This window comes from Oleidesulfovibrio vietnamensis, from assembly GCF_055388115.1.
Genome location: NZ_AP042419.1, coordinates 1,094,952 through 1,285,000, shown reverse-complemented (window position 1 = coordinate 1,285,000; position 190,049 = coordinate 1,094,952). Strand labels below are relative to the sequence as shown.

General features: G+C 57.8%; 182 protein-coding genes, 1 tRNA gene, 1 other RNA gene and 2 pseudogenes (1 of these 186 only partly in view). 120 read left to right on the top strand and 66 right to left on the bottom strand.

The annotated features are described in order from the left end of the window. Positions 1-392: 392 nt before the first annotated feature. The 4 genes from ACZ5D1_RS05560 to ACZ5D1_RS05545 all read left to right on the top strand — a co-directional run bounded on the left by ACZ5D1_RS05560 (position 393) and on the right by ACZ5D1_RS05545 (position 6,029). A complete protein-coding gene (locus ACZ5D1_RS05560) occupies positions 393-1,016 on the top strand; it encodes a tetratricopeptide repeat protein (RefSeq protein WP_464556180.1) in 624 nt (207 codons plus the stop codon). Between the two features lie 221 nt (positions 1,017-1,237). Further along, positions 1,238-4,801 carry a hybrid sensor histidine kinase/response regulator gene (locus tag ACZ5D1_RS05555; RefSeq protein WP_464556179.1) on the top strand — a complete coding sequence of 1,188 codons (3,564 nt, stop codon included), beginning with the start codon at positions 1,238-1,240 and terminating at the stop codon, positions 4,799-4,801. Continuing rightward, the gene (locus ACZ5D1_RS05550; RefSeq protein ID WP_273191371.1) at positions 4,798-5,187 is read left to right on the top strand and encodes a response regulator; all 390 of its coding nucleotides are present in this window, start codon (positions 4,798-4,800) and stop codon (positions 5,185-5,187) included. The genes ACZ5D1_RS05555 and ACZ5D1_RS05550 overlap by 4 nt, the downstream gene beginning before the upstream one ends. Positions 5,188-5,444: 257 nt before the next feature. After that, positions 5,445-6,029 (top strand): TetR/AcrR family transcriptional regulator, encoded by a 585-nt coding sequence (locus ACZ5D1_RS05545; RefSeq protein WP_011367279.1) that lies wholly within the window; start codon positions 5,445-5,447, stop codon positions 6,027-6,029. Between the two features lie 236 nt (positions 6,030-6,265). Here the strand turns inward: ACZ5D1_RS05545 and ettA are convergent, their stop codons facing one another. Further along, positions 6,266-7,951 (bottom strand): energy-dependent translational throttle protein EttA, encoded by a 1,686-nt coding sequence (gene ettA, locus ACZ5D1_RS05540; protein WP_011367278.1) that lies wholly within the window; start codon positions 7,949-7,951, stop codon positions 6,266-6,268. 148 nt (positions 7,952-8,099) lie between these two features. On the opposite strand from ettA, the gene ACZ5D1_RS05535 reads away from it, so the two are divergent. Then, complete coding sequence (locus ACZ5D1_RS05535; RefSeq protein WP_011367277.1) at positions 8,100-8,516, top strand: hypothetical protein; 417 nt, start codon at positions 8,100-8,102, stop codon at positions 8,514-8,516. Between the two features lie 61 nt (positions 8,517-8,577). Here the strand turns inward: ACZ5D1_RS05535 and ACZ5D1_RS05530 are convergent, their stop codons facing one another. Both ACZ5D1_RS05530 and ACZ5D1_RS05525 read right to left on the bottom strand, forming a co-directional pair. Then, positions 8,578-10,764, bottom strand: a complete 2,187-nt coding sequence (locus ACZ5D1_RS05530; protein WP_051363987.1) for a methyl-accepting chemotaxis protein — start codon at positions 10,762-10,764, stop codon at positions 8,578-8,580. 206 nt (positions 10,765-10,970) lie between these two features. Then, the gene (locus tag ACZ5D1_RS05525) at positions 10,971-11,801 is read right to left on the bottom strand and encodes an amidohydrolase family protein (RefSeq protein ID WP_011367275.1); all 831 of its coding nucleotides are present in this window, start codon (positions 11,799-11,801) and stop codon (positions 10,971-10,973) included. A 51-nt stretch (positions 11,802-11,852) separates the two neighbouring features. Here ACZ5D1_RS05525 and ACZ5D1_RS05520 point away from each other — a divergent pair, with 51 nt between their 5' ends. The 6 genes from ACZ5D1_RS05520 (at position 11,853) to ACZ5D1_RS05495 (ending at position 20,932) form a co-directional block, all read left to right on the top strand. Continuing rightward, positions 11,853-12,020, top strand: coding sequence for a hypothetical protein (locus tag ACZ5D1_RS05520; RefSeq protein WP_464556177.1), 168 nt, complete (start codon positions 11,853-11,855; stop codon positions 12,018-12,020). A 583-nt stretch (positions 12,021-12,603) separates the two neighbouring features. Further along, a complete protein-coding gene (locus ACZ5D1_RS05515; protein WP_027182027.1) occupies positions 12,604-13,614 on the top strand; it encodes a TRAP transporter substrate-binding protein in 1,011 nt (336 codons plus the stop codon). 78 nt (positions 13,615-13,692) lie between these two features. Beyond that, entirely contained in the window at positions 13,693-15,600 is a 1,908-nt protein-coding gene (locus tag ACZ5D1_RS05510; protein WP_027182026.1) for a TRAP transporter large permease, read from the top strand. 96 nt (positions 15,601-15,696) lie between these two features. Beyond that, positions 15,697-18,186: a (2S)-3-sulfopropanediol dehydratase gene (gene hpsG / locus ACZ5D1_RS05505; protein ID WP_027182025.1), complete on the top strand. Its 2,490-nt coding sequence runs from the start codon at positions 15,697-15,699 to the stop codon at positions 18,184-18,186. A gap of 106 nt (positions 18,187-18,292) precedes the next feature. Beyond that, complete coding sequence (hpsH, locus tag ACZ5D1_RS05500; protein ID WP_011367271.1) at positions 18,293-19,222, top strand: (2S)-3-sulfopropanediol dehydratase activating enzyme; 930 nt, start codon at positions 18,293-18,295, stop codon at positions 19,220-19,222. A gap of 315 nt (positions 19,223-19,537) precedes the next feature. Then, positions 19,538-20,932, top strand: coding sequence for a sigma-54 interaction domain-containing protein (locus tag ACZ5D1_RS05495; RefSeq protein WP_011367270.1), 1,395 nt, complete (start codon positions 19,538-19,540; stop codon positions 20,930-20,932). A gap of 367 nt (positions 20,933-21,299) precedes the next feature. Here the strand turns inward: ACZ5D1_RS05495 and ACZ5D1_RS05490 are convergent, their stop codons facing one another. The 5 genes from ACZ5D1_RS05490 to ACZ5D1_RS05470 form a co-directional block, all read right to left on the bottom strand. After that, a complete protein-coding gene (locus ACZ5D1_RS05490; RefSeq protein WP_011367269.1) occupies positions 21,300-22,889 on the bottom strand; it encodes an N-acyl-D-amino-acid deacylase family protein in 1,590 nt (529 codons plus the stop codon). Between the two features lie 197 nt (positions 22,890-23,086). Beyond that, positions 23,087-24,511, bottom strand: a complete 1,425-nt coding sequence (locus tag ACZ5D1_RS05485; protein WP_464556174.1) for a sodium:solute symporter family protein — start codon at positions 24,509-24,511, stop codon at positions 23,087-23,089. 17 nt (positions 24,512-24,528) lie between these two features. Beyond that, a complete protein-coding gene (locus ACZ5D1_RS05480) occupies positions 24,529-25,713 on the bottom strand; it encodes a YgeY family selenium metabolism-linked hydrolase (RefSeq protein WP_011367267.1) in 1,185 nt (394 codons plus the stop codon). Positions 25,714-25,725: 12 nt separating this feature from the next. Next, complete coding sequence (gene dpaL, locus ACZ5D1_RS05475) at positions 25,726-26,946, bottom strand: diaminopropionate ammonia-lyase (RefSeq protein WP_011367266.1); 1,221 nt, start codon at positions 26,944-26,946, stop codon at positions 25,726-25,728. An 11-nt stretch (positions 26,947-26,957) separates the two neighbouring features. After that, positions 26,958-27,332: a RidA family protein gene (locus ACZ5D1_RS05470; RefSeq protein WP_011367265.1), complete on the bottom strand. Its 375-nt coding sequence runs from the start codon at positions 27,330-27,332 to the stop codon at positions 26,958-26,960. 297 nt (positions 27,333-27,629) lie between these two features. Between ACZ5D1_RS05470 and ACZ5D1_RS05465 the strand changes: the two genes are divergently transcribed. Then, complete coding sequence (locus ACZ5D1_RS05465) at positions 27,630-29,378, top strand: sigma-54 interaction domain-containing protein (RefSeq protein ID WP_464556171.1); 1,749 nt, start codon at positions 27,630-27,632, stop codon at positions 29,376-29,378. 90 nt (positions 29,379-29,468) lie between these two features. Here ACZ5D1_RS05465 and ACZ5D1_RS05460 read toward each other — a convergent pair whose 3' ends face one another. After that, a complete protein-coding gene (locus ACZ5D1_RS05460) occupies positions 29,469-30,038 on the bottom strand; it encodes a DsbA family oxidoreductase (RefSeq protein WP_464556533.1) in 570 nt (189 codons plus the stop codon). A gap of 395 nt (positions 30,039-30,433) precedes the next feature. Between ACZ5D1_RS05460 and ACZ5D1_RS05455 the strand changes: the two genes are divergently transcribed. The 13 genes and pseudogenes from ACZ5D1_RS05455 (at position 30,434) to ACZ5D1_RS05395 (ending at position 46,142) form a co-directional block, all read left to right on the top strand. Then, on the top strand, positions 30,434-32,347 hold the full coding sequence (locus ACZ5D1_RS05455; protein WP_011367262.1) for an ATP-binding protein: 1,914 nt from the start codon (positions 30,434-30,436) through the stop codon (positions 32,345-32,347). Further along, complete coding sequence (locus tag ACZ5D1_RS05450) at positions 32,328-33,749, top strand: sigma-54-dependent transcriptional regulator (RefSeq protein WP_464556169.1); 1,422 nt, start codon at positions 32,328-32,330, stop codon at positions 33,747-33,749. The genes ACZ5D1_RS05455 and ACZ5D1_RS05450 overlap by 20 nt, the downstream gene beginning before the upstream one ends. 524 nt (positions 33,750-34,273) lie before the next feature. After that, positions 34,274-34,930 carry a fumarate reductase cytochrome b subunit gene (locus ACZ5D1_RS05445; RefSeq protein ID WP_011367260.1) on the top strand — a complete coding sequence of 219 codons (657 nt, stop codon included), beginning with the start codon at positions 34,274-34,276 and terminating at the stop codon, positions 34,928-34,930. A 28-nt stretch (positions 34,931-34,958) separates the two neighbouring features. Further along, positions 34,959-36,851: a fumarate reductase flavoprotein subunit gene (locus ACZ5D1_RS05440; RefSeq protein ID WP_464556167.1), complete on the top strand. Its 1,893-nt coding sequence runs from the start codon at positions 34,959-34,961 to the stop codon at positions 36,849-36,851. Between the two features lie 12 nt (positions 36,852-36,863). Then, the gene (locus tag ACZ5D1_RS05435; RefSeq protein ID WP_011367258.1) at positions 36,864-37,652 is read left to right on the top strand and encodes a fumarate reductase iron-sulfur subunit; all 789 of its coding nucleotides are present in this window, start codon (positions 36,864-36,866) and stop codon (positions 37,650-37,652) included. Further along, positions 37,639-38,478: a fumarate hydratase gene (locus ACZ5D1_RS05430; RefSeq protein WP_027182018.1), complete on the top strand. Its 840-nt coding sequence runs from the start codon at positions 37,639-37,641 to the stop codon at positions 38,476-38,478. The genes ACZ5D1_RS05435 and ACZ5D1_RS05430 overlap by 14 nt, the downstream gene beginning before the upstream one ends. Beyond that, positions 38,478-39,022: pseudogene (locus tag ACZ5D1_RS05425) on the top strand (Fe-S-containing hydro-lyase). Before ACZ5D1_RS05430 ends, ACZ5D1_RS05425 begins: the two are co-directional and overlap by 1 nt. A gap of 20 nt (positions 39,023-39,042) precedes the next feature. Beyond that, entirely contained in the window at positions 39,043-40,359 is a 1,317-nt protein-coding gene (locus ACZ5D1_RS05420) for a malic enzyme-like NAD(P)-binding protein (RefSeq protein ID WP_464556164.1), read from the top strand. Positions 40,360-40,495: 136 nt separating this feature from the next. Next, positions 40,496-41,842: an SLC13 family permease gene (locus tag ACZ5D1_RS05415; protein ID WP_011367254.1), complete on the top strand. Its 1,347-nt coding sequence runs from the start codon at positions 40,496-40,498 to the stop codon at positions 41,840-41,842. A gap of 27 nt (positions 41,843-41,869) precedes the next feature. Continuing rightward, positions 41,870-42,718 (top strand): sulfide/dihydroorotate dehydrogenase-like FAD/NAD-binding protein, encoded by an 849-nt coding sequence (locus tag ACZ5D1_RS05410; RefSeq protein ID WP_464556162.1) that lies wholly within the window; start codon positions 41,870-41,872, stop codon positions 42,716-42,718. Further along, positions 42,705-44,135, top strand: coding sequence for an NADPH-dependent glutamate synthase (gene gltA / locus ACZ5D1_RS05405; protein WP_464556161.1), 1,431 nt, complete (start codon positions 42,705-42,707; stop codon positions 44,133-44,135). The genes ACZ5D1_RS05410 and gltA overlap by 14 nt, the downstream gene beginning before the upstream one ends. Before the next feature lie 460 nt (positions 44,136-44,595). Then, positions 44,596-45,009 carry a nucleoside diphosphate kinase regulator gene (gene rnk, locus ACZ5D1_RS05400; RefSeq protein WP_027182016.1) on the top strand — a complete coding sequence of 138 codons (414 nt, stop codon included), beginning with the start codon at positions 44,596-44,598 and terminating at the stop codon, positions 45,007-45,009. 74 nt (positions 45,010-45,083) lie between these two features. Continuing rightward, the gene (locus ACZ5D1_RS05395) at positions 45,084-46,142 is read left to right on the top strand and encodes a lipid II:glycine glycyltransferase FemX (RefSeq protein ID WP_464556159.1); all 1,059 of its coding nucleotides are present in this window, start codon (positions 45,084-45,086) and stop codon (positions 46,140-46,142) included. Between the two features lie 221 nt (positions 46,143-46,363). Here the strand turns inward: ACZ5D1_RS05395 and ACZ5D1_RS05390 are convergent, their stop codons facing one another. The 3 genes from ACZ5D1_RS05390 to ACZ5D1_RS05380 form a co-directional block, all read right to left on the bottom strand. Beyond that, the gene (locus ACZ5D1_RS05390; RefSeq protein WP_464556158.1) at positions 46,364-47,125 is read right to left on the bottom strand and encodes a class I SAM-dependent methyltransferase; all 762 of its coding nucleotides are present in this window, start codon (positions 47,123-47,125) and stop codon (positions 46,364-46,366) included. Positions 47,126-47,292: 167 nt separating this feature from the next. Then, positions 47,293-48,093, bottom strand: coding sequence for a sulfite exporter TauE/SafE family protein (locus ACZ5D1_RS05385; protein WP_011367248.1), 801 nt, complete (start codon positions 48,091-48,093; stop codon positions 47,293-47,295). Positions 48,094-48,273: 180 nt separating this feature from the next. Then, positions 48,274-48,969: a FadR/GntR family transcriptional regulator gene (locus ACZ5D1_RS05380; protein ID WP_464556156.1), complete on the bottom strand. Its 696-nt coding sequence runs from the start codon at positions 48,967-48,969 to the stop codon at positions 48,274-48,276. Positions 48,970-49,588: 619 nt separating this feature from the next. On the opposite strand from ACZ5D1_RS05380, the gene ACZ5D1_RS05375 reads away from it, so the two are divergent. The 3 genes from ACZ5D1_RS05375 (at position 49,589) to ACZ5D1_RS05365 (ending at position 53,543) form a co-directional block, all read left to right on the top strand. Beyond that, positions 49,589-51,616: an acyltransferase family protein gene (locus ACZ5D1_RS05375; protein WP_464556154.1), complete on the top strand. Its 2,028-nt coding sequence runs from the start codon at positions 49,589-49,591 to the stop codon at positions 51,614-51,616. Between the two features lie 307 nt (positions 51,617-51,923). Then, positions 51,924-52,583 carry a hypothetical protein gene (locus ACZ5D1_RS05370; RefSeq protein WP_464556153.1) on the top strand — a complete coding sequence of 220 codons (660 nt, stop codon included), beginning with the start codon at positions 51,924-51,926 and terminating at the stop codon, positions 52,581-52,583. 219 nt (positions 52,584-52,802) lie between these two features. Then, the gene (locus ACZ5D1_RS05365) at positions 52,803-53,543 is read left to right on the top strand and encodes a hypothetical protein (RefSeq protein ID WP_464556151.1); all 741 of its coding nucleotides are present in this window, start codon (positions 52,803-52,805) and stop codon (positions 53,541-53,543) included. Positions 53,544-54,204: 661 nt separating this feature from the next. Here ACZ5D1_RS05365 and ACZ5D1_RS05360 read toward each other — a convergent pair. Continuing rightward, positions 54,205-54,753, bottom strand: coding sequence for a hypothetical protein (locus ACZ5D1_RS05360; RefSeq protein WP_027182080.1), 549 nt, complete (start codon positions 54,751-54,753; stop codon positions 54,205-54,207). A gap of 134 nt (positions 54,754-54,887) precedes the next feature. Next, on the bottom strand, positions 54,888-55,373 hold the full coding sequence (locus ACZ5D1_RS05355; protein ID WP_081701833.1) for a helix-turn-helix domain-containing protein: 486 nt from the start codon (positions 55,371-55,373) through the stop codon (positions 54,888-54,890). A 269-nt stretch (positions 55,374-55,642) separates the two neighbouring features. On the opposite strand from ACZ5D1_RS05355, the gene ACZ5D1_RS05350 reads away from it, so the two are divergent. From ACZ5D1_RS05350 to ACZ5D1_RS05155, 40 genes are all read left to right on the top strand, one after another. Beyond that, positions 55,643-56,092 carry a hypothetical protein gene (locus ACZ5D1_RS05350; RefSeq protein WP_011369068.1) on the top strand — a complete coding sequence of 150 codons (450 nt, stop codon included), beginning with the start codon at positions 55,643-55,645 and terminating at the stop codon, positions 56,090-56,092. Next, positions 56,092-56,343: a hypothetical protein gene (locus ACZ5D1_RS05345; RefSeq protein ID WP_011367240.1), complete on the top strand. Its 252-nt coding sequence runs from the start codon at positions 56,092-56,094 to the stop codon at positions 56,341-56,343. The genes ACZ5D1_RS05350 and ACZ5D1_RS05345 overlap by 1 nt, the downstream gene beginning before the upstream one ends. Beyond that, the gene (locus ACZ5D1_RS05340; protein ID WP_464556148.1) at positions 56,340-56,534 is read left to right on the top strand and encodes a hypothetical protein; all 195 of its coding nucleotides are present in this window, start codon (positions 56,340-56,342) and stop codon (positions 56,532-56,534) included. Before ACZ5D1_RS05345 ends, ACZ5D1_RS05340 begins: the two co-directional genes overlap by 4 nt. After that, positions 56,489-58,672, top strand: coding sequence for a Mu transposase C-terminal domain-containing protein (locus ACZ5D1_RS05335; RefSeq protein WP_464556146.1), 2,184 nt, complete (start codon positions 56,489-56,491; stop codon positions 58,670-58,672). The genes ACZ5D1_RS05340 and ACZ5D1_RS05335 overlap by 46 nt, the downstream gene beginning before the upstream one ends. Before the next feature lie 9 nt (positions 58,673-58,681). Beyond that, positions 58,682-59,386: an AAA family ATPase gene (locus tag ACZ5D1_RS05330; RefSeq protein ID WP_011369071.1), complete on the top strand. Its 705-nt coding sequence runs from the start codon at positions 58,682-58,684 to the stop codon at positions 59,384-59,386. Then, positions 59,383-59,997: a hypothetical protein gene (locus ACZ5D1_RS05325; RefSeq protein ID WP_011369072.1), complete on the top strand. Its 615-nt coding sequence runs from the start codon at positions 59,383-59,385 to the stop codon at positions 59,995-59,997. The genes ACZ5D1_RS05330 and ACZ5D1_RS05325 overlap by 4 nt, the downstream gene beginning before the upstream one ends. Further along, entirely contained in the window at positions 59,990-60,193 is a 204-nt protein-coding gene (locus tag ACZ5D1_RS05320; RefSeq protein ID WP_011369073.1) for a hypothetical protein, read from the top strand. The genes ACZ5D1_RS05325 and ACZ5D1_RS05320 overlap by 8 nt, the downstream gene beginning before the upstream one ends. Before the next feature lie 8 nt (positions 60,194-60,201). Further along, positions 60,202-60,714: a host-nuclease inhibitor Gam family protein gene (locus tag ACZ5D1_RS05315; protein WP_011369074.1), complete on the top strand. Its 513-nt coding sequence runs from the start codon at positions 60,202-60,204 to the stop codon at positions 60,712-60,714. A gap of 9 nt (positions 60,715-60,723) precedes the next feature. After that, positions 60,724-60,996: a helix-turn-helix domain-containing protein gene (locus ACZ5D1_RS05310; RefSeq protein ID WP_011369075.1), complete on the top strand. Its 273-nt coding sequence runs from the start codon at positions 60,724-60,726 to the stop codon at positions 60,994-60,996. A 19-nt stretch (positions 60,997-61,015) separates the two neighbouring features. Further along, positions 61,016-61,303 carry an HU family DNA-binding protein gene (locus ACZ5D1_RS05305; protein WP_011369076.1) on the top strand — a complete coding sequence of 96 codons (288 nt, stop codon included), beginning with the start codon at positions 61,016-61,018 and terminating at the stop codon, positions 61,301-61,303. A gap of 12 nt (positions 61,304-61,315) precedes the next feature. Then, positions 61,316-61,391, top strand: an RNA gene (locus ACZ5D1_RS05300) — hammerhead ribozyme type II. Between the two features lie 3 nt (positions 61,392-61,394). After that, a complete protein-coding gene (locus ACZ5D1_RS05295) occupies positions 61,395-61,847 on the top strand; it encodes a hypothetical protein (protein ID WP_049753897.1) in 453 nt (150 codons plus the stop codon). Beyond that, complete coding sequence (locus ACZ5D1_RS05290; RefSeq protein WP_464556144.1) at positions 61,844-62,302, top strand: regulatory protein GemA; 459 nt, start codon at positions 61,844-61,846, stop codon at positions 62,300-62,302. The genes ACZ5D1_RS05295 and ACZ5D1_RS05290 overlap by 4 nt, the downstream gene beginning before the upstream one ends. Continuing rightward, a complete protein-coding gene (locus ACZ5D1_RS05285; RefSeq protein WP_464556142.1) occupies positions 62,299-62,631 on the top strand; it encodes a hypothetical protein in 333 nt (110 codons plus the stop codon). The genes ACZ5D1_RS05290 and ACZ5D1_RS05285 overlap by 4 nt, the downstream gene beginning before the upstream one ends. A gap of 8 nt (positions 62,632-62,639) precedes the next feature. Continuing rightward, positions 62,640-63,074 (top strand): helix-turn-helix domain-containing protein, encoded by a 435-nt coding sequence (locus ACZ5D1_RS05280; protein WP_464556141.1) that lies wholly within the window; start codon positions 62,640-62,642, stop codon positions 63,072-63,074. A 110-nt stretch (positions 63,075-63,184) separates the two neighbouring features. Then, positions 63,185-63,871 (top strand): hypothetical protein, encoded by a 687-nt coding sequence (locus tag ACZ5D1_RS05275; protein ID WP_464556139.1) that lies wholly within the window; start codon positions 63,185-63,187, stop codon positions 63,869-63,871. Beyond that, on the top strand, positions 63,864-65,015 hold the full coding sequence (locus ACZ5D1_RS05270) for a helix-turn-helix domain-containing protein (protein ID WP_464556138.1): 1,152 nt from the start codon (positions 63,864-63,866) through the stop codon (positions 65,013-65,015). The genes ACZ5D1_RS05275 and ACZ5D1_RS05270 overlap by 8 nt, the downstream gene beginning before the upstream one ends. An 86-nt stretch (positions 65,016-65,101) precedes the next feature. Beyond that, positions 65,102-65,599 (top strand): D-Ala-D-Ala carboxypeptidase family metallohydrolase, encoded by a 498-nt coding sequence (locus tag ACZ5D1_RS05265; protein WP_011369084.1) that lies wholly within the window; start codon positions 65,102-65,104, stop codon positions 65,597-65,599. 3 nt (positions 65,600-65,602) lie between these two features. Then, on the top strand, positions 65,603-66,211 hold the full coding sequence (locus ACZ5D1_RS05260; protein WP_011369085.1) for a 3TM-type holin: 609 nt from the start codon (positions 65,603-65,605) through the stop codon (positions 66,209-66,211). Beyond that, positions 66,211-66,537, top strand: coding sequence for a DUF2730 family protein (locus ACZ5D1_RS05255; RefSeq protein ID WP_011369086.1), 327 nt, complete (start codon positions 66,211-66,213; stop codon positions 66,535-66,537). The genes ACZ5D1_RS05260 and ACZ5D1_RS05255 overlap by 1 nt, the downstream gene beginning before the upstream one ends. Beyond that, on the top strand, positions 66,534-66,830 hold the full coding sequence (locus ACZ5D1_RS05250) for a VpaChn25_0724 family phage protein (protein WP_011369087.1): 297 nt from the start codon (positions 66,534-66,536) through the stop codon (positions 66,828-66,830). Before ACZ5D1_RS05255 ends, ACZ5D1_RS05250 begins: the two co-directional genes overlap by 4 nt. A gap of 4 nt (positions 66,831-66,834) precedes the next feature. Further along, entirely contained in the window at positions 66,835-67,431 is a 597-nt protein-coding gene (locus ACZ5D1_RS05245; RefSeq protein WP_011369088.1) for a hypothetical protein, read from the top strand. 12 nt (positions 67,432-67,443) lie between these two features. Continuing rightward, positions 67,444-68,916, top strand: coding sequence for a hypothetical protein (locus tag ACZ5D1_RS05240; RefSeq protein WP_011369089.1), 1,473 nt, complete (start codon positions 67,444-67,446; stop codon positions 68,914-68,916). A 10-nt stretch (positions 68,917-68,926) separates the two neighbouring features. After that, positions 68,927-70,498 (top strand): phage portal protein family protein, encoded by a 1,572-nt coding sequence (locus ACZ5D1_RS05235; RefSeq protein ID WP_011369090.1) that lies wholly within the window; start codon positions 68,927-68,929, stop codon positions 70,496-70,498. Then, positions 70,488-71,768, top strand: a complete 1,281-nt coding sequence (locus ACZ5D1_RS05230; protein ID WP_011369091.1) for a PBECR2 nuclease fold domain-containing protein — start codon at positions 70,488-70,490, stop codon at positions 71,766-71,768. The genes ACZ5D1_RS05235 and ACZ5D1_RS05230 overlap by 11 nt, the downstream gene beginning before the upstream one ends. Positions 71,769-71,923: 155 nt before the next feature. Beyond that, complete coding sequence (locus ACZ5D1_RS05225) at positions 71,924-72,817, top strand: hypothetical protein (protein WP_011369092.1); 894 nt, start codon at positions 71,924-71,926, stop codon at positions 72,815-72,817. 11 nt (positions 72,818-72,828) lie between these two features. After that, entirely contained in the window at positions 72,829-73,185 is a 357-nt protein-coding gene (locus tag ACZ5D1_RS05220; protein ID WP_011369093.1) for a hypothetical protein, read from the top strand. 3 nt (positions 73,186-73,188) lie between these two features. Next, the gene (locus ACZ5D1_RS05215; RefSeq protein WP_011369094.1) at positions 73,189-74,178 is read left to right on the top strand and encodes a major capsid protein; all 990 of its coding nucleotides are present in this window, start codon (positions 73,189-73,191) and stop codon (positions 74,176-74,178) included. Positions 74,179-74,291: 113 nt separating this feature from the next. Beyond that, the gene (locus ACZ5D1_RS05210; protein WP_011369095.1) at positions 74,292-74,723 is read left to right on the top strand and encodes a DUF1320 domain-containing protein; all 432 of its coding nucleotides are present in this window, start codon (positions 74,292-74,294) and stop codon (positions 74,721-74,723) included. Further along, entirely contained in the window at positions 74,723-75,214 is a 492-nt protein-coding gene (locus tag ACZ5D1_RS05205; RefSeq protein WP_011369096.1) for a phage virion morphogenesis protein, read from the top strand. Before ACZ5D1_RS05210 ends, ACZ5D1_RS05205 begins: the two co-directional genes overlap by 1 nt. Positions 75,215-75,222: 8 nt before the next feature. Further along, on the top strand, positions 75,223-75,753 hold the full coding sequence (locus tag ACZ5D1_RS05200) for a hypothetical protein (RefSeq protein ID WP_148204177.1): 531 nt from the start codon (positions 75,223-75,225) through the stop codon (positions 75,751-75,753). Then, on the top strand, positions 75,746-75,961 hold the full coding sequence (locus ACZ5D1_RS05195) for a hypothetical protein (RefSeq protein WP_011369098.1): 216 nt from the start codon (positions 75,746-75,748) through the stop codon (positions 75,959-75,961). The genes ACZ5D1_RS05200 and ACZ5D1_RS05195 overlap by 8 nt, the downstream gene beginning before the upstream one ends. A 2-nt stretch (positions 75,962-75,963) precedes the next feature. Beyond that, positions 75,964-77,655, top strand: coding sequence for a DUF2586 domain-containing protein (locus tag ACZ5D1_RS05190; RefSeq protein ID WP_011369099.1), 1,692 nt, complete (start codon positions 75,964-75,966; stop codon positions 77,653-77,655). Positions 77,656-77,665: 10 nt separating this feature from the next. After that, positions 77,666-78,106, top strand: a complete 441-nt coding sequence (locus tag ACZ5D1_RS05185; RefSeq protein WP_011369100.1) for a hypothetical protein — start codon at positions 77,666-77,668, stop codon at positions 78,104-78,106. A 12-nt stretch (positions 78,107-78,118) separates the two neighbouring features. Beyond that, positions 78,119-78,448 (top strand): hypothetical protein, encoded by a 330-nt coding sequence (locus tag ACZ5D1_RS05180; RefSeq protein ID WP_011369101.1) that lies wholly within the window; start codon positions 78,119-78,121, stop codon positions 78,446-78,448. Between the two features lie 17 nt (positions 78,449-78,465). Beyond that, complete coding sequence (locus ACZ5D1_RS05175; RefSeq protein WP_011369102.1) at positions 78,466-78,651, top strand: hypothetical protein; 186 nt, start codon at positions 78,466-78,468, stop codon at positions 78,649-78,651. 1 nt (position 78,652) lies between these two features. Next, entirely contained in the window at positions 78,653-80,854 is a 2,202-nt protein-coding gene (locus tag ACZ5D1_RS05170; protein ID WP_011369103.1) for a phage tail tape measure protein, read from the top strand. A 1-nt stretch (position 80,855) separates the two neighbouring features. After that, the gene (locus ACZ5D1_RS05165) at positions 80,856-81,371 is read left to right on the top strand and encodes a hypothetical protein (protein ID WP_011369104.1); all 516 of its coding nucleotides are present in this window, start codon (positions 80,856-80,858) and stop codon (positions 81,369-81,371) included. Continuing rightward, complete coding sequence (locus ACZ5D1_RS05160; RefSeq protein ID WP_011369105.1) at positions 81,371-82,204, top strand: hypothetical protein; 834 nt, start codon at positions 81,371-81,373, stop codon at positions 82,202-82,204. The genes ACZ5D1_RS05165 and ACZ5D1_RS05160 overlap by 1 nt, the downstream gene beginning before the upstream one ends. Further along, complete coding sequence (locus ACZ5D1_RS05155; protein ID WP_011369106.1) at positions 82,191-82,913, top strand: hypothetical protein; 723 nt, start codon at positions 82,191-82,193, stop codon at positions 82,911-82,913. The genes ACZ5D1_RS05160 and ACZ5D1_RS05155 overlap by 14 nt, the downstream gene beginning before the upstream one ends. Here ACZ5D1_RS05155 and ACZ5D1_RS05150 read toward each other — a convergent pair whose 3' ends face one another. Further along, on the bottom strand, positions 82,914-83,324 hold the full coding sequence (locus ACZ5D1_RS05150; RefSeq protein ID WP_041276951.1) for a hypothetical protein: 411 nt from the start codon (positions 83,322-83,324) through the stop codon (positions 82,914-82,916). A 10-nt stretch (positions 83,325-83,334) separates the two neighbouring features. On the opposite strand from ACZ5D1_RS05150, the gene ACZ5D1_RS05145 reads away from it, so the two are divergent. The 9 genes from ACZ5D1_RS05145 (at position 83,335) to ACZ5D1_RS05105 (ending at position 90,058) form a co-directional block, all read left to right on the top strand. Then, a complete protein-coding gene (locus ACZ5D1_RS05145; protein WP_041276952.1) occupies positions 83,335-83,796 on the top strand; it encodes a hypothetical protein in 462 nt (153 codons plus the stop codon). Beyond that, positions 83,768-84,931 (top strand): baseplate J/gp47 family protein, encoded by a 1,164-nt coding sequence (locus ACZ5D1_RS05140; RefSeq protein ID WP_464556134.1) that lies wholly within the window; start codon positions 83,768-83,770, stop codon positions 84,929-84,931. Before ACZ5D1_RS05145 ends, ACZ5D1_RS05140 begins: the two co-directional genes overlap by 29 nt. After that, the gene (locus ACZ5D1_RS05135) at positions 84,931-85,578 is read left to right on the top strand and encodes a phage tail protein (RefSeq protein WP_011369109.1); all 648 of its coding nucleotides are present in this window, start codon (positions 84,931-84,933) and stop codon (positions 85,576-85,578) included. Before ACZ5D1_RS05140 ends, ACZ5D1_RS05135 begins: the two co-directional genes overlap by 1 nt. 10 nt (positions 85,579-85,588) lie before the next feature. Then, positions 85,589-87,148 (top strand): phage tail protein, encoded by a 1,560-nt coding sequence (locus tag ACZ5D1_RS05130; RefSeq protein ID WP_011369110.1) that lies wholly within the window; start codon positions 85,589-85,591, stop codon positions 87,146-87,148. Positions 87,149-87,160: 12 nt separating this feature from the next. Further along, positions 87,161-87,745, top strand: a complete 585-nt coding sequence (locus ACZ5D1_RS05125) for a hypothetical protein (RefSeq protein WP_464556133.1) — start codon at positions 87,161-87,163, stop codon at positions 87,743-87,745. Between the two features lie 271 nt (positions 87,746-88,016). After that, positions 88,017-88,169, top strand: a complete 153-nt coding sequence (locus ACZ5D1_RS05120; RefSeq protein WP_081428157.1) for a Com family DNA-binding transcriptional regulator — start codon at positions 88,017-88,019, stop codon at positions 88,167-88,169. A gap of 4 nt (positions 88,170-88,173) precedes the next feature. Next, positions 88,174-88,350, top strand: coding sequence for a hypothetical protein (locus tag ACZ5D1_RS05115; RefSeq protein ID WP_464556131.1), 177 nt, complete (start codon positions 88,174-88,176; stop codon positions 88,348-88,350). Beyond that, entirely contained in the window at positions 88,347-89,471 is a 1,125-nt protein-coding gene (locus ACZ5D1_RS05110; protein WP_464556130.1) for an ABC transporter ATP-binding protein, read from the top strand. Before ACZ5D1_RS05115 ends, ACZ5D1_RS05110 begins: the two co-directional genes overlap by 4 nt. Next, positions 89,468-90,058 (top strand): formyltransferase family protein, encoded by a 591-nt coding sequence (locus tag ACZ5D1_RS05105; protein WP_464556128.1) that lies wholly within the window; start codon positions 89,468-89,470, stop codon positions 90,056-90,058. The genes ACZ5D1_RS05110 and ACZ5D1_RS05105 overlap by 4 nt, the downstream gene beginning before the upstream one ends. Before the next feature lie 256 nt (positions 90,059-90,314). Here the strand turns inward: ACZ5D1_RS05105 and ACZ5D1_RS05100 are convergent. Next, positions 90,315-90,390 (bottom strand) — tRNA-Thr (locus tag ACZ5D1_RS05100). A gap of 252 nt (positions 90,391-90,642) precedes the next feature. Here ACZ5D1_RS05100 and rbr point away from each other — a divergent pair. Both rbr and ACZ5D1_RS05090 read left to right on the top strand, forming a co-directional pair. Continuing rightward, positions 90,643-91,218 (top strand): rubrerythrin, encoded by a 576-nt coding sequence (rbr, locus tag ACZ5D1_RS05095; protein WP_011367236.1) that lies wholly within the window; start codon positions 90,643-90,645, stop codon positions 91,216-91,218. A 544-nt stretch (positions 91,219-91,762) separates the two neighbouring features. Continuing rightward, positions 91,763-93,406 carry a glutamate synthase-related protein gene (locus ACZ5D1_RS05090; protein WP_011367235.1) on the top strand — a complete coding sequence of 548 codons (1,644 nt, stop codon included), beginning with the start codon at positions 91,763-91,765 and terminating at the stop codon, positions 93,404-93,406. A 265-nt stretch (positions 93,407-93,671) separates the two neighbouring features. Here ACZ5D1_RS05090 and ACZ5D1_RS05085 read toward each other — a convergent pair whose 3' ends face one another. From ACZ5D1_RS05085 to ACZ5D1_RS05005, 17 genes are all read right to left on the bottom strand, one after another. After that, positions 93,672-94,859, bottom strand: a complete 1,188-nt coding sequence (locus ACZ5D1_RS05085) for a YibE/F family protein (RefSeq protein ID WP_011367234.1) — start codon at positions 94,857-94,859, stop codon at positions 93,672-93,674. Positions 94,860-94,950: 91 nt separating this feature from the next. Further along, positions 94,951-96,435: an alkaline phosphatase gene (locus ACZ5D1_RS05080; protein WP_464556126.1), complete on the bottom strand. Its 1,485-nt coding sequence runs from the start codon at positions 96,433-96,435 to the stop codon at positions 94,951-94,953. 130 nt (positions 96,436-96,565) lie between these two features. After that, on the bottom strand, positions 96,566-97,177 hold the full coding sequence (locus ACZ5D1_RS05075; protein WP_027181938.1) for an HNH endonuclease: 612 nt from the start codon (positions 97,175-97,177) through the stop codon (positions 96,566-96,568). A 176-nt stretch (positions 97,178-97,353) separates the two neighbouring features. Beyond that, the gene (locus ACZ5D1_RS05070; protein WP_027181937.1) at positions 97,354-97,821 is read right to left on the bottom strand and encodes a ferritin-like domain-containing protein; all 468 of its coding nucleotides are present in this window, start codon (positions 97,819-97,821) and stop codon (positions 97,354-97,356) included. 18 nt (positions 97,822-97,839) lie between these two features. Then, positions 97,840-98,682 (bottom strand): FAD/NAD(P)-binding protein, encoded by an 843-nt coding sequence (locus tag ACZ5D1_RS05065; protein ID WP_011367230.1) that lies wholly within the window; start codon positions 98,680-98,682, stop codon positions 97,840-97,842. Beyond that, entirely contained in the window at positions 98,675-99,754 is a 1,080-nt protein-coding gene (locus ACZ5D1_RS05060) for a 4Fe-4S dicluster domain-containing protein (RefSeq protein WP_027181936.1), read from the bottom strand. The genes ACZ5D1_RS05065 and ACZ5D1_RS05060 overlap by 8 nt, the downstream gene beginning before the upstream one ends. Beyond that, the gene (locus tag ACZ5D1_RS05055) at positions 99,754-100,725 is read right to left on the bottom strand and encodes a 4Fe-4S dicluster domain-containing protein (protein ID WP_011367228.1); all 972 of its coding nucleotides are present in this window, start codon (positions 100,723-100,725) and stop codon (positions 99,754-99,756) included. The genes ACZ5D1_RS05060 and ACZ5D1_RS05055 overlap by 1 nt, the downstream gene beginning before the upstream one ends. Beyond that, positions 100,722-101,231, bottom strand: a complete 510-nt coding sequence (locus tag ACZ5D1_RS05050; RefSeq protein ID WP_011367227.1) for a hydrogenase iron-sulfur subunit — start codon at positions 101,229-101,231, stop codon at positions 100,722-100,724. Before ACZ5D1_RS05050 ends, ACZ5D1_RS05055 begins: the two co-directional genes overlap by 4 nt. After that, the gene (locus ACZ5D1_RS05045; RefSeq protein ID WP_464556123.1) at positions 101,198-103,180 is read right to left on the bottom strand and encodes a 4Fe-4S binding protein; all 1,983 of its coding nucleotides are present in this window, start codon (positions 103,178-103,180) and stop codon (positions 101,198-101,200) included. The genes ACZ5D1_RS05050 and ACZ5D1_RS05045 overlap by 34 nt, the downstream gene beginning before the upstream one ends. Positions 103,181-103,198: 18 nt before the next feature. Continuing rightward, complete coding sequence (locus ACZ5D1_RS05040) at positions 103,199-104,098, bottom strand: CoB--CoM heterodisulfide reductase iron-sulfur subunit B family protein (protein WP_027181934.1); 900 nt, start codon at positions 104,096-104,098, stop codon at positions 103,199-103,201. Continuing rightward, a complete protein-coding gene (locus ACZ5D1_RS05035) occupies positions 104,095-104,709 on the bottom strand; it encodes a 4Fe-4S dicluster domain-containing protein (protein WP_011367224.1) in 615 nt (204 codons plus the stop codon). Before ACZ5D1_RS05035 ends, ACZ5D1_RS05040 begins: the two co-directional genes overlap by 4 nt. A gap of 643 nt (positions 104,710-105,352) precedes the next feature. Further along, entirely contained in the window at positions 105,353-106,306 is a 954-nt protein-coding gene (locus ACZ5D1_RS05030; RefSeq protein WP_464556121.1) for a DMT family transporter, read from the bottom strand. Positions 106,307-106,481: 175 nt separating this feature from the next. Further along, entirely contained in the window at positions 106,482-107,867 is a 1,386-nt protein-coding gene (locus ACZ5D1_RS05025; RefSeq protein WP_011367222.1) for an SLC13 family permease, read from the bottom strand. A 12-nt stretch (positions 107,868-107,879) separates the two neighbouring features. Next, a complete protein-coding gene (locus ACZ5D1_RS05020; RefSeq protein WP_464556119.1) occupies positions 107,880-108,797 on the bottom strand; it encodes an NAD(P)/FAD-dependent oxidoreductase in 918 nt (305 codons plus the stop codon). A 70-nt stretch (positions 108,798-108,867) separates the two neighbouring features. Then, a complete protein-coding gene (locus ACZ5D1_RS05015; protein WP_011367220.1) occupies positions 108,868-109,176 on the bottom strand; it encodes a thioredoxin family protein in 309 nt (102 codons plus the stop codon). Positions 109,177-109,244: 68 nt separating this feature from the next. Next, positions 109,245-110,768 (bottom strand): sulfatase, encoded by a 1,524-nt coding sequence (locus tag ACZ5D1_RS05010; RefSeq protein ID WP_011367219.1) that lies wholly within the window; start codon positions 110,766-110,768, stop codon positions 109,245-109,247. 347 nt (positions 110,769-111,115) lie between these two features. Next, the gene (locus ACZ5D1_RS05005) at positions 111,116-111,817 is read right to left on the bottom strand and encodes a Crp/Fnr family transcriptional regulator (protein WP_011367218.1); all 702 of its coding nucleotides are present in this window, start codon (positions 111,815-111,817) and stop codon (positions 111,116-111,118) included. A 247-nt stretch (positions 111,818-112,064) separates the two neighbouring features. On the opposite strand from ACZ5D1_RS05005, the pseudogene ACZ5D1_RS05000 reads away from it, so the two are divergent. From ACZ5D1_RS05000 to ACZ5D1_RS04980, 5 genes and pseudogenes are all read left to right on the top strand, one after another. Continuing rightward, positions 112,065-113,047 (top strand): annotated as a pseudogene (locus ACZ5D1_RS05000) (CheR family methyltransferase). Between the two features lie 90 nt (positions 113,048-113,137). Then, positions 113,138-114,193: an HDOD domain-containing protein gene (locus tag ACZ5D1_RS04995; RefSeq protein WP_464556116.1), complete on the top strand. Its 1,056-nt coding sequence runs from the start codon at positions 113,138-113,140 to the stop codon at positions 114,191-114,193. A 132-nt stretch (positions 114,194-114,325) separates the two neighbouring features. Continuing rightward, on the top strand, positions 114,326-114,808 hold the full coding sequence (locus tag ACZ5D1_RS04990) for a chemotaxis protein CheX (RefSeq protein WP_011367215.1): 483 nt from the start codon (positions 114,326-114,328) through the stop codon (positions 114,806-114,808). 2 nt (positions 114,809-114,810) lie between these two features. Continuing rightward, positions 114,811-115,647, top strand: a complete 837-nt coding sequence (locus ACZ5D1_RS04985; RefSeq protein WP_464556114.1) for a nitroreductase family protein — start codon at positions 114,811-114,813, stop codon at positions 115,645-115,647. A 271-nt stretch (positions 115,648-115,918) separates the two neighbouring features. Beyond that, the gene (locus ACZ5D1_RS04980) at positions 115,919-116,677 is read left to right on the top strand and encodes a substrate-binding periplasmic protein (protein WP_464556112.1); all 759 of its coding nucleotides are present in this window, start codon (positions 115,919-115,921) and stop codon (positions 116,675-116,677) included. Positions 116,678-116,703: 26 nt separating this feature from the next. On the opposite strand, the gene ACZ5D1_RS04975 is transcribed toward ACZ5D1_RS04980, so the two are convergent. The 5 genes from ACZ5D1_RS04975 to cadR form a co-directional block, all read right to left on the bottom strand. Then, positions 116,704-117,435, bottom strand: a complete 732-nt coding sequence (locus tag ACZ5D1_RS04975; protein WP_464556110.1) for an energy-coupling factor ABC transporter ATP-binding protein — start codon at positions 117,433-117,435, stop codon at positions 116,704-116,706. Next, entirely contained in the window at positions 117,425-118,189 is a 765-nt protein-coding gene (gene cbiQ / locus ACZ5D1_RS04970; RefSeq protein ID WP_011367211.1) for a cobalt ECF transporter T component CbiQ, read from the bottom strand. The genes ACZ5D1_RS04975 and cbiQ overlap by 11 nt, the downstream gene beginning before the upstream one ends. 11 nt (positions 118,190-118,200) lie before the next feature. After that, positions 118,201-118,848 (bottom strand): hypothetical protein, encoded by a 648-nt coding sequence (locus ACZ5D1_RS04965; RefSeq protein ID WP_027181926.1) that lies wholly within the window; start codon positions 118,846-118,848, stop codon positions 118,201-118,203. A 24-nt stretch (positions 118,849-118,872) separates the two neighbouring features. After that, entirely contained in the window at positions 118,873-119,487 is a 615-nt protein-coding gene (gene cbiM / locus ACZ5D1_RS04960) for a cobalt transporter CbiM (protein ID WP_011367209.1), read from the bottom strand. A gap of 258 nt (positions 119,488-119,745) precedes the next feature. Further along, a complete protein-coding gene (gene cadR, locus ACZ5D1_RS04955) occupies positions 119,746-120,153 on the bottom strand; it encodes a Cd(II)/Pb(II)-responsive transcriptional regulator (protein ID WP_464555494.1) in 408 nt (135 codons plus the stop codon). Between the two features lie 95 nt (positions 120,154-120,248). Here cadR and ACZ5D1_RS04950 point away from each other — a divergent pair, with 95 nt between their 5' ends. The 3 genes from ACZ5D1_RS04950 to ACZ5D1_RS04940 are packed head-to-tail and all read left to right on the top strand — an operon-like array spanning position 120,249 to position 122,972. Then, on the top strand, positions 120,249-121,145 hold the full coding sequence (locus ACZ5D1_RS04950) for a cation efflux transmembrane domain-containing protein (protein WP_455697331.1): 897 nt from the start codon (positions 120,249-120,251) through the stop codon (positions 121,143-121,145). A 3-nt stretch (positions 121,146-121,148) separates the two neighbouring features. Then, positions 121,149-121,661 carry a signal peptidase II gene (gene lspA, locus ACZ5D1_RS04945; RefSeq protein ID WP_455697330.1) on the top strand — a complete coding sequence of 171 codons (513 nt, stop codon included), beginning with the start codon at positions 121,149-121,151 and terminating at the stop codon, positions 121,659-121,661. A gap of 21 nt (positions 121,662-121,682) precedes the next feature. Further along, the gene (locus ACZ5D1_RS04940) at positions 121,683-122,972 is read left to right on the top strand and encodes an ISL3-like element ISPpu12 family transposase (protein ID WP_004574636.1); all 1,290 of its coding nucleotides are present in this window, start codon (positions 121,683-121,685) and stop codon (positions 122,970-122,972) included. A 35-nt stretch (positions 122,973-123,007) separates the two neighbouring features. Here the strand turns inward: ACZ5D1_RS04940 and ACZ5D1_RS04935 are convergent, their stop codons facing one another. Together ACZ5D1_RS04935 and ACZ5D1_RS04930 are read right to left on the bottom strand one after the other, a co-directional pair. Continuing rightward, positions 123,008-123,793, bottom strand: coding sequence for a DUF4198 domain-containing protein (locus tag ACZ5D1_RS04935; RefSeq protein ID WP_464556108.1), 786 nt, complete (start codon positions 123,791-123,793; stop codon positions 123,008-123,010). A gap of 226 nt (positions 123,794-124,019) precedes the next feature. Further along, positions 124,020-124,997, bottom strand: a complete 978-nt coding sequence (locus ACZ5D1_RS04930; protein ID WP_234703602.1) for a calcium/sodium antiporter — start codon at positions 124,995-124,997, stop codon at positions 124,020-124,022. Positions 124,998-125,334: 337 nt separating this feature from the next. Between ACZ5D1_RS04930 and ACZ5D1_RS04925 the strand changes: the two genes are divergently transcribed. The 6 genes from ACZ5D1_RS04925 (at position 125,335) to ACZ5D1_RS04900 (ending at position 132,223) form a co-directional block, all read left to right on the top strand. Continuing rightward, positions 125,335-126,417, top strand: coding sequence for a M20 family metallopeptidase (locus ACZ5D1_RS04925; RefSeq protein ID WP_273194444.1), 1,083 nt, complete (start codon positions 125,335-125,337; stop codon positions 126,415-126,417). Between the two features lie 149 nt (positions 126,418-126,566). Further along, complete coding sequence (locus ACZ5D1_RS04920; RefSeq protein ID WP_027181921.1) at positions 126,567-128,192, top strand: ABC transporter substrate-binding protein; 1,626 nt, start codon at positions 126,567-126,569, stop codon at positions 128,190-128,192. Positions 128,193-128,276: 84 nt separating this feature from the next. Further along, the gene (locus tag ACZ5D1_RS04915) at positions 128,277-129,278 is read left to right on the top strand and encodes an ABC transporter permease (protein ID WP_011367204.1); all 1,002 of its coding nucleotides are present in this window, start codon (positions 128,277-128,279) and stop codon (positions 129,276-129,278) included. 2 nt (positions 129,279-129,280) lie between these two features. Beyond that, positions 129,281-130,186, top strand: a complete 906-nt coding sequence (gene nikC / locus ACZ5D1_RS04910) for a nickel transporter permease (RefSeq protein WP_011367203.1) — start codon at positions 129,281-129,283, stop codon at positions 130,184-130,186. A gap of 8 nt (positions 130,187-130,194) precedes the next feature. Next, positions 130,195-131,172 (top strand): ABC transporter ATP-binding protein, encoded by a 978-nt coding sequence (locus ACZ5D1_RS04905; RefSeq protein ID WP_011367202.1) that lies wholly within the window; start codon positions 130,195-130,197, stop codon positions 131,170-131,172. A gap of 43 nt (positions 131,173-131,215) precedes the next feature. Continuing rightward, a complete protein-coding gene (locus ACZ5D1_RS04900) occupies positions 131,216-132,223 on the top strand; it encodes an ABC transporter ATP-binding protein (protein ID WP_011367201.1) in 1,008 nt (335 codons plus the stop codon). A 317-nt stretch (positions 132,224-132,540) separates the two neighbouring features. Here ACZ5D1_RS04900 and ptsP read toward each other — a convergent pair whose 3' ends face one another. From ptsP to dgcA, 4 genes are all read right to left on the bottom strand, one after another. Then, positions 132,541-135,060, bottom strand: coding sequence for a phosphoenolpyruvate--protein phosphotransferase (gene ptsP, locus ACZ5D1_RS04895; RefSeq protein ID WP_464556106.1), 2,520 nt, complete (start codon positions 135,058-135,060; stop codon positions 132,541-132,543). A gap of 4 nt (positions 135,061-135,064) precedes the next feature. Further along, positions 135,065-135,697 carry a dihydroxyacetone kinase subunit DhaL gene (gene dhaL, locus ACZ5D1_RS04890; protein ID WP_011367199.1) on the bottom strand — a complete coding sequence of 211 codons (633 nt, stop codon included), beginning with the start codon at positions 135,695-135,697 and terminating at the stop codon, positions 135,065-135,067. 92 nt (positions 135,698-135,789) lie between these two features. After that, complete coding sequence (gene dhaK, locus ACZ5D1_RS04885; protein ID WP_011367198.1) at positions 135,790-136,854, bottom strand: dihydroxyacetone kinase subunit DhaK; 1,065 nt, start codon at positions 136,852-136,854, stop codon at positions 135,790-135,792. Between the two features lie 251 nt (positions 136,855-137,105). Continuing rightward, a complete protein-coding gene (gene dgcA / locus ACZ5D1_RS04880) occupies positions 137,106-138,083 on the bottom strand; it encodes an N-acetyl-D-Glu racemase DgcA (RefSeq protein ID WP_464556104.1) in 978 nt (325 codons plus the stop codon). 741 nt (positions 138,084-138,824) lie between these two features. Here dgcA and ACZ5D1_RS04875 point away from each other — a divergent pair. Continuing rightward, positions 138,825-139,169 (top strand): RNA recognition motif domain-containing protein, encoded by a 345-nt coding sequence (locus ACZ5D1_RS04875; protein ID WP_011367196.1) that lies wholly within the window; start codon positions 138,825-138,827, stop codon positions 139,167-139,169. Positions 139,170-139,417: 248 nt separating this feature from the next. Here the strand turns inward: ACZ5D1_RS04875 and ACZ5D1_RS04870 are convergent, their stop codons facing one another. After that, positions 139,418-141,604 (bottom strand): malate synthase G, encoded by a 2,187-nt coding sequence (locus ACZ5D1_RS04870; RefSeq protein ID WP_464556102.1) that lies wholly within the window; start codon positions 141,602-141,604, stop codon positions 139,418-139,420. 237 nt (positions 141,605-141,841) lie between these two features. Continuing rightward, positions 141,842-142,315: an META domain-containing protein gene (locus ACZ5D1_RS04865; protein ID WP_081428078.1), complete on the bottom strand. Its 474-nt coding sequence runs from the start codon at positions 142,313-142,315 to the stop codon at positions 141,842-141,844. Positions 142,316-142,588: 273 nt separating this feature from the next. On the opposite strand from ACZ5D1_RS04865, the gene hrpB reads away from it, so the two are divergent. The 3 genes from hrpB (at position 142,589) to ACZ5D1_RS04850 (ending at position 148,151) form a co-directional block, all read left to right on the top strand. After that, positions 142,589-145,180 (top strand): ATP-dependent helicase HrpB, encoded by a 2,592-nt coding sequence (gene hrpB / locus ACZ5D1_RS04860; protein WP_464556100.1) that lies wholly within the window; start codon positions 142,589-142,591, stop codon positions 145,178-145,180. Between the two features lie 137 nt (positions 145,181-145,317). Further along, positions 145,318-147,342: a diguanylate cyclase gene (locus ACZ5D1_RS04855; protein ID WP_464556098.1), complete on the top strand. Its 2,025-nt coding sequence runs from the start codon at positions 145,318-145,320 to the stop codon at positions 147,340-147,342. Between the two features lie 185 nt (positions 147,343-147,527). Continuing rightward, positions 147,528-148,151: a flavodoxin family protein gene (locus ACZ5D1_RS04850; protein ID WP_464556531.1), complete on the top strand. Its 624-nt coding sequence runs from the start codon at positions 147,528-147,530 to the stop codon at positions 148,149-148,151. Positions 148,152-148,221: 70 nt separating this feature from the next. Here the strand turns inward: ACZ5D1_RS04850 and ACZ5D1_RS04845 are convergent, their stop codons facing one another. After that, positions 148,222-148,809 carry a DJ-1/PfpI family protein gene (locus ACZ5D1_RS04845; protein ID WP_027181914.1) on the bottom strand — a complete coding sequence of 196 codons (588 nt, stop codon included), beginning with the start codon at positions 148,807-148,809 and terminating at the stop codon, positions 148,222-148,224. Between the two features lie 260 nt (positions 148,810-149,069). Here ACZ5D1_RS04845 and ACZ5D1_RS04840 point away from each other — a divergent pair, with 260 nt between their 5' ends. Both ACZ5D1_RS04840 and ACZ5D1_RS04835 read left to right on the top strand, forming a co-directional pair. Continuing rightward, positions 149,070-149,654 carry a tetratricopeptide repeat protein gene (locus tag ACZ5D1_RS04840; protein ID WP_011367189.1) on the top strand — a complete coding sequence of 195 codons (585 nt, stop codon included), beginning with the start codon at positions 149,070-149,072 and terminating at the stop codon, positions 149,652-149,654. 314 nt (positions 149,655-149,968) lie between these two features. Continuing rightward, positions 149,969-152,311: a sensor domain-containing protein gene (locus ACZ5D1_RS04835; protein ID WP_464556096.1), complete on the top strand. Its 2,343-nt coding sequence runs from the start codon at positions 149,969-149,971 to the stop codon at positions 152,309-152,311. Positions 152,312-152,334: 23 nt separating this feature from the next. Here the strand turns inward: ACZ5D1_RS04835 and ACZ5D1_RS04830 are convergent, their stop codons facing one another. Next, complete coding sequence (locus tag ACZ5D1_RS04830) at positions 152,335-154,512, bottom strand: PAS domain-containing sensor histidine kinase (protein WP_464556094.1); 2,178 nt, start codon at positions 154,510-154,512, stop codon at positions 152,335-152,337. 21 nt (positions 154,513-154,533) lie between these two features. Continuing rightward, the gene (gene ercA / locus ACZ5D1_RS04825) at positions 154,534-155,700 is read right to left on the bottom strand and encodes an alcohol dehydrogenase-like regulatory protein ErcA (RefSeq protein ID WP_464556092.1); all 1,167 of its coding nucleotides are present in this window, start codon (positions 155,698-155,700) and stop codon (positions 154,534-154,536) included. 361 nt (positions 155,701-156,061) lie between these two features. Between ercA and ACZ5D1_RS04820 the strand changes: the two genes are divergently transcribed. Further along, entirely contained in the window at positions 156,062-156,919 is an 858-nt protein-coding gene (locus ACZ5D1_RS04820; protein ID WP_027181912.1) for a transporter substrate-binding domain-containing protein, read from the top strand. Positions 156,920-157,112: 193 nt separating this feature from the next. Continuing rightward, positions 157,113-157,307 carry a hypothetical protein gene (locus ACZ5D1_RS04815; RefSeq protein ID WP_464556091.1) on the top strand — a complete coding sequence of 65 codons (195 nt, stop codon included), beginning with the start codon at positions 157,113-157,115 and terminating at the stop codon, positions 157,305-157,307. 452 nt (positions 157,308-157,759) lie between these two features. On the opposite strand, the gene ACZ5D1_RS04810 is transcribed toward ACZ5D1_RS04815, so the two are convergent. Both ACZ5D1_RS04810 and ACZ5D1_RS04805 read right to left on the bottom strand, forming a co-directional pair. Further along, complete coding sequence (locus tag ACZ5D1_RS04810) at positions 157,760-158,026, bottom strand: hypothetical protein (protein WP_464556089.1); 267 nt, start codon at positions 158,024-158,026, stop codon at positions 157,760-157,762. Between the two features lie 195 nt (positions 158,027-158,221). Then, positions 158,222-159,034, bottom strand: a complete 813-nt coding sequence (locus ACZ5D1_RS04805; RefSeq protein WP_027181908.1) for an XRE family transcriptional regulator — start codon at positions 159,032-159,034, stop codon at positions 158,222-158,224. A gap of 207 nt (positions 159,035-159,241) precedes the next feature. Here ACZ5D1_RS04805 and ACZ5D1_RS04800 point away from each other — a divergent pair, with 207 nt between their 5' ends. From ACZ5D1_RS04800 to ACZ5D1_RS04780, 5 genes are all read left to right on the top strand, one after another. Further along, positions 159,242-159,553 (top strand): hypothetical protein, encoded by a 312-nt coding sequence (locus tag ACZ5D1_RS04800; RefSeq protein ID WP_148204115.1) that lies wholly within the window; start codon positions 159,242-159,244, stop codon positions 159,551-159,553. After that, complete coding sequence (locus ACZ5D1_RS04795; protein WP_011367179.1) at positions 159,541-159,990, top strand: hypothetical protein; 450 nt, start codon at positions 159,541-159,543, stop codon at positions 159,988-159,990. The genes ACZ5D1_RS04800 and ACZ5D1_RS04795 overlap by 13 nt, the downstream gene beginning before the upstream one ends. Positions 159,991-160,330: 340 nt before the next feature. Next, on the top strand, positions 160,331-160,705 hold the full coding sequence (locus ACZ5D1_RS04790) for a hypothetical protein (RefSeq protein ID WP_011367178.1): 375 nt from the start codon (positions 160,331-160,333) through the stop codon (positions 160,703-160,705). A gap of 8 nt (positions 160,706-160,713) precedes the next feature. Next, positions 160,714-161,169: a peptidase M15 gene (locus tag ACZ5D1_RS04785; RefSeq protein ID WP_464556088.1), complete on the top strand. Its 456-nt coding sequence runs from the start codon at positions 160,714-160,716 to the stop codon at positions 161,167-161,169. After that, positions 161,169-161,534 (top strand): hypothetical protein, encoded by a 366-nt coding sequence (locus tag ACZ5D1_RS04780; protein WP_464556086.1) that lies wholly within the window; start codon positions 161,169-161,171, stop codon positions 161,532-161,534. Before ACZ5D1_RS04785 ends, ACZ5D1_RS04780 begins: the two co-directional genes overlap by 1 nt. A 128-nt stretch (positions 161,535-161,662) precedes the next feature. Here the strand turns inward: ACZ5D1_RS04780 and ACZ5D1_RS04775 are convergent, their stop codons facing one another. The 5 genes from ACZ5D1_RS04775 to ACZ5D1_RS04755 form a co-directional block, all read right to left on the bottom strand. Further along, entirely contained in the window at positions 161,663-163,174 is a 1,512-nt protein-coding gene (locus tag ACZ5D1_RS04775; RefSeq protein ID WP_464556084.1) for a hypothetical protein, read from the bottom strand. A gap of 106 nt (positions 163,175-163,280) precedes the next feature. Continuing rightward, positions 163,281-164,027: an HD-GYP domain-containing protein gene (locus tag ACZ5D1_RS04770; protein ID WP_464556082.1), complete on the bottom strand. Its 747-nt coding sequence runs from the start codon at positions 164,025-164,027 to the stop codon at positions 163,281-163,283. Positions 164,028-164,346: 319 nt separating this feature from the next. Further along, the gene (locus ACZ5D1_RS04765; protein WP_011367173.1) at positions 164,347-164,835 is read right to left on the bottom strand and encodes an outer membrane lipoprotein; all 489 of its coding nucleotides are present in this window, start codon (positions 164,833-164,835) and stop codon (positions 164,347-164,349) included. A gap of 107 nt (positions 164,836-164,942) precedes the next feature. After that, positions 164,943-165,320: a hypothetical protein gene (locus tag ACZ5D1_RS04760; protein WP_011367172.1), complete on the bottom strand. Its 378-nt coding sequence runs from the start codon at positions 165,318-165,320 to the stop codon at positions 164,943-164,945. A gap of 81 nt (positions 165,321-165,401) precedes the next feature. After that, positions 165,402-165,722, bottom strand: a complete 321-nt coding sequence (locus ACZ5D1_RS04755; RefSeq protein ID WP_011367171.1) for a TIGR03905 family TSCPD domain-containing protein — start codon at positions 165,720-165,722, stop codon at positions 165,402-165,404. Between the two features lie 152 nt (positions 165,723-165,874). On the opposite strand from ACZ5D1_RS04755, the gene ACZ5D1_RS04750 reads away from it, so the two are divergent. Then, positions 165,875-167,176, top strand: a complete 1,302-nt coding sequence (locus tag ACZ5D1_RS04750) for a hypothetical protein (protein ID WP_011367170.1) — start codon at positions 165,875-165,877, stop codon at positions 167,174-167,176. Positions 167,177-167,337: 161 nt separating this feature from the next. Next, on the top strand, positions 167,338-169,248 hold the full coding sequence (gene htpG / locus ACZ5D1_RS04745) for a molecular chaperone HtpG (protein ID WP_464556080.1): 1,911 nt from the start codon (positions 167,338-167,340) through the stop codon (positions 169,246-169,248). A 690-nt stretch (positions 169,249-169,938) separates the two neighbouring features. Here the strand turns inward: htpG and ACZ5D1_RS04740 are convergent. From ACZ5D1_RS04740 to ACZ5D1_RS04695, 10 genes are all read right to left on the bottom strand, one after another. Continuing rightward, complete coding sequence (locus ACZ5D1_RS04740; RefSeq protein WP_011367168.1) at positions 169,939-170,823, bottom strand: DMT family transporter; 885 nt, start codon at positions 170,821-170,823, stop codon at positions 169,939-169,941. A 248-nt stretch (positions 170,824-171,071) separates the two neighbouring features. After that, positions 171,072-171,311: a hypothetical protein gene (locus ACZ5D1_RS04735; protein WP_011367167.1), complete on the bottom strand. Its 240-nt coding sequence runs from the start codon at positions 171,309-171,311 to the stop codon at positions 171,072-171,074. A gap of 506 nt (positions 171,312-171,817) precedes the next feature. Further along, positions 171,818-172,165: a DVU0772 family protein gene (locus tag ACZ5D1_RS04730; protein WP_011367166.1), complete on the bottom strand. Its 348-nt coding sequence runs from the start codon at positions 172,163-172,165 to the stop codon at positions 171,818-171,820. Between the two features lie 282 nt (positions 172,166-172,447). Further along, the gene (locus tag ACZ5D1_RS04725) at positions 172,448-172,582 is read right to left on the bottom strand and encodes a hypothetical protein (RefSeq protein WP_267878613.1); all 135 of its coding nucleotides are present in this window, start codon (positions 172,580-172,582) and stop codon (positions 172,448-172,450) included. A gap of 178 nt (positions 172,583-172,760) precedes the next feature. Beyond that, positions 172,761-173,006, bottom strand: coding sequence for a hypothetical protein (locus tag ACZ5D1_RS04720; protein WP_464556078.1), 246 nt, complete (start codon positions 173,004-173,006; stop codon positions 172,761-172,763). Then, on the bottom strand, positions 173,003-173,494 hold the full coding sequence (locus ACZ5D1_RS04715) for an MgtC/SapB family protein (RefSeq protein ID WP_464556076.1): 492 nt from the start codon (positions 173,492-173,494) through the stop codon (positions 173,003-173,005). Before ACZ5D1_RS04715 ends, ACZ5D1_RS04720 begins: the two co-directional genes overlap by 4 nt. Before the next feature lie 337 nt (positions 173,495-173,831). Next, positions 173,832-174,626 (bottom strand): fumarylacetoacetate hydrolase family protein, encoded by a 795-nt coding sequence (locus ACZ5D1_RS04710; RefSeq protein WP_464556074.1) that lies wholly within the window; start codon positions 174,624-174,626, stop codon positions 173,832-173,834. An 86-nt stretch (positions 174,627-174,712) separates the two neighbouring features. Beyond that, complete coding sequence (locus tag ACZ5D1_RS04705; protein ID WP_011367163.1) at positions 174,713-176,377, bottom strand: ribonuclease J; 1,665 nt, start codon at positions 176,375-176,377, stop codon at positions 174,713-174,715. After that, complete coding sequence (locus tag ACZ5D1_RS04700; RefSeq protein WP_464556072.1) at positions 176,350-177,099, bottom strand: lysophospholipid acyltransferase family protein; 750 nt, start codon at positions 177,097-177,099, stop codon at positions 176,350-176,352. The genes ACZ5D1_RS04705 and ACZ5D1_RS04700 overlap by 28 nt, the downstream gene beginning before the upstream one ends. Positions 177,100-177,310: 211 nt before the next feature. After that, the gene (locus tag ACZ5D1_RS04695; RefSeq protein WP_464556070.1) at positions 177,311-179,101 is read right to left on the bottom strand and encodes an asparagine synthase-related protein; all 1,791 of its coding nucleotides are present in this window, start codon (positions 179,099-179,101) and stop codon (positions 177,311-177,313) included. A 349-nt stretch (positions 179,102-179,450) separates the two neighbouring features. Here ACZ5D1_RS04695 and rpsB point away from each other — a divergent pair, with 349 nt between their 5' ends. From rpsB to tsaB, 12 genes are all read left to right on the top strand, one after another. After that, positions 179,451-180,233 (top strand): 30S ribosomal protein S2, encoded by a 783-nt coding sequence (gene rpsB / locus ACZ5D1_RS04690; RefSeq protein ID WP_011367160.1) that lies wholly within the window; start codon positions 179,451-179,453, stop codon positions 180,231-180,233. A gap of 23 nt (positions 180,234-180,256) precedes the next feature. Continuing rightward, the gene (gene tsf, locus ACZ5D1_RS04685) at positions 180,257-180,853 is read left to right on the top strand and encodes a translation elongation factor Ts (protein ID WP_011367159.1); all 597 of its coding nucleotides are present in this window, start codon (positions 180,257-180,259) and stop codon (positions 180,851-180,853) included. A gap of 190 nt (positions 180,854-181,043) precedes the next feature. Next, entirely contained in the window at positions 181,044-182,204 is a 1,161-nt protein-coding gene (locus tag ACZ5D1_RS04680; RefSeq protein WP_027181898.1) for a DegT/DnrJ/EryC1/StrS family aminotransferase, read from the top strand. Continuing rightward, positions 182,201-182,971, top strand: coding sequence for a glycosyltransferase family 2 protein (locus tag ACZ5D1_RS04675; protein ID WP_011367157.1), 771 nt, complete (start codon positions 182,201-182,203; stop codon positions 182,969-182,971). The genes ACZ5D1_RS04680 and ACZ5D1_RS04675 overlap by 4 nt, the downstream gene beginning before the upstream one ends. A gap of 65 nt (positions 182,972-183,036) precedes the next feature. Further along, on the top strand, positions 183,037-183,753 hold the full coding sequence (gene pyrH / locus ACZ5D1_RS04670; protein WP_011367156.1) for a UMP kinase: 717 nt from the start codon (positions 183,037-183,039) through the stop codon (positions 183,751-183,753). A gap of 5 nt (positions 183,754-183,758) precedes the next feature. Next, positions 183,759-184,313, top strand: a complete 555-nt coding sequence (gene frr / locus ACZ5D1_RS04665) for a ribosome recycling factor (RefSeq protein ID WP_011367155.1) — start codon at positions 183,759-183,761, stop codon at positions 184,311-184,313. Positions 184,314-184,524: 211 nt separating this feature from the next. Beyond that, the gene (locus tag ACZ5D1_RS04660; RefSeq protein WP_464556068.1) at positions 184,525-185,256 is read left to right on the top strand and encodes an isoprenyl transferase; all 732 of its coding nucleotides are present in this window, start codon (positions 184,525-184,527) and stop codon (positions 185,254-185,256) included. Beyond that, positions 185,253-186,062 carry a phosphatidate cytidylyltransferase gene (locus ACZ5D1_RS04655; RefSeq protein ID WP_011367153.1) on the top strand — a complete coding sequence of 270 codons (810 nt, stop codon included), beginning with the start codon at positions 185,253-185,255 and terminating at the stop codon, positions 186,060-186,062. The genes ACZ5D1_RS04660 and ACZ5D1_RS04655 overlap by 4 nt, the downstream gene beginning before the upstream one ends. 30 nt (positions 186,063-186,092) lie before the next feature. Beyond that, on the top strand, positions 186,093-187,568 hold the full coding sequence (locus tag ACZ5D1_RS04650) for a pyridoxal phosphate-dependent decarboxylase family protein (RefSeq protein WP_011367152.1): 1,476 nt from the start codon (positions 186,093-186,095) through the stop codon (positions 187,566-187,568). Continuing rightward, entirely contained in the window at positions 187,549-188,796 is a 1,248-nt protein-coding gene (gene dxr / locus ACZ5D1_RS04645; RefSeq protein WP_464556529.1) for a 1-deoxy-D-xylulose-5-phosphate reductoisomerase, read from the top strand. Before ACZ5D1_RS04650 ends, dxr begins: the two co-directional genes overlap by 20 nt. 57 nt (positions 188,797-188,853) lie before the next feature. Beyond that, positions 188,854-189,936, top strand: a complete 1,083-nt coding sequence (gene rseP, locus ACZ5D1_RS04640; protein ID WP_027181894.1) for an RIP metalloprotease RseP — start codon at positions 188,854-188,856, stop codon at positions 189,934-189,936. Positions 189,937-189,945: 9 nt separating this feature from the next. Next, positions 189,946-190,049: the 5' end (the start) of a tRNA (adenosine(37)-N6)-threonylcarbamoyltransferase complex dimerization subunit type 1 TsaB gene (gene tsaB / locus ACZ5D1_RS04635; protein WP_051363960.1), read on the top strand. The gene runs 742 nt beyond the window's last position; 104 of the gene's 846 nt are visible here — the first part of the coding sequence; its start codon is at positions 189,946-189,948; its stop codon lies off the right edge, out of view.

Genomic DNA, 190,049 nt, shown 5'->3' with positions numbered 1-190,049 from the left:
GTCCAACTCGCTATTTAATTGTCAAAGAGCTTCGTCTTTCCGCGTCGAGCGGTTACCGTCGAAGCGGAGGGCTTTATGAGCCATTCGCCGAAGCTTGTCAACATCTTTTTTGAAAAAAGTTTTTAAACTGTAAAAACCGCTTTCCGGTGCTGACTGGTCAAAGAGCTTTTCGCCTTGCGACGAAGGGGGTATTTATGCTTTCCGCCTTCGGGTGTCAACACACTTTTTCACTTTTTCTCACTTTATCCGTTTTTAGCCTGCCTGCTGCACCGCCCCTTTATATGATGCCCGTGCCGCCTTGCCTTATATTCCACAGGCAGGTATCAACTCGTACACCGTTTTGTGGCACCGGTTTTTAAAACCACGTTCAGGCACACTCACACGAGGTTATAATGGCTTTAAGCAAACAGGAACTCAGGGAAATTGCGGCGCTTGTTGAAAAAGGCGCCTATGTGAAACGCTCCACCCTGTATGTCGCCGTCGGGGTTGCCTTGCTGGCAGGGCTGTACGCAGGCAACCTGCTGACAACCGTGTTCACCCACTCACAACAGGCCGCAGTACATCAACAGGCCCCCGCCCAGCAGGTACCGCCTCAGCAGACGGGGCAGATACTCGACCTTGAGGAATATGTTCAGAAACATCCCGAAGAGCATGCCGCATGGGTCAAACTGGGCCACCTGTATTTTGACACAAACCAGCCACGCCCCGCCATACGGGCATACGAAAAGGCATTGCAGATCAAACCCGGTGATGCTGATGTGCTGACCGATCTGGGAGTAATGTACCGCAGAGACCACCAGCACCGCCGTGCCGTTGAAACCTTTGACCAAGCCATCGCTGCTGATCCGTCCCACGAGGTTTCGCGGTTCAACAAGGGCATTGTTCTGTACCATGACCTGAACAGAAAAGAAGAAGCTTTTGCCGCGTGGCAAGACCTGCTGCGCCTGAATCCCGAAGCCCGCACACCGGGCGGTACACCGGTACGGGATATGCTGCGCCAGCTGCAGGGCCAGTAACCACCTGCCGCGACCTGTCCTTAAGCCGGATGCCCAGCGCGTCCGGCTTTTTTATAGACAGCGGGCAACGGCACATGGGCAGACAGCGCTTGATGGTGCCGCAACGTGACAAGACCGGCAAAACACTCTATCAATTCCGGTAGACCGATGGCTTTTGCCGGCACCGGCCTGTCCGGCTTTTTTACTTTTATACCACCCTTTCCGCCATATTCAGGATGTTCATGCGGTATAGTCTACGTTTTTACAGTCATTGTGCATTCATAATAAGTCTTTTTGTCTTACTGACCGTTCCGGCATCCGGCGGTGCTTCGGGTATCGCTTCCGTACCGCTAGACGAGCTTGAATCACGCATGTGGGTCAAGCCGTTCATGGAGGTTCTGCCCGACGCAGGCGGGTCGCTTACCATCACACAGGTGGCGTCGCCAAGAATGAGGCAGCAATTCAGGCACTTTGACGATGTTTCACCCCTTGGCGGAGCCCGCGCCGTCTGGCTGCGTCTTACCCTGCTGGATGACGGAAACCGTAATGCCGCCGCCCTTCCGCCTTTTCGTGCGGACAAAGCGCAGCCCCTGCCGGACTCCGTACGATTTGCACTTTCTTCTGTTGAGCGCGACGGACAAAACAGTACGGCAGAAGAGCCGCAGGAAACCCCGGAACCGCGCCATGCGCTGCTGCAGGGGCCGGTTCTGCAACTCGGGCCTACCATCCCTGCACCGGTGGAGCTGTACATCCCCTCTGCTGATTCAGCCGAAGGCTGGCAGCGCATCATGACCACGGGAACGGCGGTACCTCTGCCTGCCCCCGGTGGTGCTCCGCTGACGGTGTATCTGCGCATTGCCGGTGCACCCGGACCATGGTTTCAGCCTACGCTGCATCCTGCCGGCGACTCGCTGGATGACGCTGTACGCGCGGCAAAACCCATGCACCTGCTGCAAGGAGCCCTGCTGGCGCTGATACTGCTGCATATTGCCATGGCTGCAACCGCAAAATCTGTCTGGCGCCTGTGGGCCGCAGCCGCCACAGCGGCAGTATTGCTGCATTCGCTGTCACCTGTGGCCGCGGCAACGCTGTTTTCGTGGCGCAGTGTGGCTGCGCTTTTTCTGCCCGGTATCGCCGTACTTGTTCTGGCCCAGACGGGCCGCAGCCTGCTGCGCACAGATGAATCGCAACGTGCTGACAGGCTTTTTGCCCTGTGCATGGCGGCCGGAGCCATAGCAGCCCTGCTGCCGCTTATTCCCGGATTTTCAGGCTTGCACCGCGCGCTGCCGCTCTGGCCGCTGCTGTGCGTTCTGCCGGCACTGCCGGCCCTGCTCCGCTGGCAGGACGGGGTATCAGGCGCCGGACGCTACATGCTGGCCTGTCTGCTGCCGGCCACCGGCACTGTGGCCGGTATGGGGGCAGCCCTCAGCCCCAATGCACCTTACTGGGCCTCGCTGGGACCGGCACTGGGTACCGCAGGCGGACTGCTGTGCCTTGCCATCGCTCCGGACAGCAAGCGCTGCGTACCGGCAGCCGCGCCCGAACAAAACGATACGGCAGAGCAACATGCGTTCGAGCAGCAGGAACCGCACCTGACAGCCGGAGCGCTGCTGGCAAGGGTTAGCCATGACCTGCGCACTCCTCTTACCGCCATGCTCAGCACCATTGAAGAGCTGACTGCGTCTCTGCCCGTGCACACAGGCAGAAAGCAACTGGCGCTGCTGCAGTCTGCAGGGCGTAATCTGCAACTGCAGATCAACGACCTGCTGGATGCCGCGCGTGCGGCCAAAGGAAGAACAGACCTCAAGGCTGTTCGCTTTAACCTGCACCATGTGCTGGAAGAAGCCCACGACATTGCCCTCATCAAAGCCGGCCGCAAAGGTCTGCAGCTTTCATGGTTCATGTCTCCGCATCTGCCGGTGAATTTTCTGGGCGATCCGGACAGGATCCTGCAGATAGTGCTGAACCTGCTGGGCAACGCCATCCGTTTTACCGACGAAGGCACCATCAGGCTTTCCGTCGAACGGGTTGATGATTCCACAGACCCCGGTCATCTGCGCTTTACCATCAGCGACACGGGCGTGGGCATCCCCCTTGAAAATCCCTATGCGGTCTTTGACAGCTTCTGCGTAAGCCCCGGTACGGGGTCGGGCCGCTACGGAGGCATGGGTCTCGGCCTTTCCATCACGCGCGATCTGGTCTCCATGATGGGCGGTGTGGTGTGCCTTGAAAGCGCCCCCGCATCAGGCACCACCGTCTCTTTCACTCTGCGTCTGCAGCCTGCGTCCAAACTGCCGCACGGCATGCCCTCCTGCCTCGGCAGACAGCCCGGTCTGGTGCTGGTGGCTGACGACATTGCCAGCAACCGCCAGCTGCTTTCGTTTTTTCTGGAAGACACCCCGCTGGTGCTTATTGAAGCCCGCAGCGGAGCCGAAGCGCTCAGAGTCTTCCGCCGCAGGCTTCCTTCACTGGTCATGGTGGACGCCCGCATGCCCGAAATGAGTGGACCGGAAACTGTCCGCGCCCTGCGCGAAGCCGAAACGGAACTGGGGCTCATGCCCGGCCCTGTTTTCGGCGTGGTGAAAGCGGGAGATGAACAAGGCGCGGAAGCAATGCGGCAGGCAGGCTGCTCCGCCATTCTGCTGCGTCCCTTCACCCGCGGCACACTGCTTTCCGCCGTATCTGAAACCATTGCAGCCATGGAAAATCCCGCGCAGGAACCGGCAACCGCGCCTGAATGCGCTGTGCCCGCCAGCGGACACACCGCTGCGCACACGGCGCAGACCATGCAGCAGGCAGACATCACAGGCGGACAGCAGGCGCATCACGAAACAGCGGAGGAGCCAGCCGAGCCGGAACCTCTTCTTTCAGCAGTAAACCCCATGTTCTTTCATAACGAGGAAAGAAAACTGCAGAACGGGGCCGCCACGGTGGAGCAGCCGGAGACCTGCTCCGGCCCTGAGGCAGACGGCTGCGCCACGGAACACGCGGCATCCGCAGCGGAGAATACGGAAACAGATAGTGTAGCTGCGCAGCAAACAGCAGCTGCCATGCCCCACGAACAGTCTGTGGCACCGGTCGATACCCCGTCGCTGGAACACTTCGAGACATCCCGAAGCGTAAAAACCACCGAGGTTGACACCGCTGCGCAAAAATCCCATGAACTGGCCGGAACAGCCGAAGACGACCCTGCGGACGAAGAATCGCCTCTGCCTGACGACGACGGGGACGCAATGCCGCCCGTCAACATACCTTCGGTTCTGACACCCGAAACATTCGCCCGCATTTCTGCGGCTGTGGCCGCACTGGCAGAACCGGAACCCGCCGCGCCGGCAGGGCTTGCCCGCGAAGAAAAGCCGTATCGGGACACGGACGGTGCAGAAAAAGCCGGTGTGTTCAGTGTGATGAAACCCCAGGCAGAACAAGCTGCCGAACAGCATGATACTGCCGGAATACGGCAATACGCCGCCGATGCCGAACCACCAGCCGAACTGCCCGCGCAACTGCAGGGGCTGAGTGACAGCATATCGGCCGGCCGCAGGGCAATGCTGCACAACGATCTGCCGCGGACAGGCGCTGCTGCGGCTGCCATCGAGCATATCGCCGCACAGCTGGGGCTGCAGGCACTGCGCCGCATAGCCCGTTGCGTTTGCGATGCGGCAGCGGCAAACGACGCCGATGCAGTGCAGGATCTTTTTGCCGAACTGGAAAGCGCCACCGTCCGCAACCGCAAGGCGATGGAAGACTTGTTCCGCATGCAGACAGTGCTGCGGCAGAACGGAAAACAGGGGACAGGACAGCCATGACAAGGCGCAGCCCCCGATATAGCGGACGCCGCATTCTGGTTGTAGAAGACAACCGCGTCAGCCGGACCATGCTTGAGCTTATGCTGACCAAAGCCGGTTATGAAACGGAATGTGTTGCCGACGGTGATGCCGCGCTTGCCGGTATGAGCGGCAGACATTTTGATCTGTTGCTGCTGGATATAGAGCTGCCGGACATAACCGGAGACAGACTGCTGCCCCGCCTGCGCGCCTGCCGTCCGGAAGGAGCATCTGTGCCTGCTGTGGCTGTTACGGCCCATCACGACAGCGACATCCGCCGTCAACTGACCGCAGCCGGTTTCACCGCCGTGTTCAGCAAACCGCTGGATATGCCGCAGCTGATTGATGCTATTGAAAAACTGCTGTAACACATGCAAAAAAACAAGAAATGCACAACATACTTTCAGCAGTGCAAGCCCATACAGCATTGATTAATCAGACAAAATCATGAGCAGCACGGGCACGCCGCGGCACGGCGGCACGGCAACGACATGGCCGGATATGCGCTGCTGCCAACGATTGCGGGGCTTCGTGCGTTGACACTTTTGAATGGCAGGAGTATCACCACACCTCTGAGTGAGTGAACACACCGTTTATTATCGCAACATACCATTGTAGGGATATCATGAAACGCGACATTATTCTGGACACCGCCGCGCGCCTTTTTGCGGAACGCGGCTTCAGCAATACCCCCACCAGCCTGCTGGCACGCGAAGCAGGTGTGGCCGAAGGGACGATCTTCCGTCATTTCAAGACTAAAGATGACATTTTCCTTACGCTGGTAACCAACGTGAAAAACCAGCTCATCAGCGACATCGAAAAGTATCTTGAAGTGCGCACTCCTGAAAGCAGCATGGAAAAGGTCGTTTCCATCATCAAATCGTTCTATGTTTTCGTTAAAAAGAACAACATGGAATTCTGCCTTATTTTCCGTGATGCTCCCACACGCTACGGCCACAGAAACGACAACGTGTTCCTGCAGATTCAGCAGATATACAGCTATCTTACCGAGTATCTGACACAGGCCCTTGAAGAGGGTAAACAGGACGGTTCCATACGTTCCGCCCTGAACACCAAGGATACCGCAGGCATGGTGGTCAGCCTTGTGGTAGGCCTTGTCAGAGCCATGCACTTCGGTTTTGTCGAGCCTTCCGACGATGTGCTGCGCAGCGTCATCGACAATATCCGCCATATGCTGACCTGCGAATAACGCCTGTCAGAAATGTTTTTGCAAAGAGCCGTGCCCGCACGGCTCTTTTTTTTCGGGGTCTTTCCCCGCGGAACCGTCCTGCAAAAGGCTGAGTGCCCTTGCGGCTTTCTCAGCCATGCAGCCGGCGGGGAAACCTTTTACCGGCCGGTACCTGTGTAGCGGGCGATACGGCACGGCCCTCCCGCAAAACAAAGAGGACGCCGGAGCGTCCTCTTGTGGTATATATGCAGCCTGTTTTAGCGGGTCAGTTTGCGGAACTTGATCCTGTGCGGCTGTTCGGCATCCTTTCCGAGCCGACGCTTTCTGTCGGCGTCATAGTCGGAGTAGTTGCCTTCATGGAAAACCACCTGCGAATCGCCTTCGAACGCCATGATATGCGTGGCAATACGGTCAAGAAACCAGCGGTCGTGGCTGATGACCAGCACGCAGCCTGCAAAGTTTTCCAGCGCGTCTTCCAGTGCACGCATGGTGTTCACATCAAGGTCGTTTGTGGGTTCGTCAAGCAGCAGCACGTTGGCGCCTGATTTCAGCATACGTGCCAGATGCACCCTGTTGCGTTCACCGCCGGAAAGCACATCGACATTTTTCTGCTGATCGGATCCGGTAAGGCCGAAACGCGAGCAGTATGCACGGCTGTTAATTTCGCGGCTGCCCAGCTTCACCGTTTCGTAGCCTTCGCTTATAACCTCGTACACGGTCTTGCCAGCTTCCAGCGAGCCGCGGCTCTGGTCAGCGTATGCGAACTTGACGGTTTCGCCCACTTTCAGCTCGCCTGCATCCGGCTGTTCCTCTCCTACAAGCATCTTAAACAGCGTGGATTTACCTGCGCCGTTGGGCCCCACAATACCCACTATGGCGTTGGGAGGAATGATGAAACCGGCGTTGTCCACCAGCAGTTTGTCACCCATGGACTTGCACAGCCCTTCGGCCTGCACGACCACCTTACCCAGACGGGGTCCCGGCGGAATGTAGATTTCAAGGTCTCCGGCCACTTTTTCCGACTCGTGGCTGAGCATGGCCTCGTAGGCGTTGATACGCGCTTTGGATTTTGCGTGCCGCCCTTTGGGAGACATGCGTATCCAGTCAAGTTCGCGCTCAAGGGTCTTTCTGCGTTCGGCTTCGGCCCTGTCTTCATTGGCAAGACGTTTTTCTTTCTGCTCCAGCCAGCTGGAGTAGTTGCCCTTCCACGGAATACCGCGGCCGCGGTCGAGTTCCAGTATCCAGCCGGCCACATTGTCCAGAAAATACCGGTCGTGGGTAACGGCAATGACGGTGCCCGGAAAGCTCTGCAGATAGCGTTCAAGCCATGCGACAGATTCGGCATCCAGATGGTTGGTAGGTTCGTCGAGCAGCAGAATGTCGGGGTTCTGCAGCAGCAGACGGCACAGAGCAACGCGACGCTTTTCACCGCCGGAAATAACAGAGACCGGCGTATCGCCGGACGGGCAGCGCAGAGCATCCATGGCCATTTCAAGACGCGAGTCTATGTCCCATGCGCCCTTGGCGTCCATCTGTTCCTGCACCTCGGCCTGACGGGAAATGAGCGCATCCATTTCGTCAGGTTCCATGGGCTCGGCAAATCTGGCGTTGATCTCGTTAAATTCCTGTACCAGCTGCATGACATCGCCCACACCTTCTTCCACCACTTCGCGCACGGTGCGGGTTTCGTCCTGCAACGGTTCCTGCTCCAGATACCCTATGGTATACCCCGGAGAAAGCACGGTTTTGCCGTCAAAAGACTGGTCAACGCCGGCAAGAATTTTGAGCAGCGACGACTTACCGGAACCGTTAAGCCCCAGCACGCCGATTTTTGCGCCGTAAAAATACGACAGCGAAATATCCTTAAGCACTTCCTTCTGGCCGTGTCGCTTGGACACCCGCACCATGGAATAGATAATCTTATCCGGTTCGTTATTGCTCATTACACTCACCTTGTTAAAAATAGTCCCGCCATTGGCGGCACAATGTGCTTATGCACTAACTGTCAGGATGTCCAGCGCCCGCACCCTACCCACCCGTAACGAGCAAATCGAAACACGGCGGTGTGCCGGGGCAGACAGGCACGCCGGTATGGTGTACCCTGCGGCCATGACCATATGCACCTGCATTCCCCTGAAAGACGGGCTGTACCGCATACGCTGTTCGGACAGCCAGCATACGGAAGAAGGCACCATTGCCGTAAGCGGCGGCAACTTTACGGGCAGCACGGAACAATACCGGCTTACCGGACATATCGGACCGGCGGCCCCTGCTGACAGCGGCCCCCATGCACAGCAGAAGCACACGGTGACAGGCATGCTGCATCTGACCCGCGCAGGCACCGGCAGTGAACGCTGCCTCGGCTGGTTCAAGCGAGCCAGCCTGACACTGCACGGCGCACACAGCGCTGCCGCAGACACAATCACCGCAACTGCCCGGGCACAGGGGCATACGGCCATATTTCTTGATATCGCCATAGTTCCCGCACAGTCTGCAGACTGTACATAACACCGCCCGGCACAGCGCTGCACCGGGCGGTCATGGTATGCACCTGCAACAGTGCCGGGGACTACCGTGCGGCAGTCAGTTCACTGATAAGAGTCTGCAGTTCCGTGGCCAGTTCCGCCAGTTCACGCACAGCCTGCGTGCTCTGCTGCATCGCCTGTGAAACATCCAGTGCTATCTGATTCACCTCATCAGCCGAGCGTGTGATTTCGTCGGCCACTGCAGACTGCTCTTCGGCACTGGTGGCGATGGCGCGCACCTGATCGGCCGTTGTCTCTGCCAGATTAACTATTTCAGCCAGTTTGCCCTGCGAGTTGGTTGCATGTTCTGTGCTGCTGGCAATGGCATTCACCGCATCATCGGTTGATGCGATGCTCGCCCGCGTGCCGTTCTGGATAGAATTTACAACGGAGCTTACCTCGCTGGTGGCTACCATGGTCTTTTCCGCCAGTTTGCGCACTTCGTCGGCAACCACTGCAAACCCGCGCCCCGCATCGCCTGCCCGGGCGGCCTCAATGGCGGCATTCAACGCAAGCAGATTGGTCTGGTCGGCTATATCTGAAATAACATTCATAATGCCGCCTATGCCTTCTGCCTGCTGCCCCAGTTCGGTCATATGTTCTTTCAGCCCTCTTGCGGCCCTCTCCGCCTGCCGGATGGATTCTATGAGCAGCCCCACGACCGTGCTGCCTTCATGAGCGCGGGTTCTGCTGCCTTCGGCGTTATCAGCGGCGTGCGAAGCATTCTGCGCCACCTCCAGCACTGTGGCGTTCATCTCCTCCATGGCTGTGGCAGTTTCGCCCATGCGTTCGCGCTGCACGTCAGATCCTGTGCTCGACTGCTCAACCTGTGACGACAGCTCCTCTGCCGCAGAAGCCAGACGGTCTGCTATATTGGTGGCATTACCGGCAAGCTGCTGCATTTTACGCTGGCCCGATTTTATAGCTGTCTCGTCAAATATCTGCTCAAAAGCTCCAATGACTGCTCCGTTTTCATCAAGGATGGGAGCCGCAGAAAAGGACACCAGCAGTTCTTTACCCGCCGGATTAGCAACGGTTTCACCACTGGTCACATCATGAGCTTTCATGGCCAGATCGCAGATACAGCTGCCCGTGCGGCAGGCGGCAGTGCGGAAGTGGTCATGGCATTTTGTCCCGCGTACCTGCTGAGGGGTCTTGCCTGCCATTTCGGCACCCTTTTTATTCATAAAAAGAATATTGTACCCGCTGTCTATGCACATGAGCGGCGTGGCGATCAGGTCAAAGTAAGCGACAATGGTGGCCATAAGTTTGTTGGTGGAGGCAAGCAGCTCGCGGTAGGCTCCGCGGACTTTTTTCTCGTCGCATTCCGCACGCAGGTTACCGCGTTTGATATGTTCAAGCGACGAGACCATCTCGGTCACAAGCAGATTGAGGCTGTCATTGATACCCAGCATGGCCGCTGCCACACCCCGCGCCGTTGTTCTGTCCAGCTTATCCGCCGCAGTCAGATCACCGGCGGCAATGGCGGCGGCCACCTGCTCAATGACACGCGGCTCACCGCCGATACTCTGCGAGAGACTGCGCCACAAAAATACAAGCAGGGCAAAAACAAAAACAATAAAAACGCCGAGCATGACAAAAAACGTGCGACTCATGCTCTCTCCGGTTGCCAGAGCATCGTTCACACTCTTTTCGGTTCTGCTGAAAAGCGAGGTGTTGAACTGCTGCACTGCGGCGGCGATTTTGTTTATCCACTGATAATACTCTGCATCATACAGCCTGGCCATTTGCTGCATGGCATCCGCATCAAGCTGACTGCGGTACCTTTCCGCACTGCCTGCGCGTTGCAGGCGTGCATCTATAAAATCCATGACTTCCGTTTCAATGACGGCAAGACCATTGGAAAGTTCCTTTGCAGCCTTCAGGGCGTCCATCTCCTGACGGGTCACGCCGAACGCCTTGACCTTGTCCATAAAATCTATAACAGAACCGTCGCTCCTCGGAATTTTACCGTTGCTTTGATCAAGAATGCGCATGTACGCTTCTTTGTATTTTACTTCTCCTGTCATACCGTACAGCCGGATATTATCGGTAAGCCCATTGGAGTCTGAAGCCATTTCACGCGAAAGTGCAACAGCCGCGTCACGCTCACGCATGGCGCTGTGCTGCAGCTCAACAGCACTTCTGTATTTTACAAAAACGCCCACAACAGCTGCCGAAAGCAGCATGATAAGTACTGTTGAAAGCGCAAAGAGTTGTTTAAGAGACATGTATGACCTCCTCTGACCTTCCGGCTGATACAAAACATATACGATTTATATGACGTTCCCTGCCGCCCACTATACGCTGGAGCTCCTGTTTTTCAGTTATATTATACGATAAATTCACGCTCTGTTATTTTGTCACCGCGTATTTATAAGGCACAAAAAAAGGAAGGACATGAGTCCTTCCTTTTTACGGTCTTTGACGCGCAGTCTTACAGTCCGAGAACCCTGCGGGCATTATCGTACATTATCTTGCGCCGGGCATCATCTGAAAGAGGCATCTTCGCGTACACATTCAGAGCGTCTTCCTGCTCGATGAAAGGGTGGGCACTGGCGAAAACAACCTTGTCCGTTATAAAGGAGTTCATGGCCTGAACATAAGCTTCCGCCATGGGTGCCTGTTCGTATTCAGAGCAGTCCATGTAAACGTTGGCGTTACGCAGACAGGTGAAAATGGCTTCATTCACAAAAGGATACCCGCCGTGGCTCATGACGATTTTCAAATCGGGAAAATCACGCGCCACAATATCCACATGCCGGGGGTCGGTGTAATCCATAACCGCGCCGGCAACCTGTGGCGGCGGCGCCGTGGTGATGAACACGGGAATGCCCAGATCGCAGCAGGCGGCATATATGGGGTAGTACCGTGCCTCATCAGGGCGGATGTGCGCCAGATAGGGGTCGATGGATGCCCCGCGCATATCAAGTTCTGTCACGGCGTGCCGCAATTCGCGCACTGCGGCCATGCCCTTATGCGGGTCAACTCCCCAGAAGCCGATAAATCTGTCAGGGTACGCCCTGCAGAATTCCAGCACACTGTCATTATTGGCAGGTGAACCGTAGGTTGTTTCACTGTCGCGTCCGGAAATGACACACAGCTCCACGCCGCGTTTATCGAGACCGGACACTATCTCATCCAGAGGCTGCGGCTTGCGCTTTTCAAATCCTATGGCCTTGCAGGCCGCTTTAAACATATTGCTACCGGCAATGCCGTTAATGATTTCCGGTGTATTGGGCCGGAAACGGAAATCGATAACCTTCATTAGTTCACTCCTTGCTGTAAAAGGTCCTTCCCTTCTCGCAAAAAGCGTGCCTTGGCATTCAAGCTCATCACTAAGCAGCAACACACTGCATTTAATGATAAAATTCAAAAAGCCGATCTCCTCAGCCTGCCGGACAGCCAGCAACAGCCTTCTGCGGGAACTGCGGCCGCCTTCCCGCCAGCAGCGCGGACGCATGTGATTTTTTTCATCTGTATGTAACAGCAGAACATTCCGCACGTTTCACTTTTGCAACCGTGCAACTGCCACGGCGGGCACCGCCCGATCTTCTCCACCTCCGCGCCACAAGATGACGACGTATCCGCCGTTCAACAGCCGGATACGGATACCGCAACTTCCCCCCTGCCCCTCCCTCTATGTTCTGTATTTCACATAACCTGTTCACCTGCCGGTATGCTGCCTGTATTTTTCAGCAAGGCACATCAGCGCCTCAGACACCGCATGATTCCGTGGCGACTGCCGGCCATGCGGCACGCACGGACTCGCCCTGCGCATCCACGCGTCAGACGCAACAAGACATGTTCCACCTTTGCAACATATTTTTCACAATCAAAAAAATATATCAAAATCAGTAAGATATAAAAATACTGTTTCATAATTGGAACACACCTTGCCGGAATACGCATTCAGGGAGACCCAAAAGGTCGCCGCTCCGGGCTGCTTGTGCCGTTTTTATCAAGCTGCGCGCCGCTTTTGCGGTTTTGGCACATTACCTGCTCAGTAAGGGACGAAAGGCAGCTGCTAACAACACACTCGGGAAGAACCTCAAGACCAAGGAAGAACCATGAAACACCTATTGAAAGCAGGCGCACTGGTGGCGCTGGCGTGCATCGTGACCCTGACGGCAGGCGCACAGGCGCATGCGGCAAAGCGTATCAACATCCGTCTGGCGCACCCCATGGCGCCGGGCAACAACGTGACGGTAGGCTACGAAAAATTTAAGGAACTGGTTGCAGAAAAAAGCAACGGCCGTGTGCGCATCCAGCTGTTCGGCAACTGCATGCTGGGCAGCGACCGTGTGACCATGGAAGCCGCACAGCGCGGCACGCTGGAAATGGCTTCCAGTTCTTCACCCAACATGGCCAACTTTTCCAAGCAGTGGATGGTGTTTGACCTGCCCTACATCACCAGCCCCGAGCATCAGCAAAAGCTGTACAAAGCCATCGATGACGGCGAACTGGGCAAAAAGCTGGATGAAATAGCCGCCTCCATCGGTCTGAAGCCCATCATGTACAGCGAATATGGCTACCGCAATTTTGTAACCACTAAAAAGCCCATCAAAACCGCTGACGATCTGAAAAACCTTAAGGTGCGTACCACCGACTCACCCATTGAAGTGGCCGTGGCTGCCGCGCTGGGCATGGCTCCCACCCCCATTTCGTGGGGCGAGACCTACACGGCTCTGCAGCAGGGCACCGTGGACGGCGAAGGCAACACATTCTCGCTGCTCAACGACGCCAAGCACACCGAAGTGCTGAAGTACGCAATAGATTCTGCCCACAACTACAGCATGCACCTGCTGATGATGAACAAAGCCTACTACGACAGCCTGCCTGCCGATGTGCAGCAGATTCTGACAGAAGCAGGCCGCGAAGCACTGACCTATCAGCGCTCCATCACCAGCGAGCTTGAAAAGAAAGCGGAAGACGCATTCATCGAACAGGGCATCACGGTGACCAGACTGAGCCCCGAAGAGCGCGCCAAGCTGGTCGAACGCACCCGCCCCGTCTGGGACAAGTTCAAAGACGACATTCCTGCCGAACTGATCAAACTGGTGCAGGAAACCCAGCAGTAAACAGAAACCGGGGCAGGGGGCCTGCCCGCTTCCTGCCCCGGAAAGCCGCTTTTCCGACAACGCAACCAAGAGGTCATAATGTCAGATCCCAACGTCACAGCCGCCATCATGAACGCTCAGGGCGAATGCTCCAGCGGCTCTCTGGAAAGCCGCCCCGGAATACTGGGCTGGCTTGATGCCAACTTTGAAAAGCCGTTTCTGGTTGCAGGCATGCTGGCCATCATCTTCATCATCACCTTCCAGACCCTGTACCGCTACATCGGCGTCTACCTGCACGAAGGCGCCGCAGCCGCCGTCTGGACAGAAGAAATGGCACGTTTCATCTTCATCTGGATATCGTATCTGGCTGTGCCTGTGGCCATTAAAAACCGCTCAAGCATCCGCGTCGACATTATTTTCGACAGGCTGCCCGTCAGGTTTCAGAATATATCGTGGATCATCGTGGACGTGTGTTTTCTCACACTGGCAGCCACCGTGCTCTGGCAGTCGCTTGATCTCATCAAAATGCAGCTGACCTATCCGCAGACATCTCCCGCTCTGCAGCTGCCCTACTATATTCCGTATCTTGTGCTGCCTGTCAGCTTCGGGCTGATGGCCGTGCGGCTGCTGCAGGACCTTGCCGGACAGGTACGCATCTGCGGTGCGGCGGATACCGTTATCGGCCTTATCCTGTGTGCGGTACTGGCCGCCCCCCTGTTCATCGCCGACTACATCGACCCGCTGCCGGTACTTTTCGGCTACTTTGCCCTGTTTCTGGTGGTGGGCGTGCCCATTGCCATAGGTCTGGGGCTGGCTGCGCTGGCCACCATCGTGGCCGCAGGCAGCCTGCCCATAGACTATGTGGCCCAGATTGCCTTCACGTCCATAGACAGCTTTCCCATCATGGCCATTCCGTTCTTCATCGCCGCGGGAGTGTTCATGGGTGCCGGCGGGCTTTCGCGCCGTCTGCTGAACCTTGCCGATGAAATGCTGGGCGCATTGCCCGGCGGCATGGCTCTGGCCACCATCGGCACATGCATGTTCTTTGCCGCCATCAGCGGTTCCGGCCCCGCCACCGTTGCCGCCATCGGCTCGCTGACTATTCCCGCCATGGTGGAACGCGGCTACTGCAAATACTTTTCTGCAGCCATTGTGGCCGCCGCCGGAGCCATCGGCGTCATGATTCCTCCCAGCAACCCGTTTGTGGTCTACGGCGTTTCCGCTCAGGCATCCATCGGCAAGCTTTTCATGGGCGGCATCGTGCCGGGCCTGCTGACCGGTCTTGCCCTTATGGCGTACAGCTACTGGTACTCCAAAAAGCGCGGCTGGAAAGGCGAAGTACGCGATCGCAACCTGAAGACCTTCATGCATGCCGTATGGGAAGCAAAGTGGGCTCTTATGGTGCCGGTCATCGTGCTGGGCGGCATATACGGCGGCATAATGACCCCCACGGAAGCAGCGGCACTGGCGGCCTTCTACGGCCTCATCATCGGCTGCTTCGTGCACCGCGAACTGAGCTGCGGCAGCTTTTACGACTGTGTGGTCGAAGCGGCCGGCACATCCGCCATGGTTATCGTGCTCATGTCCATGGCCACCATCTTCGGCAACATAATGACCATCGAAGAAGTGCCCACCACCATTGCACAGGCCATGCTGGGCCTGACCACAGACAAAATAGCCATCCTGCTCATGATCAACGTGCTGCTGCTCATCATCGGCACGTTCATGGAAGCTCTGGCCGCCATTGTCATACTGACTCCCATCCTGCTGCCCATTGTGCTCAAGGTCGGCGTAGACCCCGTACACTTCGGCATCATCATGGTGGTCAACCTTGCCATCGGGTTCGTCACACCGCCGGTCGGGGTCAACCTCTTTGTGGCAAGCGGCGTTGCCAACGCCAAAATCGAACAGTTGTCCAAGGTGGTTCTGCCGCTCATCGCGCTCATGCTGGCGGTGCTGCTGATCACCACCTACGTTCCCGCAATTCCCATGTTCTTTGCGGGCTGATGAAAGCACGGCGCACGGCCGGTGTCCTGCACCGCCCCGGGCGCAGCATATACACACTCAACAGAACTCAGACGAATACACTCAGGAGAAAAAACCATGCAATGCTGCACAACTCCCTTGTCTCCCCATGAACAGCGCCTTCAGGACAAAATAGCCGGTAAGGAAGACAGCTTCCGCAAGTCGCACGAGCGCGTGTTCAACATTCTGGACAGCTTTGACGGCAAACGCCCCCGCATCGACGTGGAACGCGCAAAGCTCTTCACCGACTCCATGAAGGAGACCGAAGGCCAGCCGCTGGTGCTGCGCTGGGCCAAGGCCATGAAGCATGTGGCCGAACATATCACCGTGTACATTGATGACGACCAGCTGATATGCGGACGCGGCGGCTGCCCCGGCCGGTACGGCGTGCTGTACCCCGAACTGGACGGCGACTTTCTTGATCTGGCCATTGAAGACCTGCCCAACCGTACCGAATCACCCTTTACCATCACCGAAGCGGACGCACGCGTGGTGGTGGAAGAAATAGCTCCCTACTGGAAAGGCAAGACCTACCACGAAGACCTGAACCTCGCCCTGCCTTCGGATGTGCACAAACTGACCTATGACGACCCGCAGGGTCTGAAGTCGCGCTTCATTGTCAATGAAACCTCGTCGTTCCGTTCGTCCATCCAGTGGGTGCACGACTACGAAAAGGTTCTCAAGCGCGGTTTCAGAGGCCTGAAGGAAGAAGCGCAGGAGAAAATAGCAGGGCTTGATCCCTTAAGCCCCCGCGACAACGTGGAAAAGCGCCCCTTCCTTGAAGCTATCGTCATCGTGTGCGACGCCATTATTCTGTGGGCCAACCGCCATGCCAAGCTGGCGGCGGACATGGCCGCGGCAGAAACCAATCCCGTTCGCAAGGCGGAACTGGAAACCATGGCCGAGATATGCGCATGGGTACCGGAAAACCCCGCCCGCAACTTCTATGAAGCTGTGCAGGCCCAGTGGTTTACCCAGATGTTCTCGCGCCTTGAGCAGAAAACAGGCACCATTGTCTCCAACGGCCGCATGGACCAGTACTTCTGGCCCTTCTACCGCAAAGACATAGAAGAAGGCCGCATCACCGAAGAAAGCGCCCTTGAGCTGCTGGAATGCATGTGGGTGGGCATGGCGCAGTATGTCGACCTGTACATTTCTCCCGCGGGCGGAGCCTTTAACGAAGGGTACGCCCACTGGGAAGCTGTGACCATAGGCGGGCAGACTCCGCAGGGGCTGGACGCCACCAACGACCTGACCTACCTGTTCCTTAAGTCCAAGCGTGAATTCCCGCTGCACTACCCCGACCTTGCAGCACGCATTCATTCGCGCTCGCCCGAACGCTACCTGCACGACGTGGCCGAAACCATCAAATTCGGCTCCGGCTTTCCCAAGCTGATCAACGACGAAGAAATCGTGCCTCTGTATGTCTCCAAGGGTGCCACCTTTGAGGAAGCCCTGGACTACGCCGTTTCCGGCTGCACCGAAGCCCGTATGCCCAACCGCGACACCTACACCAGCGGCGGCGCATACATCAACTTTGCCGCAGCGCTGGAAATGGTGCTCTACAACGGGCGCATGCTCAAATACGGTGAAAACGAGCTGGGTCTGGAAACCGGCGACCCCACCCGCTTTGAAACGTGGGAAGAGTTCTGGAACGCCTATGTGCTGCAGCACGAGCACTTCCTGCGTGCGGCTTTCATCCAGCAGCACATCATCAACAACGTGCGCGCCCGCCACTTTGCCCAGCCCATGGGCAGCGCCCTGCACGACCTGTGCATGAAGCACTGCCTCGACCTGCACACCCCGCAGATTCCCGAGGGCATAAACCTCGGGTACTTCGAGTACATGGGCTTCGGCACCGTTGTCGACTCGCTTGCAGCCATCAAAAAGCTTGTTTTTGAAGACAAAAAGCTGACCATGCAGGAAGTCATCGAAGCCCTGAAGTGCAACTTCGAAGGCAAGGAAGACGTTCAGCAGATGCTCAAGTCCGCCCCCTGCTACGGCAACAACGATGAATACGCCGACAGCATCGCCCGTGAAATCGACGCCATTTCGGTAAAGTACGGCCGCCGTTACTCGCCCGAACTCGGCATGCACAACGACGTGCGTTATGTGCCTTTCACCTCGCACGTGCCTTTCGGCAAAGTGGTTTCTGCCACTCCCAACGGCCGGCTGGCCTGGACGCCGCTGTCTGACGGCTCATCCGCTTCGCACGGTGCCGACGTAAACGGCCCCACCGCTGTGCTGCAGTCCAACTTCAGTTCCAAGAACTACGGCTACCGCGACCGCGCCGCCCGTATGCTGAACATCAAGTTCACCCCCAAATGCGTGGAAGGCGATGAAGGCACCGAAAAGCTGGTCTCGTTCATCCGTACATTCTGCGACCTGAAGCTGTGGCACGTGCAGTTCAACGTGATCAACCGCGACACGCTGATTGCCGCGCAGAAAGACCCTGAAAAATACCGCAGCCTCATTGTACGCATTGCAGGCTACAGCGCGTACTTTGTGGACCTTTCGCCCGACCTGCAGAACGACCTTATCGCCCGTACCCAGCACGACGCGATGTAGGCACCGGCACTAAAAAGGCATCATCCGCACTCAGCCGGCCAGCCGCCCCCTTTACGGGGGCGGCACCGGCATTTACCGAACCTGCTAGCCGAAAAAAAGGCATCCCATGAGCTCTTTTGAAGACAAAAAAACAACCGGCATCACATTCAATATACAGAAGTACTCCGTTCATGACGGCCCCGGCATCCGCACGGTTGTCTTTCTCAAGGGCTGTCCTCTGCGCTGCCGGTGGTGCAGCAACCCCGAATCGCAGCGCAGACGTATTGAACTGGCATACAACACAGGACGCTGCCTGACGCTGACCAAGTGTGTGCGCTGTGTCGAAGTGTGCACCATGAACGCCATTACACGGGCAGATGACGACACCATATCCATTGACCGCGCCCTGTGCGAGGAGTGCGGCATGTTCTGCGCCGAGGCATGTCCTTCAAAAGCGCTGATAACCTACGGCACCACGCGCACCGTGGACGAAGTGCTCAACGTGGTGGAACAGGACAGCGTCTTTTACGCACGCTCCGGCGGCGGGATTACCCTTTCCGGCGGCGAACCTTTTGCCCAGCCGGCTTTTGCTCTTGCACTGCTGCGCGAAGCCCGCAGACGGCACATCCACACTGCGGTGGAAACATGCGGCTACGCGTCATGGAGCGACATGGAACCGGCGCTGGAATATGTAAAATTTGTCCACTACGACATAAAAAGTCTGGACGACGAAAAACACCGCAGCGCCACAGGCGTGTCCAATGTCCGGATCATCGAAAACCTGCGGAATATCAGAAGCCGTTTTCCGGCGCTTAAAGTGGTCGTGCGCACCCCCGTTATTCCCGGTTTCAACGATACCGAAGAAGATATCCGGGCCATTGCGCGGCTTACTGCGGAACTGGAAGTGGAATACCAGCTGCTGCCCTACCACCGGCTGGGCACGCAGAAGTACACCTTCCTCGACAGGCAGGCTCCCATGGGCGAGGTGGTTCTGGATGAACAGGTAATGACAGCACTGAATGCCGTGGTGGCTGCAGAGCATGCAACAGACGGTTAAGCCGCGTCCGGCCCCGCTCATATGCCGTACCGCAAGGGGCCGGCATGTCGTTTGACACGCAAAAAATGTCATGAAGCCGCTCAGATAACAGCGGCTTCATTTTTATGATGCATTCCGGAGACAACCATTTTACTATCACGCAACAACACGTCGCAGAACACTTCTCCTGCGATATACTTTCCGGAAGCATCACGGTGCATACGCATTCTTAGATATGCACAAAATAATAAACACAGCATACAGTGCATCACATCAGCTTCATGCTTGGCATGGTAAAGCTGAAAGCGTGCTGCGCTGCATTTTGCCGGCCATACAATGCGTAAAGTAATACAACATATAGAAAGCATATTTGATGTATTAAGTGACGGGATATACATTACAGACAAATCCGGAAAGACCCTGTTCGTCAACAAACGGTACGAACAGCTTACCGGCCTGCAGATGAAAGACATCAAGGGACTGAATGTCAGCACCCTGCTGGAAGAAGGTGTCTTTGACATCATTCTGAACCCCGAAATAGTCCGCACACGCCGCCCGGCCACATCCGTGCAGAATGTCCGGCAGAGCAAAAAGGTCATCCTGCGCGGCTATCCTGTGTTTGACGATGAAGGTGAAGTCTGTCTTGTGGTCACATTCGCACGCGACATCACCATGATAACCCAGTTCCGCGACCAGATAGCCCAGCAGCGCGAGCTGATAGACTCGTTCAACGAGCGCATGGAACACATGGCGCAGGAGCAGACCCGCCACCCGCGCCCCGTATTTGAAAGTCATGCCATGAAACGGGTTCTGGAACTGCTGCAGCGCGTGGCTTCCACCGATGCCACCATGCTTATTCTGGGTGAAACAGGGGTGGGCAAAGATGTGATTGCCCGTCTTGCCCATGAATACAGTCCCCGCGACGGCAAGCTGTTCATGAAGGTGGACTGCGGCAGCATAGCTGAAAATCTTATAGAATCTGAATTGTTCGGCTATGTTCCGGGTGCGTTTTCCGGAGCAAGCAGCAAAGGGAAACCGGGTTACTTTGAAATAGCCGACGGCGGTACGGTTTTTCTGGACGAAATAGGCGAGCTGCCACTGCCCATGCAGGCAAAGCTGTTGCGCGTGCTGCAGGACAGAGAGGTCATGCGCGTGGGCGCCACGCAGCCCAAAGAGGTCAATGTGCGCATCATCGCCGCCACCAACCGCAATCTGGCAAAAGAGGTGGAAGAAGGGCGGTTCCGCAGCGATCTTTTTTACCGCCTGAATGTGGCCGTGCTGCGGCTGCCGCCGCTGCGCGAACGCAGCGACGACATTCTTCCGCTGGCAGACACGTTTCTTGACCGGTTCAATGCCAAATACCACCGCACCATGACCATGACCAGAGCCACTCGCCACGCTCTGGGCAACTACGGCTGGCCGGGCAATGTGCGTGAGATGCAGAATCTCATCCAGAGCCTTGTGGTCACATGCGACGGGCGCTCTATCCGCCCCGAGCATCTGCCGCCGCATATCACCCGCGCAGGCAAAAGCACTCCCTACACGCCCCCCGCCCCCGAAGACGAGCGTCCGCTGAAGGAAATCATGGCCGACATCGAACGGGAAATTCTGCAGGAAGCCCTCAAACGTCACGGCTCGGTATGCAAGGTGGCATCCATGTACAAAATAAGCAGGACCACCCTGTTCAGAAAATTACGTGACGTACAGGACGGCACGCACGAAGACGCCTGACGCCGCATGGCCCGCACACGCCGGAGGTTTCCGCAGTGCCGCCTTTCTGCCCGGGGCCGGATTCCGCGGCCGCCATGAACACATAAACCGCCCGCGGCAACTGTATGCCCCGGGCGGTCTGCACTTGTGCATCCGCAAAAAAAAGCGTGTGCCCCGGACATTGCATCCGCGACACACGCAAGGAGCCCCGGCGCAGTCTGCTGAAAGCCGCGGCCCGCCCACCCAGCCAGAATGGCCGGCCGCACAGCCGCTGCGTCTTCGGAGGAAAAACAATCATCGCCGGTGCGCCGCACCGGAAAAAGACAGATGCACCGCCCTGCCCGGCCAATGGCCGGACGGGCCTGTGCGGGCGGTGCATCTGTTTCTGTTACAGACGGATCACCTTTCCGGGCGCCTCGTCCGTATTGGCGGCATTGCGCACCACATACCGGCCGTTGACCAGTACATGATGGATGCCGTCGGGGAACTGGCAGGGGTCGGTAAAGGTTCCGTTGTCCTGCACAGTCTGCGGGTCAAACACCACAATATCGGCATAATTTCCGGCTTTCAGTTCACCTCGTCCGGCAAGTCCGAACACAGAGGCGGGGCGGCCTGTCATTTTACGCACGGCTTCTTCAAGCGTCAGGGCGCCGCGTTCGCGCACATAGCGGCCAAGCACCCGCGGAAAAGCACCATATACGCGGGGATGCGGCTTGCCGCCCAGCAGACCGTCAGTGCATACGTTCATCTCGGGACGGCGCATAAAGCCTTCCACATGTTCTTCCAGACCGTAAAAATCGACCATGCCCACGGCATTCTCTTCCTGCAGCAGCAGATCAAATGTGGCCTCGAAAGGATCCTTGCCGCGCAGTTCACCCAGTTCCACAAGGTTCTTGCCTATGCAGTCGCCGTTGGCGGCGGTTTTCACGTCGGTCACATATATGCCGTCCAGTCCGGCAAACTCCACAAAGTTATCCCAGCCGGCGATGCCGCTGCGGATATCACGCACCATGCGCCTGCGGGCTTCGGGGTCGGCCAGCCTCTGCAACAGCAGGTCGGTCCCGCCGTCATGCACCCACGGCGGCAGAATCACGCCCAGCATGGTGGAACCGGCAATGTAGGGGTACTGATCAAAAGAGACACGGATGCCTTCGGCACTGCATCTGTCCAGCAGCGCGAGCACTTTTTCATACTTGTCGGCATTGTTTTTGCCGCAGATCTTAAAGTGCGAAAAATGCACCTTCACGCCCGATTCGCGCCCCATGGTGATGACTTCTTCCATGGATTCCAGAATGGTATCGGCCTCGCTGCGCTGGTGGATAACCAGAGGTCTGTCGAATTCCGCAGCCGCTTTGCACAGGGCCACCATCTCGCGCGTGTCGCTGTAGGCGCAGGGCATGTAAATAAGTCCGGTGGAAAAACCCATACCGCCGGCTTCCAGTTCACGGCGCAGGATGTCCTGCATGCGGCGCAGGTCGTCGTCCGTGGCTTTTACATTGGAAAGCCCCAGCGCCTCCATACGCACGTTGCCGTGCGGGATCAGATACCCTTCGTTGGGTGCGCTGCCGTTCTGCTCCAGCAGCTTCAGGTAGCCGTCGGTGGTGGCATACGACCAGTCCAGCTCTTCCACATCGCCGTCCAGACCGGCAAGATTTTTACGCCACGGGCTTTCATACTCTGCAGGCATGGGCGCGGCGGAAATACCGTCCTGACCCAGAATTTCTGTTGTGATACCCTGCCTTGTCTTGGCGGGCACATGTTTTTCTCTGAAAATCAGCAGGTCGGAATGGCTGTGGGTGTCGATGAAGCCGGGGCAGACGACACAACCCTGAGCGTCGAGCACTTCATCGAAATCGCCCTGAGGATTGCTGTCCGGCAGCACCGCGACGATCCTCTCTCCTTCGGTCACTACAGAACCGCTGAAACCGGCGGCTCCTGTCCCGTCGATGATGGTGGCGTTGCTGATAAGTCTTTTCATGGTCTTTTCCCCCTGCCTGTCACGGGCAGTTGCTTTCCGGTGAAATTTCCGGCGCAGGAAGCGCTGTTGCGGAATCCTGCGCCGCGGGCGGGCCGTTTTTTTTCCGGGTGCAGCGGAAAAGCAGCGTCCGGCCCGCGCAGTAAGACGCTGCAGGACGGGCGCGCCTTCACCCGCGCCCGTCCCGTCAAATAACCTTGCTACTCTTCGCCGCTCGCCTTGCGGTGTTCTTCGGTGATGGCCAGCGGGGCAGGCGCAACACCCATGGCGATTTCAATCTTGGAAATCGCAAAGAAGCTCACGGTACTGACCAGCGCGCCGAACACGATGGCCATGATGCCGTAGGGTTCACCGGCCTGCTGCCATCCGATGGCAGCCACGGACCCCAGAATGATGGAGTACAGTCCGGCGTTTACGGTGGCTTTTTCATAAATCAGCCCGAAGACGAACGCTGCGAAAGGACCGGCGGCACGCATGGTGAATGCCAGAATGAGCAGCGATATGATGGAGTAATTACCCAGCGCGATGCCCACGGCGCACATGCCCACGAACAGGATGGTGCCCTTGCTCCATGTCATGAGCTGCTTGTCTGTGGCATCGGGGCGGATATACTTCTGAAAGACGTCTTTGGTGAACAGTGTGGACACGGCCAGCATGTTGCCGGAGGCGCTGGACATGGTTGCCGCCACCACCGATGCCAGAACCACGCCTGCGATGATGGTCGGGGCGAAATGCTGCGCGGCCGTGGGCAGCGCACTGTTGGGTTCGATACCGGGGAAGTGGGCCAGTGCCACCAGACCTATGACTGCCGGAATGAAGCCGTACAGGGCCATCAGGCAGGAGCACATGAAGGAGCCCATCTTGGCCACTTTGGCGTTACGTGCGGCAAAATACCGCTGAACCGCTTCCTGACCTGTGGAAAAGGTCATGAAGTACATAAGGATAAGTCCGAATATAGTCTTCCAGCCCACGTTGGTCAGGCTCATCTGCGAAGGAGGCAGCGTGGCCACAAGATGGTCCCACCCGCCGGAGTTGTGCAGAATGATGGGCATGGCCACAGCCATACCTACGGTGATGAAGAATATATGCACGATATCGGTAAAGGCCACCGACATGAGCCCGCCCATGAGCGTGTAGGCCGTGACCACGCAGCCGGAAAGGATGATGACCATGGTCAGGTCGGCGCCGGTTACCACATGGATGACCGACGAGGTGGCAATGACCTGCGCAGCCGTGGCAAAGAAAAGGGCGCTGATGGAAAGAAAAGTGGTTATGATATGCGATGTGCGGCCGTAACGCCGTGCCAGAATTTCAGGAACCGTGGTGGCCATGGAGCGGCGCAGATACGGGGCGACGAACGACACCAGAAAGATGCCGATACCGGCGCTGACAACGTACCATCCTGCGGAAAAACCCCATTCGCCATAGGCCTTGGCCGCAACGCCCAGGGTACTGCCGCCGCCGATTTCGGCGGCGGCGAGAGTCCCTGCCATCATAGCCGGACCAAGCTGCCGGCCTGCCAGAAGAAAATCTTCAGATTGACGGATTTTGCGTTTGGCGACCCACAGGCCGATTCCGATCATGCACGCCATATAGGCCAGAATAACATAGAATGTGCTCGTCATGGCAGGTGACTCCTCTTCTAGGCCTGCAGCAGGGCTCGGCTGATGGCCATGTAGCCGGCAACAGCCTTGTAGAGTTGATCAAGCTCGATGTACTCATCATCGGTGTGTGCCAGAGTTTCGAGCGAGGGACCGAAGCCGAAGGTTCTGATACCTGCCTCGCCGGCATAGTGACTGCCGTTGGTGCAGAAGGCATAGTGGTCTATCTGCGGGTCAAGACCGGCTGCACGCAGACCGCCCAGAACCTGCCGGACAAACTCTTCGGACTCTTCGTAACGCCATGCGGGGAAAAACCGCTCGGCGCGGATGGTTTCGCCGGTGTGGCAGGGGGCCTGATCTTCAGCCAGCCCCACAGTTGCCTTGAAAGCGGAATCTTCGGCCTGCAACCGGGCAATGATGTCGCGGATGGGCTGCAGAATGGACTCTTTGGTTTCTCCCACCAGCAGGCGCCGGTCGTAGGTCACGCGGCAGCCGGAAGGCACCACCGAGGCGCCGGGGTACGGAGACGACTTGATGTCGGTAAGGGCGTTGGTACCTTTGCCCAGCACTTCCTGTTCGGGCGGGGTCAGCGCTTCCACGCAGGCCACCAGCTTCATCATTTTGTGCACGGCGTTTATGCCTTCATCGGGCGACGCGGAGTGCGCGGGTTTGCCCTCTGTCTGCAATACAATTTCAGCCCGGCCGCGCTGGGCTATTTTCAGATTCAGCTGCGATGCTTCGCCGATGACCACATAATCGGGCTTGACGGCACTGCTGATTTCGCGTGCGGCCACCCCTTCAAAGCATTCTTCGTGCACCACGCCGGCCACATAAATCTCACCGGCGAAATCACGGTTTTCCGGCTTTGCCATTTCAGCTGCCGCCACGGCCATGGCTGCCACGGCGCCTTTCATATCCGATGTGCCGCGGCCGTACATGCGGCCGTTTTCGATCTGGGCGCCGAAAGGATCTCTGGTCCAGCGTGCGGCATCCACAGGCACAGTGTCTATATGGCCGTCAAACAGAATTCTGGGGCCGGGGCGGTTGCCTTTCACACAACCGATGATGCTGCCGTAACGGTCGACAGTCACCGAATCAAACCCGCTCGACTCCATGAAGGCCTTGAGTTCGGAAACGACACCGGCTTCCTCGCCCGAGACGCTGGGCTGCCGGATAACGGCAGCGCACAGGTCCACAACGCTTTTCTTCACTTGTTCATTCAACACGGTGATACCTTTTTATCCTTCAATTTCAGGGTAGGCGCCCTGCCAGACAATCTTGCGGTACATCACAGGGTCGGTGTCGCCTTCGGTGCTGATGACCAGCACGCGCGAGTCGCCGTCCAGTTCCAGAGCCTCGCGCACGGGAGCCATGTCGGGCATACGCATGAGGCATTCAACTATGCCGGTGGTCACTGCGCCGGATTCTCCGGAAATGACACGGGCATCTCCGGGCCGCGGGCTGGCAAGAATACGCATGCCGTTGGCGGCCACCCAATCGGGGCATGATATGTAGCCGTCGCTGTAGTCGCGCAGAATGCTCCAGCCCACCGTGTTCGGCTCGCCGCAGGCCAGACCGGCCATCACCGTAGGCATGTCGCCGGTGACAAAGTGCGGATTGCCGTCAGCAGCGGCGGCAGAACGGAAAATGCAGTCAGCCAGTTCCGGTTCCACCACTGCGGTTACAGGGCGGCGCTCGCCGTAGCGCTGAGCCAGCAGGCCCTGTACGCCACCGGCAAAGGACCCCACTCCCGCCTGCAGAAACACATGCGTGGGGGCTTCGCCTTCCTGCCGTTCAAACTCTTCCAGAGCTTCAAGCGCCAGCGTGGTGTATCCCTGCATGATCCAGCCGGGAATTTCCTCGTAGCCTTCCCACGCGGTATCCTGCACCATAACCCAGCCTTTTTCCTGCGAATCTTTCCATGCAAGACGCACAGCGTCATCGTAGTTCAGGTCGGTTATGCTGGCCTGTGCTCCTTCTGCGCGGATATTCTCAAGCCGCGTTACGGCGGAGCCTTTGGGCATATAGATAACGGATTTCTGTCCCATACGGTTGGCAGCCCATGCCACACCGCGGCCGTGGTTTCCGTCCGTGGCCGAAACAAACGTCACTTCACCCAGCGCTTCACGCACTTCCGCAGAGCACAGACGTTCCATGCTCATCTCGGCAATGGGCACGCCCAGACGCCGGCAGATGTGCTTGGCTATGGCATAGCCCCCGCCAAGCACCTTGAAGGCGTTCAGGCCAAAACGTTTGGATTCATCCTTAAGGTAGAAAGACGATACGCCCAGTTCTGCGGCCAATCCTTTCAAACCGACAAGAGGAGTGGGTTCATACCCTTCAAAGGTCTTAAAGAAACCGCGGACGACTTCCGCCTCTGCGCAGGACAGAAAGCTCACGTCCACCTTGTCTGTCTGCTGTCTGGCCTTCTGGTTGGCAATAAAACGGATGTTACTCATGAAACTGCGACCTACACTTCGGCAATGAGTTCGATTTCCACAAGCGCATCCTTGGGCAGGGCGGCTACCTGCACGCAGCTGCGGGCGGGAAATGCGGTGGAGAAAAACTCCGCGTAGACGGCGTTCATCTGGGCAAACTGCGAAAGATCTTTCATAAACACGCCGGTGCGGCACACCTTGTCCAGCGAAGAACCGGCAGCTTCCAGAATGGCCTTGGCGTTGGTCAGGCTCTGTCTGGTCTGAGCTTCAATACCGTCCACCAGTTCGCCTGTGGCGGGGTCAACGGGCAGCTGGCCTGAAATATACAGGGTGTCACCTTTGAGCACGGCCTGTGAATACGGACCGATAGCTGCGGGGGCGGCATCGGTGTGTACAATCTTTTTCATGAAATCCTCCTAAAAATGTCAGTAGGTATGCCGCCCTTAAGGCAAAGAGGATGCCAAAATGAATACCTGACATTAATTTTATGTCATATCATGTAGTTACAAAAAAGAGACAGGCACGTCGCCACTGCCCGGCTTCATTGATACTTCTCATATTGAAAAAATTTTCTCGATGTGATAATTTCTCTATAACACATTGCAACATGCTGCAATACAGACATTTTTTTACAACAAACATAGCTTTTTCAATACAGACGCCATCTGCAAACAGAAAAGCTATTATCATATCGAGAACAGAGAATGCTCGACAGCATCGCACCGGCCATAAACCGGATTGCACAGGTCATATCCATTGTCATCGGGCTGGACGTGGAGGTGGTGAACGCCGAATTTGTCCGCATTGCCGGTACGGGGCGCTATGCCGAGGGCGTGGGTACCAGCATCATAGAGGCAGGACAGGTCTACCGGACGGCACGCCGCACCGGCCGCCCCGTGTATGTGGAAAAACCCCGCTTTCATCCCATCTGTGACGGCTGCAAAAAAAAAGACACCTGCGAAGAAAAGCTCACGCTCTGCGCCCCCATCAAGATTGACGGCAAGGTGGAAGGCATCATCGGCATTATCTGCTTCAATGAAGAAGACCGGGCGCGCATACTGAAAACCCGTGATTCATTTCTCGACTTCGTGGACATGATGTCCAACATTGTCATCAGCGCCGCACGGGACCAGCAGCGCATAACCATGATGTCCAACACCGTGGACATGCTGCAGAGTGTGGTGGATGCCTATTCCGACGGGGTGTTTGTTTTTGGCCGCGACGGACAGCTGACCTATGTGAACGAACATGCCAAACGCACCATACGCCTGCCCGACCCGCCCCTGCCGGCCAACCTGACTCTGACTGCCACCGGCAACACGGTGGAAGACGCCGACGAATACGAACTGAGCTACAACGGCAAGGAACTGATGGTCATGGGCCGCACCGTGGAACTGGCCGCGCAGGACCCGCGGTTTGCACGTCTGGTCATTTTTGAACATCAGCGCGATTTCACCAGGCGCATGTCGCGGTTCACATCACAGTCCCATTCGGACGGGCTGGGGGCCATACTGGGCAACTCGCCCGCCGTGGTGCGGCTGAAAGAACGCGTGCGCAGCATCGCCACATCATCTTCCACCGTGCTCATAGAAGGTGAAAGCGGTACCGGCAAGGAACTGTTTGCCCGTGCCATTCACAAGGAAAGCAACAGACACGACCAGCCGTTCATTGCCATCAACTGCGGGGCCATTCCTGATTCACTGCTGGAAAGCGAACTTTTCGGCTATATAAGCGGAGCCTTTACCGGTGCGCGGTCTTCCGGACGCATCGGCAAATTCGAGCTGGCCAACGGCGGGGTGCTGTTTCTGGATGAAATAAGCTCCATGCCCCTGTATCTGCAGGTCAAGCTGCTGCGTGTACTGCAGGAACGCACCATCACACGGCTGGGGTCCAACAAGCTTATCAACATAGATATCCGTGTCATTGCCGCCACCAACGACAACCTCAGCGAACTTATCGCCCACAACTCGTTCCGCAGTGACCTGTACTACCGACTCAAGGTCATTCCTTTTGAAATCCCCCCGCTGCGCGAACGGCTGGAAGATGTGGACATGCTGACCGAACATTTCTTCCGCAAGTACGGAGAACGGTTCGGCAAAAATCTGCGCCACATAGACCCGCAGTGCATGGACATGCTTAAAAGCTACCCCTGGCCGGGCAACATCCGTGAATTTGAAAACGCCATTGAATTCATAGTCAACATGATGCCTGAAAACGGCGTGGTGACACCTGCCGTTCTTCCCCCTTTTCTGCATGCCGCGCTGCGCGGTGAAAAAAAAGAACAGCTGGATCGGCAGGACGATATCATCCCCCTGAGCGAGCTTGAACGTCAGGCCATACAGCGGGCGCTGGACCGCTTCGGTTCCACCACCGGCGGCAAAAAACTTGCAGCCGAGCGGCTGGGCATAGGGCTGGCCACACTATACCGCAAAATCCAGCTGTACGGGCTGTAGCACGCCTGCCGGATACAGGCCGCACCAGACGCGGCACAGCCTTGTGCACGCCACGCGGCTGCGGCCTGCGGCAGGACAAACCGGAACAGGTTACAGCGCCGGGGGCGGCGTACCTCCGGCCGCCCGCACAACGGCGTCGCGCAGCACTGCAAACGGCTGCGCCCCCACAATTTTACCATATCCTTCAATGAAAAAAGTCGGAGCGGCACGCACTCCCTGCCCGCGTGCCTGCCGCGCATATTCCTGCAGTACCGGTTCATATCTGCCATCCTGCACAGCCCGCATAAATTCCGCCTTGTCCAGTCCGGCAGCTGCGGCCGCACTGCCCAGCACCGCCATGTCGCCTATGTCTGCCCCGTCGGTGAAATACGCTCGGAAAACGGCCTCGTCATAGATATCTGCCCTGCCCTGCCGCGCAGCGTGTATTCTGCCCAGCAGGGCATGACGCGAGTTGCTCAAAAGCCGCTGTCCGCCGAACCTCTTGCCCAGCGGCGCCCCGCGCCGGTCCATGTCTGCCATAAAAGCCGCGGGATCAAGATCGGGAAAGTATTCCGCCAGTTCCACCCCCCGCAGCGGCGTTTCGGGATGCACTTCATATGGCAGCCACTCGGAGCTGACATTCAGTTCCGCCTGCAGTTTTTCGACAAGCCCCTTGCCGATATAGCAGAACGGTCAAATATAATCTGAAAAAATTCTGATATTTACAGGATTCATAAAGTTTCTCCGCAGTGTTTCAGGCTCCAATTTTCATGCACTGTTCTGTTGTACGGGCATGCCGTTGCCCATGCCGCCGGACGTCCGGCCATACGCGGGACACATCATGCCCCGCCTCTCAGGCCGGAGCAAGTACCCGGAAAAGTACAGGCCACATCTGCACGCAGTATGACACAAACTCTCGACAGGCTTGCACCTTTATCCTGAAGTGTGTACGGATAAATCATCGGAAAAGCGCTGCGGTTGCGTCTGCCTGCTGATCAGACGGCGCTGCTGCCCCCTGTTCCGCAGTGCTTGCTCCCGGGGTTGCCTGCCGGTGGTACCGGCGGGAGGAGGTCGTATTGCGCGCCAATGCCAGCATTGCAGGCCGTATCGGTCTTTTGCTGCTCTTTCTTATTGTCTTCGCCTCTGCCATCGGACTCACATACACCTACTACATCAAGCTTGTGCAGTCCGATTCGCTGGCAGAGGTAAAATCGGCCACGGTGCACGGCTACGAACGAACTCTGCGCTACTCGGTGCAAAGCATGGCCGCGGCATTGTCAGACGCCATGACCAAAGCCCGTGAACGGGGCGATAATCCGGTTGATGTGCTGCGGCGCACCATCAATGCCGTGCGCTACGACAACGACGGTTATTACTTTGTCTACGACCTCAACGGCATCAACATCGTCCATCCTCTTGACCCCGCTTTTCAAGGCACCGACCGCCTGAACCACCACGACAAAGACGGCGTGCCCTACATCAGCATTCTGGCATCACTGGTCCGCAGCGGCGGCGGTTATGTTTCGTACAGCTTTCACAAGCCCGGCGAAACCACGCCGCTGCCCAAACTGGCCTACGCCGAGATTATTCCCGGTACCGACTTCTGGCTGGCCACAGGCATCTACACCGACAACATCCAGAACGAACAGGAAAAGCTGGCCGCGCGTCTTGACGGGCATATCAACAAGGCCCTGATGATCGTGGGCGTGGGGGTTTTCATCACCCTTGTCTTTTTTGTACTGCCCACCAGCCTGTATATGGTCAGCGGCATTCTTAAACCGTGGCGCCAGATGGAACGCGAACTGCGTCATGCACAAAAAATGGAGGCCATCGGCATTTTTGCTGGCGGCATAGCGCATGATTTCAATAATATTCTCGGCGCCATATCGTCATGCAGCGAACTGGCACTGGAAGATACGCCGGAAGACAGCCCCGTGCGCGAAGACCTGTACCATGTGCTCAAGGCGGCACGGCGCGGTAAAAATCTTGTCAAACGCATCAAGACGTTCAGCCAGCGCACCGAACTGACCAAAACCACGGTGCAGGTACGATACACCGTACAGGAATGCATCCAGCTGCTGCAGACATTCATTCCCGCCACAGTGGAGGTCCGCCTGCGCATCAATGCGCCCACCGCGCAGGTAAAAGCCGACCCGGACCAGCTGCTGCAGGTGCTCATGAACCTGTGCACCAACGCCGAGCAGGCCATGCGCGGCATGAAAGGCCTGCTGGAAATCACACTGGACATGGAAACTCTGGACACCGGACACGCCGCCCCGCTGGAACTGCCCGCGGGACGTTATGTGGTCATATCCGTACGCGACACGGGTACAGGCATGAAGCCGGTGGTCATGAAACACGTGTTTGAACCTTTCTACACCACACGCAAAAAAAGCGGCGGAACGGGGCTGGGACTTTCCATCACCCAAAACATCGTCCGGCTGCACGGCGGGCGCATAACGGTGGACAGCGCGCCCAGCAGGGGCTCAACCTTCCGCGTGTACCTGCCCTGCAGCGGCATGGCCGAAGAAGTACAGGAAAAACAGATACGTTCCGCACTGCAGCGCGGCAATGAATCGTTGCTGATAGTGGATGACGACGATGACCTGGCCTATTCCGTGGGAAAACTGTTCACGCGGCTGGGATACAAAGTCACCAGCGTCACACGCAGCAAAGAGGCACTGGAACTTTTCAGACGAAAGCCCCATGCCTTTGATCTGGTACTTACCGACCAGATGATGCCCAACCTCACAGGCGTGGAACTGACACGCGAGCTGCTGAGCATCCGGCCGGACCTGCCCGTCATCATGTACACCGGCTTTGAAGGCACTGGGAACCTGTCGCGCTATCCCAAAGACTGGCGCAAGGTCGGGGTGGCCGCCTTTTTCTACAAACCGTTTGATACCGCGGCTCTGAGCGCGGAAATACGCACCCAGCTGGACAAGCATAAAAAGCACAGGAGCACCGCACATGCGCGTTCTGATCATTGACGACGACGAACATATGCGCCACGCGCTGGGACGCACAGTCAGACGTCTGGGATGTGAACCGGTCATGGCCGGCATGGGCGGCGAAGGCCTGCAACATGCGGAAAAAGGCGATATCGATGCCGTGTTTCTGGATGTGCGGCTGCCGGACGGCAACGGGCTTTCCTTTCTGCCCCGGCTGGCGGAAGCCCCCTCACGCCCGGAGGTCATAATCATCACCGGCGCCGGAGACCCTGACGGTGCAGAACTGGCCATTACCAACGGCGCGTGGGACTACATAGAAAAGACAGCTTCCATTCAGGATATCACGCTTACCCTCAGACGTGCGCTGGATTTCCGCCGCAAACGCATGGAATCGCGCAAGGACTGCCCCGTACGCGCCCTGCGCCGCAAAGGCATAGTGGGTGACAGCCCCGCCCTGATGCGCTGTCTTGATCTGGTTGCACAGTCGGCCCAGACCTGCGCCAACGTCCTCATCTGCGGCGAAACAGGTACCGGCAAGGAACTGTTCGCCCGCGCCATACACGAAAACAGCATGCGCTCCGACGGCCCCTTTGTGGTGGTGGACTGCGCCGGTCTGCCGGAAAATCTGGTGGAAAGTATTCTTTTCGGCCACAGCAAAGGATCATTCACCGGTGCAGAAAAAGACCGCACAGGACTGGTGCAGCGTGCCCACGGCGGAACGCTCTTTCTGGACGAGGTAGGCGAACTGCCACTGCTCATGCAGAAAAGCTTCCTGCGGGTTCTGCAGGAGCGCACCGTCCGCCCGCTGGGGTCGGCAGAGGAAGTGCCCTGCGACTTCCGGCTGGTGGCGGCGACAAACCGCGATCTGGAAGCCATGGTGCAGGCGGGAGAATTCCGCAATGATCTTCTGTTCCGCCTGCGTTCCATACTTATCGATCTGCCGCCGCTGCGCGATCGCAAAGATGATATCCCCGCCATCAGCAACAATTATCTGGACAGGGAATGCGCAAGGGCCGGCATGGACCGCAAGGGGTGCTACGCTGATTTTTTTGATGTGCTCACGCACTACAGCTGGCCGGGCAACGTGCGCGAACTGCTGCATGCGCTTGACCACGCACTGGTTGCAGCCATTACCGAACCGTACCTTTTTGCATGGCATCTGCCGCCCGCACTGCGTGCCAAAGTAGCCCGGGCCCGTGTGGCTGCCGGTCCCGGCACCACGCCGCCGCAAGCATCGCCCCCCATGGCTGAAAACGCCGGCGCCGGGCTGCCGCTGCTGCAAGATTACCGTGAAGCGGTGCTGCAGCAGGCCGAATCAGGATACCTGCGGCGCCTCATGGCAGAAAGCGGCAACTGCGTGCGCAAAGCAGTCAGCACGTCAGGTCTTTCCCAGTCGCGGCTGTATGCCCTGTTAAAAAAACACAACATAACCACCTCATGATGTACCGGCGGCCACGCGCATATGCAGCAAACCAGCGCCGCAGAAGCCTGCTGACAGCAGGCTGTGCGCCTGCGCCGCCGCCTGTTCCGCCTCCATGCCGGCCCCGCAGCAGCCGTTTTACCCGTCCGCCCCGCACATCCGTACCACCGCAGACACGACAACCCGACAAAGGGCCGTGTCTGGCATGCTCCGGCATCCGCCTGCCGGTACACTGCATTTTCCTGCTGAACAGTAACAGCCCTTCCCCTCTCTCTACTTTCCTGCCGCACAAGAAAATTATCCTGCATGACAGGAAAAACGCATTGACCACTCAAACAACCAAACATGCATGCGTCTGAAATATCACACTATACTAGATATAACAGACTGGCACGGCATATGCTTTTGTGTACTGCAGGCACACCCGCAGGGGCACCGGAAAAGCCCCGGCGGAGCGCACCGCCTGCGGTATCCGCAGTGCACGGGTGGCGGCCTGTTTCCGGCAGGCCTTTTCCCAGCAACGAACCTTTACCGAGGAGCAGCACATGAACTCCAGCACCGTAACGCTTCATGTTCCCCAGCGGAGCAAACTGGCAGGCAGGCTCGACTTCCTCCAGATGCTCTCGGGTGTCCTGTTGATTCTCTTCTTATGGGCGCACCTGCTGCTGGTCTCCAGCGTCATCCTGAGCCCCCGGCTGATGAACGCCATTGCATGGTTTTTCGAGGCAACATTCATGGCGCAGATAGGCGGGCCGGTCATTTTTGCGCTCATGCTTTTCCACTTCATTCTTGCCGGACGCAAGATGCCCTTCCGCACGACGGAGCAAAGAGCTTTTCTGCGGCATGCGGGCATGCTGCGGCACAAAGACACATGGATGTGGGTGGCACAGGTGGTTACGGCGCTGATCATTCTGGTCATGGCCAGCATCCATATGTACGAAGTGCTCACCGACCTGCCCATAACCGCCCAGAAAAGCGCGGCCCGCATCCAGCACGGCGGCTGGCTTTCTTTTTATCTCATTCTGCTGCCCATGGCTGAAATCCACGTAGGCGTGGGATTTTACCGCATAGGGGTGAAATACGGTTTTATCACCCGTGAAAACCGCAAATGGTATCAGCGCACCGAAAACGCCATGATGATCGGCTTCATTGCGGTGGGGCTGCTTACTCTTGTCCGCTTCATGTTCCTTGACCTCATTTAATTATTTCAGCCAGAGCAAGAGGTGTTCAATGCAAGTTATCTATACCGACGTCCTGTGCATAGGCGCCGGCCTTGCCGGTGAGCGGGTCGCCGTTGAAGCGGCCATGGCAGGATTCGATGTGGTCTGTCTTTCCATCGTTCCCCCCAGACGTTCGCACTCTTCCGCCGCTCAGGGCGGCATGCAGGCCGCTCTCGGCAATGCCATAATGGGTGACGGTGACTCCACCGATGTGCACTTTGCCGATACGGTCAAAGGCTCCGACTGGGGGTGTGATCAGGAAGTGGCCCGGCTTTTTGCCGACACAGCCCCCATCGTCATGCGCGAAATGGCTCACTGGGGCGTGCCGTGGAACCGCGTTGTGGCCGGCATGCATACTTATTACAAAGGCGGCAAACCCTTTGACGCCGAAGAAAAAGAAAAACACGGTCTCATCCACGCCCGCGCCTTCGGCGGCACCGCCAAATGGCGTACCTGCTACACATCCGACGGCACAGGACACTCCGTGCTGTACACGCTGGACAACATCTGCCTGCAATACGGCGTAAACATTCATGACAGAGTACAGGCCGAAGCCATCATCCACGACGGTCAGACCTGCATGGGCTGCATTGCCCGCAGTCTGCGCACCGGCGAGCTGATAGCCTACTTCGCCTCTGCCACACTTATTGCCACCGGCGGTTACGGCCGTATCTACCGCGCCACAACCAACGCCGTCATCTGCGACGGCGGCGGACAGATAGCAGCGCTGGACACCGGCATTGTTCCCATGGGCAATATGGAAGCCGTGCAGTTTCACCCCACGGGCACCGTGCCCACCGACATTCTGGTGACCGAAGGCTGCCGCGGTGACGGCGGCACCCTGCTGGACGTCAATGAATACCGGTTCATGCCCGATTACGAACCGGAAAAAGCCGAGCTGGCCTCGCGCGACGTGGTTTCGCGCCGCATGACCGAACACATGCGCAAGGGACTGGGGGTCAAAAGCCCGTACGGCGACCATCTGTGGCTCGACATCCGCCATCTGGGCGAAAAACACATCACCACCAACCTGCGCGAAGTGTACGACATCTGCACCAACTTCCTCGGTGTGAACCCCATCCATCAGCTTATTCCCGTGCGGCCCACCCAGCACTATTCCATGGGCGGCGTGCGTACAGACAAAGACGGTGCGGCCTACGGGCTTACGGGTCTGTTTGCCGCAGGCGAAGCCGCCTGCTGGGACATGCACGGCTTCAACCGGCTGGGCGGCAACTCGCTGGCAGAAACAGTTGTGGCCGGACGTCACATAGGCAAAAAAATCGTCGAATTCCTGCAGGGGCATTCCACCAGCTTCTCCACCGGCGCCATGCGCGATGCCGCAAACAAAATGAACCAGCGCATCAGCGACATCGCCGCCGGACGCAAGGGTAAAGAAAGCGCCGTAACCCTGCGCAACGAACTGCAGGACATCATGATGGAAGGAGTGGGTATTTTCCGCAACGCCAAAGACCTGCAGACCGCCGTGGATAAACTGACAGCACTGCATGAGCGTTCCATGAAAATAGGGCTGCAGTCCAACAGCGCCGGTTTTACGCCTGAAATGTCGCTGGCGCTGCGTGTGCCCGGCATGATCAAGCTGGCACTGTGCACCGCCTACGGCGCGCTGATGCGCACCGAAAGCCGCGGTGCCCACACCCGCGAAGACTTCCCCGAACGCAACGACCGTGACTGGCTGAACCGCACCCTTGCCTACTGGAAAGAAGGTGCCGCACTGCCCACGCTCGAATACGAGGAAGCCTCACCCTACTTTGAAATGCCTCCCGGCGAACGCGGCTACGGCGGCGGCAAGATAATCTATGCCGACATTCCCGAAGAAAAGCTGCGCAAACCCGGTGCCGCACCCGCCGCCAAGTCTGAAACAACGTCCAAGAAAAAGGCCTAGGAGGGAGAGTTCATGAGTCGCAAACTTCATATAGAGGTGTTCCGGTACAATCCCGCCACCCCCGATACCAAACCTTACATGCAGTCGTTCTTCATCGACGAATTCGACTCCATGACCCTGTTCATCGCGCTGAACATCATCCGCGACCAGCACGATCCTTCCCTGCAGTTTGATTTCTGCTGCCGCGCCGGTATCTGCGGCTCGTGCGGCATGGTCATCAACGGACGTCCCGCGCTGGCCTGCCATACGCAGACCCGCGACCTGCCCGATCATATCGTGCTGCATCCTCTGCCGGTATTCAAACTGGTGGGCGACCTGTCAGTTGATACCGGCGTATGGTTCCGCGATGTGGGCACCCGCATCGAATCATGGATTCACACCCGCAAAGAGTTTGACCCCTCCGCAGAAGAAACCCGCATGGAAAATGAGCTGGCCAACCAGATATTCGAGCTGGACCGCTGCATTGAATGCGGCTGCTGCGTGGCTGCCTGCGGTACTGCCAGAATGCGCGAGGACTTCATAGGGGCCACTTCCATCAACCGCATCGCCCGCTTTTACATGGACCCGCGCGACGAACGGTCCGAAGACGACTACTACGACCTTATCGGCAATGATGCCGGTGTGTTCGGCTGCATGGGACTGCTGGCCTGCGAAGATGTCTGCCCGAAAAAAATCCCGCTGCAGGATCAGCTGGGAATCATGCGCCGCATGCTGGCGCTGAACTCCGTAAAGGGCATTCTGCCCGCTTCCGTGGTGAAAAAACTGCAAAACCACAAGGGGTGCTGCCATGAAAAGCATTAAGGCCGCCGATCTGCACGCCGCCGTGCGTGACATGATTATGGACGCCAACCGTGTGCTGGGAAAAGACGTGTACAACGCCTTTCAGACCTGCATGCAGCAAGAGACTACCGACTCCGGCAAGGAGGTACTGCGTCAGCTGCTGGAAAACGCCGATCTGGCCGCGCAAAGCGGACTGGCCCTGTGTCAGGACACAGGAGTAGCTGTTTTCTTTGTCGAAATGGGAGAAGAAGTGCGCATGGAAGGCGGCGGACTGAAAGAAACCCTCAACGCCGCCATGGTGGAAGCCTATGACAAGGCCTTTCTGCGCAAATCCATGTGCCACCCGCTGACCCGCAAAAACACCGGTGACAACACTCCCGCAGTCATCCACGTGGAACTGGTGCCCGGGGATACGCTGAAAGTGCGGTACATGGCCAAAGGCGGCGGCAGTGAAAACATGTCGCGCTGTACCATGCTTACCCCCGCACAGGGCTGGCAGGGCATCAAGGACTTTGTTGTCCGGCGTATGGCCGAAGCCGGTCCCAACCCCTGCCCCCCCACCATCGTGGGTGTGGGCATAGGCGGCACGTTCGATCTGGCGCCTTCGCTTGCCAAAGGCGCGCTGTTCCGCCGCGTGGACGATGTGCATCCCGACCCGGAAATAGCTGCCATGGAAAAAGAACTGCTGGACGAAATCAATGCGCTGGGCATCGGCCCCATGGGACTGGGCGGCAAAACCACATGCCTTGCCGTTAAAATAGCCATGCATCCCTGCCACATCGCCAGCCTGCCGCTGGCCGTCAACGTGCAGTGCCATTCTTCGCGGCACAAGGAGGTTGTATTCTAATGGCCACCTATTATCTGCAGACCCCCCTGCGCGACCAGGATACCGAACAGCTTAAAGCGGGCGATGTCGTTTTTCTGAACGGCGAAATATTCACCGCCCGCGATGCCGCACACAAGCGCATGATGGAAACGCTGGAAAAGGGCGAGGCGCTGCCTTTTGAAGCTCAGGGGGCCGTCATCTACTATGTGGGGCCCACACCTGCCCCCCCGGCCGTCCCATCGGTTCGGCCGGTCCCACCACCAGCGGCCGCATGGACACATACACCCCCCGCATGCACAGCCTGGGCGTAAAGGCAAGCATAGGCAAGGGCAAGCGCAGTCAGGACGTAATCGATGCGCTTAAACGGCACAAGGCTGTTTACTTCGGCGCCACCGGCGGTGCCGGAGCCCTGCTTTCGCAATGCATCACCGCCGCAGAAGTGGTCGCATACGAAGAACTGGGGCCTGAAGCCATACGCCGGCTGACCGTCAAAGAGTTTCCGCTGCTGGTCATCAACGACTGTCACGGCGGCGAACTGTATGTAAAACCCGCTCTGGACCGCTAGCAAGCAGGAGGAGTTCTCTCATGGCTCTGTTCACCAAGGAAGAAGCGCTGCACTATCACGAAGCCCCCCGCCACGGTAAGGTGGAGGTCATTCCCGTAAAACCGTGCCGCAACCAGAAAGACCTTTCCATGGCGTATTCGCCCGGCGTTGCCGAAGCATGCAAAGCCATCAAGGAAGACCCTTCCAAGGCCGAGATATACACCGGCAGAAGCAATCTGGTGGCTGTGGTATCCGACGGCACCGCAGTGCTCGGGCTGGGCAATATCGGCCCGCTGGCCGGAAAACCGGTCATGGAAGGCAAAGGCGTTCTTTTCAAAACATTTGCAGACATTGATGTTTTTGACATCAACCTCGACGTTTCCAGTGCCGACCAGCTCATCGGCGTGGTCAAGGCGCTGGAACCCACCTTCGGCGGTATCAACCTTGAAGATATCAAGGCACCGGAATGCTTCTACATTGAAGATACGCTGAAAAAAGAAATGAACATACCGGTGTTTCACGACGACCAGCACGGCACGGCTGTCATTTCCGGCGCCGGCCTGCTCAACGCGCTGGAAATAACCAACCGCAAAGCCGAAAACATGAAGGTCGTCGTGGTGGGAGCCGGGGCTGCAGGCATCGCATGCGCCAAGTTCTACGTTTCGCTGGGCGTGGATCCCGCCAACATATACATGTTCGACTCACGCGGACTTATCCACAAGGGCCGTAACGATCTGAACGAATACAAAGCTCTTTTCGCCCAGCCGTCCGATGCGGGCACTCTGGCAGAGGTGATGAAGGGCGCAGACATGTTCCTGGGGCTTTCCACCAAAAACCTTGTCTCGCAGGACATGGTGCGCTCCATGGCCAAAGACCCCGTTCTGTTTGCCATGGCCAACCCCGACCCCGAAATCACCTATCCCGATGCCAAGCAGGCAAGCCCCAACTGCATCATGGGTACAGGGCGCTCCGACTTCCCCAATCAGGTCAACAACGTATCCGGGTTCCCCTACATCTTCCGCGGGGCGCTGGATGTGGGTGCCACCGAAATCAACGAAGAAATGAAAGTGGCGGCAGCCCGTTCGCTGGCAGCGCTGGCCAAAGAACCCGTACCTTCGGAGATATGCGACATGTACGGCGTGAAGGAACTGACCTTCGGCGTCGACTATGTCATCCCCAAGCCTCTCGATCCCAGAGTTCTTGTCTGGGAAACCCCCGCTGTTGCCAAGGCAGCCATGGACTCCGGCGTGGCCAGAAAGCCCATCGCCGACATGGAAGCCTACAAAAAGCAGCTCACCACCCGCTTCGATGAGTCGCGCAAGCGTATTGCGCGTGTTGTCGACAGCTACGGTCTTTAAGCTCCCGGTTTAGGCTGTCCGCCATATCTGCCGACATTGCGGACACTTAAACGGCCATCCCGCGCCTGCCGCGGGATGGCCCTCTCCCCTTGCGCGCTTTAAACCCCGGCGTACGCCGGATCTGCAGGAGGACACAATGATCAAACGCGTGCTGCCCGTACTCGGCCTTACGGCTCTTATTCTGGCTGTCACCGCCGGTGCCGCCTTCGCGGCCACGGCCGGCGGCCACGACCTGACCAAGGCATATCTCACTCTGGCAATTCTGGGGGTTGCCGCAGTACTTTTCTTTACCGAGGTAATTCCGCTGCCCATAACGGCCATGCTGGTTCCGGTCAGCCTGTCCATTTTTGACATTGTTCCGGCCAAAGCGGCCTTTGCCAACTTCGGGAACAGCTGGGTCGTCATATTCATGGCCATGTTCATTGTTGGTGAATCCACGTTCATAACCGGATTTGCCGATAAGGTCGGCAAAATGACCGTACGGCTTTCCAAAGGCAGCGAAGTGCGCCTGCTCATTTTCTCCATGGTTTCCGTGGGAGTGCTTTCCGCCTTTCTCAGCAACACGGGAACCACCGTCGTGGCCATACCCATGATCATGGGCATGTGCGCAAGCGCGGGTATACGCCCCGGCAAAATACTTATGCCTGTGGCCTTTGCCGCCAGTCTGGGCGGCACCATGACGCTGGTGGGCACACCGCCCAACGGACTCATTAACTCCGTACTGGAAAAAATGGGCCCCGCCGGCATCCACCCCTTCGGCTTTTTCGAATTCGCCAAGTTCGGCATCATCCTGTTCATCGCCGGCATTGCCTACTATGCGCTTATCGGACACAAACTGCTGCCCGATTCCGACGCCAGCTGCCACATGGACGATGAAGAGATAGAGCGCCCCAAACGGCCCGAAAAAATGATCTGGTCGCTGCTTATCTTTGCCTTTGTGGTGGTGGCCATGGCCACCAAGTTTCTGCCGCTGGTCACTGCAGCCGTGCTGGGTGCCTGTCTGGTGGTCATAACCGGCTGCATGACCATGCGCGAAGCCTTCCGCAGTGTGGACTGGGTGACCATATTCCTTTTCGCGGGCATGCTTTCCATGAGTACCGCCATGGACAAATCAGGCGCTGCGGCACTTATAGCCGAAAGCGTTGTGCAGCATGTGAGCAACCCTTACGGCATCATGTTCGTCACGTGTCTGCTTACCGTCTGCATAACAAACTTCATGTCCAACACCGCTACTGCAGCCCTCATGGCTCCGCTGGCCATTCCCATAGCCATGCAGAGCGGCATCAGCCCCCTGCCGCTGGCCATGGGCATAGCCATGTCGGCTTCGGCATGCTTTCTCACCCCCGTGGCAACACCGCCCAACACCATCGTACTGGGGCCGGGCAAATATTCGTTTCTCGACTATGTAAAGGCAGGATGGCCGCTGCAGATTATCAGCCTGCTTCTCAGCGTGGCCATCATCCCTCTTATCTGGCCTTTCTAACAGACTGAAGACAGGGCGGAAAAAGCCATGAGCAACATGATACTGAAAAAAGAGCAGCTCATTCCCGGCCAGACCAGCAAACTGGTCATAGACGCGCCGCATATTGCCGCCAAAGCGGAACCGGGCAGCTTTATCATACTGCGCGTCTGTAAACACGGAGAGCGCATACCCCTGACCATAGCAGACACCGACCGCGAAAAAGGCACCATCACCATCGTGTATCTGGTGCTGGGCAAAAGCACTGCCCTGCTGGAAGAACTGAATGAAGGCGACAGCATTCTTGACCTGTGCGGGCCGCTGGGGCGGCCCACACACATCTCTTCCGGAGGCACCGTGATCTGCGTGGGCGGCGGCACCGGTATTGCCGCCATGCATCACATAGCAAAAGGCCATCACAACGCGGGCAACCATGTGGTGGCCATCATCGGGGCGCGCAACAAGGAACTGCTGCTGTTTGAAAACGAACTCAAAGCCTTTGCGCCGGAGGTGCTCGTCTCGACGGATGACGGCAGCTACGGGCACAAAGGGCTGGTCACCGACCTGCTGCGCCGCCGGTTAGAGCAGGACAATAACGTGATAGAGGTGGTGGCCGTGGGCCCCGTTCCCATGATGGAAGCCGTGGCGGCAACCACCAGACCCTTCGGCGTAAAGACTACCGTCAGCCTGAACTCCATAATGGTGGACGGCATAGGCATGTGCGGCGCGTGCAGGGTGACCGTCGGCAACGAAACCCGCTTTGCCTGCGTGGACGGGCCGGAATTTGACGGCCATCAGGTGGACTTTGCCGAACTGCGGCAACGCCTGAACGCTTTCCGTCCGCTTGAGCGCGAATCCTATGACCATCACTGCAGGTGCAAATGCCATGAAAGCAAGTAAAAAGCCCGTCAGACCCAGAGTACCCATGCCCGTGCAGCCGCCCGAAGAGCGGATACGCAATTTTGACGAAGTAGCAACGGGTTACACGCTGGAAATGGCCGCAGAAGAAGCCGCGCGCTGTCTGCAGTGCAAAAAACCAAAATGTGTCAAAGGCTGTCCTGTGGAAGTGCCCATTCCGCAATTTATCGCGCATCTGGCGGCGGGCGACATAGACGCGGCCTACCGCACCCTGAAAAGCACCAACAGTCTGCCGGCAGTCTGCGGACGGGTGTGCCCGCAGGAGGTGCAATGCGAAGGCGAATGCATCCTGGCAGCCAAAGGGCAGCCGGTGGCCATAGGCCGTCTGGAACGGTTTGTGGCAGACGAATACATGCACCGCGATGCCTGCGGGCTTATTTCCGGCAAGCCGGAATGCCCGCTGATTGATCCGCACAAAAAGGTTGCCTGCATCGGCAGCGGACCGGCCAGCCTGACAGCTGCCGGATATCTGGCGGCCAGAGGCTGCAAGGTGACCGTGTTTGAGGCTCTGCACGAACTGGGCGGGGTGCTGGTCTACGGTATTCCGGAATTCCGACTGCCCAAAGAAAAAATAGTAGCCAAAGAAGTGAATGCCCTGCGCGAACTGGAAGTGGACTTTGTCCGTAACCGTGTGGGTGGCAAGACATTCTCCATAGGCGAACTGTTCGCACAGGGGTACAGGGCGGTCTTCATCGGCGTAGGAGCCGGTCTTCCCAGATTTCTGGGTATTCCCGGTGAAAATCTCAACGGGGTTTTTTCCGCCAATGAATACCTCACACGGGTCAATCTGGGACGGGCATACAGCTTTCCCGACTATGACACACCCATCATCCGCGGACGCCGTGTTACCGTTTTCGGGGGCGGCAACGTAGCCATGGACGCGGCCCGTACAGCTCTGCGGCTGGGTGCGGATTCTGTGCACATCGTCTACAGGCGCACCGTGGCCGAAATGCCCGCCCGCCATGAAGAAGTGGAACACGCCATGGAAGAAGGCGTGAAAATGCAGGAGCTGTGCGCTCCCATTGCGTTTGTGCCCGATGCGGAGGGCTGCCTGAGTGGTGTACGCCTGCAGCAGATGCAGCTGGGAGAGCCTGATCAGTCCGGCAGGCGGCGTCCGGTGCCGGTGGAGGGAAGCGAACTGCTTCTGCCCACGGATCTGGCCGTCATTGCGGTGGGAACCCGCTCCAATCCGGTACTGCTGGAGGCCGAACCGGAGCTTGACCTGAACAGATGGGGCTACATCAGCATAAACAGCGACACAGGCGAAACCAGCATACCCGACGTGTTTGCCGGCGGCGACATAGTCACCGGCGCAGCCACCGTGATACTGGCCATGGGCGCAGGACGCACAGCCGCCAAGGAAATTGCCCGCAGGCTCGGTTGTCAGCCCGACGACTAGCCCTCACGCCCCTGCCCGCTGCCGCCACGTCCAGCCCGGCGGCAGCGGGTCCGGTGCGGGGCAGACGGCAGCACCGGCGGCTCCCTCTGGCACCGGCAGATGTACTCTGCATTCTGAGCGGTGGCGGGTCTTTCTTGCAGCTTCTGTCACGTACAGGCTTGCCACCTTGCCCTTTTACGGTTAGTATAAAAGCAATTTATCCGGCCACGCCTGTGTGCGTGGCCCTTTTTTCAATAAACAGACCGTGTAATCACCCATGACCGGCAACATGACGCACACCACCATGCATATTTCTCCCACCATTGCTGTACCGCGGCTCTTCCGCCGCACGGGTACCTGATTACACACGTCCTTCTTATCGTACATCCGAAAGGGGGCGTTTCGTACGCCCCCTTTTTTATTGTCTGCCCGTCAGGGTGCAGGCAGTGCAAAATCATATATTCAAACACCGGAGTCACACATGAACAATGCCCCCGCCATCACAATTACCGCGCAGGATGCAGAACGTCTGGAATCGCTGCTGGACAGCCTTTCCCCTGATGCCTTTCCCCAGCTTGAAGTGCTGGAAAGAGAACTGGAACGGGCAATCATCGTCGAGCCGGAAAAAATTCCGCCTACTGTGGTAACCATGAACTCTGTGGTCAGATTCAAATTGCGCCCTTCGGGGGCGGTGCATCGTCTTAAACTGGTGTACCCGCGGCACTCCGCCGCCGAAGGAGAAACGGTATCCATCCTTGCCCCCGTGGGCAGCGCGCTGCTGGGATTGGCCGAAGGCGACGAGATCACGTGGCCCAACGCCAGCGGCGGCACACTGCAACTGGTGGTCGACCATATTGAATACCAGCCCGAACGATCAGGAAATTTTGAATTATAACCGGCACGTCAGGCCGCCCTCCGTATAACCGGACGGGCGGCCGTTTACGGCGGCGCATCATAAAAGGACCCGTAATGGTACAACTTCTGCCTAAAGAAACCGAAGAACTGCAACCGACAGACATCCTGTTCCAGACCCCGTACTGGGCGCAGGTCAAATCTTCTCTCGGACTTACTCCACAAGCATATGACGTTTTTTCATCCGGCCCGTGGGGCGACGTGCTGGTTTTGCTGAAAACAGTGGGAGACCACAAGGTCGCGCTGGTGCCTCAGGGGCCGGAAGTTGCTCCGCAGGCTGATGACTACGGCACCTTTCTGGAAAACCTCTCCCTTTCGCTTTCTGAATGCCTGCCCCCCGATCTGGCTTTCATACGCTATGACCTGCCATGGAAGTCGCTGTATGCCGACGAAATGCAGGAACAGGGCTGGAACGCCTTTCCGGAGCCGCGGTTGCGGGAAATGCGCATGAACATAGGCACACAGCACTGGAATTTCCGTAAATCATTTGAGGATATGACAGTTGCCAGCTCGCTTGTGGTGGATATAAACCGCAGCGAGGATGCCATTATGGCAGGCATGAAGCCCAAAACACGCTACAATATCCGGCTGGCACAGCGCAAAGGGGTTACCGTGCAGCAGGGGTCACTGGAAAACCTGCGCGATTTTCACAACCTTTATTGCCAGACAGCACAGCGTAACGGATTCAGCAGTTGCGATCTTGAACACTTTTCAGCCATGTTCCGGTGCCGCCTGTCCGCCCCCGGCCATTCCGAGCTGCTGTTCCTCATCGCCCGGCACGGAGCGGACATCCTTGCGGGCGCCATTATCGGTATTTCCGGCACCGCCGCCAACTTTCTGTACGGTGCGTCGGCCAACATCAAACGCAATCTGATGGCCTCAAGCCTGATGCACTGGGAAGGCATACGCCGTTCACGAGGCCTTGGCTGCGCTACTTACGAAATGGGCGCGGTACCACCCGGCCACGATCCGGCGCACCCTTTTCATGGCCTTTACAGGTTCAAGACCGGATTCGGCGGCACCATTGAACTGCGCAGCGGTACATGGGACTACCCTGTCAATGAAAACGCCTACCGCAACATATGCAACGCGGAAAGCCTGTACAGAGAGCACTGATCAGACACAGGAGCGGACATACGGCGGGTCTGCGCGCGGACATGCCCCGGCAATCCCCTGTGCCCGCACGACAAAGCCGCACCTGACGGTCAGGTGCGGCTTTTATATAATCGGAAAACTGCCGGTACAACCCGGCCACCGCGGCAGGCTGCATGCACAACAGTGTCTGCCGCCGCTGTATTCAATAGTTTTTAAAAAAACCATCGGGGCTCATTCAGCTTCTATACCAAAGCCTCAAAAGTAATCACGTTTCCTGAAGCAGCGTCGCCGGACTCCCGCAGAAAAGGGGTTCCGTAGTCAAGCGTGACGGATATATTCTTGAACCCCGCCTGAATCAACAAACTTTGAAACTCGAAAACACCCCAGAAGCGGAGCATGAAAACGTCCATCTCGGAAGATACCAGCTGCCCTGATCTCCAGTGCTCATATTTCAACAGAGAAACCGTGGTCTGATGCAGGTAGCTTGTCCGCACTCTCGACTCTGTCAAAGTCAGTATCTCATCACCGAGATTCCACATCCGCGTTTCAGGCCCCGGGTCTACCATGCAGGCCAGTGAATCCGTATCAATGATCACTTTGCCGGACGATGACAGGCACCCCTTCAGACGCTTGAGGAACATCAGGCATTCATCCGGCGAGGTAATTAACTGAATGGACCCCGCGGGTATCACGGCGGCAGAAAACTTCTCACTATAGCAAAAATCATCAAAGCGTTGCATGCTGACATTATCAGCCAGATTTCTGATTGAAATCTCCTGCTTGCAAATATCCAGCATATGAGAAGAGGCATCGAACCCGTAGACTGTGTGGCCGGCTTCAAGCAACGGAATCAGAAACCGTCCATTACCGACAGCAGGCTCAAGGACAGGCCCGCAAACACCTTCAAGACGCTCAAGGTAAAACTCGACATCGCCGAACGAGCGGCCCACGGGCTTGTCTGCGTGATACACCATGGCGGCCAGTGCGCCGTATTTATTCTGCACAACAATACTCCTGCTGTTCAGGCAGACAATGTCCGGCACTTGCCCGCCAGAAGCTCTTCTTACAACTATACGATTTGATGATCAGATTTCCCCGTTCCGCCGGAAAGACCGCAGGAGGCACTGACCTGCCGGAGTGAGCGGAGAGTTTCAGCCCATCACCAGACGGCCTAAAAAAAAGCACTCCACAACATGCGCGAACCTACAATAAAAAGAAGTCCGGCAAATATCCTTCTGAGCTTGTCCACAGGCAATGAGTGCGCCAGCTTTGCCCCCAAAGGGGCTGTCAGCACACTCATGCAGATAATACCAAGAAAAGCAGGAAGATAAACATACCCGAGATGAGGACCGGGAATGCCGGCTACATTCCAGCCCGTAAAAACATACCCCGCAGTACCTGTAAGAGCTATGGGCATGCCTATGGCCGCAGCCGTGGCAATGGCAGTATGCATGGTCTGGTTGCACCATGACAGAAAAGGCACGGTCAGCGTGCCCCCGCCGATACCGGCAAGAGCTGAAAAAACACCAATGCCCCCGCCCGCTGCAAAAACGCCCGCAGCGCCGGGCAGTTCGCGGGAACTGGCAGGCTTGAGGTTAAGAAGCATCTGCGCGGCCACATAATAAAGGAAAAACCCGAAAAACGCCTTGAGAAAAACCGTAGATAACAGGGATGCCACCCAGGCCCCGAGGTAGGTGCCGCACACAATGCCCGGAGCAAGACGCCAGAATGCATTGTAATTTATGGTGCCTCTTTTGTGGTGAGCGCGCATGCTGGAAAGAGACGTAAAAATCATCGTCGCCATGGACGTGCCCAATGCTATATGCTGCAGATGCTGTTCCGGAAAGTTCTGTAGCTCGAAAGCGATATTAAGCATGGGAACTATAACAAGTCCGCCGCCGATGCCAAGCAGCCCTGCAAGAATACCGGCAACGGCACCCAGCGTTATATAAATCAGATACGTTGTTATCATTTCTTCACCTACTTTGCTGTCACTGCAATGTTCCGTGTTCTGTTATCAGAAAGCAGCAGGAGACAAAGCGCCGCTGGCTGCCTTATACCTGCACGCATGCTCTGCACACAGATATGCACACAACATGCTGACACCACATTCATAAAATTTCTGCAATCTGTCCCGCCAACCTGCAACAAACTAGCGGCATGCAGAACATATCCGCCGGGCTACATCTGTCAGGTGGTTGTGCATGGCTCTTTCAGCTTTCCGTGAATCCCCCGCCCTGACTGCAGCCACAATTTCTCTATGAGCCTTCAGCGATGCCTGCTGGCGCTCAAAAGACTGCACACCGTCTTCACGACTCTTGGCAAACCCTTCGTACAAAGCCGCTGCCATCTCAAGAAGCACCGGGTTAGCGGCAGCTTCCGCCAGAATCTGGTGAAACAGGACGTCAGCGGATCCACTGTAGTCCTTGCTGCCGATTGCAATCTCCTGTTCGGCAAGAACAGCCTCCAGCCGGGCTGCTACAGCGGCACCGCCATTACGGGCTGCCAGAGCTGCTATCTCCGGTTCCAGCAACAGACGCACGGCAATGACATCCTGCAGGGAATACCCGCCGTTCAACACCGTCTGCACCAGAGTCCTGCCACTGTTTTCTGCACAACGTTCACGCACATATGTGCCCGACCCCTGCCTGCTCAGCAGCCTTCCGGATTCTGCAAGCAGCTTGATCCCCTCGCGTACCGACGCACGCGAGACATTGAACAGCCCTGCCAGCTTCCTTTCCGCAGGCAGTCTTTCTCCCGGCAGCATCTGCCCATCATCAATCATCCGCCGTATCTTTTCTGCCACTTCCGCGGCAACAGATGTGCGCGGCGCACTTTCAGCCACCATCTGATACACCTCCAAATTGGTCTGACCACTTTATAAATACACCGATGCATCTAAGCTGTCAATTCAGGAGGCGGCATTGAAAGCTGCAGAAAGACAAAAAAGAGATTGCTGCCCAGACAAACGAAGCCACAAAAGCGGAGGGAAAGAAGAAGCCGCAAGACCTAGCCCAAGGCGGTGCCACCGGCCGGTTCTTGCAATTAGAAAAAGAAATACAGCGCCTTCAATGCAAATAAGGTACGACATGCGAAATGGCTCAAGAGAAGAAAAGGCAGCTGCGGACCGTGCTGCAGACATGCCCGGAAAAGGTGGCCATCAGAGGTGCCGGAAAAATATGCCCTGCCCTCCGGATACCTGCAAACAGGCTGTTTTTCCGGTTGGTACCCGATCCGCGTATTGCCCGTTGCTGCAAGCAGCAGGCACCCGGTTCATAAAAACTGATGCGGCCTAACGGCTACGCCAAAGACGTTCTCTTGTCCTCCCGCCGCCACACAGCACCTGACCGGCAGACAAGTTTGCGGCAGACCGCCTGTGCCAAAGAAAAAACATTGCGAAATGACGCGGCACACGGATAAAAAGAAGCAAGCTGAAAATAAACACCCTCAGCAAGCGAGACACGTCGTTGCATAATGGCAAACGGATTATTCCCGAGATTCAGTTTTTACGGGCAATAGCAGTGCTTGCAGTGCTGTTGTTCCACATGTTCCCGGGTATTGTGAAAGGGGGATATGTAGGGGTCGATGTTTTCTTTATCCTGTCGGGATTTTTAATGACACGGACATTATATTCCGACATTGAGACGGGAGGAACTGTTAACGTCGGCAGATTTTACTTCAAGCGTGCAAAGCGCATCCTGCCAGCAGCCTTATCAGTTCTTGCAGCAACAGGCGTTGCGTCATATTACCTGCTCCCGTTTACTCTGTGGGATGCGGTACGTGGCGAGCTTGTCTCCAGCGCTCTATGGTTCCAGAACTGGGAACTTATTGCGAAGTCACTGGACTATCTGGCAAGCGAAGAAGCACATTCACCAGTGATGCACTACTGGTCCCTTTCCGTAGAAGAGCAGTTTTATATTATCTACCCGCTGTTCTTCTGGATATTGGTAAGATCATACCGTCACAAAATTCAAGCCAAAGAAATTACGTTGGCTCTTTCCATTATGTGCTTCGGCTCATTCCTCTACTCTATATATTATTCTTATACATCTCCTGTAGCAGCGTATTTCAACACTTTTACACGCATCTGGGAGTTACTCCTCGGTGGGCTTGCTTTTTTTATCAGCCGAAGATTTTTCTTTGCGAGAACAACCGCCCGACTGATGGTCATACTGGGAGGACTGGGCGTAGCGTCTTCGATTTTTTTATTTTCCGCAAAAACCGTTTTTCCGGGATGGCTTGCGCTTATTCCAACAGTTTCATCCGTATTAATCCTGCTGGGCGGTGCAAACTGCGCCGGTTTTTTACACGCACTGCTTTCCAACAGACCCGCTTTAGCAGTAGGAGACCTGTCCTATGCCATCTACCTCTGGCACTGGCCACTGATCATTTTCTACCGCCAACACATATCAGAATCTTTTTCTGTGATTCACGGGCTTCTGTTCTGCTCTGTTGTATTTGCCTTATCCTACGCTACAAAAGTCTTAATCGAAGACCCGTTCCGCAGGTTGTCTTTCGCTCGGCATTCAACAAGGTTTGCCCGGTCTTTTGCTGTTCTGCTCATTATTTTTACAGTTTCTGCGTACACAGCAAAAAGCCACCGCAATACAACAACTGAAACCAGCCAGATATCTGCAACAGGGGCTTTAGAATCAGTTAACTTTGCAGGATACAAACCTCACGACAATTTTATTCCGCCCCTTTCAACTGCCAAAAAAACAAGACCCAAAGTATACTCTGACAATGTCCATCTGGGATTCTCAGACATTGCCCCTCATGTCGGCAGCTACGGCGATACCAAATCTAACGACACAGTATTTCTGATAGGTGATTCGCATGCTGCCCAATGGCTGCCTGCATTGGATTTTCTGGGAAAAAAACATCATGTCAAAATACTTGTTACAACAAAGAGCGCCTGCCTCTTCGACACCAATAACCCCGTAACGCATCAGGGAAGGGAATACACAGAATGTTTTGAATGGTCTAAAAAAGTATACGACATGATAATATCAACCAGGCCCAAAGGAGTCATCTTCTCTTCTTCACTTTTCTACTATGCCGATACACTGAAAGACGACTTCGCCGGCTCGGATACAGAATGGCGGAACCAGTCAGCAAAGCTTTTTTCGGCATCAATCCGCAGCACATTCCAGACTATTGAAAGGGCAGGGATTCAGACACTGATCATTGCGGACACCCCGCGCACAAAGGTCAACAGCATCGACTGTCTGGCCAGAACGAACGACCCTGCGCAGTGTTCATTTCCAAAGTATTACAACTATCACAGCGAATATGACTTTTTATATTCTGCATCAAACGCTGATGACAACATCAGTTATGTAGATTTCAGAGACCAGATTTGCCCATCGGACGATTGCCAACCAGTTTTGGGAAATATCCTGATATTCAGAGACACGCATCATTTGACAGTTGAGTATGCAGAAAGCTTATCGCCATTTCTTGAAAATGATTTTCTGCGACTGGCAGGAAGATGATGCCTCACCAAACAACAAGCAGCAACCGCCATCGCATCATATCAAATCATATACTGTACTATTTTGCAGACACTGACTTAGGGAGGTTTACACAACCTCCGGCTTTTTCGTTTCGTTCCGCCTTGTTCAGCGGGCTTCTGTAAAAAACCTTCTCTCAGCCTTTCCAGCCAGAAGCACAAAGAGATAGACACCCCGAAAAAACATCTGTACACAATAACGAAATCCATTATCATAATGTGGGTTTCATTGTGATGCCATAATGTCTCGATCATAAGTGCACCACTCATCCCACATTAATGAGGCTGGAATGACTTCCAAGACACGCTTACTTCTCCTACTTGCAGTATGTTCTGCTTTCATCGTCGGCATAATTGCCTTTAGTAGTGACGAAAACACCGAGGCCCTCAAAGCACCGCAGCAAGCATTTCCGGCTGGCTACAAAGAACAACTGGACAAAAAAATCGACGCAGACCCCGACAACAGCAGCCTACTGACAGAACGAGTAATGTACCACACTGCAATGCGGGACTTGGACAGCTCTCTTGAAGACTTGCAGAAAATTGCAACCCTTGGCGATAAAGGCGACCCAGACGGAGCAGCACGAATAAGTCTGTGCATGCACATGGAAGTGGCAGAGTACCCCATAGAAGAAGTGAAACGCTGCTACGAAGAAAGCTTGAAAACAATTAGCCGCCTGAGAAAACAAAAAGGCAGGGTAAGTATAACAGACATGAAGTTCTCCGACAGCCTTGACGAGTGGTTTATCAACGCATTGCTTCTTACTGGGTCACCCGATGCCAACAAAGCGCGCGCCAGTTTTTTTGCTGATGCTGAAGCAACAGCCAAAACTGAATTTGATAAGCGCTACGTTGAAGCAACTAAGAAAAACTTCCCGACCATGCCCTTTGACCGCGAAAAATATCTGAATCCGCTGAGAGAAAACTACGGTCTTCCCTTAAAACCTTAAGACAGATCCCCTGAAGCAGAAACGGCCTGCATCAAAAATCAAGAGACGGCAATCAGGTGCTGCCAAAAACGCTAACGCTGGATGATATTACTCCGGCGTTTTTCATGCGCACCTGTCAAATAGCTGGCAGCGTATCATTATTCGGCAATGAGGCATCTCCTTCCAACAGCTTCAACCTGACATGCCACGTTCCTGTTGTTCCAGGCTGATGAGGATCACATGAAAAAAAAAGCTGTTTTTCTACTCCTAGCAATATCTCACATCGCCGTTGCAATCTACGCGCATAACTTCGCGTATAAAACCTACGTGCTGCATCAAGTAAAAGATAAAATTCAATTGCACATGAAGCAGGCCATCCGAACTAGGCAAACAGTCCACACGCCTGAATACAAAGCGCTGATAGATGAAGGACTTGCTGTCGCACCTGATGACGTAGACCTGTTAGTGGCTCGTAGTTATTATTACTTCGAGATAAAAGACTTTGACAGTTCGATACACGACCTGCAGACCATTGTTACCCTGGGCGACAAAGCAGATCCGGAAGGCGGTAGGCATCTCCTCCAGTGCATGATCATGGAGGTAGTAAGCTATCCTGCAAACGAAGTAAAAAACTGCTATGTACAAAGCGTAAAAGCGATGAGCAGGCTAAGAGCGCAAAAAGGGAAAATCGGCATTACCAGACTGGAATATAAAGATATGCTGGACGTTAACTTTGTAACGGCCCTTTTTTACATAGGTGCCCCCACAGCACACGCAGCAAGGATCAAACTTCTGACTGGTCCGGAAACAACGGGTATGACGGAAAACGAAAAGTTACTACTCGAACTCATAAGAGACGAGTTACTGGGGCTGCCGTTTGACCGCAATCGCCTTCTGGATTCTCTCAGGCTAACCTATGGCCTGCCGCTGAAAAACCAAAGTAACGAGCCACTGGCAATGCCAGAAGAATCATCGCAGTAACCCGCAGCCGATTCCTGCAAATTTGCATTGCAAAAACTTGCAATGGGTACCACCGCACAAAAAAAGGGCCGGAGAACACTCCGGCCCTTTCCGCATTTTGCGTAAAGTCCCTGCTGCTGCAACCTTTCCAAGCAGCACCCCCCCGATTCATCACCACGCACACCATACCCGCCGCCGTCCGCAAAAAAACACGCTCCCCCTCAAAAAAAATCACTCCTCCGCACCAAACCTTCGCGCTTTTTCTATCGCTTTTGTGCAATCAAAATGGCTTTGCAAACGCCCGCAAAACAGCGCCCACCAAGCCTTTGCGCGGGGGATGACGTTTTGCACTCTGTGCAAGTTTTTGCAAGATTTTGCCAATCACCAGCACAGGGTAGCAAAATCAGATGCAGGGTAACCAATTGAAATAGCAGAAAACAGACTGTTTTTTATTTTTGCAGAGCAGCGCGGAAAACCATTTATAGGGGGACATCCGGAATGAGAAACGGCGTTAAACCTAAATTTGGCAGGACGATCATAGGACCAACATAGGCCAAGACTAGGACTGGTGCGGGGTTACGCTTAGACGGAGCGTGGCCGCCTGGGCAAAACAAAGGGTGAAATCCAAAATGAGAAAAATCTCTGGATTGCACCCTTTTTGTACTTTCGAAATGAGAAAAATCTATTCGCTGGCTCGGCCTAACCGCCAGTGCGAAATCACATGCTGTCCAACATTGAGATACACCGTTATATCAGCCTCACGGAAGTAATAGGCTTTGATGATTGCTGGATTATACCTTGTCACCTTCACTTCCTCAAAGCTCCCTAATTCTTGCGACAATGTGTCGAGCCCCATTTGTGAGCCCGCGGTTATATTCATCATTCCCCATTGCTGCTTTGCATTACCGGGAGCAAACGTTTTTTCAGAGGCCGCACTAGGTGTCGCCTCTGCAGAAACTACACTTGCAGGCGGCGCTACCGCTTCACCACGTTCTTTTCTTGCTTCTGCGGCTTCTTTTTGCAATTGGGCGAGATACTCCTGTCCCTCATCATGGCTGCTATCAGCAAACAGTTTCGCCCCGGCAGCTGACGCAATAAAGAGTGACAGGTAAAGAACTAAAACGTCCCTACGACTGCGGCGCCCCCACCAAATAACGAGTTGAGGACGTATCATGCCGATTAGAAAGGCAAAAAATGCGATATGCCCAACTATTGAAAGCAGTGTAACCATTGCCCCTCCCGTCGTGAAATGTTCTCAACTATCAAAAGGTTGCTACAATCGTTACAGGCCAGTATAATATTTACAAAAACCTGCGTCCCTATTTCACTTGAACAGAAATAGGATTTTCCCCCCGCCTTTTCCATTTAAGCGCTTCTGCGGTTGGCTTCAGCGGGTTCCGGCGCGGCCCGAGCCAACTGAAGGCGCAACTCAGCGTTATCCTGAGTCAGTCGCAGTACAGTAGCACTTGCCTCTTCAAGCCTATCCCTTTCTTTCAGCAGCGCTTGAACCAGCGCATCATTTTTCTCCCTTTCCTTGCGCTGGTCTTGGCGCAAGTCATCAAGCTCCTTTTCCAGTTTTGCACAACGCTGACATGGTCCGGCTCCTGTGTCGGGTGAAGGCTGTTGAACCAGCTTTGCGTTTTGTTCTCTGTATTTGCAGCCCTCACCAGTCAATAGCCAGTCAAATGAGATGTTAAAGACTTTTGCGATAGAGACTATCACTTCCGCGTTAGGGGTACGCTCATCCCTCTCGTAACCGCCAAGGGTGTTCTGGGCGATACCGAGGGTGGCAGCGAACTCTTTTTGAGGCATCCTACCTCGTATCTGCTTTATTCTATTACCAACGCTCATGGTGTTAAAGTTCCAAAATCAAAGTTTAACGGTTACTTTAACACGCCCACCACATCTCATCTTACTGCAGTAATTACATTTTTTTGCGGAATCGCAAAAAGCAAACTTTAACGCAAAAACGCGTTGACTATGACGCAAAATTGCGGTTAAAAGACAGTCGTGGGCGGTTGTAAAAAACACACACAATTTCAACAACACTTTACAGCCGCACGTCGAACCAGGTCAACGCCTCATTTCGGACGGCAACGACCACGACCTCGGACGGTAAGATGAAGGCTGAGCAACTCTCCCTGTTCCATAGCTCGAATGATGAGAAGGCTGCTGCCCTGCTTGCCGGGGTGCTGCCGCAGGTACGCGCCGCCATGCATCGTGTGGCTGGTGCGCAGCGGGTTCTTTCGCGAGAGATGATTGCCGACAGGATGTCTGAAATTTCCCGATTCGCAGGTGTCCGGCTGAGCGCCGGGAACGCCAAGAGCGTCACGAGCGCCACGCTTGAAAAGTGGCTGAACCCTGCGGATCGGGAACATCCTCCCACCCTTTTGGCCGTTCTTACCTTCTGCATGGTCACCAACGATCCGGCCCCATTGCGGCCCGTGTTGGCGGCAATGGGGCTGGAGTTGATGACTCCTGAAGACAAGACAATGAGAGATTACGGACGGGCCTGTGTTGAAGAGCGTGAAGCCCGGAAGCGTAAGAAGCAATTGGAGGCAGGTATTTAATGAACGTCAACGCTCACGCCGGACGCGCCGCAGGGCGGTACCGCGATCCTTGGGAAATCAGGAAGTTTCTCAGCTTGCGTGGCACCAACATGCTGCGGATTGCCAAGGAGCTCGGGAAGTATCCACAGCAGGTACAGGAAACAGTGCGTGGCACTCGTAATGATCGTGAAGTGCTGGCGAAATTGCGAGATATGGGGTGTCCCGAAAAGTACCTCAGCTTGCCTGAGGATATGAAGCAGGAGAATGCATGATGGATTTTGAAACTGTATCAGACGCAACATCAATAGGCTTCTGCCTGGCGAACGGCGCGATGCTGTTTTACTATTTATTTAAGACTGTTAGCGTGGAGAGCGAAGCGGCTCAGCTCACCTTCCCCCGCGACATTCGCAATGCAGGTTGGATGATAAAGCAAGTTTTTCTGCGGCTGCAGGCAAGGGAGTAACAGAGGGCATCATGGCCAAGGCGAAAGACGCATATACGGCGAAGGAACTTGCCATCGCCCTCAACGTCACCGTCATGACGATAACTCGTCGCGCCGAACGCGAGGGCTGGCAATCCCGCCCTCGTGCCGGGCGCGGTGGCGGCAACGAGTGGATCATATCATCCATGCCGGAGGCCACGCGTACCAAGCTGCTTGCAGCCTGCGCACAAGATCAGCTGGATGCTTTAGACCGCGCTCCCAAACTGACTCTTGCAACCGCCGCCGTCAGTGAATCAAAGAAGTCCAAAGCGCTGGCCCGCGCCGATCTGGTTGCCCTATATACAGACTGGCTCGACAAATCGCCGCATGGAGCAAAATCCGCCGCACGCGATAAGTTCATTCTCGCTTATGTGGGCGGTGCATGGCCCGCTCTGCTGAAAGTCCTCGGCGACAAGGTAAGCTGGAAAAGCATTGAGCGCTGGAAGGTTCAAATACAACGAGAGGGGTCGGCCGCCGCATTGGTAGACCGGCGCGGCGGTGCAAATGCAGAACGTATGGCCATGACGGAATCCCACGCGGAGTTGTTACTTTCGGCCGTCCTGCGCCCTAACCACCCTTCCATCTCAGGAGCAATACGCATGGCGTCCGCGGCAATGAAAGCTCGGGGGTTAGAGGTCCCCGCAGAGCGCACCATGCGCCGTTTTCTCGACCAGTGGAAAGCTACAAACTTCGGTACATGGGTGTACACCCGCGAGGGCAAAAAAGCCTGGAACGACAAAGCCGCGTTTTTCATCGACCGGGACTACAGCCTTATTGAAGTTGGCGACATCCTCGTTGCAGACGGCCACGTGTTGAACTTTGAGACGTTGAACCCATGGACGGGCAAGCCCCAGCGCATGGAACTTGTTCTCTGGTATGACATGGCCTCCAACTGCCCAGTAGGCTGGGAGATTATGCCTACGGAAAATACGCAGGCTATCGCCTCCGCCTTTCGTCGTGCGGTGCTCACCCTCGGCAAATACCCCCTCATCGCTTATCTGGATAACGGGCGGGCCTTTCGTTCCAAATACTTCAACGGGGTAGATTTCCGCCAGACCGGCATTGCGGGGCTGTTTCAAGAGCTTAACGTTCACACCATTTTTGCATGGCCCTACCACGGGCAGTCAAAGACCGTGGAGCGATTCTTCGGGACCCTGCACGATCTGGAACAATGGGTGCCTTCGTATGTTGGCCGCGATATTGAATCCAAGCCCCCGCGCCTTAACCGAGGCGAGCTATTGCACCGCAAGGTGTGGGACGCATCCGGTTGCCGGGCATTGACCATGGAAGAGACACACGTTGCCGTGGCCAGGTGGGTGGACCAATACATTAACCGACCCCAGCGTGGCCATCTGAACGGCAGATGCCCTGCAGAAGTTTTTATGGCCGGGCGCGGCTCCGGCGTGGACGAAGCAAAACTGCGTCATCTAATGATGGCCAAAGAAGTCCGCAAACTTTCTCGCGAAGGCATCCGCATCTTTGGGGAACGGTATTACGCGCCGGAACTCTACAGCCGCACACATGCTGTGCAGGTACGTTACGATATCGGCGATCTTTCTTCCCTGCTGGTCTACAGCGAAGACGGGAAGCACTTCGTCTGCGAAGCTCACAAGGTACGGGGTATTCATCCCGCCGCCGACCTGCTGGGTACAGAACAGCATAGCGCAGATTTGCGCGAAGCCCTCAGCCTGAAAAAACTGCAGGAGCGTGAAGCCTCATCGGTAGCCCGGGGGGTACTTGAGGCCGCGCTGACAGACCAGCGCAACCGCATGCGTGCACTGCAGGAAGAGCAGGTCGAACCCAAAGCCGTTTCCACGGGCACATTGCCCCAATCCAAGATTACCAGCATTGAGGCTGCCAAACGGCAGGCGCAAACCAAGCGGGAATCAGCTCCAACCTATATTCCGCCAGCACAAAAACCCGACATCGTGAACGAACTGGACAAGTATGAATACCTTTTCAACGTATCCGTCCGAGATGGTCTCACCCTCCGTGAGTCTGATCAGGAATGGATGGAGTCCATTGAACGCACTGAAGATTTTCAAAGAGACGCCGCTCATCGCTATGAACGGCTTCGCAAGTATTACGCCCGCAACAGGGCCAACCCGGCAACCGCATAAGGAGCAGGCATGAGGCGAGACGTATTCATAGAAACCCGCAACGTGATGGATTTCCGCCAGAAGGTAAGAGCGCTGGAAGACTTCTCCGGTGAGCCGGGCTTCGCGCTTGTTTTCGGGCAGGCCGGACGGGGCAAAACTGAAACTGCGCGTCATTACCACGCCATGAACGGCGGTATCTTTCTCCGGGTCATGCAGGGCTGGTCGCAGTGCGCTTTTTTACAGGAGTTGTGTTTTCAAGTCTGCGGCCTGCGCCCCCGGTCTTCAGCAACCTGCAAGGCTAAGATTATTGAGGCGCTGGATAGCATGCCGCAGACACTATTCGTTGATGAGGCGGACCGCCTGCACGTCGATCGCGTAGAAGACCTGCGTGACGTCTTTGACCTGACAAGTTCCACAGTGGTGCTCATCGGCGAACAGGAATTGCGCGGTTTGCTCAGCACCCGCCGGAGAATCTGGAGCCGTGTGAAGCAGGTTGTGGAGTTTGGCCCTGTTGCGGAGGAAGACGTCGCTATTTTGGGGGATGAAGCTGCCGGGCTGGATATTGCTCCGGAAGCCTGCTCACAAATTGTTCGCCTTGCTGACGGCGACTTCCGTCTTGTGTGGAGCTTTATCCACCAACTCGAATTAACGGCCAAGACACACGGAATACAACAGATAAACACAGAACTTGTGGCTCGCGTCTCCAAGCTGGTGGCTAGCTGGAGGCAACAATGAGCGGTGGAAAAATGGCTGATTTGCGCGAAGCTGCCCGCAACCTCGGTAAGGGCGGAGCCGTATTTTCCAACATCATGCTGTATCAGGCGCTGGGCGGGGTAGATCAACCGGCGAAGGACCGGATCAGACGTCGCGCTGTGTCACTTGTGACATCGGGGGAGCTCATCAGAGTCGGTCGCGGACAGTATCGCTATAACGCCAAGGCCGCACCGGCGAGGAGTGGCGAACTCATCACCCGTATGTGGCGGGCCGTAAAATCCGCCAAGTCCGGTTTCAGCACACAGGATTTAGCAAGGATTTCCGGAGCCGGATATAGTCATGCGCTGCGCTACATGCGTCATCTTGAGAACGACGGGTATCTGCGCACCTGCGGACGGAACGGTAACACCATATTGTACAGAGCGACGGAAAAGGCCCGTAATCAGGTGCACGCCTATCAACCGCCCCGTCAGTTACGCGATCCTTTTGAGAACGAAAAAGAGCAGGTGCACGAGCTTGTCAGCCTGTTCATGCTTCGGGATTTATACCAGCCCGCTGTCCGAAAATCAGTGGTGGCGTGCTGCAAAAACATACTGGCCCGCTTCGAGCGGCAGGAGGAATCCGATGAGTGAAACCGCCCGTACCACAAACAACAGAGGATACGTACTGGAAAGTGCGTTGGCCCGCGACATGCTCAGCCAGTTGGCAGCCGCCAAGGCAGCCATTCAAAGCGGCGACCGCGAAGCTGGAGTGGAACACATTAATATTGCAATGGACTACGTGGCCGATGTGGACGCCCTGGCGACGCAAGTCATCCATGTCCGGTAGGAGGAAGAATGGCCCGGAAGAAACCCGCCCCCGTAATCATCATTGATCTGCAGCAAGCCGAAGGCGCAATGGCAGAGATTGCCGAACTGGAACGGACAATCTCCACCATTGAGAACCAGATGAACGAAGTTATTGATAACGCCCGAACACGGGCTAAGGAGGCCAGCGCCGAATGGATCGCGCGGCGCAACGAACTCGGCAATGCGTTGGCGGTCTTTGCCCAGCATCATAAGGGTGACCTTTTCGCCAAGCGCAAGTCCATGGATCTCGGCTTCGGCACTATCGGTTTTCGTCAGTCCACCAGCCTGAAAACCGAGCGCAAGGTGACTGTGGAGATGGTGCTGGAACGATGCAGAAATTATGGTTTTAGCGACGCCATTCAGACTAAGGAAAGCCTCAATAAGCAGGCTATGCACGACTGGCCGGATGAGCGCCTGGCAACCGTAGGCATGGTGCGGCAGGTCAAAGATGATTTCTTCTATGAAATCCACAAGCAGGATCTTGATACGCAGGCTGCGTAAGGAGGCTGTATGACTGCGGCATTTGAGCGGATTATGGCTGAATTGGGCATTGTGACGCAGACGCAGCTGTCGAAGGAGCTCGGCATCAACCAGGCTAGCGTAAGCATCGCCAAGCGTTCCGGCGATATCCCGCCCCGCTGGCTCCTGACCCTGCTGCGCAAATATCACCTGAACCCGGACTGGGTCATGACCGGACTTGGCCCTAAGTTCAGCGTGCCGGCTGACTACGCCGAGGCGGAAGTCCAGACCATACGGCGACCGGACTTTCATCTCGGATTTTAACCCTCCAAGGAAAGACAACATGACAAAGGCAGAACTCGAAATGGCTGTGGTTGAAGTGCTTGCACTCAATGGCATTAAGGCAACCCATAAAGCCGTCGCAGACGTGATCAGCGCTACCCTCGACGTTATTACCGGTGAGCTGGCAGGAGGCGACCCTGTCAGGCTCACCGGCTTCGGGGCATTCAAGGTCACCCGCCGGACCGCCCGGATAGGCCGTAACCCTAAGACAGGAGAGCCTGTCGAAATTCCGGCCAGTACCGGTGTGAAGTTCAGTCCCGGCAAAACGTTGAAAGAGGCCCTGAACTGACCAAAGTCAGTGATGCGAAACCGTCCTCCGTGCGGGAGCGGAGGCGGTCGTCCGGCGGTGGCGCGTCGGACCTGATGAGCAGCCAAGCTAAATGAGAAACACCGAAATGGCAGAACATCGCAAATTTACTCATGCAATTTGCGTCAAAACCGACGCAAAAACGGAAGCGAAATACGAGCTTTTCCCCGCGGAGCAGTGGGACGGTCCGGCAGGTTGCTTTCGCATACGGTACAATCGCTGCTGGCTCGATAAGGTAATGGGCACGGCTCGTTATATGCCTCCGAAGCAACTTGGGGCATTGATTGCCAGCGCTATCACCGGAGAACCTTTCGACATGCCGGAACCCACCCTTCCTAAAGGTACACTCGTACGCGTCCGCCGCGTTCCCGCTGATCCCTTAACCTGCCAGCGTGTCTTTACCAAGACAGACCCTTGGCGTGGCTGGGATGGCCGCTGGTATGTACAGGTACGTATTTATGGCCGGGGCGATGTCATGATGCCTGTAGAGCAATGTGAAGTTATCCTCAACAAGGAGAAACAATGAGCCGCATAGCCGAAATCAGAAAAATCCAGCTCGGTAAGCGCCTGTTGGGATTGCATAAGGATGATGTGGCTTACCGGGGCATGTTGAATAACATGTTCGGGGTCTCCAGCGCGGCGGATTTGGATGCCAAACAGCGCTATCGCCTGATCCGTCACATGGAAGAACTCGGAGCGCAGTTTTCCAGCAAGGGAAAAACCAACCCCGGGCAGCCCCGGCAGAATGGCGATAATTTTTATGTCATTCCCGACAACGTCCCTTATGCAAACCAGAAGCGCTACATCCTCGTACTCTGGAAGGCTCTGGGGTGGAGCCTGAAAGGAATCGACACTCGCATGCGTAAACAATTCGGTCTGGACAGTCTTGTGTGGGTGCAAGACCAGGCGCAGTTACAGACCATCACCAAGGACCTGCAGAACCGTTGCCGAAAGGCTGGAATTGACCCGGATAACGCATGATGCAGGATACAGAACCGCTGGAGCTCGCTCAGGAAATCACTTCCCGGTATCGCACCGTACACCGGTTCTGCAAAGCCCATGGAGAGCTCAATCGATCCACGGTCTACATGGTGCTCAAAGGCTGCTACCCCGGCAACACAGAGTGCCAGCTGGAACGAATACGAGCAGCCTTGCGGGGCGAAGTCAGTCTTGAGGAACGGGCCTGTCAGGCAATACGGGAGACAGCATGCGCAAGGTGTACCGTCACTAATCAGGGATGCCGTAGATGCGAAACGCTTTTTAGAGCGCTGGCCCGCGCCGTGGCCGCCGCTATTTCAAACCACACATGAGGTGCAGCATGAATGCAACCCTGTGCAGAACGCTCAAAAAGATGTTTGACGATGGGTTCCGTCAGTACGCCGGAGAGATTGATTCGCAGGTTTACGAACAGCTTGGCTGCAAGGATGCCTCGCGGGCCTATTGGATTTGCCGCTGGCCTATCCTGCATTGTCTCGGTTGCAACAGGCGTTGCACTCCTAAGGCCCCCACGGGCTTTCAGGTGCCGTTGGTGACAGTATCGCCGTCCACAAATAAAGATTTCTCGCTCACTCCCGAAGAACTTGTCGCGGCCAAGGCCCTGTTGCGTATTGATGAAGCAGCGTACTGCCTGAATGTCTCAGAACGCACAGTGCGTAGGCTAGTTGATGAGGGGGTGTTGGTTCGGCATGTTCGGCAACCGGTGCGAGTGACTGCGGAGAGCGTGAGGGAGGAGATGCAGCGCGTAGAATTGTGACAGCTTAATTTTTTTTCATAAAAATGAGTCAAACTTGACATTCATCCCCAAAAAGAGCATGGTAGTTAAAAATAAAATGCGTAGCGAGGTTTTAAATGCCACGAAGCATCTTGACACAGGTTGAATTTAAGGACAGATCGCACGTCCCAGATGTTCCCCGGTGTGTTGTCGACCTTATCAAAAGGACAGTTTTGCCCGAGATTGAGGCCGCTGTTGATTTCGCCTTAGAAACATACCACCGAGATCGTTACAACAGTATGTATGTATTGGGTACGGTTTTGTGGGGTAATTTAGCAGAAAGGCTTAAAAAACTTGCTGGGCATAATTGGAAACTAAGTACATATTCAAATGATATTATCATTTCAACGGAGTACGATGGAACAACCTATTCCTTTAGAGTACTAAAAGTTCACCCTGAAACAAGAATACCCAACGGTAAGTCGGCAAAAGAAGAACGCATACTACTTCTTACTGGGTTAGATAAGTTTTTTTGCGAAAGACACTCAACATGTCTAAACATTGGATATGATGTGTCGCTTGCGCTGGGGCTTGGCAGTGTTACAATCGATATGCTTTGGGATCATGCACAGGTATGCATGGCAACCACACTGGAAGTCCTTCGTACCCCCAATGAAATAGACCTCGCCAATGTCTATGCTGTAGCTCCTATCGGAGCGATGCATGTGGAAGACGCAGGATACGAGGTCCCAAGCACAGCGAACGAAGCGCCAGTAGAAGACGAGCTTCCAGACACAACAAGAGAAGTGCCTATTGTTAGGATAAAGAAGAATGAATAAGTCGTCACTACCAGCACATGTTTATTTGCAGAATTTTAATCCCGCGAGGCTTACGCACGCTCGTGAGTTACGCGGTTTAACAAAAAAAGCCCTTGCCGAGCAAGTTGGTAAGACTCCAAGTGCGTTGACGCAGTATGAATCTGGTGGAGTCAAGCCAGAGCTCGCAACATTTAATGCTCTTGCTCTTGCTCTTGGGGTGCCTCCGGCCTTTTTTGCAAAGCAGGAGCATCATGGCGTGGGAATAGAGGATTGCCACTTTAGAGCAAAAAGAAATGTATCTCAGGCGTTAAGACGAGAGGGCTATAGATACGGGATAGAAGCAAGTAGTTTTTTCTCCTTTTTTGAACGACAAGGAGTGCTATTTCCTGAAGTCAATGTGCCTAGGGGTGACGATGAACGTCTACCTCATAAAGTTGAACAAATCGCTAATGACGTTAGAAGGCATTGGGGGATGGGGGATGGTCCAATACACAACCTTCTAAACATCCTTGAAGCCAAAGGTATTTTTATTGTTCTTCTTCCTGGAGATACCGGTGGAATAGATGCTTTTAGTTTCTGGTTGAATGAGAGGCCTTACATTTTTCTGTCAATGAATGTGCCCGCAAGCAGACTAAATTTTGACCTTGCTCACGAACTCGCTCATCTCGTCATGCACGACGGGATAGAAACAGGTGATTCTGAAACGGAAAATGCCGCACACAGGTTTGCAAGTGCTTTTTTAGCTCCGGCAAAGTCATTTTCAAGAGAATGTAGTTCCAGATGGAATTATGAAATTTTCTCGGACTTAAAAAAACGTTGGAGGATTTCAAAACAAGCTGCACTTTTTAGAGCTAGACAATTAAATATTATCTCCGAATCTAGCTTTAGGTGGGGGATGATTGATCTCGGGAAACGCAATGAACGTACGACTGAAAAAGATGAATTTTCGAAAAGCTACCCATTATTATTCCGGCAAGCCATTGATGTTCTAGACGGCACACTAACTCTACAAGAGATGTCGGATGATCTTGGTGTCTATCCTTCTGCCGTTGAGCGGTTCTTTGCAGACCAATATGTACCCAATGAAACCATCAGCAAACTGCAAATTCCTTATGAGCAACAAAAAACGGTGTTCAACTTGATCCGTTTAAAGGATGAAAACTAGCCTTTCTGACACCTCTGTCCTCATTTCCCGACTACTAACTAAATCCCCTATACGCTGCATGACATCACACTCTTATGGAGGATGTCATGCAGCGTATTTCTTTGTCCCCCAATTTCTTCCTCGACGAATTCACCCGGAGTCAGACCGCTGAGCGGTTTGGCCACCCCATCGAAGTGGAGCTCGGCTCCACGGTTTTCAACAATCTTCGGTTCCTTTGCCTGACCCTGCTGCAGCCCATACGGGAAGCGCTGGGGCCTATCACCATTTCCAGCGGCTACCGGCCTAAGTGGCTCAATGACCACATTGGCGGTTCCCCCTCCTCCGATCACCTCACCGGCCTTGCGGCGGACATTATCGTTCCCGGTCGCAGTCCTCTTGATGTGGCGCGGTTCATCAGCAGCCAGAACCTTGGCTACAAGCAGCTGATCAACGAGCATAACCGCTGGGTACACATCGCTTCCCCCGGTCCTGACACTATGCCGCGTCGACAGGAGCTCACCATCTGGCACAACGGCCAGCAGAACCTGACTACGAATGGCCTGCATTCCGTGACGGAACTGCGGGAACAGGCATTGAGGGGGTAGCGTATGGGACTCCTCAACATTGGTAAAAATCTGCTCAAGCTTATTCCGGGTGTCGGGCAGGTTGTCAGCCTGATCGATACCGTTGGTGACATTGCCGAAGCTGTCGGCGGTGACACCGGCAAGAAGATCAAGGACGGCCTCTCCATGGTCTCCGATGGTCTGGACGAGGCCGGAGCACAGCCTCTTACCCCTGAGCAACGTACCCGGCTGGAACTTGCTGGCCAGCGCCATAAGGAGCGCATGGCGGAAATCGAACTCTCCGACATTGAGGGAGGCCGGGGGCTTGCCAAGGCGGAACTTGCCTCACAGGACGAGTACGTCCGCCAGACACGTCCCAAGCTGCTTCGCATCTATGCATGGGGTTTTCTGCTCCTGTGCTTTATCGCCGTTCCGCTTGTGGTAGCGGCCTGCGTATGGGGTGGCCTGACTCCCGCCAGTGCAGACGTCATAACGTATGTGGTCTGCTGGCTCATCGGCACCATAGGCACTACCTTCGCCGCCATGTTCCGCTCGTACACGGGGCAGCGCACTGCTGAAAAAATGGCAGAAGCGGGAATGCAGCCCGAAGGGCTTATGGACAAGCTCGCCAAGCTGCGACGTGGAGGCCGCTGATGGAAATCAACTGGGACCTTCTCAATTTCCTGCTACGTCTCGCTCAAATTCTATTCGTCCCCCTGGCCATGTGGCTGATCAAAGAAATCTGGTCCCTGCGTAAGGATGTCATAGAGCTGCGAAGCCGCGTGAAGGCCAATGAAGAAAAGCTGGATTGCGCGCCGGACAGCAAGGCCCTGCATAATCTCGCGCTGGCCATCGAAGGGCTACGCGGTGATGTCCGCGCCACCAATGAAAAACTTGGTGGTGTGGAGCGTGTTGTGGACAAACTGGACCGCGTTCTGGAGCGGCAGGAAAGTTATCTGCTTAATGGAGGAAGCAAGTGAGTTATTCGGAACATGTAACGGAACATCTGCGCATCACCATTTTGCGCTTGCTGGATGAATCGCCTGCCATGCGCTCTAACGAAAGCCTAATTGCTGATGCCGTGGGTGAATACGGTTTCGCCCCCAGCAGGGACAAAATGCGTACAGAACTGGCGTGGCTTGCTGAACAAGGCCTTGTAACGCTGGATGGAGATTCCTGCCTTGTGGCCACCCTTACCGCCAGAGGCGAAGACGTGGCCAAGTGCCGCGCCACCGCGCCGGGTGTCAAGCGTCCCAACATGAGCCGGGGCTAGTACCATGGGCACCATTCAACGCGGGCGTGAACATCAGCCGGAAACAGTCTGGAAGTCGCAGGAACTCTACTGCGTGGCCCGCTTGTCTTACCGGGAGGTCGCCAAGGAAGTCGGTGTCGCCGAATCTACGCTCAAGCGGTGGTCAGAGAAGTACGGCTGGCGCAAAAAGCGGGACCGTATCGCACAGGCCGAGGCGGAACTTCGTGCGGACACCATCATGGCCCGGTCGGTCATGCTGAAGAAGTTGATCGATTCGAAAGATGCCCAAACCGGCTTTGCCGTGGCCTCGCTGGAATCTCTGGCCATGCGACAGGCCGAAGCGGAACGCGCGGGCAAGGCTCTGGAAGCTGCCACCCGAAGTGAAAAACGCCCCATCCGCACCGCCGGAGACGCCGTCAAAGCCCTGCGTGAAGCCATTGAAACCAAGCTGGCCATGCTGCTTGCCTCGCCGGAGGATATTGACTTCAAGGCCGTAGCCGACGTGCAAAAGGCACTGAAGCTGGTGACAGAGATGGAAGCTGCAGCCAGGCCCGCGGAAGATACCACCAAGACCAAGGGGCTCTCCGCTGATCTGGAAGCCCGTATCCGCGAGATATTGTAGGGGGATCATCTGATGGCCAAGCTGCTGCCGTACCAGAAGCGTTGGATCAACGACCGCGCCCCGGTCAAATTCTGGGAGAAATCCCGCCGTATCGGCGCCTCGTGGGGCGATGCCGCGGACAGCGCCCTTGTTGCCTCCAAGGTCAAGGATGATGGCGGTATGTCCACATACTACCTCTCCTACAACAAAGACATGACCAGGCAGTATGTGGCCGATGTGGCGGGCTGGGCCAAGAAGTTCAACCTTGTTGCCGGAGAACTGGAAGAAATCGTGCTGGCGGATGAGGACAAGGACGTCACCATTTATCAGGTCCGGTTCGCTTCCGGTCATGTGGTGCAAGGCCTTTCGTCCAATCCTTCAAACCTGCGCTCCAAGCAGGGCCGGGTGCGGATAGACGAAGCCGCGTTCGTAGAGGACCTCGGCGAACTGCTCAAGGCCGCCATCGCGCTCACCATGTGGGGCGGCGACGTGGCCGTAATCTCCACACACAACGGCGAAGATTCCGAGTTCAACCAATATATTCAGGATATCAGGGCGGGAAAACGGGAGTACTCTCTGCACCGCACCGACCTTGATGATGCGTTGGCCGAAGGGCTGTACAAAGCCATCTGCTCGGCCAAAGGCCTGACGTGGAGCGTGGAAGCGGAGATCCGATGGCGGCAGAAGCTTATTGCCGATTATGGCGATGGCGCGGACGAGGAACTCTTCTGCGTCCCCAGCCGCTCAAGCGGCAATTGGCTAAGCCGCAACCTTATTGAACCTTGCATGAGTGCCGAGATCCCCGTGCTGCGTTGGTCTCCTCCCACGGCGAACTTCGTGGACTGGCCACTGGACCGGGCCTACCGCGAGGTGCAGGACTGGTGCGAAGGCGAACTCCGCCCCCTGCTGGATAAGCTCCACCGTGAATATGTTGGGTGCCGTCATTTCTTCGGTGAAGACTTCGGCCGTTCCGGTGACCTGACCGTCGATGTTCCGCTTCTCGAACTGGAGAACCTTTCCCTCGTTACACCGTTCCTGCTGGAACTCCGCAACGCCCCGTACCGCACACAGGAACAGATGCTGGCCTACTTTGTAGACCGCCTGCCGCGCTTTTCCGGTGGGGCGCTGGACGCACGCGGCAACGGGCAGGCCCTCGCGGAATACGCCCGGCAGCGGTACGGCCCGGAGCTGATCCAAGAGGTGATGCTGTCACAGGGCTGGTACCGGGAGCACATGCCCCCGCTCAAGGCCCGGCTGGAAGACCGCACCATACTGCTACCCAAGGATGCCGGAGTGCTGGACGATTTACGCGGCATCAAGGTGTTCAAGGGCATTGCACGCCCGCCGGAGGCCAGCATCAAGGGCAAAGATGGGCAACGTCACTGCGACAGCGCTGTGGCACTGGCTTTGGCCCTGTATGCCTGCAACAGCATCGAAGCCGGTGAGGAGTGGGCCTGTGCAACCGCTGGTGGTGGAATGGCCCGCAGAATGACGCACGGATACTAACGAGGATTACATGAAGACACCCGTATTGTACGGACCTGATGGGTCCGTGATTGATTTTTCCAGCGCCGCCGATCGCGCTGCACTGGGAGAGCAACTCGCCACCCGCCGCAATGCCCTTGGCGGTTTTGATCTTGGTGCAGCATTGGGCTGGCTGCCGGACCCTGATCCGGTGCTCCGTAAACGTGGGGACAGCGTTCACGTATTGGAAGACCTTATGGCCGATGATGAGGTCACACAGGCTATTCAGTCCCGCAAGCTCAAGACCTTGAACCGCCGCGAGTATCGTTTTTCTCCGGGGGCCGCCAATGGGGAGGAGCCCACTGCACAGGCCGAACGGCTGTGCGACGATATTGTCCGGGACTTTGAGCAATTGGACATGGATGTGCTGATCAGTGGCATTCTCGATGCGCCGTACTTCGGCATGACGCCCATAGAACTTGTGTTTGTCCCGGATGGTGGACGGCTTCGCCTGGTCGCGGCTGACCCAAAACCGGTGGAGTGGTTTGCCTTCGATGATGACAACCGGCTCATGTTCCGGGGTGAGTTCTTTACGCAGGCCCGGCCGGTGCACCCGTATAAGTTTGTGCTGGCCCGCCATTTTCCCACCTACAAGAATCCGTATGGGCTGCGTCTCCTGTCCCGTTGCCTCTGGCCTGTGGCCTTCAAGCGTGGCGGCATCGAATTCTGGTGCCGGTTCACGGAGAAATACGGGCAGCCGTGGCTGCTCGGCACCGCCCGCGCCGGTGCCACACAGCCTGAGATCAACCGCATGGCCGCCGACCTTGCCGCCATGGTGCAGGACGCTGTTGCCGTCGTGCCAAACGGGGCCAAGGTGGAAGCCGTGGAGTTTTCTGCCAAGGGTGGTTCCCAGCACCTTGAATTCATCACCCACTGGGACAAATCCATCAACAAGGTGATCAAGGGGCAGACCCTGACCAGCGATGTGGGGAACGGGCACTCCAACGCGGCCACGCAGACCCATTACCAACTACTTGGCGATTATTCTGATGCTGACGCTCTCATGGTGGAAACCGCCATGAACAATATCGCGTGGGCCTATATGCAGGTCAACGCGGCGGGCGAATTTGCGCCTCTCTTCGGTTACGTGGAACCTGATGACTACGCCGCGCAGGCTGAATTGGACACCAAGCTGAAGAATCTCGGTGTGCGGTTCAAGAAAACCTATTTCGTGAGGACCTATGATCTCACGGAAGATGAGTTCGAGCTGGATGGCGAACCAGAAGACGCGCCGAATCACAAAGAACCCAACGCCACTGCAGCCGGAGACACGAACTTTGCCGAGCACGATACGGCAGGCAATCCGGACCCGTATCAACAAGCTTTAGATGCCTTCGTGAAAACGAGCCTGCCGGAAGCTGCCAAGCGAAATGAGAAATTCATGGCCGAGGTCAAGACTGTGCTGCAGGCCGCAGAATCGTGGGAGGACTTGCAGCTCATGCTGGCGGAGCTGCTCGGCAAGTCCATGGACGAGGATGAGCAAGCCGCTTTCATGGGCGACCTGTTGACCAATGCGGACCTCTTCGGCCGTTACGCCATGCAGAGCAAGTCCGATGACCGTTGAGCCTGTAGCGCTGCCCCCCAAAGAGGCCCTTGCCTATTGGCAGGACAAGGTGTCCGTCACCCCGGAGGTGTTCAAGAACCTTTCCGGGCAGGCCCGCGCACGTGCCTTCGCCGTGTCGGGGCTGTCCCGGCAGGACCAGATAGCCGCCGTGCAACAGGCTGTCCATGAAGCCATGGCCAACGGGGAAACTCTCAAAGACTTCAAGGGGCGTATGGACGCCGTACTGGAGGGAGCCAGGCTGCCGCGCTGGCGGCTGGAGAACATCTACCGCACCAACGTACAGAGCGCCTACATGGCCGGGCGTTATGCACAGATGCAGCGTACCACGGCTTTGCGTCCCTACTGGCGCTATGTGGCCGTGGCCGACAAACGCACCCGCCCGGATCATTTGGCGCTGCATGGGCTTGTCTATCCCCACGATCATAAATTCTGGAGCACCTATTATCCACCCAACGGCTTCGCCTGCCGCTGCACAGTGCAAACGCTTTCTGAGCGGCAGGCCAAGCAAAGCGGTGTGGAAATCCAGAAGGATATGCCGGACCTCATTGAGCCGGTGGACCCGCGCACAGGCAATCGTCTTCCGGCCCGTCGCCCGGTGCCCGATGCTGGCTTTGCGGGAAACGTGGGGCAAGACTGGTTACATGGACTCGCACCTTCGGAACTGGACGCCAAGATCAAAGACCTGCCTCTTCCCACGCTTTGCCGCACCGGCGGCACATCCTTTGCCGATCCACAAGCCGGTGCCCCGTGCAGGCCGCCACTGGCCTCATTGGCCAAGCGCCACATCCTGCCGGTTACGGCAAAGGACATTCTGCCCGGGGGCCTGAAGGCGGAAGAGTATGTGGCTGCCTTCCTCAAAGAGTTCAACCTTGCCGATATCAATGCCAGCGCTGTGCATACGATTCCGGGCGGTATCCCCGTCGTTATCGGCAAGGGATTGTTTATCGACAAGAAAACAGGCGGTTGGAAAGTGCTGAAGAGTGGCCGTGAGCAATATCTGAAGCTGTTGGCCAGAACTGTCAAAGAACCGTGGGAGGTCTGGCAGGTGCCAGCGGAGGTGGCAGGAAAGCCTATGCCGGTGTTGCGGCTGATCAGGCTGTTCCGGGATGAGGAGGAAGCCAGGATTGGGGGCTTTGCCGTGTTCAATCTGGTGCGGGGCCGTGAATGGCAGGGAGCCACCACCTTTACCCCCAAGCTCGGCAACGAAGCTGCCATGCTCAAATACATGGAGCGCCAGCGGCAGGGAGCGCTGCTGTATCGCGAGCCCTAAAAAAACAATGGCCCGGAAGAACCGGGCTTCCGAGCCTGCGACACCCTTGCTTCTACCCTCACCCGGACGAGGTTCAGGGTACGCCGCATGAACTATCTGCTTATAGAATACGCCCGCCATTCCGGCGAGTCAACCAACCCCCAAGGAGAAACGCCATGAAATGGACCAAGATAGGCCGCACCGGCCTGCATACCGCCATGTCCGGCCAGCAGGTGCAACTGACGGAGGCAGACTTCGACAAAGTCGTGGCCGCCTATAACCCCAAGGACCACGAAGCCCCGCTGGTGCTGGGCCATCCTGCGAACAACGGCCCGGCTTTCGGGTGGGTGAATCGTCTCAAACGTGAAGGGGAATATTTATTGGCACAGTTTGCCCAGGTTCCCGACAGCCTGAAGAAAGCCGTGGATAATGGCCACTATAAAAAGGTCAGCATGAGTCTCTACCCGGATGGAACCCTCCGGCATGTCGGCCTGCTCGGAGCGACCCCGCCAGCTATCAAAGGCTTGGGCGATATCAACCTCGGCTCCGGGGAAGACACAACTGAGATTCACTTCGACTTTTCGGAGACGCCGGGGCAACCGGCACCAAACCAGCCGGGTATCACCGGCACGGAGAACACAATGGGCGACAAGGAACTCATTGAAAAACTGAAGGCGGACAACGCCCGGCTGGAAAAGGAAAAGGCCGATGCCGACAAGTCCGCAGCCGATGCCAACAAGGCCAGGGAAGCGGCAGAAAAGAGCTTCGCCGAGGCACAGGCGGCAAAGGCCAAAGAGGCCCGCACGGCCAAGGTTGATGCCCTGATCAAGGATGGCAAAGTGCTGCCCGCGGAAAAAGACCGCATCCTCGCGTTTGCAGAGCGCCTTGGCGGCAAGCCCGGCGATGAAATCTGCTTCAGCGAGGGCGAAGGAAAGAAAACCGTTGAAGATCACTTCTTCAACTGGCTTGAAGGGCGCCAGGCCCACGGGCTGTTTGAATTTTCTTCGCCCGATCAGAAGCCCGGCGGTGAAGAAACCGTCAACACCAGCGGCCTTGCCGCCAAGTTCTAGGGGAATAAACCATGAGTGTACATGATGCAGTCATGCGTACCAGCCACACGGTCGTCAGTGTCACGACCGGTACCGGTCCGCACATTGAACGCGAATACCCCAAGCAGGCCGCTGCCGTCATCCCCATGGGCGCAGTCGTCGCTTTGGATGCGGGAAAAGCCGTCATCTATGACCCTGCGGCTGACCCCGCGCAGACTGTCAAAGGCGTGGCCACCTGCAATGCGGCAGGTACCGACCCCGGCATCTCCCTGTGCGTGCTGGGCCGCGTCCGCGCCGACCTGCTCACCGTGTCCGGCGGCGCTGCACCGGATGCCGCAACCCTCGTCAAACTCGAAGAGCGCCACATCTACGCTGAGGAGAGTGTGTAGCCCATGTTTGATCTGAAGCCGTATTTTACCGCAGCTCGTATCGCCAGGCGGTTCGAGGCCGCTCCGCCTCTGACCACTACGGTCATGGACCTGCTGTTCCCGGCGGACGTGCGGGCGAACTATGAATCCCCCGTCATTCCTGTCTCCGACATCAAGCAGGTTGTAGGTGCCGTGCCGGTTGTGCGCCGTGGCAGTGCGTCCATTCCCTTGCGTGGCGAAGATACTGAGACCTCCTACATCGAACCCCTGCCGGTGCGTATCCATGACGAGCTGAGCGCCGTGGATCTTAACAACCTCAAGATCGCCAGCCCCACCACGCTGGAGCAGTGGTCCAATCGCAAGCAGCTGGCTCTGCGAAGGGCGGCCCGCCTCACGTCGGAAGTTCTCTGCGCTCAGGCCGCCTTCGATGGCCGGATTGCTTATCCTCTGCTGCAGTCCAACGGCTCTTTCACCACGTATCAGGTGGATTACGGAGCTCCGCTCGATCATGCCTTGGCAGCCGCTGAGAAATGGGACCATGCCGATGCGAGTCTCATGATTGTGTACGAATTGTTGGAAGACATGGCCACGGACCTCGACAAGGCCGGGTATGGCGGTTCCAAGATCACGTTTGCCGGGAGACTGGCTTTTTCCACGGTGCTCAAGCTCATTGAGGCCACCGACAAGCCCAAAATTCCCGTTCTGGTGGAAAAGGACGGCTCCATCTCGCTTGGTGGTCACACCATCCGCAAGATGGCCGAAACCTACTATGACCCGTCCACCAAGACCACCAAGCCAAAGCTGGCCGACAAGGAAGTCCGCATGATTGCCACCGGCAATACGGCCTTCTTCTACGGCCCCGTGGACGATCTGGACGCCAACCTGCACGCCATGCCCATGTTCATCAAGCCCATCAAGCGGGACAACCCTTCCGGCATCCTGCTGGTCGGCGAATCCAAGCCGCTGCCGGCTGTCGCCCCCGAGGCCACGGTCAAGGCCACCGTCCTCGCGTAATCCCCCACTGTGCGAAGACCGCTCCAGAGGGCCTGAACAAGGCCCTCTGGATGTCGGGCCGAGTCGAACCTGTAACACTAGTTCAAAACTAGTTCAAAACGCCCGGAACAAGCATGTACTGCGAACGAGACGACCTGCACGACTACATTCCTGCCGCGTATCTGGATGCGGCAGACAAGGTAACGCCCGGCATCGTGGGACGAAAGATCGCCAGCGTGTGTGGTGCCATCGACGATGCCCTTCGCCGTCATTACGTGCTGCCTCTCGTCACAGTGCCTGAAACCATCAAGCGCATGGCGGCTGTCATGGCGGCGTATGAAGCTATCGGCGGCATAACGGCGGTGAAGGACGACACCAACGCAGGCAACAAGCTGCTGGTGCTGCAGGATCTCTATAAGCAGGCCCGCAAGGACTTGGCTCTGATCCGGGATGACAAGCTGGAGCTGGGGCTGGATGAGCTGGGGCTGGAACCTTCGACAGGGGCCAACGGCACCCTGGCCGTGGTGACGCGTCCGGCAACACTGAACCTCAAGGGGTGGCGCTGATGGCTGGTGCATCCTTCTCCATGCCCATGGACGGCCTGATGCGGGCCGTGGATGCGGGCATATCGCATGCCCAGCGCACCCAGCAGCTGGCCGAGGCTATCGGCGAGGCGCTCGTTTCCAGTACGCACCAACGTTTTGAAGATCAGGAGCGCCCGGACGGTTCCAAATGGGAGCCATCACTCCGGGCCGGGAACGAAGGCGGCGTTACCCTGACGGACAAGGGAACTCTCAAAAAATCCATAGGGTACGCAGCCAGTCCGGCCAAGGTCACGATCGGCACCAGCATGAAATATGCGGCCATCCATCAGCGCGGGGGAACCATCAGGGGCAAGAAAGGCAAGCTCAAGTTCCCGTTGCCGGGTGGCGGCTTTGCCCAGGTTGATCAGGTAACGATACCTGAGCGTACCTACCTCGGCCTGTCCGGGGAAGACGTCAAGGAAGTGCGAGAGATGATGGTGCAGCACATGCGCCAGGCCCTGCTGGGTGGATGACAACCAATATGAGAAATTTCCTTTTCGACCAGATCATAGAGGCCGCCGCGGCTGCCGGAATACCGGAAGGGGCCGTGGTGCTGAATCCCGAAGATGCTGACGACATCACATTGCCGGTGCCGCGCATTGATGTCCGTTGGGAGACGCAGCGCTTGAATAAGGCGGGCGGCGTTGTGGGTAAATTCGCGTCTCCGGCAGAGCCGGAGCGAAAGCGCACCCTGCGGCGCAGGCTGTATCGGGTGCGGCAGCCCATCACCGTCACCCTGTGGACGAATGATGAGTCCACGTTTGATACCCTGTGCGAATCCTTTGTCCGGGCCTTGCCCCGACAGTTTGCCGACCCTTCCGGCAACCGTGTCACGTGTTCCGTATCCAGCGCGGATTGGCGGGGTTTCACTTCCGCGTTGGTGGAGGTGCTCAAGAAATGGTCGAAAGTTTACCATATAGAATTCAGCGCCATGCTTACGGAAGACACGGAAAGCCCGTGGATTCTGGATGTAGCGCCTAATGCAACCTATCAGGAGGCAGGACGTGAGTAAGGGAAGAAAAGACGAGCCGCTCTCCAGCTCAGACCGCGTCGCATTGCAGCAGGTGGCCGAACTGGCTGCCATACACGGCCTGAAACCGTGGGAACTCGCAGGCATGCTCCGCGCAGAGAGCTGGACGGACGACAAGTCCGTTACCAAAGCCGAATTTGATGCCGCAGTCACCCGGCTGCGCGAACGCCGTGTCGGCGGCGGGAGGTAGCCATGGCCCGTAAGGATGTATTTGAATTTCTGGTGGACGGCACCAGCGGCCTTGTTCCCGGCGATGTGAGCGGCAAGGCTCTTATTGTCGGTGTATGCAGCGCCGGGGAAGTGGGCAAGGTCTACTATCTGGGTAAGCGCAGCGATCTGACCGGCTTGCTGGGTACCGGCCCTCTGGTGGACCGCCTGCAGCATGTCTTTGCCACCGGCGGACAGGACAGCACTGTGCTGGCTGTTCCGGTGGCAGGGTCGCCCGGTGGAACCATCAGCACGCTCAAGCATACCGGCACTGGTCCCGAAGCCCGCGCCAGTGGCCTTCCCGGTGGCAATGCCGATGTGATTGCCGAAATAGTGGATGCCGGTGCTCCCGGCGTTGCCACGTGCAAGTTGAGCAAGGACGGCGGGGCAACATTCGGAGTGGCCGCCGCCGTGCCTGCCAATGGGCAGATCAGCGTTGCCGATACCGGTACCACCATCGTGCTGGCAGCAGGCAATCTAATGGCTGGCGACCGCTACCGCTACTCGGTGCGTGGTCCCATCGGCCCTGTTACCCGCATCGGTTTGGGGCCGGAGATCACTGCAGCGGGAACCGTAAAGGCCGGGGCCGAAGTGGTGCTGCAGATCGTCAAGGGCGGTGACCGCAACGAAGGCCAGTATCGCCTTTCCGTGGATGGCGGCGACAATTTCGGCCCGTATCGCACCATCCCGGTGGATGGTCAGATTCCTGTGGCCGACACCGGCGTTACCATCACCTGTCCGGCAGGCGATTATCCGCTGGGTAGCACATACCAGTTCGACCTGCTTGCCCCGGTGCCCACCATCGCGGACGTTATCGACGCATTGACCATCCCGCTGGAAACAGTGGACCCGGAATTCGTCTATGTGGTCGGTCCGTCCGATTCCGTGGATTGGGCTGCCATGGGCGCACTGGCCGACGACCTTTGGAACCGCCACCGCCCTACGTTTTTTGTGTGTGAGGGCAGACTGCCCGCAGCCGGTGAAGACCTGAATGACTGGGTAACAGCCCTGAAGCAGGAGCGTATGGGGTTTGCCCACCGTTTCGTCAGTGTGTGCGTGGGATTCGGCGAGATCAGCGACCGCACCGGCCTGCGCAAACTCCGCAATGCCGGAGGACTGCTGGCCGGGCGTATCATGGAAGTACCCGTGCAGCGTGATATCGGCCGGGTGCGTGACCAGGGCATCACCGGCATATCTCTGCCGGAAGGCTACACCGAGGCCATGCAGAGCGAACTGGAAGAAGCCGGGTACATCACGCTTACCCGGTACGCCGGGTTGCAGGCCGTCTACTGGGGAACAGCCCGGACCATGGCGGATTCCACCAGTGACTATCAGCGGCTTGAAGTGTTGCGTGTAACGTTCAAGGCTGTGCGCCTCATGCGTCTGCAAGCGCTCAAATCTCTGAAGGATGAACTGGGTGACCCGCTGCAGGGCGCAGACACCAGCGGTTTAGCCTATCTGCGGGCCAATCTCGAAAATGCGCTGGACACCATGGTCAAGGCCAAGCCCAAGGAACTGGCCGGGTATGCCGTCTCAATCCCCATGGATCAGGATTTCGTCAACAATGGCGTGGCCACGGAAACCACCCTCATCGGCATCCCCATCATTGATACCATCAAACTGTTTTCGTCCTACGTCTACGCGGGCGGCAAATTCGATCCGCGCATGGCGGCATAGGAGCTAGACCATGACAGCTAACGCAACCGTCACCGTCAACGGTGCCGTGCACGACTGGGAGAGCGTGAGCATCACCGGTCCTCATGGTGCCTTTGTCGGAATCAGTGAACTTAACTGGAAGGCCAGTCAGAAAAAGAAACGTGTGTACGGCAAGGGTGCTGTTTCCGTAGGGGCTGCGCGCGGCAACTATGAGGCCAGCGTGGATATGACCCTGCTGGTCAGCGAATATCAGGATCTTGTCAGTGCATTACGGGGCGGCATCTTCAAGTCCGTGTTCGATGTGGCCCTCGCTTTCGAACCGGACGGCGCCAAACAGCACGAAGTTATCCTGAAGGGAATTCTCATCGACGATGTGGATGAAGGAACCAAGCAGGGCGATGAAGAAGTAACCGTCAAGCTGTCCGGCACCGCGCAGATGATCATGCGCGATGGTGTGGCGGACTACAAATAAGGAGCAGGCCTGATGGCAGAACCCAAAAGTGAATTGAACGACATGGCAATCACAAGCGATAAATACCGCCCTTTCACCGCGGACTATGAAGACTTCGACGGCAATGACCAGCATATCACTCTGCGTTTTCGTCGTCCTGGCCGTAAGGAACTCACCGTCATCGCCAAGGTGGAAAAGGCCAAACAGTTCGACACAATGTGCAATACTCTGCGTCAGATTATTCACCCGGATGAGAAGGAGCGGATTGCCGAAATTATCCGTGATGAACCCATGCTGGCCATGAGCTTTGCCGATGCTGTGTTCAAAAAATGCGGCGCGGGAGTGGTTGAACCGGGAAACTAGAACAAGCCAGAGCGGCGGTGCGTGGCAACGCCGCTCTGGCCTACGCCGATATCGTGCGCCACTGGCTCAGGGAAGAACCCGCCGAGGATATGGAGGAGTTCGGGGAGCAGATAGCCAGAGCGCTGGAACTGGAAGCACGCATTCTGCGGCAGCAGGGAGCCGTCACCGCCAACCTGATCGCCACCCTTATGGGAGCCAAGTAACATGGAAGTCTTCGACGTCTTCGCCACATTCAGCCTGATGGACAACATCTCCGGCCCGCTCAAGCGGGTTCGGGATTCATTCCGCGCCACCCGCTCGGAAGGGTCGTCGCTGTCTCAGTCCATGGGCAACCTGACCAAGAAGCTGCTGCCTTTAGCGTTAGCCGCCGGGGTGGTGTTAGGGGCCTTTGCCCCTGCTATCGGTGTTGCGGCAGAGTTTGAGGCGGCCATATCCGGCCTTGGGGCAATCAGTCGGGCGAGCGCCTCCGATATGCAGCTGATGCAGCGGTCAGCTCTTGACCTGGGGGCCAGCACAGCCTTCTCCGCGGCCCAGGTTGTGGAAGCGCAGACGGAGCTGGCCAAGAAGGGCTTTACTGCTAACAAGATTGTCGGAGCCATGCCCGGCCTGCTTGATCTGGCGGCAGCAGCGCAGACCGATCTTGCCACAGCGGCCACGGTCACGTCCGGTGCGCTCAACTCGTTTCAGATGGACGCGGCCAAGGCCGGAAAGGTGGCGGACATAATCGCCGCCGCATCCACCACAAGTGCCACGGATGTGGAAGGGCTAGGCATGGCCCTTCAGAACGCCGGTGCCATTGTCGCCAGTTCAGGAGAGGATTTTGCGCTGCTAGCTGCCATAACCGGCAAACTGGCAGATGCCAACATCAACGCTGCCGTGGCGGGCACCGCAACCAAGATCATGTTTACCCGCCTTGCCGCCCCCACCGGCGAAGCCGCCACCGCATTGCAGAAGCTGGGCATCAACACCCGCGATGCACAGGGCAACATGCTTCCCTTCCTGTCTGTAATGGGGAACCTTGAAAGCGCATTGGCGGGTATGGGAACCGGCGAAAAGGCCGAGTACCTCAAGAAGATTTTTGGGGAAGAAGCAGTCGGTTCCGTTACCGCCTTGCTGAGCAAGGGCGTAACCAGCCTTGGAAACTATGCGGACTCCCTGCGTTCCAGTGCCGGTGCTGCAGCCGAGATGGCAAGCAGGCAGTTGGATAACCTCAAGGGCTCCATCACCATTCTCGGTTCCGGCTGGGAGGGGCTGTCCATCAGCATTGGTTCAGTATTCACCCCGGCGCTTACAATTGCCGTCCGGGCTGTCACTACCCTTGTCGGCTGGCTCAACCGACTCGCCTCACACCCCGTCGGCAAAGCGGTGCTGGCCGTGGCCGGTGGCTTGGCCGCCGTCATCGTGGCCGTCACGCTGTTCAGCGCTGCTACATGGGCCGCAACCGCTGCCATGGGCGCACTCAATATTGCCATGCTGGCCAACCCGGTGGGCTTACTCGTAGCCGGACTCATCGCAGGGGCCGTCCTCGTTATCGCATACTGGGAAGAACTCAAAGGTACTTTTTCCGGCATCGGAGCCTTCTTCGCGCCCGCGCTGGCAAGGGTTCGTGCTTTTGCTCATGTATTCTCCGGCGAACTGGGAGCCTCCTTCATACAGCTGGGCGACGCACTTGGGGAAGTGTGGAAAGCTATGGCGGACTCTTTCGGCATGGTGGGTGATGCCCTTGCCGAAGTCTTCAGCCTGCTTGGTTCCGAAGGGGATGAAAATATCTCTTTCTGGCGCACGCTGGGCGAAATCGTCGGCGTGGTCGTGGGCGGGGCATTCAGAATGCTGGCTGCGGCCGTTCGTATGGCCGTCGTCCCCATCAAGATGGTCACCGGCGTCATAAGCACCATGATCAGCTACTTCAAAGGCGATATTTCTCTATACGAGTCGGGCCGCAGGCTCATCGGCACCTTTGTGGACGGCATTACCTCCATGGCCAGGGCTCCGTTTGAAGCGGTCTCCTCCATCCTTGGCCGGGTGCGTAATCTGTTGCCGTTTTCAGATGCCAGGGAAGGCCCGCTGTCTCAGCTCACACTCTCTGGCCAGAAGGTCATGGATACGCTGGGTGAAGGCATCACAGGTGCCGCACCGCGGTTGCGGGCCACGGCGGTAGATGCGCTTTCCGGCGTGGCTATTGTCACCGGGCAGGCCCCTAATACCGCAGCTGCCAACGCCAAGGGAGCGCAAGCCGGTCCGAGGCGTGAGCAGGCCAGCCGTGAGAGCGGCCGTGTCGTAATCCAGCATCTGTCCGTAACCCTGCCCGGTGTGAAGGACGGGGAAGGCTTCGTGGCGGCGCTGCAACGTCTCGTGGCGGAATTCGACGGTTCCGCGTCCGGACTCAGCCAGGTGAAGGAGGCATAGCATGGATGGCCTGCTGACCTTCGAGCACGGCGAGATCCGCCTCGGCGATACCCTCGTGCCGGGTGTCCTGCAACGCCTGAGTGTTGGCGGCAGAGTCCGGTACGACGAAGCCATGCAGGATGGCCTTTCCGGCAAGACCAAAACCCCCATGGGCTGGGAAGATAGCGAGGTTTCAATATCGCTGCTTCTGCTCACAGACGATGACAGTGATTGCTTTGACAAGCTGGCCGAACTGAACCGCCTGTTCAAGGGCCATGACAATGCCGCCAACCCCCGAGTGCTGCGGGTGGCCAATCCGCATCTTGCCGCGCGGGATGTGGATCAGGTGGTCTTTGATTCGCTTGATTCCAGCGAAGGCAACAATGACGACACTGTTGAGGCGACGTTGCGCTTCATGGAGCATCGTCCGCCTATTCAGATTTCCGAGCAGCGGGCGACCGGCGTAGCCGGTGCAGCGCCCACCAGTTCCACGACCACAGAACCGGGGCTTTCTCCCAGTATACTGGGGGGCCGCTAATGAGCCTGCAACAAAACACTATAGCCGGAATCAATGTCCGTGTCGTCATTGACGGTATGGTGGTGGCCCGTTGCCCCCGGTGTGTTGTTTCCTTCGACCGCCATACCGTTACCAGTTACGGCGAGATTGATGTGCCTGATCCTGAAGGCGTATTGATGCAGCGCGTGAAACCTGGTCAGCACGTGTCTGTCCGCTTCGGCTACCGGGGCCAGCCCGCGCGGGAATGGACCGGTCTTGTGGATGGATGGCGGCCGGGGTTTGGCCGTAACCGCGACCAGCTTACTGTGCAGGTGCTTGGCCCGGAGTTCGCGCCTTTCATGCGTACCCGTGTAACGGAAGCCTACATGGATGAAACGGCCGATGTACTTGCCCGGCTTATTCTGGCCAAGACCGGCTGCACTGTCGGCACTGTGGACGTGCCCGCCGTGAATCTGCCCCGGCTCACACTCCGCGATGTGCCGGTGTGGCAGGCCATGGAACAACTGGCCCACAGCTGCGCCATGGCCCACGGGCAGGATATGAGCCACCACGCCCTCTGGCTGGATGATGCCGGAGCAATTCAATACGGCCCGCACAATGATGAGCCGGAGGCGGTGCCTGTTATCGCCACCGGAGCGGGGTTGATTGCGCACAACCCTGCTCAGTCACCCAAAGCGCGGGGAAGCGTGGAAACTTTTCTGTTACCAGGTATGCGGGATGGTCGCCTTTTCAAGTTGCAGGATGTCCGTCGCGGCATTGATGCCGAATACAGGGCCGTACACGTGGAACACCACATAGAGCAGACCAAAGCCAGGACATGGCTCTGGTACGGAGGCGAATATGAACGGTTCTGATACCGATCTGCTCCGGCTTTTCAAGCGTGTGGTGGAATTGTCCATGCCCAATCTGCGCAGCTACTACCGTGTTACCCGCAAGGCCAAGGTGGTGCAGAGCTATGCCAGTGACGGCCGCTACTGGGCGGACGTGCAACCCCTGCGTAACGATGACACCCCGGACCCGAAAGAGCCGGTGGTGCCCAAGGTGGAAATCCCCATCCTGTGGGGCGGCCCGGAACGCGGTGTTGTCTGCCCGCCCATGGTCGGTACTCTGTGTGACCTCAGCTATTACGATGGAGATCCCAACTACCCGCGTATCAGCAACTTCCGTTGGGAAGGCAATGTCGCCCCGGCCTGCGAGGTGGGCGCGTTTGTGATCCAGCTGGACCCGCGCACCTACATCAAGATTGATGCAGGCAAGAACCTTATCGAGGTCACCCCTGCCAACCGGGTGGCCACAGTGGGCGGCAACAAGACGGAGACAATCGACGGGGTGTGGACGATTAAAGCCCCACTTATCATTCAGGAAGGGAACGTGCAGGCAACCGGCGCTGATGGGGAGGTAGGAACAACAACGGTCAAGGCACACACCCAGCAAGAAGGCAGCATTACCGTGCTGGGGCATGTGCAATGTTCCTCGCTGTCAGTTGCCGACAATGTGGATATTGGCGGCAACCTGAATACTGCGGGGGAGAGTTTTGCGGGGACAAGAAGCGGGGGGATGTAACTATTTTGCTAATAGACCGAAGAATTTTAGGATGTATTGGCTAATAACTGTCATTACTATACCTGCCACACAACCCCAAATGAAGTCAGCTATACTCTTCTGCGGCAGTATTAAATTTTTTATTTTGTTTACTGTATTGTTTTCTTCAAGTTTGTCGAGACCCTTGGCTGTTATTTTGCAGGTTAAATTCTTATGTACATCTCCTGATTTACGGTACTCAACAAACCCATGTTCGCAAAGATAGTCTAACTCACAGATTATTTCAGAGTTGTAGCTATTCTTATGTATGAATTGCTTTTGGGGAATGTCTCCAAAATATCCAAGTATCGAATGGAGTTCTAGTATGAAGATGTGGCGCTCTCTGGTTTCAGCCAACGTTTTTAATATATGAAGTTGTATTTTTTTATTCATGGTAAAATAAATGGCTTCAGTAACAAAAATTTTCGGCCAAGACATAGCCCTTACATCAGATATGCAGGCCCGCGTGGCCGCCAACGGTGAACTTATCCTCACTGATGGGGCTGACACCGGCGTGCAGGATATCTGGCTGGCCATCTACACCTACGTGGGCACGCTCTTCTATGACACCGAGTTCGGGAGCCGTATCCCGGACTGGTTCAAGGAAGAAAACACCACGGCCAATAGACTGGGATTTATTGCAGAAGTCAAACGGATTGTGCGTAAAGACCCGCGCGTGCAGCCGGGTACGGAACGGTGCTCCATCTCCGCATGGGACAACACCGGCATTACCGCCGAGGCTGCATGGCAGTGGATTGGTGATGATCACCCATACAACCTTGTGTTCCGGGCCAGTGCCGAAGACGGAGCCGTAAAACTGAAGCAGGTGCTTGCCGATGTCCGCCCAGACGCCTCGACTCTCTAAAACGCTTGATGAATGCCGCCAGATGCTCTTTGCCCGTATCGAAGAAGTGCAGGACGAGTATCAGGCCAAGGGATGGCTGCCGTTGCGCCTGAACCTGAACAAGGGCGTGGTGCGCGGCCTGATCGAGATTTTCGCATGGGGGTTGTATCAGCTGTACCAGTTTCTTGCCGCCATTCTTGTGGAGGGCATCCCCAAGCAGGCCAGCGGTGAATGGCTGGACCTGCACGCAGATCAGGTCGAGCAACCGCGCAAGCAGGCCACCAAGGCCACGGGCAAATTACGGTTTATTCGCCAGACCGCGCAGGGCAACACGCTTATTCCCGCAGGCCGCATTGTACGCACCATGCCGGACGGCACCGGCGCAACATACCGTTACATCTCTATTGCCGACACGGTTATAGCTGAGGGCCAGACCGAAGTGGCCGTGGCTGTTGTCGCCGAGGAGTACGGAGCCGCCGCCAACCTGACCGCGGGACAGGCGCTGGAGCTCATTACTCCGGTCAAGGGCATTACCGCCGTGGAAGTCCGGGCCGATTGGCTGGATACCGAAGGCGCGGATACCGAACCGGACAGGCTGGTACAGGCCCGTTATCCCTTGGCATGGCAGGGCAACAACGGTTCCTCATATCACGTCTACAAGCGGGCCGCGTTGGGAGTAACCGGTGTGGTGGCCTGTACCGTGCTGGATCAACATCCCCGTGGTCAAGGCACCGTGGACGCGATCATCAAAGGCGCGGCTGGCATTCCTACCACCGACCTGCTGGATAAGGTGCGGGCCGCCATCGATGCCGAGGTTTTCGTAAATGACGATCTGCTTGTCAAAGCCCCGCAGGCCATTGCGGCGGCGATTACCGGAACTCTGTTCCTGTTACCGGGCACGGTAGTTGAAACCGCGCTGGGAGCAGCGGAAAAGCGCATTCGTGCGCTGTTCACGGACCCGACTACCGTTTCGGGTATATCTCCCCTGCAGATTGGAGAAGATCTGGCATTGGACCGCCTTACAGCCGCGGTCATGGCGGTACCCGGTGTCAAACGTGTGGAATGGACCGGCCCCGCAGCGGATGTGGTCGTGCCCGACGACGGTTTGGCCATTCTGCAATCATTGACGCTCAGCCATATGGAGGAAGCTGCATAATGGCCCGCGTTTTCTGGCCATACTTCCGAGATGTGCTGCGCTGGCCGCTCATCTTTCGCCCCGGACCGCTGGCGGCGCTGGTCGAGGGGATAGCCCGTGTCTTTGACGACGTGCGCGAGGACATCCTCTGGCTTCGGGATCAGCTCAACCCCGCCACCTGTGAAGCTGATGGCGTTGATGATCTGGCGTCCGGACGCGGCATTGAGCGTCACCCGCTGGAAACGGCCGCGCAGTTCCGCAACAGAGCCGTTACAGCCTACGCGTGGCATCGGCAGGCGGGCAAGGTGCGCGGCATGTCCCGCATACTGGAACACTACGGCTATCCGGGATGCTCCATCCGTAACATGCGTGATGACGACCCGGAGCGCTGGGCCGAGTTCATGCCCGTTGTGCCGGTCGGCAGCGGGCTGGACATGCAGGATTACGCGCTCATCACATGGGCAGCGCAGGAAACCAAACCGGCCCGCTCCAAACTGGCGGGGCTGAACACCCGCCACAGAGCCGCCAATGCCGCGACGCACAGCGCCATGGCGCTCGTGCTGTCCTCCGTGGTGCGGCTGGAATACGAGCGCCCGGACTCTACCAAGGTCGCCGGGGCCGTCCGGATAGCCGGGCACATGCATATTGTCAGCAGAATCAGATTATAAGGAGAGCACCGTGAGCCTTATCATTACCAAAGCGGGCTTGTTGGCCCTGAGTGCGGCAGAAACGTCAGGCGCGAAGCTGCAGGCTACCCATATGGCCGTAGGCGACGGCTCGGGCCAGCCCCCGGAACACACCAACGCATCCACGGCGCTCGTCAATGAAGTTTGGCGCGGCGCGCTGGATGCCATCACCCTGCGAGAAGACGGGCAGACGGAAAGCGGGCAGGCCGTGGAATTCCGCGCCCACATCCCCATGACAACAGGTGGCTGGTATATTCGTGAAGTTGCTATCTATGCGGATGATGTGCTGCTGGCCATTGGTGCACATCCTGTCATGTGGAAACCCTCGCCGGACGACCCCACCAAGCTGGAGCATACCATTTATGCCCCTGTGGTTTTTGGTAACGCCGCTACCCTTGCGCTGACCATTGATCCGTCTAAAGTTCTTGCCACGCAACAGGCCGTGGATGAGGCAGTTGCGGCACACAACGTCAGTCCCAACGCCCACGGTAACGTTTTTAAAGCTCTTGATGACCACATCGGGGACCAAAACGACCCGCATGCAACGCTGCCGCCTGGTGGCGATCCGGGGCAGACAATCATCAAGCAGACAGATGGACGTCTTGCGTGGGGCGCTGTTACGGGTATGCCTGTGGGCGCATTGCTTTTTTCCACCACCGGCACACCGCTGCCCGGCACAGTGGCGGTCAATGTTAAACAAAAATTTACACTGGGCACCTACCCCCAGCTGGAAGCATGGGTGCGCAGCTGCGGGGGCTATCTGGCCACAGAGGCGGAATGGGACGCAGAGGCCGCTGCACAGGAAGGCTCCTGCGGCAAGTACTGCCTGACGGATACGCATATCATTCTGCCTTGCTACAGACACTACTTCTCGGCCGCGCAGAATGGTGCGGCGGGTAAGGCGGCAGGCGACTGGGCCGGTGATGCCATACGGAACCTTACTGGTGAACTCAAGTCATCCACTTCGCCTAACAGCCTTTTCCCAAGTCTCAGAGACACCGCTTCTGCAACCGGCGTCTTTCAGGTCAATGCAGAAGACCTTGGCGGGCGTATTGACCAATCCGTGAACACATACATTGCTGCGGAGCGTGTCTTGTTCGACGCTTCCCGCGTGGTCCCCACGGCCGACGAAAACCGCCCGAAAACCAGTTATCTGCTGCCCTGCATCAAAGCCTTTGATGTGGCTGTAAATACCGCACAGGTGGACATGCAGGCTCTTGCTGCACAGGTCAGCGCCATTAACGGCAACAAGGTTGACCGCAGCGAGTGGACGCAGAGTCTGGGCGAAAGCGGCTGGCAACGGCTGCCCAGCGGGCTGATTCTGCAGTGGGGCACCGGTTCTGTATCAACTGGAGTCGCCACAGAGGTAACGCTGCCGATCGCCTACCCGAACGCGCAGCTGTCTTGCGTTGCTGTTATCGGCATTGACTACGGTTCTGTCGGCAACGACGCCATCGCTGTATACAACAGGATGGCAGGCAAGTTCACCCTGAAGGGAGAACACTCCGGTTCAACTGTAATGCCATATTCATACATCTCCATCGGCTACTAAGGAGGCCGCGCAATGAAATACAGCCCTTCAACAAACGCATTCTACCATCCCGCAGTTCACGGCCATGCCATTCCTGCCGATGCCGTGGCCGTCAGTCCCGAAGAGCATGCCACACTGCTGGCCGCACAGGCGCGGGGGCAGATAATCCGGCCCGATGAAAACGGCTGTCCCGTGGCTGTTACGCCCGCCGCACCGCCTGCGCCTACCCGCGCAGAACTGTACACGGCAAAACAGACGGAAATCCGCGACGGGGCCGAATCCATGCTGACCGCGCTGGCCGCGGAGTACGCTCCGCTGGAACGCCAGACATGGGACCAGCAGGCGGCAGAGGCCGAAGCCCTGCAGGCGGATGCGGACGCACCGGCCCCGCTGGTGCGGGCCATTGCCGTCACGCGGGGCATGCCCGTGGGTGAGCTTGCCGCCCGTATCCTTGCCAACCGCACCGCATGGGTTGCCGTATCCGGCCATGTGGTAGGCCAGCGCCTTGCCTATCAGGACGCGTTGGAAGCAACGCGGGGACTGGACGATGTGCAGGCGGCAGACGCCATACAGGGCATCAACCCCGTCTACATACTGCCGGAGGTCAACAATACTTAATGAGTGTGGTGAAGTTGGAATAATCTGCAACTTCTAGTGTTCTCTGACAATTGATAGCGATGCAAAAAACGAAAGCGGCCCGGTAGGTGCCGGGCCGCTGACATACTGTTGGAGCAGGCGGGGGACCACAATCCCCCACCGGCGCGGTGTTCGCCCACCGCACCACGGCCCCACGGATGTTTACGAGACTTCCGTAGAGATATACCGCTGCTCCGGTTGCCTGATCAGGCCGGAATGGTTGTATCCGGGGGCAAGCAATCTGACAACCAAAATGAGAAAAGAGATACGCTGTGGCCACTGCAATAAGCTGTTGGCCAAGGGAGAGGTCGCGGAACTGGAAATCAAGTGCCCGCGTTGTGGAACATTCAACCATGTGAGTGCCGAGAGCCCCAAGACAGAACGGCAGGACCGTCAAAACGGATAACTACATGACTGACGAAAGGAAGCTTCCATCTCTGCCGAAGGAGGCACCAGGGCGCCCCGCAACAGAACGCTACCGGGAACAATTTGGTGTGATTGTACTTTGCACTGATGAGGCAGAGCACAAAGAAGTGTATGAACGTCTGATAGCTCTTGGGTTTAAATGCAAGGTGGTGCGTACATGAGGATCAAAGTGCACAACACCTGCCCGGACTACAACAGCTACCGCGCCGCGAGCGTTAAAAGCCTTTTTAATGTGGAACAGGGAAACCACTTCACCCTTGAGGCGGACTTGCCCGTCGAAGAAGTCCCCTGGCAGATAGGGCTCGTTATAGGGCCGTCGGGTTCAGGCAAATCGTCAATAGGAAAACGGTTGGGTGAAGCAGGCTTTTGTTTTCACCAAGAATCCGCATGGCCCGCCGATGCCCCTATTATCGACGCCATCGCCAAAGATGGAAACTGGCAGGATGTGACGGGGGCGCTCTCGGCTGTGGGGCTGGGAGATGTGCCCTCATGGCTGCGGCCCTATCATGTACTTTCCATGGGTGAACGCTTCCGGGCTGAACTGGCCCGCATAATCAGTGAGCCGCCCGCAAAGATAGTTATCGACGAGTTCACCTCTGTGGTTGACCGGCAGATAGCAAAGGTCGGCGCCCATGCATTTGCAAAGGCGTGGCGCAGGACCGGTGGGCAAGCCGTATTGCTATCCTGCCATTACGACATCGTAGAGTGGGTGCAACCTGACTGGATGTTTGATACGGCGACCGGCCAACTTGCACGGGGGTGCCTTCCACGCCCCCCAATTACACTGGAAATCCGACAATGCGGCTGGGAGTGGTGGCCATACTTTGCACCGCATCATTATTTAAAACTACCACAAATGATTGCGGCCACATGCTATGTGGGCTTCATTGACGGTATACCGGTGGCGCATCTGGCGGTGAGCACCCGGTCACGTTACGAAGCGCGGGCCTGCCGGCTGGTTGTTATGCCAGAATGGCAAGGAGCCGGGGTCGGCCTGCGTTTTCTGAATGCCGTATGCGATATGTGGCGGCGAGGCAAAAACCGCTATGGTATACCAATGCCCGTTTTGTTTCATACTTCACACCCCGGCCTTGCGGTTGCCCTGCGCCGTCGACCGGAATGGTGCCAGGTCAGCGCCCGGCTGCATGGTGAAAGTAAGATTCGAAGCCGGGATAGTATAGCCAGAAGCGCCCGCAAGAGGGGAAAGCAGTCCCCAAAATCGGGTTATGGAGGTCACTTCCGGGCGGTACAGGGCTTTCGCTACATGGGAGATCGCCCATGAAGGTGGCCATCTTAGGACAAGGCTGGTTGGCCACAGAGGTTTTGCACGCGCTAGGCGGAATACCGGCCCTTAGTATTGTGGCCGCTTCACCGGAAAAAACTGATGACCGCTTTATGCTTGCCCTGAAACACACGGGGGTTCCGGTCATACCAAACCTTAAGCATCTGCCGCACTGCGACCTCATGGTGGCAGCCCACTGCCATCGTTATATCGGTGCGGGGGCTTTACTCAAAGCCCGACACGGGATTCTCGCCTATCACCCGTCGCTGCTCCCAAGGCACCGCGGGCGTAACGCAATCCACTGGACGCTGGCCATGCGTGATCCCATAGCCGGTGGCTCTGTTTATCTGATGGACGATGGTGTTGATACCGGAGACATTGTCTGCCAAGACTGGTGCCATGTTCTGCCGAACGATACCCCACAGACCTTGTGGCGGCGCTCTCTGGGGCCAATGGGGGTGCGCCTTCTCACCCAGGCCGTCACATGGCTTGTAAGAGATGGCACCTTGCATACAATGCGGCAAGATGAACGATGCGCCACATGGGAGCCAGCATTGGCCCGTGAGCCTCTCAAAAATACAATCTAAAAACAGGTGCCCCGGAATACCGACCGGGGCACCAAATTTTAACTCTCGAATTTCCCATTTTGAAATGGCAAAATTCTCAAATAGAGTGTCAGCTTACACCATTTTTTAACATGCTGTAGATACAGCATTTTCACGGCTTGCGACTTTACGCAAATTTTACGCATTCGCGCGTAAAAAAATGCGTAAAATAGACTGATTTTGAACAGTACGAAAAAAGGCCTGATCGGCGGAAACCCGCGTCAGGCCTTGAAATTTCTGGAGCCAGCAAACAGAATTGAACTGTTGACCTGCTGATTACGAATCAGCTGCTCTACCAACTGAGCTATGCTGGCAAATGAGAAGGGCCTTATAGCCTCATCCTGTGCACAGGTCAACAGTCTCCCGTTGTCCAATTACATTTTATTTACGACATTCCGGCACAGTGGGCACCGGCTGCGGTTATTTTGCCCTTTTCCTGTTTTCTTGCTATCTGGCAATAAAGAAGAAAACAGCTTATCAGGAATAATTATTGACAAGCTGCTTATTCTTGAATAGAAGCGTTCTTAACAACTTGTTCAACCAACTCATCTTCAGGAGAAATCTGAATGAAATCCTTGAAAGGAACCCGTACTGAAAAGAACATTCTGACCGCATTTGCCGGAGAATCTCAGGCCCGCAACCGTTACGACTACTTTGCAGGTCAGGCCCGCAAAGACGGGTATGTGCAGATTGCACATGTGTTTGAAGAAACCGCCCTGCATGAAAAAGCACACGCCAAGCGCCTGTTCAAATTTCTTGAAGGCGGTGAAGTGACAATTTCTGCCGGATACCCCGCAGGCGTCATCGGCTCCACACTGGACAATCTGTTTGCGGCAGCCGAAGGCGAACATCATGAGTACGAGCAAATGTACCCTGAATTCGCCGCCATTGCCAAAGAAGAAGGCTTTGATCAGCTTGCCAAGGTGTTCATGAACATTGCCGTGGCCGAACAGTACCACGAGCGCCGCTTCCTTGCCTTTGCTCACAATATTGAAAAAAATGTCGTTTTCCAGCGGCCTCAGACCGTGGTGTGGCGTTGCCGTAACTGCGGATACAATCACGAGGGATCCGAAGCTCCCGACCTGTGTCCCGCATGTGCCCACCCCAAAGCTTTCTTCGAGCTTTTCGCTCCTGAATGGTAAGTTTCCGTTGCGCCTACCAGCGCACAAGGCGCCCGCTACGGCGGGCGCCTTTCTTTTTTTGCCTGAAAAATCCCTGTCCCACAGAGACACCTGTGAACAAAATTGCAATTTTTTGCAGTAGCAAGTCCGGAATCTGGAATTCTGCTGACAAAAAAATGAAAAAAATATGTTTTTGTCGAAAAAAGGCTTTTTTTACGTTTATGTCAAAAAAACATAAAATTATAAATATTAAAACGCATCATGACAAAAGTGAACGCTTGAATAGCCTAATGCATGATAACACAATATAAAATCATACAGGCAAAAAATTAACAGACTAGCAAACTTTGACTACCGCAATCAATGCATTGCATTTTTCTCAAAAAATTTGAAAGTTAAAATATCAATTTCCATAATCACATATGCTTTTTTATAAAAACAGATAATAAATTCATACATTGCCAAAAATATAAATCATATATTTTTTTCATTTCCTGTTTGCCCCGCCGAGCGGTTACACGCTATATGGGCTGCCTTACAGCGAAATCATCCTTATGGAGGCCTTATGAATACCCCCGTGAAGAATAATGACGTGCTTGGCACCACTAACCGTGGCAATATTGTCGAATCCGGGCTGTGCAGCCTGTGCCGCGCAGACTGTATGGGTAAATGCGAAACGTGGCTTTCATGCCTTAAAGGTCGCGACACCCTGTACCCGCGCGATTTCGGGCTGGTTACCGCCGGCAGCGGCAACACCACACATGTGGGCGTTTCATACAATTCTCTGCGCATTCAGGGCTACAACTACGGTGCCCACGGCATGGGTGAAAACGGCAGCAAAGCTCAGTCCGGCGATGCGCTTTTCACCGATGCTTCGCTGGAAACCAGCTTTGGCGCCGACGAAAAGACCAAATGCCGTTTCCCGCTGATGACCGGCGCTTTGGGTTCCACCTTTATTGCCGCGAAATACTGGGACTCTTTTGCCGTGGGCTGCGCACTGTGCGGCATTCCCATTGTGGTCGGTGAAAACGTGGTGGGCGTGGACCGCAAATCTTCACTGGAAAACGGCCGCATAACCAGTGCGCCGGAACTTGAGCGCCGCATCAACACCTATCTGCGCTACTACGACGGCTACGGCGCCATCATCGTTCAGATGAACGTGGAAGATACCCGCAACGGCGTGGCCGAATACATCGCCGAAAAATACGGCGACAAAGTCATTCTGGAGCTGAAGTGGGGACAGGGAGCCAAAGACATCGGCGGTGAAATCATCGTTGAAAGCCTTGATTACGCTCTGTTCCTGCAGGAGCGCGGTTACCTTGTGGACCCCGACCCCTCCCGTGCGGAAGTTCAGGAATCTTTCAAGTCCGGCGCCATCAAGGGTTTTGCCCGTCACAGCCGTCTGGGCTACACCAATCTCGGCACGTGGGAGCAGGTTCGTGAAAACTTCATGAACTCCGTTGACTACCTGCGCAAGCTCGGATTCAAACGTATTTCTCTTAAAACCGGTTCGTACGGCATGCAGGCTCTGGCCATGTCCATCAAGCTTGCCACCGAAGCCCGTCTCGACCTGCTGACCATCGACGGTTCCGGCGGCGGTACCGGCATGAGCCCCTGGGACATGATGGAAACCTGGGGTGTCCCCTCCATCCTGCTGCATGCAAAAGCCTATGAATATGCTTCGATGCTGGCAGCCAAGGGTGAACGTGTTGTAGACATGTCGTTTGCCGGTGGTTTTGCCAAATCCAGCCAGATTTTCAAGGCGCTGGCACTGGGCGCACCGTATACCAAACTTATCTGCATGGGCCGCGCCATGATGATTCCCGGCTTCCTCGGCTCCAACATCGAAGGCGTACTGCGCCCCGAACGCCGTGAAGCCGTATGCGGCAACTGGGACAAACTGCCCCGCACGGTGACGGACTTCGGCACTACCCCCGAGCAGATTTTTGCCGGATGGTATGACGTGCAGTCCAAGGTGGGCAAAGACGAAATGAAAAACATTCCGTTCGGCGCCGTGGCCATGTGGTCCATGGTCGACAAACTGGGTGCCGGCCTGCAGCAGCTGATGGCAGGTGCGCGCAAGTTTGAACTTTCCTGCATTTCGCGCGAAGACATTGCGGCCTGCAACCGCGAAACAGAAAAGGAAACGAGAATTCCTTTCATCACCGACGTGCAGGACGAATTTGCCAAAGCCATTCTGCGCAGCTAAGGACTGACAGATCAGTCCGCTTTCCATACCAGACAAGGGGCGCATCCTTCGGGATGCGCCCCTTTTTCAGCATTACAGGCTGCAGTATGCCATACGGCCGGGCGGAACACAGCAGACTACCGGACAAAGGCAGGTCATTGTCGCCGACAGCCTGCACGGCAGAACGACAGAAGCCATGCAGTACATGCCGCAGACAAGACAACTGCCGGACCGCAGCCCTGCCCATGCCCGAAAGATAAGGACATCATAGCCGTTCAGCAGGGCATCAGCTATGGGGCTGCAGCGGAGCCGGCGGCACCGGTACCACCGCAGCTTTTCTGCTGCACACGGCAGACCGCACCGGAACACGCGTATAGATTAAAGCACCTGCCAGCGCTGTAAACGGCGCCACCAGCACCAGCCCGAGACTGCCCACCAGAGTTTTAACAACCTCGGCTGACACGTAAATCATGTTGAACATATTGGCCAGCGGCACTCCCTGAGCCATGAATGCCATAAGTAACGTGACAAAACCACCTGAATAGGCCAGCAGCAAGGTGGTGGTCATGGTCCCTACAACAGCGCGGCCCACGCGTATGCCTGAAATAAAAGCTTCTGCCGTGCTGATGGAAGGATGACGCGAAACAACCTCGTGCTGACTTGCGGCCACATCCATGGCCAGATCCATTACCGCACCCGAAGCGGCAACAAAAACAGCCCCCACATAAATACCTGTAATATCCAGATGAGCGTATCCGGCATAGAGCATGGTCTCTGCAAAGGGCATAACGGCACCGTGCAGCTTCAGCGCACCGGCCGCCCATACTGCCAGCAGAGAACTGGCCCCGACCCCCAGCATGGCGCCCAGAAAGGCCGTCACCCCCAACCGGCTGATACCGGCCACCAGAAACACAATAACCGCCGTCAGCACCGCCACAACGCCGAAAGCCAGCGGCACCGGGGCAACCCCTTTGAGCAGCAGCGGCACAAACAGCTTCCATAATACAAGACCGGTAAAAACAAAGCTCAGCAGCGCCTTGGCCCCTGTCCATCCGCCGAAAGCCAGCAACAGCAGGCCGAACACGCACAGCAGCGCGCCCTGCAGCCCCAGCCGGTAATGATCCTGCGCCACCACGGTGTCCACACTGCCGTCCTTCCTGTGTGTTATCACCAGCAGGGCTGTGTCTCCGGCAGAAAAAACTTTGTCCAGATCCATCCTTCCCTGCAACTGATTGAGCACGGTAAACCGCTGCCCGCCATAAGGCCCGTCCAGCGCTTCAACCTCCAGAGCCTGATACCCCACCTTGATAAGTGTGTGCTGCTGCAGCCCGCCGGAATCCTGAGACAGCACCCTGCCCCTGCACCGTATGGCCGATGTGTCCATACGCGCATCAAATCCCGTGGGCAGCATCCACAACACACAGGACAACACGGCAAACAACAGCACCATGGCCCCGTCAAGTCTGCTGCGCATAGCGTTCTCTCCACATAAGCCGCGCACGGCATGTAAAACAGCGGCGCAGCCTGCAGGCCGCGCCGCCCTTGTTTCTGCAACAGTCAGGTGATCAGTTGGCCGCCACATAGACATGGGGCTTCACACCCATGGCCGTCATGATCTTTTTGGCAATGGCCGTCTGGTGATACGATCCGCCGAAAAGGTCCGCACCGCGGCCCACGGCGGTTGTTCCCACGGGAACCGCTGTATGCGAGAAGGATGTCCACGCCAGCCCGGCCTTGTTATTGAGCAGGTGGGTTATAGTGACAATGAGAGGATCGTATCCGCCGTACAGGTTGACTGAAACAGGATCGTTCAGCTTCATGGAATCGCCCGCCACAGACTTGACGAACGCATCCTGCAGCTGGGCAAGCTCGTGGGGCTGCACATACATGGGGTCTGCATGGTCGCCTGCAAACTGCAGCCCGAAGTAATGCGTGATGGTGGGCTTCAGGTCATTGAACGCCAGCGAACCCTGATGCTCTTTTTTAAACAGCTTCAGCACATCCTCGGCAAAATACTGAAACGAGACATACTGTTTTTTCAGCACGTCAAAATCAGACTCATATGCCGTACCGGCAAATCCCAGAGTCATGCCGCCGCATTCGTGGTCGCCCGTCACAACAATCAGGGTCTCGTCGGGATGCTTTTTGTAAAATCTGACAGCCTCGGCCACGGCCTCGTCAAAGGCCACAGTATCCATAATGGCTGCTTTGGCATCGTTGGCATGGCAGGCCCAGTCAATTTTACCTCCCTCAACCATCATAAAAAAGCCCTTGCTGTTATCCAGCAGGTCTATGCCCTTGGCGGTGAATTCTGCCAGAGTGATATCTTTGCCCGGGCGGCTGTCCATGGCATAGGGCAGCGCACCGGAATCCTGCAGCCAGCTGTTGTACGCAAACACCTTTCCGTCTTTGCGGTTCAGCTTCAAAAACTCGTCGCGGTCCGTCACCACTTTGTATCCGGCGTTTTTAATGGCATCCATGGCATTGCCGCGCGGTTCCACGCCTTTACGCTTGCCCGCGGGGTCCTTGATGCCTCCTCCGGCAAAGTAGTCAAATCCGGACGAAGCCAGTGCATGGTCGATGTAATGGTACAGGTTGCGGCTTTCCTCGTGAGCGTAGAACGCAGCCGGAGTTGCATGATCAATGGAGACAGAAGAAACAATGCCCACTTTCATGCCCTTTTCACGGGCCATTTCGGCAATGGTCTTCACTTTTGTCTTGTCCGGCGCCATACCTATCATGCCCACATCTGTCAGCTGACCGGTACTCATGGCCGTGGCCGCAGCAGCGGAATCCACAATGAACCTGTTGGCGGCGGGGGTGGTGGTTATGCCGTGCACCGGAAAAGAATCGAGAACCAGCTGACGGCCTGTAAACGCTTCTGTGGCCTGCTTTTGCGGCAGGCCCATGCCGTCACCGATAAACAGAAAAACATATTTTGCGGGTTTCTTTGCAAAAGACTCTGCCGCAGCTGCGCTGTGCGCGCAGACCAGCAGCGTCATCAGCATACAGACAACACTTACGGAACGCTGAAAACAAGACGGACGCATGTCAATTCTCCTTGCCTGACAACAAATAAAAAAAAACGGCACTGCCGCATTGGCTGGCAAGGATATGTCCCCGAAAGGTGACAACAGAATGACAGTACGGCTAAGATTGCACTACATCAAAGCCGTTCCCTCAGCGCGACGATGATAATGCACATACCGGAGGCTTGATGCCGTAATGAAACTGCCTGTGGCAGTTGGGGCACAGCGCCATGCAGTTGGCCGGAGTATCCGCGCCGCCCTCTGCCAGCGGCCGGACGTGATGCACCTCAAGATAAGGCAGGTTGTCTGCACGGCTGACAAACGGTGCGGGGGCCCCGCAGCATTCGCAGAAGCCACCGGCACGCAGCAGCACTCTGGCAGCGACCACGGGACTGCGCCGGAAGACAGCCTGTTCGCGCACGGTCATGCCAGGCGGGCAAAGAGTTTCCGCCGCATCATCGCCGGGGTCTGTATCCGCAGCCTGCTGCAGCTGCCTGATGGCAAGGCGCACATCTTCATCGGGCCACTGCACGGATTCCGGTTCAAAAGCCCGCACAGCAAAACCGGCCTCTGCCAGTCCGGCGCGTGCGTCACGGGTGTTGAAGCTGCCCGCGCTACCTTGTCCCGTGGCCATGGCCCATATGGCCTTGGCCGGATACAGGCTGCCCCGATGTACCAGATACCAGCGTCTGGGCGTTTTATAAAACGCAGGGCGCACCCCGCGTGCAAAGTCATCAATGGCCCTCAGTATGGCCTGTTTCATACTATTCTTCTCCGGATTTGACGGCCACGGCCGGCAGTGATGCATCCGCGGCGGAAGCATGGGGCATATGCATAAAAACGCCCCGCGGTATAATGCCGCGGGGCGTCGTTCATCTGACAAAAAGCGCGCCGCGCAGAACCGCAGCAAGATTGCGGCGGTGCGGCGCACCATGACGTCTATTTGCGCAGCATTGCCATAAGCTGCTTCAGATGCTTGCGCTCTTCGGCGATGCACGCGTCGATATGCCTGCCTTCAGCTTCGGGCACAAAGTCACGCATTTCGGCAAAGAACAGCATGGTATCCTTTTCAAACTGCATGGCGATGCGAAGAGCAGTTTCACGGCCGAGCTGCTCTGCCGGAACAGCGTCGGGGCGGAACAGGGCATGGCTGTCCAGCAGCGAGCGCATATACATGAGGTAGTCAGCCTCATCGGCCCATGCGGGCAGTTCCACAGGGGCAATGCGTTCACCCATGGCTTTGAATATGGCACGGTGGGCCATTTCCTCTTCCATCAGCCAGTGAAACAGTCTGCGGGCTTCTTCATCTTCCGAAGCCGCAGCAAGGCGGCGGTAGAAGTCTTCGCCGCGGATTTCAATTTCCTCCGCAGCGCGCACGATGTCGCCGGCTTTAAACAGGTCCGCCATGATGCCTCCTTCAAGGGGCTAGAGTTCGTTAGGCAAGTCCTTCAGGTCAGAGTAACGGAAAACCGGTCCGTCGACACAGACATACTTTGTGCCGATGTTGCACCGGCCGCACAGTCCGACGCCGCACTTCATGCGTTTTTCAAGAGTGGTGATGATCTGTTCATCCCCGAATTCAAGCTTTTTCAACGCCTGCAGGGTGAATTTGATCATGATGGGCGGGCCGCAGGTTACGGCCACGCAGTTTTCCGGCGCGGGGTTCAGTTCCAGCAACACATTGGGAATCAGCCCGACACGACGCGTGGCGGATTCTTCCCAGCCTTCGGCAGGTGCGTCCACAGTAAGCACCACGTCCAGATCATCCCGCGCCATCCACTCTTCCACGTCGTACTTGAAGCTCAGATCAACGGGAGAGCGCGCGCCGTACAGCAGAGTGATCTTACCGTAGTCGGCGCGATTGTCCAGCATATAGACCAGCAGTGTGCGCAACGGAGCCATACCTATGCCCCCCGCAACAAACACCACGTCTTTTCCTTTCATTTCATCCACGGGAAACCAGTTGCCCAGCGGCGCACGCACGCCCACGGTATCACCGGCTTTCAGCTGATGCAGGCGGCTTGTCACTTCGCCCACCTTCATTACGCTGAACTGCAGATAATCCATGCGCGTGGGCGAAGAGTTGATGACAAACGTCGATTCACCCACGCCGAATATGGAAAGCTGCCCCACCTGACCGGGCATGAAGGAAAACGACTCCATCAGGCTTTCGTCGTTGAAGCGGACACGAAAGGTCTTGATGTTGGGCGTTTCTTCCACAACCTCCAAAACAGTTGCCAGAGCAGGCAGGCTGGGGTTGTTATGCATCGGCTTTCTCCTCGGCTTCTTCAGGGACTGCGTTATGGTTCTGTGCGGCCTGCACCACGGCGCGGATATCCAGCGAGACAGGGCAGCTTTTGATGCAGCGGCCGCACCCGCAGCAGGCTATCAGCCCTTCGTGCAGTTCGGGGTAATAGGCAAACTTATGGCCCATGCGGTTGCGCAGGCGGTGAGCCTTGGTGGGTCTGGGGTTGTGCCCGCTGCCTTCCAGCGTGAACTCGAACGACATGCAGGTATCCCAGGTGCGCAGACGTTTGCCCTGCAGACCAGACTGTTCATCGGTCATGTTAAAGCAGTAGCAGGTGGGACAAAGGTAGGTACAGGCGCCGCAGCTTATGCATATGGCTGCCTGTTCATTCCAGAAGTCCATATCATCGAACCGCTCCAGCAGCTTGCGGGGCGCGTCTGAATAGTCATGGGCTTCGCCCAGCTGACCGCGGGTGCGGCTGATGACGGCACCGGCCTCGTCCATGCGTGCCTGCGAGGCAGACTCAAAGTCGCCTTCCGCCAGCAGCTCACGGCCTCTTTCCGTCACTCCTTCAGCCACATAACCGCCCTCTACGGGCACCAGCAGCACGTCGGAACCTTCGGAATCATCCGGCCCGCTGCCCACGCTGTGGCAGAAGCAGGTACTCTCGGCGCTGGTACAGGCCACAGTAACATACAGGGTGTTTTCGCGGCGGCTTACGTAGTACGGGTCGCGCATGGTGTCGCAGTTGTACACACGGTCAAGAATAAGCTGCCCGCGGGCGCCGCAGGGACGTCCTCCCACCACCACAGCCTTCTGTGTGGGCAGGACTTCGCGCACCTGCACTTTCACCCTGTCCAGATTTTCGGGATCCTTGTCGTACTTAAAGCGCAGCAAAGTTTCCGTCTGCGGAAAAACCCCTTCCTTCGGAGCCCGCACGGGCATCTTGTCCAGCAGCGCCTTGCGCCCGGGCACATAAGGGCGGAACGTCACCGTGCCGCAGTCGTCCATGGGCACCAGTACGGCGCGGTCGCGTGAAAGTGCGTCGAGCCACGCGGTCATCTTGTCATGGCTGATGAATTGTCTGCTCATTACCAGCCTCGCTCGTTAATGGTCTCTTCCTCTACCTGATAGGTAAGCAGAGGGGGCGTGGCATCGGGGTCGGTACCGCTTTCGTAGGCAAAAAGCTCCCTGACCACTCCGTTCATGGAGCGACGCAGCAGCATAAGCGGGATATCCAGCGGACAGGCGCGTTCACATTCACCGCACTCCACACAGCGCCCTGTCAGGTGCATCACATGGATCATCTGGAACATGAAGTTCTCCGCGGTGCTGGATTCCTGCGTAAGCCAGTGCGGATTGCGCGACGTGGCAATGCAGTGGTCCCGGCATACGCACATGGGGCAGGTGTTGCGGCAGGCGTAACAACGCACACAGCGCCGCATCTGCTCCTGCCAGAAAGCAAAACGCTCGGACAACGGCAGTTTTTCAAACTCTTCCAGTGTGGGATGCTTTGCGGGCACTGTGCCCTCTTCCACACGGGCTCCGGCAAAATGATCGGCATCTATGGCGTTATGATACCGGCAGGTTTCACATTTACCGCTGCGTATCTCTGCAAACGGCAGTTCCACCTTGGTATCCGGCGCCGAAAGCACAACCTTGTCGCCGGCAAACTCCACGCTGCCGATTCCGGTACAGCCCTGTGCTCCGGCTTCCAGCTTCTGCAGGCTTACTATGCCGTTGCAGCCGAAGCCGAACATGACCACTCTGTCGCGGGGGATGAGCTTTTCCTGCACCAGCTGTATGACCGCACGCGAATCACAGCCTTTGACCACAAGGCCCACCTTTTTATCGTTTCCGGCCCCGCGCAGCAGACCCGGCAGATAGGTGGCAAGGCTGTGCACGCACAGCGGGTTGAGCACAAGCCGCTCAAGATCTTTTTCGGTACGGATAAACAAAGGCCGCATGTGCAGGGCGTCAAAGCCCTGCTCCCAGCCCAGAACCATGTCGAGTTCCGGCAGGGCGGCGCGTATCTGTTCTTTCAATTCCTGCAGCACGCTCATGAGCGCACCTCCTTGAGATGGCAGGGGCATCCCTGACCGGCCTGCACCGCACGCTCGATGTCGGCCAGTTCGGCATAGCCGTTTCCGCCTGTCATTCTGGGCGCGGGGCCGAGATCATGTATGCGGCTGGTGAATGTTGTCACCACATGCTGCCAGCGCTGCCCTTCGGAAGCGGACACCCATGTGTACTCGAACCGGGCAGGATCGATACCGGTGACCGGCAGAAACTGCTTGAGCATTTCAAGCCGCCTGCGGGCATAATAGTTGCCCGCTGCATAATGGCAGTCACGGGGGTGACAGCCCGATACAAGCACGCCGTCAGCACCGCTGATAAGCGCGCGTACAATAAACAACGGATCAATGCGGCCGGAGCAGGGAACACGGACAATGCGCAGGTCGGTGGGCTGCACAAAACGGCCCACACCCGCGGTATCCGCCCCCCCGTAGGAGCACCAGTTGCAAAGAAAGCCGACTATTCGAAGCTCTCGTCCATCAGGGGCGGACATAAGGCATTAACCTCCGCAAGAATCTGGTTGTCTGTGAAATGCTGCAGCTGAATGGCCCCGTGCGGACAGGTTGCCGTGCAAATGCCGCAGCCCTGACACACGGTTTCCAGCACGTCCGCCTTCACATTGCCTGCACGGTCCTGCGTTTCACGCACCGCGCCGAAAGGACATGTCATGGCGCACTTCATGCAGCCCACGCAGCGCGCCGTATCAACCTTGGCAACCTGCGGGTCCGACTCAAGCATTTCACGCGAGAACAGTGTCAGCACCTTGGAAGCCGCGGCACTGCCCTGTCCCACTGATGTGGGAATATCCTTGGCGCCCTGACAGGCTCCGGCCAGATACACACCGGCGGTGTTGGTTTCCACGGGTTTCAGCTTGGGGTGCGACTCCATGAAAAAGCCGTACTGATCGTAGGAAATACGCAGTTTTTCGGCCAGCTGAGGCGCACCATGAGCAGCCTCAACCCCCACTGCCAGCACCACAAGGTCGGCTTCAACCTCTACCTGCGTGCTTGCCAGCGTGTCGGCACCGCGTACCACCAGCTTGTCGCCGCGCGGGAAAATCATGGAAACACGGCCGCGCACATACTGCACGTCGTACTGTTCCTGAGCGCGCCGCGTAAACTCGTCGTATCCTTTGCCGGGGGCGCGGATATCCATGTAAAAAACATAGGAGTTGGAATCGGGGATGTGGTCTTTGGTCAGCACCGCCTGTTTGGCGGTATACATGCAGCAGAATCCGCTGCAGTAGGGTCTGCCCACGGCGGGGTCGCGCGACCCCACGCACTGGATGAAAACCACTTCCTTGGGTTCCCTGCCGTCCGAAGGACGCTTGATGTGGCCGCCGGTGGGGCCGGAGGCATTCATCAGGCGTTCGTACTGCAGCGATGTGATGACATCGGGGTATTTTCCGGCGCCGTACTGGCCGTACACCGTGTAGTCAAAAAGATCGTACCCCGTGGCCGCCACAATGGCGCCCACTTTTTCGGTGACCACGGTCTCCTGCTGCTCGAAATCGATGCAGCCCATGGGGCAGAACTTTTCACACACGCCGCATTTTTTACCCTGCAGCTTGCGGCAGTAGTCGGGATCGATGGAAGCCTTTTTGGGAATGGCCTGCGGAAAGGGTATATTGATGGCCGTGGTTGTGGCCACCCCTTCGTTAAAGCGGTCGAAGCTTTTTTTGCTGGGGCATTTTTCCATGCACAGGCCGCAACCGGTACATTTGGACCAGTCAACATAGGTCTGCCTGCGGCGGATTTTGACCTCAAAGTTACCCACATAGCCGCTTATCTCGTCCACTTCGGCAGCGGCGTACAGCGTGATGTTGGGATGCTGGGCCACGTCCACCATCTTGGGACCGAGAATGCAGGACGAACAGTCCACAGTGGGAAACGTCTTGTCCAGCTTGGCCATTTTGCCGCCTATGCTGGGTTCGCGCTCCACCATGATCACTTCTATGCCTGCATCGGCACAGTCCAGCGCGGCCTGAATGCCCGCCACGCCGCCGCCGATGACCAGCGCTCTGCGGGTCACCTCGAAGTGCTTGGGCGTAAGGGGAGCGTTATGGCGCAGCTTTTCCACGGCCATACGTATCAGGTCCGAGGCCTTGACCGTGTTGCGTCTGATATCTTTGCCGATCCACGAAACATGTTCGCGGATGTTTGCCATTTCCAGCATGTAGCGGTTCAGCCCGGCACGCTCCAGCGCGCGCCGGAAGGTGGGTTCGTGCATGCGGGGCGAACAGGAAGCCACCACCACGCCGTCCAGATTATGCTCGGCAATGGACTGCACTATACCCTCCTGCCCCGGTTCGGAACAGGCGTACATGGTATCGGTGGAATACACCACATCGGGGAACATCCGTGCCGTCTCCGCAACCGAAGGACAGTCGACGGTGGCGGCGATGTTGCTCCCGCAGTGGCAGACGAAAACGCCTATGCGCATGGTTTCATCTCCTTGGCGTTAGAGCACGCCTGCCGCGCGGAGGCAGGGGCCGGGGTCCACAACCAGCTTGGCAAGGCCCACGTCCGCCGGTGCAAGACCGAAGGAAAGCCCCATCAGCTGGGTAAAATAAAACACAGGCAGTGCGTGCCGCGAACCGCGGGCCGCATTCACCTGTCCCTGACGCATGTCAAGGTTCATCTGGCAGAGAGGACAGGCAGCCACCACGGCATCGGCACCGCAGTCCGCCGCGGCGTCCAGCAGGCGCCCCGAAAGTTCGGAAACAATATCGCGGCGCGGCATGCCGAATGCCGCTCCGCAGCATTCAACCTTCAGCGGAAAAGGCACCACCTCGGCCCCGCAGGCTTCCATCAGCCTGTCCATGGCCATGGGGTGTTCGGGGTCGTCAAACTGCATCAGACCGGGGGGCCGGTTCATAATGCAGCCGTAATAGCAGGCCACCTTCAGGCCGCTCAGGGGCTTGCGCACCTTTTCCTGCACAGCCTGCGCACCCACTTCTTCCGCCAGTATCTGCAGGGTCGAACGCACGTCGACATCCGCTCCTGTTTCAACATCGGCATCAGCGGCACCGTCATGCAGCAATGCCGAAACCTGACTGCGGAATTCCGCATCTTCCATTTTATGCGCAGCAGTGCGCAGGTTGGAAAGACAGCTGGGACAGGGGGTGGTCACCACGCTGTGGCCCGCCGTGGCGGCAATGGCCAGATTGCGCGCCGACAATGCTGCCGAAAGCACATGGTTGACCGTGTGTGCGGGTGTGGAACCGCAGCAGCTCCAGTCAGGCAGTTCTTCCAGCCGCACGCCCAGTGCGCGGAAAACGGCCTGAGTCGACTTTTCGTACTCGGCAGACGTGCCGCCGCCCGAACAGCCCGGATAATACGCTACAGTGGCAAGACTCATCGGCTGCCTCCCTTGCTCTCAGCGGCAGGGCCGGCGGCGGAAACAGCCTGCCGGTCTTCCTGCTGCCGCTCGCGGAAACGGCGGAATATGGCCGCCACATGACCGGCACCCTGAATGGTATGCGGCCGGAACCCGATCTTGCCCTTGGGCAGCACCGTGGGAGCAAGATCATAATCGGTCCAGAAACGGCCGGTCTTCAGCACATAGTTGACCAGCATACCCATTTCGTAGACACGGCCATGCCGCTCCACCGATGCCAGAAAAGCATCGCCGAAGCTTTTGACAGCGCCTTCGGTGGCGTATCCTGCTTCTCGCGCCATATGGCGCAGCACGTCGACCACGCGGGCCACATCAATGTTATTGGGACAACGTGTGGTGCACGACTGACAGCTGGCGCACAGCCACAGCGAACGGCACCGCAACACTTCGTCTCTTCTGCCCATTTGCACCAGACGCATGATCCTGCTGACAGGAATGTCGTACACAAAGGTATACGGACATCCGGCCGTACAGTTACCGCACTGGTAACATGTGGCCAGATTCTGCCCGCTGCGGCGGGCGACCTCTGCGGCAAACGCGGCATCCCGGGACTGTAAGGATATCACTTCCATAATATTCCCTGGACTATCCATTTATATGAACGAAAACGCCGGCACCGGTGTGCGGTGCCGGACCGTGAAACGCAGATATATATGCCGGAACAATGCCGTGCCGGACTTCGGCAGAGCCGCTACCGGCGCGGAACAAAGAAAAAAACGTATCCGGCGCAAAACAGGCGCGGAGCACATGCCCCATGCGGTGTACAGCCCTGTGTGTACATACTGCCCGGAAAAAACGCCGGGCGGACAGAACGCGGAGCGCACCGCTGCGTCCGCGGCGATGATGCATGGCTGACATGATGCGTACCGTACCATATGCCGGGGCAACGGACAGCAATTCCACCGGCGCCGAACCTGTCCATGCAGCGGACAACACCTTGCCTTCTCCTGCTTTTCCGCCCACCGGCAACAGAGTGCGGGGGCTTGCCGCCCGGACTCCGCAACCGCCGGCCCCGGGCAGATACTGAAATAAACTACAGGATTCACGCATACGCCATATCCCGCCTGCGGAGCAAGCAAGTTTTCCCCCCGTACGGTTCCTGCGGGCATGCCGGTCAGAACCGCACGGACAGACATATACCGGACCATCAGAAAAAGCACGTACAACCCCCGGCGCCGCAGGTCAATACTCGCTGCAGCTGCTGCCGCACTGTGCTCAGTCTCCGGCGGCACCTTCCGCGGCACATGCCTTCTGCGCATGTGCCTCTCCTTGCGTTTTTCCGGTGCTCAGCTCGCCCGATCCCGACGCCCCCGCCAGCAGCACCCCCGCCAGAACCAGCCCCACCCCCGCATACTGGGCGGACGAAAGCCGCTCGCCCAGAAAAATATAGGCGAACACCAGCGTGGATACCGGAATAAGGTTGGCGAACTGAATGACCACCGCGGCTTTTATGCGTGTAAGCGCGTAGTTGATGACAAAATAGACAAGAAACGTGATGCCCAGCCCCAGATACAGAAGCGACCCCGCAACCTGAGGACTGAACAGCACATGTGCAGGCGGCAGCGGCTGCATGAGCGCACCGGGCACAAACAGCACCGTGGCGCCGAAAACCTGTACTCCGGCAAGGTACATATAATGATAGCGTGCGCACAGATGCTTGACGCTGAGGGCATAACAGGTTGACGCCAGCACGGCGCAGAAAATAAAAAAGTTGCCCAGCAGCGGTGCGGGTGCCTGATCGCCCGCCGTTGCCAGAGCAGAGACCACGACCACCCCGCATACCGCGCACGCTATGCCCGCCAGACACCGCCGCCCGATTTTTTCACGGTACACAGCAAAGGCCCCCAGCGCCACGGTAAGAGGCACACAGGCGACAATCATGCCTCCCTGCGAGGCCGATGTGTAACGCAGCCCCAGAGTCTCGAACGTGAACAGCAGAAACGGTTCGCAAAGCGCAAGCAGAAGCAGCACCTTCCAGTCCCCCTTGCGGTAGCACGGAGAAGGAATCCGCTTCCACAGCAGCAGGTACAGCAGCGACGCCAGTATAACCCTGCCCAGCAGGATATGCTCCAGCGCCAGATGCTCCTGCACCACCTTGAGCACGATGAATCCGCCGCCCCAGACGATATGAACCACGGCCAGCGCCGCAAGAATCATTCTGTAAGACATGATGAAGGTTCCTGATATCCTGTTGAATGAACCACTGCGGACACGGGTGAAGACCGGCGGAAAAGCCGCGCTGCTGTTCCGTGCCGCCCTGCGGAATGTTATGAAAAATGTATGAAACCTACCGGCAGGACGGCACATGCGGCGGCATGATACCGCCGCATGTGTCCGTGACCGGTCAGAAGGATATCCACTGCCAGTAGGTGGCGCCCACCACCCACACGGCGGCGGCTGCGCAGATCATGCGCACCGCCATGATGGCCACCAGATAGCGCATGCGCACATAGCCTGTGGCAAACATTATAAGCGCGGCGGCCAGTTCGTAAGGGAACAGAAACTGATCAAGGCCGTAGAAGAAGCTGTACAGCAGCGGCTTGATTTCCAGCCCGAGGCTGGTGGCTATCTCGGCCAGAGGAATACTGAGCGAGGTGGCCGCTGCCACGGGAGTAAGCGCAAAGTTAGCCAGAATACCGGTAAGATAGGCCAGCAGCGATGTGGCGGAAAGACTGTCCACAGTTTTGAGATACGGCACGATTTCTGCCGCCATAAGTGCCGGTATGCCCAGACTGCCCGCCACAATACCGATGGCCATGCAGCCCACGATAAAGAACAGGATGGAAAACTGGACTTTTTCGACATCTTCTTTTTTCAGCAGGCTGAAAAGCGGCGTGAATCCCAGCAGCACCACCCCCACAAAAGCGTAGTAGCCGGGCACACCGTGCAGGCGTTCTGTGGCAAAAGCGGCCAGCGCCAGCGCGGTAAGCAACAGGGTTTTGCTTTCTTCACGGCTCATACGGCCCATCTTGTGCAGTTCGTCATGCGCATGGCTGAGGCACTGCTGCATGTAGCGCCCCAGTTCGCGCGAGCCGAAAACATGCAGTATCCCCACGCAGGCTGCGGCCACCAGCAGCGAAAACGCCACGTTTTCCACAAAAAATCCCAGCCATTCGATGGGCACGCCCATTTCCTTGACCATAAGCAGCCCCACTATGCCCACGTTGTTGGGCAGATAGTTGGTGGCAGGCACAGTGGCGCCGAAAAAAGCAGCCATGATAAGCGTGGTGGACGCAACGGAGCCTTTTTCAAGCTTCATGCTGGCGCACATGCCCGAGGCTATGGTCATGAACAGAATGGTGACTGTGATGACATCGGGAATAATGGCTCCGATGACATACCCCGCAATGATCATGGCTATGTACAGCCGCACGGGCGTGGTGCCGATGCGCGTGATGGCCAGCAGAGCTATGCGGTTTGAAAGGCGGGTCCGCTCCATCAGCACACCGATGAGCATGCCGCACATGCACACCCAGGGAATGGGAGTTGTCCAGCCCACAAAGGCGAGGTCGGGAGAGCTGATCCCCGTCACCACATAGGCTGTCATCAGCAGTACGGCCGTGGCAAACATGGGCATCAGCTCAAAGGCGAATGCGGCAATGGCGAAAATGGTCTCGAACCAGTACAGGGTGAGACGGGGGTTTTCGGGATTATGCAGCGCAAAAGCGCCGGCACCGGCAATGCCCGCCACCAGCAGCCAGTTACGCAGAGATTTGTTTGATATGAACATGAGCAGGCTCCGTTACGATCTGATGTAGCGTTCGGCCGCCAGCGCCGCAACGGTGCCGTCCGCCATGGCCGTGGTTATCTGCCGGTAGTGCTTTTCGTTTATATCACCCGCGCTGAACACGCCGGGCACGCTGGTGGCCATATGTTCGTCCACCACTACATAGCCGCCGCGGCTCAGGGTCACCACGTCTCTGAACAGATCGTTATTGGGGCTCTGTCCCAGAAACACGAACACGCCGTCCACGGGTACCGTCTCGCGCACGCCGCTTCCGGTGTGCTCCAGCACGGCGGCCTTCAACGAGTCATTCTCCACTATCAGGTCATGCACCACGGTCTGCGTACGGGCATCCACCCTGCCTGTTTCCAGCAGCGTGGACTGCGTGGACTGCGCGGCAAAAAAACGGTCCATTTTTTCCACAAGCGTTATGTGCTCCACACCTATGCCCAGCATGTACAGGCTTTCGTCAAAAGCACTGTTGCCGCCGCCCACCACCAGCACGCGGCGGCCTTTGTAAGCGGCGCCGTCGCATATGGCGCAGTGGTGCACCTGTTCACAGCCGGTGGGCACATCAAGCGGCACGGGCTTACGTCCGGTGGCCAGAATGACAGCCCGTGCCTGAAACACCGCCTCATCCGTTTCCACGGTTTTCACCTGACCGGCAAGCGAAACAGATTCTATTTCGCACACTTCCTCCACTGTCACGCCCAGGCTGTCCACGTGGTCACGCATTTTCTGCATCAGTTCCATACCGTGTATGGCCGGATACGACGGAAAATTTTCGACAGTATATGTGGAATTGACCAGCCCGCCCGTGACGCTTTCTTCAAGCAGGGCCACATTCAGGCTTGATCTGGCAGCATAAATGGCGGCGGTCATGCCCGCAGGTCCGCCCCCCAGAATGACTATATCGACCTGTCTGGATTCTTTCATGATGCGTATCTCTTTTGAGCGCCCGCATGCCCTCCCCGGACAATGCGGGCGGTTGCATATGCAAATACGGCTACGCCGCGGCGAAAAACGCCTTCATTTCCTTGGGATTCATCAGTCCGGCCTTGCGCGCGGCCACGGCGCCGTTCTTGATGACAATAATGGTGGGCGCCCGTTCCGCCTCCAGCCTTTCCACAGTGGCGGGATTTTCCTCGCTGTCCATGCTGAACAGGGCCACATCGGGATTTTTGGCGGCAAACTTTTCGAGCACTTTTTCCATGTTCTTGCAGTGCGGGCACTGCTTTTTGAAAAAGATGACCACGCCGGAGGCTGTGGCGGCCAGTACCTGTTCAAAGTCTGCGTCGGTAAGCTGAGTAAACATGAATCACCTCTGATATGATATCATCCGCCGCCGGCAGACCATGCCGGCGGCGCGGGTATTTTGCGGAGTTAGGTCGTGCGCAGCCCGCCAATGACCAGCTTGAGCTTCTGCAGCAGTTCTTCGGCCACTTCGGGCTTCTGCGCGGCAATGTTGTTCAGCTGGAAGGGGTCGGTACGCCTGTCATACAGTTCGTTATGTTCCGGCATCTGAACCTTGGCTCCTGCGGTGCAGGTCCACATCTCCTCGGACATTTCCTTGTCGGCGCCTTCCACGCAGTCGGCGCGGTTCTTTTCGTCTTCGCTGACAAGCCAGTGCACATAGCTGTAGTCTTCGGTGATGATGGACCACGACATGCCGTAATATCCTGCAATGGCGTACTCGCGCACAGAATCGGCCTCGCCCCGCATGAGCGGCAGCAGGCTTTCGCCCTGCATGCTCTCGGCGCCGAATGTGTTCATGCCATGATCGGACACACCGTCTTCGGTGTCGGCCAGATTCATCACATCCATGATGGTGGCGGTCACATCCACATTCTGGACAAAAGACGATATGCGCTGCCCGCCCTGCACACCGGGAATGTGCATAAGCAGAGGTACGTGCACCAGTTCTTCATAGGGCCACGGGCGCGACTTGCGCATGATGCCGTGCCCGTGTTCACCGTTGCCCATGGGCTGCCCGTGGTCGGACATGACCACAACCATGGTCTCGTCCATCAGTCCCTGTTCGCGCAGCGAATCAAGAATGCGTCCCACCCATTTATCCACCATGGTGATTTTTTCCATGTACAGGGCGCGCACATGTTCGCATTCGCGTTCGGAAATGCGTCCTTCCACCGGTGTCCACGGAGCCAGCAGAATGGGGTTTCCTTCGTAGTCGGGGTCGTACGGGCAGGGAGTGCCTTCCCATACTGACGGCGGATCCCAGGGCTCGTGCGGATCAAAGGAATCCACCCACAGGAAGAACGGACGGCTTTTGTCGCGCCGTTCGCGCAGCCAGTATTCCGTCCGGTTCATCACCTTGGCCACATAACTGTCGGCGTCACTGCGGCGGTGCTGCATCTGACGCAGAAAACAACCTATCTCGTCCAACAATTGCTTGCTGTCATCATCAATCAGGTTGCCGTCCTTGTCCCAGACCATGGAAGGCGACGTGAAATCTTCCGGCTTGAGAGCCGGATCCAGCGGCATGTCGGCAAAGGTGGTATGATCGAGTTCCTGCCCGGGGCAGAAATCCACATAGTCAAAACCTCTGGAATAGCCGAACTTGGCAAGGCGCATGGGAGCGGTGTCATAAATGAGCGCGGTCTGCACATTGCGCCCCCAGAGGATGTCGGTGATGGTGGTGTCGTCGCCGGAAAGGGGCTTCCACCCGCCGTAAGGCAGGGTGAAGCGGCCGGTCATCAGCGCACGGCGCACCGGAATGGTAGGCAGCCCTTCGCTGTAGGCATTTTCAAAAAGAACGGACTGACGGGCGAACCTGTCCAGGTTCGGAGTCTTGACCTGCTTGTTGCCGTAGCAGCCCAGATAGTTGAACTGCAGGGTATCCAGCATGATCATGACTACGTTTTTGATTTTACTGCGGTCAAAAGTCATGAAAAACCCTCTGCTTGCTTGATTGTGAAAAAGCTCACCGCAGCGTGTTCCCTGTGCCGGCCAGATGGCCGCGCGCGGCCTGTCAGGGGTACGCGTACGACGCTTTCGCGCTATGTGATGTTTTTCACATAACCACGAACAGAGGACGCAGTTCTGTCTCACAAGAGACAATACGCAGAAAATTTTGCAGAACGCGCAAAAGACTGACACAAACAAAAAACGCTGCGCAATTCTGTGCGCAGCGTTATGTCACTGTAAGAAGCAGGCGGGAAAAAACGCAGGGCCTGCCAAAATGCTGCCCCGAGGCGGCGGAGCAAAACACATATACGGATGCAGGCTTACCAGCCTCAGGTCATGTGCCTGCCGGAACAAGCCCGTCCGGCAAGGGCCTGCGGATCATTGATCTCAAGAGTCCGGCGTGAAAATTTACCCACGATACCCGCCTGCCGCAACTCTCTGATCACTCTGCACAGCGAACTGCGGTGTATGCCCAGCATGGCCGCGGCATCGCCCTGAGAAAGTCCCGGACTGCAGACCCTGCGGCAGCCGTGCTGTTTCCACTGCTGGTACAACCACCGGCACACCCTGCCGTCCACCTCCACCAGCCCCGAATCAAAAAGCTGGGCGAAAAAAGCCCCCGCCTTGATGCCCAGCGAATGAACAAGACTGCGGATAAGATGCGGATGAGAGCGGTAAAAGTTTTCATCCTCAAGCAGCTTCATGGGAAAGCGGGCAACTTCGCAGGGTTCCAGCGTACGCAGACTGTGCTGATGCAGGGCCGAAAGATGCAGGTGGGCTATTTCACCGAAAAGTGTACCCGCGCCGATTATCATCACCACCCGCTCGTGCCCGTCTTCGGCAAGGCAGGAGAGTTTAAGCGAGCCGCTCACGAGCAGATAAAAATCAGACGGGTCGATGCTGGTCAGTTCGTACCCGCGGGGCAGAGAAGAACACACCCCGAGGTCAAGCACGGCTGCCCACTCGCGGTTCACCCCTTCTATGGAAAAAAGCGCTTCTCTGCTCCGGTTGTCATTTTTTGTGCTATCCATGTCTTGCTCCTGTCTGCGTGCACATGCGGTGTTTTTTTCTGCATGCACAGCCGCCGATGCAACACGGATATCAGACTATACAGCCGCAGGCCACAGTATGCCGTGGCCTGCCCGCGCGGAGTGCATATACTTTGACGGACAACTTGCGGACTATAATTGAATACTCGCTGACGCGGTTGCATAGTAAGCATAGTTTGCTATAAAGAATAGACAATCAGAGTCCCAATTATCAAAAGGGTGGTAATCAATGTCTCTTTTCTCCTCCAGCAAGCTCGGTTCCGGTACGCGCACCGGTGGCGGAGCAACGGCTGCGCCCGCCGGCGTCACAGGGGGGCTTGCCAGCGGCATCACCTCCGGCAGACTGCCCACACGGCAGCTCGGCCTGCGCAAAACTGCCAAGATAACCGACGAAGAATTCGAAAAACTGGCCGACTTCATTTACAACAAAACCGGCATCAGTATTTCCATCAAACGCAAATACCTGCTTGAAAACAGACTCGGCGCGCGCCTGAGTGAGCTGGGTCTGAAGACATTCAAAGAATATTACGACTATCTGCAGCTGGACAAGAACAGAGCGGCGGAAATGGAGGTCATCTGTGAAAAGGTGACCACCAACGAAACCAGTTTTTACCGCGATGCGCGCCAGCTGGGCATCTTTCAGAACGAAATACTGAAAGAGACTCTGGCCAAGCAGGAAGCACTGGGCCGCAAGGAACTGTTCATATGGTCCGCCGGCTGTTCTTCGGGCGAAGAGCCTTACACGCTTGCTATCATGCTGCACGAGGCGCTGGGCATGTCCATCATCGGATGGAACATACGCATAACGGCCAATGACCTTTCGCCCGCCATGCTGCGGCTGGCCCGTGCCGGCGTGTATACCGACTATGCCCTGCGCACCACGCCTAAAGGCATCATAGCAAAATACTTCGACAAGGTTGATGCAGGCTATCAGGTGAAGCCCCGTGTGCAAAAGCTGGTACAATTCGGCCCCGTCAATCTGAGCGACCCTGCGTCCACCCGCCGCGTACCCCGCTCGCACATTGTCTTCTGCCGCAATGTCATCATCTACTTTGATGATGCCATGAAGAAAAAGGCCATCACCGCGTTTTACGACAACCTGCTGCCCGGCGGTCACCTTTTCCTCGGCCACTCGGAAAGCATACACAAACTTTCCACGGCGTTCAGGCCGTGCCAAAGCCCGGTGCCATCTGCTACAAAAAGGAAGAGTAAGCCGCCTGTTGCGGCACGGGACAGGAAAGCAGGAACCGCCATGTTCCCGCTTACGCCTAGTGACAATTTTCCCCGCCACGGAGGGACGGCATGAGCCAAAACGCATCAAACGACCACATGGCCCTTAGCGAGGACTATGCTAGAAATTTCTTCACATATGCCGATCCGGACAACGAAGCCATGCTTCAGCTGTACCGCATCGGAGTTTTCCGCACGGCAAAAGCGCTCTCTGCAGGGTGGATAATGCCCGACGAGGACGCCCGCACCGCGCGCAATCTGGAATACCTGCGTGACAACTTCGAACCGGGCGACGTGTCCGTGGGAGAGCTTGTCTCCAGCGAAACGCAGCTTGCCTCGTTTCCGGACATCTACTTCCGCATCCGTAAAGTGCTCGATTCGCCCAACAGCTCGGCTGACGACATCAGCCGCGAAATCAGCAACGATCTTGGTCTGACAGCCAAGCTGCTCAAGCTGGTGAACAGCCCGTTTTACGGTCTTGCACACACCGTCGAGGATGTAAGCCACGCCATAGCCATAGTGGGAGTGGAAGAAGTTTCCACGCTGGCGCTGGGTATATCCGCCATCAATGTGTTCAAGGATATCCCGCAGGAACTCATCGACATGAAAGCCTTCTGGAAGCATTCTGTTAGCTGCGGCGTGTTTGCCAAGCTCATCGCTTCGCGCATAGAAGGCATGAAGGCCGACAAATTTTTCACCGCCGGTCTGCTGCATGATGTGGGCAGGCTGATAATCTTTAAAAAAATGCCTTACGCCTCGGTTCAGCTGCTGCTGTACGCCCGCGAAAATCAGCTGCCGGTGGTGGAAAGCGAAGAAGATCATCTGGGCTTTGACCACACGCAGGTGGCCAAACAGCTGCTTACCGAATGGAAGTTTCCGGCATCCATGGTGGACTGTCTGGCTTTTCACCATGCCCCTTCGCAGGCGCAGGACCAGCTTGCGGCTTCAATTCTGCAGCTGGCTGACAATATGGCCAATGCCATGGAAATATCTTCCGGGGGCATGTACCTGCTGCCCGGCATGGAAGAAGGAGCATGGGAACGCATTCCCCTGCAGGGTGATGACCTTGTGGAAATCGTCGGACTCTTCGACTCGCATATCGAGGAACTCTTCAAAGCCATTCTGTAACAGATTCAGGCAGAAACGGAGCGGCCGCACTGCCGCTCCGCTCTGCCCCAACCCGCTGCAGCAGCACCACATGATGCGGAGCGGACGGGCGCCAGACTTGACACGGCGCCCCAGTTCTGGGATTCACTCGCCATGAGCAGTAAATATGATGTCCGCTTCATAAACCCGTTTCTCAGCGCAGTCATTGACGTGCTGGGCACCATGGCCATGGTGCAGGCTACGCCGGGCAAGCCATATATCAACACTAAAAGAGTAGCCGTGGGTGATGTTACCGGCCTTATCGGCATCAACGGTCAGGCCACCGGTGTCATTTCGCTCACGCTTGAAGAAAAATGCATTCTGCACATCGTCAGCAACATGCTGGGCGAAGAGTATTCACGCATCAACGATGACATAGCCGATGCCGTAGGCGAACTGACCAACATGATCGCAGGACAGGCCCGCGCGCACCTTGCCAACGAAGGGCTGAAGTTTCAGGCTTCCACCCCCACGGTCATCATCGGAAAAAATCACACGCTGAGCCACGTCAACAAAGAACCCATTCTCGCCATCCCCTTCACCACGCCTCAGGGGCAGCTGGTGGTGGAAATGTCCATAGGCGCCATCGAAGAATAGCCGTGCCGGACATTACCATAGCCACAGAACGCTGCATCGGCTGCGCAGAGTGCGCGCGCGACTGTCCCACAGGCATCATCCGCATGGAAAACGGCATACCCGCCGTTGCCCCGCGGAGGGAAAAACGCTGTATCGGCTGTCTGCACTGCGTTACCGTCTGTCCCTGCGGTGCTCTTTCTTTCCGCGGTGTAACACCCGAATCCTGCACCCCGCTCAAAAACCGCTTTCCCCAACCCGAAGCGCTTGAAATTCTGATGAAAGGCAGACGTTCTGTCCGACGCTTTCTGCCCGAAGCGGTGGACAGCGCACTCATCCGCAGAACCGTTGACGCCGCGGCGCATGCTCCTTCGGGCAAAAATCAGCGGGGGCTGCTGTTCACTGTTGTTGATGACCCGCAGACCATGAACAGACTGCGGCATGACACCGTGGAAGCCGTGCGTGAAGCTCTCGCAGACGGGTGCAGCCATCCGCAGACCGCATTCTTTCAGGCCGCGCTGGCCCGCTGGGACACGGGGACCGACATCATTTTCCGCAATGCCCCCCATCTGCTGTGGGTAACGGCGCCGCGCACAAACACCACCGCACAGGCCGATGTTCATGTTGCACTGACGTATTTTGAACTGATGGCCGCTGCCTGCGGACTGGGTACACTGTGGTGCGGTTTCGCCACCTGGGCCATGAGCGAAATAGCCCCCCGCATAGCCCGCGGGCTGGGCATACCCGAAGCCCATACGTCAGGCTATGTCATGTTGTTCGGCAAACCGGCCGTATGTTACCACCGCACTGCGGAACGCGGCTGCGATGGCTTCAACCGCGTGGTCTGGCCTCCGGCCACATAACACTGCCTTTTCTGCCCGCGTGCCGGACGCATGCGGTTTCTGAGCGGCTGCGCCGGCTGGTGCGCGCAGCTTGAGCAGACACCCTTTGCAGACAATGAATAACGGCAGCACGTTATACATCAAAAAGTAAAAGTGCCGCAACGCCTGTTGCAATTGCCGCTTACATGTGTATTCTCAGCGGCCCATGCGTACCCTTTTTTTACCCCTCATGACTGCTTCATGTCCCTGCCTCCGGTTTCATGCCGTCCGTCTGCCGGTACTGCTCTGCATCATGCTGTTTTTTATTGCCTGCGCGCCCCTGAACGGCGCAGCCGAAGAAAAACCGCTTCCGCGGTCAATTGTGGCCGGAGCAATCATAACTCCCCCATGGATCATGGGCACGGAAGAAGCCCGCACGACCGGATACTGTACCGCCGTGTTCACGGAGGCGTTCAGGCGCATACAGACAAGGCTCATCACCCTGCCCATGACAAAACCGCGCCTGCAGAACTCGCTTGCAAAGGGAAAAATCCATGCAGTGCTGTGTTCTTCGCGTTCATGGCACCCCAATCTGACATTGCCCATGGCAGAAAGCCTGCCCGTCGGACAATCGGGCAATATAATCCTGATGCGCAGAAGCAGCGCCGTTCCTGTCCGTTCGCCGCAGGATCTGGCTGGCAGAACCATGGCCGCACGGCTGGGGTACTTTTTTCCCGCAGAGTACGAAGAAGCCTTTAAGCGGCGCACCATACGCAGGGTGGATGTGACAAGCGGACTGAGCGGGCTGCATATGCTGCTGGCGGGAAGAGTGGATGCTGTCATCATGGAAGAAAACGAAGCTGAATGGCTGCTGTGGCAGGAAAAGCAGGAACATGCCGTGGTCATCGTCTACCGTTTTTCTGCGCTTACCCCGCTTGCTCTGCTGCTTTCAGGACCGGAGCAGCGGCTCATGCCGGCTGTCAACAACGCGTTGCGCCACATGCAGCAGGACGGCACCATACAGGCTCTGCGCACCCGCTATCTGCAGAAGCATCTGGAATCCATTGACTGAAACAGAAACCGGAGCGGCTGCCGCTGTCAGCTGTGTGCGTGGGGTTCGCCCCCGTGCGGGTGGGCGTGTGCGTGATGGTGGGGCACCATTTCCGGATCATGCACAAGGTGTCCGGCTTTCAGAGTAAGATACTGTGACACCGTACGGTGCAGAAAATCCCAGTCGTGAGATATGATAATAAGAGCGGCGTCCAGACTGTTTAAAATATCAATAATATGCAGGCCTGTTGCCGGATCAAGACCGTTTGTGGGTTCATCAAGCAACAGTGCGTCCGGCTGCATGGCCAGCACCGCGGCCAGAGAAACAAGCTTTTTCTCACCACCTGACAGTCTGTGTGTCAGGCGGCTGTCAAAGCCCTTCAGCCCCAGCGCGGCCAGTGTCTGCCGCGCATGTTCCGCGGCCCGTTCAGGAGCCATGCCCAGATTGAGCGGCCCGAATGCCACATCTTCCAGCACGGTGGGGCAAAAGAGCTGATCGTCCGCATTCTGCAGCAACAGGCCTATCCGGCTGCGCACCGCGCGGAAGTCTTTTTCCGACCGGACGCTGCGTCCTTCGAACAGCACTTCACCCTGGCGGGGGCACACCAACCCCATTATGGTATGCAGAAAAGTGGTTTTACCCGAACCGTTCGGGCCGTACAGCCCGAGGCGGTCATGGCGGTGCAGCGCAAAATCAATACCGGCCAGCACGTCATTTTCCGCTCCCGGATACCGGTAACGGACCCCGCGCAGTTGCAGCAAAGCAGTTTCAGATGACATGCAGCCCTCCGGCAAATTCCGCATAAACAAGCATACAGGCCGCCACAGCCGCACCGCAGCCGAAAACAACATCACGCCGGTGCAGCCGTAAAGTGCACAATGAATGAAAACGACCGTCAAACCCGCGCAGAATCATGGCTTCGTACACCCGCTGCGACCGGTCGAGACTGCGCAGGATGACCATGCCCAGCATATTGGCCAGAGTACGGTATGTATGCAGTCCGGTACCGGGCACAAACCCGCGCAGCCGGGCGGCCGTGCGCAGGCGCTCATATTCCTGCAGCAGCACATGCACATAGCGGTACGTGAAAAGAAAAAGAAACACCAGCTTGCGCGGCACCCCCAGCCTGCACAACGCATGCCCCACAGCCGCCGCGTCCGATGTGGCCACACAGGCAATGAAAAGCAACACGATGGCGTTGGATTTCAGAGTGACAAGCAGCGCCATGTCCACCCCGGCGCGGGATACCGCGAATACGCCTTCATCCGTCTGCACACCGCCGTATGTAAAGGGCAGCACGACCCACAAAAACAGCACAAAGACATTCACCGCCGCAAGACGGCCGAGCAACGGCCGCACGGGCGGTCGCGACCACACGGCCAGAAAAGCCGCCGCGCACAGCGCCGCCAGCGCCACATCGCGGCGGGCGGCCACGGCAACAATGCACGACAGCACAAAAGCCGCGGTCAGCTTTATGCGGGGATCAAGACGATGCAACAGGCTGGTGCCGCGGCTGAAAGGTTCATCAAACATACATGGTCCGGTCAGCGCCTGCGGCTTTTAAGATACGCGGCAATGCCGAACAGCCCTGCAAAATATCCCAGACCGCCCAGAATGTCGGCAAACCCCGGCCCTGATTCATGCTGCTCCACCAGCATGGTGCGCACGGGAGCAATCTTGCGCTCCACAACTTCTTCCACCACCTGCCGCAGCAGCGCTTCATCAACGCTCACATGGCCGCCCTGCGCGCCGGCGGCAGCACCGGCCTGCCGGCTGCCCGCCGCGCCCCGGCCGGAATACGTCACTCCGGAAGCTGCGGCATCACGCGGCGCTGCCTCCGCAGCGTATTCCCCGGCCTGCACTATCCATGAGTCCTGATGCCCTTCTCCGGCAAGCAGAGTGATGCGCAGATCGGCTTTCTCTTTTTTGGCAGCATCCGGCACGGTAAAGACAAATATGCCATTATCATCCGTCACGCCGCGCAGAAACTCGTCCCCGTCGGCTTTGTCGGCCACCACCACTGTGCCGCCCATAACCGGCCGCGATTTGCTGTATCCGGCCTCCACAGTTATCCGGTCGCCCTCGGCATAAGCAAATACGTTCACCCGATGCGCCTGTGCCGGCAGCGCCGTAAGCATCAGCAACATGACAACGCATATGCAGCCCGGCCGCAATTCAGTCCGCAATTTCATCTGCACCTCCTTCTATCCGTGCACTCAACGCTGTTTTCCGGCATTCATATGCAGCACTTCAGGCCGCGCGCGGGCCAGAAACGAAACAGTAAGAGCGGTGATGATGCCTTCCACCACCATGACGGGAATATGCGCCACCAGAATCATGCCGGCAGCATGGCGGAAGCCTTCATCAGAAAACGCAAGACTTGCCGCTGTGAACAGCCCTGCAAACAGCACGCCGCACGCCCCGCAGCAAAAGCCGCCCAGCAGCCGCCAGCGCCCCTGCCTGCGCATAAGCGGAGAAAAAAGATAGAAGCACAGCACCGCGGCAGAAGCCATGGTTGCCGTGTTCACGCCCAGAATGGTCAGCCCGCCGTACTGAAAAAGCACGGCCTGCAGCAGCAGTGCGGTGAATATGGCCGGAAAGGCCGCCCAACCGAGCACTGCGCCCAGCAGCCCGTTAAGAATAAGATGTGCGCTGGCCGGCCCCACCGGTATATGGATAAGCGATCCCACAAAAAAAGCGGCCGAAAGCAGCGCCACGGTCATCAGGCGGTCATAGTCCATCCTGCGCAGTCCCGCCGCGATGCCCGCCGCCGCCACGGCGGCACCGCACAGCAAAACCGGTGCCGAAAGTACCCCTTCCGATATGTGCATGCCTTTCGTCCTTTTGCTGAAGCACCGGACATTCCGCCTCTGCGCAGTCCGGTAAAAAAAGTGCGGCGGCCGGAGGTGCGGCCGCCGCACTCGTCAGGTGCATAGCGTTATTTTTTCATCGGTTCAAGAAACTCTGTCCACAATACGGCCCCGAGTTCAAGGTCTTTTTTCGGGTAAGCGGATTAAATGGTTGATCTTACCTTTGCATGAGAGTGAGACAGACCGGCATCTCATCGGATTATCTGGTTGATGCTTCACCTACTGCTGGTGCATGTTTCCTTCGCTAATTCCAGCAAGAACCCCACACGCCTCAACTTCCCGGTCATCGTTGCAACTCGCTCTTAGTGAAACGAGTTGTTTCTCAAGCGCCTGTAGAGCGGTTATCTGCGAGCGCACATGAGAGATGTGATCATCGAGCAAGGCATTGACGGCGGTACAGGACTGATGAGGGTCGTCCTGATAGCGCTTTAGTTCGTGAATCTCAGCCAGTGACAGGCCCAGGATTCTGCAGCGACGGATGAAGGCCAGCCGCTCAACGTGTTTCTCGGTATAGACACGGTAACCGTTCTCCTGCCGACCAGGCGGCGGCAACAAGCCCTGCCGTTCGTAGAAGCGGATCGTCTGTGTATCTACCCCTACTGACTGTGCCAACTGACCAATACGCATCAGGTTCCTCCGCAACGGATTCTCTACGCTATTGACATTATAGCTACTATATAGTTTTAAATGAAAACCCGATCACATTCAAGTGGAGTCATATCATGAGTAAAAACTGCGGAGGCCCCTGTGGCGACCATGCAAGGCCTGCGGCGGATACCGATATGCAGGCCTCCTCCGAGGCGCCAGGGAGATGGGTCAGTGTTTATGCCGTGCCGAAGATGGACTGTCCATCAGAAGAGCGCATGATTCGCCTGGCCCTGAACGGCGTTGAGGGGATTCGGGCACTGTCCTTCGACTTGTCGAACCGCCGGTTGAAGGTCGTGCATGACGGCGAGGCTGAGCCCATTACCGCGAAACTGGCGACCTTGGGGCTAGGCGCCTCGCTTCAGGAAACCGTCGCTGCAAATCCGGAGACCATCAAGGCCGCCGAGTTTTCGGCAGCTTCTGCTAAGCAAGAATCCGGGACCCTGCGCTGGTTGCTCGGCATCAATGCACTTCTGTTCGTGGTGGAAATGACTGCCGGTCTGATCGCCCAGTCCACCGGCCTGATTGGAGAATCCCTGGACAATTTTGCCGATGCGGCGGTGTACGGGCTTGCCCTTTATGCGGTTGGACATAGCGTGAAAATGCAGGTACGTGCCGCGCATCTGGCAGGGGTACTGCAACTGATTTTGGCTATCGGCGTACTCGTCGAGGTGGTGCGACGCTTTGTTTTCGGTAGTGAGCCTGAATCGCTGATGATGATGGCGATCGCCTTCGTCGCATTGATTGCCAATACCAGTTGTCTGCTGCTCATATCCAAACATCGGGAGGGCGGGGCGCACATGAAGGCAAGCTGGATATTCTCGGCCAACGACGTGGTGATCAACCTGGGGGTCATCACCGCCGGCGCTCTGGTCGCGTGGACCGGGTCCAATTATCCGGATCTGATTATCGGCACCATCGTGGGGGGCATTGTACTTAACGGTGCCAGACGCATTTTGGCGTTGAAGGGTTAAATAATGCTCATTATTGGCAAAAAGCTCTCGCCGTATGCCCTATTGTCCATATCGGGCCTGCTGGCAGCGTCTGATCAGGCCGTAAAATGGCTGGTGCAACAATCAATGGCCTATGGCGAGTATGTTTCGGTGACCCCGTTCTTTAACTGGGTACACGTATGGAATACCGGTGCCGCATTCAGTCTTTTTGCGAATGGTGGAGGCTGGCAGCGCTACTTATTTATCGGAATCGCGGTAGTGGTCTCGATTTTTCTGATCAAGCTGATCCTTGAAAATCGTCATAAAGGAGAAGCCATCGCTTACAGTCTTATCCTCGGTGGCGCCATGGGCAACCTGATTGACCGGGTCTTTCGCGGCTATGTTGTGGATTCCTTTGATTTCTATTGGCGAGACTGGCATTGGCCGGCCTTCAACCTGGCTGATATTGCAATTGTCCTCGGTGCCTTACTTTTCGTTTCCAGCAGCTTGTTGGGTAAAAAAGCAAACACCAATGCCGAGCCGGATGGATCTGACTGACACCTACGCCTATACAACACCATGACCGAACTTCCCGACAACATCCTTCACCTGCCGCAATACCAAGTACTGGGCTGCAAATCAACCGACGACGAAATGCACTTCCAGGTGGACGTGCCCGATCCCATCGCCTGCGAGGAATGCGGCGTGCAGGGTGAGTTCGTACGGTTCGGCAAGCGTGACGTTCCCTATCGTGATCTGCCTATCCACGGCAAGCGGGTCACTCTCTGGGTGGTCCGCCGCCGATACACCTGCCGGGCCTGCAAGACAACATTCAGGCCCCAGCTACCGGAGATGGTGGACGGATTCCGTATGACACTGCGGCTGCATGAGTACGTGGAGAAGGAATCCTTCAACCACCCCTACACCTTTGTGGCGGCACAGACCGGCCTGGACGAGAAGACGGTGCGCGACATCTTCAACGCCCGCGCCGAGTTCCTGGGGCGCTGGCACCGCTTCGAGACGCCCCGCATCCTGGGCATTGACGAGCTATACCTGAACAAGCGCTACCGCTGCATTCTGACCAACATTGAGGAGCGAACCCTGCTCGACCTGCTGGCCACCCGCCGCCAGGACGTGGTGACCAACTACCTGATGAAGCTGAAAGACCGGCAGAAGGTCGAGATCGTCAGCATGGACATGTGGAACCCCTACCGGGCAGCGGTCAAGGCTGTGCTGCCCCAGGCCCGTATCGTGGTCGATAAGTTCCATGTGGTGCGCATGGCCAACGATGCCCTAGAGAGAGTGCGCAAGGGCCTCAGAAAGGAGCTGAAACCGTCCCAGAGCCGGACTCTCAAGGGAGACCGGAAAATCCTGCTGAAACGCGCTCACGAAGTCTCAGACCGGGAGCGCCTCATCATGGAGACCTGGACAGGCGCGTTCCCGCAACTGCTGGCCGCCTACGAGCACAAGGAGCGCTTCTACGGCATCTGGGACGCCACCACACGGCTCCAGGCAGAAGCCGCCCTGGACGAGTGGATAGCCACCATCCCGAAGGGCCAAAAGGAAGTCTGGAGCGATCTGGTCAGGGCAGTGGGAAACTGGCGCGAAGAGACCATGACCTACTTCGAGACGGACATGCCCGTCACCAACGCTTACACGGAGTCCATCAACCGACTGGCCAAGGACAAGAACCGTGAAGGGCGCGGTTACTCCTTCGAGGTGATGCGGGCACGAATGCTCTACACCACGAAGCACAAGAAGAAGGCACCGACTGCGAAGGTCTCTCCTTTCTACAAGAAAACCATCGGTTACGGACTGCCGGACTTCGCAGAGGAACTCAACTACGGAGTCGATCTGTCAACCATCTGAGGGTGGTATCAGATTGATGGGGTGAAGGTGCCCCATCAACCATTAAATCCGTATACCCCTTTTTTCTCGCCGTTGTAGTCAATTTTTTCAGGAGCAGTATTCAGTGCGGCAAATCCCCACCAGCCAGCCCACGGCACGGCATATGTGAACACGCCGTCCGCGTCGGTCAGTACCGACTGCGTAACAAAATATTCGTTGGGAGCGGCATATCTGCCTTCTTTATTGTAATACTCCACCTCCACCACAGCACCGGCCACAGGCTTGCCTTCCATCAGTACCCGGCCCTGAAACACATTACCGGCGTAGTTTGCAAAAGGCCTTGTCAGCGGCACTATTTCAGTGCGCAGACCGGCAGGAACGTCCCAGCCTTCCTCTTCGCCGAAGCTGGCCACATAGGTTTTGGTAAGATGCTGGATGTAACAATCTTCGGCCGGTTCCCAGTACAGCCGGGGGATGACATAAAACTGGGCCACGCCCGGACGTTTGATCTGGTACTCAGCTTTCCACGCCTTGTGCCCCATGACGGTGGCAGCTTCCAGCCCGCCGGTCAGGTCGGTTTTACGGCCGTCGGCAATCACGGCAAATTCCTGCGGGGCGGCCATATCCATGCCCTGCAGTTCCATGGGGTGAGAAAAAGACACCTGAAGGCTGAGAGCGGCCTGATCTTTTTCCACCGCCACAGAAGCGGAAGGAATAACCATGCCGAAGTGTGCCAGTGCCATGCCGTATGTGGCCGCTACAAGCGAACATGCAACCGCACCGCGCACCATGGCGCGCCGCAGAACACCCTTGCCGTTTACCCGTGAAAACCAATGTACCATACCCGTTACCTCCGGTTGTGCGTGTGGCTGCCCAAGCTGGTGGCAGAAAATAAAGCGCATCACACCTGCGCCCGCATGGTGTTACGCAATCGCTTTACATAACACCCGCTCACACTACTGCCCGCAAGTAATACTGTCAACGGGGACAGCGCATCATGTCGGACACATTACAAAAAAAAGAAAGGAGCCGGAGCTCCTCTCTTTTTTTGTATATCCGGTATGGCTGTCAGGCGCTTTGGCCTGCCACGCCCACCAGCCAGACAGTGTACGCAGCATATGCGCACAGCAGTGCGGCCCCTTCCAGCCTGTTGATGCGGCCCGCGCGGCGCACGGGGTATCCCATGACAAAAAGCGCCACGGTAAAGCCGCCCATGACCAGCAGATCGCGTCCCAGGGCGGACGGGTCCACCTGCATGGGCTGCACCGCTCCGGCTATGCCCACAACAGCCAGTGTGTTGAACAGGTTGGAGCCCACAACGTTGCCCAGCGCTATGTCGTGCTCTCCGCGACGGGCGGCAGCCAGCGAAGAAGCCAGCTCGGGCAGCGAAGTGCCCACAGCCACAATGGTCAGCCCTATGACCAGATCGCTCATACCCAGCGCCACGGCTACTTTCATGGCACCCCACACAAGCATGCGCGAGCTGATAATGAGCAACACCAGTCCGGCGGCTGTCCAGCCCAGTGCGGCCTTGAGCGCCAGCGGCTGCGTACCGGCCTGCTGTTCCATCTCCTGCCCGAATGCGTCGCGCGTGGAATGCATGCCCTGATAAACAGACCACCCCACAAGAACAAAAAACACGGCGAGCAGCACCAGAGCATTGGTCCTGTCCAGCGAACCGTCCCACAACAGTGCGGCGGTAAGCAGTGTCACCCCGATAAGAATGGGCAGCTCCTTGCGGAGCACCTGAGAGCTGACCATCACAGGTCCCAGAACGGCAGTGGCGCCCAGTATGAGACCTATGTTGGTTATATTGGAGCCGTAAGCGTTGCCCAGCGCGATGCCGGGGGTTCCGCTCATGGCGGCCATAAGTGAAACAAGCATTTCAGGCACGGAAGTGCCGAAGCCCACAATGACCATGCCGATAAGCAGCGGAGGCATGCCGAAATGCCGTGCCGTGGCGGAAGACCCCAGCACAAAACGGTCTGCGCTGTACACAAGCAGCACAAGACCTGCCACAATAGCAAGAATAGGAAGCGTCATCATTACCTCTGCGGATCACCCGCGCTGATGTTGAATCATGCCGGAAACGCCGGCCCGCTTGAAGCAGGCGGATGCCCGTCCGCCTCTTCCGGCAGCGGCCTGCACGGTGCAGCTCCCCGTACACTGTGCGGCCCCTGACAATGCACAGCTGTTAAGCATACCCTGTGCACATGGCAAGGGAACGCCGGTAAAAAAACAGCCGGCACACCCCACACCGCGGCCTTGCATGCAACATACACGGCGCAGTGCGCGCGGGACTTGCCAAAAGACCGTCTGCGCGCGCAAGATAGCCGTCACCTGTCACATATATCATATAAAAAAGGAGTCCGCAGTGTCTTCTATGCAACACATTGTCGAACTGACAAGCGATCTCATCCGCTTTCCCAGCATGCACTCCAGACCGGAGCAAATCTCACGCTGTGCCGGTTTCATCATGGACTGGTGCGCACAGAACGGCATTCATGCCGAACGCATGGACCACGACGGAATTCCCTCCGTTATGGTGCTGCCCGAAAAAGGCAGGGCGGGGCTGCTGCTGATGGCCCACATAGATGTGGTGGACGCGGAGGAGGACCTGTTTGTTCCGCGTGTGGAAAATGACAGATTGTACGGACGCGGCGCCAATGACGACAAGTATGCCGTGGCGCTGGGACTTGTCATGTTCAGAGACCGGCTGAACGCCCTGAAGGCCGCCGGACGCAGCCAGAAGGACATGGCGCTGGGGCTGCTTATCACCGGCGACGAAGAAATAGGCGGCATGAACGGCGCCGCCAAAGCCCTGCCACTCATCAGGGCCGACTATGTGGTGGCGCTGGACGGCGGTAATCCGCAGCAGGTCATCACCAAGGAAAAAGGCATCATCGACATAAAGCTGACCTGCACGGGAAAGGCGGCCCATGGCGCCCGCCCGTGGATGGGAGTGAACGCCGTTGACCTGCTGATGGAGGACTATACGAGGCTGAAAACGCTGTTTGCCGAAGAAAATGAGGACCACTGGCACCGCACGGTCAATCTGGGCAGAATACGGGCCGGAGAATCCACCAACAAGGTGCCCGACGTGGCGGAAGGCTGGTTCAACATCCGCGTGACGGAACATGACGATCCCGGAGCACTGATTGACAAAATACGTAAAACAGTCTCGGGAACGGTCAGCATTGTGCGCACAGTGCCTGTTTTTCTGGCTGCAGACAGCCCCTACACAGAAAGACTGCTGGCGTTGTCCGGTGCAACGGCGGGCAAGGCCCACGGAGCAAGTGATGCCCGCTATCTGGGCGAAAACGGCCTCACGGGCGTTGTATGGGGTGCAGAAGGCTTTAACACCCTGCATTCACGCGATGAGTGTCTGCACATTCCCAGTCTGCAGAGCATCTACGACCCGCTGATGCAGCTCGCCCGCGAAATGGAGGAGCATGCCGCAGTTTGAGTGTTCAGCTAAGGGGTTAGACAGCGGCGCTTTCCTTCGTCACATTTTTGTGATATAATTGACCGGATGACGCCACCCCGCCGTCTGCCCGGCAGGCGGCGGGGAACCATACGGCAGAACACAACCATCTTTCTTTCCGGGAGGCTTGCATGCTGAAAAAACTCTTGCTGTTCACGCTGGCTGCGGTTGCACTGACAGCCTATTCGCTCACCCCCCAGTCTGTTCTGGCGGCGCCCAAACAGGGCGGAACGCTGGTCTTTGCCCGCGGTGCAGACAGCCCCGGTCTTGACCCCGCATATGAGACTGACGGCAACTCGTTCATGGTGTGCGACAACATCTACGACGCACTTGTGGGCTTTATGCCCGAATCCACTGCGCTTACCCCCTCGCTGGCCACATCGTGGGATATTTCCGAAGACGGCATGACCTATACCTTCCATCTGCGCGAAGGTGTCAGCTTCCACGACGGCACCCCCTTCAATGCCGATGCCGTTGTCTTTTCACACGGACGCCAGATGAAAGACAAAAGCAAAGCCAAATTTTTCAGCAAGCAGTGGGGCTGGCCCGAACAGGCTCCCGCTGCGGAATACTGGCTTTCCATGGAAATGGACGACATCATCGAATCCATTGAAGCAAAAGACGACTACACCGTGGTGTACAAACTCAAGCGCCCGGAAGCTCCTTTTCTTGCCAACATGGCCATGGACTTTGCCGACATAGTCAGCCCCACCGCCGTTCTCAAGCATGGTGCCGATTACATAACCAACCCCGTGGGCACCGGTCCTTTCAAGTTTGTCTCGTGGCAGAAAAACGACCGCATCACCCTTGAACGCAACGACGGCTACTGGGACGGCGCCCCCTACCTCGATAAAGTCCTCTTCCGCGTCATTCCCGACAACTCGGTCCGTTTTCTCGAACTGATGTCCGGCAATGTGCACATCTGCCAGTACCCCAACCCCGAAGACGTGGAACTGGCAAAAAGCAACGGCAACCTTGAAGTGATCACCCAACCCGGCATGAACGTGGGCTACCTGTCATTCAACCACACCAAGGAACTCTGGCAGGATGCGCGCATCCGCCGTGCCATCGCCCATGCAGTCAACAAGCAGGCCATAGTGGACAACATCTACTACGGCATGGGTGTTCCCGCGGTGAACACCATTCCTCCCACCATGTGGGGCTACAACAATGACATCACCGACTACGAATACAACCCCGAAAAAGCCCGCCAGCTGCTGAAGGAAGCCGATTTTGAAGGCAAACTGAAAGCCGCCGGACAGGACAGGATAACCCTGTGGTGCATGCCTGTGGCACGTCCCTACAATCCCAGCGGCATGAAAGTGGGTGAAGCCATTCAGGCCGACCTGAAAGCCGTGGGCATAAACGTGGAACTGGTGACCATGGAATGGGGAACCTACCTCAAAAAGCAGCGTTCGCAGGATCCGGGCATGGACCTGTTCCAGCTGGGCTGGACCGGTGACAACGGCGACCCCGACAACTTCCTTGCCATCCTGCTGGACGGTATGGCCGACCCCAACGTGCGCACCCAGTGGAAAAACGAAGAATATCACCAGCTGATGGTGGACGGAAAGCGCACCACGGATCAGGCCAAGCGCATTGAAATCTACAAAAAGGCGCAGGAACTTATCCATCAGGAAGCTCCCATGATCAACATGGCGCATTCCATCGTGGCACAGCCCCAGCACAAGCGCGTGCAGGACTTTAAACTGCACCCGACAACCAGTGTATACCTGCACAAGGTATGGCTGAAGTAGCCCCACAGGCAGACCACGACATGTGAACCATCTACCGGCAGGGGCGCGCAACCGCCCCTGCCGTTGTATTCAACGGGAAGAGCATTGCTACATTTTCTGATAAAAAGACTGCTTCAGGTCATTCCCACAGTGCTCGGCATATCCGTGCTGGTCTTTTTCATGATCCACCTTGTGCCGGGAGACCCTGCGGAAATGATGCTGGGGGAGCGTGCCAACGAAAAAGCCCTGACGGAACTGCGCCAGCAGCTGGGGCTGGATAAACCCCTGTATGTTCAGTACGGACTGTTCATGTCCAGACTGGCACAGGGCGATCTGGGCCGCGCACTGCGAACCAACGAAAAAATAACCACCGAGATAGCCACACATTTTCCCGCCACGCTGGAACTGGCGCTGGTGGCCATAGTATTTGCCGTTACGCTGGGCATGCTGGCGGGTATTGTTTCCGCCACGCGCCAGTATTCGCTGTTCGATTACGGCTCCATGGTGCTGTCGCTCATCGGGGTTTCCATGCCTATTTTCTGGCTGGGGCTGGTGCTGATGATCATATTTTCAGTCAATCTCGGCTGGCTGCCGCTGTCGGGCAGGCTTTCCTATGACATCACGCTGGAGCCTGTAACCAATCTGTACCTTATCGATTCCATCATTCAGGGCAACTGGGCGGCTTTCAAAGATGCTCTGCACCACATCATCATGCCGGCCTTCACCCTGAGCACCATTCCCATGGCCATCATCGCCCGCATGACCCGGTCAAGCATGCTCGAAGTGCTGCGGCAGGATTACATACGCACTGCCAAAGCCAAGGGGCTGTCGCCGCGCGCCGTGCACTACAAGCACGCCCTGCGCAATGCGCTCATCCCCATTGTCACCATCATCGGGCTGCAGTTCAGCATTCTGCTGGGCGGCGCCATACTTACAGAAACCATCTTTGCATGGCCGGGCATAGGGTCGTGGCTGCTCAATGCCGTGTATGCGCGTGATTTCAACGCGGTACAGGGCGGCACCATGCTTATCGCCACGCTGTTTGTGCTCATCAACGTGCTTGTGGACCTGCTGTATGCTGTCATCAACCCGAGGATCAAGGTGTAGTCATGTCTCAGGTACTTACAGGCACCACCGCTGCCCAAGAGGAAAAATCACACACCCCTCTGGTCGAAGCCATGCTGAGGCTGCACAAAAACCGCACAGCCATGGCCGGACTCGTCATTGTGGGCATATTTGTATTTCTGGCCTTGTTCGGCCCGCTTATAGCGCCGCATGACCCGCTGGAACAGTCACTGTACAACAAGCTCAAACCGCCGGTATGGGATGCCAGAGGCAGCATGAGCTTTTTTCTGGGAACCGATGATTTCGGCCGCGACCTTCTTTCGCGCCTCATACACGGCGCCCGCATTTCCATGCTTGTCGGGGTGGTATCGGTATCCATCTCTTTGTTTTTCGGCACCATTGCCGGTGCAGTGGCCGGTTTTTACCGTGGCTGGGTCGATGTCATCATCATGCGCGTCATGGACATTCTGCTGGCTTTCCCCAGCATTCTGCTGGCTATCGTCATTGTGGCTTTTTTAGGCCCCAGTCTGGAAAACGCCATGATCGCCATCGGCATCGTATCCATTCCGCGTTATGCCCGCATCGTACGCGGCAGTGTGCTGGAAGAATATTCCAAAGACTACGTGCAGGCCGCCCGCGCGCTGGGAGCCTCCGACTTCCGTCTTATTTTTCAGCACATTCTGCCCAACTGTCTGGCGCCGCTCATCGTGCAGACCACGCTGGGCTTCGCTTCCGCCATTCTGGAGGCGGCAGCCCTCAGCTTTCTGGGGCTGGGCGCGCAGCCTCCGACCCCGGAATGGGGGGCCATGCTGGCCGGCGGCCGCGCATTGATTCTGCGCGCATGGTGGGTGGTCACCTTTCCGGGCATCACCATACTGCTGGCCGTTCTCGGCTTTAACCTGCTGGGCGACGGGCTGCGTGATGCGCTCGACCCGAGACTGCGCGATTAGGGGGCACAATGTCTGAACCGCTTCTTTCCGTCGAAGGCCTTTCGACTTACTTTTATACCGACAGAGGCGTTGCCAAAGCCGTGGGTGATGTCAGCTACTCCATCAACCCCGGAGAAACACTGGGAGTTGTCGGCGAGTCGGGCTGCGGCAAAAGCGTCACCGCGCTTTCAGTCATGCGGCTCATTCCCGAACCGCCGGGCAGAATAGTCTCCGGCAAAATCATGTTTGACGGTACTGACCTGCTGAGCCTGTCCGAAAAACAGATGCGCCATGTCCGCGGCAACAAGATATCCATGATCTTTCAGGAACCGATGACATCGCTCAACCCCGTGTTCCGTGTGGGTGACCAGATTGCCGAAACCCTCATCCTGCATGAAGACCTGAGCAAAAAAGCCGCCCGCGACAGGTCGGTTGAACTGCTGAAAAAAGTGGGGATTCCCTCTCCTGAATCCAGGGTGGAAGATTACCCGCACCAGATGAGCGGCGGTATGCGCCAGCGCGTGATGATAGCCATGGCGCTGGCATGCAACCCCAAGCTGATCATCGCGGACGAACCCACCACCGCGCTGGATGTGACTATACAGGCACAGATACTTGAGCTGATGGATAACCTGCGCGAGACAACCGGCACCGCCATTCAGCTTATCACTCATGATCTTGGCGTGATAGCGGAAACAGCGCATAAAGTTGTGGTCATGTACGCCGGACGGGTGGTGGAGCAGGCCGAAGTCCGCGAGCTGTTCAACAACCCTCTTCACCCCTACACGCGCGGCCTCATGCGCTCCATCCCCGGACTGGGCGCACATGCGGACAAGGAACGTCTGGAAACCATTCCGGGCATGGTTCCTTCGCTGCTCAACCTGCCGCAGGGGTGCCGCTTTCATGACCGGTGCAGACACGCCTTCGACCGCTGCCGTCTGGAAGAACCCCAGCTTGATCCGGCAGCCGACGGGCATCTTGTACGCTGCTGGCTGTGTCAGGAATAACCGGTGCCGTCGGCATTGCGCCGGCTGATGATCAGGAGTCATAATGTCGAACAGTACTGCCGATACAGGCAACGCAGCCGCCGCTCTGGTAGAGCTGAAGGGCCTGAAGAAATATTACGAAGTGAAAGGCAGCCTGCGCCGCGCGGGCGGTCATGTGAAGGCCGTGGACGGAGTTGATCTGGATATTCTGCGCGGTGAAACACTGGGCCTTGTAGGGGAATCAGGCTGTGGCAAGTCGACACTGGGACGAGCCATACTGCGGCTGGAAGAACCCACCGGCGGCAGCGTCATGTTTGACGGCACCGACGTGCTGCGTCAGACCCGCAAACAGATGATCCCGCTGCGGGCACGCATGCAGATCATCTTTCAGGACCCTTACTCCTCGCTCAACCCGCGGCAGACAGTGGGCCAGATAATCGGTGAGGGGCTGGTCATACACGGCATGGGCAGCAAGGCCGAGCGGCTGGACCGTGTACGCTACCTTATGGACAAAGTGGGCCTGCGACCGGGCCACATAGGGCGTTATCCGCATGAATTTTCCGGCGGCCAGCGCCAGCGCATAGGTGTGGCGCGGGCACTGGCTCTGCAGCCGGAACTTATTATCTGTGACGAGCCTGTCTCCGCACTTGACGTATCCATTCAGGCACAGGTGATCAACCTGCTGATGGACCTGCAGGATGAATTCAACCTGACCTACCTTTTTGTTTCGCATGATCTGAGCGTTGTCAGACACATAAGTGACAGGGTGGCCGTCATGTATCTGGGACGCATAGTGGAGCTGGCCGACAAAAACGAGCTGTATGCCAACCCCTGCCACCCCTACACACGTATCCTGCTCAAAGCGGCCCCCGTGGCCGCGGTGGACGTTGTTCCGCAGCGCGAAGGTCTGAAGGGAGAACTGCCCACTCCTCTCAACCCGCCATCGGGCTGTCATTTTCACCCGCGGTGTCCGGAGGCCACACCGCGGTGTGCCGCTGAAACTCCGGCTCTCACCACACTGGAAAACGGACACCGTGTGCGCTGTTTTCTGTATTCCGAAGAAACCATCTGAAATACGCAGTCGGCCCCGTGCATGCACGGGGCCGTTTTTTTAAACCCATCCCGGAAGTATCCTGCGGCCTGCCGTTATGCCTTGCGCCATCACCGCCGACAATCCTTCCGCAGCGCCTGCATCAGCCCCATAGTCTGAACACACAGAAAAACGCAGTCCTGAACAGACTGCGTTTTTACAGTTCACCCCCGCATCAGCGGGTCAGAAAACATTCTTACATGTACCGCAACCGGAAAGGGCCACGCGCACCGCGCCTGCCGTTATCCTGCGGCCGGCCGGCGGCACGCCTTGCGCCGTCAGCACCGCGGGCCTTACTCTCACGCACGGTCCGCAGATTCCCCCGCGGCCTGCTGCAGCAGATTACGCACCGCCGCAGCATCGGGCAGTTCCAGCACCTGTTCCACCAGCGGCTGCAACGCAGCGGCATCAATGCTCCGGATGATTTCCTTGGCACGGGGCACGGCCGGACCGCTCATGCTCAGCGAATCAAGATTCATGGCGGCCAGCAGGGGCACGGCCAGCGGCGTGCCTGCCAGCTCTCCGCACATGCCCACATGAATTCCGGCCGCGTGACCGGCCTCCACTGTCTGCTGAATCTGGCGCAACACAGCGGGATGCAGGGCATCGGACAAAGCCGCCACAGCGCTGTTGCCTCTGTCTGCCGCCATGACATACTGGGCCAGATCATTGGTGCCGATGCTGAAAAAGTCCGCTTCAGCAGCCAGCTGATCTGCCAGAGCCACCGCGGCGGGTACTTCTATCATAATCCCCACGGGCACATCATGTCCGCACGGACGCCCCTCGGCCAGCAGCTGTGCGCGGGCTTTTTCCAGCAACGTTCTGGCCGCCCGCAGCTCGCCCGGATGAGCCACCATGGGAAACATGATCTGCACGGGGTGGTCCGCCGCAGCGCGCAGAAGCGCCCTGAGCTGCGTCACGAACAGGTCTTCATGCACAAGGCAGAACCGTATGCCGCGCACTCCCAGAAAAGGATTGGCTTCGGCCGCCTGCCCCTGCTGCAGATACGGTACAGGCTTGTCGCCCCCGATATCCAGCGTGCGGATAATAACCGGCCGGCCGTCAAGAGCCTGAGCAGCTTCAGTATACGCGGCCGTCTGTTCGTCTTCTGTAGGAGCGGAAGGCCTGTCGAGAAAGAGGAACTCCGTGCGGAACAGCCCCACACCTTCGGCCCCGTTGCGCACAGCGGCATGCGCATCCGCCGGTGAACCGATATTCGCATGAACCCGCACAGCCCTGCCGTCACGGGTGACAGCCGGTGCGGCGGCCTTTTCACGCTCACTGCGCAGCGATTCTTCCCATTGACGGCGCAGACCGCGCAGTCTTTGCACAGTGTGTTCGTCGGCCGGAGCCCATACCTCACCGGTATTGCCGTCCAGCCCCACAGGAGTGCCGTCGGTCACGCCCGCTATCTGCGCTGCGGCCCCCGCCACGGCGGGTATGCCCATGGAACGCGCCAGAATCGCGGCATGCGATGTGGCACCGCCCTGCTCGGTAACAATACCCAGAACTTTTGTCACATCAAGCCGCGCCATGTCCGAAGGCCCCAGATCGGCTGCCAGCAGCACACTGGGTTCGGCGATATCCGGCCCCTGCGGAGCCTCTCCGGTGATGATACGCAGCACGCGTGCTCCCACATCCAGCACGTCAGCCGCACGGGCGCGCATAAAATCGTCATCCAGACCGCGGTAGCGTTCCGCGGTGGAAACGATGACACGCCGCCACGCCGCCGCCGCGTTGCACCGGCGCTCTTCCAGTTCATGCAGCGCGGCATCCCTCAGTTCAGGATCCTGCAGCATCATCCGGTGCATGCCGAAAATTTCGCTTTCCGCGCCGCCCACGTTTCCGGCCGTCTGCTTTTCCACAAGCGCAATCTCGTCCGCGGCCTGCTTCAGAGCATCCTGCAGAACACGCTTTTCGGCCGCCTGATCGTCAACCTGAATTTCCGCCACTTCCGGCAATGCCGCTCTGAAGCGCACAGCCGGTCCCGCTGCATACCCGGCCGAGGCGGCTACGGCACCTGCAGGCCGGACCGGTGCCGCACCATGGCTGTCCGCCTGCCCTTCTTCCGGTTCACGCGGATCGCCAAAGTTTGCCGCATGCAGTGCCTGCAGGGCATCAAGCGCCTGCTGTGCGTCGGCACCGGCTGCGCGGAACTCGATGGAATCGCCGAGGCGCACCGCCAGCGTGGCTATCTGGTTGAGTGAGCGGGCGTTGACCACATGCCCTCCATGCGCCAGACGCACATCGGCGTCCAACCCTGCCAGCGCCCCCACAATGCGGGATGCCGGACGGGCATGCAGCCCCAGTCTGTTGGGCACCGTCACAGCAAGCGTCCGGACATGCTCCGCAGCGGCATCGGGCACTGCACCGGCAGCTCCGGCCGAAGACGCAGCCATGTCAGGCACCGCCGAACCGAGCTGAGCCGATTTAGCCGCAAGGGCCGACTCCGCTTCGGCCTGAACATCGTCCAGCGAGGCACCCGCCGCGGCCTGCACCGCGGCAGCAATACAACCTTCGATCAGCGGAGCCGCCGAAAGACGCACATTGGCCGTCACTTCAGGCGGCAGCAGGTCAAGCGCCGTTTCCGCACTCATCAGCGCACTGCCCAGATCCATCAGCACCAGCACGCCGTCACCGTCCTGCACTTCCTCCAGTGCGGCCATCACACGTGTGGGATCGGTGCCTATGGGGTGTTCTGCATCATCCACACCGCCTGCCAGAGCAATACGCACCCTGCCCTGCGTCATCTGCAGGGCAAGCTCGCGCACTCCTTCTGCCAGAACGGCACTGTGAGAAACAATTACAAGGCCGACCATGCGGCTATCCCCCGATACTCTGACGCAACGCGCCGAGCATCATGCACGAGGAAGCCCCGCCGGGATCTTTGTGACCGATGCTGCGTTCGCCCAGATAGCTTGCGCGCCCCTTGCGGGCCTGCATGGGCACGGTGGCTTCCAGACCTTTTTCCGCGGCCGCCACCGCGGCATCAAGTGCGGCATCAAGCGCGGCGCCTGCCTGCACTGCCTGTGTGTACGCATCAAGCGCGGGCTTCCAGATATCGTACATGGTTTTGTCCCCTTCCACGGGACGCCCGCGCGATACAATGCCCTCCACACCGCTTTCCAGCAGCTTCTGCATGGCCGCTTCGTCCAGCGTTTCCGCTCCGGCCAGCGCCATGCCCGCTTTCATAAAAAATGTTCCGTACAGCGGCCCGCTGGCCCCGCCGACACTGGAAAGCAGCGTCATTCCGGTATCCTTCAAAATGGCGCCGATGTCCTTTGCTTCCATGGAAGGCAGTTTTTCAAGCACCTTGCCAAAACCGCGATCCATGTTGATTCCGTGATCCGCGTCACCTATGGCGGCGTCGAGACCGGTCAGATATTCCTTCTGCGCCTTATATTCTGCGGCCAGAGCCTTAAGCCAGTCCAGCACCTGTTCCTTGGTCATCTGCATGCGGAAAATCTCCGGCGGTCCGGCAGCGATGCCGGCCGGTATATGCTTTGCGCCGCGGGGCCGTGCAGACCCCGCAGGCGGATATGTTGTTATCAGATTTTTACAAAACCGGGGGTGTTTGCTCCGGCGTCCCAGAACTTCAGCATTTCATCATCCACTTTAAGCAGCGTGATGGAAAATCCCTGCATTTCCAGTGAAGTGATGTAGGGGCCGATAAGATTGCGTTCGATGACGATGCCCCTGTCGCGGCAGATGGCATCCAGCTTGCGGTAAACGGCGTACAGTTCGCTTACGGGGGTGCCGCCCATGCTGTTTACAAAAGCAATGACCCGGTCGCCTTTGGCAAAAGGCTCATCGGTAAGTTTTTTGTCTTCCCACTGGCCGGTATCATGATTGAGTTCACGCACGGTGCGGGTATAGGCAGGATCGTCCAGAATGCCCTGAGCCACAATGGTTGTCAGCTCATCCGCCGTCTGCATGGAGCTGCGGTGCGTTCCGGGTTCACCATGAATACCGATGCCGATTTCAATCTCGCCGTCGGCCAGCTCAAAAGTAGGCTTGCCCGCCGCAGGCACCGTGCAGGATGTCAGTGCAACGCCCATGGAGCGCCCGCAACTGTTCACCCTGCGGCACAGGTCGGCGCATTGCTCCAGCGAATAACCGGCTTCGGCTGCGGCGCCTACAATTTTTTCCGCCAGCACGGTGGTGCCCACCCCGCGACGTCCCGCAGTATACAGGCTGTCCTTCACGGCAACGTCGTCGTCGATAAGTATGTTCTGCACCTTGATGCCATCGGCATGGCACAGTTCGGCGGCGGTTTCAAAATTCATCACGTCGCCGGTGTAGTTTTTGACAATGAACAGCACGCCGGCACCGCGGTCCACAGCTTTGGCGCATTCATACATCTGGTCGGGCGTGGGCGATGTAAACACCTCTCCGGGGCAGGCCCCGTCCAGCATGCCATGCCCCACAAAACCGCCGTGCATGGGTTCGTGCCCGCTGCCCCCGCCGGAAACAACAGCCACCTTGCCTTCGGGAATATCTCTGCGGCACACATAATGCGGGTCCAGATGGACCAGCAGTTCGGGATGAGCGGCGGCCATGCCCTGCAGCTGCTCCCGGACGACATCATCAACGGCATTAATCAGCTTTTTCATCGATTTTTCTCCGTTTGGTTATGAGCCATCCGGTCTCGCCTCAGAGAGTCTGACCAGACCTGCATCCGGCAGGTCGTTCATGCGAATCCAGCGGCTCGCAGAAAAGTTCTGCCCCCGTTCATAAAGGGATTGCTGCATTCTTACGTCAATTCCGCACTTGTGTGAACACTTTCGACGTCATTACGTGAACTTTTTGTCCGCCGTCCGGACATTTGTCATGGCGCGCGTCCGCCGCGGCGCCGCGCTGCGCCCTATCCCCACAGGGCAGGCTCCGGAGGATACACCAGACTGCCCTCGTAGCACAGCGCCGGATCGTGATCGGCAGCCAGCAGCAGGGGACCGTCAATATCTGCAAAATCAGCACCCTGTGCCACAAGATGGGCCGGCGCCATGGCAAGGGACGACCCCAGCATGCACCCTATCATCACTCTGAAGCCCATGCGTACAGCCTCATCGCGCATGGCCAGCGCTTCCGTCAGGCCACCAGTCTTGTCCAGCTTGATGTTCACCGCATCGTACAGACCGGCAAGACGCGGCAATGTTGCTCTGTCGTGACAGGATTCATCGGCGCATACCGGCACGGGACGGTCCAGCCCGGCCAGTCCGGCATCCGCCCCCGCAGGCAGCGGCTGCTCCACAAGAGCCACGCCCAGACACGCCAGCTGCGGCGCCCGCTGCACATACTGCTGTACTGTCCATGCCTCATTGGCATCAATAATCAGGCGGGCTTCAGGGGCATTTTCGTGCACAGCGCGGATTCGCTCCATATCGCCTGCGCCGCCCAGCTTGACCTTCAAAAGCGGTCTGTGCGCATTTTCCCGCGCGGCGGCACCCATGGCCAGAGGCGTACCCAGACTGAGCGTATAGGCGGTATGCACGGGCACGGGCCGCATACAGCCTGCCAGCTGCCACACCCGCTCGCCGCGCAGTGCGGCCTCGTACTCCCACAGAGCACAATCCAGCCCGTTACGCGCAGCACCGGCAGGCAGCAGGGTCTGCAAAAGCTGTCTGTCCGGCCGCCCGCCCATTCCGCGCACGGCTTCGTGCACAGCTGCGCAAACGCCCTCAACACTTTCTCCGTAACGGGCATAGGGCACGCACTCGCCGCGACCCTGCGCTCCTTCGCCGTATATGCGCACCTCAACCACCACGGCCTCTGTTCTGCTGCCGCGGGAAATGGCAAACTCGCCCTGCACAGGCCATGCCCGCACCGTTGTCTCCACCTTCACCGGCTCCGCCTCCTTCCTGCTATGCCGCAGCATACCGGATAATCTGTTTTTTTGTGCAACCTGCCATGGTAATACGTGTTTACCGGCTGCGCCGCAATGCCGCAGCACGGCAGCCGGTGTCGGATAGACAGTCATCATGTCGGACATATTTACATTTTTTGCAGGGGCAAGATGCCGCAGCAACAACTTATCACCCTGAATACACCGGCCATTGCCCTGTCTGCACAGAACTTGCTTGATTCTTCCGGCGGGTCGTCTTTGCGCGGTACCGCCTGTAACACTGCCTTCCGACCAGCTCCGGGAAACGCGGCGCCCAAGGTATCCCCCCCACCTTCGGCACCGACGCCCGGAGCTTCTTTTTTCCATTGCCCAATCAATATCCTATACTTTCTGAAAAAATAATAAGCTGTGGAAAATCAGCGCCGGAGCAAGCAACCATGCGCCCGCCACAGCCAACATCACGGCAGGCTGAACGGTTTTTTTATGTTGCTCCGCAAAAAAACACTTGCATAAATTCTCGCGGCATGATTCTGCGTAGTTGTCTGCCTCTTTTTAGCGGTATCTCACAGCATCCTGACGGGGCAGACGGCAAACGCTTTATGCGGCCGCCTTGTACAAGAAGAAACGCGGCATACACCGAGTACCGCTAGGGTGTGTGTGCACCCCGGGCTGTCTGGCTTCGCCATGGACTGACTCTGGAATTTTAGATTAACGAATGGCGAAGTGTGAGGATAAACCCTGATGAACATTTATGTTGGCAACCTTTCTTACCAGATGTCCGAAGACGACCTGCGTGGAGCCTTTGAAGAGTTCGGCGCTGTCGACAAGGTCCGCATCATCACTGACCACGACACTGGTCGTTCCAAAGGCTTCGGCTTTGTAGAAATGGCCGAAGACTCTGAAGCCAACGCTGCTATCGAAGCCCTGAACGGCCGCGAAATGGGCGGTCGCTCCATCACCGTGAACGAAGCTCGTCCTCGTCCCGAACGCTCCGGCGGCGGTGGCGGCGGCTTCCGTCGCAGCGGCGGTGGCGGCGGCTACGGCAACCGTGGCGGACAGGGCGGCGGCTACGGCCGTCGTTACTAATCCGTACCGCCAGCATCTGCACCGCAGGTGCCGCGCGGCGTAATGCGCACACTCCCCCGCACCGGCAACGGTGCGGGGCTTTTTTTTGCGCGCCGGACTTCTTTGCTGCGGTTCCTGCACAGCAAAAAAGGCGGTGCCGTAACGACACCGCCCTGATTAACAAACCTGCCTGCTCGGGCCGGACCGGCATGGGCTGCCGTATCCGGCAATGCGGCCGGACAGCGCAGCTGCCCGAATGCTCCGGCCGTTTACACCTGCCCGAAACGCGTTTTTGCTTCGCGCCTGCGCTGGTGCAGCACCGGCTCGGTATAGCCGCTGGGCTGCTCGCGCCCCTTGAAAACCAGATCACACGCCGCCTGAAAGGCGATGCTGCGTTCAAAATCAGGCGCCATGGGCGTGTACGCCTGATGTCCGGCATTCTGCGAATCCACCACTGCGGCCATTTTTTTAAACACGGCCATAACTTCTTCCCGCGTGCATACACCGTGATGCAGCCAGTTGGCGATATGCTGACTGGAAATACGCAGCGTGGCACGGTCTTCCATCAGCCCCACATTGTGAATATCAGGCACCTTGGAACAACCGATTCCCTGCTCGATCCAGCGCACCACGTATCCGAGTATGCTCTGGATGTTATTTTCCAGTTCTTCACGCACAGCACCTGCATCAGGTGCCGAACGCAGCAGCGGCAGCACCAGCATGTCATCACGGCAGGCGCGCCGTCGGGCGGCCAGCGCTGTCTGGACATCGCGCACGTTCACATCATGATAATGCATGGCATGCAGCGTGGCTGCAGCAGGCGAGGGCACCCATGCGCAACCTGCACCCGCGCGGGGATGCGCCCCTTTGGTTTCCAGCATTTCGCGCATGCTGTCGGGCTTGGGCCACATGCCCTTGCCTATCTGCGCCCTGCCCGAAAAACCGCAGGCCAGCCCCACATCCACGTTCCAGTCCTCGTATGCAGCTATCCAGCGCTCCGCCTTCATATCATTCTTTCTGACAACCGGCCCCGCCTCCATGCAGGTATGAATCTCGTCGCCGGTACGATCCAGAAAGCCGGTATTGATAAAAATAACCCGTTCGCGGGCCGCGCGGATGCACTCTTTAAGATTCAGCGACGTGCGGCGCTCTTCATCCATAATCCCCACCTTGAGCATATGACGGGGCAGTCCCAGAATATCCTCCACCCTGCTGAAAAGATCGCAGGTGAAGCGGACTTCCTCCGGACCGTGCATCTTGGGCTTGACGATATACACACTGCCTGTGCGGCTGTTGCGGTAGCGTACGTTGCCCTTCAGTTCGTGCAGCGCCACATAGCCTGTCATCAGAGCGTCCAGAATCCCCTCCGGTACGGGGCTGCCGTCCTCCGTCAGCACGGCATCCGTGGTCATAAGATGCCCCACGTTGCGGATAAGCATCAGGCTGCGGCCGGGCAGCACAAGAGCGCTGCCGTCAGGCGCCGTATATTCCCTGTCCGGATTGAGCGTGCGCACGCGCAGTGTTCCGTCCTTTACAAAGCTGGCTTCCAGATCGCCTTTGATCAGCCCCAGCCATGACTGGTACGTTCTGGTCTTGTCGTGGGCATCCACGGCGCTTACAGAATCTTCGCAGTCCTGAATGGTAGTCACTGCCGCTTCAAGGACCACATCTTTCACACCGGCAGGATGCGCCGCCCCCACGGGATGCGTTCTGTCCACATGCAGCTCAATATGCAGGCCGTTATTGCGCAGAACAACCACGGCAGGCGCATCACCGCCGGAAAAACCGACAAACTGCTCCGGCGCGGCGAGTCCCGTCTCTTTCCCCGATGCGTCGCGGGCCGCCAGCACACGGCGCCGGCCGTCCTGAAGCAGGATATACGCAGTCACATCACCATGCGACATTCCGTCCAGCGGCACTGCTCTGTCCAGAAACGCCGTTGCAAGACGCATTACCTCGCGCCCCCGCACCGGATTGTAGTCCGGCCCTTTTTCCATGCCGTCCGTTTCAGCGATCACGTCGGTGCCGTACAGGGCGTCATACAGGCTGCCCCAGCGGGCATTGGCCGCATTGACGGCATAACGGGCGTTGGTAATAGGCACTACCAGCTGCGGTCCGGCAACCTCGGCTATTTCCGGGTCCACATTCTCAGGAGAAATGGTAAAATCCTCCCCTTCAGGCAGCAGATAGCCTGTTTTTTCCAGAAACGCCTTGTATTCCGCCGCATCGTGGGGCTTGCCGGCACGTTCGCGGTGCCACGCGTCAACGGACTGCTGCATGCTTTCGCGCAGTTCCAGCAGTTCTTTGTTGCGCGGCGCAAAATCCCTGAACAATGCTTCGGCGCCCGCCCAGAAATCCACAGGGTCGACACCCGTATCCGGCGCTATCTCATTGGCGACAAGGCAGGAAAGGCACGATGCCACCTGCAGACCGCCGGTCTGTGTTCTTGTTGTCATTATGTAACCCCCGAATGGCGTAGGTTAGGGTTGCAGCGGAACACGGCAGTTATGCGGCCCGGAGGCGCAAAGACATACTGCCGGCAAAAAAGCTGGAAAAGCAGGATGCAGCATACAGCACCGGAAATGCTCCAGCCCGGGGCGGCAGCATCCTGTCATGCGGCGGGTGCACGGCGCCATGCCGTGCCGGAGTGTCCGTTGCGCGCGGCGTAAAGAGCATCCGCCGCGCGCAAGGTTTTATTTACGGATAAATACGAGTGATTCCTGCACGGGCGCATCCGCCGCCGGTGCAAGAACAAGGCTGCCGTCATGCCCGCGCAGCGCACGGGTGACACCGGTCATGGTCCGGAAGTACTCATACTCGGTGCGCATGGCTTTTTCCTCGCACGCACGCTTGGTACTGCCCATGGGACCGAAAGTCAGTGCGCCGTCTTTCAACTGCCACGTACCGAAGTAATTATTGCAACCGGAATAGCCGTACAGACGGCCGTCCTCGTCAAAAACAAGCGTGACTCCGGCATCGGCGGAAACGTGCGTACCCGCCAGCGAGGTCAGCTGCCACTCACCGGCAGTCAGCACGGCGGAATCAGCCGGAGACGCCGGAACAGCCTGACTCCCCCTGTGACCGGCACAGGCGCCGAGCATAAGAAGGGCGCCCGTGGCCAGCATAAGACAGGCATACACAATATAACGGTTTCGTTTTATCATCATTCAGCTCCTGCAGATATAGTGTGCATACCGCCGGCTCGACCGCACGCCCTCCCGCGGGCGGTCTTTTCCGGCACTCCCCTGACATGCGGAAAGGGGCCGGACGGAATAATCCTCATGTTGTTCTGCCGCATGACAGCCCCGAACGCAAGTGCGGAGTATCCCCGGCGGCTTTGACAAAACCCTCCGCACCAAGCAAATACTGCTGACCGGAAACAGTCTGTACATGCGCGCCGCATCCGGAGCACCCCGCAAAACAAGGAATACCTGTCCGTCATGTCTCTTTTTCTGCCCGCTGCCACACAACAGCTGCCCGTGTCCGGAATTCTGCAAGAACTTACCGACACACTGGCCCGCACAACATGCTGCGTTCTGCAGGCCCCCCCCGGAGCCGGTAAAACCACGGCGGTGCCACTGGCTCTGCTGCACGCGCAGCTGCCCGCCGGACGTATAGTGATGCTGGAACCCCGCCGGCTTGCAGCCCGCAGTGCCGCGCGGCGCATGGCTCAGATGCTGGGGCAGCGCACCGGTGAAACTGTGGGATTCAGAGTGCGCCACCACAGCTGTACAGGCTCCGGTACCCGCATAGAGGTGGTCACAGAGGGGGTGCTCACACGCATGATCCAGTCGGACCCCGCTCTGACGGATGTAGCATGCGTCATTTTTGACGAATTTCACGAACGCAGCCTGCAGGGCGATCTGGGCCTGACACTGTGTCTTGAAGTTCAGGCCGCCTTACGCCCCGAACTGCGGCTGATTGTCATGTCCGCCACCCTTGACGGCGCTCCCGTGGCGGCGCTGATGGGCGGATGTCCGGTACTGACCGCCACCGGACGCAGCCATGCCGTGCATACCCGGCACATTGCGCCGCCTGCCGGCCGTTCAATGCTCGACAGACATCACTGCATACAGCTTATTGCAGACGGCATACGCCGCGCGTTGTACGAAGAACAAGGCAGTATTCTGGCCTTTCTGCCCGGTCTGCGGGAAATAACTCTGGTGGCCGAGGCGCTGCAAGGCGCGGTGTCACCCGACGGCTGCCGCGTGCAGGTGCTGCCGCTGCACGGCAGACTGACCCCGCAGCAGCAGGACGCGGCCATATGTCCCGCCCCGCAGGGGGTGCGCAAAGTGGTGCTGTCCACATCCGTTGCCGAAACAAGCCTGACTCTTGAAGGCATACGCATTGTGGTGGACAGCGGCCTGACGCGCAAAGCACAGTTTGACCCGCGCAGCGGCATGACGGGACTGGTCACACGCAGAGCGTCACTGGCCGCGGCCGCACAGCGGCAGGGACGCGCCGGCAGGCTGCAGGAGGGTATCTGCTACCGGCTGTGGAGCAAAGCCGACGAACCGGCCATGCCCGCCTTTGACAGACCGGAAATACTGGAAGCAGACCTTGTGCCGCTGGCACTGGAACTGGCCCGCTGGGGGGCTTGCGACCATAATTCGCTGCCGTGGCTGACACCGCCGCCGCATTCCAGCATGGAACAGGCCGCAATGCTGCTGTGCCAGCTGGGCGCTCTGAAGCCTGCCCCCTCTACCGGTCTGCGTCACATCACACAGCACGGCGCGCGCATGGCCGCCCTGCCGGTGCACCCCCGGCTGGCGCACATGGTAATCACAGCGGCGGATACGGAACAGCCCGACATTCTGGAACAGGCCTGCCGCATAGCCGCCGTGTTTTCAGAAGCACCATCGGCCCTGCGCAGGCAGGCCGACCTGTGCACCGTCATAGAAGACGCTGCCACAGGCCGCACCACAGACAGCCGTACGGCGGCACGCACGGCGCAGATGGCCAGACGTCTTGCGGCCGCCGCCGGAAAAGGCCCGGACGACCGGCCGGCGGTACAGGCATTGCGCACACTGCCTGCGGATGCGCGCTGCGCTGCGCTCTGTGCACTGGCATTTCCCGACCGCATAGGCAAAGCCACGGGGCAGGGCCGCTTTCTGCTTACCTGCGGCAGAGCCGCCATCGTAGCTGCCACCCACCCGCTGGCCGGCAGCCCCTTCATCGTAGCGGCCGAGCTGGACGGACAAAACGCGGACGCACGCATTCATGCCGCCGCGGCGCTGGACAGCCGCACCGTGGAAACCCTGTACGCAGACAACATCGCGCAGCAGGACAACATTCAATGGAACCCTCAGACAGAAGCAGTGGAGGCAACGACGCAACGCACGCTGTGGAAGCTGCCGCTGGAAGTGCGTCCTCTCGCAGAAAAACCCCATGCGCAGGCCGCGGTGCAGGCCATGTGCGAAGGCATCCGCAGCATGGGACTGAGTGCCCTGCCCTGGACCCGCGAGACAGAAACCCTGCGGCAGCGGGTCATGCTGCTGCGCAGGCACGAACCGTGCGGAGCAGACCAGATAAACATCTGGCCCGATTTTTCGGAAGAAACGTTGCTGGCGACACTGGAAACATGGCTTGCCCCTTTTCTGGACGGTATCCGGCGGCGGACACAGCTGAAAAACCTGAACCTGAAAACAGCCCTGCAGGCGATGCTGCCATGGCCGTTGCCTGCCCGTCTGGAGCAGGAGGCACCGGAACTGCTCACCGTCCCTTCAGGTTCAAATATCCGGCTGGACTATTCCGGCCCTGTGCCGGTGCTGGCGGTAAAGCTGCAGGAAATGTTCGGTGCCACAGCCACGCCCGCCATAGGCAACGGGCGCATACCGGTGCTTGTCCATCTGCTTTCACCTGCGGGCAGACCGCTGCAGATAACTCAGGACCTCGAAGGATTCTGGAAAAACGGGTACCGGCAGGTCAAAGCTGAAATGAAAGGGCGCTACCCCAAACATCCATGGCCCGACGATCCTGTTTCCGCCCGCCCCACACGACGGACAAATACCGGCTCTAAAAATGTATCATAGACATTTTGTTGACAATATGCATACTGATCGGCATTACTGTCCGGTTATCACAGCTAATCACCGTACTTAATTGCAGGCGGATTCAACGGGGCACCGCGCACAGCCGCCCTGCTGCATCAGGGAGAATACTCAAGGCCATGACTGTCCCGCGCTGCCGGCGTTTTTTTCTCACCCTTTCCGGGCTTGCCGCATGGGCCGTTCTGTGCCTGTGCACTACGCTGCTGCAGGCGCAGCCTGTCCGGGCATCGGGCCTGCAGCCGGTTACGCTGCAACTGCACTGGACGCATGAATTCGAGTTTGCCGGTTTTTATGTTGCCAAAGAAAAAGGCTTTTATGCGGAACGCGGACTGGATGTGACCATAATACCCGGCGGGCCGGGCATAGTGCCGGTGCAGGAGGTGCTGCGCGGCAAGGCCCAGTACGGCATAGGTGCCGCCGAAGTGCTGCTGGCAAGGCTGCGCGGTGCACCGCTGGTCATGCTGGCCGCAGTGTTTCAGCACTCTGCCCGCTGTATTCTCACACGGGCGGATTCCGGCATCTACACCCCTCAGGACCTTGTGGGCAGAGTCTTTGAAATGGGCAGGCTGGAAAGCGACGCCGAAACCTATGCCATGCTGCATAACGAAGGCATCGACATCAGCCAGCTGACCCACGTGGATTCGACATTCAATCCCCAGCTGCTGCTGGACGGCAAGGTTGACGCCATTTCGGCATATTCTTTCAGCCAGCCTTTTTTTCTGCGCGAGCGGGGCATTCCCTACCGGCTCATCCGGCCCATCCAGTATGGTATCGATTTCTACGGCAATTCCATTTTTTCTTCAGAAAACGAAGTGCGCAGGCACCCCGAACGCACAGAGGCATTCATAGAAGCCAGCATGAAAGGCTGGGCCTACGCCTTTGACCATGTGGACGAAGCCGTGGACATCATTCTGAACAAATACAGCGATCACCCCTTTGCCCACTCGCGCGAGCATCTGCTGTTCGAAGCGGAAGAAAGCCGCAAACTGGTTATGCCGCATCTGGTCGATCTGGGGCACATGAATCCCGGCCGCTGGAAACACATGGCCGACACGCTGGTACAGCTGGGGCTGGCTGACGCCGATTATACGCTGAAAGGCTTTCTTCATGATCCTGATCTGTCGTCCAGCCTGCTCGCCCACTGGGGTGTGCGGGCCGGCATAGGCATTCTGGCGGGAGCCGTAGGACTGTGCCTTGTTCTGCTGCGCTTCAACCGCAGGCTTACCGCGGAAATCGCCTCACGCCGCAAAGCCGAGGAACGGACGCTGAGAAGCGAACAACGGCTTTCGCTGGCGTTGTGGGCGGGCAATCTGGGCTGGTGGGACTGGGACCTGAAATCCGACCATGTATCGCTGGACAGAACAGCCCACACCATGCTGGGCGGCAGCGACACCCCGCTGCAGACGGCCCTGGAATCCATGGCCGGCAACCGCTCTCTTACAGGTGCCATGCCCTTTGTACATACGCTGCGCAACATGCAGCAAAACGACACCCGCACCTTTGAAGAAGAAATGCAGCTTGATACAGGCGGAAAAAAACGCTGGGTGCTGTGCCGGGGACAGATGATCAACAGTTCCGGCCGCGCCGCCGGTGTTCTCATGGACATCAGCAAACTGAAGTCATACCAGCAGGAACTGGAACAGATGACCATGACCGACTATCTGACGGGACTCTTCAACCGCAGGCATTTCTTCCGTCAGCTGGAAACACATCTGGAGCAGTACAAACGCAGGCAGTACAATCTCTGCGTGGCGCTGCTAGACCTTGACCACTTCAAGCGGATAAATGACACATACGGACACATGGCCGGCGACTCAGTCATCCGCGAGTTTGCCCTCCTGCTGAAGGAATCGCTGAGGCCGTACGATGTCGTTGCCCGCTTCGGGGGCGAAGAATTCATCATCCTGCTGCTGGACAGCGGACGGGAAGAAGCGCTGGGCATTCTGGACAGGCTGCTGAAAAAAGTTTCGGGACACACCTTTGACGCCGAAGGACATCATCTGAGGGTCACCTTCAGCGGCGGAATTGCCGAAGCCGACGAGCTGCCCGCCTCGGAACTGACCCCGAAGCGCATCGTGGCCGCCGCCGACCAGCGGCTGTATCTGGCCAAAACAGCAGGCCGCAACACCATCCGCATCCGCTAGCCGCCGCTGCGTCTTTTACGCCGTCATGGTGATATCCGTGGTTACCTGCGGCATACTCACGCACTTTTAATTCAGTACTTGCCAGAAAGCGGGCCGCATATACTATGGAAACCATGCCCTGCGCCTGTGCCGCAGACCGGCATATGCAAACGCAACGCGGCACCCGCCGCAACAAGGAGAACAGCATGTACGCCATAGCCATCAACGGCAGTCCCCGCAAAGGCGGCAATACGGAAACCCTGCTGCGCCAGACTCTGGCCCCGCTGGAAAAAGCAGGATGGGAAACGGAACTTGTCCGCGTGGGCGGCAAACCGGTACGGGGCTGCATAGCCTGCTACAAGTGTTTTGAAAATAAAGACGGGCGGTGTTCCGTCACGACCGACCTGTTCAATGATCTGGCGGAAAAAATTTTCCGCGCCGACGCAATCATCATGGGGTCGCCCACATACTTTGCCGACGTCTCATCCGAAATGAAGGCCGTTCTCGACAGAACAGGTCTTGTCTCCATTGCCAACGGACACCTGCTGCGCGGCAAGATAGGGGCCGCTGTGGTAGCTGTGCGCAGAGGCGGCGGCATCCACGTTTTTGACAGCATCAACCACATGTTCATGATGTCGCAGATGATCATTCCCGGTTCCGTATACTGGAATCTGGGCTACGGCCTGCACAAAGGCGAAGTCTCCGGCGATGCCGAAGGCATGGGTAACATGGATCATCTGGGCAGGACCATTGACTGGCTCGGACGGGCCACCGCACCGGTGCGCGGCGAGTATCCTGTCGCTTCCGGCCCCGGCGAGGGCGAAGCCTAGCCTCCGTCAAGGTAAAGACATGAAAAGGCGGGCAGCCGTGCTGCCCGCCTCTTATCTACCGGTAATAAAATTACGGCTCAATGCGGGTTCCCAGTACCTCCAGAAACTTGCGCATCCATTCGGGGTGGGCAGGCCACGCAGGCGCAGTGACAACATGCCCGCTGACGCAGGCGTTTGAAGCGGTGTCGTTCACCTCGCACCATGTGGCGCCCGCCGCCTCCACGTCAGGCTTTACCGCGGGATAAGCCGTGCAGGTGTGCCCCTGCAGCACGCCTGCGGTCACCAGCACCTGCTGTCCGTGGCACACGGCTGCTATGGGCTTGCGGGCCTTGTCAAACTGCCGCACAATCTCAATAACCCGGGCGTTGAGCCGGATATATTCCGGTGCACGGCCGCCGGGAACAACCAGCGCGTCATAGTGCGCCACATCAACGCTGTCAAAATCGCAGTTCAGCATAAAGTTGTGTCCGGGCTTTTCCGTATAGGTCTGGTCGCCTTCAAAATCGTGCACCGCGGTTTTCACCGTTTCACCGGCTTTTTTACCGGGGCACACGGCGTGCACGGTATGCCCGACCATACCCAGCATCTGAAAAGGCACCATAGCCTCATAGTCTTCCACAAAATCACCCACCAGCATCAGAATACGTTTTTCAGCCATTTTACTCTCCTTGCGGGATAAATCCGCCCCGCCGCTGCCCGCAGGCAGCATGGCGGAACAGGTAATGAACACAGCCGCCGCAGTGACGGCGGCAACGTAGCCGACATTGCAGATGCTCTGCCATAGCACATAATACGGCGCGATGTACAACCGTGCATGCACCGGATAAAAGCCCTGCATTGCCTGCCGGCGGCTGTTAGGCTAGCGTGTGTCCGGCACAGAACATATACCGCGGCACCTGCCGCGCAGGAGCAATATCCATGACCGCACACAAAACCGCACTGCTGCTGACCCTGTGCGCCGCACTGCTGCTGACGGCATGCGGCGGGCGCGAAGAACCGGAACTGCCGCGCTTCAACCCCATGGGCATGAGCGGTACCCATTCGCAGGACGCGGAAAAATGGTATGCCATGGCCCATGTGCTGTGGAAGGACAATACCTGCAGCGACCCCGAAAAAGCAGTGGAATACCTGAACAAGGCGCTGGAGGCCGAGCCTGACTATGCCGAAGCGCTTCTGCGGCGGGGGCTTGCCTACAGCGAACAGAAACGGTGGGAAAAAGCCTTTGACGACATGACACAGGCCGTACGGCTGAAGCCTTCTGCCGAAAGCTATACATGGCGCGGTCTTGTAATGCTGCGCATGGGCAACGCCATAGGCGCGGTGCGCGACACAACGCGCGCGCTGGAATATGACACCGCGTATAATCAGGCATGGAACATCAGAGGCGGCGCAAAACTGGTGCTGGGAGACGCCGCCGGAGCATGCAGCGACTTTGAAAACGGATGCTCCACGGGCGACTGCACAGGGCTTGAGTCGGCCCGCAGACAGAACATATGCCCCTGAAAAAAAGTAGATGCCGGCAGCACGAACGTGCACGCGCACCAGCAGGGCACAGCATGCAGCCGCATCTGCCGCATGAAGCACACAGCATGGCAGGTACAGTCGGCATACTGTACCTGCGCACCATATACTGCACTGTCTCTGTATATCTTGAACACACGGCTGCTACATGATATGCCGATAGTGTCCGGCTGCACCTGACGTCCGCGGGGGAACGGCCGCAACCGGAAATTCATCCCGACAGGCCGCCGCACAGTCATGGGGACGGGAGGCGGTGAAGTCTGGCGGGAGCGGGGGAAGGTATCAACAGGTCCGCCGTGCAGCACGGAACGGGAAAACGCATTGCGTTTATCTGCGCCGCCGTGCTGCTTATCGCCATTACAGCATCGCTGGGAGCTGCTCTTTTTCTGCGCCTTGCCGGAATACCGGAAAGCGGGGCACTTTTTGCTTTGCTGCCGCCGTTGGCCGGTGGTTGTGCCGCAACTCTGTGCGGTATCGCCGCATGGCTGCAGATGCGCGCCGCGTGGACAAAGCAGCTGCGCGAACACGCGCGCACAGCAGCCCAGCTCAGTTCGCTGGAAGAAAACCACCATCAGCTGCGCAGACGCCTTGCAGAAGCGGAGCGTGAGCGCGCCCACCTGCGCAAGCAGGCGGACAGCGCCCTTTCCGACATTGCCTCGCGCCGCGGAGAAGCAAAATTTCAGGCCACCTTTCACGCCACGCCGGATCCCATAATGGTGGTCAATCTGCACACCGGGCTGGTGCTGGACGTCAACGAAAGCCTGCAGCGCCTGCTTGCCCGCGACTGGGGGCAGCTGCTGGGCGAATCTCTGGACAGTCTGCTGGAATGGGGCAACGGTGCGCGCAACAGGTTTGAACTGATGCTGGAGCGCGAAGGCAGTGTGAGCAACCTGCCCGCCGTCATGCACGACGGCGGCGGCACACCTCACCATGTGCTCATCTCCGCCCGCCATGTCCAGCTGGAGGGGTTTTCCTGCGCCATCGCCATTGCCCGTGACATAAGCGACCATCACCGGCTGCAGGAACAGCTGGCGGAAAAAACATCCCTGCTGGAAAACGTTCTCGCGCACATTCCCTACCATGTCTTCTGGAAAGACAGAAACAGCAGGTATCTGGGAGCCAACGAACTGTATGCCCGCAACCTGTTCAACGCTTCTGTCAACGACATACTGGGGCTCACCGACACCGATCTGGGCATGTCCGCCGTCCTCGGCGGCGCCATACTGCGCGAAGAACAGGAAGTGCTGGACACAGGCCGTCCGGTTATCAATGCCGAACGCACCATTCCGCTGCATGACGGCAGAACAGTCATAGGGCTGGTGAGCAAAGTGCCTCTGTTGGATGCCAACGGACAACCGCAGGGCGTATTGGGTATTTCGGCCGACATAACCAACCTGAGAGCATACGAACGGCAGCTGCACGCCCTGCTGGACGGACTGCCCGACATGGCTTGGATCAAGGACGCAGGCAGTGTGTATCTGGCCGTCAATCAGGCCTTTGCCGATTTTCTGCACCGCGACCCGCTGGATGTTCCCGGCAGGACAGACGAAGACCTGTGGCCGGGCGAACTTGCCGCCAACCAGCGGCAGAGCGATGCCGACGCCATGACAAGGCTGGCCGACCTGCGATACGACCAGTGGCTTGCCGGTGCCGGAGGGGTCTCCATCTGGGCCGATATCATCAAACGTCCCATCATGGAAAAAGACGCTTCGGGCAACACCGTGGCCGTGGGTACGGTGGGTATCGCCCGCGATATCTCACAGCGGCGCGCTCAGGAAAGCCGCATCCGCATGCTGTCGGAAGCGCTGGAACAGAGTTCCGTGGCCGTGGTGGTCACCGACCCTGCCGGAAACACCGTGCACCTGAACCCGCGTTACGAAGAAATAACCGGCTTTACGCTGCACGAACTGCAGGGCAGGCCGCTGCCGCTGCTGGCCGACCCTGAAAGCTCGGCACCGGTATGGGAGGCGCTGCACAAAGGTGAGCGCTGGCGGCAGGAGATAAAAAGCCCGCGCAAGGACGGCGATGACCGCTGGCTGTCTGTTTCCGTTGCTCCCGTGGTGGACAACGACGGACATCCGGCCAACATAGTTCTGGTGCTGGAAGACATCACGGAACAAAAACGCAGCGAAGAGCATATCCGGCATCTGGCCATGCACGACGGCCTGACGGGACTGCCCAACAGACGGCTTTTCATGGACAGACTGCGCCGTTCCGTTGCCATGAGCAAAAGAAACGGGGTCCGTTTCGCCGTTCTGTTCATCGACCTTAATGATTTTAAAGAGATAAATGACACTCTGGGCCATGAAGCAGGCGACCATGTGTTGCGCACCGTAGCTGAAAGACTGCGCCAGAGTCTGCGCGAGGTGGACACATGCGCACGGATCGGCGGAGACGAATTCATCGTTCTGCTGCACGATATCCGCAGTAACGAAGATCTGGCGCACGCATCCGAACGGGTTTCCGCCGCCATCAGCACCCCCATAAACCTGAACGGCACCGTGCGCGTTGTTTCAGGCTCCATCGGCATTGCCGTCTGCCCCGACGACGCCACCGACGTGGACCAGATTATCAGCCACGCCGACCACGCCATGTACCGCTGCAAACGCAACCGCAGATACGACAGTGCCCCGCGCTGAGCGCCGGTGACGGACCGCTCAATTCACTCCGGCGTGCTGCCGTTATGCGGCAGCCCCACGGTAAAACAGCTGCCTCTGCCCGGCGCCGATGTCACCGTCATGGTGCCTTTATGATTTCGGGTGATGATAAAATAAGAAACGGACAACCCCAGCCCCGTGCCCGCGCCCGGTGCCTTGGTTGTGAAAAACGGCTCGAACACGCGCAGGGTCACATCTTCCGGCATACCCGGTCCGTTATCCTCCACGTCCACATACACGTAGCGCTCCGCTTTGCGTATCCGCACCGTTATCACCGGTTCATGGCACAACAGCACCCGTTTTGTACCGGAACCGGCAATGGTGCCCACGGCATAAAACGACTGGGCCGCATTACGCAGCAGGTTCAGCAGCACCTGCTCCACCTCGGTTTTATTACAGGCGATAAGCGGTACGGGCTCGTACAGCCGGACCAGCTTTATTCTTTTGAAGTCGTAATGTTTTTTCAGATCGTAGTCAGCTTCTGCCAGTGAAATGACACTGTCCATCATGGCGTGCAGATCGCACGAAGAGCGCGACATATCCGACTTGCGGGAAAAGGTGAGCATATTGCGGACAATATCTGCCGCCCGCATGGAGGCTTCACGCATTCCTTCAAGAATACGGTATATTTTCCGCTCGCGCATGTATGCATCCATGGCATGCAGATCGCACCCCAGCGCGGCCGCCACAGTGCTGTTACGGTCAACCGCAGGATCAAGACGGCGAAACACATTTTGCAGCCCCTGCACAACAGCACCCAGAGGGTTGTTGATTTCGTGAGCCATACCTGCAGCAAGACCGCCGACGGAAAGCATCTTTTCCGCCTGCACCATGGTCTGTTCCATCAGCACTTTGTCCGAAACATCGTCAATGCGGATGACAGCGCCCTGATCATGTCCCGTGGACAACGGATACACTGTCACATCCTCATAAACAACCCTTCCGCCGGGCAGCGTCCGCGGCACCTTAGACTCGGCCATGGGGCGCTGTTCGGCCATGCTGTAGCGCACCATCGAACGCAGCGAAGCCACATGCGGCAGCATGGCCTCCACCGGACGGCCCATGGCCTCGCGTGCAGATGTTCCGGTCATCCGTTCGGCCTCTCTGTTCCACTGGATGACCCTGCCCGCGGCATCAACCGCAGCCAGCACCGAAGGCATGGAATCCACCACATTGGTCAGCAGCCCGCGCAGCATGCGCGATTCATTCTCTGCCTCCAGCAGCGCAGTAATATCGCGTGCCTCCACAACCACATGGATAATACGTCCGGCATCGTCACGCACCGGTTTGAAAGAGCAGTCGAAAAACAGCTGCCCCGATGGCAGCCGCACAGGATACAGCCGGCGCACGCTGACACCCGCCGATGCACTGCTTACATCCGATTCGGCATTGCGCGCCATTTCCGGCATATTGCGCAGCCACGGAGCATCACTCAGACGCTGGCCGCGCAGGTCGTCAAAAGAGATGGCAAATTCGGAAAGCAGACTCTGGTTGGCGCGCAGGATAAGACCTTCGGGAGAAAGGACAACCACATGCTGCATGGACTGCTCAAAGACCACGCGGAAGCGTTCCTCGCTCTCGCGCAGCGAACGTTCGGCCCTGAACCCCGCTGTCACATCACGGGCCACCATGATTACCTGCCCCGGATCGCCCTCCGCCGACGGCATGGGCGAAAACGAGGCTTCGAGCACCAGTTCGGCTCCGTCCGCCTGCTGCACATGCAGCGTCAGGCGTTTGGAACGCCCCCCCTTGCTGCTTGCCAGCAACGCGGCTTCCACACGGGGGCCCAGCTGCGCCGCCAGATCAATGCTGCCGCCCTCCTCCGGTCCCGGCCCCAGCAGACGGCGCGCGGCAGAATTCAGATGCGTGACGGCAAGAGGCGGGCCTGTCCGCAGCAGCAGCATGGCATCGCTGGCGTGGTCAACCATGCGCCGGAACACATCCAGCTCAGCAATCTTGCGCCTCAGTTCAGGATAATAACTCTTGCGCAGCGACTTTTCGCCCAACCCTATCAGGCTGCTCACCGCATCACGGTACTGCAGGTCTTCCTGCGGCGCAGAAGACCCTCCGGACGCTGCATCTGCCGCTCCGGAAGAAATAGCCTGTCCGGCACGGAGCGGGTGCTCACCCCCCTGACTGTCCGGCGGAAGATCGGGCTGTTTTTTTCTGGAATCCTGCATCATGCCGCACCCTTGATTTCATTTTCAAAACGCTTCCAGATACAATGCTTCCACTTCCTGCAGCGTAAACCTGCGGGGGTTGGTCAGCATGCAGGCATCGTGCATGGCATTGCGTGCCAGCGAGGGGATATCTTCACGCTTCATGCCCATGGTGCCCAGCGTTGCCGTCACTCCGGCCCTGCGCCGCATATCGAGCAGCCTGTCATGTAAAAAATCACCCAGTGCATCCGCACCGGACGGCGCACCGGCAAACCCCAGTTCCTGCACAATATCGGCGCAGCGGGCGGGAACAACCTGACAGTTTGCCCGCACCACATGGGGCATCAGAATGGCGTTGCACTCTCCGTGCGGCATGTCCAGCAGCCCCCCCAGACCGTGCGCCATGGCGTGAACCGCCCCCAGTATGGCATTGGAAAATGCAAACCCCGCATACATGGATGCCAGCATCATATTTTCCCGCGCGGCCATGTCCTGCGGGTTGTCGAGCACGTTCTGCAGATTGGCACCGATAAGCCGCATGGCGCGCAATGCAAAAAGATCAGTCATGGGCGAGCTTACCGTGGAACAATAGGCCTCCACCGCATGGCACAAGGCATCAAGGCCGGTGGATGCGGTGAGCCGCGGCGGCATGGAAAGAGTGGTGGAAGGATCGACAAGCGCCAGATCAGGCACAGCGGATTTGCTGACAATGGCTATTTTCAACCTGCGTCGCGCGTCATTGATAATGGCGAACTGAGATACATCGGCACTAGTGCCCGCCGTGGTGGGAATACAGATGAGCGGCGGCGCGGGCACCTCAACTTTATCCACGCCTTCGTATTCCAGCACGTCTCTGCCGCCGGAAACCATCAGTCCTATCCCTTTGGCGCAGTCCATGGGGCTGCCGCCGCCCACAGCCACAATGCCGTCACACCCTGCCGCGCGGTACACGGCAACCCCTTGGCGCACCTCGGTATCGCGGGGATTGGCGGAAATATCGCTGAATACAGTGGAGCTAACTCCGTGAGCCTGCAAAGCATCCACTACGCTGCCGCTCCATCCCGCCGACGCCACACCGGCATCGGTAACCACAAGGCAGTGCGTCAGGTTGAAGTTGACGGCATACTGACCCACCAGACGGAGCGCTCCGGCACCGAAGACCACTTCGGGCACAATCAGCTTGCGCAAAGCATACAAAGAATCATCCACCATCCGAAGGCTCCCCGAGGTTAGCAGTGGAGACGTAAAAATATACTTCTTCCACTATTACGCATCGCAGAGACAAATACAAGCAGGTTCAGCACATCCGCAATGCGCCTGTCTTCCTGCACCCGCGTACAACGCATTCTGCAGTTCCGCACACTATATTCCCTGCCGCGCAGTTCTTTCCATCCGGAACCAATGGTTATTCCATGTGCCTTATACCATCAGCAGAGCAATGGGGCCGCGGGGCTTAACAAACTGTATGAAATAATGTACGGCAGTATCTGCCGGAGACACAGTATTATCGCGCAGTGCCATCCGCACTCACAACACCGGTATTACCGGACATACCATTTTTATCCATAATCCATTGATAACCAAAATACTGCACGCACTCATAGCTGTTCTGTTTGTATTCCCTGCCGCCGGCCTGCATGCCCAGGAAACACCGGCAACACGCACCGTCACGGCCGGAAAAGGCCTGCAAGCCTATCGCGAGACGGACGGACGGGCTTTTATTTCCATACTAGTAGGAGAATATCCGCCGTATGTGTATGAAGATACAGACGGCAACTGGACAGGTATCGAGATGGACATAGCCAGAGCCGTTGCCGGACGCGCGGACATTACGCTTGTGCCTGTCATCCAGACTAACTGGCGGCGCAATCTGTACCACGCGGAACGCGGTTTGGTCGGCCTTATCCCTTCGCTTCCCGACACCCGGAACAGCCATGCGCATTACCACCTGCTGTTCAGGACGGTTTCTCTGGGAACCGTGCTCATGATGGACAAAGACGCTCCGCCGTTTTCACCTGCCAGTCTGGCCGACCTGACCGCCGGAAACCGCATCTGGGGCTATCAGGAAGGAGTGTTCTACGGGCCGGAACTGAATGAGGCCCTTGCCGGAGATCTGCTGTTCGCAGGACATTTCGAGCCTGTCGCAGGATTCGGCCTGAACAGAAAGAAACTGCGCGGAGGCAGAATACACGGCTATCTTGATATCGGAGGCCGCTGCGGTATTCCGAAACATACCAAACGCATTCCGCTGCCTTTTGTCAGTAATGCGGACTGGTATCTGGCCGCATCGGACGCTGTGCCCGAACATTTGCGCCGGCGCATGCGCACCGCCGCACAACAGCTTGAACAGGAAGGCGAACTGGAGCGCATACGGAAAACCGACTACTGCAAGCGCATGCGCTCCGCAGCCGCCGCGCAGCATATTCCCTGAACCCCGCGGTCTGCCGTACTCCGCCGCGCACACCGCCGCAGCCTGCCGCCTGAAAGAGAGCTTGCCTCACGCTGCATAATGTGGCAGACACCCACTCTTCCCTGACTATCAGACGCCGCCGCATTCCGCGCGGGCGTATAACAAAAACCGGCACCCGCACGCAGATGTGCTGCCGGGCTTCAGACGTTGCTTCATGAAAACCATACAATTCTGCCTGCGCCGCCTGCCTGTGGCAGCTGCCGCCCTGTTTCTGGCCATCGCCGCGTTCATGGCGGCACGCCCCCTGCATCTTCCCGCCGCCACAACCGGTTCCACGTCCGGCCATGTGCGCACGGTCGTCACCGGTAACACAGCCCCCGCAGTCAACACTGTCGGATACACCCGCTGACCGGCATCCGCCTGTCAGCAATTTCCGGCCCGCGACGGCTCATTCTGTACAACAGACAGTCTGCAGCCCGCGCCGGAAAGCCCCGGCTGTTTCTGCGCCCCGGCCCGCCGCCGGTCCACACCTGCATAACGCCCCCTTCCGCCGCCCCTGCAGCCGGACAGACACTGACAACGGCGGAGTACAGCCGGAGGTGTTCTGTTCTGTCATAACCAGCAGAAGCACACGCAGACAGCCGGCGTAAACAAAAGCCATCACAACGGCACCGCAAAACATGCAGATTCCGGCACACTGCGCAGTCCAGTCTTTCAATCCCCGCCACCAGTCCGCTGAAAATGCGCCGCCCCGCGGCAAAATATAGTACCGCATGCGCGCTTCTGTTCTGCGCCGCAACAAAACCCGCGGACGGCAATGTCACACGGGGCTTCCGCCTGCTGCCTACAGCCCCCGTATCATCACCCCTGCGGGTATGACACGGGGTATTCCGTATGATAAAGCCTGTAAACCAGCACGGGGCGCCCTGTTTCCACAGCCATATCCTCTGCCGTCCGCAGCGCCTGCGCCCCCGCCTGTTCGGTCCATTCTTCACGCGAGCCGTCCGGCCAGCCTCCCAGCACAAGCCATTCCCCGCCACGGCCCCGCCTGTACGCTCCATACAGCGCATCCGCCGTTGGCAATCCCCCTTCTTTCATTCCGTCGCAGTCTGCCTGCACATGCCCCATAAATCCTCCTGTTCGCAGCCGGTGTGCACACCCGATGTGCACAGTTATCCAAACAAAAAAAGCATCGCACAAAAAGTGCAATGCCTTCCAGAGATACCGGCAAACCGGCCCGCGGGACACTTCCTTTGTGCGGGAAGGAGCGGAACGCGGTGACGGCAGAAAAAGACCGCAAAAAAACCTATGCGTGCCTGCGCACTACAACTCCTTGCCTGCCCATATCACGCGTCCGATGACTGTCCAGTCACAGGAAACGTCCTGCGGGTCAATTTCGATGTCCTGATAGGCAAGGTCGCGGTTATCACCGCGGAAAAGCAGCCTGCCCGGAGTACGGGCAAACCGTTTGATATAAATTTCGTCCTGCACACGGACAACATACACTTTATCTTCCACAAGATATGTGTCGCCTTCATTGACAAGTACATCATCGCCGTTGTGCAGCGTCGGTTCCATGGACCTTCCCATGACTTCCATAAGCCGCAGCGATGATGTGTCGTGCGTTTTGCTGAGCAGCCAGTCAAGCCGGAAGGCATGGCGCTCGACGTTCTCGGCCCCTGTCTGCAAAGACCCGCCCCCGGCACTGGGCCGCGCATCTGCCTTGGACACAAAGACAAACTCGTCCAGCACTCCGCGCAGGTCAGGCATATCGGAAAAATCGTGCAACGGATGCACCGCATGCGCAGCTGCGCCCGTGGCGCCAAAGGCGGCCCTGCGGCCATACTCCGTGCCGTCGTTTTCGTGCACACCCAGACCGGCAGCAGATTCACGGCCATCGGCGGCAGGAAATTCCGGCACGGGAGATTCGGACGGAGCACAGCGCATGAGCACACCGGAAAGGCGGTTCAGATTGCTCCGGCTGGGAAACCGCTCACCGTTTTTCCATGCATATACGGTCCGGCGGCTCACACCGGCGGCAACGGCGACTTCACGCACTCCGCCCAGCCTGCTTATGGCGTGCTCCACATACTCCTGCATACGCAGTTCCGATTCAGAAAAATCCGTGGCTTTCATGGGTGTGTTTATACCACATTTTGTGGAAATGTAAAGTGCCTTGACGTCAATGTGCGAAACTCACTTGACGATTCTGTGCACTTTATGAAATATCTGTTCACACATGACGGCGTGCCCGCACATAACACCATGCGCCGGCACAAAACGGCAGGGTCCTGCGGAAAGACAGAAACACAGGGGCCCCCGCCACAAGACTTCAGAGGGACAATGATGACTACCAATCCTTACCAGACCATGACCTGCGTACGCTGCGCGCAATGCGGCAGACCGTTTCATGTTTCTGTGCGCAAACTGCGTGAAGGCATGATGCTGTGCGCCGGATGCATGGATACACGGTCCCGGTGCAACACCGAACCCATGGTACAGATAGAGCAGGGAGAACACAGCCGGTTGCTGCGCCTGTATTATGCCGTGTTCGAGCATGAATGCGCGCGCACGCCCGCAACGGAAACCGCATGCCGCAAGGCATTTGACGACTGCAACCGTTTTTTTGAAGGAGGCAGCCCATGCCGGTTGTAACCTGCCGGCACTGCGGCAAGGAATTTTCCGTGCCGCAGGCCAGAATACGTGCAGGAAGAGGCAAGTACTGCTCGCGCCGCTGTTCCGACGCCGCGCGTACAGTGCCCAGAGAAATCGCCTGCGCATGGTGCGGCAAGTCTGTCCGCCCCACCCACGCCGGTCAGATGTACTGCTCGCGCTCGTGCGGCGCTCACGCACAGGCTGCACGGGCTCGTAAGGGAGAAAAGCGCACATGTGCACAATGCGGCCGGGCATTTTCTCCTGCCAGCAACAAGGAACGGTTCTGCTCTGCCCGCTGCAGGCGCGATAATGACCTGCAGCAGGCCGCCACGAGAGGATACGGGCTGTTTGAAGATCCGTGGGCTTCGGGCGACGTGCAGCCCGACCGTTACGGCAAGGACCTGTACCGCATGCCCGACATGGGGCTGGGATTTTAGCGGGCTGCCGCAGGGCTGCCCGCACCGCGTCTGCCGCGCACCTGCGGAAAGAGCGGTCCGCACGCGGGCGCAGACGCACACGAAAAGGAAAGGTGAAATCCGCAGTAAGCCCGCTCCGCAAAGCTCTACCGCGGCATGATGCCGGAGCTAAGCGGCACCATGACCAGACCGGCCGCCGGCCGGACTGACGCTGCCCCGTACGGATACAGGCAGGGCCGCGCGCCCCGCCGAACCGGCCGGCAAACACCACCCTGCAGCATGCAGGTTGCCGCCCCGCACAATTATTCCGCACGCTGCACCGTCAGTATCATCCGACAACATCATGCAACCGGGGAAGAAAATGGCTATTGTGAACAGAGTTTTTTTGCTGGGCACCGTAATCGTGTGGCCCAGAAGACGTCAGGAACGGGAATTGGGATGCGGGGCTGTGACCGCTCTGAAAATAAGCACAGCGCAGGACGGACTGCACGCCGCGCACACCGTGTTTGCGCCCGGCAAACTGGGCGACTGGTGCATGCGCATGCTCACTCCGGGCAGTGTCGTCCACATTGAAGGTGAGCTGTTCTCTCTCTGCGGGCAGCAGGCGGGGTCACTGATCAGGGCTTTTGCCGTGCAGCTGGTTTCCACAGAAAACAAAGATGAGGCCCCGTGCGGGCAACAGGCTCTTTTCCGGCAACCCTTCTGCCTGCACCCTGCAGCTGCCTCGCTGCATTAGGAGCCGCCATGCGTTGCTACACCCCCCGCCACTTCCGTATTGAAGAACTGGTGCCTCCGCAGATGGCTGCCCACCCCCGCGCCGCTGTGCGCCGCAACCTGCTCATGCTTTTTGATATGGACGCGCTGCGCACGCTGGACCTGCTGCGCCGCCGCTACGGGCCTGTAACGGTCAATACATGGCATGCCGGAGGCAACCGCACACTTTCGGGCTGGCGCCCGTGGGACTGCGCCACCGGTGCGGCACTGTCGCAGCACAAATACGGGCGGGCCTTCGACTGCCTGTTCCGCGACGCCACGCCTCAGGAGGTCCGCCACGATCTGCTTTTGCGGCCGGACGACGAGGAGTTCCGCGCCATCAGACGCATAGAGGCCTTTAAGGGAATGAACTGGTTTCATTTTGACACCGGCAACCATGACCGGCAAGGCCACGGCATTGCCGTGGTAAGGGGGAACACGCACTAATGTGGCCAGAATCGGAAATCCGCACGGCAACAGACCCGTACGAAGCACAGGCGGCAGAGAATACGCACCACCTTTGTCACGGCGCAACCGCCCCCCCTGCAAACCAGCTGTACGGGGCAGCTACCTTCCTGCCCCCACCATACGGATATATTCCGCAGTATGCACCCCACGACGAACCGGCCCGTCCGCTGGTGCTGGTGGGGCTGACTGCCATATGCAACGCGGTGGGAGCGGGAGAGAAAACAGTCAAGCGATGGATACGCAACGACAACTTTCCTGCCCGGCGCTGCACTGACGGCACCTACAGGGCCGATCCGGAGGCCATACGCCGGTGGTTTGCCCCGCCGCCGTCCGGCCGGGCCTGATACGCCCCCGCACTCCGTCACGGATGCAAAAAGGCGGCTTCGGGACCATAGTTTACGCGGAACCGCAGCATATTGCGGTTCCGCCAGTTTCTGCCGCCACATACCGCCGCTTTTTGCCGCACACAGCATCACACAGGGCCGCTGCCATGCTCCAGAGCATCACGCAGCACCGTCTGCAGCAGTCTGTGGCGTTCCTGTGCCGCCACATTTCTGTCGCGTTCCTCTTCGCGTATGCACCACAGCAGCTCGTTGCCGTGCGCTACGACATCAGCCAGACCGCGGGGCACGGCGCTGCCCGCTTCCTGCCACGCCTTTGCCGCCAGCACGGCCTGTACCGCATGCTCCGCCGTATAGGCCGCCACCTCCGGCAGCTCTGTATTCAACACGGCAGCAACCTGCTGCTCCTGCTGCAAAATTTCCAGCAACGCAGACAGGGCGCGGGCAAATGCCGGAGAAACCGGCCAGCTTTCCATAAGCGTGCGCAGCTCTTCCAAGGCCTGTTGCTCCTGACGGCCGGCAGTACGCAGAGCAGCGCGAAAACGCGGAGCCAGCAGTTTCACCTTCTGCGGCGCCGTCTGCATGGACTGCCGCAATTCAGCCGCCAGCCTTGCGGGTGCCTCACGCCGTGCCGCCGCTGCGGAAGACAATGCGCGGAACGCCAGATTCAACGCTTCTGCCGCATAAGGTGAACCGTTCACAAGGCGGCGCACCTCGCGCCCTGTTCTCCACAGACGCAAAGGAATTCCGGGATCCGCATCCTGCATCCAGCGTTCCGGTTCGCGCATAAGACGCAGCCGCAAAGCGCCAAGCATTCCGTCAACAGCAAAAAGGCGCTGCTGTAATTCGTGCAGCAAAACAGCATCGCCGGATGCTGCCTGCCCGACCGCGACAAACACACCGTCAGCCAGACGGATATCAGCGGCATTTGCCGCCAGCAGAGACGCGATCCGGCGCTGCAGGCTGATATGCAGCAACGTGCGCAGACCATACCGGCGTACCATTCCGGCAAACAGCCTGTCTGCAGCACTGCCGCCCGGCACGAAGGCATGGCGGGTAAGACGCACAAGGCGCCGTGTGTTTGCGGCAGCTTCATCCAGCAATTCAGCAGCGGCAGCGGCAGAAAGAACTCCGCCGTCAACCGGCGGACCGCCGAAACCCGCGGCAACACGCCGGAGTACTCCGCCCGTACGGGCGTACAGCGCCGAAGACAGCTCGACACTGCGGTATTCAGGCGGCAGCAGCCTGACCAGTTGCGCAGCGGAGCCCGCTGCGCCGTACACCGCGGAGTATATCCGCCGCTCTTGCGCAGACAACGGACGGCCCTGTACCGGCGCGGACGGCTCATCCAGATATACGGAGGACACGGGCAAAGGATCTGCACCCCGCAGGGCAGCAGCAAAAACCCGCGTCACCAGCGCGTCGAAATCAGCAGCACGGCTTACTGCCACGCCGGTTGCATCATCTCCGGCAGAGCAGCCTTCCGGTGCGGCGTGCTGTGGCACAAACATGTCCGCAGAAAGGGATACGGCGGCCCCGCCGGACGGCGACGCCGTGCAGCCGGCAATGGCCCCCAGACAGACAGCAAGCCACGCCGCAAGAATAACGGAAGAATAAACAGGACGGACCAAAGGCGGCGACACGGCGGCTCCCGGTTGCAGAACAGACACCGCGTTACTATAGGCCAGCCCGCGCATAAAAAAAAGCCGCCGTAAGGCGGCACCGGCACGTTGTCGTCATGTACCGGCCTTATCGCGGCGGCATAAAAGCAGGCGCTTGCCCCCCTGCCGGCCACGCATGCTTCACGCGGTCCAGCGAAGCCACAAAGGCTTCGACCACGGCAGGATCAAACTGACTGCCGGAGCAGCGTACAATCTCGGCCACGGCGGCGCCAAAGCTGCGACCTTCTCTGTACGGACGTGTCTGCAGCATGGCCGAAAGTGTGTCGGCCACGGCAATGATGCGGGCTCCCAGCGGAATATCCCTTCCGGCCAGCCCGTGCGGATACCCTTTACCGTCCCAGCGTTCATGATGATGCAACACCACGTCCACCACCCCGCCGCTTTCCGCCAGCAAGGCCACAGGCCTTATGATATTGGCCCCTATCAGGGGGTGGCTGCGCATGATTTCCCACTCTTCATCGTCCAGCGGGCTTGCCTTGCGCAGGATATTGTCAGGAATTCCTATTTTTCCGATATCATGCAGATGGCCTGCTATGTGCAGCATTTCTGCCTGTTCAAAAGAACATCCCATGGCCAGCGCAGTGACACGGGCCGTTTCCGCCACTTCGTCCGAATGACTGTGAGTATGCGGGTCGCGCGCATCAATGGCATTGCCCAATGATTCCGCCAGCTGATGCACTGTCAGACGCACATCGCCGCAGCCTGCATCACCCCTTGTAAACAAAAGGCCGCTGCCTGCCGCCTCTGTTCTGCTGCCTTCACGCGTCGCCTGCCCTGCGATGCCCAATGCCAACGCTGCGGATTCCTGCTCCATCCACCTGCTCCCGACTTTTACGGCAAGCCGTGCGGCCGCGTCACAGATAGCCCCCCCGTGACGTGTCCTGCTGTGCCGCTATTGCGATAAAGAATTTCAATATCACCTATGGAAGCAAAACGGATCTGTCAAGCCGCAACAGCGCCGCGGTCGCACCGCAGAAAAAAACACGCCGGAATTCAAACACAGAAAGGGCCGGAAGATATCTTCCGGCCCTGATGGTTCTGATAGCTCTAATAGCTCTGATGGCTCTGACGGCCCTGCCGCATGCAGTGTACCGGTAACCCGTAATACACCCTGCGCAACGTCCTCAAAACGGTTAATGTCTCACACGGGCGGAACCGTCACCGGCCGTAAGCACACGCACGCGGTCACCCGCGGCGAAATATTCATCTGCTTCCTGCACGATGGAAACGGTGGAGCCGTCTTCCATTTTCACCGTCAGTTCCAGACCGTTTTTGTCCTTGAGGGCCTGTTCACCCGCGGCACCGGCAGCGGCTCCGGCCAGCGAACCGCCCAGTATGGCCAGCGTGCGTCCGGTGCTGGCACCCATGGTGCTGCCCAGCACGCCGCCCACTACGGCACCGCCCAGCACGCCCAGTCCGGACTGTTCGCCCTGAATCTGCACCTGACGCACCGCCGTTACGGTACCGTATTCTACACGGTGCACCACGCGCGCCTGGCTGGTGGAATACACACTGCCGCTCTGGCTGGAGCAACCTGCTCCGAGCATTGCCAGCAACAGCACAAAAACAACTGCCGCAACGCCCTGCCTGCGGGCCGGGCGGACAACGGTTTTATGCATCATGACAAGGTCTCCCGTTATGATCTCAGGCTGATTATACTCACTCGCGGCAAAGCCGCGCTTACCCGGTATGTAAGCCCCCCGGGTCAAAGCGTCAATACGGGCTGCCGTCAGCCGGCCAGCGAAAGAGTTATACCGATAATGTTTGCGGCGGTCTGCACCGCCCCTGCACCCACAACGCCCCCCGCAGTGGCCAGCGCGACCACCCGCGCCCCCAGACGCCAGGCCTTGTCGGGCCACGGCACGCCCTGCGGTGATGCCGCGCGCCACAGTCCCACGGCCACGGCAAACTGAAACGCCAGCACAGCGGCACGATACACACAAAATCCGTATGCCTGCCAGTAGGCGTCTGCCGGAAAGCTGTATCCGGTCAGCATCAGCATGGTCTGCGGCAACGAAACTATCAGCCCCCCCAGCACCAGCCACAGCCAGAAAGTGATAAACAGAGTCTCTTCACCCCGCCACACCCGCAGAAATGCCTCTTTCATACCTGTGTCCTCATCATGTGAAAGCGGCCGGAGAACCGGCCGCGTCCTCATTGTGCACTGCCCGGGCAGCGTGTTGCTATATCAGGCAAAGGGATTGCCCAGCCCGAAACCGAGAGAGGCTGCACCGGCGGGACGCGCACGCATGGAGTCGCCTTCACCGTCGAGCACCTTGCGCACGGCCCGTGCCAGCTGGTCAGGGCAGGACGTGGGCTTTTTACCGCAGGTGATGCCTGTCAGGCGGGAAACAGCCTCGCCGGCTTCCATTCCTTCCAGCAGACGCGAAATGGCTTCAAGGTTGCCGGGACAGCCGCCGGTAAAACGCACATCGGCCAGCTTTCCTCCGGCATCAATATCAAACTGCATCTGTTTTGCGCAGACGCCTGCGGGAGTAAACGTGAACATGTCTTATCTCTCCTTAATAGTATTGAGCGTTGGGAGTAATCACAGAAGCAAAGATTGTCAAAGGGCAGGAGCCCGGCGGGTTTTTCTTTTCAAAAACTCCGCCGGCTGTTAGCACAACGGCGTACACCCGAAAACCCCGACGGAACAGAGCCATGCAGTCAAGCTTTAACCCCGCGCACATCAAAGCCCTGCTGAACAGACGCACAGTGCCCGACAGCGAAACGGAAGAGGCGCTTGACGCCGCATCCGCCATGCGCGGACTTACGCTGGAACAGACCGCGGTACTGCTGGCGGCGCACAAGGCGCATCATCTGGACAGCATAATTGATCTGGCGCGCAGTACACGCTGGGCGCTTACCGGTAACCGTGTTTTTGTGCATGTGCCCGTGCGCTGCCCGGGCATAGGTACCGGTGCGGGGCGGCACAGCACCGGAGCCTCATGGATAGATTCCATGACGCAGGCTGTGGCGTCTCTGGCCGCATGCGGGCATACCATAGTCACGCTGCATCTGCCCGACGACTCGGTGACAACCCGCACCCTGCTGGCGCTGCAAAACAGACTGGCAGGCCGGTGCCCCGCAGGCACTCTGCCGCTGCTGCGGATACGCGCACGGGCGTTTACCGCACGGCAGGCAGTGGAACTGGCCGCCGGCGGGCTGCCGCGCCTTGTGCACATGCAGCTTTCTTACCACCGCCCCACATACCAGACACTGAACACCGTTCCGCATGAAAGTTTTGACAGTGCGCTGCTGCAGCCCCACACATACATGGCAGCCGGTGCGCGCCGCATCACGCTGGGTATCCGGCTGGCATCGCCCCGACCGGAATATGAAGCCCTGTGCCTGCTCTCACAGCATCGCAGCCTGAAAAACATATTCGGGCACGGCGCCCGCACGCTGCACCTTGAAACCACACCCCCTGCAGACCATGCCGGTGTAAAAAACGGCATAAGCGTTCTGGCGCGCATAACCGCCGTACTGACTCTGGCCGCGCCGGAGTGTATCATATCCGTTCCTTCCACGCCGCCCGAAGGCGGTGAAGGAACACTGGTGGACATGGGGGCAACCTTTATCGCCACGGAAACATACGACCATGCGGCGGCAATACGCCACGGTGACATGCGGCAGCGTCTGGGCGGTGCATGCGCCATGCTGGACACCACCATACGCAGACTGCTGCGCGATTACGGTGTCATACCGGCTCTGTGCATACGCTGCTACAACGGCACACAGGCAGACAACGCCCGCATGAATCTGGTGGATGCGGGCATTATGCACTGCGAATGCGCACCCATGATTCTGCAGGAACTCACAGGCTATCTGATGCGCCACGGTTCCGCAGCCACAGTGGAGGCCGCCCGCGGAGCTCTGATGCGCGAATTTGCAGCGCTGGATTTCTCCCGGCAGGAGGCCGTGCGCCCCGCGCTGCGTGAACTTCTGGGTCCACGGTTCTGAATACGGACAGCATGCCCCGGGCTTTTCTTCATCCTCCTGCCGCACCGGAACATCTTGACTGCAGGCGCTGCGTATTTATGTATGCAGGCAGTGCCCCGCATGCATTGCGCAGATTCCGCTGCTGCCGCGGGTATGTATTGATATATTCAGGAGGAAACCATATGAGCAAAGAGCACGGCGCCGCCGCCGAAAAACACGAATTCCGCACCGAAGTACGCAAGCTGCTGCACATCATCACCCATTCTCTGTACACCAACAGAGAAATTTTTCTGCGCGAACTGGTCTCCAACGCTTCCGACGCACTGGACAAGCTGCGCTTTGCACAGACACGGGGCGAAGCCGCTCCGGCCGCCGACCTTGACCTGAACATAGCCATAACCGTCAACGAAGAAACACGCACCCTGACAGTCAGTGATACCGGCATCGGTATGACCCGTCAGGAACTTATCGATAACCTTGGAACCATCGCCAGCTCCGGTTCCGAGCGTTTTCTCAAAGAACTTGCCGAAAAAGGTGAACAGGCAAGCAATATCATCGGCCGGTTCGGTGTGGGTTTTTATGCCGTGTTCATGGTGGCCGATTCTGTAACGGTGACCACGCGCAGCGCGCTGGACGCCTCCGGCGCATGGCGCTGGACCAGTGACGGGCTGGGCAGTTTTGAACTGGAAGAAGCCCTCGACGCGCCGGAACGCGGCACCCGCATAGACATCCGTCTGAAGGAAGATGCCGGTGATTTTCTGAAAAAAGACCATCTGAAGGATGTCATCCGCAGGCACTCCAACTTCATCCCCTTCCCCGTTTCGGTAGAAGGTGAGCACGTCAACACCACCCCGGCCCTGTGGCGCGAACCCAGATTTCAGGTCACCGAGGAACAGTACAAAGATTTTTATACGTTCCTCACCTTTGACACACAGGCGCCCATGGACACCATCCACCTTTCCATCAATGCGCCGGTGCAGTTCACATCTCTGGCTTTCATTCCCAATTTCGGCAACGAGCTTTTCGGGTATGACCGCGACAAATACGGACTGGACCTGTATGTGCGCCGAGTGCTCATCAGCAAAGAATACAAGGCCCTGATTCCTGAATATCTTTCGTTCCTCAAAGGAGTTGTGGATACGGAAGACCTGCCGCTCAACATCTCGCGCGAAACGCTGCAGGAAAATGCGCTCATCGCCAAAATCCGCCAGACGCTGGTAAAGCAGGTGCTGGCGCATCTGGCAAAACTTGCGGAATCAGAGGCCGAAAAATATGCCACCTTCTGGCGTACCCACGGACGGGTGTTCCGCATGGGCTACAACGATTACGTCAACAGAGATAAATTCATCCCGCTGCTGCGCTTCAACAGTTCTGCACTGGATGACGAAAAAGGTCTGTGCTCGCTGGATGACTATATCGGCCGTGCAAGAGAGGGGCAGAAGACCGTCTGGTATGTGTCCGCACCCAACCGTGAAGCCGCACGCCTGAACCCCCATGTGGAGATTTTCCGGCGTAAGGGCATTGAAGTGCTGTATCTGTACGAAGCTGCAGACGAGTTCATCATGGAATCGCTCGGCAAATGGAACGAGTTTGAATTCCGCTCCGCGGAACATGCCGATGCCGACGCGCTGAAAGACTTTGATGATGTGGAAAAGAAGGATGCGCCTGAAGCTCTGGACGAAGAAGGACGAAAAACTCTGAGCAGCCTGCTGTCCCACATGAAAACCCTGCTGGGCGACAAGGTGGAAGACGTGCGCGAATCAGCGCGGCTTTCTGATTCTCCCGCCTGCCTTGCCAGTAAAGACGGCGGTATGACTGCTTCCATGGAAAAACTGATGCGCGTCATGAACAAAGACGAATCAGTGCCGCGCAAAGTGCTGGAAATCAACCCTGACCATCCGCTTACCCGAAACCTGCTGCGGCTTTACCGCGCCGATGCTGACGACAGGCTGCTCGCGCAGGCCACGGAACAGCTTTACGAATCCGCTTTGCTGCTTGAAGGCTACCTGCGTGATCCCCACGCGCTTGTCGGCAGAGTGAATTCGCTGCTTGAACAGGCCACCGGCTGGTACGCAGAAGTGCGCAAACTGTAGGCCCCGCCATACCCATCCCGTATAAAAACGCCCCGCAGAACATTCTGCGGGGCGTTTCTTATGCGGAAGCTCAGTATATCCCGCATGTGGCCGGTATGTTCCGGCCGAGCACCTGAACCCGCGGCAGCAGACAGAGGCGCGACTTCCGTCTGCTGCCGGATCCGGTCCGGCTCAGTGAATCCGTCCGTACAATACGGACTCCGACACTGTTGCGGTCACGCGCAACCGGTTATGTCATCCCGCCGAGGCGGAAAGGCACGCTGTGTCGTCCTTTGCGGCTTCCGCGCTTGCCGTCGTGCCGGCGACACAAGGCGGAGCTGCCGGTAAAATGCCCCCACCCCTGTAAGGAGAGACACTTTACCATCCCCTGCGGCACCTGCATCTTGCCGGAAGAAGGAAGCTGCAAGGGATGACTAAGTATGTAGCTCCGGCTGCCACATGCGTCCAACTCTTGAGCATAAAAAAATCCCTCCGGCAGAGTCCGGAAGGAACTGCCAGAGGGACTATCTATAAAACTGCTTTTATTTAAATATGATACAGGAACAAAAACATGCGACTGCGCAGCGTCTGCACACTGGTCTGACCAGCCGCCCCGCCAAGGTGGTTGAACCAATACAGGCACTGTGGCCGCAGGCAGGCAGACATCTGTTGTCTGCTGCGCCCGTCCGGTGACAGTGCCGCGCGTCAGGTTCAGCCTCTGGTCGCCAGCAGAATGCCGCCGATAACCAGCAGCCCGCTGGCAAGATGTATGAACCCTACCGGCTCACCCAGCAGCAGATACGCTGCCAGTCCGGCAAAAACAGGTATCGAGTAATACAGCACACCCGCAAGGGAAGAACCGAGAATGCCGACGGCCTTGTTCCAGAGGAAATAGGCGGTGAGCGAAGCGCCTAACCCTATGTACAGCAGGCAGCCGACCACCAGAGGTGTGAACTGCACGGCCGGCCCTGTCCAGGCATCTGCCACATAGGCAGGTGTAAGCATGATCAGTCCGGGAATAAATGTGGCTACCAGAAAAGCGCTCTGCGAAACCCCCTGCGGCCGCTGACGGGCAAGCACGGAATACACGGCAAAACATACGGCTGCCAGCAGCATCCACAAATCGCCCTGAGTGAATTCAAGCTGAAGCAGAGCCTGAACGTGCCCGCGTGAAATAAGTACCAGCACCCCGCAAAGCGCCACCACAAGCCCGGCCACACGACGGGGGCTGATCGCCTCGCCCAGAAAAATTCTGGCAAACAGAAACATGAACACAGGCGATGAAGTGGCTATAAGCGACAGGTTGACCGCCGCAGAGGTACGTCCGGCCATATACACCATGGTATTGAAAATGGTTATGCCCACAAACGCCGTAAGCAGAAAATACCATTTATGCGCCACAATGGCCGGCCAGTCACGGCGGAACGCACTCCAGCCCAGCGGCAGCAGCGCAGCGCTGGCAATACCCCAGCGCCAGAACGAAGTCGCCAAAGGGGAAAGCGCCTCGTTAAGCAGTCTGGCCACGACAAAGTTGCCAGACCACAACACAATGGCTGCAAAAGCAGCCACATAACCGATTCCTTTTCCTTCCTGCATGCACGCACTCCTGCAAATAATTACCGGTATGCATAATGGCAGCTTTCCCCCGCATACCGGAACGCGGATACTCGGCCGAGGTGCCTTTACTGTCAACAGATTTTGCCTGCCGTGCCGCGGACCTGTACGACAACTCGGGCTGCCGCTTTTTTTTGTACCTGCCCGCGCATGAGCCCCGGCAGCCGATGCACAAAAAAAGGCCGCGCGGTACAGCGCGGCCTGCATAGATACACAAAGCGGCCGGAGTATCAGGCCTGCAGAGTCCGCTCGGCAATCTGGCGGAACTGTTTCAGCCCGTTGGCATCGTGCGGAAAATCAGCCTTGGCGCAACGGACGCATTCTTCACCGTAACGCTGCCACAGGCGTGCCACCTTGCCCTGCGACAGGTTTTTACCGCCCTTGCACTGGATGTTACCCCGATCGGTGAGGTTGCATCCCATTTCGGCAGCAGTGTCAAAAAAACGCTTTGCGAATTCTTCCGGCTTCATAAGGACCTCCTGATTCAAATAGCCAGGGAAATACGTCTGCATGAACGCCCGCCGGTTACGGACGCGCCGGAAAATCTCCGGCTTCAGTACGCGGTTTCAACATAAACTCCCACCAGCCGCGCAGACGCGCGGCATACCGGAAATTTCTGCCAGCTATCCGTATAACATCGGATAAAGGAGAGACACGTCCATAAGGTCACAGTTACCGGATTCCGTCAAGACCCTGCCGGAAATACGTATATTTATGCCCGGCAGCGTCATCTGCAAGCAAAAGGCTACATTTTGCATCACACAGGCATATGGTATCTGCACGGCAGTCCGCCTGTGCCGCTGCGCACTTTTGCCGTTCCGGAGAAGCCGCAGGCAAACAACACCGCGCAGCCCTGCGCGCGGCGGGCATGCAAAAAAGAGAAGGCAGCATCTCCCCATAAGATGCCGCCTTCCAGACTCGGGTACCAAGGTCCAAGGAGTGGTGAAGAACGGTATGCGTTTCTTCAGGAAACTATCTATTCGTGGCCCAGCTCTTTTTTAAGCCAGGCCTTGATCTCTTCGGTGGGCTCGCAGATGCCTTTGAGGTCGCCATGCTCATGCAGCCATCTGTTTGCCAGATGGTCGGGCAGCTCGATAGTGGCCAGTTCTTCCGCTTGTTCCGAATTTCTGCGCACAAGCCGCACAACCGGTCTGGCCCCCCAGGTATCCACCACAAAATAGGTGGAAACATCATCCTTGGAGCGCACAGGCGGATACTCCGCGTGCCAGTCGTTGTTGCCCCATTCCAGATACATGGTCACCGCATGTTCGGGACTCAGATTCCAGTCGATATCAAGATTGCCGAAGCGAGCCAGTTCACTCATGTGTAGCCCTCCGTATACTCTGATTCTGTATCCGCGGCGGAACGGGCTGCCACACCCGTTCCGTCGCGATGCCTTGTGAAGGTAGGCAGGGCGGACTGCCACGTCGCCCTTGGTTTAATAGTAACAATTCTTATTCTTTGGTCAAGCATAAAATTAAAAAAAGATGACTGTGCGGGCGGCGGAGTATGCTTTCTGCCGGTATACGGGCTAACCGCCGGATACAAAAAAGCCGCCCCCCTGTACGGGGTGCGGCTTTATCTACCTGATTTGCGGTCAGAAACATCAGCCTGCCAGTAACTGCCACAGACTGAAACCGAAAGCTGAAGCCAGCATGAAAAGCCATGGCGCACCATCGAATGCGGCCACTTTTACTCTGGCACGGGCTGCGCGCGCCCGCTGCGGATATCTGGTACTCACGGTGCACCTCCATGGCTCACCTTTACGGCGCTGTACTCGTGCCGTGCGGTATGCAGTGCGGCACATTGGTATACTAAGGCCTGTGACGGGCCATGACAACCCCCGCGGCAAAAAGAGGTCCGGCACGATGTGCTGCCGGTGGCGGCAAAGGGTGCGCGCAGCCTGCGCACTGCACTCACTACGGAACAGGAGCCTCTTCCATATGCAGGCTGGCCAGCCCGTCAAGCTGTCGCAGGCTGGAAGCCATGGCCGACCAGCCGGCATGTTCGCTGCCGCGCACACGGAACACAAACGTAGTCATGCCGGAATCGACATTATGCTCGTAGCCCACCGGTTGAATGGCAAAGGCTTCGTAACGCTGAAGCACAGGCATCAGTTCCATGACGGTGATGTCGGTTCCGTACAGACACAGGGTAAGAGTCATTCTGGTGGAACGCCGTACAAAGCGCCCCACAAATGTGGGCAGAAAAAAAGAATGGTCACCACGACAAAAGTTGCCAGAATGGCAGGCAGAATAAGCCCCGCCCCCACAGCCAGACCGATGCCCGTGACAATCCACAGGCTTGCCGCCGTGGTCAGTCCGTGAACGGAACCGCGTCCTTTCAGAATAGCCCCCCCGCCCACAAAGCCTATGCTTGCAATGGCGTACGAGGCAATACGGCCGGGATCCACACGCACCACTGATTCCACTCCCCAGGTGCGGAACATCTCGGGTATCAGCAGCGACATCTGCATCATCAGGCACGCACCCACCGCGACAATCATGTTGGTACGAAACCCCGCCGCCTGCCCCCGTGTTTCCCGTTCGTAGCCGATGACACCGCCCAGCAGGGCAGCAATGACAAACTGCCCCATGCGCATCAGATCATATACAGAAAACGTCAACCCCATGAATGTGGACGCTGTGACCATTGATTATACCTCCGGAAAACTGAACACGCGGCACCACGCCGGCTGTAAGACAGCATACTAAAAGGGCCGCCGGTATAAAAGAGGGATTTCGGGAAAAATTTCACATGCCCTCGCAAAACACGTTCCGTACCCGCGCCGCCAACACAGCACCACATGTTCCGCCGGACCTGTGCCGAAACGGACAGCCGGAAGCCCCTGCCACATACCCGCAGCGCACGCGGTCATTGCCGCACCGGCACAAAGCAGTGCGCGTATGCTCAGCCTGCTTCAGGTACAGGGCGGGCCGGCTGCAAATCAAAAAAGCCCTTCCGCCGGAGCAAAAAGGCCTTCATTGCTGTCACTGGACAGGCGGCTCCGACTCCGGCCCTTCCTGCCCGCTGCCGGAAGGTTCCCGCAGCACGGGGTTGATGAGCAGTCCTACGCCGTCGATCTCCACACGCACCTCGTCGCCGTCTTCCAGCGGTCCCACACCGGCGGGGGTTCCCGTCAGTATCAGATCACCGGGCAGCAGCGTCATCACGCGGGAAACGGCCGCCACTATCTCGTGCGGCGAAAAAAGCATATCCGCGGTGCTGCCCTGCTGTCTCAGTTCACCATTCACCATGGCTCTGATGCCCAGCGAAGAAAGGTCGGGCACTTCGGTCTCTATCCACGGCCCCACGGGAGCAAATGTGTCAAACCCCTTGCACCGGCCGAAAAGACCGTCACGGGACTGCAGGTCGCGCGCCGTCACATCGTTGGCGCAGGTATAGCCGAATACATGCGCCGGAACATCCTCGGGAGTTATATTGCGTGCGGCACGCCCGATAACCACCCCCAGTTCCGCTTCATGCTCCACCCGCCCCAATTCGGCAGGCAGCACCACAGGCTGTCCGCTGCCGATCACGGCACTGGAGGGCTTGAGAAAAAAGACCGGTTCTTCCGGCACGGGAAAGCCTATTTCTTCCGCATGGTCGCGAAAATTCATCCCCACACAGACGATCTTTGAGGGAGTGACCACAGGCAGCACTGCAATATCCTCAAGAGCTATGGGGTCGTTAAGCCCCAGCTGCGGATTGAGACAATGCACATGATTGCCGTCCAGCCTGCCGTAAAAGGAATGGCCGTTATATCGTACCCTCAGCACGCGCATCAGGTTTTCTCCTTCACAGGTCGCTGCATTGCGAAAAACACATGACACGGCGGCGGACCCATGCATTCCGCCGCGTCTGCTGCCGGTCAGACCACCGTGACCATGGGCACCACCACAGGATCGCGTTCAAGTACCTTGCGGAAAAAACGCCTCAGGGTACTGCGTATCCTGTCCTGCAGGTATGTCACATCGCCGGGAGGAATATTTTCGAACAGGTCCAGAATAATGCATTTGGCATCTTCCAGCACATGATTGTAATGCTGTTCAAATACAAACCCCTTGGAGACAATGTCGGGGCCTACCAGAATCTCCCATATATTTTCATCCACAACCATGACTACCACAACCATACCCTCGCCGCCAAGGATATGACGTTCGCGCAGCACAGACTGCCCCACATCGCCCACACCCTTGCCGTCCACAAGCACGCTTTCCACATTGATATGCGCTTCGCGGCGCACACCGTCACGGGTAAGAGTCAGCGGATCGCCGTCTTCAAGGATAAGCGAACACTCAGGCGGTACACCGCACTCCACGGCCAGACGGCTGTGCTTGACCAGATGCCGGTATTCTCCGTGCACCGGCACAAAATGGCGCGGACGCACGGTCTGCAGCATCAGACGCAACTCTTCGCGATGCGCATGCCCCGAAGCATGAATGGCCTGCACCTTGTCGTAGTACACCTCTGCACCCAGCCGGTACAGATTGTTTATAAGCCGCGTTATGGCCCGGGTATTGCCGGGAATAAACCGCGATGACATGATGACGGTATCGCCGGGATGGATGTCCAGCAGCTTGTGCTCGCCGGAGGCAATGCGCGAAAGGGCGGAAAACGGCTCGCCCTGCGAACCTGTGACCAGCAGCACTACATTTTCGTCTGCCATGCCGCCTATGTCGGCGGCATCCACATACGTGCCGCCCAGTATGCGCAGGTACCCGAGCTCTCGCGCCAGATCCACGTTATGCATCAGGCTGCGGCCCGAAACGGCAACCTTGCGCCCGAAACGGGCGGCGATGTCGAAAACCTGTTGTATTCTCTGAATATGGCTGGAAAAAAGAGTAATAATCACACGACCTTTCGCCTGCGAAAAAATCCGCGTGAACGTGGTCTGTATTTCACGCTCGGAAACGGAAAAGCCTTCACGCTCGATATTGGTGGAATCCGAAAGGAGCAGGTCCACTCCGTCTTCCTGAGCAAAACCGCGAAAGGCCTCAAGGTCGGTGAAATGCCCGTCAATGGGGTCGGGGTCTATCTTGAAGTCGCCGGTATGCACCACCCGTCCCGCAGGAGTTTCGACCCCCAGCCCGTATCCTTCGATAATGGAGTGACACACGGGAAAGAAATGAAAAACCATGTCGCCGATGGGACACGGCTTTTCCGGTCCCACCGTCACCAGGCGCACCCTGTCCAGCAGGTTGTGCTCGCGCAGTTTGGATTCCACCAGCGCCAGCGTGAAACGCGACCCGTAAATGGGCACCTGAAGGTACGGAAGCAGCCAGGGCAGCGCGCCTATATGATCTTCATGCCCGTGCGTCAGTACAATGCCGAGCATGCGCTCTTTCTGCGCCAGTATGTACTCAAGCCGGGGAATGACCACATCCACGCCCAGATGGTAGTCGTCCGGAAACATCAGCCCGCAGTCCACAAGCACACTGCCCGCGGGGGTTGACCACAGTGTGCAGTTCAGTCCTATTTCACCGCAGCCGCCCAGCGGCGTCAGCGTCAAGAAAGGGTCTTGGTGTTCCGGCATGCACGCATCTCCTGATAGGCGATTTCCATGGAACCGCGCAGCGTATCACTGAAAATATTCTTCTCATCCTTGGAGTAGGATGCAGGGTCGACAGGGGGCAGAGCCCGCAGGTACACATCGCGCCTGCTGCCCAGCATCAGGCGCCCCGAAGGCAGCAGGTCTGCGGAACCTTCCAGCACCAGCGGCACCACGGGCAGACCGGCACGCTGGGCAATAACCGCACAGCCGGCGCGGAAAGCACCCAGCGTCTGCGGATTTCTGTTGCGGGTTCCTTCCGGAAAAATAATAAGCGACCGGCCAGACGCCGCTGTTTCCACCGCGGCTTTCATGCTGCGCACCGCTTTGCGCGCATCACCGCGCTGCACACCTATGTGCCCGCCGGCTTTCAGACATGTGCCGAAAAAAGGAATGTCGAGCAGACTCTGCTTGGCCATAAAAGCAGGGTACCAGTCCCGCACGGCGCGCATGACAAGCGGTATGTCAAAGTTGCTCTGATGGTTGGCCACAAACAGTACTGGATTTCCCCGCAATGAATCAGGCACAGCGCTCATGTCGGCATGCAGCCGAATTCCCGCCAGCCGCAGCGCCATGTCCATCCACCACAGTGAACAGTTACGCACGCCGTTGCCCCGCGGATTCAGCCTGCCGCGCAGCAGCAGCACGGGAATGGTGGCCACGGTAACCGCTATGTATACACTATAAAACCATATAGTTCTTAACAATGCCATAATCCGGTCAAAAGACACAAAGCAAAAAGAGAAAGCAAAAAGACACAAAACAAAGGCAGATCACGAGTTTTCACAAAACGTGGTCTGCTTTACCGTGGACGTCACCGGAATCTTTCCCGACTCCGGCGCACGGCACAATCAGCCGCGTGAATACGCTATCGTAAATGCCCCCGACAAACAAGCGGCAACGAGCAGACGCCCCCGCTCAGTCCAGCAGCGCCTCCGCACCGCCGTAACAGCCCGGGCGCGCCCCGTCTTCCGCTATCCAGTGCAGCACCAGCCGGTACAAAAGCATCTCGGCCATGTTCATATCCACAAGGCTGACTATCCCCCGCCGGCGCAACGCCTGCACAGCATCCATATCCACGTCATCGGGCAGGCACTCCGCCAGTTCCAGTGCGCGGGACAGATAACGGCTGCGCCGCCACTCGAAACGCAGCCCCACTGCCACCGCAAGACGCCAGGGCAGACGGTCCGCCGCCCAGCAGAGCAGGCGCTGTATGTCCATGCGGCCCATATTGAGCAGCTGGTCGGCACACAGATACGGATGCCTGTCCATTTCCGGAAAATGCCTGCTTATAACGGCGCGGTATAGTGCAAAACCGCCCCGCAGCGATGCAGGCAGACGGAAGACAGCCTCCCAGAACTGCCGCCCGCTGCCCAGCGAAAGAGGAATGTTTCTGCCGCTGCAGCACATGTACGGATTGACCGCGGTCCTGTGCCGCATCCGCTCCAGTGCGTAATAACGCGCCGCGGCGTCGACACCGCTCCCGTGTTCGCGTGCGAAGCGGTCAAAAGCGTCATATACGCCGTCCATCATGGCCTCGAAAAAATCACCGCGGAAAAGAGCGGAACAGGCCAGCCATGCGGGGTTGTCCTGCCCACGGCACCGCCGGTCCTTCAGTTCGTCCAGCGTGCAGGTAACAGCCCCGCCGCCGATGAGATTGCCGGCGAAAAGACCGTCCCACACGCCCTGCTGTCCTCCGGGCACGGCGCGCAACACCCCGCTGATAAACAGGTTCAGGCTGCGCGTACCCGTGCAGGATGCCAGCATGTAGTCCAGATAATCGGACGAGCTGAAAAAATCCGCCCCGACACTCCACTCTTCGCGTTGGAGCCCGAACTGGCGGGCCACCCTGCGGGCAAAACGCCGTTCGGCGCCGGCACCGTGCTCGGGCTGAGAGACAATGACCGCACGGGGTACTGCGCCGTGCCGCACAGCCAGCGCCAGCTGCAGACGTGAATCAATGCCGCCGCTCAGCATCACTGCTGCTTCAGGAAAACGGCGGACAAGGCATTCCGCCTCGGCATGCAGAGCCTGCGCGACGGCCTCGGCACTGCGTTTGACACCGATGTCGGTATCCACCGCCGGCAGCTGCCAGTAAGGCCCCGTGATCTGCGGCCGCCCGCGCCCGTGATCATCCAGACGCAGCAGGGAGGCAGCAGGAAAACGGGTCACGCCGCGCAACAGGGTCGCACCGCCCAGCATATGCCCCACGGCAGCCAGCGCTCCCATTCCCGCAGGGTCAGGACGGCGCGCATCAGACCGAACAGCGGCCACGGCACGTATTTCCGAAGCGGCACACAGTCCCCGGTCAGCATCGTGCACATACAGCGGGTACGCCCCGTGCGGATCAGACACCAGCAGCCATACACCACAGGAGCGGTGATGCCACACAGCGCAGAACACCCCTTCCAGCGAACACAGCCACGGACGGATGCGTTCCTCATCAGCCAGTATCTCGTCACCGGGCCGCTGCAGCGGCGTAAATCCCTGCCCCGCGGCCACACCGCACACAATGACGAACGATTCTCCCCCGCTATGACGGAACACGCTCACATCCTGTCCGGCGGCACTGACACCGGCGGCACCGCCGGATCCCGTCTCCAGCACGGACACTCTGGAAGGGCCGTGCCCCTGAGCCTCCAGCATGGCAAGCACCGCCTGCACATCCCCGGCTGCATCACCCGTGGCGCACACCGCTATTTTCATCATATCCTCCGGCACAGATTACGCGAAAACAGACAACAGGCTCCGCCCCATAACAATATAGTGCTGTCCATATCACGAGCGGGCAACATGCGGAACAGAAAAACCACAATGTTTCACGGATAACAGATGATTACTCACATTGAAACGCTCCGGCCGCCCGGCGCCGCTTTTCCGTCGCGGCAAAGCGCCGCATGTTTATGCTTGCAAGAGAATCTGAAACGGCGTATAGGGCACTGTTTTCATAATCAAGCACACTCCGGTATCAGCCCAGGGTGCCCGTTCCCCGTCTGCGGACGGTACGGGTCGAGGGTAACGGCCGGTGTGGAAGAAACAAAACCCCAGGAGAAAGACAATGGCTTACGTAACTATGAAAGGAATGCTGGAAACCGGCGTTCACTTCGGTCACCAGACCCGCCGCTGGAACCCCAAGATGGGTACCTACATCTTCGGCGCCCGTAACGGCATCCACATCATCGACCTGCAGCAGACCGTAAAGCTGTTCCGCACGGCCCATGACAAAGTGGTCGACACCGTTGCACGCGGCGGCAAGGTTATCTTCATCGGCACCAAGCGTCAGGCTCAGGAAGCTGTGCAGACCGAAGCCGGACGCGCCGGTCAGTACTACGTGACCAACCGCTGGATGGGCGGCACCCTGACCAACTTCCAGACTATCCGCAAGAGCATCGACCGCCTGAAAAAGCTCGAAGTCATGTTCGAAGACGGCACCGTGAACCGCTACCAGAAAAAGGAAGTGCTTCGCCTGCGCCGTGAGATGGACAAGCTGAATCTGGTTCTGGGCGGCATCAAAGATATGGAAAACCTGCCGCAGCTGGCTTTCATCATCGACCCCAACCGCGAAGACATCGCCGTTAAGGAATGCCGCCGCCTCGGTATTCCGATCGTGGCCGTTACCGATACCAACTGCGATCCCGACCTGATCGACTACGTCATTCCCGGCAACGACGACGCCATCCGCGCCATCAAGCTGTTTGTCGGCCACATTGCCGATGCCTGTCTTGAAGGCGAGGCCATGCGCAAGGAAACCAAAGCCGAGAACGCTGAAGAAGCCATGAAGCAGGCTGCCGAAGCTGAAGCCGAAGCTGCTGCTCCCGCTGCCGAAGAATCCGCCGAATAACGAAGCCCTCAGGAGTTTTTGATATGGCTGCTATCACTGCCGCAATGGTTAAGGAACTGCGCGAAAAAACCGCCGCAGGTATGATGGACTGCAAGAAAGCCCTGCAGGAATGCGACGGCGACGAAGCAAAGGCCGTTGACTGGCTGCGCCAGAAGGGTCTTTCCAAGGCCGCCAAAAAGGCCGACCGCGCCACCTCCGAAGGGCTGATCGGCTCCTACATCCACTCCAACGGCAAAATCGGCGTCATGGTTGAGCTGAAATGCGAAACCGACTTCGTGGCACGTAACGAACAGTTCATCGAACTGGCCAAAAACCTGGCCATGCAGATCGCCGCCACCAACCCCGTGGCCGTGGACGAAAACGGCGTAGATGCAGAACTCATCGAACGCGAACGTGCAGTCTACCGCGAAAAGGCTCTTGCCGAAGGCAAGCCCGAAAATATCGTGGAAAAGATCGTTGATGGCGCTATCAAGAAGTACTACAAGGAAGTATGCCTTCTTGAACAGCCCTTCATCCGTGATGACAAGAAGGTTATCCGCGATCTGCTGAACGACACCATCGCCACTCTGGGCGAAAACATCACTGTCGGCCGTTTCTGCCGCTTCCAGCTGGGAGCGTAACGGCCGAGTCGGGGTTTTCCCCTGACGGACGACCCGGTTATAAAGGGGGGGCACACAGCCCCCCTTTTTTTGGGCAACGGCCGGTGGCGCCGCATGACTGCACGCGGCCCCGTGGCAACAGGCAAAAAAACATCAACCCCGCGGCAGATTTCGGGCGTTTTCACCCCCAACGTAACGGAGCCCGCTTACAATGCGTGAGTCCTTTCTGGTTTTCGGACAGCCCCTTATCGAACAGGACGAAATAGACGAAGTCGTGGACTCCATGCACAAGGCATGGATCGGCACCGGTCCCAAGGTGCATCAGTTTGAACGCGATTTCGCCGCATACAAGGGCGTGGCGCATGCCGCCGCCGTCAACTCGTGCACGGCAGCCCTGCACCTTGCCTGTCTTACACTCGACCTTGCACCCGGCGACGAGGTGATAACCACCGCCATGACCTTCTGCGCGTCGGTCAATGCCATCATCCATGCCGGCGGTACTCCCGTGCTGGCTGATGCAGACCCCGTCACGCTTAATATTTCGGCCGAAACCATAGCCCCGCACATCGGCCCGCGCACCCGCGCCATCATGGTGGTGCACTACGCAGGACGCTGCTGCGATATGGACCCCATAATGGAGCTGGCCCGCAAACACGGTCTGATTGTCATCGAAGACTGCGCCCACGCCATTGAAAGCGAATACAAAGGGCGCAAAGCCGGCACCATAGGGCACATAGGCTGCTTCAGCTTTTACGCCACCAAAAACATCGTCACCGGCGAAGGCGGCATGATCATTTCTGACGACAAAGCCGCCATAGACCGCTGCAAAATAATGGCACTGCACGGCATGAGCGCCGACGCATGGGCCAGATTCAGCGATGCGGGCTACAAGCACTATCAGGTTGTTGATCACGGCTTTAAGTACAACATGATGGATATTCAGGCGGCCATGGGCATCCATCAGCTGCGGCGCGTGGAAGAATACTGGAAACGCCGCGCCTGCATATGGCAGAAGTACAATGAAGGACTGGCCGGACTTGGCATAGGCCTGCCCGCCGACGCCGAGGAACATACCCGCCATGCGTACCACCTGTACACCATACGGGTGTCGGCCGCGTGCTGCGGCGTGGAACGCGACGCCATGCTTGAAGCGCTGAGGGCGCACAACATAGGCGTGGGCGTACACTATCTGGCAGTTCCCGAACACCCCTACTACCGGCGCCGTTTCGGCTGGGACCCGGCAGACACTCCGGTGGCCACAGCTTACGGGCGCGAGACTGTCAGCCTGCCCCTTTCCCCCAAACTGTCAGACGGTGATGTGGACGATGTCATAGAAGCCATCCGCGCCATCTGCACGGAATCTGCCAGATGAAATCCGGAATAACGGGGCTGGTACTCACATATAACGGCGGGCGTCTGCTGGACAAATGTCTGGCGTCGCTCGCATTTTGTGACCGGGTGCTGGTGGTGGATTCATTTTCTACAGACAGCACGGTGGAGATAGCCCGCAACCGCGGCGCCGATGTGCTGCAAAACCCATGGCACGGCCCTGCGGCACAATTCGAGTTTGCCCTGGCGCAGATTGATACGGAATGGGTCGTAAGCCTTGATCAGGATGAAATATGCACCCCCGCCCTGAGTCAGGCGGTGCAGAAAACCGTACGCACCGCTCCGGCCGGTCTTGCCGGCTGCTATCCGCGCCGCCGCAACTGGTACCACGACCGTTTCATGAAGCACTCCGGCTGGTATCCCGACAGGTTGTTGCGGGTGTTTCGTCCGGCACTCATGCAGGTACATGTAAGCGGTGCCCATTATTCTTTTCACCCGCAGGGCCCCACACAGAACATCGACGCGGATATACTGCATTATCCGTACGAAAGTTTTTTTCAGCATCTGGAAAAAATCAACGCCTATGCCCAGCAGGGAGCCGATGACCTGCGGCGCAAAGGCAAAAAAGGTGGTATAGCAGCGGGTATGGCACATGGCTTTGCCCGTTTTTTCAAGCTGTATGTCATCCAGCGGGGCATGCTGGACGGACGTGCAGGCTTTATAAATGCAACGCACGGCGCGTTTTACGCATACCTGAAGTACGTCCGCGTACAGGAAGGCGACTGGGGAGCGCCGTACGATCATTCATGAACACCGCAGAAAACAGCGGTCCGCCCCGGACCGGCCAAGCATAACACTATTGAGGAAAGACAACGATGAGCGAACTGAAATACAAGCGCGCGCTGATCAAACTGAGCGGCGAGGCTCTTGCCGGCGACAAGAAGTTCGGTATTGACCCTGAAACGGTTTCGAATATATGTCGGGAAATCGCCGAGGTACTGGAAATGGGCCTTCAGGTCTCTCTGGTTATCGGCGGCGGCAACATTTTCCGCGGGCTTTCCTCATCCGCCAAGGGCATGGACAGGTCTTCGGCAGACTACATGGGTATGCTGGCCACCGTGCTGAACGCAGTGGCCGTGCAGGATGCGCTGGAAAAACTGGGACACGCCACCCGGGTGCTTTCGGCCATAACCATGCAGGAAGTCTGCGAGCCCTACATCCGCCGCCGCGCCGAGCGTCATCTGGAAAAAGGCCGCGTGGTCATCTGCGCTGCCGGTACCGGCAATCCGTATTTCACCACCGACACAGCCGCTGCGCTGCGCGGTATGGAACTGAAATGCGATGTGATCATAAAAGCGACCAAAGTTGACGGCGTTTACGACAAAGACCCCATGCAGCATGACGATGCAGTCATGTACCGTCAGCTCAGCTACATTGAGGTGCTGCAGAAAAACCTGCGCGTCATGGACTCAACAGCCATCAGTCTGTGCATGGAAAACAACGTGCCCATCATCGTCTGCAACATGTACAAAGGCGGCATAAAACGTGCTGTCATGGGCGAAGACGTGGGAACCATAGTGCAAGGAGGCTAACTCACATGGATACAATTCTGCTCGAAACCGAAGAACGGATGGAAAAGGCAGTCGCCGCTCTCGACCGCGAATTCGGACGCCTGCGCACCGGACGGGCCTCCACATCGCTTGTCGATTCCATCAAGGTGGATTACTACGGCACCCCCACGCCCATCAACCAGCTGGCTTCCGTGGCTGTGCCCGACAGCCGCACCATCACCATTCAGCCGTGGGACCGCGGGGCTTTCGCTCTGGTTGAAAAAGCCATCATGCAGTCCGATCTGGGGCTTACTCCGATCAACGACGGCAAAATCATCCGCATTTCCATGCCGCCCCTTACCGAAGAGCGCCGCAAGGAACTGGTGAAGGTAGCCAAAAAGTACACCGAAGATGCCAAGGTGGCCGTGCGCAATATCCGCCGCGACGCCAATGAGCAGATTAAAAAGATGGAAAAAGACAAAGCCATTACTGAAGACGACATGAAACGCGGTCAGGACGAAGTGCAGAAGCTCACTGATGCGTTTGTTGCCAAGTCTGAAAAAGTGTTGGCCAAAAAAGAAAAAGAAATCATGGAAGTATAGCAGCGCCTGCCGGCACGGCAATGCCGGAAAACATGCGCGACATGCTTTTTGCTTGCGCCGCCGGGCCATGTCCGGCGGCGTTTTTTTACACCCGCGGTTTCTTTTTTCACGCCGCAGCAGGCAGCTGCGGCCTTGACCCCTATCGGCTTAGGGGGTACAAGATACTGTTTTCATTACAACAACATACACATACATTTCAAGGAGTTACCCCTTGACCCAACCGAAGACGCCCCAGGAACGGAGTCTGCCCGCACATATTGCCATCATTATGGACGGCAACGGCAGGTGGGCAACGGCCAGAGGGCTTTCGCGCAGCGAAGGGCACAAAGCCGGAAGCCGCGCTGTCCGCACGGTGGTCACCCGCTGCCGCGAGCTGGGCATCAGCCATCTGACTCTTTACGCGTTTTCGCAGGAAAACTGGGGACGGCCCAAAAAAGAAGTGGGGTTCCTCTTTGATCTGCTGGTCAGCTTTCTGCGTGATGAACTGCCCGCCATGGAGCGCGAGAACATCCGCCTTTCCGTCTTCGGCGATTTAAGCGCACTGCCCATGGCCGCCCGCAAGGCGCTGGATCACGCCATGGCCCGCACGGCCCGCAACACGGCTCTGCATCTGAATCTGGCGCTCAACTATTCCGGCAGAGCAGACATTGTGCAGGCCTGCCGCAGACTCATGGCCGCAGGCATCCCGGAGCAGGATGTCACGGAAGAGCTTTTCAGCAGCTTTCTGTGGACAGCCGGCCAGCCGGACCCCGACCTTGTAATCCGCACCAGCGGAGAAATCAGGCTTTCTAACTTTCTGCTGTACCAGAGCGCCTACAGCGAACTTTATTTCACCGACATTGCATGGCCCGACTTCGGCAGCGAACAGCTGGACGAGGCGCTGCACGCCTATGCCATGCGCAGCCGCCGTTTCGGCCGGACCGAGGAGCAGAAACAGTCATGATCAGTTCGCACCGCAAACGCATACTCACCTCGCTCATTCTGCTACCTGTTCTGGCGGGCGCTCTGTTCATGGGCGGCTGGTTTCTTTTTGCACTTATTCTGGCAGCCGCCCTGCTGGGGCTGCGCGAATTCTACGCCATGTTCTGGCAGCGCGGCACCCGCTGCTTTTATAAAATCACCGGATACACCGCCGGTGCCGCCCTGCTGCTGGCCGGAGCCTACAACGCCCACGAATGGATGCTGGGCATCATGCTGATCTCTTTCTGGGCGGCGTCACTCAGCTTTCTCACCCGCTACGGCAGCGGTGACGATTCCGCACGTTTTCAGGATGCACAGGTGCTTACCGCAGGGCTTCTGTATCTGCCTGTCACACTGCACTTTGCACTGGGCATGCTGCCGCTGGAACTGCTGCTGGTTCTTGGTGCGGCCTTTGCCTCGGACACGGGCGGATACTATGCCGGAACCTATTGCGGTAAAAAACGCATATGGCCCCGTGTGAGCCCTAAAAAAAGCTGGGAAGGCAGTCTGGGCGGCCTTATATTCTGTACCGGCATCTGTATGCTGGCCGGAGCCACCGTGGGCAATCCGCAGACTTCACTCTGGGCATGGATGCTGCTCGGCATAGTGCTGAACATTGCATCGCAGATGGGTGATTTTTTTGAATCCGCGCTTAAACGCACCATGGGGGTCAAAGATTCCGGCAGCGCTCTGCCGGGTCACGGCGGCCTGCTGGACCGCATAGACAGTCTGCTGCTTGTGTTGCCGGCATACGCGGGTGCAAGCCGCCTTGTGCCTTTTTTCCAGTAAGACAAGGGTATTTTTCAAGGACACACCTTCATGACCCGGAAACAATTCGAGACGCTTGATCTCGATAATCTGGAGCAGAATCTCCAGCAGGCAGCGGAACTGATAGCCGGACGCATCAGGGCCATTGCCTGCGACCCTGTGAAACAGAACATCAGCTTTGAAGAACTGGCAGCCATCATTCCGTGCGACCTGCCGGATGAAGGCCATGGCCCTGAAGCCGTCATAGGTGAAGTGGCGCGGCATATCGAGCCATATTCCACCCGCATCGGCCATCCCCGTTTTCTGGCATGGATCACCACCAGCCCCGGACCGGCAGGAACCATAGGCGACATGCTGTGTACCGGCCTTAATCAGGCTCCGCTGAGCTTCAAGGGCGGACCGGCCGCAACCGTGCTGGAAGAGATTGTTCTCGGCTGGTTTGCCGGCATGTTCGGCATGCCTGAAGGATGGGGCGGCACCATTGTCAGCGGCGGCACCATGGCCAATCTCATGGGGCTTACCGTGGCACGGCGCGTCCACGCTCCGCAGGTGCATGCCCGCGGCATGCAGGGGCTTGAACGGCCGCTGGTGCTGTATGTTTCCGATCAGGGGCACATGTCGGTCACCCGCTCGGCCGTGCTGCTGGGCATCGGCGAAGACAACGTGCGCGCCGTTCCCAGTGACAGTGCCTGCCGCATGATACCGCACGAACTGGAAAAAGCCGTACAGCAGGACCGCAGGGCCGGACGGCTGCCGTTCTGCGTTGTGGCGCAGGCGGGAAGCGTCACCACGGGTGCCGTGGATCCGTTGCCGGACATTGCCGCCATCTGCCGCCGCGAAAACATGTGGATGCACGTGGATGCCGCATACGGCGGTGCCGTGATGCTGGCCGACGAACTGCGCCCGCTGCTGGCCGGCATCGAACTGGCCGATTCTGTCTGCGTTGATCCGCACAAATGGTTTTTTGTACCGCTGGAATGCGGCATAACCCTTTTCCGCAGCAGAGAACAACAGCTGGAAACATTCCGTGCAAAGGCAGCTTATCTGGGGGCTGAAAATCCCCATGACCTTAAAAACACCACGTTTATCCTTTCGCGCGCCAACAGGGCCCTGAAAGTCTGGTTCGCCTTCCGCAGCTACGGCCGTCTGCGCATTGCACGCATCATACGCCGCAATATGGAGCTGGCACGGCAGCTTTACCGGCTGATGTGCGACCATCCGGAGTGGGAACCTCTTGCCCCTGCGCCTCTTTCCATCGTGTGCGGCCGCTATACCCCTTCGGCTGCTGTGCGCGGGGGCTGGACAGAGCAGCAGATTGATGACCTGCAGCTGCAGATGATTGAAGAGCTGGAACGCAGCGGCACAGCGCTGCTCACCCCCGCAGCCGTGAACGGGCGGGCCGGCGTGCGCGTGTGCATAGCAAACCACCGCACCACACCGGAAGACATTACGCTTATTTTCAACACGCTTACTGCCATAGGCACACGGATTGCCCGGCCGGATGAACATGAAACAGCAGGAGAATGACGGCGTGAATGGCTATATATCCCCCCTGCCCGACGCCGCGTGGAACAGCCGTTTTCCGCGTTCACTGGTGCTGCTGGGCAGCACCGGTTCCATAGGCACCAGTGCCCTGCGCGTGGTGGAAAGGCAGCCGGAACTTTTCCGCATCACCGCACTGGCAGGCGCCCGCAATGTGCGTCTGCTGGCACGTCAGGCGGCAGCCTACCGCCCGCCTCATCTGGCAGTCATCAACGGTACCGCTGCCGATGAGCTTGCATCGCTGCTGCCCGCCGGATACAGACCGCGCATACATACAGGACAGGAAGGATACGAATTTCTGGCCGCCCTGCCCGAAGCCGACTGCGTGCTTTCCGCGCAGGTGGGCGCTGCGGGACTGCGCGCCACCGTGGCCGCCGCCCGGGCTGGTAAAGCCATCGCGCTGGCCAACAAAGAATCGCTTGTGCTTGCCGGCGGACTCATCCGCAGGCTGTGCCACGAAACAGGTGCCTCCGTTCTGCCTGTGGACTCCGAACACAACGCAATCTTTCAGGCGCTGCAGGGCCACGACGCCGCGCAGATGCGGCGCATCATCCTCACCGCGTCAGGAGGGCCTTTCCGCGGGCGCGACAGAACGTTTCTGCAATCTGTCACCCGTGAACAGGCCCTGAACCATCCCAACTGGAGCATGGGAGCCAAAATATCCATTGACTCGGCAACGCTGATGAACAAAGGGCTGGAGGTCATCGAAGCCTGCCATCTGTACAACGCTCCGCTGGAAAAGGTGGAAGTGGTGGTACATCCCCAGTCCATCATCCACTCGCTGGTGGAATACAACGACGGGTCGCAGATAGCCCACATGGGCACACCCGACATGCGCATAGCCATTGCCTACTGTCTGGGCTGGCCGCGGGTCATGCATACCGGAGTGGAACCGCTCGACCTGCTGTCAGTGGGCAGCTTGACCTTTGAATCTCCGGACATATCTCTGTTTCCATGCCTTGAGCTTGCACGGAAGGCATACGCCGGAGGCAACGGTCTGCCTGTGGTCCTGAACGCCGCCAATGAAGTTGCCGTGGACCTTTTTCTGCAGGGCGCCATCGCCTTTCTGGATATTCCCCGGCTTATCGAAGCGGCCATGCAGGCACACGATGCGGCACCGCACCAAAACATGTATGATGAGGTTGAAAGCATCCTCACACTGGATAAGACGACACGACGCGTCACGGCCGACCTTGCGGGCGCCCGCGGCTAGACGCGTTTTCTCCGCGGCCTGCGCCGCGATACTTCGGAACCCGCCTGGATAACCTATATGGTAAGCACTCTTTCCGTCATTCTTGTCATCGGCGGACTTATTTTCTTTCATGAACTCGGCCACTTTGCAGCAGCACGCAGTCTCGGTATCGGGGTCAAGACCTTTTCACTGGGCTTCGGGCCGCGGCTTTTCGGCTTCCGCCGCGGGCAGACGGATTACCGTCTGGCACTGGTTCCGCTGGGGGGCTATGTGCAGCTGGTGGGCGAACAGGATGAAGCCGACCTGCCCGAAGGATTCAGCAGGCACGAAAGCTTTGCCCTGCGACCGGCATGGCACCGCATGATTGTCATTGCCGCCGGTCCTCTGTTCAACTTTCTGCTGGCCTGGCTTCTGTACTGGGGGCTTTTCTGGGTTCAGGGCCAGATGTTTCTGGTACCCGAAGTGGGCGGCGTGCAGGACGGCAGTCCGGCACAGCACGCAGGCATCCGCAAGGGTGACCGCATTCTCACCATACAGGGCCGCACCATAGAATACTGGAGCGATGTCTCCGAAACCATCAGCGCGGGCAGCGGCGCCCCTGTGGAAATAGTCATCAGCCGTCCTGCCGCCGCCGGGGCGCAAACCCTCACGCTTTCCGTGAAACCGGAAGAGCAGGTGCGTAAAAACCTGTTCGGCGAAGACGAGCACGCCCTGATCATCGGCGTGCATGCATCGGGTGCCACGCTGCACAAGCCGTTGGGTCCGGTGGACGCCTTGACCAAAGGCGCAGTGCACACATGGGATATGATCGCCCTCACCGGTCAGGGATTTCTCAAGCTTTTCCAGCGGGTGGTACCGCTGGATACCGTCGGCGGGCCCATAATGATCGCGCAGATGGTTACCGAACAGGCACAGAACGGCCTTTCTCCCCTGCTGGCGCTTACCGCGCTTATCAGTGTGAACCTGGGCCTGCTCAACCTGCTGCCCGTGCCCGTGCTTGACGGCGGTCACCTGCTGTTTCTTTCGCTGGAAACCATTTTCCGGCGGCCCGTACCCCAGCGGATACAGCACCTGACCACACAGGCGGGGCTGGTGTTGCTGCTCATGCTCATGGCGCTTGCCACGTTCAACGACATCGCCCGTTCACTATTCACCCAGTAACGCAATTCCATGAAGACACAACGTAACGAAACTTCCGCGCCGCAGGAAATAACACTGGTACTGAATGCCGCCGAAGGCAGGCTGCAGGTTGCCGCAGGCAATGCCTGCGCCGA

What these genes read in the sequence shown, in the direction of transcription:
- ACZ5D1_RS04925 (WP_273194444.1), top strand. Translation starts at nt 125,335, where the DNA reads ATGCAACACATTGTCGAACTGACAAGCGATCTCATCCGCTTTCCCAGC.
- ACZ5D1_RS04965 (WP_027181926.1), bottom strand. Translation starts at nt 118,848, where the DNA reads ATGAAATTGCGGACTGAATTGCGGCCGGGCTGCATATGCGTTGTCATG.
- ACZ5D1_RS05485 (WP_464556174.1), bottom strand. Translation starts at nt 24,511, where the DNA reads ATGACGAGCACATTCTATGTTATTCTGGCCTATATGGCGTGCATGATC.
- ACZ5D1_RS05260 (WP_011369085.1), top strand. Translation starts at nt 65,603, where the DNA reads ATGGGACTCCTCAACATTGGTAAAAATCTGCTCAAGCTTATTCCGGGT.
- ACZ5D1_RS05125 (WP_464556133.1), top strand. Translation starts at nt 87,161, where the DNA reads ATGAAATACAGCCCTTCAACAAACGCATTCTACCATCCCGCAGTTCAC.
- ACZ5D1_RS04810 (WP_464556089.1), bottom strand. Translation starts at nt 158,026, where the DNA reads ATGGGGCATGTGCAGGCAGACTGCGACGGAATGAAAGAAGGGGGATTG.
- ACZ5D1_RS05430 (WP_027182018.1), top strand. Translation starts at nt 37,639, where the DNA reads ATGAAAAGCATTAAGGCCGCCGATCTGCACGCCGCCGTGCGTGACATG.
- ACZ5D1_RS04870 (WP_464556102.1), bottom strand. Translation starts at nt 141,604, where the DNA reads ATGACAACAAGAACACAGACCGGCGGTCTGCAGGTGGCATCGTGCCTT.
- ACZ5D1_RS05155 (WP_011369106.1), top strand. Translation starts at nt 82,191, where the DNA reads ATGAACGGTTCTGATACCGATCTGCTCCGGCTTTTCAAGCGTGTGGTG.
- ACZ5D1_RS05315 (WP_011369074.1), top strand. Translation starts at nt 60,202, where the DNA reads ATGGCCCGGAAGAAACCCGCCCCCGTAATCATCATTGATCTGCAGCAA.
- ACZ5D1_RS04680 (WP_027181898.1), top strand. Translation starts at nt 181,044, where the DNA reads ATGCGTGAGTCCTTTCTGGTTTTCGGACAGCCCCTTATCGAACAGGAC.
- ACZ5D1_RS05115 (WP_464556131.1), top strand. Translation starts at nt 88,174, where the DNA reads ATGACTGACGAAAGGAAGCTTCCATCTCTGCCGAAGGAGGCACCAGGG.
- rseP (WP_027181894.1), top strand. Translation starts at nt 188,854, where the DNA reads ATGGTAAGCACTCTTTCCGTCATTCTTGTCATCGGCGGACTTATTTTC.
- ACZ5D1_RS05145 (WP_041276952.1), top strand. Translation starts at nt 83,335, where the DNA reads ATGGCTTCAGTAACAAAAATTTTCGGCCAAGACATAGCCCTTACATCA.
- ACZ5D1_RS05470 (WP_011367265.1), bottom strand. Translation starts at nt 27,332, where the DNA reads ATGAAAAAGATTGTACACACCGATGCCGCCCCCGCAGCTATCGGTCCG.
- ACZ5D1_RS04840 (WP_011367189.1), top strand. Translation starts at nt 149,070, where the DNA reads ATGACCGCACACAAAACCGCACTGCTGCTGACCCTGTGCGCCGCACTG.
- ACZ5D1_RS05055 (WP_011367228.1), bottom strand. Translation starts at nt 100,725, where the DNA reads ATGAGCGTGCTGCAGGAATTGAAAGAACAGATACGCGCCGCCCTGCCG.
- ACZ5D1_RS05530 (WP_051363987.1), bottom strand. Translation starts at nt 10,764, where the DNA reads ATGTCTCTTAAACAACTCTTTGCGCTTTCAACAGTACTTATCATGCTG.
- ACZ5D1_RS04780 (WP_464556086.1), top strand. Translation starts at nt 161,169, where the DNA reads ATGTGGCCAGAATCGGAAATCCGCACGGCAACAGACCCGTACGAAGCA.
- ACZ5D1_RS04815 (WP_464556091.1), top strand. Translation starts at nt 157,113, where the DNA reads ATGAAAACCATACAATTCTGCCTGCGCCGCCTGCCTGTGGCAGCTGCC.
- ACZ5D1_RS04905 (WP_011367202.1), top strand. Translation starts at nt 130,195, where the DNA reads ATGTCTGAACCGCTTCTTTCCGTCGAAGGCCTTTCGACTTACTTTTAT.
- ACZ5D1_RS05090 (WP_011367235.1), top strand. Translation starts at nt 91,763, where the DNA reads ATGAATACCCCCGTGAAGAATAATGACGTGCTTGGCACCACTAACCGT.
- ACZ5D1_RS04720 (WP_464556078.1), bottom strand. Translation starts at nt 173,006, where the DNA reads ATGACTCTTACCCTGTGTCTGTACGGAACCGACATCACCGTCATGGAA.
- ACZ5D1_RS04790 (WP_011367178.1), top strand. Translation starts at nt 160,331, where the DNA reads ATGGCTATTGTGAACAGAGTTTTTTTGCTGGGCACCGTAATCGTGTGG.
- ACZ5D1_RS05345 (WP_011367240.1), top strand. Translation starts at nt 56,092, where the DNA reads ATGAACGTCAACGCTCACGCCGGACGCGCCGCAGGGCGGTACCGCGAT.
- ACZ5D1_RS05075 (WP_027181938.1), bottom strand. Translation starts at nt 97,177, where the DNA reads ATGAAACAGGCCATACTGAGGGCCATTGATGACTTTGCACGCGGGGTG.
- lspA (WP_455697330.1), top strand. Translation starts at nt 121,149, where the DNA reads ATGCTCATTATTGGCAAAAAGCTCTCGCCGTATGCCCTATTGTCCATA.
- ACZ5D1_RS04730 (WP_011367166.1), bottom strand. Translation starts at nt 172,165, where the DNA reads ATGAGTGAACTGGCTCGCTTCGGCAATCTTGATATCGACTGGAATCTG.
- ptsP (WP_464556106.1), bottom strand. Translation starts at nt 135,060, where the DNA reads ATGGTCGGCCTTGTAATTGTTTCTCACAGTGCCGTTCTGGCAGAAGGA.
- ACZ5D1_RS05215 (WP_011369094.1), top strand. Translation starts at nt 73,189, where the DNA reads ATGTTTGATCTGAAGCCGTATTTTACCGCAGCTCGTATCGCCAGGCGG.
- ACZ5D1_RS05120 (WP_081428157.1), top strand. Translation starts at nt 88,017, where the DNA reads ATGAGAAAAGAGATACGCTGTGGCCACTGCAATAAGCTGTTGGCCAAG.
- ACZ5D1_RS05005 (WP_011367218.1), bottom strand. Translation starts at nt 111,817, where the DNA reads ATGGATAGCACAAAAAATGACAACCGGAGCAGAGAAGCGCTTTTTTCC.
- cbiM (WP_011367209.1), bottom strand. Translation starts at nt 119,487, where the DNA reads ATGCACATATCGGAAGGGGTACTTTCGGCACCGGTTTTGCTGTGCGGT.
- ACZ5D1_RS05040 (WP_027181934.1), bottom strand. Translation starts at nt 104,098, where the DNA reads ATGAGTCTTGCCACTGTAGCGTATTATCCGGGCTGTTCGGGCGGCGGC.
- ACZ5D1_RS05550 (WP_273191371.1), top strand. Translation starts at nt 4,798, where the DNA reads ATGACAAGGCGCAGCCCCCGATATAGCGGACGCCGCATTCTGGTTGTA.
- ACZ5D1_RS05060 (WP_027181936.1), bottom strand. Translation starts at nt 99,754, where the DNA reads ATGAGCAGACAATTCATCAGCCATGACAAGATGACCGCGTGGCTCGAC.
- ACZ5D1_RS04920 (WP_027181921.1), top strand. Translation starts at nt 126,567, where the DNA reads ATGCTGAAAAAACTCTTGCTGTTCACGCTGGCTGCGGTTGCACTGACA.
- ACZ5D1_RS05320 (WP_011369073.1), top strand. Translation starts at nt 59,990, where the DNA reads ATGAGTGAAACCGCCCGTACCACAAACAACAGAGGATACGTACTGGAA.
- ACZ5D1_RS04770 (WP_464556082.1), bottom strand. Translation starts at nt 164,027, where the DNA reads ATGGAGCAGGAATCCGCAGCGTTGGCATTGGGCATCGCAGGGCAGGCG.
- ACZ5D1_RS04735 (WP_011367167.1), bottom strand. Translation starts at nt 171,311, where the DNA reads ATGAAGCCGGAAGAATTCGCAAAGCGTTTTTTTGACACTGCTGCCGAA.
- ACZ5D1_RS04850 (WP_464556531.1), top strand. Translation starts at nt 147,528, where the DNA reads ATGTACGCCATAGCCATCAACGGCAGTCCCCGCAAAGGCGGCAATACG.
- ACZ5D1_RS05220 (WP_011369093.1), top strand. Translation starts at nt 72,829, where the DNA reads ATGAGTGTACATGATGCAGTCATGCGTACCAGCCACACGGTCGTCAGT.
- ACZ5D1_RS04855 (WP_464556098.1), top strand. Translation starts at nt 145,318, where the DNA reads ATGACTGTCCCGCGCTGCCGGCGTTTTTTTCTCACCCTTTCCGGGCTT.
- frr (WP_011367155.1), top strand. Translation starts at nt 183,759, where the DNA reads ATGGATACAATTCTGCTCGAAACCGAAGAACGGATGGAAAAGGCAGTC.
- ACZ5D1_RS05240 (WP_011369089.1), top strand. Translation starts at nt 67,444, where the DNA reads ATGGCCAAGCTGCTGCCGTACCAGAAGCGTTGGATCAACGACCGCGCC.
- ACZ5D1_RS05265 (WP_011369084.1), top strand. Translation starts at nt 65,102, where the DNA reads ATGCAGCGTATTTCTTTGTCCCCCAATTTCTTCCTCGACGAATTCACC.
- ACZ5D1_RS04715 (WP_464556076.1), bottom strand. Translation starts at nt 173,494, where the DNA reads ATGGTCACAGCGTCCACATTCATGGGGTTGACGTTTTCTGTATATGAT.
- ACZ5D1_RS04650 (WP_011367152.1), top strand. Translation starts at nt 186,093, where the DNA reads ATGACCCGGAAACAATTCGAGACGCTTGATCTCGATAATCTGGAGCAG.
- ACZ5D1_RS04785 (WP_464556088.1), top strand. Translation starts at nt 160,714, where the DNA reads ATGCGTTGCTACACCCCCCGCCACTTCCGTATTGAAGAACTGGTGCCT.
- ACZ5D1_RS05030 (WP_464556121.1), bottom strand. Translation starts at nt 106,306, where the DNA reads ATGTCTTACAGAATGATTCTTGCGGCGCTGGCCGTGGTTCATATCGTC.
- ACZ5D1_RS05545 (WP_011367279.1), top strand. Translation starts at nt 5,445, where the DNA reads ATGAAACGCGACATTATTCTGGACACCGCCGCGCGCCTTTTTGCGGAA.
- ACZ5D1_RS05295 (WP_049753897.1), top strand. Translation starts at nt 61,395, where the DNA reads ATGAGAAACACCGAAATGGCAGAACATCGCAAATTTACTCATGCAATT.
- ACZ5D1_RS05535 (WP_011367277.1), top strand. Translation starts at nt 8,100, where the DNA reads ATGGTGTACCCTGCGGCCATGACCATATGCACCTGCATTCCCCTGAAA.
- ACZ5D1_RS05495 (WP_011367270.1), top strand. Translation starts at nt 19,538, where the DNA reads ATGCGTAAAGTAATACAACATATAGAAAGCATATTTGATGTATTAAGT.
- ACZ5D1_RS05020 (WP_464556119.1), bottom strand. Translation starts at nt 108,797, where the DNA reads ATGAAAGAATCCAGACAGGTCGATATAGTCATTCTGGGGGGCGGACCT.
- rbr (WP_011367236.1), top strand. Translation starts at nt 90,643, where the DNA reads ATGAAATCCTTGAAAGGAACCCGTACTGAAAAGAACATTCTGACCGCA.
- ACZ5D1_RS05205 (WP_011369096.1), top strand. Translation starts at nt 74,723, where the DNA reads ATGGCTGGTGCATCCTTCTCCATGCCCATGGACGGCCTGATGCGGGCC.
- ACZ5D1_RS04765 (WP_011367173.1), bottom strand. Translation starts at nt 164,835, where the DNA reads ATGATGCATAAAACCGTTGTCCGCCCGGCCCGCAGGCAGGGCGTTGCG.
- ACZ5D1_RS05255 (WP_011369086.1), top strand. Translation starts at nt 66,211, where the DNA reads ATGGAAATCAACTGGGACCTTCTCAATTTCCTGCTACGTCTCGCTCAA.
- ACZ5D1_RS04950 (WP_455697331.1), top strand. Translation starts at nt 120,249, where the DNA reads ATGAGTAAAAACTGCGGAGGCCCCTGTGGCGACCATGCAAGGCCTGCG.
- ACZ5D1_RS05340 (WP_464556148.1), top strand. Translation starts at nt 56,340, where the DNA reads ATGATGGATTTTGAAACTGTATCAGACGCAACATCAATAGGCTTCTGC.
- ACZ5D1_RS05245 (WP_011369088.1), top strand. Translation starts at nt 66,835, where the DNA reads ATGGGCACCATTCAACGCGGGCGTGAACATCAGCCGGAAACAGTCTGG.
- ACZ5D1_RS04845 (WP_027181914.1), bottom strand. Translation starts at nt 148,809, where the DNA reads ATGGCTGAAAAACGTATTCTGATGCTGGTGGGTGATTTTGTGGAAGAC.
- dxr (WP_464556529.1), top strand. Translation starts at nt 187,549, where the DNA reads ATGAAACAGCAGGAGAATGACGGCGTGAATGGCTATATATCCCCCCTG.
- ACZ5D1_RS05010 (WP_011367219.1), bottom strand. Translation starts at nt 110,768, where the DNA reads ATGACTTTTGACCGCAGTAAAATCAAAAACGTAGTCATGATCATGCTG.
- ACZ5D1_RS05355 (WP_081701833.1), bottom strand. Translation starts at nt 55,373, where the DNA reads ATGAGCGTTGGTAATAGAATAAAGCAGATACGAGGTAGGATGCCTCAA.
- ACZ5D1_RS04710 (WP_464556074.1), bottom strand. Translation starts at nt 174,626, where the DNA reads ATGCGCGTGCTGAGGGTACGATATAACGGCCATTCCTTTTACGGCAGG.
- ACZ5D1_RS04795 (WP_011367179.1), top strand. Translation starts at nt 159,541, where the DNA reads ATGCCGGTTGTAACCTGCCGGCACTGCGGCAAGGAATTTTCCGTGCCG.
- ACZ5D1_RS04930 (WP_234703602.1), bottom strand. Translation starts at nt 124,997, where the DNA reads ATGATGACGCTTCCTATTCTTGCTATTGTGGCAGGTCTTGTGCTGCTT.
- dpaL (WP_011367266.1), bottom strand. Translation starts at nt 26,946, where the DNA reads ATGAGTAACATCCGTTTTATTGCCAACCAGAAGGCCAGACAGCAGACA.
- ACZ5D1_RS04980 (WP_464556112.1), top strand. Translation starts at nt 115,919, where the DNA reads ATGCTGTTTTTTATTGCCTGCGCGCCCCTGAACGGCGCAGCCGAAGAA.
- ACZ5D1_RS04755 (WP_011367171.1), bottom strand. Translation starts at nt 165,722, where the DNA reads ATGTTCACGTTTACTCCCGCAGGCGTCTGCGCAAAACAGATGCAGTTT.
- ACZ5D1_RS05110 (WP_464556130.1), top strand. Translation starts at nt 88,347, where the DNA reads ATGAGGATCAAAGTGCACAACACCTGCCCGGACTACAACAGCTACCGC.
- ACZ5D1_RS05185 (WP_011369100.1), top strand. Translation starts at nt 77,666, where the DNA reads ATGACAGCTAACGCAACCGTCACCGTCAACGGTGCCGTGCACGACTGG.
- ACZ5D1_RS05280 (WP_464556141.1), top strand. Translation starts at nt 62,640, where the DNA reads ATGAATGCAACCCTGTGCAGAACGCTCAAAAAGATGTTTGACGATGGG.
- ACZ5D1_RS05105 (WP_464556128.1), top strand. Translation starts at nt 89,468, where the DNA reads ATGAAGGTGGCCATCTTAGGACAAGGCTGGTTGGCCACAGAGGTTTTG.
- ACZ5D1_RS04760 (WP_011367172.1), bottom strand. Translation starts at nt 165,320, where the DNA reads ATGAAAGAGGCATTTCTGCGGGTGTGGCGGGGTGAAGAGACTCTGTTT.
- ACZ5D1_RS04975 (WP_464556110.1), bottom strand. Translation starts at nt 117,435, where the DNA reads ATGTCATCTGAAACTGCTTTGCTGCAACTGCGCGGGGTCCGTTACCGG.
- nikC (WP_011367203.1), top strand. Translation starts at nt 129,281, where the DNA reads ATGTCTCAGGTACTTACAGGCACCACCGCTGCCCAAGAGGAAAAATCA.
- ACZ5D1_RS05560 (WP_464556180.1), top strand. Translation starts at nt 393, where the DNA reads ATGGCTTTAAGCAAACAGGAACTCAGGGAAATTGCGGCGCTTGTTGAA.
- ACZ5D1_RS05200 (WP_148204177.1), top strand. Translation starts at nt 75,223, where the DNA reads ATGAGAAATTTCCTTTTCGACCAGATCATAGAGGCCGCCGCGGCTGCC.
- tsf (WP_011367159.1), top strand. Translation starts at nt 180,257, where the DNA reads ATGGCTGCTATCACTGCCGCAATGGTTAAGGAACTGCGCGAAAAAACC.
- ACZ5D1_RS05050 (WP_011367227.1), bottom strand. Translation starts at nt 101,231, where the DNA reads ATGTCCGCCCCTGATGGACGAGAGCTTCGAATAGTCGGCTTTCTTTGC.
- ACZ5D1_RS04995 (WP_464556116.1), top strand. Translation starts at nt 113,138, where the DNA reads ATGAGCCAAAACGCATCAAACGACCACATGGCCCTTAGCGAGGACTAT.
- ACZ5D1_RS04935 (WP_464556108.1), bottom strand. Translation starts at nt 123,793, where the DNA reads ATGGTACATTGGTTTTCACGGGTAAACGGCAAGGGTGTTCTGCGGCGC.
- ACZ5D1_RS05450 (WP_464556169.1), top strand. Translation starts at nt 32,328, where the DNA reads ATGCGCGTTCTGATCATTGACGACGACGAACATATGCGCCACGCGCTG.
- ACZ5D1_RS05210 (WP_011369095.1), top strand. Translation starts at nt 74,292, where the DNA reads ATGTACTGCGAACGAGACGACCTGCACGACTACATTCCTGCCGCGTAT.
- ACZ5D1_RS05510 (WP_027182026.1), top strand. Translation starts at nt 13,693, where the DNA reads ATGTCAGATCCCAACGTCACAGCCGCCATCATGAACGCTCAGGGCGAA.
- ACZ5D1_RS05410 (WP_464556162.1), top strand. Translation starts at nt 41,870, where the DNA reads ATGAGCAACATGATACTGAAAAAAGAGCAGCTCATTCCCGGCCAGACC.
- ACZ5D1_RS05380 (WP_464556156.1), bottom strand. Translation starts at nt 48,969, where the DNA reads ATGGTGGCTGAAAGTGCGCCGCGCACATCTGTTGCCGCGGAAGTGGCA.
- ACZ5D1_RS05270 (WP_464556138.1), top strand. Translation starts at nt 63,864, where the DNA reads ATGAATAAGTCGTCACTACCAGCACATGTTTATTTGCAGAATTTTAAT.
- ACZ5D1_RS05140 (WP_464556134.1), top strand. Translation starts at nt 83,768, where the DNA reads ATGTCCGCCCAGACGCCTCGACTCTCTAAAACGCTTGATGAATGCCGC.
- ACZ5D1_RS05370 (WP_464556153.1), top strand. Translation starts at nt 51,924, where the DNA reads ATGACTTCCAAGACACGCTTACTTCTCCTACTTGCAGTATGTTCTGCT.
- ACZ5D1_RS05015 (WP_011367220.1), bottom strand. Translation starts at nt 109,176, where the DNA reads ATGTTTACTCAGCTTACCGACGCAGACTTTGAACAGGTACTGGCCGCC.
- ACZ5D1_RS05490 (WP_011367269.1), bottom strand. Translation starts at nt 22,889, where the DNA reads ATGAAAAGACTTATCAGCAACGCCACCATCATCGACGGGACAGGAGCC.
- ACZ5D1_RS05230 (WP_011369091.1), top strand. Translation starts at nt 70,488, where the DNA reads ATGACCGTTGAGCCTGTAGCGCTGCCCCCCAAAGAGGCCCTTGCCTAT.
- ACZ5D1_RS05085 (WP_011367234.1), bottom strand. Translation starts at nt 94,859, where the DNA reads ATGCGCAGCAGACTTGACGGGGCCATGGTGCTGTTGTTTGCCGTGTTG.
- ACZ5D1_RS05070 (WP_027181937.1), bottom strand. Translation starts at nt 97,821, where the DNA reads ATGGCGGACCTGTTTAAAGCCGGCGACATCGTGCGCGCTGCGGAGGAA.
- ACZ5D1_RS04800 (WP_148204115.1), top strand. Translation starts at nt 159,242, where the DNA reads ATGATGACTACCAATCCTTACCAGACCATGACCTGCGTACGCTGCGCG.
- ACZ5D1_RS05045 (WP_464556123.1), bottom strand. Translation starts at nt 103,180, where the DNA reads ATGCGCATAGGCGTTTTCGTCTGCCACTGCGGGAGCAACATCGCCGCC.
- ACZ5D1_RS05420 (WP_464556164.1), top strand. Translation starts at nt 39,043, where the DNA reads ATGGCTCTGTTCACCAAGGAAGAAGCGCTGCACTATCACGAAGCCCCC.
- ACZ5D1_RS05285 (WP_464556142.1), top strand. Translation starts at nt 62,299, where the DNA reads ATGATGCAGGATACAGAACCGCTGGAGCTCGCTCAGGAAATCACTTCC.
- ACZ5D1_RS05305 (WP_011369076.1), top strand. Translation starts at nt 61,016, where the DNA reads ATGACAAAGGCAGAACTCGAAATGGCTGTGGTTGAAGTGCTTGCACTC.
- ACZ5D1_RS05555 (WP_464556179.1), top strand. Translation starts at nt 1,238, where the DNA reads ATGCGGTATAGTCTACGTTTTTACAGTCATTGTGCATTCATAATAAGT.
- ettA (WP_011367278.1), bottom strand. Translation starts at nt 7,951, where the DNA reads ATGAGCAATAACGAACCGGATAAGATTATCTATTCCATGGTGCGGGTG.
- hpsG (WP_027182025.1), top strand. Translation starts at nt 15,697, where the DNA reads ATGCAATGCTGCACAACTCCCTTGTCTCCCCATGAACAGCGCCTTCAG.
- ACZ5D1_RS05080 (WP_464556126.1), bottom strand. Translation starts at nt 96,435, where the DNA reads ATGCGTCCGTCTTGTTTTCAGCGTTCCGTAAGTGTTGTCTGTATGCTG.
- ACZ5D1_RS05025 (WP_011367222.1), bottom strand. Translation starts at nt 107,867, where the DNA reads ATGTTCATATCAAACAAATCTCTGCGTAACTGGCTGCTGGTGGCGGGC.
- ACZ5D1_RS04900 (WP_011367201.1), top strand. Translation starts at nt 131,216, where the DNA reads ATGTCGAACAGTACTGCCGATACAGGCAACGCAGCCGCCGCTCTGGTA.
- ACZ5D1_RS04740 (WP_011367168.1), bottom strand. Translation starts at nt 170,823, where the DNA reads ATGCAGGAAGGAAAAGGAATCGGTTATGTGGCTGCTTTTGCAGCCATT.
- htpG (WP_464556080.1), top strand. Translation starts at nt 167,338, where the DNA reads ATGAGCAAAGAGCACGGCGCCGCCGCCGAAAAACACGAATTCCGCACC.
- ACZ5D1_RS05325 (WP_011369072.1), top strand. Translation starts at nt 59,383, where the DNA reads ATGAGCGGTGGAAAAATGGCTGATTTGCGCGAAGCTGCCCGCAACCTC.
- hpsH (WP_011367271.1), top strand. Translation starts at nt 18,293, where the DNA reads ATGAGCTCTTTTGAAGACAAAAAAACAACCGGCATCACATTCAATATA.
- ACZ5D1_RS04675 (WP_011367157.1), top strand. Translation starts at nt 182,201, where the DNA reads ATGAAATCCGGAATAACGGGGCTGGTACTCACATATAACGGCGGGCGT.
- ACZ5D1_RS05365 (WP_464556151.1), top strand. Translation starts at nt 52,803, where the DNA reads ATGAAAAAAAAAGCTGTTTTTCTACTCCTAGCAATATCTCACATCGCC.
- ACZ5D1_RS04940 (WP_004574636.1), top strand. Translation starts at nt 121,683, where the DNA reads ATGACCGAACTTCCCGACAACATCCTTCACCTGCCGCAATACCAAGTA.
- ACZ5D1_RS05165 (WP_011369104.1), top strand. Translation starts at nt 80,856, where the DNA reads ATGGATGGCCTGCTGACCTTCGAGCACGGCGAGATCCGCCTCGGCGAT.
- ACZ5D1_RS05360 (WP_027182080.1), bottom strand. Translation starts at nt 54,753, where the DNA reads ATGGTTACACTGCTTTCAATAGTTGGGCATATCGCATTTTTTGCCTTT.
- ACZ5D1_RS05135 (WP_011369109.1), top strand. Translation starts at nt 84,931, where the DNA reads ATGGCCCGCGTTTTCTGGCCATACTTCCGAGATGTGCTGCGCTGGCCG.
- ACZ5D1_RS05515 (WP_027182027.1), top strand. Translation starts at nt 12,604, where the DNA reads ATGAAACACCTATTGAAAGCAGGCGCACTGGTGGCGCTGGCGTGCATC.
- ACZ5D1_RS04805 (WP_027181908.1), bottom strand. Translation starts at nt 159,034, where the DNA reads ATGAAAGCCACGGATTTTTCTGAATCGGAACTGCGTATGCAGGAGTAT.
- cadR (WP_464555494.1), bottom strand. Translation starts at nt 120,153, where the DNA reads ATGCGTATTGGTCAGTTGGCACAGTCAGTAGGGGTAGATACACAGACG.
- ACZ5D1_RS05310 (WP_011369075.1), top strand. Translation starts at nt 60,724, where the DNA reads ATGACTGCGGCATTTGAGCGGATTATGGCTGAATTGGGCATTGTGACG.
- ACZ5D1_RS05440 (WP_464556167.1), top strand. Translation starts at nt 34,959, where the DNA reads ATGCAAGTTATCTATACCGACGTCCTGTGCATAGGCGCCGGCCTTGCC.
- ACZ5D1_RS04695 (WP_464556070.1), bottom strand. Translation starts at nt 179,101, where the DNA reads ATGATGAAAATAGCGGTGTGCGCCACGGGTGATGCAGCCGGGGATGTG.
- ACZ5D1_RS04750 (WP_011367170.1), top strand. Translation starts at nt 165,875, where the DNA reads ATGCAGTCAAGCTTTAACCCCGCGCACATCAAAGCCCTGCTGAACAGA.
- ercA (WP_464556092.1), bottom strand. Translation starts at nt 155,700, where the DNA reads ATGGTGGATGATTCTTTGTATGCTTTGCGCAAGCTGATTGTGCCCGAA.
- hrpB (WP_464556100.1), top strand. Translation starts at nt 142,589, where the DNA reads ATGTCTCTTTTTCTGCCCGCTGCCACACAACAGCTGCCCGTGTCCGGA.
- ACZ5D1_RS05350 (WP_011369068.1), top strand. Translation starts at nt 55,643, where the DNA reads ATGAAGGCTGAGCAACTCTCCCTGTTCCATAGCTCGAATGATGAGAAG.
- ACZ5D1_RS04875 (WP_011367196.1), top strand. Translation starts at nt 138,825, where the DNA reads ATGAACATTTATGTTGGCAACCTTTCTTACCAGATGTCCGAAGACGAC.
- pyrH (WP_011367156.1), top strand. Translation starts at nt 183,037, where the DNA reads ATGAGCGAACTGAAATACAAGCGCGCGCTGATCAAACTGAGCGGCGAG.
- ACZ5D1_RS05290 (WP_464556144.1), top strand. Translation starts at nt 61,844, where the DNA reads ATGAGCCGCATAGCCGAAATCAGAAAAATCCAGCTCGGTAAGCGCCTG.
- ACZ5D1_RS05330 (WP_011369071.1), top strand. Translation starts at nt 58,682, where the DNA reads ATGAGGCGAGACGTATTCATAGAAACCCGCAACGTGATGGATTTCCGC.
- rnk (WP_027182016.1), top strand. Translation starts at nt 44,596, where the DNA reads ATGAACAATGCCCCCGCCATCACAATTACCGCGCAGGATGCAGAACGT.
- ACZ5D1_RS04705 (WP_011367163.1), bottom strand. Translation starts at nt 176,377, where the DNA reads ATGCCGGAACACCAAGACCCTTTCTTGACGCTGACGCCGCTGGGCGGC.
- cbiQ (WP_011367211.1), bottom strand. Translation starts at nt 118,189, where the DNA reads ATGTTTGATGAACCTTTCAGCCGCGGCACCAGCCTGTTGCATCGTCTT.
- ACZ5D1_RS04830 (WP_464556094.1), bottom strand. Translation starts at nt 154,512, where the DNA reads ATGATGCAGGATTCCAGAAAAAAACAGCCCGATCTTCCGCCGGACAGT.
- ACZ5D1_RS04655 (WP_011367153.1), top strand. Translation starts at nt 185,253, where the DNA reads ATGATCAGTTCGCACCGCAAACGCATACTCACCTCGCTCATTCTGCTA.
- ACZ5D1_RS05180 (WP_011369101.1), top strand. Translation starts at nt 78,119, where the DNA reads ATGGCAGAACCCAAAAGTGAATTGAACGACATGGCAATCACAAGCGAT.
- ACZ5D1_RS05225 (WP_011369092.1), top strand. Translation starts at nt 71,924, where the DNA reads ATGAAATGGACCAAGATAGGCCGCACCGGCCTGCATACCGCCATGTCC.
- dhaK (WP_011367198.1), bottom strand. Translation starts at nt 136,854, where the DNA reads ATGAAAAAGCTGATTAATGCCGTTGATGATGTCGTCCGGGAGCAGCTG.
- ACZ5D1_RS05160 (WP_011369105.1), top strand. Translation starts at nt 81,371, where the DNA reads ATGAGCCTGCAACAAAACACTATAGCCGGAATCAATGTCCGTGTCGTC.
- ACZ5D1_RS05235 (WP_011369090.1), top strand. Translation starts at nt 68,927, where the DNA reads ATGAAGACACCCGTATTGTACGGACCTGATGGGTCCGTGATTGATTTT.
- rpsB (WP_011367160.1), top strand. Translation starts at nt 179,451, where the DNA reads ATGGCTTACGTAACTATGAAAGGAATGCTGGAAACCGGCGTTCACTTC.
- ACZ5D1_RS04865 (WP_081428078.1), bottom strand. Translation starts at nt 142,315, where the DNA reads ATGATGATAAAACGAAACCGTTATATTGTGTATGCCTGTCTTATGCTG.
- dhaL (WP_011367199.1), bottom strand. Translation starts at nt 135,697, where the DNA reads ATGCAGATGACCAAGGAACAGGTGCTGGACTGGCTTAAGGCTCTGGCC.
- ACZ5D1_RS05035 (WP_011367224.1), bottom strand. Translation starts at nt 104,709, where the DNA reads ATGGAAGTGATATCCTTACAGTCCCGGGATGCCGCGTTTGCCGCAGAG.
- ACZ5D1_RS05190 (WP_011369099.1), top strand. Translation starts at nt 75,964, where the DNA reads ATGGCCCGTAAGGATGTATTTGAATTTCTGGTGGACGGCACCAGCGGC.
- ACZ5D1_RS05465 (WP_464556171.1), top strand. Translation starts at nt 27,630, where the DNA reads ATGCTCGACAGCATCGCACCGGCCATAAACCGGATTGCACAGGTCATA.
- ACZ5D1_RS05525 (WP_011367275.1), bottom strand. Translation starts at nt 11,801, where the DNA reads ATGAAGGTTATCGATTTCCGTTTCCGGCCCAATACACCGGAAATCATT.
- ACZ5D1_RS05385 (WP_011367248.1), bottom strand. Translation starts at nt 48,093, where the DNA reads ATGATAACAACGTATCTGATTTATATAACGCTGGGTGCCGTTGCCGGT.
- ACZ5D1_RS05150 (WP_041276951.1), bottom strand. Translation starts at nt 83,324, where the DNA reads ATGAATAAAAAAATACAACTTCATATATTAAAAACGTTGGCTGAAACC.
- ACZ5D1_RS05445 (WP_011367260.1), top strand. Translation starts at nt 34,274, where the DNA reads ATGAACTCCAGCACCGTAACGCTTCATGTTCCCCAGCGGAGCAAACTG.
- gltA (WP_464556161.1), top strand. Translation starts at nt 42,705, where the DNA reads ATGAAAGCAAGTAAAAAGCCCGTCAGACCCAGAGTACCCATGCCCGTG.
- ACZ5D1_RS05415 (WP_011367254.1), top strand. Translation starts at nt 40,496, where the DNA reads ATGATCAAACGCGTGCTGCCCGTACTCGGCCTTACGGCTCTTATTCTG.
- ACZ5D1_RS05170 (WP_011369103.1), top strand. Translation starts at nt 78,653, where the DNA reads ATGGAAGTCTTCGACGTCTTCGCCACATTCAGCCTGATGGACAACATC.
- ACZ5D1_RS05435 (WP_011367258.1), top strand. Translation starts at nt 36,864, where the DNA reads ATGAGTCGCAAACTTCATATAGAGGTGTTCCGGTACAATCCCGCCACC.
- ACZ5D1_RS04990 (WP_011367215.1), top strand. Translation starts at nt 114,326, where the DNA reads ATGAGCAGTAAATATGATGTCCGCTTCATAAACCCGTTTCTCAGCGCA.
- ACZ5D1_RS05065 (WP_011367230.1), bottom strand. Translation starts at nt 98,682, where the DNA reads ATGCATAACAACCCCAGCCTGCCTGCTCTGGCAACTGTTTTGGAGGTT.
- ACZ5D1_RS05395 (WP_464556159.1), top strand. Translation starts at nt 45,084, where the DNA reads ATGGTACAACTTCTGCCTAAAGAAACCGAAGAACTGCAACCGACAGAC.